Consider the following 230686-nt stretch of genomic DNA (forward strand, 5'->3'; position numbering starts at 1 on the left):
GCTATTTGGTCAGGCTTACATATTTCTCCGATATTGTCCGCCAACGGCATACAAGGCATTAGAAATTTGCCCCAAAGAACAGATCTTACAGATTTCCATCAGTTGTTCAAAAATGTTGTCGCCTGCAACGGCAGATTTTTGCAGTTGCTGTAATGCGGCGCCTGCTTTATCCGCATTTCGTTCCTGGAATAGTTTCAATGCTGTAATCTGGAACTGTTTTTCTTCTTCCGTTGCACGGATCACCTCGCTGGGAACAATGGTAGGTGAGCCATTTTTATTTAAAAAGGTGTTCACACCTACAATTGGGTATTCACCAGTATGTTTTAAGGTTTCGTAATACAAGCTTTCTTCCTGGATTTTACCGCGCTGATACATGGTCTCCATCGCGCCCAGCACTCCTCCTCGGTCGTTGATCCGCTTAAATTCAAGCAACACAGCTTCTTCAACCAGGTCCGTCAGATCTTCGATAATGAATGCGCCTTGTAAAGGGTTCTCATTTTTAGCTAAGCCCAATTCCCTGTTGATGATGAGTTGTATGGCCATCGCTCTGCGTACCGATTCTTCGGTAGGTGTTGTGATGGCTTCATCGTAAGCATTGGTGTGTAGGGAATTGCAATTGTCATAAATCGCATACAAGGCCTGTAAGGTAGTACGGATATCATTGAAATCTATTTCCTGTGCATGTAATGACCTACCTGAAGTTTGGATATGATATTTGAGTTTTTGCGACCTGTCGTTCCCTTTGTATTTGTTTTTAATCGCCTTGGCCCAAATGCGGCGCGCTACGCGACCAATTACCGCGTACTCAGGATCTATACCATTGGAGAAAAAGAAGGATAGATTAGGCGCAAAATCGTCTATGTGCATACCCCTGCTTAAATAATACTCTACAAAGGTAAAACCATTACTTAACGTGAAGGCCAGTTGAGATATTGGATTGGCACCTGCTTCAGCGATGTGATAACCGGATATGGAAACAGAATAGAAATTACGGACTTTTTCATTGATGAAATAGCTCTGGATATCACCCATCATACGTAAAGCAAATTCGGTAGAAAAGATACAGGTATTTTGTGCCTGGTCTTCTTTCAGGATATCGGCTTGCACCGTACCCCTAACCGTACTGATGGCATAGTCTTTTATTTTTTTATAGATATCTGCGGGTAAGACCTGATCACCGGTTACCCCAAGAAGCATCAGGCCTAAACCATTGTTTCCTGTTGGAAGTTCACCTGCATAAACAGGTCTTTCCTGCTTTTTAGCTTTGTAAATCGCATCTATTTTCTGGCTGATTTCATCCTGCAGGTCATGTTCGATGATGTATTTTTCACATTGCTGATCTATGGCTGCATTCATGAAGAAACCCAGCAGCATAGGGGCGGGGCCGTTAATGGTCATGGATACGGAAGTGGAAGCTGCACACAAATCAAATCCTGAATAGAGTTTCTTAGCGTCATCCAGTGTTGCAATACTTACTCCGGAGTTTCCAATTTTTCCATAAATATCTGGTCTGATGTGCGGATCTTCTCCGTAAAGGGTAACAGAGTCAAATGCTGTGGAAAGCCGGTGGGCAGGTTGGCCAAGGGATACATAATGAAAGCGTTTATTGGTCCGTTCAGGCCCGCCTTCTCCCGCGAACATCCGTGTTGGATCTTCTCCATCGCGTTTTAGGGGAAATACTCCGGCTGCATAAGGGAATTCCCCAGGTAAATTTTCTGTTAACAACCAGCGGAGCACATCTCCCCAGTCCTGATACCTTGGTAAGGATACTTTTGGAATTTGAAGCTTGGATAGGGATTCATAGAACAAAGGTTGCTTAATCTCTTTATCGCGTACTTTATAAATGAAATATTCCTGTTTGTATTTTAGTTTGGTTTCAGGCCATTGGCGAAGCAGTCTCCTGCATTCTCCGTCCAGCTGTTCTTCCAGGTGTTGGTAAACCTCGCTGAGGGTGTCAATAAGTTCCTGACTGACCGATATGTCCTTGGTGGTTTTTTCCTGTTTAGACAATTCAATAACCCCTTGTAGTTGATATAATTTACGAGCGATACCACATTGTTTATCTACCCATTCGTTATAGGTTTGGCTCGATTCTGCAATTTCGGCAAGATATCTGATCCGGTCCGGGGGAATGATGTAAATCTTTTCAGATTGTGCTGCACTGAGCTCCATTTGGGCATGGAAATTTACGCCTGTTTTTTCTGTGATTTTGTCCATCAAAGCAGTAAACAGGTTATTCATTCCCGGGTCATTGAACTGCGAAGCCATGGTGCCAAATACAGGAATGATATCGTCTTTGGCATCAAAAAGATTATGGTTGCGTTTGTACTGTTTACGAACATCTCTAAGCGCATCTAAGGCTCCTCTTTTGTCAAATTTATTGATGGCAACCAGATCTGCAAAATCGAGCATGTCGATTTTTTCCAATTGTGTGGCTGCCCCGAACTCCGGAGTCATCACATACAGGGAAACATCACAATGTTCAGTAATTTCTGTATCGGACTGACCGATCCCTGAGGTTTCTACAATGATCAGGTCGTAACCTGCAGCTTTACAGATGTCTATACTTTCCTGTACGTTTTTAGAAAGTGCCAGGTTGGCTTGCCTGGTGGCCAGGGAGCGCATGTATATTCTCGGATTGTTGATGGCATTCATCCGGATTCTATCGCCGAGTAACGCGCCACCAGTTTTGCGTTTGGATGGATCGACAGAAATGATGGCCATGGTTTTGTCCTTCACTTCAATTAAAAATCTTCTAACCAGCTCATCCACCAGAGATGATTTTCCAGAACCACCAGTACCTGTGATCCCTAGCACTGGTATATTTTTGTCTTTACTGAGTTTTTTAAGTTCATCCACAAACTTTTGAGCAGCCTCCGGATCATTTTCTGCTACTGTAATCGCAGCAGCAATACTTTTTACTTCCTTTTTAGGGATACCTTTAAGTTCAGTAGTTAATGTCTTGGTGGTGATGTAATCGGTTTGCTGCAACATGTCATTGATCATCCCCTGAAGGCCCATCTTACGGCCGTCATCCGGAGAGTAAATTCTGGTTATGCCATAAGCCTGTAGTTCGGCAATTTCGGTTGGAAGAATCACACCACCGCCACCGCCGAATATTTTGATATTGGAAGCTCCCCGTTCCTGTAAAAGGTCGTACATGTATTTGAAATATTCGATATGCCCGCCTTGATAAGAGGTCATGGCAATGCCTTGTACATCTTCCTGGATAGCGCAGTTGACCACTTCTTCTACAGAGCGGTTATGGCCAAGGTGTATGACTTCTGCACCAGTAGACTGCAAGATGCGGCGCATGATATTTATGGTTGCATCGTGGCCGTCAAAAAGGGCTGCTGCTGTAACAAAACGAATTTTATGTTTGGGTTTATAGCTGACAATTTGTTCCATCGTAGATTTATAATCGGTACGCAAAGGTAACAAAAACTGGGGGCAGGGAGGTAAAAATAGCCCCGTCAAATGGGGCAGGCTATAATAACAAAAGGCTGTTTTGGTTTTTGTTCCAGAACAGCCTTTGTAAGATAGTTAAACCGCTTGTATTAAGGATTGGTAATTTCTGTAATGGGTTCGCCAATACATCCGCTTGGCATTTGTATGTGTAACATCGCGGCTAAAGTAGCCGAAATGTCCGTCATGTGATAAGTTTTATTGGTTTTACCTGGTTTTACATTCCAGCCCATAAATACACAAGGGATGTGCGCATCGTAAGGGGCCCATGCACCGTGTGTAGTACCTGTTTTGCTGCCACTGAAATAATTTGATTTCAGGATGTAGTAAATGTCTCCGCTTCTGCTGGTATGGTATCCGGCAGTCAGTGATTTTTTAATCGCTTCGGGCAAGGTCGTAGTGGCAAGTTTAGTCAAATCCACCGCGTCAAAAACCTCATCCTGTTTACGCAAGTTTTCGATGATGTATGCTTTTAGCGCATCTAAATCTGCATTTGCTTTACGTATGCCATCTTTATTCAGGTAAAGCTGTCCATTCGCCGTACTGGTAATGGCTTGTTTTACTTTAAATTGTTGTTCCAGTTCAGTGTTTAAATTTTTAATTACCGGCCCTTCATCAAAGGTGCCTCCTGGTAAACGGTTTTCTTTCATGAAACCCGGAACATGCGCTGCACCGTGATCGGCAGATAAGAAGAACAGGTAATTTCCTTTACCCAGCTTACTGTCTAAATAAGTAAAGAAAGCTTCCAGATCTTTATCCAGTCTCAAATAGGTGTCTTCTGCTTCAATGGAGTTTGGCCCGTATTGGTGACCTACGTAATCGGTAGAAGAGCAACTCACTGCTAAGAAATCTGTATTGCCGGTCTGGCCAAGGTTTTCTGAAATGATGGCTTGTTTGGCAAGGTCTAATGTAATGGTATTGCCATACGGTGTACTTTTGATGATTTCGTAGTTTTTACCGATATACAGTTTTAGGGGGTGTGGGAAGGTTGGTGTTTGTTCGCCCCTGGTTTTACGCTCATATATTTTATCGTCTGCAGTGCTTTGAGTGTAGGACTCGATAGGGTATAAGGTATTCCAGTTTTGTGCAAAAAACTGATCGGCTGTTTTCAATTTGTTATAATCCTGAACCCATGCAGGCAGGCTTTTCATGTAATAGGTGCTGGTAATCCAGTCGCCTGTTTGTCCGTCATACCAATAAGCTGCATTCGCTGCATGTCCCGCTGGTAAAATTGCACCACGGTCTTTTAACGAAATCCCGATTACTTTACTTTTGAAATTGGTTGCCAGTCGAAGTTCATCTGTAATGGTCGTAGTCAGCATATTTTTTGGAGACATTACCCCGGCCATGGTTGTGCTGCCAACGGTAGCTACGGTTGTATCTTCTGCACAATACATGTCTCTCCTGAGCTTGGTATCGTACCAGTCGTTGCCTACTATGCCATTGACCGCGGGAGTAGCACCTGTATAAATACTGGAGTGGCCGCAGGCTGTAATGGTTGGAGTATAAGGAATCAGGGTATTTTCAGCAGAGAATCCTTCTCTAAGCAGGCGTTTAAAACCTCCATTGGTATATCTGCTATAATAGCGGTACAGGTAATCCCATCTCATTTGATCAACTACAAGACCTACCACCAATTTCGGTCTGGCTATTCCTGCTGATTCTTTGGCACCTGTAGTTTTAATATTTTTTTTCTGTGCAGTTGCAGCATAGCTAAATAGTGCAAAGGCAGTAAAAAACAAGTAAATTTTCTTCATTATCGCATTTGAATTTGAGGATAAATATATGGACTTGGAAATAAGTATTGTTTAAGCTTATGTAAAGATTTTATAGCACTTCGGCCACTACAAATGTACTGCCGCCAATGAAAATCAAATCGGTTGGTTTTGCTTTTAGTTTTGCGGCTTGATAGGCCATTGTTACTGTTTGAAATGCTTCGCCCTTGAGCTCGTATTTAGAGGCCTGTTCTGCCAGTTCTGTAGCTGAAAGTGCACGCTCCAGGTCTGGCTGGCAAAAATAATATACAGCATCCGTTGGCAATAGCTTCAATACGCCACTGATGTCTTTGTCTTTAACCATACCGATTACGATGTGAAGCTGACTGAAAGCAGTTGACTTTATATTTTGCATGACTTCGGTAATTCCGGCGATGTTGTGTCCCGTATCGCAAATGGTTAAGGGGTGCTCGTGGAGGGTTTGCCATCTGCCCCGCAGGCCAGTTAATTTTTTAACGTTGGCCACCGCAGTAAATAGTGCTTTGTCTGCAATCACATATCCCTTTTGTTTCAATACCAATACAGATTGTACTACAGTCAGGATGTTTTTGAGCTGATAGAAACCGCTGAGGTCTAAGCTAAGGTCGGTATATAATGGTTGTTGGTCTTTAAATACTGATGTCGTCAAAAACTGGTTTTCCCTATTGGTATTTCGCAATTGCAACAGCTGGTCTGCAAATATGATTTCGCTGTTTGTTTCAGCTGCTTTCTGAAGAAATACCGGGGCGCTTTCTGTTTGTGTTTCGCCGATCACGACAGGAATTCCCGGTTTGATGATACCGGCTTTTTCACCTGCTATTTCCGGAAGTGTATTCCCAAGCATGTTGGTGTGGTCCAGGCTGATGTTGGTGATCACCGATAGCTCGGGTGTAATGATATTGGTGGAGTCGAGACGACCACCTAATCCGACTTCAATAATGGCGATGTCTACCTTTTCGTTGGCAAAATAGGAAAAAGCCATAGCTACAGTCACTTCAAAGAAGGAAGGATTGATTTCCTCGATGATGTCCTGTTGTTCGTTGACAAAGCTGGTTACAAAATCTTCTGAAACCATCTGGCCATTGATGCGGATCCGTTCCCTGAAATCTTTAAGGTGAGGTGAGGTATATAAGCCGGTTTTGTAACCAGCTTGCTGCAAAATTGCAGCAAGCATATGTGAGGTTGAACCCTTGCCATTTGTGCCAGCAATGTGAATGCTTTTAAATTGTTGCTGGGGATTTCCCAGCTTTTCGCACATGGCAATGGTATTGTGAAGATCTTTTTTAAAAGCTACTGCGCCCACACGGGTAAACATCGGTAGCTTATTATACAAATAGTCTATTGTTTGCTTATAATTCATTTTTAAAGCCTGGTGACGCAAAACTATTAAAGATGCGTGACTATTTCACTTTAAAGTTGAAAACAACTACGCCAATCTGTACATCTGGTGCAGAATCGGATTGTGTTAAGCGTGCACCCATTACGGCAGTTTTGCATTTTTCCCAAAGCTCCCGGTCGTTTAAAGTTGTTCCTTTTACACCTGGAGTGGCATCAGTAACAATACCGTTTTTATTGATTTTGATCCTTACTGCAATTTTTCCGGTTTTCTGACCATCATCCTGAGGTGTAACCAGGTTGGTGAATTTTCTCAGTTCGATTGGTTTTTCGCCGAAACCCGAGCCACCTTCGCCATAATTGGTCGCCAAAGGATCACCATTTACGCTACCCTGGTTTCCCGGAGTGCTACCTGTACCATCGCCAGCACCTGTTCCCTTGTTTGTCTTTCCTTTATACAAGGCATTTTGATTGATGGTCGGTTTTGCAGGTTTGGTTTCTACGGCAGTTGCTACCGGTGTAGATGTGGTCTTTGTTGTCTTGGTTTTAACGCTTACGGCATCTTCCGAAGTCTGGGTTACAATTTCTTTACTGCTCACTTCAGCAACCGACTTTTGTGGGGTTGGTTTGGCTTCGACAACTTTATCTGGTGCCTGGTGATTGGCGTCAGGATCGGCAGAGGGTTCTTCGATACTGCTGATGTCGGTACCCATGCCTTCTACGGAAGTTCCATAATTAACCACCATACCGCCCATACCGGCCTCTTCAACAGGTTGGAAGTTGCCTATTGCAATGAAAAAACTTAAAGCGATTAAAGCACCCATAATGCCTGTCGATATCGCCAGTGCTTTAGGGTAATTGTTTTCTTCTTTAGGATATGTCATTATTTCTTTGGTTCTACGGCTAACACTACTTTCAGTTTCAGCTTGTTTGCAACGTCAAATACCGTCATGGTGTTTTCGATAGAAACGCCCCTGGCCACATACAATACGATGGTTAAATCCGGTGAAGCTTTTTGATAAGTTTCAACCGCCGCTTGAAGTCCTTCCAGTGTAACCTTATTTTTATCTACAAAATAATTTAACTTTTCGTCTATAGATACAGTAACGGTTTTTTGAGCTGAAGATTGTTGTCCGGATTCTGAACGCGGCAGTAAGAGTTTCACTACCTTTGGATTAACTACAGCAGATGCCAATAGGAAAAACAGCATCAGAAAGAACATAATGTCATTCAATGCAGAAGTATGTACTTCTACTGTTGCTTTATTTCTTTTACGTAGATTCATTATTTCCCTGGTTCTTCTAATAAATCAATAAATTCAATAGCATCGGTTTCCATTCTTAAAATGATGCGTTCTACCATCATATTCAAAATGTGGTACAGTACGTATGCGATGATACCGATAATTAATCCGGTAGCAGAGGTAATCATTTTAGTATACAAACCACCAGAGATGGTTCCGATTTCGATGGCGCCTTTGATAGATACATCATGGAATATGGTGATTACCCCAACGATGGTACCCACGAAACCCAACATGGGTGCAATACCGGCAATGATACCTAAGATACCAATGTTTTTTTCCAGTTTGGAAACTTCCAGCTTACCGTTATTCTCAATGGCTGCTTCAATATCTTTGATTGGTCGACCAATACGTTTTAAGCCTTTTTCCAACATCCTGGCCAATGGAGAATTGTTGTTTTTACATAAAGCAATGGCATTATCCAATCTACCTTCGTGAATGTATTGCTTGATCTGAAGCATCAGGTTAGATTCGGTTTTAGAAGCTTTTCTAATGGTGATGTAACGCTCTACGAAAATAACCAGTCCTAAAAATGCGAGTAAGGCAAGAGGTACCATTACCCAGCCACCTTTAAATAATAAGTCTATAAAATGTAACTCTGGTGCTGCAGGCGTAACGGCCTGATTTAGTGCGCTTGCGGAATCTGTAAGTTGGTTAATGGTATCAGTGGCACCTTGTATTAATGCGATCATATGATTAGTGTTGTTTTGTGTGTCTGTTTGGGAAAATATAAATGCCCGGAAGTTTAGTCGTCTCTTTTAAGATTTGGAGTTGCTTCCTGGCCTCTTGTTCGTCGGCAAATGTACCGAGGGTGATTTTAATTCTGCGGCCCTTTAAGTCTGCTATTTTTGCAGGGATGCCACGTTTTTTCATATCGGCTAAAAAATTATCCGCTTCCTTTTGGTTCGCCAGGGAGGCAGCTAATATTTCATAGCTGATCGGGGCATTTGTAGAATGGTTTGCCGGAACAGGAACAGCAACCGTTTTTTTCGATGAATCTATATTTGCATTTGGCTTTTTATCGCTGATCCGGATGCTATCCGCAATTGCAGCGGTGTCGATAGCCGGAATTGAATCTGCTGTTGCAGGAACCGTCGTTTTTTGAACTGGTGGTTTTGTCATATCGATCGTTACCTCGTCCTGGTGTGACATCAAACCTTTAAACAAATCTGGTTTGAGTAGCCCAACGAGCGCCGCCAGGATAAAAATGATCAGGACCCAGATCAATGGATTCCTGTAAACAGGTGTCTTTTGCTCGGGTATTACTACTGAATTAACATAAAACGAACTTGCTGATGATTTATTTTCAGGCGATTCAGAAATGAGTACAAATGGAGTATTGTCGTCAGCAACAGCCTCTGTTTCTTCCACCGGTTGTTCTTCTTCTGCCACAGGTTCATGTTCTGCTACTGGTTGTTCCTCTTCTACTGCCGGTTCATCTTCAAATACTGGTGTTTCTACAATTGTCTGTATTTGTTCATCTGGTTGTTCTTCCTGAACAATATAACTTTCTTCAACTGGTTCTTCTTCCGGCTCTATATTTTCAGGAGTTTCGACAAAAGGAGGGGCTTGTATTTCTTCCTCCTCTGTATAAGAAGTACCATCTCCAAGATCTGCATTGTTGTTTTCAAGCTCCAGTTGCTCTGGTGTCACTTCTGTGTGAACAGGTTCTTCATGTAGGGGCTGGATCTCCTGATCAGGGGCCAGGTCAGCACTTAAAGCAGGTAATCCATAGAATTCGAATCCGAAATGCTGATCTTTTTTCGAAGTGAAAGTTAGGCTGCCGGTTTCGATAGAGAAATCGCCGAGTTGCCCGAAACTCAGGTTTTGATGTTCAGCAAGTTCATCTAGTATGTGTTGAGAAAATTGCTCAATATGGTCTGTTGCCGAATCAGCAGAGATGTTTTCTGCTTCGCTGATCAGGGAAGTAAGTAAAGTATCTTCTTTAAGGTCTGAAGTGAAATGTATTAAATAGCTGGGTGGTAAAAATGAATGGCTTGAAGCATCATACCTTCCAGGAGATTTCTTTTTATAAATGGTCCCGAGGCCGGGAATACCGACCTCTTTATGGGCTTTTATAAGTGTTGTAAGGTGAAATAATACATCCATTCTGGTAAAAATAAATTTTTAAATCCGTATCAGCCAATTAATAATCAAAAACCTGCTAGAACGAATAGGCTACTCCTCCAAAAATATTGGTTCCAATAGTTTGATAATATAAGAATCTACTGTATTTGGTGCCTAACAAATTGTTTACACGGGCAAAGGCAGAGAACTTGTTATTGATTTTATAGTTGGCGCCGATACCCAGGTCTACAAATCCTTTTACCGTAGCTACACGCTCGTTTGCCATATCAGGTAATCGGTATGGGTTTGCTGGTGCTGCCACATAGATTTTGGCCTTACTCTCGTCTTGGATCGCCACCGATGCATTGAAGGTCAGCTCTTTGTTAAAGGCATACATCAAATCGGAACTTAGGCGCAATTGTGGTTTAAACCAGCTTTGGCTTTCAGCGGCAGGTTTGTAATCTTCAAAATCCAGTTTACCTGTCCATTTCAAAGCGTCACTTACCTGTATAGATATTTCACCTTCCAATCCGGTCAATTTCATATTTCCAAAATCGTAAATCACATCAAACTTGTTGAAGTTTGTGAAATTATTTACAAATAAAGGCATGTCGGTAATCGTTTTATAATAGAATCTGGCTTTGTACCCAAAACCCGGACCGCCTGTTCCCTTGATCCCACCACTGATGCTTAATTTTTCAATGGAGTTTTGAATGTTGATATTGCTGTTTAAGAAAGGATTTTCGTCAGTCAGTTGTTTTAATGAATTTCGGTTTACATCACCTTTTAGCTCACCGAAGATCTGCAGATAGTCGGGGATCAAAGTGAAATCAGCGGTTACTGCGGGAAAAATCCTGCTGGCTGATGTTGTTCCAAATTCCTGTACAAAGTTAATTCCAGCGGTAATTTTAACGCCGCTTGCCTGCAAACGGATATAAGGGTTTAATTTCAATAAGTTGTTGCCTACACTGGTCAGCTGATCTTTTGTATTTCCAAATTCAGCAGAAGCAGCAAGCCCCAGGTTAAAGCTACTGATTCGTTTGTTCAGATAACCATTGATTACGATTGAATTTTCTCTTGCTTTGAATTTGTCGGTCCATACGTAGCCATTCAATTTGGCTGCATAGCTTAAAGCGTCCGGATCGTCATTGAACTTGTTCACAATTTCGCCTTCGGCCTCAATGAAGTTAAACGCCTGTTGATCCGGGTTTGGATTTAAGGTTGGATTTTGAGGATCAATACCGTAAAAATAAAGGCCATTTCTCTGGTAATTCAACCGGCCACTTAAGGTAACCTGATCGCCAATACTGCGGCCAAATACACTCAGTTGCTGCTGACTTGATTTTTGTTTGTTTAAACTTCCTTTTTGTGCAAAATGTTTGAAAAATGCGCCAGCCTGCAAAGCCTCATCCCGACCAATATTAATGTAAGCTTCACCCAGGGTAGTACCCGCGCTACCAAATGCACCTTTAACATAATTGTTAATGAGTTCGGTCTCCTTTTGTTCAGCCAGTTTTTGTGCCTGTAATTTATTGATATCAGAGTTTAATTCCAGTTTACGGTCTGTTAAATTGTAATTGAACTTTGCTTTATAAGTTTTAACATCGTTCAGATCGGGACTTCTTCTCAGTTTTACAGCCTCGGCCAATACCGGTTTATAAGGTCTCACCACCTCAATTTCTTCGGCAACGGCTTTGTTCTCGTCTTGTTTTTTCTCTGTTGTTTTTTTGTCCTGTGCAGTAACAGTTAAAGAACCGGCAGTAAGGAACAGTAATGTGGTATATATTAGTTTCGTGAATCTCATGTTGCTTGTTCTTATTTAATTTTCTGTAATTTCTCTTTAGCTGTTGCTACAATTTCGTCTTTACCGTCGTAATTGTCGATGATACTTAAGAGCGTACTCTTAGCCTGTAAGTTGTCTTTAAGGGCTACATAGTTGTCAGATAGCAGGATGAATGCTTTAGCTACCCAGTAATCGTAAGAAGGCATGTTGTTGATCAGATCAAAACAAGTTTTAGTAGATGTTTTATAATCTTTTTTATCGTACTGTATGGCTGCGAGATTGTATTTAGCTTCGGCAGCAGCCAGTGTTTTGGTTTTACTCACGACACTGTTAAAGGCTTTCACAGCTTGATCGGTATCACCTTTTGAAAGGTATGCTTTACCTGCATACAGATCCACACTGTTTTTTTCTTCTTCAGAAGCTTTGTCCGATTCTTTGACCAGTTGCACGTATTTCAATACATCATCAGACATTTTTAATTCACTGTAAGCTTTCAACAGGTTGTTTAGTGCATAGGTGTAATGCACTTTATAATCTGCAGTAGTTTCTAAACGTTTCAGGTATACGATGGCTTCATTGTATTTTTTCTGATCCAGGAACAGTTTAGAAATGCTAACCAGTGAACGTTCTGTATAATCACTGGTCCAGTCATTAAGGATATACTCATAATCAGGAATGGCCTCGTTAGGTCGTCCTAATTTGACAAGAGATTCTGCACGTATAAATTTCGCTTCTTTATCGTGTATAGCCTTAGGGAATTTATCGAAGTAAGCATTTACGGCTTCAAAAGCACCTTTGGCATCACCTTTTAGGTATAAGTTGTTGGCACCCTGGAAGATGATGTTGTCTTGTTCGGCAACAGAGTAATTTCCCAGTGGGGTAGTACCTGCATATGCAATAAATCCCTGGGAGTCACCCTTATCTACGTAAATATTTTTGATAGACTCCAGAGCCTGTTTGGCTTCTTCTGAACTTGCATAATCATTGATTACCTTTTTAAAGGATACCAGTGCCGCATCATCCTGATCCTGGTTGTACTGTACCAATCCAATGGTTACCAACGCCCGCGGAACATAGCTGCTGTTGGGATATTTGCTGATCAAACTGGTTAAATCGGTTTTAGCTTTGTCCAGCTCACCTTTGTTGAAATAGGTATAAGCCCTTTCAAAGCCCGCATCATCAGCATAGTTAGAAGCCGGGAATTGTTGCAACAGGCTTTCCATGGTTGCAATCTTAGCATCATTTTGGTTGTCCAGCCCCTGGATCATTCCACGCTGGAACAAAGCATAATCTTCGCCAGTAGATTTATTGGCAATGATCTTATTGTAATTTACCAATGCATTTCCGTAACTCTTATTGACAAAGTAGGAATCTGCCAGGCGTATAGTTGCATCGTTTACTGTTTTCTGATCCTTATCTGCACCTCGTAAAAAGCGCTCAAAATAAGTGGCAGCTTTGCCATAGCGTTCATCTTCAAAAGCGGCATAAGCCAATGCGTAGTTGGCGAAATTGTATACACCTGTTTTGCTTGCGCCAGGCATATCGAGGAAAGTTTCAAAGTGTTTAACCGCTTCACCGAATTTTCTCAATTCGTAGGATGCTTCTGCTTTCCAATAAGTACTCAGCGCCAGGATCTCTTCGTCTTCAGGAAACTTTTCTGAGCGTAAGAACATTGATAAAGCATTTGGGAAAGCACGTTCGTTATAAAACTCCAGTCCGCGGAAATAAGTTACTTTCTGGTAAGCCTCTTTTGCTTCAGGTGTTTTATTTGGAATGGGTTCAAGAATGTCAATCGCCGCCTGGTAGTTTTTGCTGGTCAGCAAGATCTCGCCCAATAAGGTTTTGGCTTCATTGATTTTTTTGGAAGTAGGAAACTGTTTTAAAAAGCTTTGCGTAGATTCCAGCGCTTGCTGATTAAATTCCAGCTCATAACTTAACCGGGCATAATTGATCCAGGATTCTTCCTGGACGGTTTTATCAAAATTAAGACGGGAAGCCCTGAAGAAAGCACTACGTGCTTTTTCTTTATTTTTCAGCTGAATGAAAGAGCGGCCTAAGGTATACATCCCGCTTTGCAGGTATACGTCATCTGTATTCAGTTTTTCCAGGATCGCAACTGATTCACTGTATTTTTTCAATTCGAATAAAGAATATCCGTATTGATAAATGAACAGGTTGTTTTTGTTGTCTGATTTATCTTTGGCATAAAAATCTCTAAAATACTTTTCTGCGTTTGTATAATCAGATTTTGCAAAATACGAGGCTGCGATTAAGCTGAGCATTTCAGCTTCGTATTGTTGTTTAGAGGTTTTAAGAATTGGAATTGCGTAGCTGATCACATCATCATATCTTTCATCCAGGTAATACATAGAGGTGATGTAATATGGGTAGCTGGCTTCGTAAGTAGGCGAGCCTTTCAGCTTCTCAAAATTACTTAATGCAGTTTTATATTCTTTATTCAGGTAATTGATATAGGCAAAGTAATAGGTTGCACTTTCCTGATAGGGAGATTTTTCTTTTTTTACTGCTTCGAAAAGGGGTTCTGCTTTTTCCGTGTTGTTCAATTCAAAATAAGCATAACCTTGTTTAAATTGGTATTCTAAGCGTTGTTTACCAGATAGGGTAGAAGGATCGGTTTTTTCAAACCATTCTAATGCTTTCTCGTAGTTTTTCTGTGCAAAATAGGACTTACCCACATGAAAGTAGGCCAGTTTTGTATTTGGATTTAAAGGGTAGTCTCTGATAAAGGCTTGAAATAAACTTTCTGCGTCGTTATTTCCCAGTTCAAGCGCGCAAACCGCGGCATAGAATTTTGCATTTTCTTTCAATAAGGAAAGTTCTGCATTGCTTTCCTGTTGTGTACCTGGTTGCTGTCTAAGCTGCTCCACCAGTCTGAACTGTTGTGCGGCTGCAATGTATTTCTCATTATCCAGCAGTTCCAGACCAGTTTGGTAGTTTTTGTTGAGATTAACTAATACGCTGGACTGTCCATAGCTAGCCGTAAAGCCCCCTGCTAATAACAGCGGAATAAAAAAGTATTTTTTCTGCATCTGATTTCAAATATGGTTGGTACTAATATAAATATAGTATTGGGTCTTATTAACATAAGAAATTAACATGTGTTGATAACACAGGTTTAACGGTTATAAAGAGAAATTCGTATGAAGAAGGATAATGAAATTAATCGTTCTGGGCTGCTAACAGGTAAAGTACAGCCATACGTACGGCTACGCCATTTTCTACCTGATCCAGGATGATGGACTGCTTGCTGTCGGCCACATCGCTGGTGATCTCCACACCTCTGTTGATCGGGCCGGGATGCATGACAATGATTTCTTTATCCAGGCTGTCCAGAATTTGTTTGTTCAGGCCATACATCATGGCATATTCTCTCAAAGATGGGAAGTATTTAATGTCCTGACGTTCCAGCTGTATGCGCAGCATGTTGGCTACATCGCACCAGTTTAGCGCCTTGATCAGGTTGTGTTCTACTTTTACACCCAGTTGGGCGATATGTTTTGGAATCAGGGTGGTTGGTCCGCAGACCATCACTTCTGCGCCTAACTTTTGCAGGCAAAGGATATTGGATACGGCTACGCGTGAATGCAAAATATCACCAACGATCACTACTTTTTTACCGGCTACTTCACCCAGCTTTTCACGGATAGAGAAAGCGTCAAGTAAAGCTTGTGTAGGGTGTTCGTGAGCACCATCTCCGGCGTTGACAATCTGTGCCTTGATGTGTTTGCTTAAAAATTGTCCTGCTCCAGCATATGGGTGGCGCATGACCACCATATCCACTTTCATGGCCAGGATGTTGTTTACGGTATCAATCAAGGTTTCACCTTTGCTTACCGATGAGGAAGAGGCGGCAAAATTCACTACATCAGCAGAGAGCCGTTTTTCTGCCAGCTCAAATGAAAGTTTGGTCCGTGTAGAGTTTTCAAAGAAAATATTGGCGATGGTGATGTCTCTTAAAGATGGAACTCTTTTAATCGGTCTGTTGATTACGTCTTTAAAATTATCTGCAGTTTCGAAAATCAATTCGATATCATTCCGGTTAATATCTTTAATGCCTAAAAGATGTCGGGTTGATAGTTTTTCTGCTGCCATATTATTTATTACTTTCTGATATTAAAATAACTTTATCCTCACCTTCAGTTTCCTTCCAGCTTACTCTAACTTGTTGCGAATCTAATGAATCTACCTGCTGACCGATATAATCTGGTTCGATAGGTACATGTCTGGAGAAACGTCTGTCAATAAGAACCATCAATTCCACTTTGGCCGGTCTGCCATAAGCCAGGAGCGCATCGAGTGCTGCACGAATGGTGCGGCCGGTCCACAAAACATCGTCGATTAAGATGACGTTTTTACCTTCTATGATGAAATCTATGGTATTGCTGCTTGCCGAAACCAGTCCGTGTTTACGTCTGAAGTCATCTCTAAAAAACGTAATGTCTAGATTACCTTTTTGAATGGTACTTTTTTTCAGTACTTCTGAAAGCTCGTGTTTTACGCGGTCGGCAAAATAACTGCCTCTGGGCTGTATGCCAATTAAAACAGTATTAGAAAAATCGTTGTGATTCTCAATTAATTGATGACAAAGTCTCTTAATTGTGATCTGGAATTTTTGACCGTCTAGCAGGGTTCTTTTTTGCATTGACTTAATGATTATGCAAATATAGCTAAAAAGTTGTAACCTCAAACCTCCAGAACTGCTTTTTAAAAGAATATGGCGAGGTAAAATTAAGAGAGGAAATGGTCTATGCTGAAAAACTCTACGAGACAGGTAGTTAAATTGAAAATAAAATGTATTGCGACGCCATACCAAATCGTTTTTTCTTTAATTCTTATACGTCCAAGAATAATGGCGAAGGGAAGGAGCCAGAAAAAGGACAATACATTGAGGTGAATGATGAAAAAAAGGAAGGAAGAAATGTATATGGCTTCTTTTTCACCAACAACGATTAATAGTTTTTGCATGAGGTAACCTCTGAAGGATAATTCTTCAAAAACTGCGGGAAAAATGGCCATGGATAAAATCATGATATACCGGCCATATTCATGGGATTTATATACATCAAAATAAGTGAATTTTTCATGTAATAACCTTGTGTTGATATAATTTGCTATAAAATGAAGCGTAAGTGAAGCCATTGCGGCCAGCGCGACAAATGCAAGCAGTTTTTTCAAAGAAAAGTTTGGCCATCGTAAGAGCTGTTTGTTTTCTGACCAATTGTATGTGAAAAATGCCATGGCCGTTCCTGCCATGGCAAAATCTAATGCTAATGTAATGGTAATGCTTGTTTCCTGAATCAGAAAGGCGCAAATGCACAATACAAGCTGGATCAGGATAAATAGTCCAGCTTGTAATAAACTGAGCCATTTTTTTGAATAAATCTGAACTTCCAGGTCGTTTTGTGCCTGACCGCATTTGCTGCAAAAATTACCCTCAGCGATTTCATTTTGACAATTGCTGCAAAGCTTACGTGGCGTTTCTTCCTGTTCCAATTAATCTATGTTCAGCTCCTTTTTGAGCTTATCAACTTCCAATACGGCTTTAATTCCTTTTATTAGCGCGCCAATAACAATGATTTTGACAATTAGACCGGAGACAATTGTCATAGGAGAAATCACTGCATTTAATAAGATGATGATCAAGTAAAGGGATAGTCCTGTGATCATGGCTGCAGTAGGCTTGTTTTTACTCCAGATGCCGAGTCCTAAAAAGGACAAAATCAGGAAGATATTGGTCATTAATGTAGCGAGCTGGTCTTCACCTGCTGAGGAAAAATAAATTACGATAGCGGAAAAAGCGGTAAGACCTGAAAGCCAATATAAGGACTTACATGCAGTCGCAACCTTTTCATTCAGGGATTCCAGATCTATTTCTTTTACGTTCCGCTCAGAAAGGAAATTTTTCTGATCCTGTTCGGTACCTTGAAAGGGGAAGCCGCAGGTTTTGCAGAAAAGATCGTTGATTTCATACTTTGTATAACAACAGCTACAGTCATTATTAGCTATATTTTCCATTAAAGACGTTAATTTCACATAAAGATATCATTGTAGCAATAGAATACAAAGTATTTTGTGATTTCTTAGTTGCTTAAATATCGCTTACTGTAATTGATGTTCATCATGTCATATCGTTTAAACTGCGTTTTCAACCTGTTCTGGAAATCTGTAAAATCCCTTTTTTCTTTAGGACTCCAGAGTACCTCACTTAAAGCGTCCAGTCGGGGGAAGAGCATGTAGTTTACTTTGGCCGGGTTGGCAATGTATTCAGACCAGAGGTTTGCTTGTGCGCCCCAGATGTACTGGGCCTCTGCAGGCGTTAAAATTGCCGGAACTGGTTCGTAATTGTAAACATCTTTTAAAGGCAGGTATTTTGCCGCTGTAAGGGAATCGTCTTTTAAAAACTGGCTGTGGTTAAAATACATCATGGCTTCAGGTGTCATGATGACTTTATGTTGTTGTTTTGCTGCAGCAATGCCTCCTTTTTCCCCACGCCAGCTCATTACGATGGCATTTGGGGCGAGACCACCGTCCAGGATTTCATCCCATCCAATTATGGTTTTTCCTTTACTGTTCACGAATTGCTCTACACGATGGATGAAATAGCTTTGCAAGCCACTTTCATCTTTTATACCTTTCGCTTTCATGATTTGTTGTGATACTGCCGATTGCTTCCACCACATTTTTGACGCTTCGTCTCCGCCAATGTGAATGTATTTGGATGGAAAGAGTTCTATCACTTCAGTCAGTACTTCGTCCAGAAATTTAAAGGTTTTTTCTGTGGGTTGCAGGACATTATTTTGTCTGTTGAAAATTCCCCAGGTTTGGGCTACTTCATATTTTTTCGCAGGCTCGGTACCAAACTCCGGATAAGCGGCCAATACAGCCATACTATGAGCGGGTACATCAATTTCAGGAATCACGTTAATGTAACGGTCAGCCGCATATCTGATCACTTCTTTTACTTCTTCCTGGGTGTAGTAGCCGCCATACCTTAAGCCATCATTGCCAGTGCCGGGAAAGAGACCTATAATGGTACCATTGCGCCAGGCACTGATTGCTGTTAGTTTAGGATGTTTTTTGATTTCTATTCGCCAGCCCTGATCGTCGGTCAGGTGCCAGTGGAAATTATTGAGTTTATGAAATGCGAGATAATCTATATATGTTTTTATAAATTCAATATCGAAAAAATGTCTGCTTACATCCAGGTGCATTCCTCTGTAGGAAAACCTGGGATGATCTACAATTGAAACCGCCGGAATTTGCATTGAAGCAGTTTTGTTTGTAGGTAGGAGTTGGAGTAAGGTTTGTATGCCGTAAAATACACCTGGACCGGAGGTTCCGATGATTGCGATATTTTCTTTAGATGCATTCAATACGTAGGCGTCATCGAACTCACTGGCTCTTGTATCTAGTGTCAGGTTAATCCTGTTTGCTATACTGTCTTTAGCTGTTATTGCAAGTTTAAGTTGAAAATACTTGCTTAAATACGCATTTAAATTGTCTGCCGATTTGATTAAGGTACTGTCTTTGACTACAATTTTTGTGTTTTTGTCAATGACAAAAGGGCTTGATTTTTTTTTAATATCCAGATAGGCGGGTTGAGGAATGATTTGAACTTGCTGGGCGGTTAGCCGATTGGCCAGTAACAGTAAAAGGCAAAATATCGTAATTCTTCTCATGGTGTGGATTGTGATTTGTGTGTGTTTGCAAAATAGTAAAAAATGCAGGGCATATCAAGAACAAGTGAGGGCTGCTGAGCTAACTCTGCATGAAAAGTATAATATAAAAAAAAAAGCATCCCGGTTAGGGGATGCTTTTCAATATATTAAGTTTTAAAGATTACTCGCCTTTTTTAGCTTTGTTTTCTTCACCTTCCATTTGTTGTTTCAATTGTGCAAGCACGCCTAAATCACCTAATGTAGATTTTTCAACTGAATCTTTAACTTTTTTCACTGCACTGCTAGAAGCTTTAGCTTCTTTTTTCTTAGCATTACGCTCTTCTGCAACAGCTTCAGCTTTAGCCTCTTCCCAGATACGGGCGTGAGACACAACGATACGTTTAGCATCTTTGTTGAATTCAATGATTTTGAAGTCATTGGTTTCTTCAGCTTTGATGGTTCCACCGTCTTCTTTAGCCATGTGTTTAGTTGGTACGAAACCTTCTACACCATATGGTAAAGCAATAACAGCACCTTTATCAGTTACTTTAACAACAGTACCCTGGTGGATTGAATCTAACGTGAAGATAGTTTCAAAAGTATCCCAAGGGTTTTCTTCTAATTGTTTGTGACCTAAGCTCAATTTGCGGCTTTCAACATCTAATTCAAGAACAACTACGTCTAATGTATCACCAACTTTAGTGAATTCGTTAGGGTGGTTAACTTTTTTAGACCAAGAAAGGTCAGAGATGTGGATTAATCCGTCGATACCTTCTTCGATTTCAACAAATACACCGAAGTTAGTCATGTTTTTAACTACAGCAGTATGTTTGCTTCCGATAGGATATCTTTCAGCAACATTTTGCCAAGGATCTTGAGTTAATTGCTTAATACCTAAGCTCATTTTGCGTTCGTCTCTGTCTAAAGTTAAAACTTCAGCTTCGATTTCATCGCCAACTTTCAAGAATTCTTGTGGGCTGCGCAGGTTTTGTGACCAAGACATTTCTGATACGTGGATTAAACCTTCAACACCAGGAATGATTTCTAAGAAAGCACCGTAATCAGCTACAGTAACAATTTTACCTTTAACTTTAGAACCAACAGCTAAGTTAGTATCTAAAGATTCCCAAGGGTGAGGAGTCAATTGTTTTAAGCCTAATGCGATACGTTTTTTCTCGTCATCGAAGTCAAGAACTACCACATTGATTTTCTCGTCTAAGCTCAATACTTCTTTTGGATGCTCTATGCGGCCCCAAGAAATGTCAGTAATGTGAAGTAAACCGTCAACACCACCTAAATCGATGAACACACCGAAGTCAGTAATGTTTTTAACAGTACCTTCTAATACCTGACCTTTTTCAAGTTTAGAAACGATTTCAACTTTTTGGCTTTCTAAGTCGTCTTCAATTAAGATTTTATGAGATACAACTACGTTTTTAAATTCGTGGTTAATCTTAACAACTTTGAATTCCATTGTTTTACCCACGTATACATCGTAATCGCGGATAGGTTTGATGTCAATTTGAGAACCAGGTAAGAAAGCTTCAACACCCATGATGTCAACGATAAGACCACCTTTAGTACGGCTTTTAACAAATCCGTTGATGATTCTGTCATTGTCAAGAGCCTCATTAATAGACTCCCATGATCTTTGGGTTTTAGCTCTTTTACGAGATAAAATTAACTGGCCGTTAGCATCTTCAGGGGCTTCCACGAAAACGTCAACTTTGTCGCCAACTTTCAAATCAGGTGTATCACGGAATTCAGAAGTTGATACTAAACCGTCAGATTTAAATCCTACGTTTAATACGACATCTTTGTTGTTGATTGAAACAACAGTACCGCTGATGATTTCACCTTGGGTGATTTGATTGAAAGTATCGGTATACATATCTTCAAACTTTTTACGGTCTGCATCACTGTAATTTCCGAATGCTTTGTCGTCTGCATCCCAGTCAAAATCCTGATCTGGAGTTGCTAATGATGATTTGATCTGTTCGATCGACACTGAATCAGCTTCTGATTCAATGGTTTCTTTCTCAGCCAGACGAGCGTCTGCGCCTTGTAATTCGGCTGTTTTAGCCTCTAGTTCTTTTTCTGCTACTTGTTTTTTAGCCATTAAAATTAAATCTCCTTTTCCCGTGAGGGACGGCAAAGATAGAAATTAATATTTTTGAACCAAAGATTTTTTTGATAAATGTTGTTGATTTAGAACAGATTGTAAGAATTAATGGGCTAAGCAACCCTTGTTTTAAATTTATCGCGGTAATCTTTTGGCGTCATACCAGCGCTTTTTTTAAACAATTGTCTAAAAGCCTTAAGGTCATTATAGCCGGAATTGAGCATGATCTCCAGGATGCTTTGATTGGTTTGTTCCAATAGCTTTTTGGCTTTTTCAATTCTTGTTTTCTGCAGGTACTCGATCATGGTGTTACCGGTGGCCTGTTTAAACCTGCGTTCGATGTTTCTTCTGCTGGCAGGAATTTGTTGTAGGATATCCTCTATGGTTGCAGATTTATCATACATATGTTCAATACAGGTCTGTGTTTTGGTAACCAGTTCGTCGCCATGGTCGTGAGCAGGGATAAATGTACCAAAATAACTTTGCTGACCTCGGTTCATATCAATGGCGAAGACTTTAGCCATGTTTACAGCAATTTCCCGGTTGCCATAGTTGTGAATCAGTTTGAGCAGCAAATGAAAGGTACTGGTTGCTCCTCCACTTGTATATATACCCTGGTCATAGGTGACCACCTCATTGGCTCTCAAGTATACATCGGGGAAGGTATTGGCAAAAGCCGTACTGGCATGAATATGTGTGGTTGCATTTTTTCCGTCAAGCAGCCCGCTAGCACCTAACAAAAATGCACCTGTACAAAAGCTGGCCAGCTCTACACCAGATTCATGCTGCCTGCGTAACCAGGGTATAAATTCCAGATTTTCATTGATGGCAGCAGCGATATCCGATGTATTAAAAGCAGGGATCAGAATCAAATCGGGCTTGACCGCTGATTGCAGTGGTCCGGGTTTGTGATTGTTAAATACTGGTATTTGATTGTTGCTGTTTTTAGCATATAGCACATTTAGGTCAAACAATTTGTCCTCCCCTTTAGCTAGATAATGACTGTTCACTGTATCAAAGACATCGAGTATTGCTGCTACGCTAAGCAGGCGATATTTATTGGGTAATAGTAACGCTACTTGTGTCATTTTTTTCTATTTAGGATGCAAATTAGAAAAAATATCTCAAAAAGAACTAAGGTGTATCAAGCAGGATTTATTATCCCTATTATGAAACAAATCTAGGTTTGCTCAACGAATTTTTTCAGGTTTGTACCGATAATCTGCGTCCAGCCGGCTGCAAAACTTGCTTTTGCAAAGTCTGGATCATCTTTAGGGAAAGTTTCTAAACCGGTATGCGTTAAGGTTAAGCGGGTATCTGTGCCAACGCTAAACAATTCAAATTTAATGCATGATTTTCCCGGGTAATTGTCGTATGCCCAGGTATAAGCTAAGGTTTTTTGCACTTCGGCTTCCTTAACTTCACAAATGTGCAGGTATTGTTTTTTTTCGCTGCCAGCTAAAAACTGGAACTTGAAACCGGGTTCTGCTTTGAAACTTTCAATATTAAAATACCATTGCTGTAGCTTTGCAGCTTCGGTCAGGGCTTCCCATACGGTATTTATTGAGGCGTTAAAGGTTCTTTCTATCAAAAATGAATCGGTTTTCATGGACATGTCATTTTAGGTTTGCAATGGTTGCATTTAGTAAGCACTAAGATTAAAACGTCACAAACATCAAATGGTTTTTGTTTTTAGTTTCTAAAGGATAGGCTAGCTGCCCCATGGAAACTTTCTAGAGCTTCACACTTTAGCCTTTACTTCGGTTATTTGTTTATAGCTGGAACAATACTATGATATGATTAACGTTCTCATCTCAAATGTTTTAGTCCATGTCTAATTGGGGTGGGAAAGGAACGGGTTATGTGCCAATTTGTAGGGATTTTAGGACGTTTTGTAAAATATGAATCTAAATCAGCTTTCAAATGAACAGAAAAAAAAGAAAGAAGCCGCCTGTTGAGACGGTAATTACTCCTATGAATTACAAACGGCTATTTGCCTTTTTACATGCTTTAACCGAAGTAAGGCATCGAAATTTCGAATCCGAATTGGGCCTGTTACTTAGAGGTTTATATTACGAAGATGGCGGAGAATGGTTTGATGAGGGAAAACGTTGTGAAAAAGCAGCCTTTTTAACCAGTGGTTTTGCTTATGGGCACTATCATGAACGTACGATGGGAAAGGTGGTTTTTAAAATCTTTAAACCCGGAGAACTGATTGTCAATGCGGATGTTTTTTTTAACGGCGTACGTTCAAATTTTAGTGCCTCACTTTGTCCGGAAGCGAATCTGATGTACATCACTCAAGATGATCTTCGAAGCTTAGTGTGCAATTTCTCCGGCGTACAGGAACTGGTGATTAAAACCGTGTCGGCATTACACCGGGACGTATTGGAGCGAGAAGAAATGCTCCGTATGCAGGGAAAAAAAAGAATCATTCAGTTTTTTAAAATTTATCCGGATTTATTGAAATCCGCCAGACAAGGGCCGATGACGTATCAGGATATTGCCAGCTATCTGCAGATGACACCGTTTAATTTTAGTCTATTGATGAAGGCCTTGTTCCCTCATTTGAGCGCCGAAATTGAGGCGCCTTCAACTTAACGGTCTAACTGCCGGTTTTACCGGCCTAAAATGCCTGTCTGCCTATTTATTGTTCCGAATTTATCTCCCTCACGGTAACTTTATGGTATAATCATAGGTAGAGATTAATTTTCATAGTTGGCGGAAGAAATTCCGTAGTTTTAGGGGATCCGTTAAGTAGTGGCGCTACTTGCGGATTTTTATTTTTTTATATTTGGGATAAGACATCTCTTCATGCATACGATTTTACCTTTTTTATTGGCCATGATAGCCGCTATCGTGCTATTGAATATGTGGGCTGCAAAACTTAAAATTGCCTATCCGATTTTGTTGGTGGTTGCAGGTTTACTGATCAGTTTTATTCCGGGGTTACCGGTTGTGAAAATTAATCCGGATTTGATCTTTTTTCTGTTCCTGCCGCCGCTTTTATTTGAGGCCGCCTGGACCATTTCGTTTAAGGAGATGAAAAAGTGGTGGCGCATTATTGGTAGCTTTGCTTTTTTGGTGGTGTTTTTTACGGCATTATCCGTGGCTTTAGTTACCAATCACCTCATTCCTGGGTTCACAATTGCTTTGGGATTTTTACTTGGGGGAATTGTTTCACCGCCTGATGCGGTCAGTACCGGAGCCATTACCAAATTTGTAAAAATTCCCAAATCTACATCTGCCATTCTGGAAGGCGAAAGTTTGTTGAATGACGCCTCCTCATTGATCATTTTTCGCTTTGCACTGGTCGCCGTTGGTACGGGTCAGTTCATCTGGCAGGAAGCCGCGGTCAGTTTTCTTTGGATGGTTATTGGTGGGGTAGGCATTGGTTTGCTATTGGCCTGGATATTTGTTCAGGCGCATAAATATCTACCTACTGATGCGCCCTCTGACATTGCGCTTACGTTGATAGAACCTTACTTTATGTATTGGATAGCAGAACAGGTCCATAGTTCAGGTGTATTGGCAGTTGTAGCGGGTGGTTTATTCATGTCGTCTAAAAGGTTGATTTTTTTAAATAGTGCCAGTCGCATCAGGGGCTATAGTGTCTGGGAGAGTTTCGTATTTATACTTAATGGTATCGTGTTTCTGATTATAGGACTGGAGCTTCCAGAAATTGTGGGTGGATTGCGCTCGAAAGGAATTCCTTTGGGTACAGCCATTGGTTATGGATTGTTGGTTACCGGAGTTTTAATTGCTGCCAGGATTATTAGTTCTTACGCGGCGATGGCCGCTACCTATATTTTCAGGCCAAGCGTGGCCCCCCGTGCTTCCTCGAATAGTAGAACCTGGTTGATGCCACTTTTGCTGGGCTGGACGGGTATGCGTGGCGTAGTTTCTCTGGCTGCAGCCCTGGCCATACCAGTGAAATACGACGGTAATGTCATTCCGCACCGGGATCTGATCCTGTTCATCACTTTTGTTGTGATATTGCTTACATTGCTGGTTCAGGGACTTACCTTGCCTTACTTTATAAAGCGGACGCAGTTGTTTACTGGACTTTACGCAGAACCGGAGGAAGAGCTTAGCCATGCCGTAAAACGACAGTTAAAGCAGCATATTTACCATTTTTTGAAAGGCAAATATGAGCATGAATTGCAGGGGCACAAAGGTGTAGAAAAAATGTTGGAGCACTGGGAAGAGAAAACCAAGGCGGCTGACGACGATTGGATGAGTGAGAAAAATAAAGTGATATTTGTAGAGATGCTCGAAAGCCAGCGGCAGTTTCTTGTGGAACTTAATAAAGATCCGGCAATCAACGAAGAGATTATCCGCAGGCAGTTGTATCAGATTGATCTGGAAGAGGAACGGTTGAAGGTTATTTAATACATCTTTTAACAGATGAATCGCGTACGATCAGGTTTGTAGAAAGCACAACCTTTTCTACCAGTTTTTCCTCTGAATTCATCTTTTGCAGGATGATGTCTATAAGTTTAAGAGAAATGTCCCTCACAGGTTGTGCAACGGCTGTAATAGAGGGATTATAAATCCTGAAGAAATCCTGATCGTCAAAAGCCACCACGGCAAAATCATCAGGGATGGTTAGTTTCAATTGATTGATGGCTTCCAGCCCCTTAAAAGCTAGGTAATTGGTGGAGAAAAAGATGGCATCCACTTCTTTATTCTCCTTTAAGTAAGTCACAATTTCTTTGACGCTTTGCTCAGGGGAACAAGTGAAAGGTATTTTTAATATTTTGGGTTCTTTTCCATTTTCCAGGATTGTTTTTTCGTAACCGTTAAGTCGCTCCAGCATCTGGTTCTGATCGGAAGAAGTGGTCACCAAAGCAATGTGTTCAAAGCCTGAATCAAACAGGTGCTGTACTGCTTTTTTTGAAGTATTAAAGTTATCTACCACCACATAGTCTGTTTCCAGACCAGGAAAATACCGGTCGAAAAGTACTACCGGTATTTTTCTATCGATCAGCGATTGAATTTCATCTTCAACACCTTTTGGTGGGGTTATGATATAGCCGTCTAAGTTTCTTTCTACAAAAAGCTTAATCAGTTCTTTAGTTTTTTCGGTATTGTCGTCTGTGCTGCAATAAATGATTTTATATCCTCGTTTGTATGCATCTTCTTCGATAATCCTTGCCACAGCAGAAAAAAATGCATTTGAAATGTCTTCTATGATCAGTCCGATGATGTTTGTTTTCCCGGTCCGCATTCCCCGCGCAAACTGATTTTGTTTATAGCCGGTATCCTCAATTGTTTTTAGTATTTTCTCTTTGAGCTCCACGCTGATCCTTTTTTCGTCGGCCTTGCCATTAAGTACAAAAGAAACTGTTGTAATTGATGTATTACATCGCTGTGCGATGTCCTTAATAGAGAGTTTAGCCATGTGCTTGCATTAGTGTTTTACTTTATAAAATTTGTAAGCGAATAAGAAGATCACAATATAGCAGATAATCGGGGTATAATAAGCATTTGCGATGCCGTATTTATCGGCAACCGCACCCATGATAAATGGAAAAAATGCGCCACCTACCACACCCATGGATAAAAATGAGGCTGCCTGTTGGGTGCGTGTGCCCAGATTTTTAAGACCTAAACTGAATATTGTAGGGAACATAATGCTAAAGAAGAAATTGATCATGAGTAAGGCGATAAAGGATGTCAGGCCAAAGCTTTGCGCTACGATGATACATAAGATGATATTACCCAGAGCAAAGATCGCCAGTAGTTTGTTAGGTGCGATAATCCGCATCAAAAATGTTCCTATAAAACGTCCGGCAAGCATCATTCCCATGAATAATACCATGTAATTTCCTGCTTCTGCGTCACTGAAGCCCATTTTTTCGTGTGCATAATTGATGAAAAAGGCCCATGTACCTGCCTGGGCTGCAACATTAAAAAACTGTGCAACAACCGCCCAGACAAAATGTTTATGGTCAAAAAGCCTTTTTTCAGGAGCTACGTCTACGTTTACAGCGTCCGCATCTGATTCGGTGACCGCATGGGGATCTGTGGTAGGAGGTACCTTTACAAATGAAAAGGAAACTGCTACGAGTAAAATGACCGTTCCGATTACCCCATACAGGATTTTAACAGAAGTTAAGTCTGTACTGCCTGCCACGTTATTTCGCAACAAAAAGTAACTGCCGATTGCGGGACCCAACATAGCACCAACTGCGTTGAAGGACTGCGCGAAATTGATGCGCTGGTCGCTGGTACGCTGATCACCCAGTGATGCTACAAACGGGTGGGCAACTGTTTCCAGTGTAGAAAGGCCGCAGCCGACCACGAACAGTGCAATGCCAAAAAAAGCGAAAGAAGAAATGTTGGCTGCGGGTACAAACAGAAATGCACCGGTAGCAAATAGCGCTAAGCCTAAAAGTACGCCTTTTTTATAGCCAAAACGTTTCATGAATAATCCCGCAGGTATACCCATTACGGCATAAGCGCCAAAAACAGCGAATTGCACAAAGGCCGACTGTGACTTGGAGAGACTCATGGTATGCTGAAAATGTTTGTTCAATACATCGGCCATGGTAATGGCGATGCCCCAAAACATAAATAATGAAGTGACAAATACAAGGGTAACCAGGAATTTCCTATCCGTAAAGGTTGCTTTTTGTTGCATGGTTTAATGTTTAAATTTGGTTGGTTTTATTTTAAAAATACGATTGACGTTTTTTTCTACTATGTTCAAACATAGGGATACTAAAATGATTTAGCAATATTAATTATTTCTTTTATATTTGGTAGTAGCAGAATATACTCTGATGCATTTAATTGAAAATGAAAAACCTGTCAGCCCGAAGCGCAATTTTTACCCTATTTGGCTTTTTAGCCTGGAATCAAAGCCCCTTAAAAGCGCAAAATGAAACATATAAAGCCGATATCGTAATTTATGGCGGTACCTCTGCAGCTGTTACTGCTGCCGTCCAGGCTACAAAAATGAAGAAATCTGTGATTATGATATCGCCGGATATTCATTTAGGGGGCCTTACTTCCGGCGGACTTGGTTTTACAGATACCGGAGATAAGTCAGTCATTGGTGGTCTGTCCCGTGAATTTTATCACCGTGTGTATTTACATTATCAAAGGGACAGTGCCTGGAAATGGCAAAAAAAAGAAGCTTACGGAAATAAAGGTCAGGGCACTCCGGCTATGGATGGCGCTGAGCGCACCATGTGGATCTTTGAACCGCATGTTGCCGAGCAAATCATGAACGATTTCATTAAGGAACATAAAATAAAAGTTTTAAAAAACGAGTGGTTAAACCGAAATAACGGGGTAGAAATGCGTGCAGGCAAAATCGTTTCCATAAAAACCCTGAGTGGGAAAAAAATAACTGGAAAAATGTTTATCGACGCCACTTATGAAGGGGACTTAATGGCTACTGCTAAAGTTAGCTATCATGTGGGCAGGGAAGCAAACAGTACCTATGGCGAAAAATGGAACGGCGTACAGGTAGGGGTGTTTCAACATGGACATCATTTTAAAACCAATATTTCAGCTTATCAGGTGCCGGGTGATAAAAATAGCGGTTTGCTGGCCGGAATTTCAACTGATGCACCAGGCAAGCAAGGATCTGGAGATCATAAGTTACAAGCCTACTGCTTTAGAATGTGTCTCACTAACATAGAAAACAATAGGCTTACATTTCCTAAACCCGATCATTATAATCCCAAAAATTATGAATTGTTGGCCAGAGTGTTTGAAAGCGGTTGGAGTGAGGTTTTCAATAAATACGATCCATTACCCAATCATAAAACAGACACCAATAACCACGGTCCCTTTAGTACCGATTACATCGGGATGAATTACGATTATCCTGAAGCCAGTTATGAAAAAAGAAAGGCCATTATTAAGCAACACGAAGATTATCAGAAAGGATTGATGTACTTTATGGCTACGGATCCAAGGGTGCCAAAAGACCTGCAAAAAAAGATAAATACCTGGGGCCTTGCCAAAGACGAATTTAAAGACAATGGAAATTGGCCACATCAGATTTATGTCAGAGAAGCCAGGAGGATGATTGGCGATTACGTCATGTCCGAAAATGAAGTTTTAGGAATTAAAGCTGTTTCCAATTCCATTGGCATGGGATCTTATGCCCTGGATTCGCACCATACACAACGTTATGTGGATGCCAACGGTTTTGTTCAAAATGAAGGTGATATTGGTGTAAAAGCTCCTAAGCCTTATGCTATACCTTACCAAGCTATTGTTCCCAAAAAATCAGAATGTAAAAATCTGTTTGTGCCGGTTTGCTTATCGGTATCCCATATTGCTTATGGTTCTATCAGAATGGAGCCTGTATTTATGATCCTGGGAGAGTCTGCAGCAACAGCAGCAGCATTGGCAATTGACCAGAATACCGCCATTCAGGATTTACCATACGGAGATTTGAAAAGTGCCTTGTTAAAGCAAAATCAGAAGTTAAATTTAAATTAGATTTCATGTATTTACTTAAGAAAATAAAAAAATATTATCGATGTTCTAAGCATAAAATTTCATAATATTAAAACATGATTAAAGAACTTTTAACTGCTTCATTATTAGTCGTATCCTCTGCTTTGTCTGCACAGACTATAGGGAAAGTTACAGATCCTGTAGATTGGGTTAACCCTTTAATGGGGACTGCCAGTAAACCGGCGCTGTCTAACGGTAATACATATCCTACAATTGCATTGCCATGGGGTATGAATTTTTGGACACCGCAAACTGGTAAAATGGGAGATGGATGGGCATATACCTATGATGCTGATAAAATCAGGGGTTTTAAGCAAACACATCAGCCATCTCCGTGGATGAACGATTACGGGCAGTTTTCAATTATGCCTGTAACTGGCAAAATGAAGTTTAATCAGGACGATAGGGCGAGCTGGTTTTCCCATAAATCTGAAGTAGTAAAGCCATATTATTATAGCGTTTATCTTGCAGATGCCGATGTAACGACAGAGATCAGTCCTACAGAGCGCGCCGCACAGTTCCGCGTTACCTTCCCTAAGTCTGATGAATCCTATATTGTAGTGGATGCATTCGACAAAGGATCTTATGTGAAGATCATTCCGGCTGAACATAAAATCATCGGTTACAGTACACGTTATAGCCGTGGCAAGCTGGAAAACTTCAAAAATTATTTTGTCATTTATTTTGATAAACCTTTTGCTTCTGCAGATGGATGGAAAGGCAACGACCTGTTAAAGGGACAGCTTGAAGTCAATGCAGACCATTCTGGAGCCATCGTTGGTTTTAAAACGGCCAAAGGTGAGCAGGTAAATATAAAAGTTGCTTCTTCATTTATCAGCTTTGAACAGGCTGAACTAAACCTGAGCAGAGAACTGTCTAACGATAGTTTTGAGACCACCAAACAAAAAGGTAAAACTACATGGAACAAAACGCTCGGCAAAATTTCCGTAGAGGGCGGTACAGTAGATCAAACACGTACCTTTTATTCCAGTTTCTACCGTACGTTGTTTTTTCCACATAAAATGTACGAACTGGATAAAACCAATAAAGTAGTACACTGGAGCCCTTATACGGGCAAAGTATTGCCTGGTTACAGATTTGGTGGTACTGGTTTTTGGGATACTTTCAGGGCATTATATCCCTTCTTGAATCTCATGTATCCGGCAGTGAACAAAGAAATGCAGGAAGGCTTAATTAACGATTATAAAGAAGGTGGCTGGCTGCCGGAATGGTCCAGCCCGGCCTACGCAGATTGTATGATCGGTAATAACTCAGCTTCGGTAGTAGCAGATGCCTATATTAAAGGGATGCGTGGATATGACATCAATACCCTATGGGAAGCCGTAAAGCATGGTGCAAATAACGAAGGTCCGCAGGCAACAGGCCGGCGGGGGGTTAAATACTATAATGAGCTGGGATATGTGCCTTACGATGTAAAGATCAATGAAAATGCAGCAAGAACTTTAGAATATGCTTATGATGATTTTACCATTTATCAATTGGGTAAAGCGTTGAAAAAGCCAGCTTCGGAAATTGATATTTATAAACAACGCAGTATGAACTACAAAAATCTCTTTGACCCTTCAAGTGGATTAATGCGTGGTAAAAATGCAGATGGTAAATTCCAGTCTCCATTTAATCCTTTTAAATGGGGAGATGCTTTTACAGAAGGAAATAGCTGGCACTACTCCTGGTCTGTGTTTCAGGATATAGATGGATTGGCCACATTAATGGGAGGTAAAGAGAAATTTGTGAACAAGCTTGATTCTGTATTTACACTTCCTCCTGTTTTTGACGACAGTTATTATGGTGGTGTAATCCACGAGATCCGTGAGATGCAGATTGCCAATATGGGTCAGTATGCACATGGAAATCAGCCAATACAACACATGATTTACCTGTATAATTATGCCGGTGCACCATGGAAAACGCAGTATTGGGTTCGTGAGACTATGGACAGAATGTACAAGGCTACACCAGACGGATATTGTGGTGATGAAGATAACGGACAGACCTCTGCATGGTATGTTTTCTCTGCAATGGGCTTTTATCCGGTAACTCCGGCTGTAGACCAGTATGTGATTGGTGCTCCTTTATTCAAAAAGGTAACACTTAACCTTGAAAATGGAAAAACACTAACCATCAATGCTGCAAAAAATAACAAAGATAACAAGTACATCAAGAGTTTAACACATAACGGTAAACCCTATACCAGGAACTGGCTAAGTCATTTAGCCTTGTTGCAAGGGGGCGTGTTGAATTTTGAAATGTCTGCAAATCCCAACAAAAACAGGGGGACAGACCGTGCTGATTATCCATATTCATTGTCTACGGTAAAAGAGTAATTCATTGTCAACTATGATGGACAAAGTGGTCTTTAGCGATGAAAAATGCTCAGATGATCTTTAGCTTTTTAAACCGAAGGTCATCCAATTTAGAATCGTCGCTGGGAAGTTCCGTGACCAGGACATTTACGTGCTGGAGATTGCAGACTACAAACGGTTCAACTGTGCCTATCTTGTTGCTATTGACAACTACAGCTACCGTTTTAGAACCTTTCAACATGGCCTTCTTAACTGCACCATCTTCTCTTATTGCCGATGTGATGCCAAAGTCAGTTGAGATTGCGCAAGTACCCATCAGATAAAGGTCGACAACAAAATCAGCTGCTTCATCACATGTTCTGGCACCTGTGTTTGTTTGTGTATTCCTGTCATAGTTTCCGCCAAGCACGATGATCTCTACATTTCGGAACCTGTCTAATAACGGAACTAAAGCTATATTATTGGTGATGATCCTCAATGAAGCGTTAATTGGCAAATACTCAGCAACGGTACATATGGTGGTTCCACCATCCATGAAAATACTCATTCCAGGTTTGAGTAAAGACTGGACCTTCATCCCGATGACCTCTTTTTCTGTGGCGTGAAAATTTGTCCGGTCCTGAAAGGAAAGTGGATTCTTATCGCGTGGTATGGCCCCACCTCTGACTTTTGATAGCAGACCATTTTCATGCAGGTAATCAATGTCCCGACGAATGGTATCCTCAGAAACAGATAGTGCTGCAGACAGTTCAGTATAACTGGCCATGCCTTTATTCTTCAGACTGGAGATGATGTGTTCGAACCGTTTTTCTCTGATCATGTACTTACAAATATAATTCTTTAGGACCGTTGCTTAAAATCGTAGAACTCCGGCTTTCCGTTTTGCGTTTATTTGCAAATTTGCAAATATTTGCATTAATTTGCATCATGAAAAATAATAACACCACGGTAAAAGCCAAAAAAGCAACACAGTATGTTTTTTTAGTTTGCGGGTTTGCACTTTCAAGCTGGGCACCAATGGTACCTTTCGCAAAAGAAAGACTTCAGCTTAATGATGGAAGCCTGGGATTACTTCTACTGCTTTTTGGTGCCGGAGCGATTTCGATGATGCCGCTGAGCGGTTATCTTTCTAAGTTATACGGTACCCGGGTCGTGATTTTGATTTCGGGAATGATAGCAGCTGTTTTTCTTCCGGTCCTGCTATTGATGCCCAATCCCTGGACAATGGGGGCCGCGCTTTTTATTTTTGGCAGTGGAATCGGGGTCATTGATGTGGCGATGAATTCTCAAGGTATCCATGTTCAGAACCGATATGGACGTCCAATCATGTCATCCCTCCATGGCCTTTTTAGCGTGGGTGGCCTATGTGGTTCTCTGGGCTTAGGATTATTGATGCGGGCAGGGCTCAACCCCTTAACAGCAGCTGTATCAATTTCGATACTGCTGATCGTTATCCTGCTATGGAAATACCAGTCGCTGTTTTCTAAAAACCAAGAGAATGACCTCCGGGAAAATCCAGGCCATGATGACAATAAGATAAAAAACAGATCAGGATGGTTCAGCCCGGCAATACTTTTTCTGGGCGCAGCGTGTTTTGCTGTATTTCTCTCCGAAGGCGCAATGCTGGATTGGAGTGCTCTTTTTTTAAAGGAAAATAGGGGTGTTGATGCAGAACTTGCAGGAGTCGGGTATGCCACTTTTTCGATTGCGATGGCAGCCATGCGACTTTTGGGAGATCGCATTGTGGAACGTTTTAGTGAAAAAATCGTTGTCGTTGGTGGTGGTCTGATCGCGGCTTTGGGGATTTTTATTGCCGTAGTAACACCGTGGGTTCCGACCACGCTGTTGGGCTTCGTACTTTTAGGTGTAGGTGCAGCAAATATAGTCCCTGTTTTTTTTAGCGAGGGAGGCAGACTTAAAAGCGTACCAGCTTCGGTGGCGATTCCTGCAATTAGCACTATGGGCTACGCAGGTCAGCTAGCTGGTCCAGCGCTGCTTGGATTCATCGCTTACCACTTTTCATTAGCAGTTGCGTTGATGTTTACCGGGATATTGTTGCTGAGTGTTGCCCTCGCTTACGCCTTCAGAAAAGCCAATGTTTAACATGTTTAATAGACTAGGCACATTTCTAAATTTATTTCACATTATTGTGAGATAAATGGTTTGATTGAGCTGATTATTTCATCTTTTTCACAAAATCAAGATACGGATGGCAGGATTATTGAAACCCGCTACGAAACTAAATTGAAAAATGAAATATAAATTTACGCTTAGTCTGTTTATTATAGGCTTATTTCTGAATTCCTGTGGTGGCCAAGGTCCCGAAAAAACCAAAAAGGCCAAAGAATACATTTCATCCTTACAGGCTATGAAGTTGGATGATCTGAAGCGACAATTGAAGAAAGATACCACACTTCTAAATAAGTTGATAAAAACTGCCAGTTTTAGTATACAATTAACCTCACACTTTTCTTCGGGTGAAAAAAGTACCGCTCAAAAATCTGATGCAGAGTTTTCACTGAATGCCGATCCATCAAAAGTTGCCGAAATCTTCGATGCATATTGCAAGCAGTTGTATTTTAATCAAGATTTTAACGGAACTTATAAAGAAGATAAATTTAGTTTATATGCTCGAGGTAGATTTGAATTTGAAAGCAGATATAGTCTTACCGATAACAATCATATCATCAAAACAAGAGACAGCGTATTTAAACCTTTTGAACCAGCAGTAGAAACGATTGAAAAAAGCTATTTTTTTAAAGGCAAGAAACTGGCAAAAAATGAGATCGGCCTTAAGCGTATTGACAGTATAGAGACCGAAATTAAATTGAAATTTCCTGTTGATTTTGAGAAATTCACTATCGAAAAGTCAAAAAAAAACACATCATACAAAAATCAGAACGTTGAAATAGAAAACATTAAGGCTAACGTAGCCCAATTGAAAATACCTATTGCAGTCTATACAGACATCATTGGTTACCAAGCTTATAATAGCCAGAATGTCCGAATGAACAGCAGCGCCTTAAGTTCCACTCCAATGCTCGAGATCAGGAAAGATGTTCAGCGCAATTTAAAAGAATTATTGGGTATCTTTTCAGATGTACTGAAGGAGGATGATGTCAATGATGCCCGGCAATTGCTAAACAAAATTAACCAGGATCAATTAACGGCTAAAGATGATATGGTTGAATTTAACGGCTACATTTCCGGTTTAAGTAAGGAGCACATTAAAGAACTTGGCGATATCGCTTTTTACGAAGAGGTGGCGAATACCGGTAAAAAAGTAATTTCGGCTGAAAACCAGTTTGTTATTGTAGAGTTTCCGGACGATATTAAAACAATTGATGTTTTCGTAGCCACAAAGTTTAAATCACTTCAAAACACCCGCATCGTCAAGTTTATTAACCATTATTTAGATGTGAAATATTTTGACGTCAATCAACCCAACATCATTTACAACAATTACGAAAAGGACAAGGGTATAAGATATGGCATTTCCAATAAAGATGGGGATATCATCATAGCTGCACAATTTGAAAAAATAAAACAAGTTGGCAATGCGTATTTTCTTGTTGATGATAAACTACATTGGCTTGATGTAAGTGGTAAAAAAATGAAAGCACTGCCACAGTTTCAAAACTATGTGCAAACGATAAAGCCAGGTTATGATGTTTTTGAAAAAACTATTGGTGATGAATCTGCTGTTGGCGTAGTCCTCAATCGTGATAAAGTCGTTTTACCTTTTGCATACCATCGTTTTGATAAATACGGTAATTTTATCATCGGGCATAAAAATTCCGATGTGGATGAAATTTATGATCTTAACTTTAAGAGGATACCAGGTAACGAGATCAAAACAATACAGACCATTAATGAATTTATTGCCTCTGATGTTAAATATCCATTACTTTTTGTCGCAGAAAACGATCAGAAAAAGAAAGCCTTAACAGATAAAAATCTAAAAATTTTAACACCATTTAAATATGAATTTATAAGCCCATTTTTTGAGATAAAAGACTACTATATTGCTGGAATTCGCACACCTGACGGTAGTAATTACCTGTATGGACTCCTTTCTAAAAATGGTAAAGAAGTTGTTCCTTTTATATTTGAACATATTAATGAGGAATTGGATCCATCAGGGAAATTAAAATATCGCTTAAAAAATAAAGCTCAGGCCCTAAAAATTGAAACCTTTATTAAAACTTTTGGGAAATAGAAACGGGTTAAAATTTTATGCTTACCAACTAGTCCTGTGCACGCTTTCCATTGTATATATATGTGTATAACACATAAAAATATATATACCAATGAAAAGAATACTTGTAATATTGGCTTTTTTAGCCTTATGTAATGCTTCGGCTAATGCGCAAATTGATATCGGAACCAAGATTGGGGGCGTTACCACAGATGTAAGGAACAATGCTAATTTTTCAGATCAGAACCGGCTCAGTTATCAATTCGGTTTATATCTTAATTTTGACGCCTTGCCCTTGATTGGTTTACAAACCGAGGTTTTGTATAACCGGACACGTGTGAAAACCCTGGAAAGCATTGATGGTTTAAAGGATGGCATGAAAGGGATGGGATATTGGTCTTTACCATTACTTTTCCAGATCAAGCCATTACCCTTTCTGCGATTGGCTGCTGGTCCGCAGTGGAACTATCATACCAACAAATATAAATACAAGCTAGAGGATGGTGGGCAAGCATTTAATAATTTTATGTCAATGGCATTTGATGCGCAACTTAAAGTAGGTAGTTCTAACCGGTTGTATCTCCGGATGAACAGGGGACTACAGCGTTTCGAAAATCTTTCTGATGGAAATACAGGTAAAATCAATCGCTGGGAATTTGGTATTCAGCGATCTTTTATGAAGTAATGTTAGTAGGTAGCCTCTGCTGTTTTTATTGAATTAGGAGAGGCTACCTGAATAAGAAAGCTATACGATTAATGATACAGCTTCCTTAATTTGATTGTTAAGAATGTTGTCCTTCATGTATCCCTTCTGCAAATTCTTCAACGATTTTATCGTTGAAAGCAGGTAAGTCATCAGGACTTCTGCTGGTCACCATGCCCTGGTCAACAATAACTTCCTCATCATACCAGTCTGCACCTGCATTGATCAGATCGATTTTTATGGTTTTTGTGGAGGTAAGTTTTCTGCCCGATACAACTTCTGCTGTGATCAGCACTTGTGGACCATGACAAATCGCAGCTACAGGTTTTCCTGCCTCAAAAAAGCTTTTTACAAATGCGATAGCATCATCATTCTTCCTTAGGGCGTCGGGGTTCAATACACCACCTGGAATGAGTAGCCCGTTGTAATCATCCGGATTGGCCTCCGAAATCGTTTTGTCTACCGCAACTTCAATTGTCCACTGATGATCGCCTTTCATCGCTTGTATTTTTCCGGATTTAGAAGATATGATATGCACAGTCGCACCCTCTTCCTTTAATCTTTGAACCGGGCTCGTTAATTCTGTTTCTTCAAAGCCACTTTCTGATAAAACGGCAATAGTTCGATTGCTTAATTGTCCCATAATATTTTTTTAGTGTTTAACATTAGATGCTGTAGAATAAATACAATGGCCAATACATAATGTTTTACATTTTTCCACTTGACCAGGCAATTCACACCATCATTCAATTTTGGTAAGCAATGTTGTCTGCAAACTAAGTTTTTCCGTTGTGTAATAGTTAGTTATTAAAAAAAAATAATTTTATTTTGGATCTCTGCTTATTAATTATCACCTTAGCCCTTGAGAGCGTTAATTTAAAAGCCGGACTTGTCTTATGATGAGTCTGGCTTTTTCTTTTCTTTGGTATGCCTTCCTCCAGTCTTGCTGGTGTATTTAGCCCCATCAAGGCCCCAGCAACACCTGCTCAAGACCCCGGCAACGCCTGGCCAATTACGAGGATGATACGACTTTAATACCTGTTAAACTTCAATCTGTGTTTTAAAGGAGATTTCATCAATTCCTCTTCTTCCTGAAATTGATCTTTTATAAACTGCACTTCGAAGCCCTTCAGAGCGTCTATTGCCTCAATCTTCCGCCAGATTCTCCATAATAGGTTAAAACGGTATTGTTTATAGTCGCATTTCCTTTGATGCTTTCCCAGGAAACCATTTTGTAAGGACCCCTTTGTGGCTCTTCTCCTTTTCCCAATAGAATAATAGCGGCTGATTTCAGATACTCCTGATATTGGGCTTTAACTATGAAGATATGTATTCGTAATTTCTACTTCAAATCTTCTTCATCTACACGAACATGGTAGTCACCAGCAGAAATTTTATTTGCCACATTTGAAATGACTTCAATCTGTCGTTCGGTGGTCTTTTTCTTTTCAGAAAGTTGCTGCTCCAGCATGCTGGACGCTTCTGTGTTTTGCTGTATTCTCCTATAAAAAAACAGTGTAATCAGCATGCCAATTAATGACGCGAATCCTATAAAAATAGGGGTAAAGGCCGTAAATTTATTCAATTTTGCCTTCCTGGTAAGCATCAGATTAGCCTCACGGGTATTCATCACTTTAATTAAAACCCGGGTTGAATCCATAATGACCTTTCCGCGCACCAAGATATTGATTGTGGGTGGTAAGCCACGCTTCTTTTCCGAGATTGTCCTTTCGATGATGCTAAACTTTTCTTCTATTAATTTCTCCATGAGCGGTAGATCATGCTGCTGGCTTTGATTGTCTCGGGTCAATTGCTGCACCTCGGAATAAAATTCTAATACCTGTGCCTTTGCTCCATTGTAAGGCTCCAGAAAGGTATCATCACCGGTTAGCAAATATCCGCGCTGCCCTGTCTCGGCATCTTTCATCAATGAAATGAGGTTGTTTAGAGCGGATCTGACCTGTGTGGTATGTTCCACCCAGCGTTGGCTTTCCATAAGCTGACTGATGCTGAAATAAGAAATACCCGAACTCAATAATAACAAGAATAAACTAATACCAAAACCCAAAACAAGGTTGCGTTTAGAACTTCTGTGAATTTTCTGCATTTTAAATGTTGAAGAAACGTGAGTAATGTGTGAACAAAAAAGGTAAAAATAAGGGATTAATAAGAAAAAACAATGCTGATTTTAAAGATTTATTGATAACTGCCTGGGTAAATCAGATGAAAGTGCTAAAATAATAGAACATAAGCAGATGCACTGATGTTTTACTTAGGTCATCTACATTTTTTATCCTTTTATTTAATTTGATAACTTTAAACAGATATATATTAAATCTAAACAATCCCTATGAAAATCAAAGCATTCACTGTAATCATCATTTTTCAACTGGTCACCCTGGTTGCATCAGCGCAAAAAGATGCGGGTTTAAACATCTTGTTAAACAAAAATTCTGAATTTATTTTTCCGCAGACGCCTGATAAAATTTCGGCTATTTTAAATACTAAGACTGTATTTTATGAAGATGCTAATGAGGAACAATATGCCAAATGGCTTACGAAATCGGGTTTAGAGCTTTATTGCAGTCTCGGAAAAGATAAACGTATCAACGAGATGTTTTTTAACATTCCGGATGATAAATTCCTGGTGATCTCCGGTCTTCCTTTTAACCTGATCATGAACAAAACTACAGTTCAACAGGGTATAATTAAATTCAATAATTATAAGGTTAAAAAAGAAAAACTTGGCGAGGATAGCTTATTTTCTGGCGGTGCGAAACTTACTTTCAAAAAGGAAAAGCACTATGTTACCCTGCTATTTGATCAAAAGAATCTTTTAAAATCGTTGTCGATTACGACCGATCTTATTGATCCTGCGGCCAATTAGTTTTCAGGCAAACGATAAGGCTATAGTTTTGTATTGCTATTTTCAAATCGTAAGTTTATCTCTCGTTGCTGCTTTACAGTGTCGAGCGTAAACCAGAATTCAGATCCACTTCCAGTCTGACCGTTTACGCCTATTTGACCACCGTGCTTTTTTATGATTTCTTTGGAAATGTAAAGGCCGATACCAAGGCCATTGTGCGCTTCTTTTGGTAGGGTTGAAATGCGATAAAAACGTTCAAAAATTTTCTCCTGCTGATCTTTTGGTATGCCAAGCCCCTGATCTTTGATGGTTGCTTTTGTACGCCCGTTCTCTGTATGGACACAAATTTCCAGACTGGTTTTTCCAGGTGAGTATTTAATGGCGTTGTTCAGTAGATTTGATACCACCTGTGCAATGCGGTCCTTATCTCCGTAAACGTATGCAGGCCCTTGGGACGTAAACGTAAAAGTATAGTTAGGGTAGATCGTCTGATAAATAGCGATCGTTTCTGTAAAATATGCACTAAGGTCGAACAGGCTGAAATGATAGGGAAGTTCTCCGTTTTTAATTCTTGTCACATCAAGAAGGTCTTCAATTAGCTTCACAAGCTTCTCCGATTGGTTTTCAATGCGGCTAAGCATCATCATGTCCTGTTCACGCTGTTCTTTTTGATGTCTCTTTTTCAAAACCTGCACAAATCCCTTAATTGAAGTAACGGGCGTTTTAAGTTCGTGAGAGGTTATCTGGACAAAATCCTCCTTTTGCATTTCAAGCTCAATACGGCTTGTTACATCCCTGAACTGAAAAACAAAGGTTCTGATTGATTTTTCTGCTCTTAAATCCATTGCTAAACCTTCAATCCATATCCAGCGATCTCCTTTTGTTTTTACCTGTCTGAGGAACTCAAATTCCGAAACTTCTTTTCTGGAAAGCTTGTGAAGCTGATCTTCAAATTCAAGTACTTCATCGGGGTGAATCAGTTCTTGTATCCGTTTTCCAACGAGCTTTCCCGACTCCTGATTCAACAGTGTGATCACTGCTGGCGAGAGGTATTCGATTTTGCCGCTGTTGTCAGTCATGAGCATACCTTCTGCACTTTTCTCTATGATTCCGCGAAAACGTTGCTCGCTTTCGCTAAGCTTCTGCTGTATTTTCTCCACCCGCCTGAACAATCCTGAGAGCAAAAGTCCCTCCGCTAAAAAAATACAGGTACCAATGCCAAAAAACTCCGAATTGGGACTGTAGCCTGGTAATAAGAATATAAAAGATAAGATTACACAACTTAAGGTGGCCACAATTGAGGAGCGGCTCCCGCCAATGGCAGCGCTAATGAATATTACTCCAAAATATAGAAGAAAGGGTGTCCGGTAACTGACCTCAATGTAAGGATGTAAGGTTAGCCAGGTAACCGCGGCTGCAAGCAGAATAGGGATTGAAAATTGTACCCATATGTTATTTTGCAATTTTTCTATATACGCCACCTTGTATATTTTACCTTTTGAATGATTGATTAATGTATTTTGGTTTCAGATCATGCTATAAATAGCTGATCTAAAAATCATTCTGGCGTAAGTCGTAAAGATCTTTCGAATCTATATTTCCTGCCTGAAGAATCAGTGCAAGGTTAAGTATTTTAAGATTAAATTGATTAAAAATTGTAAACAAAATAATCGTTTCCCTGATTTTTTGTTTAGTTCCTGGGTGCAGCTCCGGTAATTCCAATAACAAAACAATTAAGACTATGCTTTAGCATTCCAGGCATTATTGTTTAGGCCGCGGGAAGATGGCAGCGAATTTTATTTAGCAGAAATTCAAGATCAAATGGTTTTGGAATAAATTCCTCTGCCGGGCAACTCAAATTATTGGCGATGCTGGCATGTGCAGACATCATAAGTACGGGAAGGTCAGCCGTTCTGGGATCGTGTTTGATTTGTTCGCAGAGCTTTAGGCCATTTCCGTCAGGCAACATCACGTCCAGTAAGATGATGTCTGGAGTTTCTATAGCAAAGGTATTGCTAAAGGCTGCAATGGTTGGGAAAAGATTAACCCTGAAACCTTCTTCACTAAGGTAATAATCCAGAATGAAACCAATATCAGGATTGTCTTCAACTACGAATATATGAGGTTTATGATTCGGGGCTTCAATGATGGGTTTCATTTTCATAGGATTAAAGGTGATGTGCTTATTTAACAACGGTTGGGTGGAATAGTTTCGATGGGATGTCTTTTGACCAATGGATACCCTCATAAGCATTGATTTGAGCCCCTTTATTTTTATAACCTTTAGCGAACTTGGTTTAAACCTTAAAACCAAAATGTATGAAGATTAATTTTAACAATTTGCTTTGGGCAATATGTTTTGCCTTACTTGTTTGTTCTGGCTGTAAAACAGATTCAATTGCAAAAGACCTTGAAAAATTAGAAGTGCAGGACGATAAGTCAACAGTCCTTAATGCGGTAGCAGATCATGTGATTGAAACGGGTATGAATCTGGCACAGATCAATGCCGTAATTGCCGGCGCAAGTTCGGGGCAGACAGTGTATGTCCAGCCAGGAACGTATGCCATTACAGGTAAAATTGTAATGAAGACAGGCGTTTCGCTGGTAAAGCAAACCACTACGAATCCCATTTTTGATGCCAGTGGATCAAGTGCATTGCTCGTGATGAACTATACGACAGACATGAGCAATTGTGTCATTTCGGGCATTACTTTCTGGAACGTCAGATTCTCCGTAGTCAGTTCGGCGAGTACGACATTTAAGTACTGTATCTTTGATTATGGCAAACGGGCAGTAAATACCAATAAAACCAACAACCTGAAAGATGCCTACCTGGAATTTAAGGATACCAACCTGAGCCAGGTAAGCAATTGCGTGTTTTCACATAGGGCTGCTGACGCTGGCAGGGGAGTATGGGTGAAAAATACCACCAATGCGAAAATTATCAATAATACCTTTGGTAATGGAGGAACTACCGGATATTTTGTTACGGCTATAAATGACAATAGCCAGAGTAATTCTTTAATTGATGGGAATGTGATGCAAAGAAATGTGGCACTCAATGCGATTGATAGTTTAACCGATCACGGTATTTACGCGCACAGTTTTAATGGACTTACCATATCCAACAATACGGTTTCGGGCTGGCCCGCTACTGCTTCTGGTGGAAGTATTAAAGCACGGAACGGGCAGAATCTAAACATTTCAAATAATACATTGAACGATTCGGGCATTTTACTTTATGAGTATATCAGCGGCACTGCTTTTCCTTATTTAAAAAATGTGATCGTTTCCAATAACACCATTAATATGGCTTCGGCGGCAAATGATATGTATCACGGTATTGGTTACTATCGCGACAATACCTCCCACTCAGAGTATTCCATTCGTATCGCTGATAATACGCTTCCTAATGGTGCAATTTATGTAATGTCAGCCAACATTAATGCAACAGATTTTAACGCTGCCGGCGGAGGTGTATACAATAATGACATTGCGACAGGCTACTTGCTGTTGAAAACTGGTATCAGCAATTCTGGGAATTATTGATTGATATCAGGTAATGTGGCTTTTTGAATCGTGCTGTTAACAGCTTAATGCTCAGTTTAATTAAATGTAAAAAAAGCACGGAATTATGTAAATTTAGTTTTACATCTATAAAGTAGATTTGCATAGTCATGAAAAGTAAAGCGATTTTTCTGTTATCGATATTTTTGTTCAATACCCTTGTGGGTTTTGGCTGTGCTTTAGGAATGGAGGGCAATCATCATGATGAAAACCATATATATTTAAAATCTACCTACCATAGGCATCAGAATCATGAACATACTCATTTAGGTGAGTATGTTCATAAAACTATACCTGCATTGGGACTGAATTTTTCGAAAGAAGACATTTGCTGTAAAACCTTAGTGAATGATTTGGTGACGCAAAGCAAATTGGTTCCGCAAAATGGTAAAATACAAATTATTTTACCTGTCATGTGGCTTCCTAAGTATGTATATAATTTATCCATTCCAGTAACAAGCGTTGAACTTGATCAAAGCTTCTGTGTAGATCACAGATACATGCCGCCTGACAAGGACATCCGCATAGTCATCCAGAGTTTTCAGATATAAGATTTAATGTGAGTTGAGGCTGTGTCATTCATACGGTTATCACCTTGAATTAATGATACCGCTTCAATAAATGCATTCGCGTCATAGCTATTGCTACGACCAGGATTAAGTGTAAACATTAAATTATTAAATCATGAAAAAAATATTTTTATTGGTTGCTTTAATTGCAACCATATGGATCAGACCTGGTTTTGCACAAAGCAGCCAGACAAAAGCATTATTAACTTCTTATTACGACATCAAAAATGCATTAGTAGACGCTGATGCAGCCACCGCTGCGTCTAAAGCCACCGAATTTCTGAAGATCTTGAATAGCATAGATGTGAAATCAATGTCAGAAGTGGAGATGAAAGCTTTTACTGGCCTTAAAGATAAACTTGCTTTTGATGCGGAGCATATCTCAGAAACCAAAGATATTTCTCATCAAAGGGACCATTTCGCTGATTTTTCAACCAACCTGTTTAAGCTGGCGAAGGTTGTCAAGCTGACCAAAGACCCAGTCTACTATGACTATTGTCCGATGAAAAAAAGCTACTGGCTTTCTGATCATGCAGCAATTAGTAACCCGTACTTCGGTAAAGAAATGTTAAACTGCGGTGCAGTAAAGGAAACTTTAAAGTAATTCTAATTTGTAATCCAATTGATATAACCTTCCTGCAATAAAGTGGGTAGGTTATATCAAATATTCCTGATCACTTATTATTAAAGAAATGTCTAAACAGATGAAAATTATATTAACGGCCTTTTTGTTGATTCTTTCGGCTGCAGCTTCTGCTCAGGATGGGAAAGGAAAGGCGATGCCAAGAATTTCAAGTAGCGTGCCGCCCCGCACTGTTCGCTATGACCTTTACGTCGCTGATACGACAGTAACCTATGGTAAGAAAATAAAAAGGGCAATTGCTGTAAACGGACAGATCCCAATGCCAACCTTAACATTTACAGAAGGGGATACGGCATTGATATATGTGCATAATAAACTGAACGAAGAGACGTCCATGCACTGGCATGGTCTGTTTTTACCAAACCAAATGGATGGTGTCCCTTTCCTTACGCAAATGCCCATTCAGCCGCATTCAACATATATCTATAAATTCCCCATCATTCAGCATGGTACACATTGGTACCATAGTCATAGTGAACTGCAGGAGCAGATTGGCATGTATGGTGCTTTTATCATAAACAAAAGGACAGAATGGGATATTCCAACCATTCCCGTTGTGATCAGCGAGTGGACGGATATGAAACCTGAAGAGGTACACCGGAGCTTGAAGAATGCAAATGATTGGTTTGCCATTAAGAAAGGCACAACACAAAGTTATGTAGAAGCAATCAAGACCGGACATTTCAAAACCAAAGTGAATAATGAGTGGAAGCGCATGAATGCAATGGATGTAAGTGATGTGTATTATGACACATTTCTAATCAATGGTAAGAACCAAAATGTTCAGCCCCAGTTTAAGGCAGGCGATAAAGTCAGGTTACGGATCGCGAATGGCGGGGCTTCTGATTATTTCTGGTTGACTTATTCTGGCGGAAAAATAACCGTAGTGGCAACTGATGGAAATGATGTCGAACCAGTAGAAGTAGACAGGTTGATGATAGCGGTGTCCGAAACCTATGATGTAGTGCTTACAATTCCGAAAAATAAGCGTTATGAATTTTTGGTGACACCTGAAGACCGTACCAAATCAGCCTCTTTATGGCTGGGCAGTGGAGAAAAAGTTTTTGCTCAGAAATTGCCCAAACTGAAATATTTTGCCGGGATGAAAATGATGAATGACATGATGGATATGAGTGGCAACATGATGGAAATGGAAGGTATGAAAATGCAAAACCAGACCATGGATATGAATGCAGTGATGTATCCTGAATCGCTAGACCTTGTCACTTTAAATTACGGGATGCTCCGTAGTTCCAATAAAACGACTTTGCCCGATGCACCCTGGAAGGAACTGAAGTTCGATCTGACAGGGAACATGAACCGATATGTATGGACTCTGGATAACAAGACGGTTTCTGAAAGTGATAGAATTTTGATCAAAAAAGGTGAAAATATTCGGGTCATCTTATTTAACAACAGTATGATGCGCCATCCCATGCATTTGCATGGCCATGATTTTAGAGTTTTAAACGGACAGGGTGAATATGCACCCATGAAAAATGTCATTGATATTATGCCGATGGAAAGGGATACTATCGAATTTGCGGCTACAGAACCGGGAGGCGATTGGTTTTTCCATTGCCATATACTTTACCACATGATGAGTGGAATGGGCAGGGTATTCAGTTATGAAAATTCTACACCTAACCCCGAAATCCCTGATCCTGAATTAGCGCAACGCAAGTTATTTAATGATGACCGTGAATTTCATCCGATGGCGAGAATCGGAATTGAAACCAATGGCAGCGATGGTGAGCTGATGTTCGCAAACACACGCTACCGCTTTTCAACTGAATGGAGAATCGGTTTTGATAAAACGATGGGGTATGAAATTGAAAGTCATTTTGGAAGATTTATTGGTCGAAATCAGTGGCTATTCCCCTATGTGGGTTGGGACTTTCGTAAAAGAACAATCGACCCATTGGACAAAAATATTTTTGGACAATCCTTAGCGCCTGGAAATAATGTTTTTGGACAGAAAAATTCTAAAAATTTCAGGCAGGTGTTTCATTTGGGTTTTCAATATACCTTACCCATGCTCGTTTTTGCGGATGCTTCTGTTGATCATAAAGGAAATGTCAGGTTTCAGTTGATGAGAGAAGATATTCCGATTTCTAAAAGGCTACGCTTTCAATTCATGCTCAATACAGACAAAGAGTACATGGCGGGATTTAGATATATAGCCACTAAATATCTTGGTCTGTCCACCCATTATGATAGTGATATGGGGTACGGCGCAGGATTAACATTCAGTTATTAACAAGGGATTTCATAACATGAAAAAATTTTATTTACTGTTAACTTACCAGTAATGTAGATCCCGATTGCGTTATGACCTATTGATATAATCCATTTAGTTTGGCTTGAAGTTCCTCCCGCTTTAAGTTTTTTGCAATTACAGTGCCATCTGGTGCAATAAGGATATTTGCAGGAATAGTAGTAATCCCATAAATATTTTTAGATATGTTTTCGTTTCCCTGATGATCTGATAATTGGGGCCACACCAGACCATCTTCTTCAATCGCAGTCAGCCATTTATCCCTGTCTTTATGATCGTCGATGCTTATACCAAGTACCATGAAGCCTTTATCTTTGAATTTATTGTAGGCAGCTAACACATTTGGATTTTCCAAGCGGCAAGGCCCACACCAGGATGCCCAGAAATCTATAAGCACATAGTGGCCTCTATAATTAGAGAGTCTGATCGGAACTCCATTTATATCTGGAAGCTCAAAATCCTTGATCTTCATTCCGATGGTTATTTGTTTGTCCAGTAGGATTCTTGCTTTAACTGATTTCCCTAAATCAGATCCTTTTAATTCATTTGAAAGTAGGTTGAAGTATGGGACAGCATCATGTAGCCATTTGCTGTCTCTAATCAGTTCACTTAAAGTTTGCAGACTGACAAATGATCTGGGATGTTCTTTTATAAATTTAAATTTCAATGAGACGACAGTTTTATTGATTTGATCTTGGTGCGCTAAATCCACAGGAAGTTTCGTCAAAATAAGTTGATCAAGACAGGGCTTTATCGATTTTAAGAGCAACGCATAGTCGTTATTTAAGGGCTGTCCGGAATTTATGGAGTTGTAAAGTGTGTCTGCAGAATTTAACCAGATTTTACCAGTTTCAAGATATACTGTGGCCGCATCGTAAATGATATCGGCGTACTTTGGATTTTGATTGCGGTATAAATTGGCTTTAACCGGAGCATGAATTTTGCCCTTGAACTGAAAGCTGCCTTTTCTTACCAAGGTAGAATCTTCAATGAAACCACTTTTCCCCCGATAGGAGAGGAAGATTTGATCACCTGTCCGCAAGCCCTTACCATAACCTTTGATGACGAAAGAATTTTGCGCGGAATTTGCAAATGGCAGAATTATAAAAATTAACATCATAAATGGTTTCATATTTAAAACTATTAAATCTTTAGAATAAAAATGCCATTGACTTGATAGGCAAGGGGGATGTGCCTGTGATTCCCCCAAATAAAACTGCTGAACAGCTATATAAACTTGTGAACGGAAATGTTTGGTAAACTGTTTTTGATGTTCTTTGTATTGCTGGTTTTAATACTGCATTATCAAAATTGAAAAATGACTGATCAGGAGCTCGTTCGCATTATTCGCTGTATATTAGACGACACCGCTACAAAAGCGGACTACGATCTTTTTAAACGTTGGTGTGCGTCTTCTGAAGATGATCTCAGTCCCTTTTTGGATATAGAAGAAACAAAAAATGCTTTGTTTTTTAGAATCAAAGAAGATATCAAACGCAACAAAAACACCCGGCTCAATTAATTCCTGTTGCCACTTTTTGCCTGACGGATTAGTTTCTCGCTACTTAAATTAACGCGGTAAACAAAACTTAACCTGTACCGCGCGGCATTAAAGTTGCTCACCTGATCAAGTCTGTAGCCCTCACCTGAAGTTAGCGTCCTGGTTTGTCTGGAATTAAAAATGTTCATGCCGTCTAATGTCAGTGTGACCTTGTTTTTTAATAAGGCTTTGCTAAGACCAAAATCTGCATAACCGATCGCTTTAATTACCTGTTGTGCATTACGCTGCGCCCCAGTTATATTGTACCTGCCCTGAATCATAAACTGTTCGGGTAGCTTAACCTGTACACTGATTCTTGAAGTGAAAGAACGACCTGAGAAATTGAAATTATGACCATCATAACTACCTTTTTGCTTAAATTGATACCAGTTCGATTCTGCTCCCAGTTGTAACCATGGTCTGGGAGTACTGCGAAAAGATAAGGCAAATCCGGCCCTATTTTCTGATTGGAGGTTGAAAGGCGTACTTATGATCACCTCATTTTCATCACTATAATTGAAATTCTGTATGTAATTGCTGGTGTGTTGAACATATGCAGATGGGTTAAAAGTAAAAGTCCTGGTCGTATGCAGAAATCCAAGTTCAAATACATCGGCATAAGCAGGATTTAGGTTCGGGTTTCCCATAACCTGATAATTGAGATCTGTCAATTCAGTGAAAGGATATAATAGATAAAGTGAAGGGCGGTTGATACGTTTACTATAGCTCCATTGCAATGTCTGGCCTTCTTTGAACTGATAGCCGAGATTAAGCGTAGGAAACAAACGGCTGCCACGCTTTTGGTGTAGGTAACTTTTTGCTTTGTCCTGCACGGTTATGTCGGTAAACTCTGTTCTAAATCCAAGCATATATGAGAATTTTTTGAATTGATGGGCAAACTGAAGATAGGCCGCGGCAATTTTTTCGTTGTATTTGAGTTGATTGTTGATCCCCCGGTAAACCAGCCAATTCATTTCATTTTGCTGTTCAGCTAAGAAATCGCTGTTCACAGCTCTGTTTTCAATTTTCAGTCCCGTTTCAATCGTTTTGCCGGACTTTAAGGGCTGTATGAAATCGGTTTGAAGGACCAGATCTTTACTCGAACCTTCGGAATTGCTGCGAATGTCGGGAAGTACATTATTCTGTGGGAATGTTTTTTGAGTTTCCAGGTTCCAGGTTTTATTGCTTTTCCAGAAGTCGTAAAGCAGGTCTATGGTCCATTTCTTTTCAGGGGCCTTAAAAGTTCTTGTATAGTTAAACTCAAACTGGTTGTAGTCGCGGTGTTCAGTTGACCCGGCCTGGCGGTTTAAAGTACTGTCGCGGCCGCCATTTGCGGCACTATAGCTGTAATCTAATCCGGATTGATCCCGGTCATGTGTTGGATTTTTAAAAAATGCAAGGGTAAATGTATTTTGTGTATTGAGGTAAAAATCGGCACCGAGGTATATATTTTTTGCGTCATCGTGTCTTTTTTCTTTTTTTACGGAGTTGATTTCTGCACTAAAGCCAGGTAAATTTGCAGATTGATCGGAGGTGTATAACCCTTTATAGTCTGAATTCCGGTAACCAAAAGTAGAAAAGAGATTGACGCGGGTTGATTTATAGTTGATACTGGGACTGATCCTTGAATCGTTTGGTAAACCGCCAACCAGTTTAATCTGACCGCTAAAACCTAATTCTTTGTTTTTTTTCATCACGATGTTGATGATCCCGGCAGATCCTGCTGCGTCATATCTCGCAGAAGGATTGGTGATCACTTCGATTTTTTCAATCTGATCGGCTGCGATCTGATCCAGGGCATTACCCTGTATCATACCTGTTTTTCGGCCATTGATAAGCACATTTACGTTATTGTTGCCCCGCAGACTGATCACTCCGGCCGGATCAATACTTACCGCCGGAATGCCATTGAGCATATCGCTTACAGCACCATTTTGCGCGAATACGTCTTTGCCGGAAAAATATGTTTTTTTATCTAATCTGAGACTCACCAAGGGGGGCTCAGCATGTATGGTAACTTCTTTAAGTAAGGCAATGTCCGACAGTAAAAACAATATGCCCAGATCAGTTAAAGATGCTTTTGAGATGCTGATCGGTTTATACAGCAGCTTATAACCTGACAACTGGAAAGACAGGTGATAACGACCGGCGGGCAGATCACCTATACGGAAGTTGCCGGTACTGTCTGTTTGTGTTTTGGCAATTATTTGTCCGCTTTCAGTTTTAACCAACAGTAGCGCAAGCACTGCAGGTCGATTCAAATCCTGAAGTAATAATTTTCCGCTTACCAGCGCAGAAATACTTTCCTTTTCTTCGTGTGTCTGGGCGGGGGCAAGGCTGTATAATCCGGATAACAGCAACATAAAAACCAGATGTTTCATGAGTTTTAATTAAAATCTGATGCGAGAATAGGCGCTTGTCACCAATTATACCCGATAAAACATGCCAACAACTCCATATACTTTTATATTGCGTCTGACTATGTGAAATTCATACTACCTTTACTTTATGCAGCGTCTGGTGTTACTTTTTGTCGTCATGTTGTCGCTCTGTTCTTGCAAAAGTGAGGTCAGATTTCAAGCTTCGTCACCGGTATTTAAAACTGGTGATGACCTGAAATGGGCGAATAAGCATCATGACGATAACAGTTGGAAAACCGACCGGGATAACAAAAGAGATGAGGTCTTCTGGACACGTTATCACATCAGCTTGAACAGTAAAACGGAAGTCAATAAGCACCTTGGACTTGAAGTATATGCATTTGGCGCTTTTGAAGTTTACTGGGACGGTGTTAAAATAGGCGAAAACGGGAAATTTCTTCTGGAAGCATCGAGAGAGGTACCCGGTACCTACCGTAGTTGTTATCTCCTGCCTGATTCGCTTAATAGCCCGGGCTTACATCTGCTGGCTTTAAGGGGGACACAATATTACAAAAGTGATTTACACCGAAGTCCGGGTGTCAGGATTGAATATTATGCGGAGTCGCTAACCCGCCCTTTGATCATTGCTTCTATTATGAATCTCATGGCCGGTGTATTTTTAATGGTTGCACTGTACTATCTTTTTTTATTGATCAATAGCAATAAAAAAAACCATGCAACACTGGTTTTTAGCATCACTTGCTTCTTATTTCTGTTGTTGCTGATTGCAGAGTATTGTAAGTTTTATGTGGACATTCCATACCCTTACTTTTACACCAGACTGGAGATTATCGGGCTGTTAACCTTTGCTATTGCCTTATTGGTACCGCTTTACTTTTCCATGCAATTTAACTTCAATAAGAAGGGTTGGTTGATAGGCATATTGTGCTGCGTATTGATACTGGTTTACCTGATTAACTACCGCAGGTATGATTTAACAGCCAGGATTTTGAGTGGAATAATGCTTTTAGCATCGATGGTGGTTGCTGTTCAGGCCATTTCAAATAAAGAAAAAGGAGGAGTCATGATTTTATGCGGACTAATGATCAGCTTCCTGATCAACAATATCCTGTTTTATGATTTTGGCATTTTTATTTGTTTTACCATTATTGTACTGTGTATGCTTTATTTGCATACCATCCGGGCAAAAGAGGATGATCGGGCGTATCAGGCTTCCTTACTGCTGTCTTCCAGGTTAAAGCTTCAGTTGCTGAAAAAAAATATACAACCGCATTTTATAAAAAATACATTAACTTCTTTGATTGATTGGGTCGAAGAATCTCCAAAACAGGGGGTGGTATTTATCAATGCCCTTGCCGCCGAATTTGATTTGATGAATGAAATATCTGAAGCAACCTTAATTCCGATTTCCAGTGAAATTGCCTTATGTAAGGCCCATTTGCTCGTCATGGAATTTCGTAAAGAAATTAAATACATCTGGAGCGACTTTGGAATTGAAGCGTCAGAAATGATCCCCCCTGCAATTTTACATACACTACTCGAAAATGGAATTACACACAGTATGCCCTTTGAAGAGGATAAGATCTATTTTGAGCTGACATTTAAAAGAACTGAAAACCACCGGGCGTATACTTTTATTACCAAGGCTAAAAATAGGTCGGGCCGTTCCGGCAAAAGAGGTACCGGGTTTCAATATGTCGCTGCCCGTTTAACGGAAAGCTATGGTGATAAATGGGAATTTGAATCCGGAGAGATCGCGGTTGGCTGGTTTGTCCGAATTAACATTAATGACTGATATGAAAATATTGATTATCGAAGATGAACAAAGAATTGCCAGGAGAATTCAACGCATGGTGACCTCTTTTCTTGGGGAACAGTTGGAATCTGTTTGCATTTGTGATGCGCTGCCCGAAGGCATCTCATACCTTGAAAATAACGAAATCGATCTGCTTCTACTCGACTTAAATCTGAACGGAGAAAGTGGCTTCGATATTTTGGAATTGATGGTTTCCAGATCTTTTCATACCATCATCATTTCTGCCTACACGGATCAGGCTATCATGGCTTTTGCTTATGGTGTACTCGATTTTGTGCCAAAGCCTTTTGATGAGGCCAGACTGATTCAGGCATTTTTAAGAATTGGTGGGCAAAGGAATCCTGTTATGCAGGGTATGAATTTCCTCGCAGTAAAAAAAACGGGAGCCATTGCACTCATTGCAGTAAAAGACTTGCTTTACATTAAGGGGGCCGGTATTTATACAGAATTGCACTTGCTCAATGGTAAACGGGAACTGCATGATAAATCCCTGGAAAAATTACAGCAGCTCTTGCCAGATTATTTTGAACGGATCCATAAATCCTATATTGTACCTGTTGCCAATATGGAGCAAATCTTTATTGATTCGGGTACCAGGTATTCCCTGAGGCTTAAAGACGGGACTGTGCTGCCAATAGGTAGATCCAGATACAAGGATTTAAAAAGCAAATTGATATAATGGCAGGTTGTAACATGTGGATTCTTCCACGGTCTTAAATCCAAATTATCGCTGATAAACCTGAATTCCTATGTTTAAAGTATTTACTCCTGTCATTGTTCTCGCTTTCCTGGTTTTTTATCTGCAAACGAACGTTCAGGCTCAGGTGAAACCTAAAGCCTTTACAATTCAGGGGAAATTTATCACCGGACAGAAATTGCGTGCGGCAGATGTGGTGGTTTACCTGCTTCAGGCAGCAGACCAAAAAATGTTTAAAGTGGAATATATCGATGACGAGGGCATTTTTATTTTTGAAGGAATCCCGGAGGGTATTTATTTAATTACAACAGAAGGGCTTGGATTTAAAAAATATAGTTCAGGAAGAGTAAACCTGGATAAAAATATAAATATGGGAGAGATCAGTCTTTCTCCACAGGAAAACAAATTGAAAGAAGTTTCTATTTCTGCCATTAAGCCATTTATTACGCAGCAGTATGACAGGACGGTGCTGGATGTAGCCGGTTCAATTTCAGCAGTCGGAAGTTCTGCTTTGGAAGTTTTGCAGAAAGCTCCGGGCATTACGCTGGATCAGCAGGACAACATCGCTATGCGGGGAAGGCAAGGGGTACTGCTAATGATAGATGGTAAATTGGTTCCGATGTCCGGTCAGGAGCTCGCAGATATGCTTCGCGCAATGTCAGCCAGTCAAATCGAAAAAATTAACCTGATCAGTAATCCTTCTGCTAAATATGATGCTGCCGGAAATTCAGGGATTATAGACATCCGGTTGAAAAGAGAAAAAAATGAAGGTATAAATGGAAATGTAGTTTTAAGTTATGGTCAGGGTGTGTATGGTAAATTTATACCTGCTGTTAATTTGAACAGTAAAAGTCGTAAACTTAGTTTGTTTGCATCTTATGCTTATTCACCAAGAAATGAGTTTAACGACCTGACTATTTTCAGAACTTTTTACGATGCCAATGATCAGATAACCGGGGGCAATAACTTCCATAATTTTTTTAGGTATCGATTCCATAATCACAATGCCAGAATTGGGGCGGATTACAGCCTGAGTAAAAAAATAACCTTGGGGTTTGTGGTAAACGGACTATTTGTAGATGGGAAAGTAGGATCTGATGGTAAAGCCAGTTCCCTTGATGCGCTTCAACAACCCTCAGGTACTTTTAACACTTTGGGAAGTACCAATCCGGTAAGAAACAACGGTGGCTTGAACCTGAATTACAGACAGCAGATGGATACCACCGGAACAGAATTGAGTGCTGATTTTGACTATGCCCGTTACCGCAACAGCGACCTCCAGAACTACCATACTGATTATTATGATAGCAACGGGAATCCTGCAAAAAGTGCTTACGATCTGTTTGGGGATTTAAATGGGAACCTGAGCATCAGGTCTTTTAAAGTAGATTATACGCTACCTTTAAAGCAACTTGGTGCTAAATTGGAAGCCGGTGTTAAAGCCAGTTGGGTAAAGACAGATAATGATGTGCAATTTTTTAACCGCAGTGCCGGAGGAGACATACTTGACGCTGGAAAAAGCAATCGTTTTATTTACGAAGAAAACATTTATGCTGCCTATTTAAATGCATCAAAAAAATGGAAGAAGTGGAGCTTGCAGCTAGGCTTAAGAATAGAACATACCGCAGCTGATGGTTTACAGGTGGTCAATGAAACGCGTTTTAATAAAGACTATGTACAACTGTTTCCGAGTGGTTATATCGGCTATGAATGGAATGAAACCCATGATCTTGGTATCTCAGTAAGCCGGAGAATCAACAGGCCCTCTTATCGGGAACTAAATCCTTTTAAAGTGTTTTTAGATCCGCTGACTTCAGCTTCTGGAAACCCGGAGCTTGATCCTGAAAAAACCTTTGCTTTCGAACTGACGCATTCCTTTAAACATAAATATATTACCAAACTGGGATATAGCCGGACGAACGATAATATCATTTCTGTGCTTTCTCCAGACATGGAACCGGGTACTGTGATACAAACAGGAAGAAACCTGGCGAGCTATAATTATTACAATATAAGTCTGGGCATTCCTGTAACGCTTGGTAAATGGCTTAGCAGCACAAATACAGCCCTGGTTTTTTATGGAAAGTATCAGGGATACCTGGCGAATACCAATCTGAATGCTGGCCGCATGGCCTTTAGTCTCAATTCCAGCAATACTGTGTTGCTGAATGCCAATACCACATTCGAAATTACAGGTTCCTATAACAGTCCGGCTTATTATGGCTTTCTTGACATCAATGCCAACTGGTCCTTAAATCTTGGTGCACAAAGGCAACTCTGTAACAAAAGAGCTTCCGTCAAACTCAATGTGAATGATGTGTTTCTTAGTCTGCGCACTAAAGCTATAACAAAACTAACCGGATATGGGGAGCGTTTTATTCAGTTAAGAGATACACGTGTGGGTACGGTCAGCTTCAATTATAAGTTTGGGGGCAGCCAGGTCAATGCCAAACGTAAAGCCGGCGCCGCGGAAGAAGAGAAAAGAAGGGCAGGCAATTAGATCAGGCCCGCTGATTTTATTTCTGCCTTGTTGCGTTTTAAATTTCTATCCCGTTTTAACAGAAAAGAGTTAATGGCCATTTAACTGGAATACATTTAAAACATTAGAAATTAAAACATCAAATTATTTGTCATCAATACAAAAAGGAACCAGGTTAAAGCCGGTGATCGTAAAGCCCGCCAGACTGACTGTGGCCCTGCAACATCTGAAACGCAAAAAAGGGATATCACCTGATGGAAAGTGATACCCCTTTTTAAAAACTAAAAGGTTTTTAATTATTGCTTATTTTTTTTTGTCTGCTTTTGGAGCTTCTACTTTAGCTTCAGTTTTAACAACAGCTTTTTTAGCTTCTACTTTTTTAGCATGTTTTGCTTTTGGAGCTGGAGCAGTAGTTGCAGCAGCAGGAGCAGTTGTAGCTTTAGCAGGAGTTTGTGCGAATGCGCCGAAAGTTGTTGCAACTAATGCAAGCGCTAAAATTGTTCTTTTCATATCTTAAATTGTTTTTGTGTTTTTTGTTGATTCAAAGTTGCGAACCTAAAATGAAGATTTGATGAAGAATTATGAAGCGCTTAATGGAAATCGAATAACTACTGTTGTGCCCTTATTTTTTTCAGATTGAATATCGACCTGTAATTGATGGAAAGCTGCGATGCTGCGTACAATAGCCAACCCCAGACCGTGGCTGTCGGCTTTTTCTGAATTTAATTTTTCGAAACGCACAAATGCATTTTCTATCACGGCGGCATCCATGCCGATACCTGTATCGGCTATGCTGAGTAAATAATGTTGTGTTGTGCGTGTACTGGTGATGTTGATGGAGCCCTTGTTTACATTATATTTAATGGCATTGTTAACCAGATTGCTGATCAGTGTATGGAATAGGGAGCGGTTACCCATAAAATGATGGTCAAAGGGCAGATTGATGTTTAAACTAAGCTTCATCATCAGCAGCCGGTGCTCCAACTCTTCATATACGTCATTTACAGTATCGGTTATAGAGATTTGATCTCCTTTGCCATACTGGTTGTTTTCAACTTTAGAAATGAGTAGCAGGCTATTGATAATCGCTTTTAAACGATTCAGGGTTTTGAGTGAAGCAAATATTTTGTTTTCGCCTTCCTGAGACAATTGCTCGTCAGTCAATAGGTTTTCTAAACGTGTATTGAGCACGGAAATGGGGGTCAGCAGTTCATGTGAAACATTGGCAATAAACTCTTTTTCGGTGATAAAAAGATTCGCAATTTTTTGCATCAATACACTAATGCTTTGATCCAGAATCCTAAAATCTTCTGTTGAAGTTTTGACGGGCTCATAATTGAAATTGATCGGATCATTGACCTTATTGAGCTTTTTATCAATGATCTGATAAAAAGGGGCTAATAAAAACTGTGTAAAGGCAAGGTCGGTGATCAAGGTCAGAATCACAGCGGCAATTAATATCCCAAAAGTAAACATGGATATGGTGTGTTTAAGCTGGGATAATGTAGACATGGTGGCACCGAGTTCTAATCTATATTTTTTCCCTTTGTAGCTGAAATCAGTGATTAAGATTTTAAATGACTCTTCATTGCCTTCTATGCTACGTTGTTCAATGCTAAACTTTTGTTTGATCGGGGCTTCTCCTTTTTTTAGTTCTTTTAAAATGATGTATTCTTCCCTGAGGAGATTGTAATCGGTAAAAGTACGCTGGTTTAACAATTCATTGATTTCTATGGTCGATAGATTGGAAACCAACCGATCTTTTTTTTGCAATAAGCGCTTTTGAATGTGGTTGACTGTGATGTTGTCTATCGAAGCAAGGATCAGGATACCCAGCATGGTGATGATGGCGATCTTGGTGAGGGTATTGTATAGCGCGAGCTTGAATTGTAATTTCATCACTTATTGCGATCAAAAGTTAATTCGGTAGCCAATGCTCCTGACCGTTTCAAACCAGTCAATAGGGGTACAAGCCGTTAATTTTTTTCGTAGGTTTTTCACATGTACATCTACAAAGTTAGAATCTGAATTGACTTCCAGGATATCTCCCCATACGTGTTCTGTTAAATTGACTCTGGAAATTACACGATTTTTATTCAGTACAAGATAATTGAAAATTTCAAACTCTTTATTAGTCAGGTTAATTTTCTGTCCCTCAAAGCTGAGTTTGTGATTTTTGATATCCAGCACAAAATCGTGGATTTTTACCTCGTTCATCTCCAGCTTGTGTTTTCTGCGGATGATGGCATGCATACGGGCCAGTAGCTCTGTTAAAGAAAAAGGTTTGGGTAAATAGTCATCTGCCCCGGCTTCGAGCCCTTTAATGCGGTCGTCTACATCACCACGGGCAGTTAAAATGATGACCGCATCTTCGCGGCCTGGAATTTGTTTGAGTTGGTGTAAGAGTTCAAAGCCATCACCTCCTGGTAAACCTAAATCGAGCAGGATAAAGTCATAGGAATTGACAAAGATTTTTTCGGCTGCAGAAGATTTTTTCCAGGCATGTTCTATCGTATAACCTTCTTTCCCCAGGAATTCTGCCATTTCCAGCGCCAATGTCTTTTCATCTTCAACAATCAGGATATTCATCGGTAATAATTAGGTATAAGTGATTTGCGGATGAATCTAGTAAAAAAGAGCTGATAAAAAAATAGAGGCGGATTAACCGCCTCTATTTTTTATTCTTTTAAGCCTCCGCCAAGTGCTTTGTATAGATTGACAACAGACTGCAGTTTCTGCAGCCGATCATTAATGCCACTCAATTGAGCAGCAAGTAAACTCTGCTCAGAGGTTAAAACGTCGGTGTAATTGGTGGCAGAACTATACCGCAGTAATTCTTTGGTAAAATCAACCGCTTTGGTTAACGCAGCAATTTGCATTGCCCTGGTCGTTTCTTTTTCCGCAGCTGTCTGGTAAGCATAAAGTGCATTCGAAACTTCTTGTCCACTTGTCAACAGGCTTTGCTGGAAAGCATAGAACGCCATCTGTTGCTGGGCTTCAGCAGTCCTTAAACGTGCTTTATTCTGGCCTTTGTTGAAGATGGGTTGTGTAAGTCCGCCAACCAGACTATAAAATATCGATTGGTCGAAGAAATTTTTCAATGTTAAACTGGACAATCCACCGTTGGCGGTTAAAGTTAAAGCTGGATAAAAATAAGCTTTTGCTACATTTTTGTTCTCGAAAGCTGCCCTGAATGCAAATTCAGCGGCTTGCACATCAGGCCGGTTTTGTAAAAGTTGTGCGGATACACCAGTTTGTAAATTGCTGTAAGGTACCTGCTGATCCAGCGTAGAACGGTCTATTTTTCCCGGGCCTCTGCCCAACAGGATGCTTAGCGCATTTTCAGTTTCCCTGATGCTTCTTTTTAAATCGGGTAGGCTTACCTGTGCCGCATATAAGTTTGCCTCGCTTTGAACTACAGCTGCACCGTTTACTATCGCAGCATCTTTTAGCGACTTCATCGCATCTACATCAGATGTTCTGATTTTGATGGTCTGTTCTGTAATGGCCAATTGCTTGTCCAGGGCCAGTAAATTGTAATAAGCATTGGCAATATTGGCAACAAGTTGAGTTTGTACGGCTCTTTTTGCTGCATCTGTTTGCAAGAGCGTAGCATAGGCAGAGCGTTTGGCACTGCTTAACTTACCCCAGATGTCCGCTTCCCAGCTGGTGCTCAGCTGTGCTCTGTACAATTGGGTCTCGGTATTGATGTTGATGCCCGGAGGAAAGTTCAATGCAGCTGTAGACTGCTTGGTATCTGTTGCAGAAACGTCGGCTGTTAAGCTGGGCAACAAGGCGGCCTTACTTTGCAATAGAGTAGCTTCTGCAACCTTGATGCGCTCAATGGCTTGTTTCAGATCCAGATTTTCCTGTATTCCTTGTTGAATTAAAGTTTGCAGACCGGCGTCTGCAAACAATGTTTTCCATGGCAAATCCGCTATGGTTGTAGTATCTGTGGTATTGTTGTCGCGATATAAACCATTGCTATTCAGAACCGGACGCTCGTATTTTTTGGTTACGCAGGCGGATAAGGTTAGCACGGAGAAACCGATGACGATATAAGATTTATGATATTTGAAATTCATTTTATATAGATTAATGTTCACGGTTATCAATTTCAGGGAACTCAATTGCTTTTTGTGCCGGGCCATAACCTTCGTCAAATGGCGATTTGTTACTTACCCTTTCCTGTAAACTCTGGAACACAATAAATAGAGTAGGGATCACAAATATTCCAAATATGGTACCGATAAGCATTCCTCCCACAGCACCTGTACCGATAGATTTATTACCTGCTGCACCAACACCTGTGGACAACATTAATGGCAGCAATCCCAGAATAAAAGCAAATGAAGTCATCAGGATCGGACGAAGACGGGCTGTTGCACCACCAATCGCCGCACTCACAATGCTCATTCCTTTTCTCCTTCGGTCTACCGCAAACTCAACAATCAAAATGGCATTTTTTGCCAATAACCCTACAAGCATGATCAGCGTAATCTGAGTATATATATTGTTATCCACGCCAAATAGCTTATCGAAGATAAATACCCCGGCCAAACCAATTGGAAGTGAAATTAATACCGCTAAAGGCAAAATATAACTTTCGTATTGTGCTGAAAGCAGGAAGTACACAAAAATTACGCACAATAGGAAGATGAAAATGGTCTGGTTACCGCCGGCCATCTCCTCGCGGGAAAGACCAGAGAACTCATAGCCGTAGCCTGCCGGTAAGTGGATCGCTGCTTCTTCCTGTACTGCTTTCAAGGCATCACCGGAACTGAAACCTGCATTTGGATTACCAGTAACGGATATAGAGGTAAACAAGTTGAAACGCGATATGGCTTGCGGTCCGTATACCTTGGTTAAAGTGATAAAATTACTGATCGGTGCCATTTTACCACTGGAATTGCGGACATAAATGCTATTCAGACTTTGTTGGTTGGCGCGGTATTGTGCATCAGCCTGGTACATTACCCGATATTGCTTACCAAATTTATTAAAGTTTGAGGCGTATACACCACCATAATAACCTTGTAATACACCCAATACATCACTTACTGTTAACCCGGCTTGTTTTACTGTAGCCACATTTACGTCGATCTGGTATTGTGGGAAATTCGGGTTGAACGAGGTAGATGCATACTGGATTTCCGGTCTTTTACTTAATGCGGCCAGGAATTCATTACCAATTTTGTTGAATTTAATGATGTCACCACCTGTTTTATCCTGCAACTGGAATTCAAAACCACCGCTGGTACCAAATCCCTGAATCGTAGGCGGAGCAAAGAAAATTACCCTTGCACCTTTAATTCCTGCTGTTTTAGCAAACAATTCTCCAATAATTGCCTTCACATCACGTTTCCGCTCATCCCATGGAATTAACCTGGAGATTACCATACCATAAGAACTTCCTGAACCACTGATCATACTCCGACCAACTACCCTTAGCGAGGTTTTTATTTCTGGGATGGTGTGGACAACACTATCAATCTGTACAATAATCCGGTCTGTCGCTTCCAGAGATGTTCCTACTGGTAAGGAAATGTCAGACATGATGGTACCCAAATCCTCATTTGGAACGAAACCTTTAGGCGTAGTTTTCATGGTCCAGATCAGCACAGCAGTAAAGAGCACAATGCCCAGTCCGGCTACCCATTTTCTGCGGGCAAGGAAGCTAACAGAACGTTTATACCTATTGGTCATTAAATCAAAGGAAGTATTGAAGGCCACATAGAACTTTTGGAGGAAGTTCTTTTTCTTCTGGTGATCTTCATCATGTGGTTTTAAGAACAGCGCACAGAGGGCCGGACTTAAAGTCAACGCGTTAATTGCCGAAAGGATGATGGCAATGGCCAGTGTCAAACCAAATTGCTTATAAAATACGCCAGATGATCCCTGGATAAAACTTACAGGGATAAATACTGCCGCCATAACCAATGTAATGGAGATGATGGCCCCGGTAATGTCTTCCATGGCATCAATTGTCGCTTTTTTCGCCGACTTATAGCCATGGTCAAGCTTGGCATGTACAGCCTCTACCACAACGATCGCATCATCTACCACAATACCAATAGCGAGTACCAGGGCAAAGAGTGTAAGTAAGTTGATGGTAAAACCAAAGAGGCTGAGGAAAAAGAAGGTACCTATGATGGCCACAGGAACACTGATCGCCGGGATTAAGGTAGAGCGGAAATCCTGAAGGAAGATAAATACCACCAGGAAAACCAGGATAAATGCTTCGATAAGGGTATGTATTACTTTTTCTATAGACGCATCAAGGAAGTCGTTCACGTTAACCAGGGCCATATAATGAATGCCCTTAGGAAAAGTTGCAGAAGCATCGTCCAGCACTTTCATTGCGCCTTCGATTACATCTTTTGCGTTAGACCCTGCCGTTTGGTTAATGGCGATACCCAATGCTGGCTTGCCATTAAAACGAACTGTACTGGCATAACTCTGGGCACCCAATTCAATCCTGGCTACATCTTTAAGCCTTAAAATCTGGCCATTATTATCTGATCGGATGATGATGTTTCCAAACTCAGTTTCATTTTTTAAACGTCCGGAATATTTTAAGGTATACTGGAATGCTTGCTGACCTTGTTCTCCAAACTGGCCTGGGGCTGCTTCTACGTTTTGCTCAGCAAGGGCAACGCTCACGTCATTTGGTACCAAACCATAAGCGGCCATCACATCTGGTTTAAGCCAGATTCGCATCGTATAATCCATCAAACCGAAAGCATTGGCATCACCAACCCCGTTGATCCTTTTTACCTGAGGGATCAGATTGATGTTGGCATAGTTTTGTAGAAAAGATTGATCATATGAAGCACTATCACTATAAATCGCAAAAATCAATACGTTACTTGCTTGTTTCTTTGCGGTGATTACCCCTGATTTCGTCACTTCGGCAGGTAATAAACTGGAAGCCCTGGATACCCTGTTCTGTACGTTTACGGCTGCAAGATCCGGGTTTGTGCCCAGTTTAAAGTTGACGGTGATCGTGGCAGTACCATCATTACCTGCTGTCGAAGTCATGTAAGTCATGTCTTCAACACCATTGATCTGTTCTTCAAGCGGAACGACCACGCTATTCATCACCACGTCCGCATTTGCACCCTGATAGGATGCAGATACCTGTACGGTTGGAGGGGCAATTTCTGGATATTGCGATACGGGCAGGGTAATTAATCCCAATATACCCAGTATCACGATGATGATGGAGATTACCGTGGATAAAACGGGTCTCTCTATAAATTTCTTAAACATATCGGTTAATTTTCGATTATGGATTTACAGTTTACGATTTGTTTATTTGTTTCGGACATCGGCAAACACAGAATCAGCAGCCTGCTCTTGTGGTTTAATCTGTGTACCATCTTTTAAAGATTGGAACCCTTCCAAAACAATTTTGTCACCAGCTTTTAACCCTTTGGTTACTACATAGAAATTACCTTTGGCCAGTTCCATGATTTCGATTTCTGTATTTTTTACATTGCCTTTTTCATCCAATACATACACGAATTTTTTACCCTGTAAATCCGTTGTTGATTTTTGAGGAATTAAAATTACATTTTCCAGGTGTTGTGGAATGCGTACTGCAGCACTGGCACCACTTCTCAACAGTCTCAATGGATTTGGAAAAGTTGCCCTAAGGCTTGCAGAACCCGTTCCGGTATTGATCAAACCATTAATTGATTCCACTTTTCCTTTTTCTGTATATGGTGTCCCGTCTGAAAGTACTAAGGAGATAGGCGGCATGTTTTTAATCTGTGCTTCCAGATTTGCACCTTTATAGTTTCTCGAGAAATCTAACAATTGTTTCTCATTCAAAGCGAAGTACGCGTATACCCTGGCAATGTCTGAAACTGTAGTTAAAGGTTCGGCGTTACTGCTGCTTACTAAACTACCAGCCTTAAAAGGAAGGCTGCCTATCACACCATCAACCGGGCTGGTAATATGTGTATAACCTAAGTTTACCTGTGCATTAACTAGTGTAGCTTTGGCCTGTGCAAGCGCAGCCTTTTTACTTTGTAAGGTCAATTGAGCAGCGTCCAGTTCATATTTGCTGATGATGTCTTTGTCAACCAGGGGCTTGGTTTTGTTAACTTGTAACTGGGCAGCGTTCACATCTGCTTCGGCACTGCTAATGGCTGCGGCAGCAGTTCTAACCAATTGCTCGTATTGTGGAGCATTAATGGCAAATAGCAACTGACCTTTTTTTACAGTAGCGCCCTCATCAACATAAACTTTTTGAACAAAGCCATCCACTTTGGGTCTGATATCAACATTCTGAATGCCTTGTAAGGTAGCAGGGTAATCGGTTTCAAGTGTAGTGGATTGAGTAGCTAAGGTAACTACAGGGTATGCTTGCGGTTGATCTGCCGCAGCTGCTCCCGCCTTTTTCTGATCACTGTTGCCACAGGAAGCAAGGATCAATAATGCAGGAAGTAATAAATAGAGAGACTGGATTCTAGTTTTCATCGGGTTGCTATTTTTGTTTGTGATGAGCGATCATAAGCTCATGCATTAAGGTATATTGGGTATTTAAGGGAATATGGTTTCAAAAATTAATTGCTTTCGTTGTTCCATGAGCTGCGCATATCCATCGTCATCCATGTTAAATAAGATTTTCTGTAATGGAGATGTCACCAAAGGATAAGCCATTAAAGAAAACAGATTCATTAAAAAATGTCTGGGATCCATGGTTTTGATGGTGCCTTTATCCATTTCAATGCTGATTTCTGTAAGTAATGCTTCTACTCTTTTTACACGGGCTTTTTTAGCATTGATCACATTGTTATTATTCATTTGTGTAATGATAAAAACCTCCCTGTATGGAAATTGTCCAAACTCTTTAAGGAACACCGTAATCAGGTGTTCTATCTTTTGTTTGAAGGGGACAGGAGCGTCCATGACCTCGTCAAGTGTAGTCACCAGAGACTCCTGGGCTTCGTTAAATACCTGGTCAAACAGGATATCCCTGGATTTGAAGTAATAATTAACAAGCGTGCGATTTACACCGGCAGCATCTGCAATCTCCTGAGTAGTAGCGTGTATCTTACCCTCAGCAAAAAATAAATGCTTGGCTGTATCTTTAATTAACTGTTCTGTACCGGTATCTCTGGTCGTCATTTACTCTTGTTTGACAAAATTGTTAAACAAAAGTATTAATCCTTAAACCGAGTTAAAACATCCAATTGTAATGTTTAGGTTGAGGCACTTTATGTAACTAAATATTTGCAAAAATGCCGGTAAAGGCACCTTGATTATTTGACGAAGTATGCTTACAAAGGGAGATATTGTTGCACCTGTTCCATGGCAAAATCCAATTGCTCTGTTTCTGTGATATTGGTGTTGTCCAGGATAATGGCATCTTCTGCACGTGTTAAAGGGCTTTCGACACGGGTAGTATCCGCGTAATCACGATGGGCAAGGTTTTCAAAAACTTCTTCCAGTGTGGTGGTGGTATCTCCCTTACTCTGCATTTCCCTAAACCTGCGCTCAGCCCGGATCTTGGGGTCAGCAGTCATGAAAAACTTAACCTGTGCATCTGCAAAAACAGTGGTGCCAATATCCCGGCCATCCATGACAATGTTTTTAGATTTGCCCATGCGTTGTTGTTGCTTAACCATCTCTTTCCTGACGATTTTATTGGCAGAAACCGCACTTACATTTTCAGAAACCGGCATTTGACGAATCTCTTCAGAAACTTCTTCACCGTTTAGCGTGATGTGCGACTGGTAATCCCTGGCATGAAAATTCAGTTCAATATGTTGCAGAGCGTCGGTTACTGCTTCAGGATTACTCATGTCTACCTGGTTCCGGATAAAATACAAAGTTACTGCCCGGTACATCGCTCCGCTATCGATGTAAATGAAACCTAACTTTTTTGCTAAGGCTTTTGCCAATGTGCTTTTACCGCATGATGAATAGCCGTCAATGGCTATAACCAGGTTTTTTCTCATATAACGCAAAGTTAGCAATTTACTGAAAGGTCCAAAATCATTTTATGTCGTAAGGAAGATGGCTTAAAGATCAATGAATAAATATTACTTTTGTAACATGTTACCTGCAAAAGAAGATATAGTTAAGGCAGTCACGTTTAAAACGTCCAGAAGTGGGGGGAAAGGTGGCCAGAATGTGAATAAGGTTTCCAGCAAGGTAGAACTGATTTTAAATGTGGAAACGGCGGCATTTTTCACCGAGGATGAACGAGTCTTGCTGAGAGAACGCCTGGCTACCCGTATGGATCAGGAAGGGAATCTCCATGTGGTTTCACAGGAAGACCGGAGCCAGTTGCTCAATAAAGAGCGTACCATATTGAAACTGATCGCCTTATTAAAGTCAGCCCTGCATGTTCAAAAAAAGAGAAAGCCAAGTAAAACACCGAAATCTGTAATCCGCAAGCGATTAGCAGATAAACAAAGCAATGCTTTAAAAAAAGAATTCAGAAAACGTCCGCAACTCGATTAGACTTAGTTAAAGCGGTAAAACATCGTGATTGAACCATATTGATGCGCCTTGGCCGTACTTTTTATTTCTTTGGTCTTGAAAATCATCCCAAAGTCGAAAGTGAAACGCTGTGAACTGTAGTTAAAGCCAACTTGTTGTGCAAATACAATTGGTTTTACACCGAAAGTAACCGGACTGTTGTTGTTAAACATGCTGCCTTGTACCGTAGCGTCATAAGCCACAAAGTTTAACTGCGGTTTAGCATAGAAAAATACCTCATGTTTTACCAGGGCTTTTGTTTTTGCATTGTTGCCAATTACTGCATTGGTATAGGCTGAATTGAAAAGCTGGTTTAAACCACCTGCTCTAAAGAGTAAGCCCAGGCCAGCACCGCTAAATGTAGTTCCCGCATTGGCATAGCCTTCAAAAGAGAAATCTATAGCCTTGCTTTCTGCACGGTGTAAAAGCCTGGTATAGGAGGCCGAAAGGTTAAGGGCCAATTCATTTTTGATTTGATATTGCCAGCCGTCAAGCGCATAAAAGCCAACCGTTTTGTGCAGCAATTCCTGTCCGTCTTCGGCAAGTGAGTTTGGTCCCGTTGTTCCAATTTCTGCACTTGTTTTTAAAATACTTTCATTACTGTGAAACCAGCTCATGGCAGCCCCAGCATACAGGTAGCCAGCAAAAGGACGGTCTTGTTTATCCGGATCGGGGGCATAGCCGGATATTGGATTGTACATTTTTTGCCCTACAGAGATTTCATAGATTTTTTTCTCCAGTCCGTCTTTCAATTTGCTTTGATCTAAGGCGTGCCGGAAATTGATAAACAAACCATTGGTATAATACCGGTCGGAGCCTTGTGCCAGGTAAGAGTCGTTGTCACTTTTGAAACCGAATTCGTTTTTGAAATTCTGTGCAGACACGATGCTGCTTATTAACAAAAAGGAGGTGGCAACCAGCCATTTTTTACTGTTCATGATGTATCTTAAAAGAAAAACTCCGGTAAAAGTACCGAAGTTTTTGTATTTTGTTGTAAGTATAGACTAAAGTCTAAAAAGTATAACCTAAACTCACTCCATAAAAAGGAAGGAAGTTGTTTGAATTAAATATAGGGGTTAAACCTGCCCTTAAAGAAAAGCCACTGTCAACGGGCTGCAAACGATAACCAAAATTCATCGTGCCCAGCAAGCCGTCGGCCGTTTCATCATCAAATAAAAAGCTGTCGTCACTTCCTTTCGCTGAAAGGTATGTCATACCCAACCCGATTTCGAAAAAGCTTTTCCCTTTACCCAAAAGGTAATTTAAGCCTACAGGGATACTGGTTATCTTATCCCCATCGATAGCCAGATAGCCGATCCCAATCCGGCCTCCGATACCATTTCTTTTGTTGCTGAAACGGGTGTCGTAATTGGCCGTCAGGATAATGCCCTGTCCGGCAAGTTCCACATAAACATTTTGGGCACGGGTAGTTGGCTGGGCAACTGTTTCCTGTGCATTTGCTTTAAAGGCGAAGGTAATGGCCAAAAGAGCCAAAACGAGCGTCGTTTTTTTCATTTTGAGTTTGTTAGTTTAGAAATATCCCGCACCAATATTAACCAAAAAAAAATTATCCACCAATTTTAACCTGTTTTACCACAATGTTTTGTGGATTTTTAACCTTTTCCTTAGTGAGGGCCAGTTCAATCACTTCCTGCATTTCGGTTACATAGTGAAAGTTAAGGTCCTTGATGTAGCTTTCCTTAATCTCCAGAATGTCCTTCCGGTTGGATTTACATAAAATAATGTCTTTGATGTTTGCACGTTTCGCCGCAAGTATTTTTTCTTTGATTCCACCTACAGGAAGGACTTTTCCTCTTAAAGTAATCTCACCGGTCATGGCCAGGTTGGATTTTACCTTACGTTGTGTAAAGGCCGAAGTCAATGCCGTAAGCATGGTAATACCAGCTGAAGGTCCATCTTTAGGGGTAGCACCCGCCGGAACGTGAACATGTACATCCCATTGATCGAACAACTCATAATCGATATTAAACAATGCAGCATGTGCACGTAAATAGGCTAAAGCAATAATAGCCGATTCTTTCATCACTTCGCCCAGGTTACCTGTTAACGTTAACTTTCCTTTTCCCGGACTTAAGCTGGCTTCAATAAAAAGGATATCGCCACCCACCTGTGTCCAGGCCAGACCAGTAACCACACCAGCTACTTCATTGCCTTCATAAGCATCTTTATCGTATATCGGGGCGCCCAAAATGCGTTCTACATCTGCAATGTCCAGATTTGGTTCATAGCTTTCTTCCATGGCGATTTTAGTAGCAACCCCACGTACCAGTGAACCAATCTTTTTTTCCAGTCCGCGAACACCAGATTCCCGCGTATAATCTTCAATTACCTTTTCAATTAAAGCACTTTTCAGTACAATATCCTTGGTTTTAATACCATGCTGCTCTTTTTGCTTCGGCAAAAGGTATTTTTTAGTAATTTCTATTTTCTCTTCAATGGTATAACCATTGACTTCGATAATCTCCATACGATCCAGCAGGGCAGGATGTATCGAGCTTAAGGAGTTGGCGGTAGCAATAAATAACACATTAGAGAGGTCATAGTCAGTTTCTACATAGTGATCGTTAAAAGCACTGTTTTGTTCCGGATCCAATACCTCCAGCAATGCAGATGAGGGGTCGCCCCTGTGATCTGCACCTACTTTATCAATCTCGTCTAAAACGAAGACCGGATTGGCTGCCCCAGCTTTTTTAATGGATTGAATGATTCGGCCTGGCATGGCACCGATATAAGTTTTCCGGTGTCCGCGTATTTCTGCCTCATCCCTGATTCCGCCCAATGCCATACGTACATATTTACGGTTCAAAGCCTTTGCAATTGATTTTCCAAGAGATGTTTTACCAACTCCCGGAGGGCCAACCAAACAAATGATTGGTGCCTTCATGTCGCGTTTTAACTTCAATACAGCTAAATACTCTATGATGCGTTGTTTTACTTTTTCCAGTCCAAAATGATCTTTATCCAATACGCGTTGTGCACGTTTTAAATCGAAATTATCCTTGGTAAACTCATTCCATGGCAGGTCTAGCAACAGTTCCAGGTAATTGATCTGAACAGAGTAATCCGGAGCAGCCGGATTCATGCGGCCCAGTTTTTCCAATTCCTTATTGAAATGGATTTTCACACTATCCGCCCATTTCTTCTTTCTTGCGCGGGATTCAAGGGCTTCATACTCCATGTCGGATGAATTTCCACCCAGTTCTTCCTGTATAGTTTTTAATTGCTGATTTAAGAAATAATCACGTTGTTGTTTGTCCAGATCGGTACGAACCTTAGATTGGATCTGATTTTTCAACTCCAGCATCTGCAATTCCAGTGTAAGCAATTCCATCACCATCGTAGCGCGCTCGCGCAGATTGGTCATTTCCAGCATTTTCTGTTTGTCTTCCACATCTGCATTCATATTCGATGAGATGAAATTGATGAGGAAGGAAGTACTCTCAATATTCTTTAATGCAATACCTGCCTCACTCGGAATGTTTGGCGAAAGCTGGATGATCTGGCTAGACATTTCTTTAATCGAAGCAACCAAGGCCTTAAATTCCTTATCAGATTTATGCTTGGCTTCTTCAAATTTACTGATGATTACCTTGATGTAAGGCTCTGACTGTACTTCTTCTATTAAGCGGAAACGTTGTTTTCCCTGGATAATCACCGTAGTATTCCCGTCAGGCATCTGCAACATTTTGATGATGTGCGCAACAGTTCCTACATTGTTCAGTTCCTCGAAGGTAGGATCCTCTATTGTCACATCTCTTTGAGATACTACACCAATAATTTTATTGCCTTTATAAGCTTCTTTGATCAGCTTGATCGATTTATCCCGTCCAACGGTTATTGGAATAACGACCCCCGGAAAAAGAACTGTATTTCGCAAGGGTAGGATCGGTAAAATCTCTGGTGTTTCTTCGTTGTTCATTTCATCTTCGTCTTGTTGTGACATTAAAGGAAAAAACTCAGTATCTTCATTTATGATGGGTAGTGCATTGCTAAAGTCAAACGAATCTTGTTTACTCATTTAAATAAGTCTTTCTAAAAAAATAAAAACGACAATCTGACAGCATGTCGTTTACGAAAATTATTAATTGTATTGATTAGTTATAATTTCAACTCCTGTGCCAAAAAAAATATTAATGCTTTTAACTGTTAAAAAGTCAGCATCTTTAATAATAATAATTAATAGCATCATATTTTGAATAAATTAGCGTTTAGTTTACATATTTGTAACATGGTATGATAGTTGATTATGTCATACCTTTTGAATATTTATTTTTTAAATAGAAGTTGATGAATTATTTGAGGCAAGCGATTTTAGTACTGTTTGTATGTTCTGCAGGTACTAGCTTTGCGCAAAAAGGCGGTTATGATAAATTGGGCATGCAGGCAATGATTAATGGTGACTATAAAGGCGCTGTTGGTCAATTGGAAAAAGCAGATGCAAAAAGCCCTAACGTGCTCAAAATGCTTGGTTATTCTTATTTTCAGTGTGGCGATTTTGAAAACTCTATAGCTACCTACAGTCGTTTAATTGCCCTTAAACCTACTGATTATTCAGCTTATTATTACCGCGGTAAAGCCAGGCAAAATGTGGCCAATGATCCTAAAGAATCATTGAGTAATATGCGCGATAATTTTTACCAGTCTGCCATCAAAGATTTCACTAAGGCGATTGAGATCAATGGGGAAGAAGATACTCAATTGTTGCAAAACAGGGCGCTGGCATATAAAGACTATGGGATTTATAAATCTTATGGCATCAAAACCAAAGCAGAAAAAGCCGCTTGTATTGCACTTTTTAACAATTCAATAAGTGATTTTCAGAAAGTATTGGTTGTTCAGCCTCAACGCAAAGACATTACTTCCCTGATCGATTACGTCAAAGCGCAAATTACCAGTTTAAAGTAAAACCTATTTTAAGATTTTTCCGATTACCTGGTAATGTTTACCCGGTAGCAACCTGATGTTTTGTGTTTTGTTGATCAGGTACAGACTATCTGGAAAATAACTCAGTGTATCGGTTGACGAATACAAAGAATTTACATTTGTTACAATAATCTGGATACTTGAAACCTGGTTCAGGTGTTTGTTAACAGTCACTTTCTTTACGGGTACCTTGTCATTGCTGGAGATGTAAACCTCTTCATCCTCATTCTTTTGAATAGAAAATAAACCTTTCCATGAGGCTCTGTTGATGTCTGCGTTAGCGAACATGGCAAGTTCAGTTGCCCAATCGGGAATCTGTACTTTTTTCGTTTCAGCATCCGCATTAATCAGCACTGTTTTTTCAACAAATGGATTGTTTTTTTTTAACCTGCCGGCTTCTTTATGAAAATAAGATTTGAGGTCAAAATAACCCAGCTCATTTTTCTGATCTTCTTTGGCTGCATTGCTGCAACCAAAGAAGATTGAAATTGTCATGATGGCGAGTAAATGATATTTCATTATACCAAACAGTTGCCAGTCATAATCGCCGGGGCCTCAATACCCATAATTTTTAAAATGGTAGGGGCAATATCACCCAGTTTTCCGTCAGCTACCTTTTTATAATCCTGATCAATCAGGATACAAGGAACCAGATTGGTGGTATGCGCAGTGTTCACTGAGCCGTCGTTGTTGACCATAAACTCTGAATTACCATGATCAGCCAGTATGATAAAGGAATATCCATTAGCTATTCCTTTATTCACTACAATTTCAGCGCAGCTATCAGCCGTTTCTACAGCTTTTACTACAGCATCAAATACGCCGGTATGGCCAACCATGTCCGGATTTGCAAAGTTCAGACATACAAAATCCGGCCATCCGCTTTCCAGCTCCTTACCAATCGCTTCCGTAATTCCTGCAGCACTCATTTCTGGTTGCAGATCATAGGTGGCCACTTTAGGAGAAGGAATTAAAATTCTTTTCTCATTTTCAAAAGCCTGTTCTCTGCCGCCTGAGAAGAAAAAGGTTACGTGTGGGTATTTTTCCGTCTCAGCAATGCGAATCTGATTTTTATGGTTCTTTTCTAAAACTTCTCCCAATGTTTCGGATAAATCATCCTTTGTAAAAACGACTTTCACATTTTTGAAGTTCTCATCATAGGTGGTCATCGTCACATAATACAATGGTAATTTATGCATCTCAAAATCCGGATAATCATTCTGACTCAATGCTGCCGTAATTTCTCGGCCACGGTCTGTACGGTAATTGAAGCAAATAACCACGTCATCAGGTTGTATCGTTGCAACAGCTGATCCGTCTGCTTTGGTCACCACCAATGGTCTGATAAATTCATCGGTGATGCCATCTTTATAAGATTGTGCAATTGCCGTTTCCAGATCATGAGTTGCTTGCCCGATTCCTTTGGTCATTAAATCGTAAGCAAGTTTTACCCTTTCCCAGCGGCTGTCTCTATCCATCGCGTAATAGCGACCAATTAAACTTGCAATTTTTCCAGTCGAGGTGGTTAAATGGTGTTCCAGATCTTTAACAAAAGTTAATCCTGAATTGGGGTCTGTATCTCTTCCATCCAGAAAGCCATGAATAAAAACATCTGTTAAGCCTTGTTCCTTGGCCACATCACACAGTGCTTTCAAGTGGTTGATGTGGGCATGTACACCACCGTCAGATACTAAACCGATAAAATGTACTGCTTTGTTATTTGTTTTTGCATAATTAAAGGCATCCAGCAATACCGGATTGTGATTTAAGGTTTTGTCTGCAATGGCTTTGTTGATCCGGCCAAGTTCCTGGTAAACTACTCTTCCAGCACCTAAATTCATGTGTCCAACTTCAGAGTTACCCATTTGTCCGGCCGGAAGTCCTACAGCTTCACCCGAAGCTTCCAGTTTAGAGTTCGGGTAGTTTTGTAGCAAAGAATCAAAAAATGGAGTGTTGGCGGCATAAGCTGCATCAGATTTATCTTTTTTTCCGTAACCCCATCCATCAAGGATTAACAATACTAGTTTTTTATTATGCATCAGTTGTTTACTTTTTTAGTTCATTGTTGTAGAGCAAATATAAGTCTATTGAGCCTTTGTTTTGAATCAAATTGTCATTCCCTGGTATATAAATGATTTTGATGCCTCTACATGGCCTGCCGGCAAGCCCATTAGTGGCATAGTTTATGTGCGAGTCTGAAGAATAGCTGTACAAAGATGATGAAGCCCTTGTTTTTTTTATTTGTTTTTTTTAGTCAATTAACTGGTTATCATGTGTTTCAGAACGATGTTATCGAAGGTTTGTCCGCGCATTTCAAAGCCGGGAACTCTAAAGAGATTGCCGCAAATTTTGCATCTTCTGTAGAGTTGATCATTATTGACGAAGAAGATGTCTACTCAAAAGCACAGGCTGAGCAAATTTTAAGAAATTTCTTTACGAAATATCCACCTGTAAAATCATCTGTAGTTCACCTAATCAACACCAATCCAAATTTCAGATTTGGTATCCTTTCTCTGCAGACTAAAAACGCGAAATTCAGGGTTTCGATCACCATGAAAAAGTCTGGGAGCGCATTTTTTATCACAGAATTAAGAGTGGAATCAGATAAATAATAGTAAAAATGTTATTTTTGGGTTTAATTGTAAATTTTGGACAAAAAAGTAATCGATCAATTTATAAAAAATGCCATTGCTGAAGATCTGGGTGACGGTGACCATACCTCTCTTTCTACCATACCAGCAGAGGCCCAAGGGAAAGCAAAGCTATTGATTAAAGAGCCTGGAGTAATAGCAGGAGTAGAGCTTGCACTTGAAATTTTTAAACAAGTAGACTCAAATCTGGTAACCGAAGTTTTAATTTCTGATGGAACCGAAGTGGAGTACGGCGATATCGCCATGACAGTCACTGGTAGTTCCCAATCTATTTTACTTGCTGAACGTCTGGTTTTAAATTGCATGCAACGCATGAGCGGCATAGCAACCAAGACCAATCATATCGTTAAATTATTAAGTGGTTATCATACGCAATTACTGGATACACGTAAAACGACTCCAGGCCTGAGGTATATCGAAAAATGGGCAGTTCGTATTGGTGGTGGGGTAAATCATCGCATTGGCTTATACGATATGATCCTGATCAAAGACAATCATGTAGATTATGCCGGGGGTATTGCCAACGCCATCCAGCGTGCAAATCAGTACCTGGCAGATCATGCGAAGAAATTACAAATTGAAATTGAGGTCAGAAACTTAGCCGAACTGGATCAGGTTTTGACTGCGGGGCATGTAGACCGCATCATGCTGGACAATTTCAGCTTCGAGGATTTAAAAGAAGCCGTTAAAAGAATTGATGGAAAATACACTTCAGAAGCTTCTGGAGGTATAGTTGAAGAAAATGTAACAGCGTATGCTGCCTGCGGGGTAGACTTTATCTCGATGGGTGCATTAACCCACTCTGTTAAAAGTTTAGACATGAGTTTAAAAGCCTTTTAAGGTATGATTTCTATCTATTCTATTTCAGCAGTTATTTTAGCTTACCTGTTTGGTTCAATCCCTACAGCAGTTTGGCTGGGCCAGGCTTTTTACGGTATCGATGTCAGAGAATATGGAAGCGGAAATGCCGGCGCTACAAATACCTTTAGGGTATTGGGTAAAAAGCCAGGTATTGCAGTAATGGTGATCGATATTGCTAAAGGTTACACCGCAACCAAACTTGCCTATTTTATTGGGCTATCTGTTACTGGTCCGCAACACTCCGCACAGTTTGTGAATTATGAACTCGCTTTGGGTGTGACTGCAGTTATGGGGCATTTGTTTCCAATATTTGCCGGTTTTAGGGGCGGAAAAGGTGTAGCTACGCTTTTTGGAATGATTTTAGCAGTTAACTTCCCGGCAGCAATGCTTTGTGTTCTTGTTTTTATCGTCGTTTTATTGATTACGAAATATGTTTCGCTGAGTTCAATTTGTGCAGGCTTCACTTTTCCGTTAAGTATTGTATTTATATTGCACTCGTCTATCAAATCGGAAGTGTTATACGGTATGTGCGTATGTGTGTTGATCCTGGTAACGCATCAGAAAAATCTGGAACGACTTTTAAAAGGCAAGGAATCCAAAGTTTATCTGTTTAAAAAGAAACAAACTAATTTGATAAAGCCTTCTTAGGTTCCTTTGATGGAGCTTATGAAGCTTCATAACATTCAAAATTTATCCTCATGAAAAAAGTAATCATACTTGGTGCTGCTGTCATCAGTCTAGCCATCTCATCTTGTTCTACAGTACCGTTGACCGGCAGAAGCAGACTTAACCTGGTTAGTGACGATCAGGTATTGCCAATGGCTTTTCAGGCGTATAGCACTTTCTTAACTGAAAACAAGAATGCAGTTTTGCCCGCATCCAATGCTCAGGCTTCAAGAGTTAAAATGATTGGCAATAAACTGATTGCTGCCGTAAAAACTTATATGAACAACAACAACTATGGAGATCTGATTAAGGATTATAAATGGGAAGTTAATGTAGTGGAAAGCAAAGAATTGAATGCCTGGTGTATGCCCGGTGGCAAAATTGTCGTGTATACGGGTATTTTACCGGTTACAAAAGACGATGCTGGGCTGGCCACAGTAATGGGACATGAGATTGGTCATGCGATTGCTGGACACAGTGCTGAGCGCATGTCGCAGGAGATGGCAACCCAGGGTGTGGGATCTCTGGCTGGAGCGGCTTTATCGAAAGATCCTCAAAAACAGTCAATTTTCAATACGTTATATGGCGTTGGTAGTCCATTAATGATGCTGAAGTTTTCCCGTAATCAGGAGTTAGAAGCAGATAAGCTGGGCTTGATCTTTATGGCGATGGCGGGTTATAACCCTCAAAATGCAACGGCATTCTGGCAAAGAATGTCTGCCGCCGCTGCAGGTAGTCAAAAACCAGCAGAGTTTTTAAGTACACACCCAAGTGATGCTACAAGGATTGCACAAATACAAAGAGCAATTCCAGAGGCGATGAAATATTACAAACCTTAAAAAAAAATCTATAGCATATCAAGGCCGCAATATTGCGGCCTTTTTTATTGCGTAAGGGTCTGTACAATGGCTGACGCTTTGAGCAAACATTCCTCATATTCGGCAATCGGTTCTGCGGCATAAGTGATGGCGCCACCTACCTGGAATGATAGATAGCGAGATTCTGCTGTGTACAGTATACTTCGGATGATGACATTGAAATCGAAATCTTCATCTGGTGTGATGTAACCGAAAGCGCCTGAGTAAGCTCCACGTTTGCTTTTTTCGTAAGTTTCGATGAGCTCCATCGCTTTCAATTTTGGTGCCCCGGTCATTGATCCCATCGGAAAAGTATTTCTGATGGCATCTATGAAGTGGATGTCCGGATCCAGTTCGCAACTGATGGTAGAGATCATCTGAAATACTTGTGGAAAACTGTAAATTCCAAAAAGCTCATCAACTGTAACACTGCCTCTTAAGGCGCTCTTAGTCAGGTCGTTTCGAACCAGGTCTACAATCATTACATTCTCGGCCTGTTCTTTTTGATCTTGCCGCAATTCTTCCTTGATCAATTCATCGTTCAATGGATTTGTACTGCGCTTGGCAGTGCCTTTGATCGGTTGTGAAATTAAACGGCTTCCTCTTTTACATAGAAATCTTTCCGGACTGGCAGATAAGATGTATTGGCTCCTGATTTTAAAAAAACCAGAAAATGGGGTGGGGGATACTTCACTGAGTTTCTGATACACCTGAACCGGATCGATGGCCGCATGTTCGGCAAAAAACTCCTGGCAAAAATTCACCTCATAAATATCGCCACGACTGATGTGCTGCTGTAGCTTGACTACCGTTTCAAGATATTGTTCTTTTGAAAATCTGCTTTGGATATTGAGGTCCTTTTTTAAGTCTGCAATCAATGGCACTGTTTGATGGATCTCATCAATGACTGTATCAGCTCCCCTTAACACCTCAATATTACCAGCTGTAATGGCAATGAGGTATTCCGGGACAAAGAAAAAGAGCTCCGGCATTTGAATATGGTCGGGATGTTCAGAACTTAACGCTTCGGTCTCATTTTTAAGGTCATAACTTAATAAGCCAAACATCCAATCGCTTTGCTGATCGTGGAATGCTTTCAACTCCGTAAATTTATCCTTTGATGAGGCGTTCAGTTCTGCCTTTACACCCGCTGCAATGATAAAATCAAATTTACCATACAGGTCGGCGTAGTTGTTAGAGTCCAGACAACAGCAAACTTCAAATGAAGTTGCCCAGGTCAATGCTTTTTGTTTGAAATAATTTAATTGCTGACCATTCATATTTGTGGCGCAAATGTAGGAAATCCGTAACAAACTAGCGCCTACAAAAAAGGTATGTATCATTTTAATGATACATACCTTTTGGATATTGTAATGAATATTTATTGTAAAATCAAAGTCTGAACGCGGTCTGGTCCAACAGAAAGATATTTTACAGGTACTTCCAGTTCTTTTTCAAGGAAAGCAATATAACTTGCCAGTTGAGCAGGAATTTCTTCTAGCTTATTTACTTTAGTCACATCAGTTTTCCAACCTTCAATTGCTTTCAATACAGGTGTAGGTTTTACCGAAATGATATCATATGGCATATAATCTATGGTCTCACCATTGTGCTCATAATGAGTACACGCATAAATGGTGTCAAAACCATCCAGTACATCTGCTTTCATCATGATCAGTTCGGTTACACCATTCAACATGATGGCATATTTTAAAGCCGGCAGATCAATCCATCCGCAACGGCGTGCACGTCCGGTTGTAGCACCAAACTCATGTCCTACCTGACGTAAAGTTTCTCCCACTTCATTGTCCAGTTCAGTAGGGAAGGGACCACCACCAACACGGGTACAATAAGCCTTAAAAATTCCGTAAACACTGCCAATTCGGTTTGGCGCGATACCTAGTCCTGTGCAAGCACCTGCAGTAGTGGTATTTGATGACGTTACAAAAGGATAAGATCCAAAGTCAACATCAAGCAAAGTTCCTTGTGCACCTTCTGCCAATACCGTTTTTCCTGCTTTCAGATAACCGTTCACAAAGTGTTCGCTATCTACATGAGGGATATTTTTGATAAACTCAATAGCTTCGAAAAATGCGGCTTCTTTTTCCGTTAAGTCGTACTCAAATTCGTAGTGAGATAGAATCTCCTTGTGTTTCTCTACAAGCCTGTTGTAGCGCTCTTTAAAATCCGGTAACGTGGTGTCACCAACTCTCAAGCCATTACGGCCGGTTTTGTCCATATAAGTTGGGCCAATACCTTTAAGTGTAGAACCAATTTTGTCTTTACCCATTTTTTGCTCATTTGCTGCATCCAGCAATTGATGTGTAGGTAAAATCAAATGTGCTTTACGGGCAATAACCAGTTTGCCTTTAGCTACAGGATCGTGACCTGCTTTTTGAAGGTTATCCAACTCTCTTTTTAAAATGATAGGGTCTATAACCACACCATTTCCAATTAAGTTCATTGTCTTCTCATTGAAAATACCAGATGGAATGGTATTTAAAACAAATTTTTTGCCATCAAACTCCAAAGTATGGCCGGCATTCGGACCGCCTTGAAAACGAGCTATCAAATCATATTGTGGACTTAAAACGTCAACAATTTTACCCTTGCCTTCGTCGCCCCATTGCAGGCCAAGAAGCACGTCTACTTGCGTCATTATTTAAATTTAAAGAATAGAAATTTTATAATTGAATGTTTAACTTGCATTTTTTACTTTGGCACTCTCGTTCATAGATGCTTTTGCAGCACAATCAAAACAAACGCCATATAAGTTTAAGGAGTGGTGCTTAATTTCGAATTTTAACAATTCACCAACCATACTCTGTATCTGGTGCACACGTGGATCGCAAAATTCAACGACCTTACCACAATCAATACAAATGATGTGATCGTGCTGGTGGTAACCATAAGACTTCTCAAACTGAGCCATATTTTTACCAAACTGATGTTTCGTAACCAGGTCACATGAAACCAATAACTCCAATGTATTGTACACCGTAGCCCTGCTTACGCGGTATTTCTGGTTTTTCATGTGGATATAGAGGGTCTCTACATCGAAATGGTCGTCTCTTGAGTATATTTCTTCTAAGATGGCGAAACGTTCCGGTGTTTTTCTCAGACTTTTATTTTCGAGGTAGGCTTCGAATATTTTCCTTACCAACTCGCTGTTATGATTTGTCGACATAGTTTTTAAACTCCTTTCAAAGGTATCATTTTTTTATATAATCGCTACGATTTATTCGTAATTTTAAGCATCAAACCGCGTAACTCCGGTGACGCCTTTCACTTCCATCAGGTTTTTTATCAGGTTGTCTAAATGCTCTTTATCATTCACAAAGACCATAATTGAACCATCAAAGATCCCATTATCTGTGTCTACAGTAATAGAACGCATGTTTACCTTAAAATCATTGGAAATTACTTTAGTGATGTTGTTGATCAGGCCTACATCATCTATTCCGATGATGTGCAAACCAGTTAAGAAGGTCAGTTCTTTCTGGCTGTTCCATTTCGCTTTTACAATACGGTAACCATAATTGGCCATCAACTGCGCTGCATTCGGACAATTTGTGCGGTGTATTTTGATTCCTTCGTTAACAGTCACAAATCCAAATACATCATCGCCCGGAATCGGGTTACAACACGCAGCCAGTGTATAGTCAATCTTCTGTAAATCTTCGCCAATCAGCAGAATATCTGATTCCGGACCCTTAACCCGGTTTAATAAAGCATCTATCTGTTGATTGTCGGTTTTTTCGGAACCTCTGGTTTCAATTTCTTTTTCACTGGCCAGATAGTCTTTTAAATCTTTAATCTCAATTTTTCCATTGGCAACTGCTATAAACAATTCCTGGGTCGAGGGCAGTTTGAAGAAATAAGACAACTTGTTTAAATTGTCTGTATTGTAAGTGATCTTTAAAGATTTTAGCTTGCGCTCCAGTGCTTCCTTACCTAAATCGGCAATCTTGCGCTTCTCTTCTTTCAAAGAAGACTTGATTTTTGATTTTGCTTTGGCGGTAACTACCGTGTTTAGCCAATCCTCTTTTGGAGATTGCTTGCTGGAAGTGATAATCTCTACCTGGTCTCCGTTCTGGAGCTTGTACGACAAAGGTACCAGTTTGTGGTTCACTTTCGCACCAATACATTTGGCACCAATGTCTGTATGTATTTCAAAAGCGAAATCCAGTGCTGTGGCCCCAAGGGGTAGCTGCAGCAAGGCGCCCTTAGGTGTAAAGATAAAGATCTCATCAGAAAATAAGTTCATTTTGAAATCATCCAGAAAGTCGAGCGCATTGGCTTCCGGGTTACTCAGCATTTCGCGCACCTTCATGATCCACTGATCCAGACCATTGTCATTGCTCGATTCTTTATATTTCCAGTGCGCAGCGAAGCCCTTTTCTGCAATTTCGTTCATGCGCTGTGTGCGGATCTGAACTTCTACCCATTGCCCTTTAGGGCCCATTACTGTGGTATGAAGTGATTCATAGCCATTTCCTTTTGGAGACGATACCCAGTCGCGTAGGCGGTCCGGATTGGGCCGGTAAAGGTCTGTTACAATGGAATAAGCTTTCCAGCAATCTGCTTTTTCATTTTCAGGCGGGCTATCCAAAATGATACGGATCGCAAAAAGATCATACACCTCTTCAAAAGGGATGTTTTTGCTCTTCATTTTATTCCATATGGAATGGATCGATTTTGGGCGTCCGTAAACATTGGCTACAAGTCCCTGCTCCGTCAGAATTTCTTTAATTGGGTCTACAAACCGCTTCACAAATAAAGTCCGTTCTGCTTTTTTCTCGTTCAGCTGGGTCGCAATATATTTGTAAGTATCTGGTTCCAGGTATTTCATGGACAAGTCCTCCAGCTCAGATTTTATCGCATACAAGCCTAAGCGGTGGGCCAGGGGAGCATAAAGGTAAATCGTTTCAGAAGCTATTTTTAACTGTTTTTGTCTGGGCATGAAATCCATAGTCCGCATATTATGGAGCCGGTCAGCCAGTTTAATCAAAATTACCCGTACATCATCTGCAAGGGTAAGCAGCATTTTTCTGAAATTCTCTGCCTGTAATGAACTGTTGTAGTCAAAAACACCAGATATTTTGGTCAGACCATCAATGATCTTGGCGGTTTTCTTTCCAAACTCCCGTTCAATATCTTCTAAGGTGATGTCTGTATCTTCTACTACATCATGTAACAAGGCACAAACAATAGAGGTGGTACCCAAACCAATTTCTTCCGCAGCAATTTGTGCTACAGCTATGGGGTGGTATATGTAGGGCTCACCAGATTTCCTGCGCATGTTTTTGTGACTCTCCAAAGCCATGTCAAATGCTTTCCGGATCTCTTTTTTATCTCCCCTTTGCATGGTCGGTTTACAGGCGCGCAGCAGTGCCCTGTATCTTTTCAATATTTCTTGTTTCTCTGCTTCTAAATCGATCACTAATGCGTTCTTCATGATGCTGTATTGTTTGGTAGTTTGTTCTTCATAAAAATGCATGCCTTAAAGGCATACAGGCTTTCTCTGTATTTAATTAATTGCCCGGAATATTCTGCTCATGTCCCTGTAAACAACGATTCACTTAATATAAGCTTTTTATGAAGATTGAACTTCATATTGAACAATAATTCTACCAAAATTATGTTAATGATAAATATGGCAGTTTTCTGTCGCAAATATACCGGGTCTTTTGTTTTGTATTATTTACGTAAAAAATATATCCATTTATTGTTAAAAAGGTATATTAGATGCTCAAATCAGTAACCGGTAAATAAAAATTGCCCTAACTTTGTTGGAGGTATAAAATTATGAAATTTTACAGGCTTTTTTTTCTGGCAATTGTCATGATTACAGCTGTTTCCGCATCAGCTCAGGTGACATCTGTGCCTGTTAAAATGCCGGTTTTAGGAAAAAATGACACCATCAGGGTAGCCTCCACCAACGATAGCGGTGAAATGATCCCCTGGATTTCCTTGAAAGAAGTGGAAATTATTGCAGAAAGACTGTTTAAAAGTCCGCAGGATCGTGCCGCCTTCAACAGGCTTCGGTATAACGTATTGAAAGTAATGCCTTATGCATTATTTGCCAAAAGAAGGTATGAAAAGCTGGAACAGGACCTGGCTTTAACAACTGAAAAGAAAGAACAAAAAAAGCTTGTTAAACAGTGTGATCAGGAGATCAAAGAAATGTTTAACCGCGAAATCAAAGAACTGACCATTACACAAGGGCAGATCCTCACCAAACTTATCGACCGCGAAGTGGGCCGTACTACCTATGAAATTATAAAGGAAACAAAAGGTGGTGTTACCGCGTTCTTGTATCAATCTGTTGCAAGAGTAGTTGGACACAATCTCAAGAGTACATATAATGCCCAGGATGACAGAGATATTGAATCTATCATTGTCTCTTCAGGCTTTTATCAATAACAAATTATGTCAGATCAATCTAAAAGCATACACCAGTTCAAGGTGAAACTTCTCAATGGCATCGACAAGAAGCTGTCAGATTATAAAAATAAAGTTCTTTTACTGGTAAATATTGCTTCAGGCTGTGGCTTTGCACCACAATTGAAAGAATTGCAGGCGCTTAGAGATGAACTGGGAACCGATCAGTTCGAAGTATTGGCTTTTCCTTCTAATGATTTCGGTAGGCAAGAGCCATTAGAAGGTACAGCGATCAGTACTTTCTGTGAAGTTAACCACGGTGTAAAATTTCCCGTCTTTGAAAAGATTATGGTGCGTGGCGAACACGCCAATCCCCTCTATAGATTTTTAAACCAAAGCTCTACCCCACGTTGGAATTTTCACAAATACCTGGTCAACAAAGATGGCGAGGTGGTCGATTATTTCCTTCCATTTACCAAGCCTTTATCTTCCAAAGTGAAAAAGAAGATCAACCGCTTAATGAACACATAAAAACGAATTTTTACATGAAATTAGATATTTTAGTACTTGCAGTTCATCCGGACGATGCCGAGCTGGGCTGTTCAGGTACCTTATTGAAACATATTGCCCTGGGCAAGAAAGTCGGTATTGTAGATTTTACCAGGGGAGAATTAGGAACCCGTGGAACGGCAGAAACACGTGATGAAGAAGCTGCTGTCTCTGCAAAGATTATGGGACTTCATGCCCGGGAAAACCTGCGCTTCAAGGATGGCTTCTTTCAAAATGATGAGCAACACCAATTGGAAGTTGTGAAAATCATCAGAAAGTATCAGCCTGAAATTGTGCTGACCAATGCTTTGCATGATCGGCACCCAGATCATGGAAGGGCGGGTGATTTGGCAAATGATGCCTGTTTCCTCTCTGGCCTGTCTAAGATTATAACCCGCATAAATGATGTTGAACAAATGGCCTGGCGACCACGCCTGGTATTGCAATACATTCAGGACCGGTACATCAAACCGGATATCATCATTGACATTACAGCGCATTTTGAAGTTAAAATTGAGGCGATCAAAGCATTTAAAACCCAGTTTTTTAACCCTGATTTAGATGGTCCGGAAACCTATATTTCTTCGCCGGAGTTTTTTGAAAGTGTTATTGGCCGCGCAAGGGAATTTGGCAAATCGATCGGAACAACTTACGGGGAAGGCTTTACTTCGCGTAAATTGCTTGGTGTAGATAACCTGTTTAATTTAAGCTAATCGCGATATTGGCCTCGCAATACAACAATTGAGCCTCTTTTTTGTTGTATTGCTAAACAGTTTACTATGGCCAGTATTTTCTCTTCCTTAAAAAATGCGTATACACTATTTAAAAGCGTAGATTTCCAAAAACTCGAGGCACTTTCTAAAAAAGTAGATCTTAAAAAAATGGTCGAATCTGTTTCAGATCTCGACGAAACCCAATTGCAGGGACTCATGAAAATGATGGGGCCACGCAAGGATAAGGAATTGCCACCCATTGAAGGTGATTTTTACCATCTGGGCGATGAGGCATTGAAAAATGAAGATCGTGCTTTGCAACTTAAGGTCCGGGCTTTTTTAGAAAAGGAAGTCAAACCAATTGTAAATCAGTACTGGCTAAAGGCCGAATTTCCATTCGAGCTCATTCCTAAAATTGCAGAACTCAACATCTGTGGCCTGACCTACGAAGGCTATGGCTGCCCAAATAAATCTAATTTAATGGAAGGTATCCTGGCTATGGAAATGGCTAGAATTGATACGTCAATGTCTACATTTTTTGGTGTGCAAAGCGGACTGGCGATGGGTTCAATTTATTTGTTGGGTTCCGAAGCACAGAAGCAACAGTGGTTACCAGATATGCAAAAAATGAAAACTATCGGCGCTTTTGGATTAACGGAGCCAGAAGTGGGCTCGGGTGCTGCAGGAGGGCTAACCACAACCGCCAAAAGACAGGGAAGCAAATGGATCCTGAACGGACAGAAAAAGTGGATTGGGAATGCCACCTTTTCCGATGTGACCATCATTTGGGCAAGGGATCTGGAAGACAATCAGGTCAAAGGATTTCTGGTTAGAAAGGGAAGTCCTGGATTTTCAGTAGAAAAAATGCAGGATAAGATGGCGCTCCGAATCGTACAGAACGGACTCATCACATTAAATAATTGTGAAGTGGATGAGGAAGACCGCCTGCAAAATGCAAATTCATTTAAAGATACAGCCAAAGTTTTGAAAATGACCCGTGCCGGTGTGGCCTGGCAAGCTGTTGGTTGCGCCAGGGGAGCGTATGAAAGTGCCTTGAACTATACAAGAACAAGGAAGCAATTTGGTAAACCCATTGCCTCATATCAACTGATCCAAAATCATTTGGTAGAGATGTTGTCTAACCTTACTGCAATGCAGACACTCTGTTTCCGCTTGTCACAGCTTCAGGACCAGAATTTGCTAACCGATGAACACGCATCATTAGCTAAAGTATTTTGCTCTATGCGCACGCGGGATGTAGTGAGCAGGGCAAGGGAAGTGATGGGTGGCAATGGGATTTTGCTAGAATATGATGTGGCGCGTTTTGTAGCGGATGCCGAGGCAATCTATTCTTACGAAGGCACTAAAGAGATCAATACGTTAATCGTAGGCCGGGCAATCACTGGTTTCTCCGCTTTTGTTTGATGATGGTACAAGGGTATCTAATGGTCTATAAGCCTGGCAATATTTTGTCCATTACTGCAATTCCCTCATCGATGTGTTTCCGTTCCATACAAAGTGCGGGCCTGAAACGAACGGTTTGGCTGCCGCAACCCAGAAACATGACATTTTGGGCAAGTCCATGTCTGATAAAGGCGTCGCGCATGTTTTGATTTGGAAAATCGAAAGCACAAAGTAAGCCTTTCCCCCGTATATTACTCATCTTATCATACTTGTGCGCGAGATTTGCGAGTTGATCCTGTAGGTATTTACCTACATTGGCCGCATGATCACAGAGTTCGTCTTCTGCTATGATCTGCAGGATCTGGGTGGCACGAACCATGTCTACCAGGTTACCTCCCCAGGTCGAGTTGATCCTGGAAGGTGCCCGAAATACATTGTTATCAACCTGATCTACTTTATGGCCTACAAGAATACCGCAGACCTGCATCTTTTTACCAAAGACGAGGATATCCGGACGCGCCAGCTCGCTATAATGCTGGTGGCACCAGAATTTACCGGTCAAAGCAACTCCGGTCTGAACTTCATCGTAAATCAGGAACGCTTCATGTTCATCGGCCAGCTTTTTAAGTTCGATCAAAAATATTTCCCTCAAGTGGTTGTCGCCGCCTTCAGATTGGATGGGTTCCACAATAATGGCACAGATGTCGTCCTTATGTGCTTTGAAAGCTTGCTTGATCTGTGAAATTGCTGTGTTTTCTGTATCAATCGCTACCTGTAAGTTTTCTCCTTCCAGAGGGAATTTTACGATAGGCACAGCTACCCTCGGCCAATCAAATTTGGCAAACCATTTGGTTTTATCCGGCAGGGTATTGGTTAAACTTAACGTGTACCCGGTTCGGCCATGAAAGGCTTTTTCAAAATGTAATACTTTAAGCCCCTTTTCTTCTTTATAGCCTTTTGCAAAGTTTTTCTGGACTTTCCAGTCCATTGCAACCTTTATTGCATTTTCAACAGCGAGTCCGCCACCCGCGATAAAAAATGCATGGGGCAAATAATCTGGCATACCATGTCTGGCAAATGTATCTACAAACGTTGCATACTGTTGGGTATATACGTCCGAATTGGAAGGGTTGGCCATGGCCGCCAGTAAAAGGTTGTGTTTAAAACCCTCATCATGGATCATTTTTGGATGGTTATATCCCAAAGGTACCGAGGCAAAACAGGTAAAGAAATCTAATAAATTACGGTTGTATTTAGAATCGTAAATATAAGTTCCCTGACTTTTCTCCAGGTCATAAGTCAGGTCAAGGCCGTCAGCCAGGATGTGTTTGCTTAATGTTGCTTTTACCTGATCAGGAGCTACAGTTAATTGGTACATAAATCAATTCTTTAGCTTTTCTGTTAAATACAGATATGCGGGGTGAAGGTGGTGTACAAATACATTTGTTTCATTGTCAGGGTAGCGCTTGTAATAGTCTTCATCGGTAAACAATACGATGGTATTGCCGGTTCTGACATAGTTGGAACTGTTGTAGTAAGCCGGTGCAATAAAACCAGGAATCTGTTGTCTGACCATTTTTGAAGTAAAGGTGCCCAGGTATTTCTGGTAATTCTTTTGTGCCCTCCGTGTTGGTTTGTCCATTCGGTTAAACATATAATTTAAAGCTAGTCTCCTGGTGAAGGGTTGCTTTTTGATCATGCTTTTTGCATTTACAAATGGGTTCGTAACATTAAAGTCATCTAAGGTTTGCACAGACATAGGCGTTTCAGGTACCCAATCTGCTGCATTTACTACATTATAAGCCCAGCCATTTTGCGTTTGTGCTTCATATTCATAAGCATAATATAAATTGCCTGGTTTTGGTGCAGCACTACAATAGGTTTTGAAACGGATATCACCAGCAATCTGTTGGTTTTTCTGCAGGTTTAGCAAATAGGAAGTGAGGAGGTAAGCGATCGCACCGCCCTGGCTGTGCCCCATAATGATAAACTCTTTAATTCCATTTTTATAACAAGAATCAATTTTGCCAAGGATGCTTTTAGACAAAAAAGCTGTACTGATGATCCAGCCTGCATGTATTGCTGCTTTAGGATTTGCAGCCAATTCGTATTTGAAGGTCGTTGAATCAGAAAGATGCAATTCACCTTTGGCCGGTACCATAGCCGCGTAAAAGTTTGCCAGCCAGCTTACGCTATTTTGTGTGGTACCCCTTAAGCTGATTACAGCTACTCCAGTTTTGGAAATGGCTGCACCTTTACTTATCCACAGATCCCAGCAATTGTCCAATCCCACCACTGGCGATCGGTAAGCAAAATCATAATCTGCAGGAGCCGGTATTTTTTTCGAATAACTGGTGTCTCCAAATCTTGCAGAAATTTTCATCAGCTCTATGTATTCCTGTTTGTCAAATCCGGGTTTCAGGTATTGGGCGAAGGTCGGGCTTGAAAAGGCAAGTAAAAGCAGGATCAGTAAGTAAGATTTATTTTTCATACGAAAGAGTTAGTCCTAGCAATTTACTAAAAATTAGCTGAATTTTTGTTGCATTCCAAGTAAGCCGAGTAAGCCTCCGGTATGTAAAGCAACAATTTTTTGGTCGGCATTAAAGTACTTCTTTTGTTGCAGATCCATAATGGCATAAAACATTTTTGCAGTATAAACAGGATCTGTAAGTAAGCCGGTAACTGCCGTAAAAGATTTGATGAATTCAATCAATTCAGGTTGCGTTTTTGCATATCCACCAAAATGGTAATCCGTATGCAATACCAATTGTGCTGTCGTACCGGCAAATTTCAAAATTTCATCTGCAATAAAATCACCGCCTTTAAGTACCGGGACCACATGCAAAATGGTTTTGAGTTTTTGTTGGTGGATTCCTTTAAGTAAGCCTGCTGCAGTGGTTCCTGTACCCGCTGCGCAAAATAAATGTTCGGTGTCTTTAGGTAGTTCTGCAATAATCTCTGCACATCCTTTAGCGCCGGCTGCCCCAGCTCCGCCTTCGTCCACAAAATGAGCCTCGTCGTTCCCATTAAAATGTGCCTCGAAAAGTTGGATTTTGTTTTTATAGTGCTGCCGGTCTGTGAAAATCAAGGTCATGCCAAATAATTTACAAAGCATGAGCATTTCATTTTCTACAGCTTCTCCACGTACAAAAGCTGTGCTTTTTAAACCATTGCGGGCAGCACAAGCTGCTGTAGCCACCAGATGGTTGGAATATGCCCCACCAAAGGTAACCAGATGATTTTTGTTTTTATGTTTGACCTCTGCTAAAATGTATTTTAGTTTTCGCCATTTATTGCCTGAGATATAAGGATCAATTAAATCATCTCTCTTAACCCAGAGATTGGCGATGGAAGGATGATTTAATTGTTGTAGGGGGCTAAATATAGCTGTGTGCATATTGTACAAAGATACCCCCTTAGCTAAAGATTCTTTGTTAGTTCTTGAAATAGATTTTTTTCAACAAGAATGGAAAGAAATTCAGGATAATTTTAACGTTTTGAGTAAAGTTTTTCATAAGGCATTAAGTTTAACATCGGTATGTCGGACATCCCCATCAAAAAGCAGACCAATTTCTTTTTTTCTGAATATGTAATTGTTAAAGATTAGTTTTGTAGCATGGAGAATACTTATAGTGGGCCGGAATTAGAGGAACAGGATTTATACGAGCATTTTAATATTGTTGTGGATAAAGGACAGTCCTTGCTCCGTGTTGACAAGTTTTTGATGCAGCGTATGGAAAATGCATCACGTAACCGCATACAAAATGCAATTGATGCAGGAAACGTATTGGTGAACAAGAAAACCGTAAAACCGAGCTATAAGGTGAAACCAGCCGATGAAATTTCCATCGTATTTCCGCATCCGCCAAGAGATACGGAAGTTTATCCGGAGGATATTCCTTTAGATATCGTTTATGAAGATGCAGATTTATTGGTGGTCAATAAACCTGCTGGTATGGTTGTACATCCTGGGTTTAACAATTACACGGGTACTTTGGTCAATGCCCTGGCCTTTCATTTTGAACAATTGCCGCAATTGCCAGGCAACGAAGGCCGGCCGGGATTGGTGCATCGGATTGACAAAGATACTTCGGGCTTGTTGCTGATCAGCAAGAACGAAATCACGATGACTAAACTGGCCAAGCAGTTTTTTGACCATAGCATTACCCGTAAATACGTAGCACTGGCCTGGGGTGATATCGAGAAAGATGGTACAGTTACCGGCTATATTGGCCGGAGCGCAAAAAATAGAATTGTGATGGATGTTTATGACGATGAAGAAAAAGGCAAGTGGTCTGTCACACATTATTCGGTTTTAGAGCGTTTAGGTTATGTAACCTTAATCAGCTGCCAGCTTGAAACTGGCCGTACACACCAAATCAGAGCGCATATGCAACATATTGGTCACCCCTTATTCAATGATGCCAACTATGGCGGAGATAAAATATTAAAAGGGACAACCTTCAATAAATACAAACAATTTGTACAAAATTGCTTCGGATTACTGCCGCGACAAGCACTTCACGCACAAACTTTAGGATTTATTCATCCAACTACTAAAAAATACATGGAATTTGAAGCACCTTTGCCTTCCGATTTCGATTCGGCATTAAATAAATGGAGAAACTACATCGTACAGCCCGAATAAATGCAGCAAGAATATATTTTACATAATGATGAGTTTGTAGGCATCAATCATCCAATCCTGACGGCAGGTAACCGTGGGTTTAAATATGGCGACGGACTCTTTGAGACGATGCGCATGAGCAATGGTAAACTTAAGTTTGCGGAGCTTCATGCGGACCGCCTGAGGGCAGGAATGAAAGCTTTGAAAATGGACGGCAGCGCGCTGCTGGACGAATATTTTTTAAAACAAAAAACTGCCGAACTTTGCAAGAAAAATAAATTGAAAGAAAATGTCCGTTTCAGGTTGTCTGTTTATCGGGCGGGAGACGGATTGTATACGCCAATGAGTAACAAATCCGGTTACGTACTCGAGTCTTCCGCACTGGAAGATGGTGGATATGAATTGAATAAAAAAGGACTCATCGTTGACGTGTTTGATGAAATTACCAAACCGGTAAATAGTCTCTCCAATTACAAAACAAGCAATTCTCTATTGTATGTGATGGCCGGATTGCATAAAAAGCAACTCCGCTTAGATGATGCATTCATTCTAAACCAGCATGGTTTTTTATGTGAAAGCATCAGCTCCAATGTATTTGTAGTCTATAACAAAAAGATATATACCCCGGCATTGTCTGAAGGTTGTGTAGCCGGAGTCATGCGCAATGTAGTGATGAGCATGGCTAAAGCACACGATATTGAGCTGATCGAAGCACAGATCAGTCCTGAGATTTTAAAAGAAGCCGAAGAAGTGTTCATTACCAATGCCATTACAGGTATCCGTTGGGTAATGGGCTATGGTCGAAAGCGTTATTTTAATGAAATCACCAAACTGTTGAGCGCTAAACTCAACGATTTATAGTTACAAGCGCATTCCCCTTAAAAATTCATCTACCTGCATGCGTTTCTTACCTTCGTACTGCAGGTCGGTGAATTTGATGTAGCCATCCTGTGCAGCAAATTTCAAATAGGTTTTTCCGTCAGACTTCAATGTCCCTGCCGCTGCACCAGTTTCCCCTTCTTCCAGTTCGGCTTTAAAAACCTTTAAAGTTTTATCGTTCAATTTGGTAAAAGCAGTAGGATAGGGGCTCAGGCCACGGATCAGATTGTAAATGGACCGTGCCGGTTGGTCCCAGTCAATCAGGCAATGCTCTTTAAATATTTTAGGGGCATGTTTCAGTGTGGCACTTTGTGGCTGCGGTTGCTCAGTATAATTACCTTCTGCAATTGCGGTCACTGTTTTAACCAGTAAGTCAGCTCCGGTACTCATCAGTTTATCGTGTAAATCGCCGGCAGTATCGTCATCTGCAATCGTCACTTTTTCAGAGAAAATCACATCACCGGTATCAATTTCATGTTTTAGGAAAAAGGTCGTTACGCCGCTTTCTTTTTCTCCATTGATGATGGCATGATTGATCGGGGCTGCACCGCGGTATTGAGGTAATAATGAGGCATGAAGGTTAATCGTACCTTTGGCTGGCATGTTCCAGACCATTTCCGGTAACATCCTGAAAGCCACTACAACTTGCAAATCAGCCTGTAAAGCTTTCAATTCGTCAATAAACTCAGAATCTTTTAGTTTCAGGGGTTGTAATACCTTTAAACCATGCGCTATTGCATACTGCTTAACGGCACTTTCATGAATTTTTTGACCACGACCGGCAGGCTTATCGGCTGCGGTAACTACGCCAACAACATCAAAACCGGCTTGCACCAGGGCGTTTAAAGAAGCAACTGCAAAATCGGGCGTACCCATAAAAACTATTTTCATCCTTTTATGTTTGTGTTTAACGATGAAGAAGGGAACGCTGAAAATTCCTGCTCATCTGTAATTGTATCGCAAAATAACTAAAAATTTAACGCATATTTTATTCAATCTATATGGTTCAGACCCTGGAGGAAATTAAAGAAAGTGGATTGGTGTACGTAACGGATAGTCAGCCAGGCATATACCGGAAGGGCAAGCCTGGGCACTTTTATTACACCGATGCGCAAGGTAAACGAATTACCGATGAAAAGCATCTGGATCGGATTGCCGCCCTGGTGCTTCCGCCGGCATGGACCTCGGTATGGATTGCCCCCAAAAAAAATGCGTATTTGCAGGCTACCGGCCTGGATGTAGCAGGCAGGAAACAGTACCGTTACCATACAGAATGGACGTCGAGAAGATCTGAAAGCAAGTATTTCAGGTTATTGGATTTCGGTAAAGCGCTACCCAAAGCCAGGAAACGTATCGCAAAGGACCTGAACAGAAAAGAATTTGATGAGCAGAAAGTATTGGCCATTTGCTTACAAGTGATGCAGAAAACATTGATCAGGGTAGGTAATGATGCGTATGAACAATTGTATGGCAGTTACGGCTTAAGTACTTTAAAGAATAAACATGTGAAGATTGATGGGAATACTTTGAGGTTGAGCTTTGTGGGCAAGAAGGGCGTAAAGCAGGACGTAAAATTAAGCGACCGCAGTCTGGCCCGACTGGTGAAACAGTGCATGGAAATCCCGGGACAAGATCTGTTTCAATATTATACATCCGGAAAGGAACATCGCGCCATAGATTCCGGTAGAATTAACAACTACATTAAGGAAATTACCGGCAGCGATTTCACGGCTAAAGATTTTCGTACCTGGGGCGGTACCTTAGAAGCTTTGAGACAATTGGCCGCTTGCTACGTCAGTCAGGAACCACTGCCCAAAAAGAAAGCCATTGTCCAGGTATTGGATTGTGTAGCGGCTAAACTGGGTAATACCCGGGCGGTGTGTAAGAGTTCTTATGTGTATCCACTTTTACTACAGGCTTTTGAACAGGACACGCTGGGCAAATATTTAAAAAAGGTCCAGCTGGCTAGTACAGATGCAGCTTCCGGCTTAGCCCAGGATGAAAAAGTACTGATCCGGTTTTTAAAGGAGGCAAGTAGTTAAGAGATGCGTTTTCTGTAATGAATAAAGGCTGAGTGATCAAATCACTCAGCCTTTATTCATTACTATGTTTTAGGTGCTTTTTTAACCGGATGAACCGGTTGTTCACTTTCTTCTCTTTTCTTTGCCGGATTCTCAAAGTGAGCTTCTTCTTCCCGATAGTCTTTATCTTCCGGCTGTTTCACCGCTTTGTCTCCCGCTGGTACTTTTCCTTTAGGTGTTTCCTCCCGGTAATTGCTGCTTGGCTTTTCATTTTTCTTTTTAGGCACGCTGTTCATCATCTAAAGTTTAACAATAGCCTAAAATGACTATTTAAGGATACAACAAATATTTTTTACGCATTGTTTTGTATTTGCTCAATCCAGGCTCCCAGCTGGCGCGGATTTCCTTTTCCGATTTCCCCGCAATGATCTGTTTCCTGAAATCAGCAACTCCGATCAATCTTTCAATAGTTCCCATTTCCTTGCTCAGTTTAGAATTGAAAAAATCAGCTTTATTTGGCGAGTTTTTGTACAATTCAATGATCCAGGCCAGGTTAATCTGTTTGGTCTTTCTAAAATTATTGGTGTCATAATTTCTAAGGTCCAGGCCATAGCAAACCTGGTTCATAAACAAGGGGCTTTCCGACATGCCTTTCAGGCTTACCGGAGTAAAAGAGAAGTTGTATTTTCCCTTCAAAGCCGGCGCACCAACTATCGTAAATGGAAATTGTGTTCCTCTGCCGTAGTTTAAGTAAGTCCCTTCAAATAAACAGGTTGTAGGATACAGCAAAATGGATTGTGGCGTATTCAGATTTGGTGATGGATGAACGGGAAGTTCATAAGGGGTATCGTGCGTATAATTGGCAACCTTAATGATTTTGATTTTGCAGGTTAACTTATTGTCCAGCCATTTTTCCCCATTCAGCATTTGCGCATATTCTCCTACCGTCAAACCATGTACGGCAGGGATCGGTTTTAAACCAATACCCGATTTAAACTGAGGATCCAAGATCGGACCATCAATATAAAAGCCATTAGGATTTGGTCTGTCCAAAATAAGCACCTCTTTACCATTAGCCGCACAAGCTTCCATCACATGTTGTAAAGTATTGATATAGGTATAAAAACGAACACCCACATCTTGTATATCAAATACCATCACGTCTACATCCGAAAGTTCAGCATCCGTAGGTTTGGAGTGTTTTCCATATAATGAAATTGCTTTGATGCCTGTTTTGGAATCAATTTCATCATCTACGTGTGTTCCATTACTGGCATTTCCCCTAAAACCATGCTCCGGGCCAAATATTTTTACAATGTTTACACCCAATTTCAATAAACTATCTACGGTAGTCTGTTTGCCAATGATTGATGTTGGGTTGACAACCATACCCACGCGTTTACCTTTTAAATAAGGAACATACTTGTCTGTTTGTTCTGCACCGGTCAGCAATTTGCCTGCTTTTACCTGCTCTTTTTCTTCAAATTTTACCGAATCAGAGGGATGGATAATTGTGTTGGAAGCATTGCTGGATGCCGGGCTACAGGCTTGTATTGCCAATGTAATTGCAGCTACGTAAATGGTTTTGTTGATGGATCGTCTCATTTTTTTACCTTTAATAAAATGAAGGTAGTAAAAATTGATTATTCCTGCGATTCTAAATGATCAATGAGCTTTGTGACAGCATGAATACTTTCATTTTTGCATTGGAGATAATTTTTCATCAAAAAAAGAGATTTGAAACCATCAATGAGGACCGATTCTGTAGCAGTTCTTAAATTCTTAGCTTTAAGTTCAGAGTCGAACTTTAGCTCTTCGAGTTCGTTTTTAGCGTTCATTTTGAGTGCGTAAGGATTGATTTAACACAAAAATACCAATTACTTATTTTTAAACAACTTTTTAATTGGTTTTTAATGTCAATATGGTATAGCAGATTTAATTATTTGGATTAATTCTTTGATTTTTGTAAATCTTAAACCAATAAGTTAGAATTATAATGCGCATTTTTGTCAAATCATCAATTCAGGTAATAGATTGAATACAGAATATTTTATAGCAGGGCGTATAGCCATTAAATCTGAAAGAACATTTTCCAAGTTGATCGTGCGGATCGCTATTGCAGGTGTGATGCTTAGCCTGGCGGTGATGATGCTTTCTGTAGCTATTATCAAGGGCTTTAAAACGGAAGTCCGTGAAAAAGTAAGGGGCTTTATTGGCGACGTCCGGGTTTTTAAATATGACTTAAACAATTCATTTGAACTTTCTCCATTTGTACCCGGGCCAAGAACGCTTAAAAGTCTGAAAGACAATCCAGCGATAGAATATTTTCAGTACTATGCCACCAAGCCTGCCATCATATCTGCAAATGATGAAGTAGAAGGTATTAATTTTAAAGGAATCGACAAAACATACAATTGGAATTATGTACGTAAGCATTTGGTGAGCGGTACGGTAATTAATTTTGCCGACAGCACCAAAGCGAGCAAGGAAATCATGATTTCCCAGTTTACCGCCAATCGGTTAAAGTTGAAGGTAGGAGATGATTTTATCATGTATTTTGTACAGAATCCACCACGTAAAAGGCCATTTAAAATTGTAGGGATTTACAATATTGGAGTAGAGGAGATTGATAAAGGCTTCGTGATCGGCGATATCAGTATCATCAGGCGGTTAAACAATTGGAGTGCCGATGAAATCGGAGGAATTGAGGTCCGGTTAAAAGACTTTGCCAAGCTTCAGGAAAGCTCACAACACATTTATGAAAATCTGGAGATCAATCTGAAATCTGAATCTGTAGCTGAATATTATCCGGCCATTTTTACCTGGCTTTCCCTGCTTGATGTGAATACTAAGGTTTTACTGATTTTGATGATGGTGGTGGGCGTGATCAATATGATTACTGCTTTATTGATCATGATATTAGAACGAACCAATATGATCGGTTTACTCAAAGCCTTTGGAATGACAGATTTCAGCATCATGAAAATCTTTTTGTACAATGCCCTGTATCTTGTCGGACTTGGATTGCTTTTAGGAAATGTCCTGGGGCTCGGCCTGGCTTTCCTGCAACAATATACCCATATATTTAAGCTGGACCAGGAATCTTATTACCTGTCTTATGTGCCTGTAGAGGTGCATACATTCGATGTGCTGGTGCTTAACATGCTGACATTATTGATTTGTTTGATGGTGCTCATCCTGCCTTCTATGCTGGTGAGCAGGATCTCCCCATTAAAAGCAATCCGGTTCAAGTAAATTTCCTAAACCGGATTGTGCACACTTACAAAGGAGCTCTTAGCTTAATCTGATCGGACTGCCCGACCATTGCGTGCCGCTGGCAAGTTTCTCGCCCTTCATCACCAGTGATAAAGGCTCCAAATTTACGTCATCGCCAATTTCAGTATCATATAAAATGATCGATCTTGCACCAATGCTACATCTTGCACCTATTTTCACTTCACCAACCTTCATCACGCGATCTTCAAACAGGTGGGTTTGTGGCCCGCAATCCTCATTTAATGCAGTGTCATCGCCAATAGTTACCATGTCCTGCTCAGTGATGTCAGTTGTGTTTAACCAAACACGTTTGCCACATTTTACACCAAAAAGCCTCAGCATGATCGGCAAGAAAGGTGTGCCTTTCATAAATTCCAGTAAAAAGGGAACGGCCAGGGCTTCATAAGTCGTCGTATTGGCCTCACTTCGCCAAACTTTGTAGGTCCACATCGGGTTTTGTTCTTTCCTGAACTTACCTACAGATACCCACTTCAGGATCAGGGTAACCAGCATAGCGGGCATGCCCATATAAAACAAATAATAGAACGGCAGTTTAGGTAATTGTTGCAAAATTTGCCCCATGCTGCGTTCCTTAACCAGGTCATGGCAATACGCGATAAACAGCACGCTGCAGCAAATGATTACCGTTTCCGGTAAAATGATGCGCAGGCCTTCAATGATAAACCGGGCTGCCTTTCTTCCTGCAGATGGATTGGTGGTCAGCTCAGCAGGATAATCCCCGCTACTCTGGCGCTTCGGTAAGGAAATCGCAGGCGACCCAAACCAGTCCTTTGCTGGATTCTCTTGTAATTGCTCCTCGGTTGGGGGGGTAGACAATACGCCGATCAGCATATCATCAGCCAGTTTGTAACCTTGCGGGATCAATGCACTGTTGCCCACAAAGCTGCGGCTGCCAATATATGTTTTCTCCAGAATCAGCCGTTGCGCACGGATGTCTTCCTCACCCAGGGTTACCGCATCGGCAATAAAAGACTCGTCGCCAATTTCCAACATGGTATGGCTCACATTACTTGCGGTAGATATTTCTGTGTTTTTTCCAATTTTAGCACCCAACATTCTGAAAAATGCAGATACGTATACCGAGGCAAAAAGTGGGTGCAACACAATTAATGAGGTCGAAATCAACTGATCAGAAAGCCACTTCCGAACATACACTCCACCATAGATTGGATAATTACCAGGTTTGATGTTATACAGCAGCAATCTGGAAAGCACAATGGTTTCAATGGTATATAAAGAAATGTACAGGATGGTCAGTAGCGGAACGTGTATGAAATAGCTGAAATCATAATCCGGCGTTTGGTTATCCATGTAGTTTAACACCTGTATCACCGGGATCAGCGGCGCCAGGATCACAATTGGAAAAATAATGAGCAGCAAGGTGTATAACAAGCCGTAGGACTTTCTTTTGAAAGCAGAGGCATGTTTTGGCTGAGGTAAATCTGCTGGGTTTTTAAGTGCTACTTTTTCGGCCGGACTACCTTTCCATACTTCAGCCATCTCTATGGTCTGTCCTTGTTGTAAATGGCTTAAATCTTGTAGTTCAGCCCAGGCTTTAATGGTCGTGCTACCAGAAATTACTGCGCCACTGCCAATATAAGCATGATCTTCAATCTTAATTTTTCTCAGCTTAAGCCAGCCGTTTTCTACCCAGGCATTGTTCAGCACCACACCAGAACTGATGCTTACATCACTTCCAATTTCAATCAGGTCTTCTACACCTACGGTGATGGAACTTACCTGTGCATCTGGTGCCATTTTCATGCCCATCAGCCTCAGGTAAAATGGATACAGCGGGGTTCCATTCATAAATTGGAGTGGCACCAGCGACTGTATGGTTTTCACCAGCCAGTAGCGGAAATAATAACTACCCCATAAAGGGTAATCACCTTCTTTAATTTTGCCCAATAAAAGCCATTTGCTCAAAATACTGAACAGTGAGAAGGCAGGCGCAATGAAGCAAAACAGTGTTAAAGCCGTAATGATGGCGTAAAACGTATCACCTTTATCGGTTTCGCTTTTGGCCAGTTCATAATAATAGCCCAGGTAAGGCACAAAAATCTGCGCTGCAAACAAACCATAAATTACCAGTAAAGAAAAACCTTGTGCAATGCCACAAAGCCAATACCTTAGCGAAGAAACCGGATGGAAAGGTTGTTTCTCCTTGTTTTGCCGCTGTTCTGATTTTTCCCAGGCGGCAATCAGGTTTTTAATGGGCCTATTGGTATAAATATCTTTAAGCGAGGCTTGTTTCACGCCCGCTTCTTTTCTCAACCAGGATGAAAAAGAGGCAGCCAAAAGCGAATGACCACCCAGATCCATGAAAAAATCTGCTTCTTCATTGATTTCCCGCCCGGGAAATAAATGGGCAAGACCAGCCATCACGCGTACCGACAAAGGGTCGTCCGGATTAATGACAATCTGCTCTTCAGGTTTCATTTCCAGCAATACCTGCGGTATCGGAAGTTCTTTCCTGTTGATCTTGCCACTGGGAAGCCGTGGCATTTTATCCATCACCACAATCACCAGGGGTACCATATAGGGTGGCAAAAGTTTGGCCAGTTCCAATCTTGCGGTATGATCTTCAAAGCCAGTTCCCGTTTTTAAAGTGACATAACCTACCAATTGATCTTGTTGGTTCGCATCTTTTTTTAAGGCTACTGCCGCCGCAGAGACCTGGGGCAATTCATTTAACTTGACTTCAATCTCACCCAATTCGATGCGATATCCCCGTAGTTTAACCTGATCGTCTAATCTACCACGGAAATCTACACTGCCGTCTTCATGCATGATCACCGCATCGCCGGTTAAATAAATGCGATCGCCCGGTATTTCTGCTAAACTTTCCGGTTTATCCAGAAATTTCTCAGCCGTAAGGTCCGGACGGTTCACATAACCATTGCATACCCCGGGGCCAGAAATGATCAGCTGCCCCTGTATGCCCATGGGCACAATATTAAACAGTTCGTCTACCACGGCCAGGTTGTAATTGGGCAGGGGATTGCCAATGGTAATCAGGTCACCCGGTCTAAGGGCAATCATGGTCGAGGTTACAGTCGTTTCTGTAGGTCCGTAGCTGTTGTAAAAAGCGTTATAACCCGGTTTGCTCCAACGGTTCAAAACCTGTGTGGTACAGGCCTCGCCACCGGCATTAACCAGGCGCACTGTAGGTATATCATCATCTATAACGGCCAGCAAGCTGGGTACTGCGTGTAAAATGGTTATTTTTTCCCTTCTTAAGATGTCACTCAGTTCATCTATGGATTTGGCCGTTGTTGCATCTGCAATCCATAAGGATGCGCCCACAGACAAGCTGATCCAGGTTTCCTCGCACCACATGTCAAAGGATACAGAAAAGCCCTGGTATACCTTGTCTTCAGCAGCAATATTGATCACGTGCTGTTCAGCTCGGATGAGGTGGCAGATTTGCCTGTGACTGATTGGAATGCCTTTGGGTTTTCCAGTACTTCCCGAGGTATATAAAACATAAGCCCGGTCATCTGGCAAGGCCGCGATGGTAAACGCGCCGGTCAGTTGATTTTCGCCGAAAGCCGGAATTTTAAAAACCGGGCAATGAATCTCTTCCAGGGCATCACTGAAGCAGGCATCGGCACCAACTTCCTGCATCACAATATGTACTCGTTCTGCAGGCATCTCCCTGTCCAGCGGCACATAAGCTGCGCCCGATTTTACGATGCCCAATATGGCTACTGGTAGCTCAAGACTACGTGGCCACCATAAGCCAACAGAATGACCGCGGCCTATTCCTTTGGCTTGTAAATAAGCTGCAATTTCATCACTCCACTGATCCAACTGGGCATAAGTCAGGCGCTTCTCGTTAAAGATCATTGCCGTTTGATCAGCATAAGCTTTAACGGAATTGCGAAAAATGTCCCCTATGGTCTCATCGCGTACAAATTCAGGATGTACGCTGCCCAACACAACACTCTTTAAGCTCATTTATAGGTCAATATTTAGATGATTCAAGTAACCAAAAAAAACTGATAAAACCGCGAACAGAAATTATTTAGCGTTTTTAACATATTTATCCAGCCAGGCATTCATTTCCCACAACATGTGCAGCAAATTCTCCTTGCCACTATAGCTGTGCGATTCATATGGTAAAAACACAAAACGGGTAGTCCCACCAAAACCTTTAATGGCATTAAACAAGCGCTCACTATTGATCGGGAAGGTACCTGGGTTATTGTCCGAATCGCCATGAATCAACAGTAATGGTGTTTTGATTTTGTCGGCATAACTAAAGGGGCTCATTTCATAATACAGTTGTGGTGCTTCCCAATACGTGCGCTCTTCATTTTGAAAACCAAAAGGAGTGAGGGTTCTGTTATAGGCTCCGCTGCGGGCAATACCTGCTTTAAACAGATTGGTATGTGCCAATAGGTTTGCCGTCATAAAAGCACCATAGCTATGGCCGCCAACGGCTACGCGGTTTCGATCGCCCACTTTCATCTCGGCAAGCTTATTAATCGCAGCCTCTGCATTGAGTTTCAGCTGGGCTACAAAAGTATCATTTGGTTTTTTACCATCTACGGCAACAATCGGCATTTCGGCATTGTCCAAAACAGCATAACCCTGCGTTACCCAATAAATCGGGGACGCCCAGCTGATGGTGATGAACCGGTCTTTAGAGCCCCTGATCTGTGCGGCATCTGCAGCCGAGTTAAATTCACGGGGGTAAGCCCAGATCAGTACCGGCAAGGGGCCATCTTTCGCTTTATCGTAACCTTTAGGTAAATAGAGGTTGCCGGTCAGGTCAATGCCATCTGCACGTTTGTAAGTGATTTTTTCTTTGCTGATGCCGTCCAGTTGTGGATAGGGATTGCTGAAATTGGTGATTTGCTGATCTGCAATTCGGAGCACCAGGTTCTTGATGAAGTAATTTGGGACTTCTTTTTGAGATTCTTTTCTGGTCAGCAATACCAGTTTGTTCGCGTCCAGGACGTCAACTACAGTTTCATACGTTCCTTCAGCACAACGCCAAATGATCTCATTCTTTTTAGTTTGTAGATTAAATCTGGCCAAAAAAGGCAAATCGCCTTTGTCCGAAGCCCCGGTTGTATTGTTCATCAACAACTGGCTTCCCTGGTTTAACACCTGGATTATTTGTCTGCCATATTTATTCTTCGTGGTTACAGGCTCACCCGGATCATTGTAGGCATCCGTTTGGTTACGTTCGTATAAAGTCTCTAAAGTGCCCGTAGCCGGATTGTAGCGGCTCACTTTCATGGTTTGTTTACTCCGTAATCCCTCTTCAACGAGGGCCAGTGTCGAGTCACCCCAGGATACCCCACGGAAACGCGTTTGTGTTTTGAAAAGTTCTTTGGCCTGGCCATTAAAAGGGGCTTTCAAGGCATAAACTGCATCATGAAAATCAACTTGTTTTTTGATCAGTCCGCTATCTAATGGTTTTGCCCAGGTCAGGGTTGCCGCTTCATCATCACGCCAGTCAAAACCGCGTGCTACATTTCTGATGTTGTCGTAGCCCGATGGAGTACCTTCGCTTGATGGCAGGTTTTCAATCAGTTTGATCAGTTTACCATTCAAATCTGTAATGCTGATGGTTGAGGGAAAGCCAGTTGCTGCGACCAGGTAAGAAAAAGGCTTCCGGATAGTCCTCATCAGGAGGTAATTTTTATCTGGCGAAGTTCTTACACTGGAATAAATTGCCGGTTTTGCAATTGGTGTTTCCACACCATTTTTATTTTTTACCAATTGAGCGGTGGCATAAAACTCAAACAACTGCTCGTCGTATGGCGATTTAATCAAATCCTGGTAGGTTACACTTGGCGCAGCCTTTCCTAAATTCTGTTGTACGGTTGGGCCTTTAGGCATTAGTGGTTTTGCTGGTGCCTGACTAGCTGGTTTAACGGCCACACGATACAGCAGTGTTTCTGAATCTATCCAGGAAATTCCCGGGCCCAAGACCACGTTCAATGCTTGTCTGTTGATCTTGACTGCTTTTTTTGCTATAATATCTATCACATACAGATCTACACCTTTTTGAGTAGTTTGGGTAAAAGCGATTTTCTTTTGCCCCGGGTTCCAGCTTACATTTCCGGCATAAAGCGGACTAGGTAAACCTGTTATGTTGAAGCTTGCGCCTGTTTTAATGTCTTTCAGACTAAAGCTGTTGATATATGTTTGTCTGCTTGGCGAATAATTATTGGGGTTAATACGCAGCCCTGCAATTCTGTATTCAGGCATGGCCAGTTCCTCTACAGAAGGATAAGAATTTCTGCCACTGAGTAGCATCCATTCCCCTTTGCCATCTACGCTAACCGAAGGTGTCGGTTTGGCAAGCAAGAGCTCCGCCATTTCTTTAGGTGGAATTTGGTAGTCTACTGCATCTTGTGCCTGTGTAGTCACAGCAGCTGTTAAAAGTAATAAGTGGAATAAAAGTTTCTTCATGAATAAAGGGTATTTATAACTTATAAACTTACAGATTGTTTTGTTCTAAACAAAAAGACCAGTCGGGCTATCTATTCGCCCGACTGGTCTTTTGATGAACCAGAATAAATCTGTTTTAGAAACTATATCTCAAGCCCAGTTGCATTTGGTAACGTGAAGCAAAAAAGTCTTTAGAATACGTGCTGGTGTTAGCTGCATCAAAAGTATAATTTGGATTGCTTGTTGCTGAACCTGTTCCTGCAACGGCTTTCAGTCCTACACTTGCCATTGAATTGTAAGTGTTTGGAGAGAAGTATTGAACGCCCCAGTTCTTATTCAACAAGTTTGTCAGGTTAACAATGTCATAAGTGAATGTAAGCGTCTGTTTTTTAGCACCGCTTCCGGCAACAATAATGTCCTGAGAGAAACGGAAGTCAGCCTGAACATTCCATGGCGTACGCGCACCATTACGTTCTGTAAACTGGCCTCTTCTGGTTTTTAAATATTTATCTCCGTCAACAAAGGCATCAAATGCTGCTGCCTGACCCTGATCAAGAATGAAACTAGAGGTTTCGCCTCTTTTAGGAATGTACACTAAACTCACGTTTTGTCCTGTTCCGTTGATGGTTGCATTCAGGAAACCATAAGAATATGGAGAACCAGATTGTGCACTAAAGAACAACGAGAAGTTAGACACATATTTTTGCTGCGCATCCCATGCATGTCTGAAATTAACGGTAGACACGATACGGTTACGGATGTCGAAGTTAGAATAAGCCAATCCAGGGTTGTTTGGATTTAAAGCCTGGTTCAATTGCCAGTTAGATTCCATGGAGTTACGGATTCCGTTGGTGATGTCTTTAGATTGTCCGTAGGTATAAGCCGCCATCACATCTAATCCCATAGGGAAAGATTTGCTGATCTGACCGGTGATGCTGTATCTGTAACCCTGACTGGTGTTAGAAAGCAAATAAGCACTGCTGTATTTAGAGTTGATCGCTTGTGTTCCATTTTGCTTCTGATAAATTGGTTGCTGGTGGTTTACATCATACGGATAGTAAATGGCATTGTCTACCAGGTTAACCATTTGGAATTTCAGATCATTGATTACTTTGGTATAGATACCTTCCACAGTGAATTTCCACTGATCGTCAGTTTTATAATCAAATGCCAAACTTGTTCTCCAGGTTTTAGGCATTTTGAAATTGTTATCAATCAGGTCGACCTGTGTTTTACCGGTAGGGTCGCTTACATTGGTATTCGGTTGTTTGGCCACAAAACCAGCTTCTCCTGTTCCGGTCAAAGCATCTTTAATCGGATCAGATCCTGCAGCAGGTCCGTTTCCAGGATAGGTGTAACTGTTGAAATCTTGTGAACCATAGGTTGCACCATTGTTGTAATAGGCATAACCTAACCATGCAAAAGGAACACGCCCGGTAAACAGTCCGCTACCACCACGCAGGATCATTTTCTGATCACCGTTTACATCGTAATTGAAACCGATACGAGGTGAAATCTGAACCTGGCCTAAGAAGTCATTTTTAATGTCTTTTGGCTTGGTATAAGTAAAAGTTGTGCCGTAGTTCGGATCTTCAGGCGCATTGGTTGTTTTATCACTCAATGGCTGTTTGTTTGGCATATCTGCCATATCTAAACGTACACCATAAGTCAATTTAAAACGGTCTGTAACCTGGAACTGATCTTCTCCGTACAAACTAAACATATTTACCTTAAATTCTGCCGGAGGATTATTCATGATGTAATCCCTTGTATTGTTGGTATAGTTGTAATTGGTACGAACACGTTTTGGCTGGTTCTTTAAAAAGTCATCTACACTTCCATAAGCAACACGGCCGTTCCATGCATTCACAAACCCGTAGGTGATGTTATACAACTCATTGTGTGTACCAATTGTAAAGCTGTGTTTTCCTTTGGTGAAGGTATAGTTATCTGTAAACTCGAAAGTTTTCTGCTTCATGTTAAAGATACTGGCTTCGCGGTCTGTACCTAAAAAGATCGTACCACCATTAGATGCGATTTCAATCTGAGGTATCGCTGGGTTAGATGTAGGTGTTCTGTAGTCATGAATGTTAGAGTAACCAATAACTAAACTGTTAGATGCATTGTTGGATAACCTGCTTTTCAACTCTGCAACAGTCGAACTTTGGTTGTTGTTTTGTTTATAATCAATTCCACCAAACCTGAAGTTGGCCTGATCACGCTCTAAGTTTGTCGCTTCAGATCTGATCGTGTTGTTGCGGATGGTCAATTGATTTTTGTCGTTGATGTTCCAGTCTAAACGGTTGAAGAATTTGTTAGACCTTGCATAGATGTTGTAAGCATCTGTATTTTTGAAAGCACCTGCATCGATACCATATTCGTTTTTCATGCGGTCAGAGATCGCCTGTGCTTGCGCAAGGGTTAGTACCTTCATGTCCGGAGAACCAGCACCTAAGATCACCGGATCCTGGCGACGGGTTAATTCCTCATTGGTAAAGAAGAACAATTTGTCTTTGATGATTGGTAAGCCTAATCTGAAACCGGTTTGATAATCGTGAAAAGCAGATGGTTCTTTTGAATTGTCGCCAATTTTGTTTCTACCGATTAAAGAAGCGTTACGGCCATATCCGTAAACAGATCCTGTCACATCATTTGTACCAGAACGGGTTACTGCATTCACACTACCGCCTGTAAAGTTGCCGATTTTCACATCGTACGGTGCAAGTAATACCTGTACATCCTGAATGGCATCCAAAGAAACCGGATTGGTTCTTGTACTACTTCCTGGCATACCTGAGCTACCACTCTGACCGCCTAATGAAGGACTAAAACCAATGGCATCATTGTTAATAGCACCATCAATGGTTACGTTATTGTATCTGAAATTGGTACCTACAAATGAGTTGTCTTTACTACCCTGAGGGGTTAAACGTGTCACATCGGTTAAGCTGCGGCTTACTGTAGGTAAGGTTTTAATCTGCTCTTCGCCAATTCTAGTTCCTGTACCGGTCTTGGTGCCACCACGTGTGCCGGCAACCACAACCTCGGCCAATTGCTGGCCTTCATCTGTTAATATAAAGTCTAGTCTCTGGTCTGCACCCAGGCTCAAGTTTACATTTTCTTTTTCTTGCTTGGCATAACCAATATAACTTACTGTGATTTTGTAAGGACCACCCGGATTTAAGTTATTGATCCGGAAAGCACCTTCATTGCTGGTCATCGCACCATATTTTGTTCCGGTAGGTACATGTACAATCAATACGCTGGCTCCTGGGATGGCAATCCCTTTGGCGTCGCGTACTTTTCCATTTACACTGGAGGTGGTAACCTGGGCATTTACATTGAATCCTGCAAACACCAGTAATAGTACAAATAGGTGTTTTAAATTGGTCGTAAATTGTTTGTTCATTGCGTTGATCTTATTTTTCTACAAAAAAAGGAACGCAACATGATGTTAATATTAATTTTACATTAATGTGTGTAGAACTTAATGTTAGATTAAAATTGGATTAAAAAGAGATTAAAATGTGGGTTTTTTGCGTGTATTCGGGGTAGTTTCGCTTAAAGTAGGTTTCCGTAAGGTCAATTATTTCCTAATTTTATGTTAGATGTGTGTTAAATTTGTGTTAACAAGGTCGGTTTGGCGTTCATATTTTGAAAAAGGTTAAATCATAAACAAAAAAACCGGGCCAATTGCTTGGTCCGGTTCTTAATTATTCTTGTTTTGATCAAGGCGTGCAAACCAGTAAATTGGATTGGCCTAAACGCTGGCAACCCCGGCTTGCCGGTACCGCAACATCGCCAACAGGCAGGTAATGTATGGTACCTGCTTTTTTAGGTACATAAATTACTACTTCTGTTTTAGAATAGGAGTGCGGCAGGTATTTGATGTAGTAGCCATCTGGATGTAATCCCCAGATACCGTTTGGAAATTCCGTATTTACCGGCGCTATGCCAGATAACATAGCCAGTCTTTCAACCTGGTCATAAGAAGTGTTGGCCTGGTACATTAGTCCGCGGATCTTGTTTTCAATTTCGATCACAGCTTTAGCTGGCTCTGGCAGGTTACTGGTAATTTTGGCCATGGCTTCGCTGGATACATAATCTACAATGGTATTGCCCAGGGCAGAGAGGTCATCTTTATTGAGCAGTTTGGCAGCTGCCAACTGTAAATCTGCTGATAATTTGCTGAAATTTGTTTTGGCCACAATCGCCCATAACAGCAATTGGACTGTGTGTTGCTCAATTTCGGGGTGTTGTTCCCAATTGGCAATTAGTGTATGGGCCATTTTCTCTTTTGGGCCTGCCAGTGGAGCAAACAAATAACCATTTCCCTTGTCTGGCCCATAAGTTCCGGCCTGTAAACAGAAGCTTTTGAATGTACCTGTATAAAAACCAGGTTTTAATAAAAATCCTTCACTGGCATTGTAACTTGTTTTTAAGGCACACAGACTTTTCTTGACAGAATCTGCACCAAAGTTTACCGGCAGGATATCCTTTTTATTACAGTCGTCAAAATTGGTGGTAATCGGCTGGTTTTGCAACAGTTTAAGTTGCTTGTTGTTTAATAAAGAGGCGGCGCCGTTATTCAGCACGTCTTTAAGTTTGCCAAACTGTGCATAGGTATTTATACCACAGGCCAAACAAAATAGGATAATCAGGGATTTTTTCATGGTAAACAATACTAAATTTGAAGGTTTAAGCTAGCTCCAAATTTAGTGTTGTTTTTCTATTATCACTTTAAGCGTGCATTAAATTTATGCGACTTACTTATTGTTGTAATCGTAGTTGACCATCCAGTTTATTCCAAACTTATCGATAAACATGCCGAAGTAAGCACCCCAGAAAGCCTTTTCCAAAGGCATAACAATTTTTCCACCGGCTGACAGTGCCTGGAACAGCTGATCTGTTTCTGCTTCGCTCTCAGTTGAAATCGAAATAGAAACGTTATTGCCCACCACGCAGGTTTCTTCCATCTCACCAACCACATCAGTGCCCATCAATACATTCGCGCCTATAGGTAGGGAAACGTGCATGATTTTTTCACGCAGCTCTTCAGGCATGTTGCTGCCATGTGGGGTGTCGCTGAAACGTTGCAATACGCTGAACGCTCCGCCAAAAGCAGCTTTATAAAAATTAAACGCTTCTTCGGTATTTCCCTTGAAGTTTAAATAAGGATTAATTGTAGCCATTTTTTCTGTTTTTAAATTAGAATGTTTCTTGTGAATTTTAAGTTTTGCTGATACCTAAGTTAAGGAATTGTATGGTACAAATTTAACCTGCCTGCCCAAGATCCGGGCTTGTACAAACGACAATTACAGGGGTCAATCGCGACAGTTTTCAATCTGCCCCGATATCTTTTACAGATAGAAAGACGGAGTACATACTTATTTCCGTAAATTTGCCGACTTCATTACTATAATAAAGAAACTGTGTCGTTAGATAAATTAAAACTAAGTAAGTCGTTGGTCGCAGCGATGAATGATGCCGGATACATCTCCGCAAAAGAAATTCAGGCAAAAACCATGTCGAGGATTCTTGGTGGGCAAGACATTATTGCCGTTGGTCCGGAGGGCTGTGGTAAAACGACAACGTACGTACTGGGTGTTTTAAACCGTTTAAAGTACAGTACTGATGAAGCACCTAAAGTATTGATCCTGGTTGCTGATGGGGAACGTGTTGAGGCAGTAATAGCCGAGTTTTTATTGCTTAGTAAAAACAGGAACCTGCGAATTATAGGTTTGTATGGTAACGGAGGCATGGATGATGATATTCAGGTACTTTTAGATGGGATTGATATCGTTGTGGCTACACCAACACGTGCCCGTGCTGTATATTTAAAACTAGGTTTAAACTTAAACAGGCTGCAAACCTTTATTGTAGATGATGCTGAAGTGATTGTAAAACAGGGTATGCAATTGCCTGTTTGTGAATTGGCCAGAAGTGCCGGTAAATGTCAGCACCTGATTTTTACTACGGTAGTGCATGACAAACTGAACCACATGATTGATCAGTTTTTAAATTTACCAACCACACTTGAAGTAGAAGAACTGGGCGAAGAAAAAGCTGAAACCCACGAATTGCTATTGTATCAGGTCCCAAATTTTAGAACTAAAATCAACCTCCTGAACCTATTGTTGCGTGATGACGAGGTTTTTGATAAAGTAGTTGTGTTTGTAAATACGCGTTTAACAGCACAGAAATTAGGTAAAAGTTTATATTCTGCTAAACCTGCTGCAGTTTCAGTATTGAATCCTTTGTTTTTTGATGAGGAAGGTTTTGACCATATTGAAGATTTTAAGGAAACTGAAACGGCAAGGGTTTTGATCGTTGCCAACGAAGGATCTGCAGGTTTAGACCTTTCTGGTATCCCATTCATCTTCCATTTCGAGGTGCCTGAGAAAAAGGAGACATTTTTAAGCCGTGTGGTGAAAGCCGGTTCGGAAGAAGTGGTTGCCATCACTTTTGCTACGGATATGGAGCTGATTGAACTGCGTAAGATTGAACAATCTTTAGGCTTCAAGATTCCGGTAATGGACTTACCTGATGATCTGGTGATTGATAAAGTGGCAAAAAAGATTTCTCCGGAAAAAAGTAGAATTGTCAAAGAGAAAAACGATGGACCAACCGGTGGTGGTGCTTTTCATGAAAAAAAGGAAAGCAATACAAAAAGCCATAATTACGGGATCGGGCAGAAGGCCAAAATGAATATGAAGAAAAAGCATAGTTAATGATTACTATGCTATTTAAATAAATTCACAGGATTAAGTGAAAGGAAATCTGCTACACTTAATCCTGTTTTTCCAATTAATAGGATTTTATCCGGTTTAAACTGTTTTTGAAATTGGTTTAAGCCAGTATTGCTTTGGTCAGCACCGCTTTTCACTTCTATAGCGATTACCTTATTTCGTCGTTCCAATACAAAGTCTACCTCTTCATTTCGTTCGCGCCAATAATAAATTTTGAAACCTTCAGTCAAAGCACTATTGACTAAATGAGCACCTATTGCTGATTCTACCATGCGTCCCCATTCTTTTGGATTTTGGCTAATTTCTTCGAAGAATTCATTTCGCTGAGCACTGATTAGTGCAGTGTTATGAACCTGAAACTTTGGACTGGAGGAACGTTTTCGAATAATATCTGCAGCGTATTTTTCAATTCCTCCTAATAAACCTGCAGTGTCAAGTAATTCCAGGTAATGAGATAACGTTACGGTATTGCCTGCATCTTGTAGCTGGCCCAATATTTTTGTAAAGGAGAGAATTTGCCCTGAGTATAAACACCCCAGCTCAAATAATCTTCTCATCAGCGCTGGTTTGTCTACACGCGTTAACATGAGTATGTCTTTAGAAATGCTGGTTTCTATTAAAGATTGATTGATGTAGTTTTTCCATCGCTCTTCATCCTGAATCATATTTCCTGATCCGGGATAGCCTCCAAACCATATGTACTGATCAAGAGTCCAGCCAAAAGCCTGGTTCATTTCTGTATAAGACCAGTGTGCCATGTAGGTGGTTTCAAATCTTCCAGCCAAAGACTCTGTAAGACCTTGTTGTAAAAGTAGTCTGGATGAACCTAATAAAATTACTTTCAGGGGTCTGTTTTCCCGGCTGTCTGTATCCCATAGTAATTTTACCGTTTCGCTCCAGTTATTGATTTTCTGAATTTCATCTACGATAAATAGAAACGCTTCGTTACCGTCAATATCCATTCTTTGCCTAGCCACTTCCCATTGTTGAACCAACCATGCCTTGTCAGAATAGGCTATGGCATCTGCCGAAACAAAATATGATTGAATTTTTATTTCTTTGGTCAATTGATTAACCATTGTTGTTTTCCCAACCTGACGCGGACCCATAATAACCTGTATATGTTTTCTCGGTTCTTTTATGCGACTTATAAGTTCTTTGATATGAGGTCTTTGGAACATATTTTACGAATTACTCAGTATACTGAGTAAATTTACTCAATACATTGAGTAAATCGTAATTTTCGATTAAATAATTCGTTTAATCGCGTTTATTGTTAGCTTAACAATATCGATGTCATTTGCTCAGGATTATCCAGAAATCCTTTATACAAGCGGTAGGTATCGGTTTCTTTATATTTCACTTGATGTATCCCTTCTGTTGTCATCTGGTAAATGGTTGCGTCTGGATAGGCAAGCACAATTGGCGAATGTGTGGCAATGATAAATTGAGATTTTTTATTGACCAGTTTATCCATTTGCGCAAGCATGGCCATTTGACGCGTTACTGAAAGTGCCGATTCAGGCTCATCCAGAATGTAGAGTCCGGAGCCTCCGAAACGGTGCATAAACAGCGACCAAAACGATTCGCCATGCGATTGATGATGTAATGATTTTCCTCCATAGGAATCGATGATCCTGCCTCCACCGCCTCCTTCTTTATCGCGTTCATCTATTTCAGAAGCTACATTATAAAAGCTTTCTCCCCTTAAAAAGAAGCCGTCTTTCATTCTGTGCACGCCTTTGCTGATTCTCAAATAATTGTATAGAATGGAATGTGAGGGTTGGGTATTAAAATTGAAATTTTTACTGCCACCTTCTGCATTGAAGCCCAGGGCAACGGCAATTGCTTCCAGTAAGGTAGATTTCCCCATTCCATTTTCACCAATCAGATAAGTTACTTTCGGATGAAAGCTTAATTTATCAAAATTTCGCAGGCAGGCAATGTCAAAAGGATAGCCAGATGGAATACCGTCGGGAGCATGTAATTGAACTGTGTTCACGTAACCTTGAAAATCTATCATGCTTATCATTGGTAATTTGTTAATCTCTTTAAGGTTTGTTGCAAGGTGTTCTTCTTTTTTTACAAGCCACTCAGTTTACCGCGTAAAATTACTGAATGTATGGAGTAATTTTATGTACTTACGGCCAGCATTTATTTTTATGAAGGTTCTTAGTGCCTACATGGTAAGTGCAGGCAAAATACGGCTTAAGTACAGGGCATCCTTACCTCTGCTTTAGCCCTTCCTTACCCCTGCTTTACCATAAGGGTAAAGCAGGGGGTATAGCAGCCCTATAGCGGGGGTAAAGCAGGGGTAAAGCGGGTCTGTATTTTACCTGAAGTTATCCGGTACTTTTACTGAATTTACATAAGACTTATATAGCACCTGGCAGGATGTCTGATACTTGTTTATACCAAATGATTGCTATATTTATTCATGATGTTTATACGCCATACCAAAAAAATGTATTCCTTCTTAGTGCTGATTGGTTTTATCGCTGCTGCACAAGCGCAAGTTCCTGCAATTAAATCCCGTATACCAGATTCAGCTGCCATCAAAGCGATCAATGGGAAAAGTTTCGCCCGACACATCAGCATATTGGCTTCGGATGAATTTAAGGGACGGAAACCTTTCACCATCGGAGAAACAAAAACAATCAACTACCTACAGGCTGAATTTGAAAAAATCGGTTTAAAGCCTGGTAATGGGAATAGTTTTTTTCAATCGGTGCCTATGGTAGATATTAAATCTGTACCAGGAGAAAAACTAGTGATTAAAGGAGAAAACGGAAGTGTTACGGCCACATATCTTACCGGATTTGTTGCCGGAACTAAACATATAGAACCCAGCGTAAGCATCTTAAACTCTCCATTGGTTTTTGCCGGTTATGGCATTGTTGCTCCTGAATACAATTGGAACGATTATGCCGGACTGGATGTAAAAGGTAAAACCGTAGTGGTGATGATCAATGATCCAGGACTGAAAAATCCAAATTTGTTTAAAGGTAAAAATATGACCTATTATGGTCGCTGGACTTATAAGTTTGAAGAAGCCGCAAGGCAGGGGGCTACAGGGATCTTGATTATTCATGACGATATTCCTGCAGGTTATCCATGGTCTGTGGTGAGAAGCGGATGGTCTAAATCTAAACTACAGCTGGAAACCTCAGATAATAACAAATCAAGGGCAGTAGTTGAAGGTTGGATTAGCCTTGATATTGCCAGACAACTGCTTAAACTGGCAGGTAAAACGGAAAGCTTATTTGCTGAGGCACAGAAGCCAGGATTTAAAGCAGTCGACTTAAAACTCAGTACCTCACTGAAAATTAACAATACCATTAAAAAATCAGTATCCAAAAATGTCCTGGCAGTCCTACCGGGAACAAAAAGAGCAGACGAATGCATCATTTATTCTGCACACTGGGATCATTTTGGCGTTGGGGAAATTGTAAAAGGAGATTCCGTTTATCATGGCGCTGTTGACAATGCTACTGGGGTAGCTGCTTTACTGGAATTGGCTGCTGCATTTAAAAAATCTAGGATTCAACCGGAAAGGTCAGTGCTTTTTATTTCGTTTACAGGCGAGGAGCAAGGTTTGCTCGGGTCGGAGTATTATGCCAAACATCCAGTGTTTGCGATACAAAAAACAGTAGCAAATGTGAATATGGACATGATGGGGCTGGCAGGAAAAACGAAGGATATTGTAATCTATGGTTATGGACAATCAGAATTGGAAGATTATGCTGAAGCATCTGCAAAAAAGCAGGGCCGTATAATCGTCAAAGATCCCGTTCCTTCCTCGGGGCTATATTATCGTTCCGACCATTTTAACTTTGCCAAAGTAGGGGTGCCTGCTTTATTTACGGGGTCTGGGGTAGATCATGTGAAGTTTGGTAAAGCCTGGGGAATGAAACAAGCCGAGGACTATATTAAAGCCCGTTATCATTCCCCACAGGACAGCTTTGATGAAAAGACATGGGATATGGAGGGGATGGTCGAGGATGTCCGTCTCTTATTTGATATGGGCTACCGTTTAAGTACAGAGCAACGGTATCCCATATGGAAAAAAGGATCGGAGTTCAAAGCTATCAGGGAAAAGGTTTCCCCGGAATAGCATTGTCCTCATCATCCATTACCTCATAAAGGGGATCGCTGGCTGGTAAAATACCTTTTTGCCTTTATAACTCCGAAAAGCGTTTACCATGATGTATACGATGTTAATTCCATATAAAAGTGGAATGGAAAATACAAGCAGCATTTCAGCACCCCCTAAGTTCAAAAAGGAGAAGCGTGGGAATGGGAGATGCAGGATCTTTGTCAAGATAAAAGATCCGTAAAATAAAAAAGGCAGTAAGGACCAACTGAACTGAAAATTCAGTAATTTCTTTCCGGCTTCGTTTAAATTTTTGATTTTGTCCTTTTTCAGAACCCATAAAGCAAGCGGAAGGATACTTCCCAATAGGGGGAAAACCAAAAAACTCAATGCGGAAAGATTGAGCAATACCAGGTAACCCTGATCTTCCTGTTCAGCCCAGTCGATCAACTCGTCGGGTGTTAAGCCCAATGCTGATGCCAGCCTTTGCAGGGTGTCACCCCGGGGTTCAGTCTCACCGTTTTCAATGCGCTGAACAGTTCGTAAATTAATCTGGGCTTTTTCGGCCAGTTCATCCTGACTAAATCCTTTGCGTAACCTGTGCTCTTTAATACGCTTTGCGAGTTCAATGTTTTTCATAACCTATTCGTTTGATCTGCAGCAAATATATTTTGCAGATCTAAAATTTCCTTGCGGCATGTTTACGGCATTCTTACGACATTCGTGCCTGAAGCCCGTTGAAGGGCATTTAAAGGTTATTTATAGTTTCTTAGCTTCGTTCCAATACACATCCATTTCCGCAAGAGTCATATCCTGCAAGGCTTTGCCATTCTCTTTCGCTTTCTCTTCCAGGTACTGGAAACGTTTGATGAATTTCTTATTGGTTTTTTCCAGTGCATTTTCTGGATTGATATTCACAAAACGGGCGTAGTTAATCAATGAAAATAGCAGGTCACCAAATTCGCCTTCCGCTTTTTCTAAATCAATCTCTTCATTTTCGGCCACGTTGTACTCAGCTTTAAATTCCTGAAGCTCTTCTTCAACTTTTTCCCAAACTTGTGTTTTGTCCTCCCAGTCAAAGCCCACACCGCGTGCTTTTTCCTGAATGCGGCTTGCTTTAACAAGCGATGGCAAACCTTTAGGTACACCGGCCAGAACAGATTTATTACCTTCTTTCAGCTTGATTTGCTCCCAATTGCGTTTCACATCGTTTTCATCCTGAACCTCTACATCACCGTAAATATGCGGATGGCGGTTGATCAGTTTATCACAAACACCGTTTAATACATCTACAATGTCAAAATCATTGGTTTCTGAAGCGATGCGCGAATAAAAGACCAGGTGCATCATGACATCACCCAGTTCCTTTTTAATTTCTTCCAGATCGCCTTCTAAAATGGCATCCGACAGTTCATAGGTTTCCTCAATGGTGAGGTGCCTCAAGGTTTCCATCGTTTGTTTTTTATCCCATGGGCATTGCGTACGCAGGGTGTCAAGTACGGTTAGTAACCTAAGAAAGGCAGAAGATGGATCGTTTGCGGTAACTGGAGGTATGTTATTTGGCATCAATTGTTCTGATTATTTTATGACCTTAAAGGTAACCATCATTGTGGTGATAAAAACAATTAATTTATTTTGTTGCATCAACACCCTGCCTTATTCTTTTTCTTCGAGTTTGATCTTTTTGGTGATGCGATATACTTTTCGTTTCCGGTTAGGTTTTTCTTCACCTCCCAGCAATAAACCCCATGGTTTTAGCGATTCTACGCGGTCAAATATGATTTTCATAATGGCCAGGTAAGGGATGCACAGGAACATGCCTGAAATACCCCAAAGCATTTCACCTACCACGATGCCTATAAAGGCAAATAAAGCATTGATTTTTACTTTTGAGCCAACAACGAGTGGCATCAATATGTTTCCGTCTAAGGCATGCACAGCTACAAAAGCAATGACAACCAATAGCACTTTTCCAGCGCCTGCTGTAGCAAAAGTAATGAGTACACTGATTAGCAAGGCGCTAAAAATGCCGATATATGGAATGATGTTGAAAATGCCACCGATCAATCCGAGCAATACAGCATACTTGACATGTAAAACCCACAATACGAGGATTAAGAGCACAGTGACAATAAACATCTGAAGAAATAAACCTGTGATGTACTTTTTGATGATGTATTGGATCTGGCTCACAATTTCATTCACCTTTTTCGTGTGCTTTTCTTCGAATACCGAGGTTAAAAAGGTAAACAGGACACGGCGATAGTTTAAAATGAAAAAGGTGAAAAGCAAGAGGAAGGCGAGGAAAAGCATGGTGGAAGATAGCGTCAATAAGGTAGCCCCAACTACTGTGGCACTGGTAGAAACCGCACTGGTGGCACTTTGCTTTAAATAATCGATCTGCTTTTGGGCATTGACATTAAAGTTCATGGAAATCCAATGCTGAAGTTCATGAAATGACGTTTCTGCCTGCTGCTTCAATAGCGGCCAGTCCTGCCATAAATCGGTGAGCTGGTTGGCCAGGAAGTATAAGATGGCAGAGATGACAGCAATCATCAGGATTACAGAAATAATTGAAGCGATACTGCGCTTAAACCTCCATTTGCTTTCCAGAAAATTGGCCAGTGGCAATAACAACAAGGCCAGCAAAAAGGAAGTCAGTAACGGTGCTAAAATGTTATGGCCCAGTATGGCCAGATAACCCATGCAAATGATTGCGAACAATACCAATGCAAGTTTTGCGTAGAAAGGAAGATAAACGTTTTTCATTTAGATGAAATTGTGGATGTAATTTACCTAAAAACAAATGCCCTGCCAAATATTTTGACAGGGCATTTGTCTGGCTTTAAGTTCATTTACTACGCCCAGGCACTGGCTTCATCTAAAATGGCCAAATCCTCAGTGTTTAATTTTAAAGACGCCGCCTTAACAAGGTCTCCAAGCTGATTTAGATTGGTCACGCTGGCAATCGGGGCAGTAACCGATGGTCTGGCAATTAACCAGGCCAGTGCAATGCTTGCCGGGTTGGCATTGTATTGTTCTGAAACCTGATCTAAGGCTTTCAAAATTCTGAACCCGCGTTCGTTTAAATATGCTTTAATTCCACCACCACGCTGACTTTTATTTAGGTCTGCCTCACTGCGGTATTTTCCAGTCAAAAAACCACTGGCCAATGCATAATAGTTGAGCACGCCAAGCTGATGGTCAACCACTACCTGTTCCAGTTCTTTTTCGTAGCCTTCCCTTTTGTACAGGTTATATTCTGGCTGGAAAGTCTGGTACTTGGGTAAACTGAGCTTTTGGGCAATCTCAAGAGATTCCTTTAAACGTGCAGCTGTAAAATTTGATGCCCCAATCCAGCGTACTTTGCCAGCCTTGATCAGGCTGTCATATGCTTCCAGACTTTCATGTATCGGAGTACCAGCATCGTCATAGTGACTTTGATACAAGTCAATATAATCTGTTTTCAATCTTTTTAAAGAACCTTCTACTGATTTCAGGATATAGTCTTTAGACAAGCTTTTTTTGTCTGTACCCGGTATACTGCCAACCTTGGTCGCCAGAATAATACCTGTTCTATTTTTTCTTTCCAGCATCCAGTTGCCCAGGATGCTTTCTGATTCTCCACCTTTATTTCCGGGCACCCAATGCGAGTAGGAGTCGGCAGTGTCTATAAAATTAAATCCGGCTTCGGTAAATCCGTCTAATACGTTAAATGATTGCTGTTCGTCTATGGTCCAGCCAAATACATTGCCCCCAAATGTGATGGGATAAACAAATAAGTCTGAATTGCCTAGCTTTCTTTTCTCCATGATCTGATAATTTATTCAAGAGGTAACAAAAATCAACTCAACTAAGTTTGACCGCCCTCAGCATTTCTCTTTTTCCTGGTGCGCCGGGAAGTTTTTCAATCGCAAATCCATTGCTTTTTAATGCACGTTTCAGTTTGCCGGTAATGGCATAGGTAACGAAAATCCCACCTGGTTTTAAAAACTGACAGGTATGCGCAATGATTTCATCTGTCCACATTTCGGGTTGATGCTGTACCGAAAAGGCGTCGTAATAGATCAGGTCAAATTGCTGTGAGGCTTCGTAGCGGTGCAAATGCGTATGCACAATTCTGAATTGTTGTTTTTCAGCAATGCTGACCGATTGCAGGAATACTTTCCCGTAATTGTTAACCATAGCTTCCCAGATTACTTTGGGTACATAGTGCTCATAACCGGTAGATTCCAGTTCTTCATTTTTTAAAGGGTAGGCTTCCAGCGATGTATAGTTGTAAGCGATATCGTGTTCTGCACAATAAGCAGCCGTCAGCAAAAAGTTGAGACCGGTGCCAAAGCCAACTTCCAGCACCTTAATCTCCTGATCTGGGAAAAGATGGACGGCATGTTTCAGTCCGGCATCAATGAAAACGTGTTTGCTTTCCTGTAACGCGCCATGCTTGGAATGGTAGTGTTCGCCGATATCTTCATTAAATAAAGTATTGGAACCATCTGCAGTCTGGGTAATGATGTTCATAGGGATAAATTATATGCAATGTTACTATTTTTTTGCATTCATTTTAGATAAGATCCTGAGGTGGAACAACAATTGCTAAATGAATTTAAATTAATCGTGACCAAGAACCAAATTCAACTATGGCAAAAGACATCAAGGTGATCAAATGTCCACAATGTGGGAGTATAGATAAAACTGAGCTTAGAACAGACTTTTTTAAATGTGACAGTTGTGGGGCTACGTATTATCTGGACAATGATGACATTAATGTCAATGTGAACTATAGCCATAAGCCAGCAGAGGCAGCTCGGCCAGTTTTTCCAGCTCAAAAACCTAAAAGTCTACTGGTTGTATTGGTCATTGGTGTGATTGGTTTGCTTTTCCTGTTCTTTTTAATCGGAAAACCTACACGGCATAAGGCCGAGTCAGCCAAAGTGTCAGAACCCTATCAATTTTACGAAAACTATGTGTATTTAAATACAAAAACACAAAAACCGGTGCTGATCAGACTTGGCAATGAACAATTGAAAAGCCAGAATGGGAATTATGATTATGTGAACATCCATGCGGTATTTATCGATCCGGCAACGGATCAGCAATTGGCTGATCGGGTATTGCTCACCAATATCAGGAGATTAGACGATGATAATTATGAGTTTGGTATTTTTGGTAATGGAACCATACTGATGATTTATAACAAATCTAAAATATACAACCTGGATCGGGTCAACAATAAATTGACCGAGGTGACTACTACGATTTTTAAAAATCATCCTGAAATGAATTCTGGACTGGCTACTGCAGAATTGAGGTCGGACGATATGTTTAACATCCGTAACAATGATGGCGAATGGTTTTATTACGTGCTGGCGGCAGACCGGATGTTTCGTAAAGATGATTACGATAAATTTAATGAGGCCTTGCATGCAGATGGTTCCAGGACCCAGTATTTCAGCAGGGTGAATGATCAGGTGATGAAGGTGAATGGCTGGGTAAAGGATCGGATGAGCTATGTGAATTTAACACCGGATAGAAAATACTTTGACCTGAGGGTTGTTTACCAGGATCAAGCCAATTTACTGATCAGTAACAATGTCAACGCAGCTGAAAATTCGCCTGTACTTCTTCAAAATTTAGATACCAATACAGGAAAGACCATCTGGACCTTTCCGGCTGAGCACTATTACCTGGGCAGCGCGGTCAGATACAAAGATGGCTATGCTGTTGAATACTGGTCAGGAGATAACATGGACTATGTGAGTGGGGTATTGATGATCAACAATGAAGGTAAATTAAAGCACAATTATTTAATAAAAAGGGGTGAATAAAGGAGAGCGGTTAAATTATGGTGACCAGCGGTCACCATAATTTAATCCTGTCTTCAGGTTTTTTGTACAATTTATCACCCGGTTTCACATCAAAAGCTTTGTACCAGGCATCCATATTTACCGGAGCACCTATGGTTCTGAACTCACCAGGAGAGTGGGTATCCGTTTTAATCATTTGTGCAGCAGTTTCCGGCAATATATTTCCGCGCCATACTTGTGCCCAGGAAAGGAAGAAGCGCTGATCAGGGGTAAAACCATCAATTTTTTCGTCAGACTGGCCCTGTTTTGTCATTTTAAAGGCTTCGTAAGCCGCATTTAAGCCACCAAGATCGCCTATGTTTTCACCCATGGTAAATTTGCCGTTTACCGGAATGGTGTCAAGAACTTTATAGCTGTCAAATTGCTCGCCCAGTAATTTGGTTTTGGCGTTGAATTTATCGCGGTCTTCGGTTGTCCACCAGTTTTTTAGGTTTCCGTCTTTATCGTACTGACTCCCGGTATCGTCAAATCCGTGCGACATTTCATGACCGATTACCGCGCCTATGCCACCATAGTTTACGGCGTCGTCAGCATTGGGGTCAAAGAATGGGAATTGCAGAATGCCTGCGGGAAACACAATTTCATTCATTGTCGGACTATAATACGCATTAACTGTAGGTGGAGTCATGCCAAATCGGGTACGGTCTACCGGTTTGCCCAATTGGTCAATCATTTCCTGGTAAGCCCATGCGCCTGCATTTCTAAGGTTTGCAAGGTAAGTGTTGGGCGCAATGACCAAGCCCTGGTAAGTTCTCCATTTTTCTGGATAACCGATTTTTGGCGTAAAAGCATGTAGCTTTTCCAGTGCTTTTTGTTTCGTTATGTCGCTCATCCAGTCCAGGTTTTTAATCCGGATTTCAAATGCTTTGCGCAGGTTACTGATCAACTCAGTCATGCGGACTTTTGCATCAGGCTTAAAATATTGCGCCACATACAATTGTCCGAGTAGTTCGCCTAAAGTACCATCTGTTAACTGCGACATGCGTTGCCAGCGTGGGGTTTGTACTTTTTGACCGGTCTGTACCTGGTTAAACGCAAATGTTGCATTAACAAAAGGACTGCTCAAATTTGGGGCTGCGCTTTTCAGGATGTTCCATTCCAGATAGGTTTTCCAATCTGCTATAGAAACTGTTTTAAGCATGCCATTTAAGCTTTCAAAAAATAGAGGTGAAGATACGAGTAACGTATCCTGACCCTTGATTTTAGATTTTTCTAAAAGGGCAGACCAGTTTAAATTAGGTGTGCGCTTGTTGAAATCCGTCAGGGTAAACTTATTATAAGTTTTATAGGGATCACGCATTTCTAACCTGCTCATTTGAGCTTCGGCTAATTTCTTTTCTATAGCCATGATGGTTGCTGCTTTTTTAGCAGCTTCTGCTGGCCTGGTTCCTGTTAAGCCAAATAAGGTGGTCAGGTACGTGAGGTACGCTTCGCGGATTTTCACGCTCCTGCTGTCGTCTTTCAGGTAATAATCCCGATCAGGTAAGGTAGTTCCGCCCTGTCCCAATTGAACCATGTATTTGTTTACATTTTTTCTATCCTGGCCAACATACAAGCTAAACATGGGGGCTGCAACTCCCGAAACCCTTAAGGCGATAACCTGGTCCAGTATCTCTTGTAAATTGCTGAGTTGTTTGATTTTTTCCAATTCAGCTTTGATCGGGCTGTAGCCCAGTTTTTCAATGGTCAGGCTATCCATGGCCGCAGTATAGAAATCGCCAACACGTCTGCTTACTGATCCCGCAGGTGCGTTTTTGTCGGCCGCGGCAGCTTCAACCAATCCTTTAACGGCATTGATGTTGAAATCGCGAAGCACGTTAAAACTTCCCCAACGGGTTTCTTTGGCGGGTACAGGATTATTTTTGATCCAGGTTCCACTGGCATATTCATAGAAGTTATCTCCAGGTTTCACGGAGAGATCCATATTGGCAGGATCAATAAATTTTGTGGTAGATTGCGCCTGTGCTGAAAGACCGGTGATCACCACGCCCAAAACCACAACATAGGTTTTTATTGATGTATTCTTCATAAATAACAAGTTTATGTTATAAAGATACTCAATGCAATAAAAATGCGCGCTCTATAATGAAATTATTACTTGTTGAACCAGTAATAGATTTTGGCAAGACCTAATTTTCTCAGGATGGTGCCTGTCAGGGAAAATACATTTATCGTCTTCATCTTTTCGTTCTTTGTATGTATTTAACATAATTTAACAAATATTATTGTGTTGAAGCGCAAAAAAAAACTTACAACCAGGAAGATTTAAATACCCAATTTCTTACGCTGGCCTAGGTATAATCCTGTGATTACAAGTAAAGTGCCAGTGATGGTATACCGGGTGATGGGCTCGCCCATCAGCCACCAGGCATACAAGAATCCAAATAAAGGGCATAAAAACAGCCATAAAGAGGCTTTGACCGTATCGAGTTTCAAGAGGTAAAACCAACAGATCAGGCCAACTACGGAAACAGCAAGACTTAACCATAAAACCGAATAGAGTAGCCTGCTGTCGAGTTGTACGGTAGAAAAATCGCTGAAAGCCAAGGTGAAGGGTAAAAGGAAGATGCCACCCAGGGTGACCTGCCAGCCATTGATGAGCAGATTCGGTAAAGTCCATTTTACCCGCGCATAATATACGCTGGCAAAGGATACCGCCACCATGCTTAAAACCAATACGGCAAGTCCGCCCAGTGTAGAGGTTTTAGTGCCCAGTAAGTCGTAGGTTGCAATGACAATGCCCGACATCCCCAAAATGATACTCAGGATTTCATTCATGGATGGCCGTCTGCCGATTAACCAGGAGGAAAGCAGCACAATAAGCAGGGGATTGATTGAGGTAGCCAGGCTGCCGATACCGGCTGCCGTATATTTCATGGCACAGACGTATAAACCCAGGTAAACACTCGTGTTCAGAAAACCGAATATGGCCAGTTGCTTCCACTCTATTGCAGTAGGTAGCCGGTATTGTTTATCCCGGCTCAACGCATAACAAAAGCCCAGCAGCACAAATCCGGCAATAAAGAAACGCATGTTGCCCAGGACGAGTGGCGGTGCTGAATGGATGCCAAACTTGGTCGCTACAGATGCAGAAGCCCACAGCATGGCAAATAGTAAGCCGATACAGATATTTTTCACGGCTTAAAGTTAAACAGAACTATGGAATAGAAATTTTTTTTTGAAATGTTCATGAAATGCTGTCGTAGTTATCTAAGTTTGGTGCAACTAATTTATTGATTGAACTTATTTTGGGTTCACAACTATTAAAAACCTAGATATTATAATGAAGAAACTGATTTTATTGATTCAATTGTTGGCCATTTCCCTTTTCGGCTTTGCCCAGAAAAAACAATTGACCATGCAGGACGCGATTGCGAATGCGCGGGGTCCGCTTGCTCCTGAAAACCTGATTCAACTTCAATTCATTTCCGGAACGGAGGATTACGTTTATGCAAAACGGATTGGTAACGGACCAGTTTGGTACACCGGAAATGCGAAATCAAAAGAAGACCAGGCTTTTTTGTCTTTAACCCAGTTGAATCAAAAGCTGAAAGCTGCCGGACAAGATACCGTAAAGCAAATGCCTTCGATTCAATTTAATCAGGGTGCAGACTGGATTTTGAACCTGAATGGAAGTAAAGTGGCCTTAAATCCGGTTAAAAACACCATACAGGTCCTGGTTGATCAGAAAATTGCTGGTATGACCAATGTGGAAGAAAGCAAAGCAGGTTATGTGGCTTATCTGAATAACTTCAATTTATTTGTAGGAAAAGGTGCGGAACAGCACCAGGTGACCACCGATGGCACGAAAGACATTGTTTATGCTTCTTCAGTACACAGGGATGAGTTTGGCATCAGTAAAGGTACATTTTGGAGCAATACAGGTAAACAACTGGCTTTTTACAGAATGGATCAAAGTATGGTTGCCGATTACCCGATCATTGACTGGACAACCAGACCTGCACAGAATGTCAATATTAAATATCCTATGGCCGGCGACAAAAGTCACCAGGTGACCGTAGGGGTTTACAATGCGGAAACCAAAACTGTAGTTTACCTGAAAACCGGAGCGCCTGTGGAGCAGTATTTAACCAATATTGCCTGGAGCCCGGATGATAAATATGTATATATCGCAGTGTTGAACCGTGGTCAGAACCACATGAAGTTCAATCAGTATGATGCCGCAACGGGTGATTTTATAAAGACTTTGTTTGAAGAGAAAGATGAAAAATATGTAGAGCCACTGGTGCCTATGCTGTTTTTGAAAAATGATGCGGCTAAATTTATCTGGCAAAGTAACCGCGATGGCTGGAACCACTTATACCTATATGATTTAAAAGGCAAAGTGTTAAAACAGTTGACCAAAGGCCAATGGGAAGTGTTGGAAGTGAAAGGTTTTGATGCAAAAGGAGAGCAATTGTTTTATGTGTCTACTGAAGAATCTCCAACCACCAGAAATTTATATGTATTGAATGTTAAAACCGGTAAATCCAGAAGGATTACGCAAGGTTACGGGGTACACAATACACAGATCAGTACCTCTGGAAATTCTATTCTGGATAATTACAGTACGCCGGATGTGCCAAGATTGGTTCAGTTGGTGGAAACTTCAACTTCGAAGGCCAAAGTATTGCTGAAAGCTGCTAATCCTTTGGCTGCTTATGCTACTGAGAATTCTACGATGTTCACCATTAAAAGTAAATCGGGAGATGACCTGTATGCGAGTTTATATAAGCCGGTAGGGTACGATGCAAATAAAAAATATCCGGTAGTGGTTTACTGGTACGGCGGTCCGCATGCACAATTGGTTACCAATGGCTGGAATGCCGGTACCGGTGACTATTGGTTCAGATATATGGCTGAACGTGGTTATGTGGTGCTTTCTCTGGATGTAAGGGGAAGTGATAACCGTGGTAAGGCCTTTGAACAATCGATGTTCCGCCACGCAGGTGATGTGCAGATGGAAGACATGATGAGTGCTGTTGATTATTTAAAAAGTCAGCCGTACGTAGATGCTGACCATATGGGCTTGTTTGGCTGGAGCTTTGGCGGTTTCGCTACAACTGATTTTATGCTGACACACCCGGGTGTGTTTAAAGCTGCGGTTGCCGGCGGACCGGTAATCAACTGGCAGTTCTATGAAATTATGTATACGGAACGGTATATGGATACGCCTCAGGAAAATCCTGAAGGTTATGCCGCAACCTACCTGAGCAATAAAGTAGATCAGTTGAAAGGTAAATTGTTGTTGATCCATGGTCAGCAGGATCCGGTAGTTGTGCAACAACATTCTGTTGATTTTGTGAAACATGCGGTAGATAAAGGGGTACAGGTGGATTATATGATTTATCCTGGTCATGAGCACAATGTATTGGGAAAAGACCGGGTTCATCTTTATCAGAAAGTAACGGATTACTTTGAGCTTTATCTTAAGGAGAAAAAATAACCGTTCTCTTCAGAGACTGGAATCTTTTGCCGGAGAAGGCAAGATTCCTGAGGTCTCTTCTGAGCAGGTGATTTTTTAGTAAAAGTAGAAGGGGGCAGTGCTATTTGTACTGTCCCCTTTTTTTGCTAAAATGCAAGGAGTACTTAGTTTTCTGTATTATTGGTGCTTTTTCTATTAACATGCAGGGTGCTCATTTTGTAGTTTCTTGTTTTATTGGTGCAGCATCTCTTGTTCGTATACAGGCGTACTTTGTGTAGTTTCATGTGTTGTCGTTTTCGTGTATTATCGTTGCAGGTTGTATGATCAGAATGTTGGGGACTTTTTGTATGTTCATTTTTTATTTTTCAGGACTAAGGGATTTGGTGTTGTCGGGAGACCTACTGTTAAACAACGAATAAAAAATGAACCATTCTGAAGAACCAAATCAACACGAAGCGCTTGCCGCCAAATGGATTGACAAAACGATCAGTCCGGAGCAGGCTGAAGCATTTAATTCCTGGTACGACAAGGGGCAGGACCAACCGCTGGTCATTCCCGCTGATTTTGTAGCCGATGCCGAAACGCATAAGGAACGGATTTATCAAAAGGTTTTGCAGGACCTTGAGGTAGAGATTGAGCCTGCAAGGAAGTTGTGGTGGCGGATGCCTTTGATTGCGGCTGTTTTACTGATTTTAACGGTTGTGGTTTATTTTTATGTGCAGACACCTGTGCGTTATGATTTGGCTAAGCTGGCGAGATCGTATAGCCGGGGTAGCAAAATCGCGGTATGGTATAAAGCGGATGGAACAGAGGTGCTTTTGAAGGATTCTGTTTTTATGGCGAACCTTCAGTCGGGACATGCCGCTCCCGGATCGGTCAATAAGCTGGTTACACCCAATGGAAGTAGTTTTAAAGTGATTTTGCAGGATGGAACAAAAGTTTGGCTGGAAGCAGGCAGTTCGTTAATCTATCCTCCTGTTTTTGATATGCATAAGCGTGTGGTACAGTTATCAGGAGAAGCGCATTTTGAGGTTACACACCAGGCTGCTCAGCCTTTTCATGTCGAAGTTCGAAACAGGAAAGATCATTTGGATGTAGAAGTGACCGGGACTAAATTCGATGTAATGGGGTATCCGGATGACGAAGAGATCAGGACACATGTATTTGAAGGGAGTGTTAAAGTGCGTGGTGGTGGAGCGATTGAGACGTTAATTAAGGGGGAGCAGATTAGTTTCGACAAGGGTTTCTTTTCTCCCAAGGTGCTTCGCCCGGAGAAAGAATGGTTGATGTGGAAGACGCAGCTGGAATTTGACAATGAAGATCTTCGTCAGGTAGTTCGTAAGATTGCCAGGTCTTACAACATGGATGTGGCTTATGCTGGAAGACCAGGCGATATGCGTTTGTCAGGTATGTTAAGATACAGAGATGATTTAAAGAAAACATTGTATATTATCGAGGCGGTATCGGGATGCCGGTTCGAAATTAAAGGGGATACAATTGTCGTTTTGGAATACCCTAAACCTGCTTACTGAGATGGAGAATTATAAGATTTTCAGCGATGTCGAACTGGTTGCTGCGCTGAAAAGGGGAGACCAGGCAGCGTTTACCGAGATTTACAACCGGTATTGGGATAAGCTTTTCAGTATGGCCGGGCATAAGCTTGACCGTTTGGAAGATGCCGAAGAAGTCGTGCAGGGGATTTTTGTGTCCTTGTGGAACCGTCGTTTGGATTTGGCAATTACGACCACCTTAAGTGCTTACCTGGCCGTGTCTACCAAATATCGGGTGATCAAAGTGTTGAATAAACAATTTCACCAGAAAAAGTATGCGGAAAGTCTGGGGAGTTATGGCTTACTGGATGATTCTACACAGGAATGGCTGGAATTTATGGAGTTAAAAGGGCGCCTGGAGGTATTGGTGAGCGGGCTTCCTGAGAAATGCCAATTGGTTTACCGGATGAGCAGGGAGCAGGGCTTTAGTCAGAAACAAATCGCCAGTGAACTGGACATCTCTGAAAAAACAGTAGAAGCACATTTGGGCAAGGCCACGAAAAAGATCCGTTCCAGTTTGAATGGTTTTTTAATGCTGCTTTTGTAGTGCAATCCTGGCCCTTGTCTGGTTTCTTTTTGTTCGCAATAAATCTTAGATTTGCAGGATTATAAGAATAGATAATCTATTCATTGTATCGCACTGAATCTTAACATATCAATGAGCATTTCTACAAAATACGATCCTGCAGCAACAGAAGACAAATGGTACAGTTACTGGCTTTCTAAGAAGTTCTTTCATTCGGAGCCGGATGAGCGTGAACCTTATACTATTGTAATTCCGCCACCGAATGTCACTGGGGTCCTACACATGGGCCACATGCTAAACAATACGATTCAGGATGTATTGATCCGTAAAGCACGGATGCAAGGTAAAAATGCCTGTTGGGTACCTGGAACAGATCATGCCTCTATTGCCACGGAAGCGAAGGTGGTAGCGATGCTTAAAGAGCGTGGGATCAATAAAACCGACATCACCCGCGAGGAGTTTTTAAAGTACGCCTGGGAATGGAAAGAAAAATACGGTGGTATCATCCTGGATCAGCTGAAAAAGCTGGGTGCAAGTTGTGACTGGGACCGTACGCGTTTTACCATGGAAGAGGATTTGTCAGATGCCGTAATCGACAGTTTTATTCATCTGTACAAAAAAGGCTGGATTTACAGAGGTATCAGGATGGTAAACTGGGATCCTGCTGGTAAAACTGCCGTTTCTGATGAAGAGGTAATCCGTAAAGAAGTTAATCAAAAGCTATATTACATCAATTATACGATCTCTGGATCCGAGGATTTCATTACGATTGCAACCACCAGACCGGAAACGATTATGGCGGATTCTGCAATCTGTATCAATCCGAATGATGAACGCTATACACACTTAAAGGGTAAAAAAGTATTTGTGCCTTTGATTAACCGGGAGATTCCGGTAATTGAAGATGAATATGTAACGATGGATTTTGGTACCGGATGTCTGAAAGTAACACCAGCACATGATTTGAATGATTATGAGCTTGGTGTGAAACACAAGTTGCCGGTAATCGACATCTTGAATGATGATGGTACGCTAAACGAACTGGCGGTAATTTTAGTAGGTGAGGATCGTTTTGCAGCCCGTAAAAAAATTGCGGTATTGCTGGAAGAGGCGGGTCACCTGGCTAAGGTTGAAGATTATAAATCGCAGGTCGGATTTTCTGAAAGAACCAATGCTGCCATTGAACCGAAATTGTCTTTGCAATGGTTCTGTAAAATGGACCAGATGGCGAAGCCTGCATTGGACGATGTATTAAACGGTGATGTAAAATTGATTCCGGAAAAATTCCAGAATACTTACCGCCACTGGATGGAAAATGTACGCGACTGGAACATCAGTCGGCAGCTGTGGTGGGGACAACAAATTCCTGCCTGGTACGACAATCAGGGTAATTGGGTCGTTGCCAAGACTAAACCTGAAGCCCTGGACGAGTTTTTAAAGCTTAAGGATACAGATGGTACTTTCAGTGCGGAAGAAGCCGCTGGTTTTAAACACCAGTTGGAGCCATTTGTTAGCCAGGATCCGGATGTAATGGACACCTGGTTCTCTTCCTGGTTATGGCCAATTTCGGTATTTGATGGGTTTAAGAATCCGGATAATCCAGATATCAATTATTATTATCCAACCAATGACCTGGTGACTGCCCCTGAGATTTTGTTCTTCTGGGTAGCGCGTATGATCATGGCTGGTCATGAATTCAGGGGACAAAAACCTTTCACCAATGTGTACCTGACTGGTATTGTTCGGGATAAACTGGGTCGTAAAATGTCCAAATCTTTAGGTAACTCTCCTGATCCGATCGGACTGATTGAGAAATATGGTGCCGATGGGGTTCGTGTAGGCATGTTGCTTTGCTCTCCGGCAGGAAATGACCTGATGTTTGATGAAAGCTATTGTGAGCAGGGCAGAAACTTTGCCAACAAGATCTGGAACGCTTTCCGTTTGGTAAAAGGCTGGGAAGTAGATGAAACCTTGCAGAATCCCAATGAACAGGCCATTGCCTGGTTTGACAACCGTTTCAATGAAGCTTTGGCTGAAATTGAAGATAACTTTAAACAGTACAGGTTATCGGAAGCTTTAATGGCTACCTATAAATTGGTTTGGGACGATTTCTGTGCCTGGTACCTGGAGATGGTGAAGCCTGCTTATCAGCATCCAATTGATCCGGCAACAGTGAAAGCAACGCTTGGTTATTTTGAACGCATTTTGAAATTGCTGCATCCATTCATGCCGTTCTTAACGGAAGAGTTGTATCATGATGAACTGTTTGGTGAAAAAGGAGAAATGGACTGCATCATCGTAGCCAATTATCCAACCATTGGTGGTATTGATACTGCATTGCTTAAAGATGTGGAAGTCCTGAAACAGCTTGTGGCAGAAATTCGTAATGTGCGCAATACCAAACAGATTTCTCCTAAAGATGCTTTGCCCTTGAGTTTGAAAGTGAACTCCGGTCTGGATTATAGCAAATGGTTGAACATTATTGGCAAGCTGACCAATGTGGATGCTTTTGATTTTGTAACTGAGAAAGTAAGTGGTGCGGCAAACTTCATGGTAGGGAATGATGAGTTCTTTATCCAGCTGAACGAGACCATTGATGTAGAAGCGGAAAAAGAACGCTTAAATGCAGATCTGGTGTATTTACAAGGCTTCCTGAAATCGGTGGATGCCAAATTGAGTAATGAACGGTTTGTACAAAATGCGAAACCGGAGATTATTCAAAATGAACGCAATAAGAAAGCTGATGCGGAAGGGAAGATTAAAATCATCCAAGAAAGTTTGGGGGAATTAAGTTTAATAAAATAAACCGTACTGTTCTGAGTCTGGCATCTGAGGCGCTGAAAAAGCGCACAGCGCCTAGGCCTCTTCACAGTAGGTATATTTTATTTTGAACTTAAGTAAAGGAGAAGATCCATATCGCATGATGCCTAATTAGCATCATGCTTTTTTTTGCAGGATAGTTTTTTTTGCAGGATAGTTTTTTTTGCAGGATGTTTTTTTTGCAGGATGTTTTTTTTTGCAGGATAGTTTTTTTGCAGGATAGTTTTTTTGCAGGATAGTTTTTTTTGCAGGATGTTTATGTAGTAATGGCTAGGCGGCAGTGTTTAATGTTTAGGTAGTCGTGGTTAGGTGGTAAATGCTTAGGCGATGTTCATGTAATTACTTTATTGCTGCAAAATATACCTTCTCAGACAAGGCCTAGGCGCTTTTGCTCCCCTTCAGGAGCCTAAAGATGCCAGACTTGGAAGAGAATGGTTTATTTTGTCTCCTAATTAAAGCGAATTTCTTAAAATGACCGTTGCGGGGTCTCTCATGGTGACAGTGGTTTTGGTGAGGATGGCTTTTGCCGCTTCTTCACCCATTTTATTGAAATCGGTACTGATTACAGTAATTCCGTTTTCCAGGATTTCTTTAACAGCGGTATCATTATAGGAAATCAGTCCGATGTCCTTTCCGAGCTTCCATTGGTTTTTACGGGCCAGTTTAATAATGGAAACATCATCCTGGTCATATCTGCTGAAGGTGATGTAGGCATCGCCATTTTTACAGCGCTTTTCATCTACAGTATTGTAAATGATGTGTTTTTTATGGTTCTTTTTGCAGAACACCTCAAATCCCGCGATAACTTCTTTTGCATGAAATGCCTCGAGTGGGGCTATGAGTACCAGTCTGGAGTATTTGTCCAGCTGTGGCAGTAACTCCGTCAGGGATTCCTGGATATCTGTCTTGTAGTCCTGATAAATGCAGGTGTAATCACCGCTTAGTATTTTTTCTTCGTAATCCAATATGATCCGCTTTTGCGGAGGGATGCGGTTGAGTACTTCGGTGGTGTTACCCTGTAAGAATGTGGTGATGACAAAATGCGTGTAATTGGATAAATTTTCATCGACCAGTTTTTCAAATACCTTAAAGTTGTGGTGATGAAAATAAACATCAACCTCTGCCTGGCCTTTGATCGTTTCTAAAAAAGATTGATAGACCCGGTCTCTTAAAACATTCATTTTATCCAGAATCAGACAAACCCGGTAAGGCTGATACTGGGTCTTTTTCTTTACATAATAACCTTTTCGGTATTCAGCTTCAATGATCCCCTTTTCTGATAAATAACTGAGCCCCTTTAAGGCAGTTTCTTTACTGATTTTTAATTTTTCAATTAACTGGTTTAAAGAAGGGAGCCTGTCGTTAATTTTCAGCTCATCTGTTTCAATGAGGTGGTTAATATATTCTGCCAACTGCAAATACTTCATCCTATGTGTAGAGGCCGGGGATGAATCCGTCTCTATGGTTTTCTTTTCGGTTTTAGATTTTGAATGCTGAGGCATATGTTCTTTTGTTGCCTTACAAAACTAAAGATATTTTTGAGAAAATGCAATCCATACCAAACCAAACCAAAAAAGGATGTTAAATAATTAGCTTATTCTTTTTGTTTATTTAATTATTTGATTTTTAGAGTTTTGTGTTCTTTTTTTTTAAGTTGAATGAAATCGGGTTGATAATAAAATGTAAATAATGTTTGAAAACTAAGATTAATTTATATTTTTGTGATGGCGGTTAAAACCAAACCAGACCAAACCAAATATGAATACTGTATCCTCATCCAAAAAACCGGGCATGATCTATTTTGATATCCCTTTTCCCGCACCACCTGTTTAGCTTGATGTCATTTATTGATTTCAACAAGACACGCTCCCATAGACCAAATTATAAACTAATTCATGTATGTAATGAAATTTTACTTTGTATTCATCTGTTCAGTGCTGGGCTATTCATCAGTACACGCGACTATCCATCCTGGACAAAATTCTGCATTCCATAAAAACACACTCCGCAAAGCACCTATCGCCGTGTATGTATCCGGAGTGGTAAAGGATAATAACGGGGAGGTATTGCCCGGTGTGAGTGTCAGGTTAAAAGGCACCAACAGCGTTACCCAGACAAATGAGAAGGGCGCTTTTAAATTTTCAATTCCCGAGTTGAAGGGTGTTTTGGTATTTTCTTATACCGGATTTGTGACTAAGGAAATACCACTGACCACTGCTGTTGTCTACAACGTAAAACTGGAATCAAGTACGAACATTTTAGATGATGTGGTGGTGGTGGGTTATGGTACGACGACCAGGAGGGATCTGACTGGTTCGGTAGGTTCGGCCAGTATCAAGGACATGAGTAAAGCACCAGTTGGTACTTTTACCGAAGCTTTGGCGGGCAGGATTGCCGGAGTACAGGTTTCCTCTACGGATGGACAGCCGGGAAATGAACTGAATATTGTCGTGCGGGGGAATAACTCTGTGACCCAGGAAAATGCACCTTTATATGTAATAGATGGTTTTCCTACAGAACTTGCCTCTGCTAACATCATCAATAGTGAAGATATTGAATCGATAGAAGTTCTTAAAGATGCTTCAGCAACAGCCATTTATGGGGCCCGCGGTGCCAACGGGGTGATCTTGATCACCACTAAAAAAGGGAAAATAGGTGCACCGCAACTCAATTATGATGCCTGGGCCGGAGTAAATTCCATCATCAAACAACAAGCGGTATTGAGTCCGTATGAGTTCGTTAAATATCAGTTGGAGCAGGATCCGAATTTATATGGTCCCATTTACCTGAAAAATGGGCAAACACTGGAAGACTATCGTGGCCGGAAAGGTATAAACTGGCAAGATGAGATTTTTAGGGATGCTTATACCCAGAACCATAGCCTTTCTTTGCGCGGTGGTACAGAATTAACCCGATATGCCATTTCTGGATCATTCTTGAACCAGCCAGGAATCATCATCAACAGTGGCTTCCGTCGGTATCAGGGGCGTGTGGTGATTGATCAGACCATCAACTCGAAACTGAAAGCGGGTGTAAACCTGAACTATGCGGCTACCAAGAAATTTGGAACTGTTGTAGCAGAATCGCAAACCAGTCCCACTGCCAGTTTACTGTACAGTGCATGGGGTTTTCGTCCCATCACCGGAGACATCAATTTCGATGATGGTATGACTGAGGAACTTTTTGATCCGGATTTGAGTCCGACAGCTGATTATCGGATCAATCCTTTAATCGCAGCACAAAATGAGTACAAGCCTCTTTTTAACAATTCGCTGGTGATCAATTCCTATGTGGACTATAAGATTCTGAAAAATCTGTCGCTGCGGGTTAGCGGTGGATTGAACAAGGCCAATATCCGCCAGGAGATTTTCAACAACTCCATGTCGCGGCTTGGAAATCCAAACAACAACAACAAGGTGAACGGCTCGATTAACAATACCGAGATCACCAATCTTTTGAATGAAAACACACTGACTTACAATACCAAATTTAAAGGTGGACATAGTTTAAAGGTCCTTGCAGGTTTGACGATGCAGGATGTCCGGAATTACTCAAACGGATTTTCTGCAATAAAAATTCCCAATGAATCGCTGGGCATGATCGGTTTATCTGAAGGAGAGCTGACAGTGGCCCCCATGTCGGATTTGAAAAATGGCTTGCTTTCCTATCTTGGCAGGATTGATTACAATTATAAATCCAAATATTTACTGACGGTTTCATTCCGGGCCGATGGATCGTCCAGATTTCCGAAAGACAACAGATGGGCATACTTCCCATCGGGCGCATTTGCATGGCGTTTCAGCGACGAGGCGTTTGTAAAGGAATTGGATTTTTTAAGTGATGGTAAACTCCGGGTAGGCTACGGCCATACCGGTAACAACCGGGTAAATGATTATGCTGCACTTACCGCGCTGAAAATGTTGCCAACGTCAGGATACAGTACGGGTAATATCCCTGGTAAAGGAATCGTTCCCGTGAACCTGGGCAATACCAGGTTGAAATGGGAAACCACTGTACAGTCTAACGTGGGTGTCGACCTGGGTTTTCTTAAAAACCGGATCACCTTAACGGCAGATTATTATTATAAAAAAACACATGATTTGTTGTTGAATGCAACACTGGCCCCAAGTATGGGTTTCTTAAATGCATTTAAAAACGTTGGAAAGGTATCAAACAGCGGTATCGAGCTGACGATCAATACAACAAATATCAAAGGAGATAAATTCTCCTGGAATTCCAACTTTAACATTGCCTTTAACCGGAACAAAGTGCTGGCCTTAAATGACGATGAGCCAAACTTGCTTTCCAGGGTAACCTGGGGCAATTTCAACAATGCATTTCCTTACATTGCTGTGCCAGGAAAACCCATTGCACAGTTTTATGGGATGCAGTTTGATGGTGTTTACCAGTATAGCGATTTTGACCTGCAGACCAACGGTACTTATGTCCTGAAAAGCAATGTGCCGAATAATGGCAATCCACGTGCAAACATCCTTCCAGGCGATATCAAGTTCAAAGATCTCAATGGCGACGGACAGGTTGACGATCGTGATCTTGGTGTGATCGGAGATCCAAACCCCGTTCATATCGGCGGTTTTAACAACAACTTCAGTTATGGTAATTTTGATCTGAATGTCTTCTTTCAATGGAGTTATGGAAATGATGTGTTAAACGCCAACCGTATAGAATTTGAAGGCGGAGATCCAACCACCAGAAACTTTTTAAATATGTTTGCTTCTTTTGCTGATCGCTGGACACCGGAAAATCAAACCAATAAATTGTACCGAGTTGGTGGGCAAGGGCCAGCGTATTATTCGTCCCGTACCATTGAAGACGGCTCGTTCATCAGATTGAAAACAGTGTCCTTGGGTTATAATTTACCGTCGTCGGTGATGAAGTCTTTAAAGATGAAGAGTCTGCGCTTTTCTTTGTCGGCCCAGAATCTGATTACCTGGACTAAGTATTCCGGCCTTGATCCTGAAGTATCGACCAGACATACCGCCTTAACCCCGGGATTTGATTGGTCGCCATATCCAAGACCGAGGACAATCACCTTTGGATTGAATGCTAACTTTTAAACTATAAACAGATGAAAACGAAAATATTAATACTGCTGATTGGAATCATGATGGCTTCATGCTCCAAACTGTTGGATAAAGATCCTGATTTTGTAACACCTGAAACTTATTACAAAACAGAGGAGGATCTGAAAAGTGGTTTGAATGGTGTGTATAACCGATTGATTGATCAAAACGGACGGATGTACGGACGCGGGTTGTTTAGCTATTTTGTAGTGAGTGATGAGGCCTTTTTTAAAAGCATTTCCATTAACAACATCCGGGTGATGGTGATGGATGCCAGCCATTTGGATATTGGCCGGCTTTGGGAAACCTTATACGAGGGCGTAAATCGTGCAAACCTATTGTTGGAACAGGTTGACCAGGTAAACATAGATCAGTCGAAAAAGGATGTGATCAAGGGGGAAGCCTTGTTTTTACGCGGTTACTATTATTATCTGCTGGCGGATATTTTTGGACCAGTGCCTTTAAAACTGAACGCGACAACATCGCCCAATGACCCTTACCTTCCGCGTGCACCATTGGCTGAGGTTTACGCTGCAGTTGTAAAAGATATGCAGCAGGCGGAATTGCTGGTTAGCGACATTGATCAGTTCTCTTTTAACGAGCGGATTTCTAAAACAGGTGTACAGGCCATACTGGCCAGGGTTTTTCTTAAAATGGCCGGAGCACCTTTAAAGGATGTGAGCAAATATAAAGATGCACTGGACTATGCAAACAAAGTAATTACCTCCAATAAGCACGCGCTCAACCTGAACTATAAACAGATTTTCATCAACCATACCCAGGATATCAATGAAAAGAAAGAGTGCATCTGGGAAATTGGAATGTACGGGAATAAAGTAGGAACTGTAGATCTGGCCGGATCTATGGGGGTAGAAAATGGTATTGAATGTCCGAGCGAAGCCATTGGCTATTCGGGCGGTGCAATGAAGACCACAGCTAAGTTATACCAGCTGTTTGGTACTGCGGATACCGCGCGGAGAAACTGGAGTATAGCACCTTACCGCTTTGTGACGACTAGTGGAAATACGGTGAAATCCAACTGGACGGCTACGCAGATTTACGACCGGAACCCTGGCAAATGGAGAAGGGAGTATGAGACGGGTTCCAAAGCAAGGAGTTATACCTCTACCAATTTCCCTGTGATCCGTTATTCCGATGTATTGCTGATGAAAGCAGAGGCCGAGAACGAAGTGAACAGTGGACCTACTGCAGCTGCCTATGATGCCATCAATAAGGTGCGGAGAAGGGCCTTTAACAAACCGCTGGATAAAGCGGATGCCTTGTGCGATGTACCGGCAGGACTAAATAAAATCGGGTTTTTAACTTTCATCCAGGATGAACGTGCACGGGAGTTGTGTTTTGAAGGCATACGAAAACATGACCTCATCCGTTGGGACATTTACGTGAAAACCATGAATGATTTGGGTGAGTCCATTACGGCTACCTCGCCTTCGGCCTATAAATATGCTGCAAATGCAGGTAAAAATACTACGGATAGGGATGTGTTGTTCCCAATACCAACAACAGAAATCACAGTGAATAAGCTTATCAAACAAAATTATGGCTGGTAATTATTTTTGGGCAGGCCGGACGATCAAAAAACTGGCATGGCTGATTTTTCTTTTCCCTTCAACCATTTACGCGCAGTCGAAAGGCCCCTCGCTTGCCAACGGCGTATTGAATTTAGAGTGGGTAAATTCTGCCAAAGGATATCAACTGAATAAAATATCGGTTTTCGACAAAGGTGCCTGGGTAGATTTATCTGCAAAACCTTCGGGCGTATTTTCCGTGTTGTATGCTGCAGATTCGGCATCGCTTGGTCCCAGCACTGCAGTGGAAAAGGCGGGTAATTTTCCCGAATCCATTTACCGTTATGTGGTACCGATATGGAAGCAGGCGACTGCTTCCATTCCAATGAATACGGCTGGACAAGCGATTCACTTTTATCCGGATCAGGAGAAGGCAAATCAAAAAGAGCTGACCTTTCAAAAGGAAATGGAGCAGTTTACACTGACATCGTCCTGGGCTTTTGATGCACAGTATCCCAATGATATCAAAGTAACGCTGAAACTAAAGGCCAAGCAGGCAGGATATTATGCTATTGCTTCGCCCGAGCTTGCGCTTTTTGATAAAAATAATTTTAAGTGGGCTACTGTGCCAGGCGTCTTTCAGGGAAATCAATTGAATGCCAATTTTGTAAATGCCTATGCTTATGGGCAGGGGATACCTGATGTGCCTGTGGTGGTCAGGGAACGGATCGCCTCTACGTTATCGCCGCTGGTCCAAAATAACCAGAACATCACGCTGGCTGTTATTCCGGAGCCTGGAACTGACCGGGATCCCTGGTCGTTCGATAAGAAAACACATGGGAAATGGAATGTTGGCTTATCTGTATTGAACAGAAAGGGAAACCTGATGCCGACACTTTATCACCCGGTATTGGGGCAGGAAAAATCTTATCTGGCGAAAAACGATTCGATTAGCTTTTCTTTTAGGTATACCATCAAAGCCGCTGACTGGTTTGAGGTGATGAAACATGCGGCCAATGACGTTTATCAATTTAAAGATGTACTGATGTTGAAAAAAACCAATGCCTCTCTTACCGATCGGATATTCAGAATGGCGAATTATGTGGTTGATGACAGCCTCTCAATGTGGCAGCTGGCCCAATACAAAAATCTGCAAATTGGCGCCCAAAAATACCTTGGAGGTGTATATGGCTCAGAAAAGGATGCAATGAAAAATTCTGATTATGGGGCCATGTGGATGCTGGCCAGGCTGACAGACAACCAGAAATTGATCTCTGCGCGTCTTCCTGATGCCAGGAATTTTAAAATTGCCCAGCAGCACCCGACCAAAGACTTTTTTTACGGTGCTTCGGAAGGGCAGTACTTTTTGCAGAACAGCAAGAAATTTACAGAAGAATGGGGGCCTTATACCGAACCTATCGGGACTACTTATTACCTGATGATGGATATCGGAAACATGTTGTTGTTTGATCCCCAGGATCAAAAATTGCGCGCCGGTTTAAAGCTGGCTGCCGATAAATTATTGTCCTGGATGAAAGCTGATGGCAGCTGGGAAGTGGCTTACGACAATAAAACTGCTGAACCCATGTTCAGGGACATTTCAGATCTGAGGCCAACATTTTATGGTCTACTTATTGGCTATAAGATATTGGGCGACAAGAAATATCTGGAAGCGGCTAAAAAGGGCGCCGATTGGTACATCACCGATGCCATCAATAAAGGGGCCTTTATCGGGGTTTGTGGTGATACCAGGTTCGCACCGGATTTTGCTACAGCACAAGGGGTGCAGGCCTTGCTTGATCTTTACGATGTTGATCAAGACCTAAAATATAAAAATGCGGCCATTGCTGCAGCAAAAATATATACGGCATCGATCTATACGCACCCAATTTCTACGTCTCAGGAAAAATGGGTGGAAGGTGTTAAAAGGCAGGACTGGGAGATCAGCCAGGCCGGTTTAAGCTTTGAACATGGTGGTATCGTTGGTTCTGCCAACCATCATGGTCCAATTTTACTGGCAAGCCATGCCGGAATGTTTATCCGTATGTTTTCCCTGACCAAAGATTCGCTGTTTTTAACCATGTCAAGAGCTGCCGCATGGGGCCGAGATGCTTTTGTGGACCAGAAAACCGGCGTAGCTTCTTATTATTGGGATGTGATGAACAAAGGCGCAGGGCCATATCCGCACCATGCCTGGTGGCAGATTGGCTGGATTACCGATTACCTGATGTCGGAATTGGAGCTGCGCAGTCGTGGACAAATCATTTTTCCAAGAGGGTTTATTACCCCTAAAGTCGGTCCGCATCAAAGCTATGGCTCCGCTCCGGGAAAAGTATACGGCAATCCGGCTTCATTAAAGCTGATCGATGGCCTGCTGAAATCAGATAATCCCTATCTGGAGCACATCACTGCAATTGACAAGAAGCAGCGAACCTGTTTTCTCATGCTGATGAACAATAGTATAAATCAGCTGAGTACCACAATTCATATTGATGTGACCAGGATTCCGGGTATTTCAGGGAACAGCATCAAAAGTGCTTCATTTATTGGTCAGGATGGTAAAAAAAATCCGATAAAAAAAGGTATTAAATCCCTGGATATTGACATGGTTCCCACTGGCTTACAAGTCATCGCAATTCATTATTGAAAAACATATGAATAGAATATTTAGATTCGGTTTTCGGTTTTCGTGCTGTGCACTCATGACATTGTGCATTTTTGGCGCCAGGCAGGTTTATGGCCAGAAGCAGACCCATTACCTGGTAGAAGCAGAAGATTTTCAATTTCCTGCGGGCTGGACAGTGGTTAAAGAAACTGGCACCAATGTTTCAGGTAAGGGAGCTTTATTGGGATCCGGAGCCAAAGAGCTTACTGCTGATGCATTAACCGTCATTGAGATTCCCGTTAAAGGGCAATACGCCGTATGGACCAGGTCCAGAGACTATGCCCATAACAATCCAGGAACCCGGAGCTATCTTTTATATGTCAATGAACAAGCCATGAGCAGGGAGTCGGGCTTGCACCGGAATGAAGGCTACCAATGGGAAAAAGTAGGATCGGCGGTACTTGATGCAGGTGAAAATGTATTGCGGTTAAAAAACACGAAACTGAATTTTGCCAGGTGCGACGCCATTTTCCTAAGTACGGATGCGGGATTTGATCCCAATAAAATGAATGGTTCGCTTCAAGGCTATGCGTTAAAACCCCTGCGGGTAAAAGATAACGCCAACGTTTTAAAAGTTGAGCCTCCTTTCTCTTTTCTAAAAAAAGGTAAATCCCTGGGCAGCTTGCAGAATGACAACATCAGCATGGGTTTTGAGGAGTATACCGACCCTAAAAGCGGAAAATCAAGGATCATTGCAGTTACACAAATTTCACAGGATAAGCGATGGCAAAGTGTAAATGATCAAATGGAGGCAAACCGGATTTTCTTACTTGCTGCGAAAGCGGCAAAGATTGAGTTTGGATCTTATTTCGCTTCCTGGAAAAATTCATTCAGCTTAACTGACTTTACTGTGAAAGGCAAAGTGTATCAAACGATGGATCAGGAGGGGGTGAAAAATCCTTTTCTATCCGGAGAACTGATGTTGTGCGAAGCCAAAGCTGTTAAACAGGTAACGCCCGAAGAATTATGGGTTACGTACCAGAGCGCGAGTGGGGTAGAAGTTAAAGGAATCTGGAAACTGAAACCGGGTGCCTCGCATTTTGAACTCAGTTTAACCCATACGGCGAAGAGCCCCGGTTATTACAGTTTTGTGGTGGCTGCTTTTCAGGATGTGCCGGAAACAAGGGTCAGCAATGTGCTGCTACCGCCCATGTTTAATTACAAACGTTTACCCGAAGGGCCCATGCTGATTCCCAGTGCCATGACACCGCAACCGCTGGCGATTGTGGAAGTTCAGCCAGACAAAAAGCCCATCAGCTATTTTGTGACGGGTTCATTGACCGATTTTCCGGTCGACTGGGCGAAAGACATTACCTCCAGAATAGGCTTTTCACTCAAAAACGAATTTAATAAAGTACAACCGATGGCATTTGCCCCGGTTTTGGGCCTTGAAGATTCTAAGCTGGCTGCCGGACAGTCGCTGACAAGATCATTTAATCTTGGTGCTGTCAACGGTAAATGGAACGCTGCACTCGAATATGTGTCCAATTCCATTTATCAGGTGAGCGACTACAGGTCCCAGGATGCGACCTCTTTAACCAATGCGATATTCAACATTGTAGATCTGATCAAAAATGATGAAGCTTCGGGATGGAGTGCAGCGCTGAAAGGCTTTTTTGATATTGAGGCCGATCCTAAAATTGCACCTACTGTTGCGCAATCCTCCCCATTGGCTGTGATTTCTGCGGCAGTGATGGGCAGAGATGAAGCCCTTTACGTTAGTCGCGCTTTACCAACTATCGAATATACCTTATCCCGCAGCGCATTCAGGTGGGCTAAAGCTGCAGGAACACCATACCATCCTACGGCGGCTACGCTTGAGCTGAACCCCTATAAAAATGTACAGTTCAATACGGCTTATTTCGAATCTTTAGCCCAATTACTGGACTATAAAAATCCCTGGATCGTCCAGGTAGCTATGCCTGATCAGCAACCCAGAAAGCTGTCGGGCTACAGTGTAAACCTGCCGGCATGGACACAGGAACTGGCGGCTTACCGCTTAACTAAGAATAAAAAGTGGTTAAACGCAGCGGTTATAAATGCGAAGGAATTTGTATCCAAGGAAGTTTACGGACAAAAGACCAATTTGCTGACTGCCCAGCCATTTTACAATACTTCGTTTTATCCCTATTGGTGGGACCTGACGGACCTTTATGAAGTGAGCAAAGACAAGTCCTTTTTGAATGCGGCCGAATATTCCTCTTATTTTACCCTGGCAGGAATCCGTTCCTATCCGCTTGTTGAAAATAAAATGCAACTCATCCATGAAGGTGATGCTTATGAAGGCAATACCAATTTATGGTGGAAAGATGGAGCGAAGTTCCGTCTGGGCTTTCCCCGTCAGCAGGGTGATGTAAAGGCTAAACAGGTACCTCAGGCCTTGCTGTCGCCTGTAGGACTTGGCCTGGAGCAACCAGTTACCTTCTTTCTTCCGAAAAAGAACGTCCGCCATATCTTTATGTCCACCTGGGCGCCGCATTTGCTGCGCTTGTCTGCCGATACAGAACGCAAAATCTTTGAAATTTATGCACGGAATTCCATCATCGGGCGCTTTACCAATTACCCTGGTTATTATGCCACTGGATATACGGACCTCACTTACCGGGAAAATTACCCATACCAGGGACCGGATATCAACTCCATTTATTACCACCACATTTCGCCACATCTGGCTTTTAGTTTAGACTTTCTGATTACCGAAGCGGTACAAAGATCTAAAGGGGCAATCAGTTTTCCCTGGGGAAAGCAGGAGGGGTTTGTTTGGTTTAACAACCGCATTTATGGTGGCGGTAAAGGGGCCATCTTTGACGATAAAAATGTGAAGATCTGGCTTAAAAAAGGATTGATTAAGTTGGATAATCCATCGGTAAATTACCTCACCGGAATATCTGAGGACCGGTTTTGGGTGGTTTTACTGAACGAATCTGTACAGGAACAACATGCGGATTTCAGTCTGGATTTACAGCAGACCGGCATCAAAAGCAGTGGTATTAAACATTATCAGGGGGGAGTTGCAGCAGCGGCTGAATTGTCCATTTCAGGAAATCAAATGAATGCAAAAGTACCGGGAAAGGGCATAACCGCCTATTCATTTCCATTAGCGGCATCAAAAGTAACGAAAGCACTTGCGCCCGTAAAAGATGGCTTGCAGGAAGTTGATCTTGGTGCTCCCTGGGGTAAACTTTACGCTTTTAGAATCCGTTCTCCTTTTGGCTGGGATTCTGTTTATGCATATTTAAGTACGCCGCCTCTGGCAGGTGCGACGGCTGAGCTGGAGTTGAATGATGATGCCGCTACCTTGGAAAAGCGCAACGCCTATCCTTTTGAATGGTCGTTTAACCGTTTGGATCCGGAAAAACCGATTTCTATTCATGTGAAATTGACCAGTAAGGGAAGCAAGGAAGTCAGGCAGGTCAATGTAGATTTTGAGGGAGTAAAATAATCAACCACAGTAAACAATATAAAATTTAACAAATGAAACCCATGAAAATATTTCATCAGAAAATCAACCATGTGAAAAGAACTTTAGTCCTTCTTTTCTGTTTTACGACAGGTTTATCCTTTGGGCAAACCAGTCCCGATAGTTTGAGGCTATTTATTATAGGCAATAGTTTTTCTCAGAATGCATCAGCGTATTTGCCGAATTTTGCCCAGGAACGGGCTAAGCACCTGGTTATAGGAAGAGCCGAACTTGGTGGACATTCTTTAGCCCAGCATTGGGGATATGTGGAAGCTGCAGAGGCCAATCCTGATGATCCCAAAGGAAAACCTTACAAAGGGAAATCCCTGAGGATGCTTTTATCTGCCGGTACCTGGGATGTGGTTACCCTTCAGCAAGCTTCATACTATTCGGCAGATGAGGAAAGTTATAACCCTTATGCAAGAAAACTGTACGATTATATCAAACAGCTCCAGCCGAATGCCAGGGTTGTTATTCATCAAACCTGGGCTTACAGAAGCGATGCTTTAAAATTTGGACGGGTGGCACCAGAGGTGCTGGCTAAAGACCAGCAGGAAATGTGGGCAAAGTCGAGGGCCGCTTATCACGCCATGGCAAAACAGCTAAACCTGAAAATCATGCCTGTCGGTGATGCTTTTAATGCAGTAGCCACAGATCCTGTGTTCGGCTTTAGAAAAGATCCTGATTTTGATTACGCGAACCCGGTATATCCCAATCTTCCCAAACAGACCCATTCGCTGAATATGGGCTATTCCTGGAAGGACAATCAAATGGTATTTGACCCGAACCATGCCAACGAAGCGGGTAGATACCTGGGCTCATTGATCTGGTATTCAACCCTGTTTGGAGAGTCACCCTTAAGCCTGAGCTATGTGCCCGACAAAGTTCCGGCCGATTTTGCTGCTTATTTGAAGCAAGTGGCAGCAAAGACCATTCAAAATTTAAAGACCAATAAATAAAGCAATCGCATGAATTCAATTATAGATACCTCGGTCATCGTTATTTTTTCAGTATTTATTATGGTGATCGGTTTGCTGTTTTCCAGAACGGGAAGAAACCTGAAATCATTCTTTGCGGGTGGCGAGGCTGTACCCTGGTTTATCGGCGGTCTGTCTCTTTTTATGAGCTTTTTTTCCGCGGGTACTTTTGTAGCCTGGGGTTCAATTGCTTATAAATATGGCTGGGTTGCGGTTACGATTCAGTGGACGATGTGTATCGGCGGACTGATTACGGGCTTATACATTGCCCCAAAATGGAAGGCGACCGGCAGCCTTACTGCAGCTGAATTTATCAAAGACAGATTGGGTGCGCATGTACAAAAGAGTTTTATTTACATCTTCATGCTGGTATCGCTGTTCATCAAAGGTTCAGTACTGTATTCGGTATCTAAACTGGTGGGTTCCTCTTTAGATTTTCCATTGGTACCGGTTACGCTTATTCTTGGGATATTGATGATTGCTTATACAGCGGTTGGTGGTTTATGGGCAGTGATGGTGACTGACATTCTACAGTTTGTCATCCTTACAGCAGCTGTACTGCTGATCATCCCGCTGGCGTTTACAGAGGCAGGTGGCGTACATATGTTCCTGACCAAGGTGCCGGATCATTTCTTTAATGTGGTTAATGGAGAATATACCTGGGGCTTTATTGCTGCATTTGCGCTGTATCATATCTTTTATATTGGTGGCAACTGGACTTTTGTACAGCGGTATACCAGTGTAGATACACCAAAATCTGCTTCTAAAGTGGCTTTTCTATTTGCCGGATTATATATTCTGAGTCCGGTATTGTGGATGTTGCCACCCATGATTTACCAGACCATTAACCCGGGGCTGACCGGGTTAGAGACTGAAAATGCTTATTTGATGGTCTGCAAGCAAGTTTTGCCAGCGGGATTGATGGGCTTGATCTTGACCGGAATGTATTTTTCAACTTCAGCATCTGCAAATACCGCCTTAAATGTGGTATCTGCGGTATTTACGAATGACATTTATAAAGGCACAATCAACCCTAAAGCATCAGATGAACAGCTGATGAAAATTGCACGCAGATCGTCCTGGTGCTTTGGCTTCGGTATGATTGTGATTGCCTTGATTGTACCTTATATCGGTGGAATCGTTGAATTTACGCTAAGTGTGGGGGCAATCACCGGTGGGCCTTTGCTGGCGCCGCCAATATGGGCATTGTTCTCTAAGCGCATTACTGGTAAGGCAACCATATTTATCACTATGGTCAGCCTGGCGGTTAATTTATGCTTTAAAATCATACTACCGCTTGTACTGCACGATAAGCTTAGTCGCGCCAATGAAATGTTGCTGGGTGTATTATTGCCCTTCATCCTATTGGCGATTTATGAAATATACGCAGCATACAAAGGAAAAATAAGTGCCGAATATTTACAGTTGCAGGCGCTCAAAACATTCCGTGCAGCAAATGTGCCGCAAGTGGACGAAGCGGAAGTAGCAGAGATTAAAAGGCAGAATAAGTTTGGTTTGCAGGTCATTTCATTTTCGCTGGCTTTCATCGCCCTGCTTCTATATATCCTTTGTGCTTTTACTACGAAGGGAACAAGTATGGTGGTTGTGATTGCGACCATCATATTGGCCAGTGCAACCATTCCCTTAAAAGCGTCATTAAAAAAGTCAGTTTAAGTTAAAACAATAATATTGGGTTTACCCAAACATTTACTATGATAAAATCAGAAGGAACAGATGTCCGCAGTTTGATGTCTGAAAAAATAAATACCACATTTGTCGTTGTTGGAGGTGGGTTGTCTGGCGTTTGTACTGCAATTACAGCGGCACGTAAGGGTGTCAAGGTAGTTCTTGTACAAGATCGGCCGGTTTTGGGCGGTAATTCTTCAAGCGAAGTGCGCCTGTGGATTCTTGGTGCTACCTCGCATATGGGAAATAATAACCGTTGGAGCAGGGAAGGTGGAGTTGTAGATGAGCTACTGGTAGAAAACACCTATCGGAATAAAGAAGGAAATCCCCTGCTTTTCGACGCCATACTGCTGGATAAAGTAGTTGCCGAACCCAACATCACCCTGTTGTTAAATACAGCGGTTTACGAAGTTCATAAATCTGATCCGGATACCATTTCATCTGTCAAGGCATTTTGCAGTCAGAATTCAACGGAATATGTCCTGACTGCACCTTTGTTTTGCGATGCATCCGGAGATGGTATTGTTGGCTTTTTAGCTGGTGCCGCTTTTAGGATGGGGGCTGAAAGTAAGGATGAGTTTGGGGAGAAGTTTGCGCCAAGCCAGGAGTACGGAGAATTACTCGGGCATAGCTTATATTTCTACAGCAAGGACACCGGTAAGCCGGTGAAATTCGTAGCCCCGGAATTTGCATTGAAAGACATTACAAAGGAAATTCCACGTTTCAAAAGTTTCAACGCAAAAGAATATGGCTGTAAATTATGGTGGCTGGAATATGGTGGCCGCTTAGATACCGTGCATGATACGGAAAAGATCAAATGGGAGCTTTGGAAAGTGGTTTATGGGGTATGGGATTACATTAAAAACTCAGGTGAATTTCCTGAAGCAGAAACCATGACCCTGGAATGGGTAGGGACAATACCGGGCAAAAGAGAGAGCCGCAGGTTTGAAGGAGATTACATGCTCCGTCAGCAAGACGTGGTTTCGCAACATACCCATACAGATGCCGTTGCTTTTGGTGGCTGGTCAATCGATCTCCATCCCGCAGACGGGGTATTTAGTGAGAAACCGGGGTGTAACCAATGGCACAGCAAGGGGATTTATCAAATTCCTTACCGTTGTCTATACAGTAGAAACATCAGTAACCTGTTTTTGGCAGGAAGAATCATCAGTGCCTCCCATGTGGCATTTGCATCTACCCGGGTAATGGCCACTGCTGCCCATGTTGGGCAGGCGGTAGGTATGGCTGCTTTTATTGCCAGTAGGCAAGGGCTTCATCCGGCAGAGATCATGAAGCAAAATCTGATTGGGGATTTGCAGCAGGAACTGCTGAAAACCGGTCAACATATTCCGGGATTTGAACTGTCAGATGAGCTGGATCTGGTGCAATCTGCTGAAATCACGGCATCGAGTGAATATGTATTGGATGAATTGCCTTTGGGTATCTTGAAAAACCTGGATGTTTCTGTGGCGCAAATGTTGCCCCTGGATCAGGGTAAAATACCCCAGGTTACTTTCTATGTAGAATCGGACACCACGACCAGCCTTGAGGTGGAATGGCGTGTGAGCGAAAGAAACGGAAACTACACCCCGGATGTGGTCCTGGAACAACGGACATTGACTGTTGTGCCGGGCAGAAATGCATTGCATCTGGATTGCGATACCACATTGAATGAAAATACCTATGTCTTTATGGTGATCCATAAAAATCCATTGGTAAAAATCCATCATTCTGAACACCGCATCACGGGCGTACTTTCTGTATTCAACCTGGTGAATAAAGCGGTATCCAATTACGGGAAACAAACCCCGACAGAAGATATAGGTGTTGATGAATTCGAATTCTGGTGTCCGCAACGCCGGCCTGAAGGACATAACCTGGCCATTCAGGTGTCTCCAGGGCTTTCGAAATTCACTGCAGGAAATATCCGGACAGGTGTGTTCAGGCCAACAACCGAACCCAATGCATGGGTGGCTTCAGGAGCCGACCCGAATCCGGAACTCCAAATCAAGTGGGATCAGGAACAAAAAATAAGCAGTATTGAATTGTTTTTTGATACGGATTATGACCATCCGATGGAAACCGTATTGATGGGTCATCCTGAAGATGTCATGCCCTTTTGTGTAAGGGATTACCAGATCAAAGATGGCCAGGGAAATGTGCTTTATTACGCTGAAAAAAACTACCAGACCAAAAACGTGATCGTATTGGAGCAGTCCATATATACCGACTGTATCCGGATCAGCCTGGTACACCCATCTGCAAATACACCCGCTGCCTTGTTTGCGGTAAGGTGTTATGCTTAGCCTGTACTAGGAAGCTATGGGTTCTATTTTGTAAGCACATCTTCTGTCGCCGGCAATGATGTGATTTACCCGGGTGATGCCAACATCCTGACCCAGGACAAATTTAAAGGTATTGAGTTCGGCCGCACAGAAGCCCTGGCAAGCTTGTGCGGCTGCACAAATCGGGCAATGGTTTTCGATCAGCAGAAAACCGTTGGCTTCTTTTCGGTATTCGGCCATATAGCCTTCTCTGGATCTGATTTGGGCCAGTTGGCTTACGCGGTCTTCGAGGGTATTGGAAAACTGTAATTCATTTGCATAACGTGCTTTGCCACTTTCTTCAGCTGCGGTAATGACTTTTTGGAGCGCATCGTCTCCAAGGGTATGCTTGATCAGGTCGATCAGCTTTACCGTCAATTCGGCATGGGTATCTGGAAATCCTGCATTGCCTTCGGCACTTAAGCTAAAGTACTGCGTAGGCCGACCTACACCCTTTGATTCATGTGCAGCATCAATTAATCCCTCTTCACTTAATTTTAAGAGTTGAAGTCTTGCACCCTCACTTGTAATTCCAAGTTCTTTTGCAATTTCAGCTGCTGTAAGCGTACCACGCATCTTCAACAGCATTAAAAATCGGTTTGTCTTCATAATCTAATAAAACAAGTATTTAATTGTTTTATTCACAAAAGTACTAACTTTGCTGAACTTTAAGGCATTTAAAGGGTACAATTTGATCGTATGAAGGTCATTTTCATCCTTTTTACGGCAATGTCCATTAAAATTGTATCAAAATGAAGCATCAAAAACATCAGATCATCCACATCACCGGTCCGCCGGTAGTTTTCATCTTTTAATAATTTAATTAAATCACCGCACAGGCAGTGTATGTCCAGGTTTTAGAAAAGCATGGGACTGGCCTCGCTTTGCCCAATAATTAACCATAAAACAATTGATAGATATGAAATTACAAACACTACCCATATTATTCACCGCCCTGGTATTTTTACAGGCTTGCGGCACCTCGCAGCAGTCTGCTCCTGCTGAACAAGCCATTCCGGAATATCCGGTGATGACCATTCAGCCCCAGTCGACCAGCTTAAATACAGATTATAAAGCAAGTATTGAAGGTCAGCAAAACATCGAGATCAGGCCTAAAGTTGATGGTTTTGTTGCTCAGATCTTTGTGGATGAGGGTGCCCTGGTTAAAAAGGGGCAGCTGCTTTTTAAGATTGATGCGCCTCAATACAAACAGGAGGTCAAAACTGCTGCAGCTGCGATAAAAAATGCGGAAGCAGAAGTGAATACAGCTAAAATGCAGGTAGAGAAAACAGAGCCGCTGGTTAAGGAAGAGATTGTCAGTATGTATGAGCTGAAGCAGGCCAGATATAATTTGCACGCCAGGGAGGCTGCTTTGGCGCAGGCAAGGGCAAGTCTGGCCAATGCGCGTACCAATGTGGGCTACACCAATATTGTGAGTCCCGCCGATGGGCTTATCGGCAACATTCCTTATAAAACCGGCAGCCTGGTCAGCAGCAGTTCTGCTCAGCCTTTAACTACGGTATCCAACGTTTCTGCGGTGTATGCTTATTTCTCTTTCAATGAAAAGCAGCTCCTGGATTTTGCAGATCAATATCCTGGTACAAGTATGAAGGAGAAGCTGGCGCATTTTCCGGAAGTATCGCTGATCCTTGCCAATGGTAAGGCGTATCCTCAAAAAGGAAAAATTGAAAGTGTTGGCGGATTGATCAATACAGCAACAGGTTCGGTTAACCTTCGGGCAAAATTCCTGAATCCGGAAGGGCTCATCAGAAGCGGTGCCAGTGCCACTATCCGGATTCCTGTGGTGTTGAAACAGGCCTTGTTGATTCCCTCAAAGGCCAGTTATGAGATGCAGGAGAAGACGATGGTCTTTCTTGTTGGAACAGACAACCTGGTCAAAAGCACTGAAATCACAGTCATGGATAACAGTAGTGCTGCGTATTATGTGGTGCAGCAAGGTTTAAAAGCCGGCGACAGGCTGGTGACCGAGGGTATGGGCAGCTTAAAAGACGGTACCCGGATTAAGCCCATAGCCAGTAAAAAATAGCAAACAGATCCATTAAAAAATACAATTATCATGTTAAAAAAGTTTATAGATAACCCCGTGTTGTCGACAGTAATCTCTGTGATTATTGTCATGCTCGGTATATTGGGACTCGTTTCCCTCCCCATTTCGCAATACCCGGATATTGCACCTCCTGCAGTAGAAGTAACTACGGCTTACCAGGGCGCCAGTGCAGATGTGGTGATGAAGAGTGTCATTGTACCTTTAGAAGAAGAGATCAATGGTGTAGAAAATATGACGTACATGACCTCTAAGGCCAGTAATGACGGTAGTGCGAGCATCACCATTAATTTTAAGCAGGGCACAGACCCCGATCTGGCTGCCATTAATGTACAGAACCGGATAACCAAGGCTACGAGTTTACTGCCTGCAGAGGTGATCAAAGTCGGCATCACGACAAGCAAAAGATTAAACAGTGAAGTGTTCAGTTTTTTATTGTATAGTGAAGACGGGAAGTATGATCAGCAGTTTCTGGATAATTATTTAAAAATTAACGTGATGCCGCAGATTAAGCGGGTTCAGGGGGTAGGTTATGCTGCGGTATACGGCAGTAAAGATTACAGCATGCGCATCTGGCTTAAACCAGATGCCATGGCCGCTTATGGTTTAATTCCTTCGGATATCACGGCAGCACTTGCCGAGCAGAACATTGAAGCGGCTCCGGGTAAAGTGGGCGAAAATAGTAATCAGAGTTTTCAATATACCTTGAAATATACCGGCAGGCTGGAAAAGGCCAGCCAGTTTGAAGAAATCCTGTTGAAATCGGGAAAAAATGGTCATGTATTGAAGCTGAAGGATGTGGCTACAATTGACCTGGGATCTTTTACCTATTCCAGTTCGCTGACTGCCCAGGGGCAGCAGGCACCCTATGTGGCCATCAGTCAGACTTCAGGTTCCAATGCCCATGAAATCATCATTCAATGTGAGCAAATCCTGAAAGATGCAGCGAAAACTTTTCCAAAAGGGGTTAAATACAGCGTATTTGCCAATGCAAATGAGTTTCTGGATGCTTCGATTTCCAAATTGATTTTCACCATTATTGAGGCTTTTATCCTGGTGTTTATTGTGGTATTTATCTTTTTACAGGATTTCAGATCAACCCTCATTCCTGCCATTGCCGTGCCTGTGGCGATCATTGGTACTTTTTTCTTCCTCAAACTTTTTGGATTTACCATCAACCTGCTCACGCTTTTTGCATTGGTGCTGGCCATAGGTATTGTGGTGGATGATGCGATTGTGGTGGTTGAGGCGGTTCATGCCAAACTGGATCAAGGTGCTAAATCTGCCAAAAAAGCAACAATACATGCCATGAGCGAAATCAGCAGTGCGATCATTTCCATTACCCTGATCATGTCGGCGGTATTTATACCGGTAACCTTTGTCACCGGATCTGTGGGGGTATTTTACAAGCAATTTGGTTTAACGCTTGCGGTGGCGATTGTGATATCAGCAGTGAATGCCCTGACCTTAAGTCCGGCTTTATGCGCACTGTTGTTGAAACCACATGGAGCTGATCACGCAGTTAAAACAGGTTTCCTGCAGCGCTTTTATACCAATTTTAACGCCTCATTTGTGGTGATGACCAATCGCTATAAACAAGCTGTAGTGTTCCTGATTCAGAAAAAATGGATCGCTTTTGCGGTAATCGGGTTGTTTAGTTTGTTGTTCTGGTTTTTGGTGAAAACGACGCCGACAGGTTTTGTGCCCAATGAGGATAGCGGTTCGATCTATGGCAATGTGATTTTACCACCTGCCAGTTCGTTGGAACGGACAGAGGCTATTGCCAATCAGATTGACAGCATCGCGCGTTCCATTCCGGAAATTGAGTTGTCATCCAGACTGGCGGGGATGGACCTGATCAGTGGTACCGGAAGTTCGTATGCAGCCATTTTTATCCGTTTAAAACCCTGGAAAGAAAGAACCAAAAAAGGTCAGGACATTCAAAGCATTGTAGGCAAGCTTTTTGCGAAAACTGCGGAGATCAAAGGTGCCAGCATTATTTTCTTTGCGGCCCCGACCTTACAAGGCTTTGGCAACAATGATGGTTTTGAATTCCAGTTGCAGGATAAAACCGGTGGCAATTACAAAGCTTTTGATGGGGTGATTGGAAAGTTCATGACCACCCTTAATCAAAGACCGGAGATTCTGTATGCCGCTACTTCTTACAACACCAGTTTTCCACAATATGAGGTGAGCGTAGATGTAGCCAAATGCAAAGAAGCAGGCGTATTGGTCAATACGGTTCTGGAAACGCTGCAGGGGTATCTGGGCGGTATTTATGCTTCTGATTTTAACCGCTTTGGAAAGCAGTATAAGGTGATGATCCAGGCGGAAGCCGCGCAGCGGACAAGCAAAGCCGCTATAGATCAGATTTATGTTCGGAATGATCAGGGCAATATGGCGCCGATCTCTGAATTCATCACCCTTAAAAAGATGTACGGCCCGGAGTTTATCAACCGGTTTAACTTATTTACGGCAGGTGCGGTAAATGGTGCACCAAAGCCTGGTTACAGTTCGGGTGATGCGATTAAAGCCATACAGGAAGTAGCGGCGCAGACTTTGCCACAGGGCTATACTTATGAATTTTCGGGATTGACCCTGGAAGAATTGGGCAGTGGAAGTCAGACCGTCCTGATTTTTGTGTTGAGTTTGTTGTTCATTTACTTCCTGCTCAGTGCCCAGTATAAAAGCTATATTTTGCCTTTGTCGGTGCTCTTGTCCTTACCCATCGGCCTGGCCGGAGCTTTCTTATTTGCCCGTTTGTTTGGCCTGGATAACAACATTTTCTTACAAATCAGTTTGATCATGTTGATTGGTCTGCTGGCCAAGAACGCAATTCTGATTGTGGAGTTTGCCCTGATGCATCGTTTAAGTGGAAGAAGCTTAATTCAATCGGCTATTTCCGGTGCTACTGCCAGGTTAAGGCCAATTTTGATGACTTCTTTTGCCTTCATATTTGGTTTGCTGCCCCTGATGATTGCTACTGGTGCAGGTGCAATTAGTAACCGCTCTATTGGTACTGCAGCTGTAGGGGGGATGTTGATCGGTACGGTATTCGGCGTGTTCGTCATCCCGGCATTATTTGTCGTGTTCCAGGCATTGCAAGAGCGTATTTCGGGCGTAAAGACCAAAGCTGAAACTGACCTGTAGCTTAACCAATTTGAAAATCATGAATAAAGATAAAATGAAAAAATACCATATGGGACTTTTGCTTCTGCTGGCAATATTGAGTGCCTGTAGCGTACAGCAAGCATATAAACGTCCGATCGTGAATACCAGCAACCTATACCGCGACCAGGTGGATGTTGACAGTTTGAACTGGGGAACCAAGTCCTGGAGCACGCTATTTAAGGATACTGTTTTAACGCATTTAATTGAAGAGGGGATAAGTCATAATCTCGACCTGAAAATAGCCATTCAACGCATCGAGGCTTCGAGGGCTGTGTTTACACAAAGTAAAGCCGCTTTTTTACCTGAGCTGAATGCCAAAGCCAGTGTTACCCAATCTAAGTTGGCGTACCCCCAAGGATTTGGAATCATCAGTTCATCTACGCAGTATGATGTGGGCTTAACCGCCGGTTGGGAAGCCGATATCTGGGGTAAGATCAAAAGTGCCAAACGCAGTGCATTGGCAAGTTTATTACAAACTGAAGCTGCTCAGAAAGCGGTGAAAACTCAGCTCATCGCAGATATCGCCAATTCCTATTTTACTTTGCTGGCACTGGATGAACAATTGCTGATTCTGAAGCAAACGGTCACGATTCGTCAAGCTGATGTAAGGGCCATGCGCGCCTTAAAAGCAGCGAATATTGTCAATGGAGCGGCAGAAGTACAAAGCCTGGCCAATCAATATGCTGCGGAAGTGGCCATCCCGCGGTTGGAACAGCAAATCCGGGAAATGGAAAATGCACTTAGCGTTTTACTGGCCCGTCCTGCTGCTGTGGTAGAAAGAACTTCTTTGGGGGTACAACAGGCAACTGTTGATCTAAAATCTGGTGTACCAGCAAATTTATTGCAAAACAGACCGGATGTGAAGCAAGCAGAGTATGCCTTTGCAGCCGCTTTTGAGGCCACCAACGTTGCCCGGAAATCTTTCTATCCCAGCTTCACGCTCACTGCATCCGGAGGTTTCACCAGCTTTAGTTTTAAAGATTGGATTACCCCATCCGGATTGTTCGGCAATCTTGCTGCCGGAATTGCGCAACCCATTTTTAATCGCGGGATCAATAAATCCCGTCTGGCTATTGCCCGTGCAACACAACAGGAGGCTGCGCTTAATTTTCAAAAAGCGTTGTTAAGGGCTGGTACAGAGGTTTCAAATGCCTTGTTTGCTTACCAGGTTGCAACACGGCAGCAAGAAATCAGAACAAAACAAGTAGCCGCACTACAGAAGTCAGTTGATTTTACCAAAAAGCTTTTGCGGTACAGCGCTGCAACCAATTATACGGATGTACTGACTTCGGAACAGAACCTGCTTGCTGCACAACTGGAAGGGGTAAATGACCGCTTACTGGAATGGCAGGCGGTGATTGCTTTGTATCGTGCAATACTGTAATAATTTCATTTGAAAAATATGCCTTCTGTGAAGAGGCCTAGGCGCTTTTTGCTCCCCTTCAGGAGCCTAAAAGATGCCAGACTCTGAATAGAATGGCTTATTTTTCAAAAAGAGATTATAGTAGCTGATAATCAGGTAGTTCTTCTACAAAAGCAAACTGTTCAGTTTGGTGGTTAATTACCGCATAACAATGTCTCAATCCATTTGTTACGACCAGCCATTTGGCCTTGTGTACAGAATTGTACCTTGCAGCCTGATCAAAAGTAGCCTGGCTGATTTTTACTGAGGGTGCTTTGCATTCTATAATCATGAGCCGCTCACCCTGATTGTTGAAAATCACAATATCTGTTCTTTTCTGAAGCTTATTTAAGCTCAATCCTCCTTCTACCTGAATCAGCGATTTTGGAAATTTTCTATGTAAAATCAGATGCTGTATAAAATGCTGTCTTACCCATTCTTCGGGTGTCAATACCAGGTGTTTCCTGCGGATTTCATCAAATATGAAATATTGCTTGTCCTTTAAAGTAATTTTAAAAGGATATTCTGGTAGATTAAGCGGGACAGGGATAAATGACATTTGTGCAAAAGTAGACAAAATTTTTATCTAAGTTTACAGCATCATATGAGTGCCGCAGATATCATCAAAGACATTAAAGCCAGGAAGTTTAAACCCGTTTACCTGTTACACGGTGAAGAGCCTTATTACATCGATCAGATTATTCATTATATGGAAGCGAATATTCTGAATGATATGGAAAAGGGATTCAACCAGACGGTACTTTATGGTAAGGATACCGATATGGCTACCATTATGAACGCTGCAAAGCGTTATCCGATGATGTCTGATTACCAGTTGATTGTAGTCAAAGAAGCACAGGATTTAAAATGGGCTAAAGAAACAGAAGGAAGCAGCAAGACTGCGGAGTTTGTATTGAGCTATTTTGAGAAACCCTTACCCAGTACAATTTTAGTTCTGGGTTATAAATATGCCAACTTCGACAAGCGCAAAAAGATTTATAAAGCCATTGATAAGAACGGGGTTATTTTTCAATCCGAACTGGTGCGCGACTATAAGCTGGCACAGTGGATTGATGAGCTGGTTAAAGAAAAAGGATACAAGATAGCGCCGCAGGCTTCTGCATTAATGGCTGAATACCTGGGGGCAGACCTGTCCAAGATTGCGAATGAAGTAGAGAAATTGTTGCTCAATATCGGTAAGGAAACAACTATTGATACCGATATCGTACAAAAGAACATTGGCATCAGTAAAGAATACAACGTTTTTGAACTGCAAAAAGCCCTTGCGGTAAGAAACGTACTTAAATGCAATCAGATCATCAATTATTTTGCTGATAATCCCAAGGCCAATCCCATGGTCATGGTGATGGCCAATCTAAATGCTTATTTCTCGAAAATATTAAAGTATCATTACCTGCAGAATAAAGGGGATGCAGCTAAGGAACTGGGCGTAAATCCTTATTTTGTGAAGGACTTTGAAACGGCATCACGCAGTTATAACCTGAATAAAATATTCGATATCATTAGCCTGCTTCGCGAGTACGACCTGAAAAGTAAGGGCGTAGACAGCACGGGCAATACTACAGACGGAGAATTGCTTAAAGAGTTGCTGTTTAAAATGCTGCACTAATTGCTGTACCGCATTCTGATCAACCAGACTAAAATTAGTAATTAAACAGGCGGTATCCCACCATGAAGATCAACCTCAATGCGATAAATATTGCCAATGCTGTTTTTACATTCTTGTTTTGGATGACAGCTAGGAAGAATGCCATCGCACCAATCATGATAATGTCTGTGGTCCAGCCGAAATATTGATAAATCATATTGACGGTATCCGAATCGCCATTTTTATACATTGGGGGAAGCACAACTTTATGGATGATAAACATGATCGTAGAGATCAGATAGTCTATCCCCATAATGATCAGCAAGGATTTGATGGTGTGAGCATCAGAGCCGTTTTGCACAGGGCTGTTTTTTAACGCAGCTCCGCAGTTTTTGCAAAATTGAGCTTCAGGTAGATTGGGCGTATTACATTGAGGACAGTTCATAAGCTAGATCGGATAGTTGTTTTTATCAATAACCATGGTATTTGCAGCACGGTCACCAAGCTTTCTGCCGTCTTCTGTTGCCAGAACCATAATGGGCTCTATAAATTGACCGATTATAGGAAAAAATCCCAATAGGGCAGAAACGATATTCCTGGCCAGGGACTTAGATTTTGAGCAGGGGGTATTGGTGTCTAAATCGATAACGATGAGTTGCATGGCACGCTTACCATAACTCTGTCCAATACCCATTCCATCTTTAAATAACTGATAGGCAATAGGTAATAAAAATAGAATGGCTCCACTAACCCCTAAAATAATCGTTAAGCTTTGATCGTTACCATAAGCTGCAATAAATGCAAAAATAAGTAGGGCTGCCGAAGGAATTAACAAGGCAACGAAAATGAGGCCATCAATTAGAAATGCCAGAAAACGATTTCCTAAAGATGCTTTCGGATAAGGTTGATTTAAGGGAAGTCTGCTTTCAAAGGGATTGTTAACTGTATTTTGCTGTTCAAAAGGATTGTGTCTGTTTGGTTGTGGTTCAAATGGATTATGCGCCTTTGGCTGTTGTTCGAAAGGATTGTTTGCTTTTGGTTGTTGTTCAAAAGGGTTCTGGACAGGAACGCCCAGTTGAGTTCCATCGTTGATACAAAATTTTACTTCAGGTGGATAACTGGCTTTGCAAACAGGGCATATTTGATTCATAAAGGTCGTTAATTACGGTTTGATTACAGATTTACAATAAAGATGCCAGAAAACTCTATTTTTGGACGCTACCATTTGAAAAGAACATGCGTGTATTGAAAAAGAATTTAAAAAGATTGGGTTACGTAATAGCCGGCCTGATCGTATTTGTGCTCAGTTACCTGGCCATTACCTGGTTACTTTTTTATGTGCCGGTCAATAAAAATGCTGCCCGGGAAGGCCTCAAAGAAATGAGTATTTACATCATGAGCAATGGGGTACATACCGATATTGTGGTGCCAGTAAAGACCGAAATTATAGACTGGAGCACGATTGCCCGGTTTGAAGATACGGAGTCTAAGGATACTACATTTCAGTATATCGCTTTTGGCTGGGGAGATAAAGGGTTTTATCTGGAAACGCCCCAATGGTCTGATCTAAAGTTTAGCACTGCATTTAATGCCGCTTTTCACCTGGGCAGTACGGCCATGCATACTGATTTCTGCAGAAGCGTAATACCGGGGCAGCATTGTAAAGAAATCCGGATCAGTAAGGAGCAATATTTAAAACTGGTTCAGTACATCAAATCCAGTTTTAAATATGATGCCCACCGTCGTGTAATTCAAATTGAAACGCACAATGATGGTTATGGTCCTGACGATGCTTTTTACGAAGCGGAAGGGGCATACGATTTGTTTAATACCTGCAATACCTGGGCAAACAGTGCTTTAAAAGCCTGTGAACAGAAAGCTTGTTGGTGGACACCGACGGATAAGGGGATCTTTCATCAATATCCTTAAATTCGTTTAGCTAAAGGCGGTTGTCAAATTTGGAAGTTTCTTTTTATTGCTTTAATTGGCCGATTTTGTTTAACGTTTCGGTTAATTCTGCAGGCTTTTTAGTTCCTATGAGGAGTTTTGTATGATCATTAAACTCAAGTTGTAACCCCTCATTACCTGAAACGTTAAATGCGTTGCCTTGCCCAAATAACCCAAATCTAATTCCCCATCCGCCGTATTCGGTTAAAGGTGAGTATTTTCTTACAAATGACTTTGTCAAACTGTCTCGTTCTTGTCCTATAGCTTAATATGCTGTTTGAAATTGCCGTTATGACCAAAGGCTGACCCTTGTGCCGTTCTCATTTCGTTAACTTTGAACTAAGCATTTTTTGCAGATGAAGAAAATAGGATTTTTATCTTTTGGGCACTGGGCTGACCATCCCTCATACCTGACCCGTACCGCGGGCGATACCTTGTTACAGTCCATCGACCTTGCCGTCGCGGCTGAAGAGCTGGGGCTTGAAGGGGCGTATTTCAGGGTGCACCATTTTGCCAGGCAACTGGCTTCGCCATTTCCGCTGCTTTCGGCTATCGGGGCAAAGACTACCAGGATCGAAATTGGCACGGGTGTTATTGACATGCGCTATGAAAATCCATTATACATGGTCGAGGATGCCGGGGCGGCCGACCTGATTTCTGGTGGCCGGTTGCAACTGGGCATCAGTAGAGGCTCGCCCGAACAGGTGGTTGACGGGTGGAGATATTTTGGCTATTCACCTTTGGAGGGCGAAAGCGATGCGGACATGGGGAGGAAGAAAGCGATGGAGTTTTTGGAAAGGTTGGATGGCAATGGATTTGCGCAGCCCAATCCAAATCCCATGTTTCCCAACCCAGCGGGATTATTGAGGCTTGAGCCGTATTCGCAAGGATTACGTGAACGCATCTGGTGGGGGGCAGCTTCCAATGCGACAGCCATATGGGCTGCGGAGAACGGGATGAACCTGCAAAGTTCTACCCTGAAATTTGATGAAAATGGTAAACCCTTCCATATCCAACAGGCCGAGCAGATCAGGTTGTATAAAGCGGCGTGGAAGAAAGCAGGGCATGAGCGCGATCCCCGGGTTTCGGTGAGCCGGTCGATCTTTGCCATTATGAACGATCAGGATAGGCTTTATTTTGGCGGACAAGGTAAAGGTGCGGATAGTTTTGGTTATATCGAGCCTACCCAAAGGGCGGTGTTTGGCAGGGGATATGCAGCAGAGCCAGATCAGCTGATCAGGGAACTCTTGGAAGATGAGGCATTACAGGAGGCGGATACGGTACTATTGACCATTCCCAACACATTGGGCGTTGATTATAACATCCATGTGCTGTCGGCAATTCTGGAACATGTTGCACCTGGACTTGGCTGGAGATAACATTTAGCGCTCATGGTGATTGCATATATAGACAATACCGTTAAACCATAAAGGTTCTGTGCGCTTGCAAGGTATTGTAGATGAGTTTGTTAATAGATAAAAATTGTGGCGCTGATTTTTGGCATAAAAAATGTGTTGAGAATCGTACATCTATACTATGAAATAAAAAGATTGGGGTTTACGTTTACGTTTTCCCCTTTTTTTATGCCTGCTATTTAGGCTTTTAATTTCCACCAGATATTGATTTTAGGTTTCATGATCCCAATCATTTTTTTTGAGTTTGAAAATGACTTTATTTGAAAAAAATAGTCATGGATATTCAGGGAATAGTTGCCGGTCTAAACAGGATTGAACATGGGTTCAAGCACAGTATGCTTGCCGGAACTGGTAGATCAAGAGGTGGGGATAGCGTGCTAAAAATATTGTTATTGCTCAATATCTCTAAATTCTAATGGCAAACTTAATGTAGATGAATAAGTGGCTTCATCTTTAGTCCACACGGGCATTTTTTCAATTCTTTCTTTTATGGCTTTTATCAATTTTTCGTTCTTTGTACCTTTAATTTCTTTAACTGTCGTTTTACCTTGTTCATCAATATTCAATATCAGTGTAATTCTACCCGAACCCTCGTGAATATATTGTTTATAAAAAGCTGAACCAAAATTGTTTGCCACCCAACGTCTTAAACTGGTATAATCTGGACTTTTTGTAGCGCTATTTGTGCTTTCTGATGTCATATTAGCACTTTGTATCGCTGGGATTTTAAAGGTAACTGCACCTATTTTTTTCTTATAATAATTGCTTAGCTTATCTAATTCTATCTTTCCAGCGCTTTTGTTGGTCGTTTTAGGATTTATACTTTGAACTTGAATGAGATAGTTTTTAACTTTCAAAAATCCGAAAGCACCCATTTTAAACGTCTGCAAATAACCTTGCATTAATTGCAACCGTTCTATAAACCCTTTATCAGTAAACATCTCTTCTGATTTAAGCTGATAAACATAAACCTCAACAGTATTCCTTTTGTCTGCACTTTCAAAACGTTGTATGTAAAGGCTATCGGTTTGTTTAACATTTTCAGTACTTTGTCCTTTTGTAGCATCAGCATCTTTAATTACCCTGTAACCAGGTATTACGGATAAGCTTAGTTTGAAGCTTTCAGGGAATTTTATCTGTTGGGCTTTTGCGTTAAAAATACCAGTAAGTATCAGTAAAACAAGAATTTTTGTAGTTGTTTTCATTATGGAGATAAAGGTTAAATCAGGAAAATAAACTCAATGCTGCGGTGTCATCCAGCATGCAATTACTTACTTTTTGTGAACTGGGAATATATCCGTGCTTCGAATAAAGGTCTACCAAGTCCGAATACGAAGGAAAGTCCTTTTCAAAAGAAATAGGTGGGCAATTGTTGTAGTATTTGATCTTAAGTTGGGAATATTGGTTTTTTAACATCTTTCAATCTCTGGTGTTTTTTAGGTTTACGCTTTTAAATCCCGTATCACATCCCGAACACTATACCCATCATCTGCATGCCCACAGTCATCTTTTCTTTTCCAAAGTCGTGGATTTTTGCTGTCTTCTGAATTTGCATTTCTTTAGCGCTTACTGCTCTTTTTTCAACTTTTGTAAATTCGTATAGGAATTTAAGCGGGCTTTCTTTTTCATACTGCATCGTAATTTTCATAATACCTGCGTCTTCTTTGATATATAGCGGGTGAAGAAAGTTTACCGACTTTGGCATTTCTGTTGAAGTCCAAACTTCAAGCTGATAAATGGATGCGGCAGGAATGGCTCCCGGGGTGTTATTTGCCGGAGCAGCCTTTTTTAAGGTGTACACACTTTTGCTGCATGTATACCCGGCAACGGTGCTGGTTTCACCTGTATTTTTTATGTTGTAGTCTGCTGCCTTAAGTTCGTTCTGCGACATTTCGTTGAAGCTGTCCCCTGTATAGCTGATTGTCATGGCTTTACTGCTGTTTTGGGATTTGACGTATATCATGCCTTCTTTTTTTGCATCGTTTACTGTATTCTCGCCATGGAATGTTAAGGCATCAAACTTGGCCGTGGCCTGGTTCCCATTGATGTAGATTACCGATTTCAGCGGCAACATCAGGAAGGCCAGGTTCATCATTCCGGCTTTTTTGGATTGCGCTTCCAGCATTGCCCGCTCTTGTGCGGAAAGTTGCTCTGCCAGTTTTTTCATCTGCGCGGAGATGTTGCCCTTTGCAGGGTCTACCTTTTGGAGTAGTTCTCCTAAAGCTGAACCGGGTGTAGTGATTTTTAAGTCGATTTTACCTTCTGTAAATGGTGCTTCTGGGGTCTTGGCTTCAGCTGCCATTGACTTGCGCGCGACATTTTCTTTTTCTGCCAGCGGCTCATTTCTGCCAGCGGGATTTTGGTTGCAGGCTGTCAGGCAGAGTAGCAAAATGGATGCTGTTAGGCGTATTTCTTTAAATTTCATAGGAAATTATTTTTTTTTAACTGTTCAACTCTATGGTTTTGGCCATGTTTCCTTCACTGTCGTTTGCAACTAAAGAATGCACTGCGCCAAATCTAGCAGCAGTAAGTGTGCTGTAAAGCGCTTTTGTTGTAGCAATATTCATATGCAGCATTCAATCTATCATTAAGGTTATTTCTGATTGCACAACTGACACATTCGTAAAGCAATGCAGAATTTAAAGGTTTTGGCTCGGCAGATCCGTGCAAGGTGACCGAAAACAAAAACAGCTAATAATGACAATTGTTTTGGGAATAAAAGCTTGGCCCGGTCAGGCTTTTATTGTGGAGAAGCTCATTGTAGTCGAATGTTTTGTATTTTTTTACATAATGACTTGATGCTTTAGGGTTTCATTTCCATTAAGTATTTGTCAATACCTTTCCCAAAACCGTCAGTAAAAACATGCTCCGTGATGAATCCCATCTTTTCATAGAATCCCGCAGTATGCTGCGAGGTTTCTATAGAATACGTTTTCTCAGGGTATATCTTTTTTAACAGTTGTAATCTATATTCAGTAAAATACTTGCCTATTCCTCTTCCATGGTATTTCGAATGAACCATCCCCCAGGACAGGCCAGCTTGATCTGTTTTATGATCAAGAAATATTCCTCCGCATGCCAGCAGCTCTTGATCCTCAAATACCACATAATAATATTCGTCAATACCATCAATCAAAAAATGTTCGAAAATCTGCAATTCTTGAGGATCAAAAAACTTTGGCATGTTACTTTTAAAGATTTCAATGCAATGTTCTTTTAAATCCTGAGTATATTTGATGATGTGCATAGCCGTATAATTAATGTTATAAAGGTAAATGTTATATAGGGTAAGCGGATTATCTTGCCCCCGGGATCAATAAGTTTAATATTAAAATGCTGTTTAGTTTAACATTCTATTTGACAGGCAAATTAATTGGAAGTTCTGTTCAGGTTTTTGATTCTTATTTTTGCGATATTTAAAACAGTTGGGTTTACAACATTACACTGCGCATCAGAAGAATTTTCGTCAATATAAAATTCGAAGGAATATTTCTTGCCCGGAACTTTAGCAGAATCAGGCAGCGAGAGCGTTTTTACTACATTCTTATAAGCAGTGCCATTAAAAGTAATATCGTCTCCATATGTTTTGTTGAACGGATTAGGTCCCGGAATATGAATTAGCCAGGCATTTTGGGATGGATCAGTTTTACATTTTTCCATACCTATAATGATTCCTTCACCAATTTCGTAATCTGGAACAAAGGGTTGTTTATTGTTGCAGCTGAAAAATATTGAAATGAAAAAAGCTAAAGCCATGAACTTTTGATTGATCATAAACAAATAGGATTAGAATTGTTAAATTATAAATAAAATTATTCCAAAGGATTAAAATCAAAGCATATTTTATTAAACTTTATCTGGTGAAAAGGATGTATCTCTATCAAGAATCATCTTTTTGGGTAACTTCTGTATGTATTTACTTACTTAATCTTTCATATAAACTTGTCACTAGTATCGGAATTGCAAAAAGTAATTACATTTGTGATTTCAGCACAGCGCCGTATGATTTTCATCCTATCCATTAGCCTTTTTCTTGCTATTTACAATGCAGTTAAATTGTTAGAACTAAAATTATCGGTATTGGATCATTGTATTGTTGCTGTAATAAATTGTTACATCGGTATACACATAGCTTATGTTCTTGCCTACAGAATCTGGTTTCCAGAGCTTAAGCATTTGAACCGCCTGGCGCCTTTTATCCTGGTTTATGGTCCGCTGATTTATCTTTTTATTGTTGGTCAAAGAAAGAACCAGATTGCTAGAAAATACATCTTTGCTCATATGGTTGTACCTGTGCTTGTATGGATTTTATTTGTGATTTTAGTTGCGGGCAGCTTTTGGGGTAGAGACTTAGATCGTGTATACAGGCCCATGTTGAGAACCGTAGCGGCGGGATCATTCCTCTTATACACCATCTTAATTGCCAATAAATTTTTCCGCAATGAAATAAAAAAATCTACTAAGATATTTTTGCTTTGTGCCTTGATGTTACTCATGTGCATGGGCGTCATCGTAATGTTCTTTAATTTGCACAAAAAACAGTTGTATGCAACCATAACGGGACCAGATGCCTTGAGTACGATGGTTTACAGCATTATGTTATTGGCCTGTTTGCTGATATTTACCTACCATTACAGGTACAGGAGGCGCTCTGATGAGCGCGCGCACGTGGCGATAGATTCAGAACCTTATTCAAAATCTGCAATCACTCATGCGGAGCTGGAGCAATACGAGCAGAAGATTGTTTCGCTTATGAGCGGTCAACAGGCATATTTAGATCCTGATCTTTCATTAAAGCTTCTGGCTGAGGTCTTACATATTCCTAAACATTATGTGACTCAGGTACTCAATGTGCAAATGAAGCAAAATTATCATCAGTATATCAACACGCTTAGGGTAGCGCATGCCTGCAGGTTGATAGATGCAGATCCTGGCGCGCTCTTAAAAAATATTGCCGAACATTCGGGTTTTAGTTCCATGGTTACTTTTAACCGTTCATTTAAAACTGTAATGAATGTTTTGCCTAGTGAATACAGGATCAGGAAGCAAGCAGAGTCGGTTTAGTAAGTATTTCGTTTTGGAGTTTTTATTTTTAATGTTTCTTGGTATTTGCATCCACGATTGGTTTTTTGAGCAGGTGGGACATCTCTTCATTCACTGTTCATAGCATTTTGATATGGATGACATTGCATTGAGATCAACGATGACGCCCATGTTTACAAAAATTGATTGTAAATGGATCCCAACCTTTGCTTAGCATTTGAATAATTGCTTCGATTGCAAGTGGTGCGTTCTTCTTGATTTTGGCTGGAGTTGTTTTCATCCCACCGATACCTCCTTTTCCTGCCCGCTCCATTTTCCGACTTTACTATTGTTTGGCCAATAAAAATAAATGAATGGTTTGTTGGAGTTTGTTATTTTTGCAGGGATAGACACATTAAATTCAGTACCATTTCACGCTTTTATGAAAACATTTTCTGACTTCTTCTCAGTCTTTTTTTCATAAGCAGTTATTTTACTGAATTAAAAATTAGAAATAAAAATTACATTGTTGTCAACGGTTTTGTCAGCAAATACACGAAAAACACCTTTTAAATATGATACAGACACAGTATTGGTTAGTTAAGTCGGAGCCTTTTAAATACAGTTGGGACAAGTTTAACGAAGATGGAAGAACTTTTTGGGATGGCGTTCGGAATTATCAGGCCCGTAATAACCTCAAGGCAATGAAGGAAGGGGATCTGGTGCTTTTTTACCATAGCAATGAAGGCAAAAATGTAGTTGGTATTGCTAAAGTTGTAAAAGAATTTTATCAGGATCCAACCACGGATGATGCAAACTGGGTTGTGGTAGATTTATCACCTGTCGAATCGTTAAAAAATCCGGTAAGTTTGGAGCAGATCAAAGCTGAGGAAAGTTTGAAAGATATTTCCCTGATCAGACAAGGCCGTTTGTCGGTCATGCCTTTAAAAGCAACTGAATTTGATAAGATTTTAGAAATGGGCAGTTAGCCATCATCAACCCGATAGGTGATCTGATCAGCCATCTTTTCTTCCTGAATAGGGTTCTGCGCCTACGTATTTTTTAGTAAGCAGCAGACCTACACTCATGATCAGACTCGATCCAAGTACCACAACAAATAAAAACGAAGTACCTACTTCCGGAATTTTCAATGCCGGTGGTAGGTTAAAATAAAGCAGGATACTGATCAATCCTCTGGGCGCAATGAAACTTTCTGCGCCACTGTTCTCCTTACGGAATAACTTCAGGTATACAAATCTGATGAAGAAAATGGAAGCCAATATGATTAAGCCATTGCCTACAACCACCTGGTCGTTGAGTTCATAAATGTTCATGGTAAATCCGAAGATTACAAAGAAGAAGGTCCTGATGATAAAGGCACTTTCAGCCGAAAGTTGGTACAGTTGGGTTAAATCGTTGGACAGGTTTTTGTAAATGAAAACGCTCCTGAACCAGGCGTGTTTAATGGTATCCGCATTGTTCAAAAATAAGCCAAAAGAAAGAATTAAAATCAAAGAAGATAAGTGGTAAGACTGCCCAATGGCATAAACCATAATCAGGATCGACAGGATCAGGAAGAACTTAATGTGGTGAGAAATCTTACCCATCAAGTACAATAAAAGTATACAGGACACTGCAGATACAATGATGATTAACACGGTATTTAAACCCAATACGGTAAAAGACGAGATGGAAATGTGCGGGTTGGTGATGGCAAAATTGAAAAGGATGATCCCTAAAATGTCGGAAAAGGATGACTCGTAAATGATGAACTCTTTTCCCTTTTTGTGAAGCGCAGCTGCTGAAGGAATGGCTATTGCCGAGCTGATGACACTGAAAGGGATGGCATTGGAAAAACAGATGTACAATTCCCGGCCGCTGATCTGATAAATGATAAAGGTGATGACCGATACGGTTACTGCGAGAATAAATAGGGCTGATAGGAAAGCCCCCTTTATTAATTTATTCTTCTCCCGCTCGTATTTGAGTTCCAGAGAGCCTTCAAATACGATTAAAATCAATCCAACAGTACCTAAGGTAGGCAAAATCGTTAGGAAGTTAAAAGTATGGAGCTGCAGCTTGTCTACCAGTAAATGCAAGCCGATACCCAGCAGCAACAAGAGTAGCACAGAAGGTAGTTTGGTCTTGCTGGCCACCAGGTCAAACAGATAGGAAAATATCACCAGTCCGCTTAAAATAATGAGTGTCGTGTATGTGGTCATATGCTCTCGTTATTAGCGTTGCACATATATTTCATCCACATATGTGCGTTAATAAATGCTCAAAGTAGCAATTATTCTGGAAAAAATAAGGCTTTTAGTTCTTTAGCATCATTCGGCTGCATTTTTCCGCTAAGGATCAGGCGTAGTTGTCTTCTTCTTAAGGCACCTGCAAACAGTTCTTTTTCTTCCTCTGTTTCCGGCACCAGTTCAGGTACAGGAATGGTTCTTCCGCTTTGATCTACCGCTACAAAAGTATAATATGCTTCATTTGATTTGGCCCGGGCACCGGAAGGAATATTTTCTGCCCATACATCCAGCCGAACTTCAACAGAAGTGTTAAAGGCACGGGTTACCTTGGCTTCAATGGTAATCACATCACCCAGTTTAATGGGTTGCTTAAAGGAAACATTGTCTACTGAAGCAGTAACCACAATACGGTTACAGTGTTTTTGAGCAGAAATGGCTGCTGCAATGTCCATCCAGTGCAATAACCGGCCACCCATTAAATTGTTAAGGGTGTTGGTATCATTTGGTAATACCAGTTCATTCATGATGGTGAAGGAATCTTTCGGGCTTTTTATCTTAATGCTCATACTTCGCAAAAGTAAGTAAAATTGCACATACCTGCTTCATGTGCGGATAAATCAGTGCTTACCAGATAAATGCGGTAAGCCCCAGCCCAAAAGTCAGGTGATTGAATTTTAACCTGGAAAGTCCTTCGGGAATATGCTCATAGATTAATTTGCCATCATCACCAATTTCCTGTAAGCCATCAACGTCAAACTCATGACTCGAATTGAAGTAATTTGTATAAGCTTTAATGGCTGTATTACGCCCTATCCTTTTTTGTATACCAACACCTACAGTCCAACTATTTGATGCTTGGGGTTTGTATTTCAGAATTGGTAACTCCGGACGTCCCAATTCTTGTTGCGCTTTCGGTGTCAGGTCAAGTACAACATTCCCTGAGCTGCCATAAGATACTCCGGCATTTAGCTTGGCCGTAATAAACCAGTTGTTGGGTAAGGGAAGGCTAAAATACGGGCCAACATTCAGATATCTGATTCCTATGGGCTGCGTATACAGGTCCTCGCTGATTTCTTTCAGGTCAGGGTCGAGCACCACCCGGTCAGATCCCACTGGAAAACTAGTGAAGGCAAACTCACCACCAAGCCCAACGTTTTTGGTGATGAACCAGGCACCTTCCGCGCCAAAGTTGAAGCCCCTTTTCACATACAGGTCGTCTGAGTTGAGGAAAGAGAGGTCTTTACTGGTCGCCAGGGCATATCCCAGGTGTAATTCCACAAAACTTGGTTTGTTGTTGATGGGGATCGGGTTGTTTCTCAATGGTGCATTCATACCCCTGTTTTTGAAAATCTGATCGGCCAGGAGGTAACCCAATTCGGTAGAAACGATACCGATACCAGCACCTGTTAGTACGTCGGTAATCCAGTGCCTGTTGTTTAGTCCCCGGCCAAGGGCTGTCACCGTTGCTGCGGTATAGCCGGCTACACTGTAAAGCGGATGGCGGTATTCTCCGTATTCCTTGTGTAATACTGTGGCGTTTGTAAATGCCATGGCAGTATGTCCCGATGGGAAAGAATTTTTAGAACTGGCATCAGGGCGTTCTACAGCGCTGGTGGTTTTGATGCCATTGACCAGTGCACCCATAATGGCCATAGAAAAAGCATAGGAGACCAGCATACGTTTTGGTTTGTGTTTTCCTTTTACTCCGGCCGCGTTCAATGCAAGTACTGTAACGCCTGGTGCATACTGTAAATAGTCGTCAAAGTGATACCTGAAAGTGGGAATATACTGGTTGCGTAATTCCCTGATTTCTTTTTTATGTGGCCAGGTAAGTGCAGTGGCAGCAAATAAAACGGCCGGTACTGCAGCTTTCTCCGTAAACTTACTTTTCCAGAACTTGTTTACAGGCTGTGACTTGTATGTAGTATCCGCATATTGTGCCTTCAAAGAGATATGACCTAAACAAATGATCATCAACGTCCAATAGAATTTTCTCATAAATTGCAGGTTTCATTTAAACAAATAAAGTTTCTTTGTGTTTTGTTAGACATGGATAATCAGACGCTGTTACAATATTTTCACTGGTATTTTAATGAAGACGAGAAATTGTGGGTTAAAGCTGCAAATGATGCCCAATTTTTAAAAGAAACTGGCATCACGGGAGTTTGGCTTCCCCCGGCTTATAAATCTAACTCAGGCGGCACATCGGTAGGTTATGATCCCTATGATTTGTTTGACCTGGGAGAATTTGATCAGAAAGGCACTGTCGAAACCAAGTATGGAAGCAAAACAGCCTACCAGGAAGCCATTAAGGTTTTACAAGGGAAGGGCATTGCGGTTATTGCAGATGTGGTTTTTAACCACAAGGCAGGCGGTGATGAATTGGAAAAGGTTCAGGTAAGGGCTGTAAATCCCGACAATCGTCTGGAGTTTACTTCTGATGTTTTTGAAATTGAAGCCTGGACCCGCTTTACTTTTAAGGGGCGGGGTGGGAAGTATTCTCAGTTTGTTTGGGACCACAATTGTTTCAGTGGCATAGACTGGGCGCATGATTTGGAAGAAACAAGCATTTATTCTATCCAAAATGATTATGGAGATGGCTGGGAGGATGTTCCTTCTGGTGAACTTGGTAATTATGATTACCTCATGTTCAATGATATCGAGTTTAGAAATCCCGAGGTTCGCCAGGAGATGAAAAATTGGGGAGAATGGTATTATGAAACGTGTGGTATGCAGGGATTTCGCCTGGACGCAGTAAAACACATTTCGACCAGTTTTTTAAATGAGTGGCTGGATCACATGCAAGAGCGGTTTGACAACCGGTTTTTTATTGTAGCCGAGAACTGGAACATTGAAGATGTGACCGAATTGCAACGCTATCTGGAAATTACCGAAGGAAGGATGCAATTGTTTGATTCCATGCTGCACCAGAATTTATACCTGGCGTCAACACAGGGAAATGAGTATGACCTGAGCCAAATTTTTAACGATACCCTGGTTCAGTCCCATCCTTTATTGTCGGTTACCTTTGTTGATAATCATGATTCCCAACCTTTACAATCGCTGGAGTCTTATGTTGAATTCTGGTTCAGGCCGTTGGCCTATGCTTTGATTTTGCTTCGCGAACAAGGGATTCCCTGCGTTTTTTACCCCGATTTATATGGTGCTAAATATAAGGATAAGAATGAAGCTGATGAGGAAGTTGAAGTAGAATTGATTGGTTTACCGATGCTGGCGGAAATGATTGGAATCCGGAAAAACCTGGCTTATGGCGAGCAACGCGATTATTTTGATCATGCCAATTGCGTGGGCTGGACTAGAGCGGGAATTGAAGAAAAAGCTGCATCCGGTATTGCCGTATTGATGAGTAATGGAGAAGCGGGAGTGAAGGTGATGGAAATGGGCGAAGCTAATGCTGGCCGGCAAATGAAAGATGTGATTGGCGGCAGAACAGAAGAGATTACCCTTGATGAAAAAGGTAGTGCAGAATTCTATTGCAATGCAGGAAGTGTGTCGGTCTGGACCTTACTTTCTTAAGGTATTGACATTGCTGTATCCGATCAGTTCTTCCCATCTCGACCCGGGTCTTTTGTAATAGGCAAAAACCTGGTAAGTATTGGCGGTTTCAAAAAAGGAACCTTCAAAAATGGCCTGATCTACTGTTTGCGTTTCTTTGTCTAACCACACGTATTTATAGTCGTACAGTCCCTGCTTTAAAAACTGGGTTCCGTAAAACCTTTTCCTGCTGGCTTCAAAAGTTAATTTACTGGATTCGTCCAGGATATAATTGTTGAATCGGCCAACCACATATACATCGCCTTTGGCTGTAGGAGGTACAGCATTTAGAGTAAAGGAAATGTGTGCGTAATCTCCATCTGTGCGGTCATCCCGACCTTCCTGATTGCGGATAAAGAAATTTCCATTCTCGTCTACCAGGTTGGTGTACTTCGGTTTGTTGCCATTGATGTCTTGAAACAGAATCACTTCAATGGTACTGTCCTTCAGTATTTCCTGGACGTTTTCGCCTTTAAAGCGCAAGCTGCGGATGTCAAATTTTCTGAATTCATTACCTGCCTTAAAATCATTTGCAGTGAGTTCATTATAAACCAATGATCCTGGCCGGATAAAGGTAGGTTTGGTATTGACAATTGCCGTTTGAGGAATGCCATTTTGCATCACTACAGCCTTGAAATCGGTGTAGGGATTTTGGATAGGCATTTTATTGAAAATTGTGAAATTGACTTTTTGATTGGTAAAACGAAGTGGTACCTGGGTACTTGCAGTAACCTCAATACCTACATCAACCTGGTTGTCTACTACGTAAAAACGTTGGGAGATTACCGCTTTGTCTTTATTGCCGTCCTCATAGACCCTTAACAAATAGTTACCCGATATTTTAGGCCTTATCTGTGTGTTGGGTAAGGTCAGTTCATAATGGGTATACTTTTGCAGTGTTCCAAAAGAGTATTTGTAATCGTTGATACGGTCTTCAGACAAGCTTTCCAGGTAATCTATGGTTGAAATCCTGGAAGGTTTCCAGTCAAAGGTACAATGCTCAATGGTATACCAGTAAATTTTACTGCCACCGTTCAAATCGTCAAATGAGAAACGTAACTGCTCATTTGACTTTAAGGCGATTACCGGAAGGGATTGTTCTTTATTGGCATTGTAACACTGAACCGTTTTGATTTGGGGCAGATACACCTGGTTATCATATACAAATGGCTGATTTTGCGCATTTGTAATTTTCATGCTTGTTAAAAGCAATAAGAACAATCCTATCCGTTTTATCATTTATCTTCTAGCTCCATGATCTGAGATGCAACATCCTCCCAGCTTTTTTGTGCAGTATCCAATAAGAATTTAGCTGATGCGTATTCTTTATTGGCTTCAGCCAATTTATGTGCATTTGAATACACAGTTTCATCCGCTATTTTACTTTCTATGCTTTTCACACTTTGTTCAAAAGCGGCAATTTCCTCTTCAGTTTTCCGCAACTGCTCGTTCAGCTTTTTAAGTTGCTGCTGGCTGTTTGGTGTGGTTTTTTCAACGACTTTGGGTTTAACCTCTTTTTCCTGTTTCACAGGGATGCTGGTTGCAACTGGTTGCGGCCTTTTGGCGTTCCACTCTTCGTATTCAGCATAAGTTCCAGGATATTCTTTAATATCCATATCTTCAATAAACCAGATTTTATTGGCCACATTATCCAGGAAATACCTATCGTGAGATACCGCGATAAATGTACCTTCGTACTGCGTTAAGGCCTGAATCAGAATGTTTACCGATTGGATGTCCAGGTGATTGGTAGGCTCATCCAGAATCAGGAAGTTGGAGTCTGTGGTCAAAGATTTGGCTAAAGCTACCCTTGATTTTTCTCCTCCTGAAAGTACACGGATCTTTTTGAAAACATCATCTCCTGTAAACAGGAAGCAACCTAAAATGCCCCTGAGTTCGGTATCCGTATGTTTAGGTGCAAAAGCCTGTAGTTCTTCCAATATTGTATTGTCCAGGTGTAAAGATTCCAACTGGTGCTGTGCAAAGAACGTGGTGGTTACATTGTGACCGGTTTCGCATTTACCATCAAATCCTTCTGCACCGGCAATAATCCTTAGTAGAGTCGATTTACCTTTACCATTGGCACCGATCAGAGCAATTTTATCGCCTTTTTCAATCAGACCTTCGGCATTTCTCAGGATCTCTACATTTGGATAGCTTTTATTGGCTTCTTCAACACGGATTACGTGACGGCCCGATGGTTTAGAGAATTTAAACTGGAAGTTTACTGTAGGGTTATCGTCATCAACATCTTCTACACGTTCCATTTTATCCAGGGCTTTCATCCTCGACTGTGCCATTTTTGCTTTGGAAGCTTTGGCTTTAAAACGTTCAATTAAACGTTCTTCCTGTTTAATTTTAGCCTGTTGATTTTTAAACTCACCCTTTTGAATTTCGCCACGCAGGGCTTTTTCTTCCTGGTAGAAGGTATAATTACCTGCATAAGGCGTCAGTTTTCCTTTGCGGGATTCTACAATTTTGTTCACCACTTTATCCAGGAAGTACCTATCGTGTGAAACAATTACGATAGCACCTTCAAAGCTTAATAAATAAGTTTCCAGCCATTTGATGGAAGGTAAATCCATGTGGTTGGTGGGCTCATCCAGCAGCAGGATATCTGGTGTCTGCAATAAGATTTTAGCCAGCATTACCCGCATACGCCAACCTCCAGAGAAAGTGTTTAAGGGGCGCAATTGATCTGCTGAACTGAAACCCAGACCTGCCAGAATCTCATTGGCCCGATATTCTATGCTGTAACCGTCTAAAGCTTCAAATTCCTGCTGTTTATCGCTCAGTTTATTTAAAACCTCTTCAGAATAATCTGTTTCTATTTTTTTTAATAATGCTTCAATCTCATCGTGCAATTGGTTTTGGCGTTCAAAAGCCTCCATTGCAACGTGTAAAATACTATGATGTGAATCGTAAGAAAGTAAATCCTGGTTCAGGTAACCGATTTTCAAGTCTTTGGACATTGAAATTGATCCTGAAGAAGGTGCGTATTCGCCAACAATTATTTTTAGTAAAGTAGATTTTCCTGTTCCATTGGCACCAATAAGGCCCACTCTGTCACCAGGTTTAATGTGCCAGTTTGCCTCGTCGTATAATGCTCTAGAGCCCAGCAGGAATGTTAAGTCGTTTATCGAAATCATGTGGCTGCAAAAATACGATTTTTGCTGGTAATTTATGGTCGAAATAAAGGAAGCCAGGTGTATATTTACATGGTTTTTTTGTCAGACCTGATAAAAGTATGTTAAAATTGAACTGCCAGACTTTGTGTTCCATAAAAACGTTCCTATCTTCGTTGCATGTATCAGCTTATTAAACCTTTGTTTTTCCAGTTTGATCCGGAAAAAGTACACTATTTCGTAGTAAAACGGCTAAAATGGTTTCATGACCACTTTCCACTTGGGCAAACCATTTTACGGAGTAGCTTTGATGTCAATATCAAGGGACTTGAACGGGATGTTTTTGGAATTAAATTCAAAAACCCTGTAGGTCTGGCTGCCGGATTTGATAAAAATGGCGAATATATTGAGGCGTTGAGCAATCTGGGCTTTGGTTTTATAGAAGTAGGTACCGTTACGCCACTGCCTCAGCCTGGAAATGACAAGCCACGGATGTTTCGTTTGGAAGAGGATGCTGCCATCATCAACAGGATGGGCTTTAACAACAAGGGGGTGGATACACTGGCTGAGCGTTTGAGACTTTTAAGGGCGAAAAACACAGAGATTGTCATCGGTGGAAATATCGGTAAAAATAAAAACACACCAAATGAGGATGCGGTAAGCGATTATATCAAATGCTTCGACCGTTTATTTGATGTGGTGGATTATTTTGTAGTGAACGTGAGTTCTCCAAATACACCCGGATTGAGGGAGTTGCAGGAAAAAGAGCCATTGATGAACTTGTTGAATACCCTACAGCAACGCAATCGTAAAAATGACATATCGCGACCTATTTTACTTAAAATAGCACCAGATTTAACCAATGAACAGTTGGATGACATCGTGGAGATCGTGTTAGAAACGGGTATTGCGGGTGTTATTGCAACCAATACTACAATTGACCGCAGTGGTCTGCATACACCAGAACAGGTAGCTAATGAAACAGGTGGTCTGAGTGGCAAACCTTTAACCATACGTTCAACAGAGGTAGTACGGTACTTATCACAAAAGTCGAACAAAGCTTTCCCGATTATTGGGGTAGGTGGTATTCATTCCCCTCAGGATGCTAAGGATAAGCTGGAGGCGGGTGCTTCGCTGGTTCAGTTGTACACTGGTTTTATTTATGAAGGCCCGGGTATCATTAAAAGAATTTGTAAAGCACTGGTTTAATTTAGCTTTCATAAATCCACAACAACATATTTTTTTGCCCGGTTTTTAACAGTTTATCTATTTTACGCATGGTTGCATTGGCGATAACCGGGCAACCTGAGCTGACGCCAAATAAGGGCAAAGGATAGGTCTGGAAAGCAGGTACGGGTGTGTAGGAATGTAATACCACGATTCTTTTAAAGGCATTGTTATTGGTTTTCTCCAGACCATGCATTTTATAATGAACGTGTATGCCCCATTTGCTGTATGCCCTGCTGCCCAGTTTGTATTTTCCCAGGGAAGTGCAATTGCTCCCGATTTCATTGCTGTAAACGGGGCTTAAGGGGCCGCTGCCTCCGCCGGAACCATGGGCGCAGAGTCCTTTAATGATAACTTTTTTCTTTTTAAAATTATAAACGAACAGCCGGTTTTTGCCTGAGTGTATACTCATGTCTACTAAAATGCAGTAGGAGGTATTCATTTTGTGGGTTTTGCTGTATTGCAAAGCTTTGGCAGCCATCAGATCCGGATTCGTGTCTGTTGCTTTGGCCTGTAGCCCAAAGCTCAGGAACATGCAAAATAGAATTGAGCGCGTTATGCCTTTCATTTTCGGTTTAATTTTATGCTGATCAAAGTTACAACAATTGCAATTGAAACAAATATCGCGCCTACCCAGGGCGTTGCTTGTAAGCCAAGTGGTGATGCGACAATCAGTCCACCTGCATACGCACCAATAGCAATGCCAATGTTAAAAGATGCAATGTTAAATGCAGAGGCTACATCTTCTGTTCCGGGCAAATGTTTTTCTGCAGTTTGTACAACAAACAATTGTAAGCCGGGAACATTGGCAAAGGACAAGGCACCCATTACAAATAGCGTAATCATACCTGGAATGACATGGTGTACAGTGAAGGTAAAGATGAGCAATACCACAGTCTGTAATACGAATATCCAAAGCAGTGCTTTTAGCGGATTTTTATTGGAAACTTTTCCGCCGACAATATTGCCAATTGCAATTGCAACTCCATATAAAAGTAAGATGATGCTTACCGTTGATTCTGACAGGCCTGTAATTTGTTGTAGAATTGGTGACAAATAGGTGAAGGCAACAAATGTTCCACCATAACCTAAGGCTGTCATTAAGAAAGCAAGTAGGAGCCGCGGGTTGGTAATCACTTTCAACTGCATTTTCAGCGAGGCGGGTTGTTCATTTTTTAAGTGATTCGGAACCAGGATTAACGCTGCAATCATTCCAATTGCGCCCAGTAAAGCAACACCAATAAAGGTGGCTCTCCATCCAAATTGCTGACCGATATAAGTCCCCAGTGGAACACCTGTTACAATGGCTACCGTGAGCCCTGCAAACATGATGGCAATGGCAGAGCCTCTTTTTTCTGCGGGAACCAGGGAGGCCGCTATCGTAGCGCCAATGGAAAAGAAAACGCCATGGGCAAAGCCGGTAACAATTCTGGACATCACCAATGTAATAAAGCCAGGGGCTATCGATGCCAATCCATTTCCAATGATAAATAGTGCCATTAATGAAATTAATAATTTTTTTCTCGGTACTTTACTGGTTAGTGCTGTCAGTATCGGGGCGCCAATGGCAACTCCAATGGCGTAAAGGCTGACCAATAAGCCTGCTGAAGGAATAGAAATCTGAAGGTCTTTGGCTACGGTTTGCAATAAACCCACGATGACAAATTCTGTTGTTCCTATGGCAAAGGCGCTGATTGTTAGCGCCCATAATGCAGCGGGAAGACCTTTCCTGGTTGAAATGCTTGCAGTCTCTGAGGCTGAAGTTTTTATAGGTGTTGTGATTGTGTTCATCTTAATTTTATTTAGACACACAAATCTCCGAAGAAACAACTTATTATTAAAATAAGTTAAATTTCAGTTATGTATCAGAAATATGATATGAAGGTTGCTGAATAAATGGCTAATTTGCTCCTTATGAAACTTCCTGTAATACACGGATATATAGAACGACGTATTCTGATCAATTTTACAGCGGATCCGGATGATGTACGCAAAGTTTTACCAGCGCAGTTTACGCCCAAGTTGTACAAAGGCAAAGCTATAGTTGGAATTTGTCTGATCAGGCTTAAGGATGTAAAGCCAAAAGGTATGCCGGATTGTATGGGTATTTCATCTGAGAATGGTGCCCATCGGATCGCCGTTGAATGGTTGGAAAATGGGGAACGAAAAGAAGGAGTTTATGTACCTAGAAGAGATACTTCTTTGAAGTTTAACCATCTGGTAGGTGGAAGACTATTTCCGGGAAAGCATGATCTGGCTAAGTTTGACGTTCAGGAAAATGAAGATCATTATCATATTGGTTTTGTCAGTTCTGATCAAACCTTTATTTCCATTGATGCCAGGGAAAGTGAATCTTTTGCCTCCGATTCTATTTTTGAAAGTCTGGAAAATGCTTCAGCATTTATGAAAAATGGATCAATTGGTTATTCTCCGAATGGGGATAAGTATGAGGGACTGGAGCTTGATGTTTACAACTGGCAAGTAAGTCCTTTAACCGTGAGCATGGTCAGTTCTTCTTTTTTTGAAGATGAAGCAGTATTTCCCAAAGGTTCCGTACAATTTGACAATGCGTTATTGATGACCAATATGGAACATGAATGGAATAGCCTGGCAGATATAAAAAAAGCACCCCTGAATCAGGAGTGCTTTTAATTTCTTTTAAAAGAAGATTATCCTTTTGCAGTCAATTGAGCAAGAACAGCGTTGTTTTTTGCCAATTGATCTTTAGTAGATTGCTTAGAACGGCTTCCTAACTCGATGTTAGTAGCAAGTTTTAAGTTTTTCACATCTAATTTTGCGAAAGTTTTATTTCTTCTGTCTTTTCTCTTTAATCTGGTAACTGCCATGATTTGGTACTTTATGTTTTTAATTTAAAAAAATCTGGAGGTCGAGAGCGGATTCGAACCGCTGTAGGAGGTTTTGCAGACCTCTGCCTAGCCACTCGGCCACTCGACCTTGAAATTCAGGTTGCAAAAATAGCAATAATAACTTAGTATGCAATTTATTTTTGCAAATTTCTGCTAATGTCTGCGCATAATATTGCCGCGGATACCGCAACGTTCAATGACTCAGCGCCTCCAATGCGTGGAATGGTTACCGGCTGCGTAATTAATTTTAAAACTTCAGTGCTGATTCCCTGTCCTTCGTTGCCTAAAATGACCAGACCCTCGTTGCCCCAATTGGTTTTATAGACACTATGTCCATTGAGTACTGCGCCAAATAAGGGAACCGGACTTGTTTTTAAGGCCAATGGCAAATCTTCGTACCAAATCTGGATTCTGCTGAGCGAACCCATAGTCGCCTGTACGGTTTTGGGGTTATAGGCTTCAACGGTATTTAAAGAACAAAGGATTTGTTTAAAGCCAAACCAATCGGCAGTGCGGATAATGGTTCCCAGGTTGCCTGGATCTTGTACACCATCCAGTACCAAGGTAAAAGTATCTTTTAATTTTTCAGGACTAAATACTGAGGCCTCTGGGATTCTAACCAGGGCCAATATGCCTTGTGGAGCCTGTAATGTACTAATCTTGTCCAGTTCAGCGTTGTTTACTTCAAATAAATTTATATTTGCGGGTAAAGTTGGCAGTAAAGACCGATATTGTGGCAAGTAATATATGCTGTGAATCTGGTAGTTTGACTGGATAAATTCTACAATAGATTTTATCCCTTCAATGATGAAAATCCCACTTTCTTTGCGGTACTTTTTTTGATGTAACGATTTTATAAAACCTATCTGAGATTTTGAAAGCATATTCTAATTATAAAAAGCATGTCCAGTTCTATGCAATATTACTATTTATTATTGTTTTTGTTACAGCATGTTCATCAACACAGTATATAGCAGACTATCAATCAATCGTTAAGAAAGTTAAAATTGATAGCATTAAGAAGGAATTTGAGGAGGAAGCTTACAATTATGTGCAAAAAGACATCAGGCCCACAGCAAAAATTGGTATCAACGTAATTATCTACAACATGTTTAATACCAAGGATGGGAAATACAAAACCGATAACATCCGGCCTTTAGGCACTCCACCACCTATTCTGGATAGTACCCTGGTAGAAATTTCTAGAAGCCAGATCGAAAAATACCTGGCAAGCAAGGGGTATTTTAAGGCTAAAGTGAAAGCTGAGATCGAGGTTAAAGACAAACGTGCTGCTGTGGTCTTTACTGCAAATACAGGCCCTGCTTTCGCCATCAACGACGTAAAATATGATATTCCGGATAGCGCCCTGAAAGCGATTTATTTAAAAAACAAATCAGAATTTACGCATTTAAAAGCCGGGATGCGGTATGACGACGATTCGCTGGCTTATGAACGCGACCAGATTTACCAGGTGATCCGACAAAATGGATATTATGATTTTGCCCGTCCATACATCAAGTTTGCGGTAGACTCTAACTTGAATAAAAGTAAGGCCAACGTAACCCTGTTTATTGATAACCCGATGGACAAGCCCGAGCATAAGAAGTACCATATCGGAGAAACCAATATCATCATTGCACCAAATGCAGATGGCTTTCCGGGTACTGAGTTTCCAATGAACCCCAGGATATTTCGTGGTGTAAGGTTTACCGATTTGTCTAAAAAATTCAGGAGAAACCCGATTACCAGATATAACTTTTTACGTGAGGGCGAACAGTATGATGTCAGAAATGAAAATATAACCTATGATCGTTTGTATGAACTCAATGTGTTCAAAAACGTGAAAATCGAATATAATAAGGGAAAGGATAGCTCAAATACAGTGAACCCCGTGATCCAGCTTACTCCGCAAAAAATAATGAGTAACCGGATTGAGGGTGAGGTGCCATTCAATGCCGGAACGGTGGGTTTTAACTTAAGCAATACCTATAGCAATAATAATTTCTTCAGAGGTGCAGAACGATTTGATTTTCAGGTTAAAGGCGGACTTCAGTCACGTATTGGTCAGGGTACATCTATTTTTAAAGAAATTTATCAACGGGATTTTTCACTTAGTGCCAGTTTATCTGTTCCGCGTTTGATGGCGCCGGTTTTCTCAAAATATGTGACGGGAAAAGGGGGGATGCCGCATACAGTTTTTTCTACAAGTTACGTATATGCACTGCAAAAAGGTGTTTTCCAACGTCAGGTCATCTTGTCTTCTTTCACGTATGAATTTGTAGAAACCAAGTCTAAACTTCATTCCCTGACCCCCTTAAATCTTGAATACCGTTTCGGCAGATTGTTGTTTGACCGGAATGATACCACCAGTCAGTACTATTCGCTACTGGCTTTAAATGTATACAATTTACTGCTGCTGGATCGGAGAACCATTACCATAGGTAGTAAATATACCTATTCACTGAATGCTGATAAACTATTGACCAATAGCAGTTTCGTTTATTTTCGGGGTAATCTGGATGTCGCAGGTAATACCATCAATTTAGCTTCCAGGATTTTTGGTGTGAAGCACGATGCTAAAAATAAGGACTACGGTACCTTACTTGGGGTCCAGTATCTGCAATATATCCGACCGGAATTCGATGTGCGATGGTATAAAAATCTGGGTGGCGATAAACAATTCGTAGCGCGACTAAATACGGGTATCGGTTATGCATATGGAAATTCAACCGATATTCCTTTTGAAAAACTGTTCTACGCAGGTGGGTCTAGTGGTGTCCGGGCCTGGCAGGCCAGAACACTGGGGCCAGGAAATTACAATCGGGCAGATACATTGAAAACTACGGCCCAACGTAAAGCGGCTTTTGGTTTGGATCAATTGGGTGAAATGCATGCCGAAGCTAATTTTGAATACCGCTATAAACTTGTTAACAAATTTATTGGTGGTAAGTTAAAAGGCGCTGTTTTTTTAGACATGGGTAATGTCTGGAACATTTCCCAGACCGGTATTCCGAAGTCCAAATTCGACTTTAAAAAGCTGGGCAGCCAGATTGCAATAGGTACTGGAATGGGGTTCAGGTATGATGTGCAGTACTTTGTCTTCCGGTTTGATATTGGCTTAAAGATCAAGGACCCCCAGTTTGAAGGCGATGATCAATGGGTTATTGGCAAATTCCTGTCGGGAGGTAAAGCATTTAAAGATGCCTACAGCGTCAGGAATTCACCGGATAACTATCGTTTTGTTCAATACAATTTTGGTATTGGTATGCCTTTCTAAGGAATTAGAACATGCGTTTTAAACCATCAAAAATCGTTTCGAAAAATGTTGGAATGCTCAAGCCATTGCTGTGGTTGAAATAAATAAATATGACCAGAATAATCACAGCATAGAGGATAAACTTTCTAAACGCAAAAGCGAAGAAAACAATTAAGGCCGGAAAAAGAATCAGCCACATGCTGTTTATGGCATAAGGGTTCAGGGTGCCGTCTTTTTTGTATACGTAAAGCAATTTGCTGTGTGTACCCGAATCATTCTGGTGTTTAATGTATACAAAGGCTGACCGTTCCAATTGCATTGGTAATATCGCTACTCCGTCATGGAAACTAACCGGTTGCGTAAATCCACTGACTGTAAATGTATAGGTCCCGTTAATTTTTTCCAGGGGATTGTTCAATGAATCGGCAGCGATAATTGCCAGTTTGCTATTTTTTAGCAGACTTTCTTTTACAATAAAATTATTGATGTCGGCTTTTTGAGCAAAGCCAGCAAGGCTGATCAGCAATAACAGGAACAGGGTATATGTCGTTTTCATTGTAAAAATGGTGTTTTTAAGTGTGGCGTGCCCATCATTTGTTTTTTTGTATGTGAACTTATGCTGGATCATTCTAAAGATCGTTTGTTGTAAATAAGATAGCCCAAATGTAGCAAAACACCGTTTCTTTTTACGGGATCATCGTATAAATTATAACTCAGGCTTATTGGCCCTACCGGTGTATGGTATACGAGGCCTGCAGTAGCTGCATAGTGGATTTTAGTAAATGAAGTTTTATGTTTTACCCCCTGGAAGCCACTCAGCTCAAATTCCCGGTAAGGCAAAAAGGTATAAGCTTCTACCCTCAGGTCCATATTCCGTTTCAGGTTGTAGATGTGTTTGATGCCTCCGGCAAGGTAACTGGTTGCTTTAAAGTTTTCCAGAAATAAAGAGCGGCTATCCTGCAAAGGATAAAATGCCGGCGCAGCAAGTACGGTGGAGTAATAATTGGAGAATAACGGCTGGTTGGAATAGACCGCTTCCAGTAAATACCCCAGGGTATATTTACGAATGTGTATGGGATAATTTTCTTCGCTCATTTTGAGGTTAATCCATTGCCTGAACTGTTTATTCACTTCTGTCTTGCTTTCTGCTGCATTATTGGCGGAACTGATGTTGCCTGGCATATAACTTTCCCTGCCAGCAAAATAACTGCCACTCAGCAGAAAATGCCTGCCATTAGTTGCATACTGTTTTCGGTTTAAGGTATTTTGTTCAAAGGCCAGGCTGGATATTGAGCCGTTCAACACCGTGCGATCCAGGATATCACCTACAGAAAAGGTATTGTTGGGGCTGTATCGGTCTGTATTGTTCACAAAAGCGCTGCTCAAAGTTATTTTTGCATTTCTGTTTAACGGCAGCCCTATTTTTAGCTCTATTTTGCGATCGCCCTGTTCAATATACATGGGATGAGGGTTCTCGATAAAAATAGAACTGGTATTGTAATAATCAAAGTGGTTGTAAGTCATTTCTGCTGCCAGAAAGAGGGGCAATCTTGAGGGGTAATCTATACGTCCGCTAAGCTGTACCGACTCGTAGAAACGGCCTGAATAGAGGCTTGCCCCAAAAGTATAAGCCTTTCTGTTCAAATAATTGTATTGCAGTCCTAAAAACACATTGCTGATCGGTCGGGTGGAGATGTTACCGCCAAAATCGATTTTAAGACTTTTACGCGGTTGGATCTGGATGTCAAAATTATAGATGTCGGCAACCGGGTCATAGGATATTTTAGGATAAATGGTTTCAAAGGTTTCATCTGCAACCAATTTGTAATAGCCTTGCCTAATGTCGGCCAGGTTAAAAGTTGCCTGATCACTTTTAAATAGACGCTCAATGTACCGCTTTTGCTGTGTATTTACCCCGGTTACCGTAATGTTGCTGAATACCAGGTCTGGTTTTTTGTTGTTAAATTCATTTCTGCGGATGGCCAGCGCCATCGGATTTTCTTTCCTTCCAATCTTGAGCTTGATCTGTTCCATATCTGCCATAGCCGCATCATACCCCTGTTGGATGAGTTCTTTTACCGGATTAAAATTGGTTACGCTGTATGCTCTTACTTTAGGCTGGATGTAAACACCTTTCGGGCCAATTAGTGTAGAGTCTGATTTAGATAAGAACATGAACACCATAATTCTGTTCATTAAGCGCTCATCCTGGCTTTTGGGGTATTCATTGTATGTTTTTGAAGATACGTTAACACCAATCATAACGTCTGGTTGAAACTCTTCTTTCATGACGTCGGCAGGAAAGTTATTGTATAGACCGCCGTCAAATACATACTTACCATCAAGTTTTATTGGTCTGTAAATCAAAGGTACGGTCATGGTTGCCCTGACTGCTTCGGCTAAACTTCCTTTTTTTACAGTGATGCTTTTTTGCGATAGCACATCCGACACCATACAGCGATAAGGGACAAAAAGATTGTCAAAGTTATCTTTGGAAATGGCCGAAGCTTGCGAAAATAATTCCAGTAAGGCAAAGTTCAGGGGGATGTCATTGACCAGGTTGGAACGGAAGCTTACGCGCAAGCTGGTGTCAAGTGATAATTTTGCGGTTAAGATGGAAGGGTTGACACTCTTTTTCTGAAAAAAGAAGCTGTAATCGCTTTTAAAACGACCGCTCACCCAATCCTGAAAATCAGTACTCAAAGCAATTTTTTCCATTTGAGTAGGCGAGTAGCCTGCAGCATACATGGCCCCAACAATTCCACCCATGGAAGTACCGGTGATGTAGTTGATCGGGATGTTGTTTTCTTCCAGGGCCTTTAAAACACCAATATGTGCCAATCCTTTTGCTCCACCACCACTCAATACGAGACCAACTTTTTGAGCATGCAGTTGAAATGCTAAAAAAATGAGGAAGCACAGCGGTATGAATTTTGAAATAGTCACATCCTAAAAATAGGTAAATTAGTTCAAAGTGAAGATATTATAAGTGAGTACTGTTGCAAAACTAACCCATAAAATATAGGGGATAAAAAGCAGTCCGGCCAATTTGTTGATCTTGTAAAACACAATGGCGTTGATGATGATAGCGACCAATAAGAACATAATTTCGATCAGGGCTACGCCAATTTGGTGGGTATAGAAAAATATGAAAGACCACATCAGGTTCAGGATGAGCTGAATGAAGTAAATGGCGATGGTACGTGGGAAATGCGCAATTGTATCCCGTCTTTGCCAAACCAGGTACGCTGAAATGCCCATCAGAATGAAAATGCTGGTCCAGACCGGTGGGAAGATACTGTTTGGCGGATTAAAAGCGGGTTTTGCTAAGGTTAAGTACCAGGTTTTAACGCTGGAGGCTGTGAAAAACGCACCAATTGCCCCTACAGCAAGTGGCAATGCAACATTTACAACAAAGGCAATTGGATTGAATTTCATCTGTTTGTTTTTTGGAACTTTATCTGGCCGCTAAGGTACCAGAGTTTAATTTAAGCTCGAAACTATAATCTAATATTTCACCTTTTTTTAGCTGGTGTGTGCCACTATAGCCATCCATGAGTATGGCACTTCCTTTTTGTGCCACCGTATAGCCACCCTGGCCATGGTTGGCCCAGCTTTCAGGACTGGCGTCATTCTTTTGATTGGTCAGTTTAAAGCTCAGTCCGCCCTGGTCATTGCCCAACCATGCTGCAGTCATATTTTTGTTGTTGCTCCATTTCCAGTCGATCATTTCTGGTCTTAAAGTTCTTTCAAAACCTGCATCGCGTACAAATTTGACAGCTGCAGGTGTAAATGGGAGGTGTAGGCGTACATTGTCCAGGTTGATGTCTCCCAGGGCTGCTATGCTTACCTGGTACAGGATATTTCCGTCAGGTTTTACTGTGCCTTTAACCGTCATGGTTAAACTATCGGAAGTGTTTTTCGCCGTCCACTGTACCAATTTTGGCTGTGTTTTACTAAATACAACTTCGGTAGTCGTCCATTTTACATCTTTATGTGTAGACGATTTTACCGTGTGAAAATGAACTGATTCTGTGAAAAGTTTTCCAGTGTCTATGCGTACCATGGCTGGTAATCCATCAGCGCCCAGATCGAGGCGCATATCGGCCCATGAAATTGTCTTATCGGCAACTGTTAAAGCGACTTGTTGTTTTTTCTCTTGTGCATTTAAACTTTTACATAGTAGCAGTGCAACTATTACAGGAAGTGTCTTATTCATAATGGAGTGGTTTTGCCCTGCTAAAAATAGAATTTTTATACGGTTTTTTCTTACAATGCGGCATTGATTTTAGTGAATATCAGCATTAGTGACAAGGCTAAGAAAAATATTTTCTGCATATTAGGGAAAAAAATAAAATCATCATGAAACAAATTCTTGTACTAGCGTGCTTTTTAGCACTGTTTACCACAAACACCGTTTCTGCCCAGCAGGATAAAAGCAAAAGAGCGAGCCCACCGGCGGTAGTTACAGAAACACTAAGTTCTGGAGCTACATTGACTATTGATTACAGTCAGCCTTCTGTTAAGGGACGTACCATTGGAAAAGAAATTGCGCCGTATGGTCAGGTTTGGCGTACAGGTGCCAATGAAGCCACAGTTTTTGAAGTGAGTAAAGATGTTAAAGTAGAAGGAAAGGCACTTGCTGCAGGTAAATACAGTTTATATTCTATTCCTGGAGAAAAGGAATGGACCATTATCATCAATAAAACCTGGAAACAATCTGGAACGCAATACAGCGAGGCTGAAGATGCCATTCGCTTTAAAGTAAAGCCGGGTAAAGCCAATGCGTTCACTGAAAAAATGACGTTTACGGTAGCAAAAACAGGTAAAGTAGCACTTGCATGGGGCGATGTTTTAATTGTTTTCAATGTAAAGTAAACAGAATATTGATTTTTAATAAATGAATCCTATATTTGCGCTCCTGTCTCCGTAGTTCAATGGATAGAATTTTGGTTTCCGGTACCAACGATATGAGTTCGAATCTCGTCGGGGACACCTCACCGGAGTGAAAATCTGATAAAGATTTTGCTCCGGTTTTTTTATGCCTTAAATTCTTGTTAATTTGGTAGATAAGTTGGGCGGCTTCATTGATTTCAGGGGTTTGATGTTTTTCGCCGTCAAAAATCTATTTTTCAGGATAAATCGGACTCACGATCGCCCTTCTTATATCAGAATCTGCCGTTGCATAGAATTCAGAAAGGTTTTTAAGGTTATCCACTGCTAAATCTGCTAAACCTTCTATATCAAGATCCTCATTAATCTGCTGAGTTAACTCTTTTAGTTCTGCTTCACATCTTGCAATGGTATTTTCGCACTCTTTTCTGATCCGCTGATATTCATCACCGGAGATCGATTTATTGATCAACAGCTCTAAAACCCTTGCTTTTCTGTCATTTTGTTCGGCAATCTGATCAGTTTTTCGATTCTGGTCCGTTAAGGATTTTCCACCATTTTCTATGTAGGATTCGCAAATTATAGTCCTGAAGAGTTCAGCCATGCCTGGTTTTGGAACAAATTGGTTTAGATTACGTTCAAAAAGGGCATTCACCATTTCTGCCTGAAACCTTATTCCACAAGTGGATTTACAATGGTAATATGGATAATAGACCCTTTGTTTTCCTCTAGAGGCGCTTCTAGTCATAAATCTGGCAGCGTTTATAGCCGTTATACTTCGCCTGCCTGTTGGAATGAAGTTTTTCATAAACCCGAAGTTCCGACCATCGAAAATTAAAACTACTCTAGTAGAGATAAATAATATTTACTAGCAGTGATCTGAAAAAACAGTTTATCTCTACTAATGATGAATAGAAATTCGCGTAAATCTATTAAAGTGTTTGTATTTGTGTACGAAGTGCGTGAATTTTGCTTTTTATTTTGAAATTCCAATTATAATGTGAATTTACCTGTGAGTAGAAGTGGATTTACGTTGATTTGATTGATTTTACTATTATAATGTGAATTTTGTTGTGTTTTCTGTTTTATGTATGTATTTTTATATAAAAATCACATTATAATGTTAATTTCTTTGGGAGAATCTATCAGGTTGCGCAGAAAGGAACTTAAGTTGTCACAGTCTTATGTTGCCGATCTTGCTGAGGTTAGTCTGAATACGATTTCTAAGATTGAGCGTGGGGAGGCTAATCCTACGGTGGATGTTTTGCAAAAGATTGGGAATGTTTTGGGGATGGAGCTGAAATTGGAGATTAAGGGTTTAAATAAATTAGGTTATGCGCTCGGGTCAAGTATTTCTGAATAATAAGTTGGCTGGTACGCTGACCGAGGAAAGCCGCAAGATGTATGTTTTTCGATATGAACAAGGGTATTTTGATGATCCTGCTGCTGTGGCGGTAAGTCTGACTTTACCGAAATCAAAGCGGGAGTACAGGTCGGCTTATTTGTTTCCTTTCTTTTTTAATATGCTGGCTGAGGGGGTAAATAAGGAACTTCAAAGCAGGCAACTTAGGATTGACAGGGAGGATGCTTTTGGCTTACTATTAGCGACAACCGGGAGTGATACAATAGGTGCGGTTACAGTTAAACCATTGAAAGATGATGAGCTTACCAGAAATAAATAATTGTCCGGGGACATTGGCAGAGGGGTTTGATACTTATAGTCCCTTGGCTTTACGTCGGGTGTTTTCGGGGAAGAAGGTGAGCCATATATTGCCTTATGCTTCCCCGGATAAGCAGGGGAAGGATATGGAGCAGTTTATTGAAAACCGGAAAAGGATTTCGATATCCGGGGTTCAGGAGAAGATGTCTTTGTTGCTGGAAAAAAATAAGCTTCGGCTTACTTTGGAGGGGGAGCAGGGGACTTATATTTTAAAACCTATTCCACGGGATATCAAGCATGTGGATCAGGTTCCGGCTAATGAGCACCTGACTATGCAGATTGCCAGGCAGGTATATGGTATTGCTACTGCTGAAAATGCGCTGATTTTTTTTGATGATGGGGTGCCTGCTTATATTACCTTAAGGTTTGATATCAGGCCGAAGGGTGGTAAATACCGGAAGGAGGATTTTGCCAGTCTGGCGGGTAAGTCCAAGGATACAGATGGGGTTGATTTCAAGTACCATTATAATTATGAGCAGCTTGCAGGGCTAATCAGGGAATTTGTGCCTTCCTGGAGGGTAGAGATGGAGAAGTTTTTTAAGCTGGTGGTTTTTAATTATCTCTTTTCTAACGGGGATGCGCACCTGAAGAATTTTGCGCTGTTGGAAACCGCTTCGGGCGATTTTGTGTTGAGTCCTGCTTATGATCTGCTGAATACGCGCTTGCATGTGGATGATCCGCACTTTGCACTAGATGGGGGACTTTTTGCAGATGGTTTCCAGTCATGGAAGTGGAAAAGGAAGGGGGGAGCACCTTCGGAATTGGACTTTATCGAATTTGCTAAACGTATCGGTATACAGGAAAACCGGATTGAATTATTGCTTGCTCCTTTTTTGGAGCGTCAGCAGTTGGTCGAGGAACTTGTTTCCAGATCGTATTTGAATCCTGAACAAAAAAGAGGCTATGTGCTTTACTATAACCGTAAGAGAAATCTTTTGAAATAGTTGGGTGCAGTTAAATGGGCAATTTCAAATTTTAAATGTTTTTTTTGTAAAATGGACATCTACCGGAAACAGGGTATGGATGGCATTGGATGGCTTTCTCTACGATTTTTTTGATAAAAATTGAAATAATTTAAGACTTTCGATAAGTTTCATAATTTTGTGAATTAAATATAAAATATGAAAAAATAACGCTACTATCATTTCTTTGCATCACTATAATTTGTGCTTGTAAAAAGAAAGATCTCAGTTTACCGCTCTCTTCTGAAAATCAAATTACCAACCAGCTCAATCAATTTAAAGATTTGGATCTTCCTGGAACAGCAGGATTAAATCAGCTAAAAAAAATTAGCTCGGTATCTAATGGATCTTCAACTAATTCCAATACGCCAACTGGGTGTATCTCAACACTTCATCAACAATCAGCAGAATATGACAAACTTTCTGTTTTGGATCCTTCTACAGACATTATGTACATAGGCTCGCTAATGGACGGAGAAAGTATTCAAAGCGGTACGTATCAACCAATCTTTTTACCTTCTGACTATGAGCGGAAACCAATTACCTATTCTGTATCAATACAAGGATCCAATGGGTCAATTAGTAAGACTATAACTCCTACACTATCTGCATTTAGAAATTCAATGCAGGAAATAGTGAATACAAATATTGTTGGCCAACAACCTGCTAATTTTACTTTTGAATTGGTTCGTGCGCGTTCAAAAAAGGAAGTTGAAATGAATATTAAAGCAAATCTTAAATTTAGTACATTCTTCAGTTCTTTGGGTAATTATAGCGAAAGTAATTTGAATTCTAAAACCTATTACTTATTAAAGATCTACCAAAAATTCTTTTCTGCTGATATTGACATCCCCATTGATGGTAATTTATTTAACAAGCCTACGGATTTTAATGGGAATATTGCGCCAGTCTATATTTCAACTATTGATTATGGACGAAGTGCCTATATGCTGATAGAAAGTTCATATGATTCTGCAAGAGTTTATAAGTCCCTTGAGGCGTCATTTTCGGTGTGGAAAATTGGTGGTGGAGGTTCGGTTAATAACGAACATAAAGAGGTTATGGACGATATGAGTATAAAGGGGACTATCATTGGAGGCTCTTCGTCGTCTGCGGCTTCTACTATACAAGGAATGCAAGCTTTCCATGACTATGTTGTAAGTAGCTCAAATTTAACTCCCGAATCAAGGGGAGAAATAATTGCTTATAAACTTCGTAATGCAAAAAATCACGGGGTTTATAAGACATTGATAAATGGCGATTATTATACTTACGATTGTTCAACATTGCCACCGCTTTATTTATCTAACGGGAATCTTGTAAGGAATGATCAGACAACTGCGATTTATTGGTATATGGACGGTAAACTTAAACATCTTCAGTTTATTGAACAGTTGGGGCTCTTTAATTATTCTCCTGCTATGTTGAAGCATTCAAATACTGCACAATTAAGCCAATTTACATTTGGTACACCAATACCTTGGGAGAATGGTATCCTAAAAGATATTATAGATGACAAATGTTATTATATGGAGGGAAATGTACTTAGACACATTACAACATGGCCATTGTTTGAAAAGTATAACTTTAATGAAGATGCTATTACACCTGTGTCTAATCTTAATGGTTATATCATCGAAGCTCCAATAGTAAATTAATTTTCATAAAAAGCCGTCTCAACACTTTGAAGCGTAATATGTGGCCACTTTGGATAAAAAGAAGTGGCCACTTTTAGGATAACCCCTACAATCATGTCCAGTCCTGAATTTACTTGTCGTTTCCGAACTGGAAGTGCAATCTACATTGACTTTGCTTCTGGTTAGTTATGGTTTATCTCAGATGTTTATCGGTAGTTTTCTGGATAGTTTTGGAAGATTTAAGATAGGACTAATTGCAATGTTTTTATTCAGTATTTCAAGTTGTTTGATTGCTATAAGTGTAAAAATTGTATTTATCCCAAATTGAAAAATCACCTATAACTTGGCTTATAAGCTTAAATATTGTGGCTTTATACGACTATATATATACAAGGCCACCAGATATTGTAAAAACATTGCTTTTGGGACCAGTTGCGAATCCCAGCGGAATCGAAGAAGATAGCAACCATTTGATTTGTAAGCTTCTTTGCTGGGTAGAAAATTCCAAAACTCGCTTTACCCTCATTGCAGCATGCGGTTGATCGGGAATTGATGGTAAGGTAATTATTTTAACACTTTTCATTAAAAAACCATCATCTTTGTAAGAAATGAATAGTAATCTAGATGGAGTCGACCGGTAAAAATGACATCAGTTCCTTGTTAGCGCGTATTGCCATGGGAGATGAGGCTGCTTTTAGTCATTTTTTTGATCTGTACAGGCCAAATATCTATACCACTGTATTGCGCATCACAAAAGATGAATGGTTGAGTGAGGAAATCCTGCAGGATACTTTTGTCAAGACATGGATTAGCAGGGAAGCGCTAACGGGGATCGAAAATATAGAAAACTGGCTTTACAAAATTGCCCGGAACGTAACTTATACCGCAATGAAACGGTCTTTCAGGGAGAAGCAAAATTTCAACCAGATGACGAAAGCGTCCATTTCACTATTTTATCCCGAGACAGATTATCTGGAAAGAGATGAACAGTTCCATAGCCTGCTAGAGACTGCCATATCGCGGCTTCCTCGAAAACAGCAGGAAACTTTTCGCTTAATTAAGCAAAGCGGTTTAAAAAGAGAACAAGTTGCTGCAAAGCTGGAAGTTTCGGCAGAAACGGTCAAATGGAATCTTGACCAGGCCATGCGAAGTGTCCGTGCTTACTGTACTGCACATGTCAAAGACCTTCCTTTAATCTTTGTGCTCCATTTTTTTTCAAAATATTTTTAAATCATACCCCCCAAATTACTTTTTCCGGAGTCTATATAAAAAACGCCATATTGCGTGATAAGGATAAGACCTTAACAAACAGTGCGGAAGACTGATAAAAAAGATGGAAAAAGATAGATTGGCTCATTTGGTACAAAAGTCTGTTGAAGGAAAGATTTCTGATGAGGAACATGTAGAGATGATGGCTCTGATGGATGATCCAGAATATGAGGCGGTTGTTAAACAGCTGCTCATGGATGCATTTGAACAGCCGAAGCCACTCGATGACATTGCGGCCGGCGTGCGCAGCCAGATCCTTGAAGCTGTTTTTCAATCTGATAAGACACCTGAAATCCGGAAACCCTTTATTCAGGCGCAGCAGATCAGGTGGGCGATGGGCCTTGTGGCGGTAATCGCCTTGATGGCATTTGGCCTGTTCTTTTTCAAATATCAGTCGAAATATGCGGTCCCACATGTTCAGGAGCTGGTGGGAGATGTTGCTCCCGGAAATTATGGTGCGACCTTGACCTTGACAAACGGTAGAAAGATCAGGCTTACGAAAGCCTCAAATGGCGAGCTGGCAAAGGAAGCGGGAATTTTAGTTTCCAAAAGCGCCGACGGTAAGCTGGTTTATGCGATTGAGGGGAATGTGACAGACGACAATGCCCAACATACCTTTTCTACTGCTAAGGGAGAAACCTATGAGGTTCGTTTACCTGATGGTTCATCCGTTCATTTGAACGCAGTATCGAGCCTCACCTATAAACCTGCTTTGATTGAAGATGGAAAACGTGTAGTCAAGCTAAGTGGTGAAGCTTATTTTGAAGTCGCCAAAGACAGGAAACATCCTTTTATCGTGAAAACCGAGCGACAGCAAGTAGAAGTATTGGGAACACATTTTAACCTCAGCAGTTATCCCGACGATGCAACAGAAAAGACAACCCTGTTGGAAGGAAGTATCAAAGTAACGGCATCCGGTAGCTCCATACTTCTGAAGCCTGGGCAGCAAAGCCGGCTATCTAAGGGGGAACTGAGTATTTCGGAGCCTGATACCGACCTGGCCATAGCCTGGAAAAATAATGAATTTGTCTTTGAAAGTGAAACCATCGACAATGTGATGAAGATGGTGGAACGCTGGTATAATGTAGAGGTGATCTATGTAGGAGAGAAGACAAATGAAAGGTTCAGTGGGGCCGTGTCCAGGTTTGAAAATGTTTCCAGGGTATTGCAGATCATTGAGTCTACGCGTGCCAGCCATTTTAAAATACAAGGTAGAAAAATATACGTATCGAAATAATACCTCAACAACCTAAGCAACAGAATATGAACCATTAACCATTTACATGAAAAGAAAATTACGATAACGAAACCGAAGAAAACAAAACCAGAAGTGCATGCTGCACCCCTGGTTTTAGTTTGGAACATTAAATTATCAACGTTAAATCGCAGGCCCTCATCCGTCGAAAGTAAAGGGACTGCTCAACCAAACCTAAACACTAATGTATCAAAATTCCCGGAAATTTGGTGTGCCTAAGCGGCTATACCATAAAATCTTGCTAACTATGCGTTTAACCGCCGTTATAATTGTAGCATGCTTCATGCAGGTGAGTGCGTCGAGCTTCGCCCAAAAAATTACGCTTTCTGAATCCAGTGCCTCTTTGAAGTCATTGTTTAAGCAGATCAAGGCACAGAGTGGTTATAACTTTTTTTATACGGACAATCTGTTAAAAAATGCGAAACCTGTCGCCATTGAGGTGCGAGATACTGAACTGGATGAGGTGCTCAGGTCGATTTTTTCCGGACAGCAACTGAATTATCTCATCAAGGACAAAACAGTCATCATTACGGAAGGTAAAGCGTTGCACCAGGATGTGATCTCCGGATTTGTTGGAGACAAAAAAGACCGTAGACCCATTCCAATGGTCACAGTGACCATTAAGGGCACAAAATCTTCTGTTCAGACAGATCGAAACGGGAAATTTACCATCAGCGTGCCAAGTGGTGCAAAATCATTGGAATTCCGTTATATAGGTTACAAAACAGTAGAAATACCGATTACTGTTAATGCGGACTATACACTGTACATGGAAGAAGATGAGAAAACATTGGACGAAACGGTGATCACCGGTATATTTGACCGGAAATCCGGTAGTTTCTCAGGTGCTTCAAAAACCATCACGGGTGCAGAGCTGAAAAAAATAAGCTCCAATAATGTTTTTGCCGCAGTAGCAGCACTCGATCCGGCCTTTCGGATTGTACCAAACAATATTTTAGGGGGCAACATCAACCAGCTGCCCGAAATTCAGATGCGCGGTCAGAATTCATTCCCCAACCTGAGCGGACAGCTTTCAGGAAACCCCAACGCCCCCCTTTTTATCCTGGATGGTTTTGAAGTGAGCCTGCAGCGAATCGTGGATATGGACATGAACCTGATCAGCAGCATTACCTTGTTAAAAGATGCGTCGGCAACGGCGATCTATGGTTCCAGAGGGGCCAATGGCATCATGGTGGTCACTACACTAGTGCCACAAGCTGGTAAAATACAAGTATCGTTTAACAATGACTTCAGGTTTACCACACCCGATTTGTCAGTTTATAACCTATTGGATGCCAGGGATAAACTTAATTTTGAGCAACGTGCCGGTGTGTATGACGGGGGCAGTAACCAGCAGCAAAACAAATTGGATGTCCTGTACAACGAACGGTACAAAGCAATGGTTAGTGGTGTCAACACCAACTGGCTGGCCCTGCCGGTACAGAATGGCTACAGTAACAGAAGTTCTTTATACCTGCAGGGCGGAGATGAAACCATTCGTTACGGCCTCCAGTTTTCTGGTGACATGGCCTCAGGCGTCATGAAAGGGCAGACCAGAAATAATTATTCGGGACAGTTTGATCTCAATTATGTGGTAAAAAAATTCCAATTCAGCAATTCCATCCGTATTTTCCAAAATAAAGCAAATGAATCTCCATATGGCGACTTTAGCGAATACGTGACGATGAACCCTTACTGGGCCCCTTATGATGAAAGCGGAAAAGCAAAAAAAATGTTGGAAGATTATCGCATAGACAATACGGTATACCGCCAGACCAATCCGGTATACGATGCGACTTTAAATTCTGTGAACAGCAGTAAATATTTTGGTTTGTCTAACAACCTGACGGTTCGATATACAGCTTCGACTGCATTTTACCTCGAAAGCAGACTGAGCCTAAATAAGCAAAATGCAGCCGCAGATCAGTTCTATTCTGCTGAGGACAGCCGCTTTTCAGAAATTACTGACCTCAACAGGAAGGGGACCTACACGGTCAGGAATGAAAATACAGGAAGCTACCAAAGTCTGACCACCGCAAACCTGAATCTGAGTTACGGCCCCCATCAGATCTTTTCAAATATAGGCTTTGACCTCAGGAACAGTAATTCTGAGTTTTACAGCGTCACTGCCGAAGGCTTTCCATACGATCGCCTGGATAACCTGCTCTTTGCCACGCAATATCAGGCCAATGGCCGACCAACAGGTGATGAGAGTACCGTACGGAGTCTGGGGCTGATTTATAGTGGGAGCTATACTTACGACAATCGTTTTCTTGCTGATGTATCCTTTCGCCGTGACGGCTCTTCCCAGTACGGATCTAAGAAAAGGTTTGGTACCTTCTGGTCAACAGGGATTGGCTGGAACATCCACAACGAAAAATTCTTTAGAAAGGGAGACTTGGTCAACCGCCTGAAAATACGTGCCAGTTACGGTCCGACGGGTTCGCAAAATCTGCCGGCCTATGCCTCACAATTCCGCTACAATTTTGGTACCAGCACCAGTTATTACGGCGAACTGGGCTCAACACTGATTGGACTGGGGAACGAAAAACTGAGCTGGCAAAATGTCTACAAAGGCAACATTGGCGCAGATGTGGTCCTGTTCAAAGAGAAACTGGATATGCGTATAGACCTGTACCGGGAAAACACCAGGAATGCCCTTACCACAATCTCCCTGGCCCCTTCAACCGGCTTCACCAGCTATTCTGAAAACCTTGGGCAACTCCAGAATACAGGCTTTGAGTTCTCGCTCCGCTACAAGATCCTCGAAAATGCGGCCAACGGCCTGCTGTGGTCTGTGAATCTGAATGGCTTCACCAATAAAAATGTCCTTAAAGAAATCTCTAACAAACTGAAAGCCTCCAATGATATTGCAAACAACGCAAACACCGATCAGGTGGTGCCCAATGTGCTGTTTCAGGAAGGGGAGTCGCTCAATACCATTTATGTGGTGCGCTCATTAGGTGTCGATCCGGCGACGGGCTCGGAAATCTACCTCACTAAAAACGGGGAAAAAACCTTCATCTGGAACGCTGCAGATAAAGTTGCTTTTGGAATCGCCCAGCCAAAATGGAATGGAAACTTTGGCACTAACTTTATGTACAAAGGCTTTGACCTGAACCTTATCTTTAACTATCAGTTTGGCGGACAGCTGTATAACCAGACGCTGATCAACCGCGTTGAAGCTGTAAATCCGGCTTTCAATGTAGACCGCCGTGCTTTCGATCTGGGTTGGTCGGGCCCTGGCGATGTAAGCCGTTATACCCGAATCGGTACCTCAACAGCTCCCACCCGATTGACATCAAGGTTTGTACAGGATGACAACAACCTGACTTTAAGTTCTGCTTCCATCGGCTATAATTTTTTCAGAAGGGCTTTTCTTAAAAAAATAGGCATGCGGAGTATGCAGCTCACTGCAATTACAAATGACCTTTTCAGGGTCAGCAGTATCCAGATTGAACGGGGAACGAGCAATCCTTTCGCGCGCACGTATTCATTGTCTTTAAGAGTTGGTTTTTAAAAAATAGAATTATGAACACTAAAATATTGATCGCATTATTTTTGATCTCATCAGTGATGCTGACTTCCTGCAAGAAATACCTGGATGTGAACCCCAAGTCGACGCTTTCCGAAGAGCAGCTGTTTGAATCTGAATTGGGGTTTCAGCAAGCGCTGACAGGCGTTTATTCGCAGATGGCAGGCCGAAGTTTATACGGTGACAACCTTTCCATGGGTTTTGTAAGTGCGCTGGCCCAAAATTATGCGGTTTCTGGTTCCGCCGCCCCTTTTGTACAGACCAGGGCTTTAAATTATACCTCGGCGGAAGTGATGGGCTATACCAGCGCAATCTGGAATACCAGCTATTCTGCCATCGCAGGTTTAAACAAGGTATTGGAAAATACCCGGGAGAAAAGAAATGTGCTTTCTGACCAGAACTATGCGATGATCCGCGGAGAAGCGCTGGGATTGCGCGCTTATCTTCATTTTGAGCTCCTGCGCATGTTTGGACCTGAATTCACTGCAGGCGCAGCCGAAAAAGCAATCCCATATAAAACTACGGTAGACGAGTTTGCCGTTATTCCTTCAACTGCTGCAGAAGTAATCCGGTTAACCCTTGCCGACCTCACGGAAGCAGCAACATTGTTAAAAGAAAGGGATCCCATTATTTCCAATACGGTGAGCAGACGGTCAAAAATGAATTATTATGCGGTTAAGGCACTCGAAGCGAGAGTCTGCTTGTACTCAGGCGATAAAGCTGGTGCCATGCTTGCCGCTCAGGTGGTAACCAGTTCAGGTAAATTTCCTTTTGTGACCAGTGCCGCTGCCTCTGCCGCCGCAGGCTCGCGCGACCGCCTATACCTTAATGAAGAGGTCTTCATGATCCGTGTGCGGGACATCAGTACCTGGGCTGATCCAGGGTATTTTAAGTTTAATGGTAGCGCAAATTTTAAGCTTACGCGTTCCACGGCCAACTTCAATATCTTATATGAAACCGCTGCAGGTGGAGGAACGGATTTCAGGTACCTGTACCGCATTGAGCAGGACCAGACTTCACCATTTCCTTCTAAATTCTGGCAAACGTACCAGTTCAATACCCTGGATACCAACCGCCTTGATCAGCACGTGCCATTGATCAGATTGTCTGAAATGTACTACATCATGGCAGAAGCTGCAGCAACTCCTGCAGAAGGAGTCGGTTACCTCAATACGGTCAGACAGAATAGGGCGCTTGCGGCACTTGCGACCACCATTACACAGACGGTATTAAATACAGAGATCACCAAGGAGTATCAGAAAGAATTCTATGCAGAGGGGCAGTTGTTTTATTATTACAAGCGCAAAAAAATCGTCCGCATGCAATTTATGACGGCCGACATTCCGCTTAGTAAGTATCAGCTTCCTGTACCTGATAGTGAAAAAGAATACAACCCGAATTATTAACGATAAACCTGATCAAACATGAAATATCTGTTATTTTTTAGCTTTTTGTGCCTAACACTGGCCTGTAAAAAACAGGATGTAGCTACTTATAGTGGCGATAATGGCATTTCTTTTTACAGAGGTCGATATGAAACCGATAGCCTAAGCTATTCCTTTGCTTTTTCCATCACGCCGAAACAAAAAGATACCGTTTTTCTTAAAATGCGTGTGCAGGGGCCGGCCGTGGATTATGCCAGGACTGTTTCTGTTAAAGCCGCCACCGGTACCACCGCCCGCGAAAACGTAGATTACCAGTTGTCGGGTGCGAAAGTCCCAGCGGGTGCTTTAACCCTGATGTATCCCGTGGTGTTGCTCAATTCGCCCGAAATGCTGACCAAGACCTATCGCCTGGTTGTGGAGGTAGCCCCAAATAAAGATTTCACGACCGGTGGTTTTGGCGCCGAGATCACCGGGGAGACCATCGCCTTAAAGTCCGTAAAAATCGATGTGAGCAACACGATCGTAAAACCTACGTACTGGACTTCCATACAAGGCACCTTTGGCCCGTTCAGTGTCGCCAAATTTAAATTCATGATCCAGGCAACTGGTCTTACCGATTTCTCAGAGGAGGCCATTGGTATTGACGGCTATTACAACCTCCCTGTTAAACTGAGTAATGCGCTTGTAGTCTACGAAGCCGCGAACGGAGCACTCATTGATGAGAACGGAAACCGTGTAACCTTCTAATTTTTATTAAACATTTAAGCTCATGCACAAACATATTTTCATAAAAAGCCTGCTCATCAGTATGGTGATGCTGGTGCTGGCTTGTCAGAAAGACGAGCAGTCTTTTGTATACGAAAAACAAAATCAGGTGACGATCTCAACCAGTGCCACTGCCTTTACGGTTACACAACTGGATACTTTAAAGGTTTCGCCCACGCTGACTGAATCCTCACCTTCCGGTGAAGGATTTGCCTACGAATGGAATATGTACCTGGTAGGCGGTACCGACACGGCGAAAATCTTATCTACAGAAAAAAACCTGAAGGCTAAAATTAACGTACCTCCGGGTAATTATTCACTTCGTTACAAGGTAACCAGTGAAAAAACAGGTATTGCTGCGTTCAACCTCTACCGCGTTACGGTAAATGGCGCATTTTACCAGGGATGGATGGTCTCTAATAACAAAGATGGCAAAGCAAGGATGTCCTTCATCCGCACGGATGATGTAGTTTTTGCCGCACCCGCAGAATCGGCGAACAATACCAGCTATCCGGGACGGGCTATCGCTGCATACAGCGGAATCGACCGGGATATTGCCCTGGTTCTGTTTTTTACCGATCAGGGGGTGTATAGGTTCAATGCGAATGATTTTACACAAAATGGCAATACCGCATCTCTTTTTCCTGAAGGAAAGCAGTTCAGCACTTTGCCGGTTTATGGATTGAACAAGCTGGTGGCAGACCAATACATTGTGAGTGAGGGTGGCCTTTATGCCAGTTTAGGCCCATTTGGTTATCCTGGAGAGGTTTTAAAACCCTATTCTGAACGTTTCACGGGAGATTATTTCTTATTTCCGGCAATCATTTCAAGTACGCAGACCTCCAGTTATTTTTACGACAATAAGGGGCAGCGTTTTATGCTGGGTGCTTACCTGGACCGCGCCATTGTACCTGCAACGGGAAGCAGTACCGCAAGCTTTGATTTAGGCAATGTGGGCAAGACGATGATCGCATGCGATTATGGGGTACGGGGTTCGTCTAATGATGAGTTTTATTTTGTGATGCAAAACAATGCCGGAGTACGTTACTTGTTGTCCATAAACGGAACTGTGCCGGGCTTAAATCAGCTCATCGGCAATAGTCCCGACATTGCCACCGCTACAAAATTTGCCACTTCGAGCGTGGTCAAACACCTGTACTATGCATCCGGTCAGAAAATTTATCTATACGATATCTTAGCCAACTCATCGCGTCTGGTGTATACTTTCCCTGCCGACACAAAGATTGCGGACCTCAAAATGCTCCGTGCCACCAGCAAACGTCTGGTGGTGGCTGTAAACAAAGGCACAGCGGGTGAAGTCTATTATTTTGACCTCGACAATCTGGGGAATGCTGTGGGCAATACCTATGTTAAAAAATTCGAAGGATTTGGGGAAATTGTACATCTGGGGTACAGAAATTAATGCACATTAAATTAAAAAATCATGAAAAAAATACTATTATCTGCCTTATATCTGTTCATTGGAGTTGCTGCTTATAGTCAGCAACCCACCCAAAATTCAGGTCAGCAGATGCCGAAAATCAGTGCCGAACTACTGAAGAAAATCGAAGCCGAACCTGATCCGGTAAAAATGGAAAAAATGTACAAGGAGTTAGCCAAAGATTATGATGACCAGCAGTTCGGCTTTTTGTTTTTTAGAATGACGGAACGGTTTGCCAGAGCAGGTAATACCAGTAAAATGATGGAATACTATAATAAGGTAGACTCATTTAACCGCAAGGCAACTTACTCGATTGCTGTTCAGTCGCTGGCTGTCGCTAATCCTAAAGATGCCGAACCTTTGCTTAAAGAAATGACGGTTTCACAGAAACCTAAACCAAAGGTCAATGGTCCTGTTAAGCCTGTCTTTTCCCGCAATTATCAAACTACATGTGCTTTATATACCCAAACCCTGCTGAAAAATGGAAAAGACAAACAAGCTTATGATTACATTTCTGGTTTGATAGCTGAGCAGGGAACGGACAGCCCGATTTTAAATGAAGCATATATTCAGGTCTTGCTTCAGACTCGTCGCTACGCCGAGGCTTTGCCTGTAATGGAGAAGGAAGTCGTTGCAATGACGGTTTCACCGGAAACAAAGGCCAAATTTAAGGAGGTCTTTTTAAAAGTAAATGGTGCCAACGCTGATTTTAGCGCCTATGAAAACAAACTGATCCAGGGGATGGAGACAAGTCTGGCTGCGAAAGTAGCCGAAAAGGCGGTGAAAGTAGCAGCAGCAGATTTTGTCCTGACGGATCTATCGGGGCATAAAGTAGCCTTAAAAGATCTGCGGGGTAAAGTTGTGGTGCTGGATTTCTGGGCCACCTGGTGCGGTCCCTGCAAGGCCTCTTTCCCCGGCATGCAAAAGGCCGTTAACAAGTATAAAAATGATCCTAACGTGAAGTTCTATTTCGTACATACCATGGATAAAACTGCTGATCCGACAGCGGATGCCCGGAAATACATCACAGAAAATAATTACAGTTTCGATGTGCTGATGGATTTCAGGAACAAAGAAACCCAGAGTTCAGCTGTGGCTAAAAGTTTTGGCATCAAAGCCATCCCCACCAAAATTATCATTGATGCCGACGGTTTTGTCAGATTTAATACGGTAGGTGCGCATCCAGATGCGAATACCGCGGTCATGGAAATTTCTGCTATGATCGAATTTTTAAAGAAAGGTTCATAAAATACAAAGCGGCGGTGTCGTTCATACGGTTGTCATCAACCTGATTAATGATACCGCCGCTTTTGTTCAAGATTAAAGATCCAGAAACCGGTTTTGTCCTGTATCACCTAATTCACTGTAGGATGTCAATACGATTAATACTTTCTTAACTATTATTTTTTAAAACTAATAACTCATTTTTACTATTTTCTCTGCATCTGCCGGTGTAAGTGTTTTATGTTCACCTAAGCCCAGCCAGCCTCTCTCGGTAAACCGTTGAGCTACTTTTTCAGCAGTACCCTCGTAAGCAGGAGTGTAATCAGATAATTTGGTATCTATTCCCATGGAATGAAAAAATTCGACAGTCTTTTCAATTGCAGCTTTTGCTATTTCTTCCAGGGAGCCTGTTTCTATGTTCCACACCCGTTTACCATATTGGGCTAGTTTTTCTTTCTTAGCTTCAAAATTGTAGTGGTAATGACTGGGTGCAATTACGGCTAAAGTTCTGGCATGATCAATTCCAAACAGGGCTGTAAGTTCATGTCCCATTGCGTGCACCGCCCAGTCTGTTGGAACACCTTTCTGGATCAGTCCGTTTAAAGCCATGGTACAGCTCCACATGAAGTTGGCTGCAGCTTCATAATCAGCAGGGTTTTTCATGATCCTTGGCGCTATTTCAATTAATGTTTGCAATATACTTTCGGCAATACGGTCCTGTAAAATCGCCCCAACGGAATAGGTCATGTATTGTTCCAGCACATGGGTGTAAGCATCCGTAATACCATTTGCCAGTTGCCGCTGTGGAATGGATTTAACCACCTCCGGGTCCAGAATTGAAAATTGCGGGAACAGGCCCGGGCCTCCCATACCCAGCTTTTCCTGAGTTTCTTTTCTGGTAATTACAGCACCTGAGTTCATTTCAGAAGCTGTAGCAGGTAAAGTGAGTACGGTACCGAAAGGTAATCCTTTTTCTGTTTTAATCGCGTTTTTAAGGATATCCCAGGGGGTATCTCCGGAATATAAAGCTGCTGCGGACAGAAACTTTACACCATCTATTACTGAACCGCCACCAACGGCTAGCATGTAAGTAATGTTTTCTTCTTTGATGATTTTTAGTGCATCCATCAGAACTTCATATTCCGGATTTGCCGGGATGCCTGAAAATTCTACAACTTCAAAGCCGCTCAATGCTTTTTTTACCTGCTCATATATGCCGTTGGTCTTAATGGATCCACCACCATATAGCATCATCACCTTCGCTTGTTTTGGGATTTCTCTGTTCAGTTTTTCTATTTGACCTTTACCAAATATAATCTTTGTCGGGTTTTTAAATTCGAAATTTAACATTTTGTTGCTGTATTGAATTAAATTTTAACAATCATTTTTCCTTCATTTTTACCTTCAAATAAATCAAGAAAGGCTTGAGGGATATGATCAAAACCATTAACGATGGTTTCTGAATAGGTTAATTTACCTTCCTGGAACCAGGTGGTTAATTGTCTGATGGCTTCAGGGAATTTTGCTGAATAGTTGGACACCACAAATCCCTGCATCAGGACGCTATTTTTTACCAGTGTGGTTTGTATCCTTGGGCCCATAGGTACCTCAGTTTCATTGTAGCCAGAGATTGCACCGCATACCGGTACGCGTGCCAACTGGTTTACGTTTGCCAGCACGGCATCAGAAATCTCACCACCCACATTATCAAAGTAGATGTCAACGCCATCCGGTGCAGCTTTTGCTATCGCTGATGTCATGTCAGTAGTGGTTTTGTAGTTGATGGCAACATCGAAACCAAATTTAGACGTCAATAATGTAGTTTTTTCATCCGATCCAGCCATTCCAATAACCCTGCAGCCCAGGATCCTGCCGATTTGCCCTACCACACTGCCTACAGCACCCGCTGCACCTGAAACCACCAATGTTTCGCCAGCTTTTGGTTTTCCGATCTCAGTTAAACCCAGGTATGCCGTTAATCCGGTCATCCCTAAAACACCTAGATAGGCAGATAGGGGAGCTGAATTTTGGTCAACCTTGTTGAGCCCTTTTCCATCTGAAAGTTGTAACTCTTTCCAGGAAAGCATTCCTGAAACGAAATCACCGGGCTTAAAATCAGCGTGTTTGGAGTCTACAACTTCAGCGATGATACCGGACTGGATTGGTTTATTCAATTCAAAAGGAGGGGTGTAAGACTTTGCACTGCTCATTCTTCCCCTCAGGTAGGGGTCAACTGAAACGTAAAGGGTTTTCAATAATACTTGCCCTTGCTGTGTTACGGGGTTTTCTTCTGTTATAAATTTGAAATCATCCGCAGTAGGTTTGCCTACCGGACGATTGTTTAAAATGATTACTTTATTCATGGGTATTTGTTTATGATTTTAACTTCTTACCTTTTCGAGTAATTCGTTTAAAATGTCTGCTTCCTTGTCCTCTAAATTGACAAGGACACTGTTAATGATGGATCGCGCCTGTTGTTTTAAGATTGCACCTTCTGGGGTTAGCTTTATATAAACAACACGTTGATCGTTAGTGTTTTTCTCTTTTTCAATTAATCCCTTATCCATTAGTTTATTCAGCAGTCTTGAGGTGTTTGGCATGCGGTCGATTAACCGCTCTGTGATCAGATTTACAGTGGCTGTTTGTTCGGGTTGACCATGTAAAATACTCAGCACATTAAATTGCTGAAGAGAGAGGTTTGTGGGCTTTAATGCTGCAGCAATACGATTCAACACCCAGTTGGAAGTGAAAATGATATTGGTTAGTGCACGCTGCTGGGGACTATCAAAAGTATGCTTTATCTCTTGCTCTATTTTCATATGGCAAAGATATCATCCATGGATGGTATCTTTGGTCATTAAACTTTCATCTTTGTTTTGAAGCACTTAGAACTGTTTTTTGACTGTGTTTAATATCTTTACAGCTTTGAGAGAAAGGAATAAGATGGTTTTCAGTATGTTGTGTGCTAATGATGAATCCACGAAAGGTGTTCTAAACATACCCCATCGTATGGTTTCTTGTGGAGTGGTCAGTTTGGAACGTATCCACTTTTACCGAAATATTGAGGGATTCAGTTTAGAAAAAGAATGCTGTCATTCAGCGATGAATTTACCCACATAATGCATTTCTAACGTGGCGCTTACCTGAGGGACGCTGATTTCTGCATCTTCACTTAGGATCAGTTCTAACATAGCATGAACTGTGTCGGGTATAGCCATTTCAGCGGCAGCTAAAATCATACTTTCAGCAATTTCGAAATCTTCTACTTGCAGAATGATGATTTCATCAAGCTTCCCGGCAACTTTACTGTAGTAAAAGTTGATGTTGATCATCTGATCGGGTGTTAAACCCGTTGTTTTGAGGATGGCTTTGGTGTTTAGGTTCTTTTCTCCAATCCACAGGTGATGAATTTTAGCTTTACGTTTTTTTGTTTTAACCGTTGTCTGATTCAGCTGACCTAAGTACTGCAGAAGCCTTGTTTTGGTTGCATTTGCAGGACTCAGGTCTTTATCCTGATAGGCTACCACCGTGTTGAATTCTTCGTTTGAAGTTTTGCTCCATGAGTCTTTTAGCTCGCTGGAGCTGACGAGGATATCCTTAGCGATTTTACCGATCGCTACGTTTTCTGGATAATATTTGATAATGATGGTATCTTCGTTATAGATATCCAGACTGATTTCTTTACAAAACTCACATCTTAATGAAGGATCTGGTTCTGCATCTTGTTCTTGATTACCTGTAGGCGGCTCGTGGTCATATTTCTCCCAGGCCTTTAAATACGGCTGTTGGTCCAGGTAGTTGTTGAGAGCTTGCTGGGAGGCAAATTTTCCTGTCCAAATGTGTATTTTGTTCATAATTTAAGAAGTTTGGTAGATCGTATGGTCTTTCTTAAAGATTTTTATCTGTGATTTTGTCAAAGAACAAATATTCCATTTCAAATGTTTTATTGACTGGCCTGTGGCATTGCCCATCAACTGGGTTAAAGACAAATTGCCACCAATAACACAATGCTATAAAATCCTGTTCCTCCAATTAACAAGTATTTATTGGCGCGTAAGATCCCGGTTGTTATGGCTATAATGCAAATAACCGTTGCCCATAGGTGGTAATTATAATCCCCTTTTGCCAGCAGGTAAATGAAGTGCGAAAGCGCGATATTGCCCGCAATAAGCGCAACGGGTATCCATGTCTGCTGAATGATTTTAGCCTCTTTCATATGCCGGTAGATTTAGTAGTGGAATTTCTTTTTTTGAGTATAGCTAGCACAATGACGTAGATGATGTAGCCAAATAAACTGCCATTGACCAGCCAGGCTGCTACAGCAGATGCCTGGCGATAACCAATAAGCATGCTGATCAGCGCAATCACCACGAGCACAATCAAAATCAACAGGCAATACACAAATGTCGTTTTCCAAGGGCTCATCCTGCGTTGTTGCTTTTTATCAGTACGGTAAAGGTAGACCACAAAACCACTGATTGACAAAAATGCACTCGTTAAGCCCAAAACCGTATACACAATCTTTAATCCCAGGCCACCATAGTCTCCAAAATGGAGGGCTTCCTGCACCGAATAAAAGCGTTGGCCGAAAGACATTGTCCGCACATCACACTTAAACAGCGGTTTATAGCTGGTCTTGGCCAAAACTAAAGCATTGATGTTTTTCTCATATACCTGACCATCAATGCTCCCATGTACCTCAATCGTGGACGTACCATCTTCAGAAGCCCTTAGGTAACCAGGTTTCAGGTCAGGAAATTCTTTGCGCAGTACCCGAAAAACCTCATCCCAATGCACTAAGGTTGCGGCATCTGCTTTAGGTTTCATTAGTTTAGGAAAATCATGGTCATTGGGTGCTTTGATGTCAAACCACTGCATTAGTTTGGGTTGAAGTCCCAACCAGGCTCCTGTACAGGCGATCACAAAATTGAAGGCCAGTGCGCTGATGCCGAGTATCTTGTGCCAGTCGCCCATCAGTATCCGCATGCCTTTGCGCCGCACTTTCGGGTAGGTTTGCTTTTTCATGAACTGCCCATAGATCAGGAAACCCGTTACGGTAACCACGATGAAGGCCACACCAGCAAGGCCGACCAATTGTCTGCCCCAGAAGCCCTCATACAGGCGCACATGCATCTGCCGGAGGTAATTGGCCAAAGAATTTTGGCGATCCCGACTACCCAATATTTGATCCTTTACCGGATCTACAAACAAAAAATAGGACTTACTGGAAGCTTTGTCTTTGCCTTTTACAGCAAAACTAAACGTAGCCACGCCACCTGGTTTATCTGGCATATCGATCAGCAAACCGCTCATCCTGGGGTATTGTTTTTTGGCTTCTGCCAATGCCTGGTCTATTTTGGGAAGCTGACCAGGCGCGGGAGTAGCAACATGAACCGAATAATAACGGCTTTGGATCCACCCATCTATCTCCGGGATAAAAACCGCCACAGCACCAGTGAAGCAGAGTATGCCGATCACAATTCCTGCATACAGGCCCGACCAGTGGTGGATCTTCCAGAGGAGTTTATGGTCTTTTTTGTCCTTATTATTCGGTTTCATGCTACGAAATTAGAATGTATAACCGATACCGATCAGGAAATTCCTTGGCGCACCAGGATAGAGCCGGTTGAAATCATAGCCACCTACCCAGTGCGTTTTGTTAAACACATTGTTCAGGTTACCAGATATCTTGAATTTATCGATGTTGTAATAAAGCGCTGCACTAAATAAAGTATATTCCGGAAGCTCCAGGATCGTATTCAAAGTATTTCTTTTTCCGGTATAGTTTACACCAGCACCAACACCAAGGCCTTTTAAATCAGGATTCAGGAACGTATATTTTGCCCACAGTCCACCCTGCGCTTTTGGTGCATTGGCGGCCAGCACGCCGATAAGTTCGGGTTTGTCGCTTTTCGTTGTTTCGTTTCTGCTGATCGCGAAGTTTGCCGTGATGCTGAAATTGGGCATGATGGCACCGTTTACATCCAGTTCAATACCTTTAGAGCGTTGCTGACCAATCTGGGTAAGCTCTTCTGTATTTCCGGGATTGCCAGCATTTACCAATACGTTGTTTTGTTCTATTCTGTAAAATGCCAGATTCGCCGATAATCTTTTCTCAAACAATTCCGTTTTGGCACCTACTTCATACATGTTGCTGATCAGGGGATCAAATGGTCCACCGAAACGAGCCGGATCGCCAATTTGGGCAGCACTTTGAGGCTGGTAACCTTCGGTGTAAGTTCCGTAAATACTCACTTGTTCCAGCGGTGTATAAACCAGTCCAACCCTGGGAAGGAGTGCCTTTTGCTCTACTTTTTTCTCAGTGGCCTTCTTGTAATTCACCATATCGGTATAATACTCCTGTCTCAATCCCAATAGCAACTGAAATTTATCCACGCTGATCTGGTCCTGGATATAAATGCCATGCTGATAATACTTTGCCGGATCAGTCTGTGAAGAGGTGTTGATGTAACCGGAGATTTCAGAAATAGAATAATCAGGGTTTACCAAATCAAAATGAGGAACGTTTGGAACAGGATTGCCGCTCTTATCAAGAACAAAAGCCACATAGTTAGCTGGAAGTGGCTTAGTTGGATCAGGGATGGTAAAGTTTGCGGCGGTACCATCTATTCTACGATAGCCTGTGGCATTGTAGTTTGAATTTCCTATTGGCGATTCATTTTGGATATAGTCGTACCCCGTTACAATTTTATGGGTAACTGGGCCAGTCTTCAGATCAGTCACAAAATACGCAGTGATGTTATCGCTGTAATTTTTACCCTGTCTGCGGATGGTTTGCATTTCCATCTTAGTCGGGATTGGCTTATTTAAACCATCCACCGCATAGCGGTTCGAAGTACGGTGTTCCAGTAAATCCTCATCATACAGAAACTTCATGTAAGAAACGTTAAACGTTACCTTTTCACTGATCTTTCTGCGCAATGAAGTAGTTACATATAAATTGAGCTCATTCTCAAAATCATTTCTTTTTCCTAGGGCAAAAGAAATAGGGGTAGAGTTGAGGTTTGTACCTGCAGTAGCCCCAAATATCGGCTGACCGCGATCCAACCTGCTCTTGGTCTTGGAATACACAAAATCAAAGTTCACGGAAGTTTTTTCGTCGGGAATGAATGAAATGGAAGGCGCAATCACGATGTCCTCACCACCTTGTAATACCCTAAAGGATTCTGCATTCTGGTAAGCCAGGTTCAAGCGGTAGAGCAAAGTTTTACTTTCATTCATGGGGCCTGTAAAATCGGCCATCAGGCGGTTAGTATTCCAGCTTCCCGTTGCAAAATTGATCGATTTGCGCGCCTCGTCCAAGGGTTTTTTCGTTACAGTATTTACAATACCTCCTGGGTCTGCATTGGCAAAAAGTGCAGAAGCAGGGCCTTTGATCACTTCAATGCGTTCTACATTGGGTAACAAAGGCTGGCTCCAACTGCTTGTTGGCGTTCTCAATCCATTGATCAGCGCGTTGCTGGAGCGGAATCCCCTCAGTGCAATATCATTATTATAGTAAGAAAAATGGGTCGCTCCGCTGATGTTTTTGATAACATCACTAGCTTTAAAAGCCTGCTGATCATCTATCACTTCCTTGGTCACATAACTGATCGACTGTGGTACATACCGCAAAGGCGTTTCCGTTTTGGTCCCTGAAAAAGACTTGGTATTCTTGTAAGCCTGTTCCTTCCTTCCTGTTATCTCTACTCCCTGTAATTGATTGTCTTTATTTTCCAGTTGAATGTTTACCTGCGTTTTTCCATTTTTAAGGCTAAATCGGGTAATGGAGCTTACGTAACTAATGTAGGAAACGGACAAGCTGTAAGCGCCTGGAGTAAGGTCTTTAAACTCGAAAATTCCCTCCTGATCAGTAATCTGAACCAAGTTCTTTTCTACTAATTTAACCGTCGCCCCTGGAATGGGCTTATTGGACTTGTCCGTGACTTTGCCATTTATATTTAACTGGGCTGATGCAGCCTGACTAAATAACAACAAACAAATAAAAGAGAACGCAGTGTAAAGAATCTTCATGCAATACTATTTAGATTAATTAAAAATAACGCACAAATATATAAAGAGTTTTGACAGGAACAATAGCTATCAGTTGCATTTAAACCTACCATTTGGTGTCTTTGTCCTTTGATCTTTGTTTTTAATTTCTATTTCGAACCTTGAGATCTATTCCACTTGGAATAGCTTACGATATATGGGCTGGGGTGGATATGAAGGTTGTCAGGAATAGTAATTGCTGTTAAATTATTATAATCATTAAGCCTGCAATAAAAACAAAGTTATGATTGATTATTCACAGGTAGAGTGGAGAGACAATGAAGTGTTAGGTAAGTGAATGGCTTGAACTTCCTTGGTGGCACAGCTCACACCGGCAGCAGAATAAATCAGATTTGGAAAGGTTATTGATGAACTAGCGGAATAACATTTGATCGGTCAAATCCGGTCACAAGTTTTAAAATCAGCTGCTTTTTTGATTTTCCCATGTACTTTTGGTTCATGTTTGATTCTGGTCTGGGTCTGGGTGGGGTCTGGCTCGTAACAAAAGGATACCAAACAGGAGTTACATAGGAGTTTGCTAGGACTCGGCTAGGACTATAGTCCTATAACGCTCGAAGGAAGTCAAAGTTTTACCCAACTGTGAGACCTATGGTTACCAAACCAGACCAAAAGGAGGGGTAAGAGTCCTACAACTAACAAGCTTCTGACAGCAATTAAACAAATAAAAACTACAAAAATGGCAAAATTAAAACCAGGTGTTTCGGATCAGTGTCCTGAAAACCAGGCTCAGTAATAGGTGGGAGCTGGAAAGGTATGCTATTGCAGTTGATAAAATCTATGGGTGCCACTTTGTCCTTTTTTGATGATCACCTTCCTTAAATTACTGCAAGAGATGTCGTAAATTTGCTGGCCAATAAAAGTAAGTCCGATATGCTAGATTTCTATCTATTGCCCGATGATCAAAATGCATCCGATTATCCTGAGGAAGCAGAAGGTAAAAGGATTGGTTGTCTGGATCAGTTGACTTTTGAACGTTTAAAATTCAAGAAGATTGTTCCAGAAAGATTTGATTACCATGCGGACTTTCGGTGGGATCGTGTTTTAATCCAGCACATCCGGGAGAACATTCAAAAGCAACTAGAGGATGATAGTGATGTAAAACCTCTACTTCGAATACTGGATGCTGCCAAATCGCAGGATAGCGGATTATTTGCTTATGCAGATTGATCGGCAGGAGGACTTAGGCTGAGGCAAGCGTTCAAGAGTGCGATATTTCTTAATGGCATCTCATGTAAATGCGACTCCTGTGATCATCCTGAGCTGCTTAAAGCTATTGGTAGAAATATCAAACTTCGGTTTAGGTTGTGAGATCATGTAATAGGTTTTATTTATATATGTTTCAATATTGTTCAGTAAACTGAGGATGCCGAAAAAAAGGTAGTTTTTATTGACCCTCATAGAAGTTTATTTTAGGTTATTAGATATTGTTCTGAAAGTCCTGTATAATTTGCTTATAGTTCCGGAATATTTATTTAATATTGGCTTTTGATTCCGTAAATTAAAGGTTAGGATATTACGAATGACTACTACATCCCTTCATGATGAAAAAGAGCTGCTGGCTAAAATTGCGGCAGGGGATGAGCGTGCCTTTGAGATCGTTTTTAACCGGTATTACGATAAGATATTCCGTTATTCCCTTAGGTTGCTTCAGGAGCGGGAACCGGCAGAGGAGATTGTTCAGGAGGTGATGCTATATATCTGGCAGGAGGGGCAAAAGCTAACGGAAATTAAAAACCTGGAAGCTTACTTGAAAACGCTGACCAAGCGTAAAGCTGTTAATGCTTTTAAGCGTAGGCTGCTGGAAGATAAAGTTGGAAAAGAGTTAAAAGCGGGCTACCAGGAAGGGCATCAGGAAACTGAGCAAGGTATTGTGATGAACGAAGCAAGACGAATACTGGAAAACGGCGTACAGCTTTTACCATCTCAACAACGCCAGGTTTATCAGCTTTGCCAGAGGAATGGGCTAAAATACGAAGAAGCAGCTGCTAAACTGAATATTTCTCATGGTACGGTTCAGACGCATATGAAGCTGGCCTTGAAATTTCTAAGGGAATATATCCGCAAAAACACGGATCTGGCCATCCTAGTCATCATTTTGAAATTACTTTAAAATAATTTCAATTTCCGTTACCTCGAATTTCCTGTTCAATTGACTAGTTAATAAAGAGGTGTTAATTTATTGAGAGATCAACTAAATTCATTCTTTGCTAATAGTTATGGATAAGGAAAGAGTAGGCTATTTATATCAGAGACATTTGGACCAGGTTTTAACTGGTGCGGAACTGGCGGAATTAAAGGTTTTAGCTATGGATCCGGAATTTTTAGAAATATTGCAGAACCTAACCGAAAACCTTTGGTATGATGATGAACAGGCGGTTGAGGGTATAGACTCGGTTAAAGCAAGGTCTTTTTATGAATATATCGTGCTGCAACCTCAACAAAAAAGAAAGCTTAAACTTTGGCCTCGGTTTGCGGTAGCAGCCGCAGTTACAGTGATTGCTTTTGGCACATGGTTTTACACAAATCAGATTGATTCGATCCGAAACATTTCTGCTAGTGGTCAGATAATCGCAAATGATATTGCTCCGGGAGGGATAGGTGCTACGCTCACGTTGGCTAATGGTGAAAAGGTCAGGCTCACTGATGCGGACAATGGTGAGCTGGCCAGACAGGCAGGCGTTACAGTTACCAAATCAGCTAGCGGGGAAATAATTTATGAAATCACATCAGCTGCCAAAGTTGAAAACCAAGAGGGAGCAATCAATACCTTGTCAACTGCCAGGGGTGAAACTTATAAGCTGCGTTTGCCAGATGGCTCTCGGGTTTGGTTAAATGCAGCTTCCAGTATAACTTATTCCGCTAACCTCTTGCAGCTTGGCAAGCGCAAGGTTACGCTTCAGGGAGAGGGCTATTTCGAAATTTCTAAAAATAAAGCGCATCCTTTTGTGGTTGAAAGCAAAGGGCAGCAGGTGGAAGTTTTAGGAACACATTTTAATATTAAAGCTTATGGAGATGAGCCAGCGATGGCCACCACTTTGCTTGAAGGTAGTGTAATGGTGTCACAGGCTAGCAAAAAGGTGATCTTGAAACCGGGTCAGCAAGCGCTGAATAAGGATAATGTTTTTGCAGTGGCGGCAGTGGATATTGATGAAGCTGTTGCCTGGAAAAATGGATTATTCATGTTTAAGGGCGAAAAAATAAGCGATATTATGAAAAAAGTACAGCGATGGTACGATGTAGATATTGTATACAACGATGGAAATGTTGGCGCACTAAAGTTTTCCGGAACGATATCCCGCTATGACCATGTGTCTAAATTATTGGATATTTTAGAAACTACCGGATTGGTACATTTCAAAATTGAAGGTAGGAGAATTATAGTGATGAAATAAAATATTTTTAACCAAATAATAAACATATAAAGAACGAAAATGAGAATAAAATTACCACAGCAGGAATAGCCTTTAGTAATCGGGTACCTAAAAAAAAAGCGTAAAGGTGTACCACCACCTTCACGCCGCATGTTTGAGTTAACCCTTCCCGGCAAATACCGGGATAAATAATTGTGTAACCATTTTCTGACTAACCCAAACTGAACAAAAGTATGAAAATCTATGCTTTTAACCAAGGCTTGCTGCGTTTGTGGCTGCCGCCAAAATTACTATTGATTATGAGATTAATCATAGTGCTGCTCACTGTCTGCTTTCTGCAGGTTAGTGCCTCCACTTTTGGACAAAGAATTACTTTGTCTGAGAAAAATGCTACCCTTGAAAAGGTTCTGCATAAAATTGCTTTGCAAGCAGATATCAAAGTTGTGTATGCAGATGATTTTTTACAACAGGCTAAGGCTGTTACCGTAAAGCTGCATGATCAGTTGCTGACAGATGCTTTGGATGAAGTGTTTAAAAACCAAATATTGAGTTATGTACTAAAGGACAATACCATCATTGTAAAACAGAAAGAAGTTTCACTTCTGGATAAGGTGCTTGCTGTTTTAATAAATATTGATATTAAAGGGACTGTGACAGACAGTGGGGGATTACCCTTGCCTGGAGCATCTGTAAAAGTAAAAGGAACAGATCGGGGGACCGTTACCAATAGTAAGGGAGAATTTTATTTTCAAAACGTAGACGAGCATGCTGAGTTAGAGATTTCTTATATAGGTTTTAAGACTCAGACTTTAACGGTTGACAATAAAACGGAATTAAACGTGGTATTGCTACCTGCTGAAGGTCAGGGACTGGATGAGGTGGTTGTTGTTGCTTTCGGAACACAGAAAAAAGAAACAGTAACCGGAGCAATTTCCTCCATCTCTACAAGGGAGATCAAGCAGAGTCCGGCGGCAAACTTGGCTGTAACCCTTGCGGGAAGACTTCCAGGTTTAACCACCATTCAGACAAGTGGAGAACCTGGGCGTGACTTGACACAGCTTTTCTTGCGCGGAATGCGGAGTTTGAACGGACAGTCGCCATTAATCCTGGTAGATGGGATACCGCGTGAAATCACCTATGTTGACCCTAACGAAGTTTCTGACGTAACCATCTTAAAAGATGCATCAGCTACCGCCATGTTTGGGGTTAGGGGAGCCAACGGTGTAATTTTAGTGACCACCAGACGCGGAACGTCTGAAATCCCGGAAATATCATTTTCCAGTGAATATGGTATCCAGCAGTTCAACAGGACCCCGGATCCCGTAAATGCGGCTGAACTTGCCGAATTAACCAATCAGGCCTATAAGAACAGTGGCCTAGCTCCTTTATATTCAGACGAGACCATACTTCATTACCGTAATCAGGATCAACCTAATATTTATCCAGACAATAATTGGGTAGACATGCTTACGAACAGCAACACCAAACAACAGCGATATAACTTAAATGTAAACGGAAGCGGAAAAGCTGTCAGCTATTTTGTGAATGCGGGATACTTGTACCAGGATGGCCTTTGGAAAACAGATCAAAAAGACTATGACGTAAATAGTTCATTAAAACGGTATAACTTCCGTTCAAATATAGATTTGAAACTAAATAAAAATTTAAAAGCTTTCCTCAATTTGGGGGGATATCTTGAAACTTTAAACGCGCCTAATCCGGATATTAGCACAACTCAATTGCTATATTACCTCTATGTAAATCCAGCGAATGCACAAGGTCCACTTACGCCGGATGGACAAATTGTAGTACCTACCATTGGTAAACACCCTCCTTACGGTTTTATAAACCGTTCCGGTTATAAGCAAGAGAAAAGAACAAATATCACCGCCTCTTATGGCATGGAACATAAGCTTGATTTTGTAACCCCTGGGTTATCAGCAAAATTAATCGCATCATTTGATGCGAGAACAATTTATCAGTTAAATGCGAGGCAAACTTTTCAACGTTGGCTGGCCGAAGTAGATACGGAAAATGATAAGGTAAGTTATAGGAAATTAGCTGGTTATGAGAATACACCTTTGTCGCTTGCAACTAACGCCACCTACCTGTCTTATTTTAACATGCAGGCTTTCATGAATTATAACCGGACGTTTAATGATCATACGGTAACCGGCTTATTGCTCTATCAGCAGGATGAACGTATTGAGCCTAACGACCGCTTACCGTATAGGACTATGGGCTTATCCAGTAGATTCACTTATGGATTTAAAAACCGTTATTTCCTCGAATTTAATGCTGGGTACAACGGTTCTGAACAATTTAGGAGTGGTAACCGCTTTGGTTTCTTTCCATCCATTTCTGCTGGTTGGGTAATTTCGAATGAAAAATTCTTTCAGCAGTTTACAGACATCAATTCTTTAAAAATTCGCGGATCTTATGGAAAAGTAGGGAATGATCGTTTAGGCAGCAGGAGATTCTTATATCTTGATGACATTAAGCAGATTGGAAATGTGTATAGTGGTAGTATTGGTCAGGGTACATCAATTACAGAGGTCGCTACTGGGAATCCGAACATTCAGTGGGAAGTAACCCATAAGGCAAATTTGGGCTTAGAAATCGGTTTATTTAAATCGCTCAACTTAAACGTCGATGTGTTTTCAGAGAAAGTGGATAATATGTTGATCAATAGGAGGATGGTATCGGCTGTTCTGGGTATGAGTGGGTTGCCTCCAATGAATATCGGCAAAATGGAGAACAAAGGTTTTGAGATGGAGTTAAAATATCAGAAACAACTTTCTAAAGATTGGTCCTTGTTATCCAGTGTAAATTTTAATTACGCCAAAAACAATGTTGTATTTACTGACGAACCTATAAAACCTGCTGATTATGCTTACAGATATTATGAGCAAGGGTTCTCCTACGGGCAGAACTTTGGTTTGAGATCAAATGGTTTTTGGAGCAGCGCCGATGAAATAACAGCTTCGAAACTACAGTACAGAATTGGTTTAGGAAATCCCAGACCAGGGGATCTTAAATACATTGATCAGAACAATGATCAGATTATAGATGAAAAAGATATTGTTCCGATCGGTGCCAGCATAATTCCACAATATACTTTTGGTGCTGCTTTTAGTGTGCGTTTTAAGAGTTTCGATTTCTCATTCCTGTTGCAGGGAATGGCTAAAGTAGATAAGTTTTATGGTGGTGGAATTGGTATATCTGAATATGCGGATGCTTTAAATGTATTTTTTGACATACACAGGAATGCATGGACGCCTGAACGGCAAGCCAATGGTTCAAAAATCACTTATCCTGCACTAGCCAATGGGCTCAATACCAATTCTTATAGAAATGACTATTTCACCTGGGATGCTTCTTTCATTCGTTTAAAGAATTTTGAGATCGGCTATTTCATTCCAAGCTCAAAAAAATGGGGTGTTCAGAACTTCCGTGTGTATGTCAACGCGCAAAATCCGATTACCTGGGACCGTCTGAAGACTAAATCAGTTGATCCTGAAGTCAATGATACGGGAAGTTATCCCATGCAGCGTATTTTTAATTTGGGTGTAAACATTGTTTTCTAAAATTTATCAGAATGATCATGCAAAATAAAATAAATAAACTCCTTTGTATTATTCTCCTATTGTCTGCCAGCAGCTGTCAGAAATATTTGGACATTACACCTGATGGAAGAATGAGTATGGATGAAGTTTGGTCATCCAATACAACAGCTGCGGCCTACCTTAACTATGCGTATGAACCTATGCTGTTGTCGCAAGGTGGAACGCAATACTATTGGCATGCTTTTCTGGAAAGCTGTACGGATCTGTTTCACGATTCGCATGCATCAGACCCGTTGGCGCTAATCTCAAACGGCTGGTACCAGGGAACCTTGTCGCCAACTTACGATCCGACAACTATTGGAGATAACAAACCAACTTTAGATGTATTTTGGAGTGGCATTCGCCGTTGTAACGTGTTTTTGATGAATGTTGATAAAGCTGTTTTTAATGACCCGAGAGAAAAGATTCGCTTAAAAGCAGAAGCCATTGTCCTTAGGGCCTATTATTACATGGAACTTTCCAGAAAATATGGGCCTATGCCTATATTAAAAGAACCCCTGCCAATTGATGTGGATTTCTCTACCTTAAAAAGACCTGCAATGCAGGATGTGGCCGGTTTTGTAAATGAAAGCTGGCTGGCGGTTAAAGATGTTCCTGAATTTCCCTGGCGTTTGCTAAATGCTACTGAAAAGGGCCGGATGACAAAGGCGGTCATGTTGCTGGTACGTGCCCGGGTACAAGCCTTATCTGCAAGTCCACTGTGGAACCCAAATCATGAAGCAGAGAAATGGGCTTTGGCAAAGAATTATGCAAGTGAAGGTTTACAATTGCTATCCAGCAATGGATATGAACTTTATCACGATGCGACCCTGGGAGAGAAATCTTTTGAAGAGTATTTTTTAACCCCATCAGACCTTGGGGCGGCACCGAGGGACAAGGAAACGATTTTGGAGAACAGTAACCTAAATGCATTTTACGGATCAGGATTCCCGTCGTACATCAATGGATTTCCACAACGTCCAGATGCAATTAAAGCTGGATCTTGTCCAACTCAGGAATTGGTGGACGCATTTGATATGAAAGCTACAGGACTTCCAGCTATTGATCCGCTGAACCGATACCAGGATGCGGGACATCTGAATCCCAACTATGTCAATCAATCAGGATACGATCCTTTAAATCCCTATGTAGGTCGCGACCCTCGTTTCTATGCAACCGTATTGTATAATGGTGCCTATAGTCCGGGTACAGGTATAACTCTACAGACCTATGTTGGGGGTGCATCGGAAATCAGGAAAAGAGATGTTTCGTATTCTCCAACCGGGTATTATTTAAGGAAATACATCAATCAGAATAGCCCACCTCACCAAAGTCCGGGAACACCCTGGAAGAGAATGCGGTTTGCTGAATTCTATCTGTTGTTGGCAGAGGCAGAAAATGAATTAAATGGTCCTAATCAGAATGTCTATTTGGCTTTGAAGCCTGTTAGAGACCGCGCCCATATGCCTAATATCAAATCTGCCATTACGTCGAAAGAAGAAGCAAGAGCTTATATTCAAAAAGAATGGACCACAGAGTTTGCGCTGGAGGAACAACGGTTCTGGAATGTCAGGAGATGGAAAATACTCGATCAGACAGATAAACTGGTCACAGGTATGCAGATTACTAAAACCGGTACGAATTCCTTCACTTATCAGCGGGTTCCGGTATTCGAACGTAAGTCCTGGGAAGCGAGATTCCTGATTTTTCCAATTCCAAATATAGAAATTGCTATTTATGGGGCCGCATGGCAAAATCCTGGTTGGTAGGTTGGTGTAATCTGCTGGTTTAAAATTTTTATTCTAAAATAAGTAACATGATTTTTAATGTGTTGAAAATCGTCATGGGCTTTGCCATGTCTGTTTTTTGTGCCAGCCTGCAAGCACAGGAAGTGAAACATAGCGTTCATCTGGTATGGAAAAAGCAGCCGGTAAAGGGAACAGTTGATGTGGAAAACGGTCGCCTGAAAAACATAATGAGTTACCCTGGGCATGTAAAGTTAAAGGCAAATCATTTCTCCTTTACCAAAACTGAGGCTGCAGGGATTACCATTGAACTCGATCAGGTAAATAATGAACCTGGGCCGGGTGCAACTTTAATACATGTGCAGACTTCGCAAAACCCATTCTCGTTTTTATGGAGAGATGTGAAATCTGCTTTCCCCATATTTTTACCCGAGCTGGGGGTAGCCGTTTTACATGAAGAAGACCGACGTACCTATGAGGCTGTAGCGGATGATATAGCTTCCAGGCACCTTAAGACTAAGGTACAGGCCATTGAACTGGCTGAAGAAGCTTCTTTTTTAGCAGTCGAGAAGAAAGTCAGAAGTTTGAAAGCACCTACATGGCTTGGCATTAGCCGTGATTTCAGAATTTTTGAAATCAACCAAAATTTAACAGATGCCCAGGGTGGGGGGAATACCATTTCACCTAAACATGCGGTGTCTCCGCTACGCTTAGCAGAGACAAAAAATGCTCCTGTCAGCTATTTTTACACCTTAGGCAGGGGTATAGGCCCTTTGGAGAATACCGCTAGATATTTGGAGAATGGCAGTTTGCCGATTCTGCACAGTATACTTAGAGATGATGATATAACTTATCATTCCACTTCTTTTGTCGCCCTTGAGCAGCAGATACTGGATGCTGCAAACGTAAAAGGAACTTATTTTCTGGTAGCAGATCAGTATAGTGCCGGGCATATGCTAAACAAATCGCAAGAGGAAGAAGCAAAACAACATGCAGATGCTGCGCTGAACAGTACTGAAGAGACCGTTTATTTTCAGCAAACTGAAATTGTCAATACCGGTAAAGTGCCTAGATATGCCTGGTTCATGAATCCAAGATCCAATTACCCCTATACCTATGATGCTAAAACAGGCTACTCGGCATATGCTGATAACAGGATTTTTTGTATCGCCAAACTCAATGGCCTGCCTTTTCCTAATCAAGAAATGGCCATTTTGCTGCAGCCCGGTGAAAAAGCCACATTTGAATTTTACATCCCGCACAGCCCCATTTCTGCGCAGCGGGCTGCGGATTTGTCGAAACAGTCTTTTGCAGCTGAGTACATCGCTACCAAACAATACTGGGTGAAAAAGCTGGACAATGCGGCTAAAATCCAGGTGCCGGAAAAGCGTGTTAATGACATGATCCAAGCTGGATTACTGCATCTGGATCTCATTACTTATGGTAATGAACCAAAAGGTACCCTGGCACCCAATATTGGGGTATACTCGCCAATTGGAACTGAAAGTGCTCCAATCATCCAGTTTTATGCATCAATGGGCTTATCAGATATCGCTAAACGTTCCTTAAACTATTTTCTGGATAAACAACATGACAATGGCTTTATCCAGAATTTTAATGGATACATGGTAGAAACGGGTGCGGCACTTTGGACAATTGGTGAATATTATAGGTATACAGGGGATGAGGAATGGATCAGGAACATACTACCTAAGCTGATCAAATCATGTAACTTTTTAATTGACTGGAGAAATCAAAATAAGATCGATAGCCTAAAAAATAAGGGATATGGAATGATTTCCGGTAAGGTTGCTGATCCTGAAGATCATTTTCATCAGTTCATGTTAAATGGCTACGCCTATATGGGTTTGAGCCGTATGGCTGAAATATTGGCTAGAATAGATCCTATGACTGCCAAAAAATTAGCGAAGGAAGCCAGGGAATGGCGGGCAGACATCAGGGCCTCTTTTTTTCAGTCCATGAGCCGGTCGCCGGTAGTCCCACTGGGAGATGGAACCTGGTGCCAGACTGCACCACCATGGGCGGAAGGAACCGGGCCAAGAGCGCTTTATTTAAAGAAAGAGAATTTTTGGTCTCACGGTACCTTTACGGTTCCTGACGGATTATTAGGGCCATTATACCTGGTGTTTTGTGAAGTGCTGGATGTGGGTGAGCCTGCTGCATCTGCTTTACTTCATGTGCATAGTGAATTGTTTTTGCAAGGTAACTCCATGTTCAGTCAACCCTATTACAGCAGACACAATTGGTTACAGGTAAAGCGTGGCATGGTAAAGCCCTTTCTTGATACCTATTATCATACGTTCGCTGGATTAGCTGACCGGGAAACGTATACTTTCTGGGAGCATTTTCATCAGGTAAGTCCACATAAAACCCATGAAGAGGCCTGGTTTTTAATGGAAACACGCTGGATGTTGTATCTGGAACAGGGGGATACGCTTCAGCTGTTGAAAACCATACCCAGAGCCTGGATGGAAGCAGGTAAAGAAGTGGTTTTATCTGATGTTCAAAGTTATTTTGGAAAAGTTTCATTGCGGATCAGCTCAAATGTGGGTAGGGGTTACATTGAAGCTGATGTAGTATGCCAGGGGGATAGGAAGCCTGGAACAGTGACCATTAGAGTGCCCCATCCAGCTCGTCAGGTTCCACTGAAAGTTACAGGAGGTAAATATGATCCGGAAACTGAAACCGTAACGTTACACTCTTTTTCAGGCAAGGCGCATGTCCGACTGGAATATCAATAAATATTAAATCATAAAATAGATCGTAACAACTGAAGTATGACCGGAAATACCATTGACATCCTTACCATTGCAGGCTATTTTTTACTCATTCTTTGTGTCGGACTTTGGTCTGCCCGTGGAAAAAAAGGCACTGCCGCAAATTACTTTGTGTCCAAAGGGACGCTTCCCTTCTGGGCTATTGGTGCTGCTTATGTTGCCTCAGGATTAAATCCAGAGCAACTGATCGGGATGAACGGAATGGGCTATATGGTGGGATTGCCATTGGTAAACTCCTATCTGATTGCCATTGTGGTATATAGCGCACTGATCTTCTTTTTCTTCCCGCTATATCTGCGGAACAACATCATGACCATGCCACAATACATGGGGGCCAGGTTTGATGTGAAAAGTCAGAACATTTTTAGTGTATTGCTGCTGCTGAGCTATATTCTGCTGAACTTATCGGTGATTCTGTATGGCGGGGCAAAGCTTTTTCAGGGAATTTATGGTGTGCCGATCTGGCTGGGGGTACTGATTTTAGGTATCGTTGCCGGCTTGTATACCATGTATGGAGGGATGAAATTTGTGATCAATGCAGCGCTGTTTGACTTTGTATTGGTTTTTGCAGCCGGAGCGGTGCTGTTTATCCTGGGGTATATGAAGTTAAACAATGGCTGGAGTGATGTAGTTAAACATGCCCCTGGTGGCTTTCACCTCATGCAGCCAACGGATACTGCTGTGATGCCATGGCATGCGGTTTTATTTTCTTTATTTAATCTGCAGCTGTTTTATTCCTGCATCAACCAGGCCTTGGTACAAAGGGGGCTGGGTGCCAAAACTGAATGGGATGTGCGTATGGCAATCATCCTGGCGGCAGCTTTTGTGTTATTCCGTCCTTTTATCGAGATCTTTCCGGGAATGATTGCCCGTGCGTTGGCCTTTACCGGCCATGAAGAATTTCGGGTAATGCCAGGCGAGGTTGACAACGTGTATCCGATGCTGATCAAGAACCTGATCCCCGAGGGACTGAAAGGCCTGGTATTGATCGGCACCCTGGCTACGGTGATGTCTACCACGGCTGCTTTTTTGAATTCCATTTCGACCCTGTTTACCTATGATGTGTATAAAAAGTGGATCAACAAAGGAGCCAATGACAAGAAACTGGTCAAAGTTGGGATTTATACAACGCTCTCTTTAATGGTATTCAGCATTCTTTATGCCCCGGTGATAGAGAACTTTGGGGGTATATTTTTATACTTCCAATCGCTGAGTACCTACCTTGCTGTCCCGGTAGCCACCTGCTTTTTGTTTGGGATGTTCTGGAAGCGGGCAACGCCTGCGGCTGCTTTAGCAGTGATGATTGTAGGGATACCTCTAGGTTTAATGATCCAATGGCTGTTGATACCAGCGCTGTTTTCAGCCGAAATTATTGCCAGATACAGTTTAACCAATTTCTATGTCACAGGGGGAATTACCCAGGTTTTCTGTGCCAGTATGATGGTAATGGTGAGTCTGTATACCAGACCAAGGCAGCTTGCTGAAATTCAATCCTTATTATGGTCGGGCAGACTGTTGCGTTTACCCGCTGATGAGCCGAAGCGTGTATGGTGGCAATCGGTATGGCTGTGGTGGGGCGTAATGGTGGTCATTTACACTATAGTGTATTGCCTGTTGTGGTAAGTGAAATTATCCTTTACTGGTAAATGGTAATATGAAAAATTTAAATATGAGGAAATATTTTTTGTTGATTTCTGTAGTGCTATTGAATATTCATTTTGCGAATGGGCAAGGTAAGGTGATGGAAAAATTGAAATGGTGGGATCCGCAGCAGAGCAACGCACCCGTTGTTGAAGGTCAGGGCTGGCCAAATGAACTGAAGAATTTCTATGATCGGTTACCTGCAAGGGCGGAGCAATCTGTAAGAAAATGGTTGTGGGACTTTTCAAGGAATTCTGCAGGTTTAAATTTAAAGTTTATGACGGATGCGGAAACCATTGAGATCAGATATGTTTTGGAAAATAAGGAGCGTTCGATGTTTCACTTTCCCGCCACTGGAGTTAGCGGGATTGATCTTTATTCTTTAAATAAAGATGGGAGTTGGGCCTGGGCCGATAACGTCCCTGCCTTAGGAGACACAATTGTATACAGGTATGAAAACTTAAACTTAAATAATGCTGATTATATAGATGGGAGAGTGTACCAGCTTTATTTACCACTTTATAATAACGTAAAGTGGTTGAAAATTGGCGTACCGGAAAAAAATCAGTTTATACCAGTCCCACCCCGTACTGAAAAGCCTATTGTTGTTTATGGAACGTCAATAGCACAAGGTGGCTGCGCTTCACGTGCTGGAATGGCCTGGACTGCCATATTGGAACGAGAATTAGGCATCCCACTGATCAATTTAGGTTTTTCAGCTAATGGAAGGGTAGAACCCGAAGTAATTGATTTAATAAATGAAATAGATGCTAAGGTATTCGTGATAGATTGTTTACCGAATTTGAATGCCAACAACCCATCAGCAGCTAAGGAAATAGAAGAGAAATATATAAACGCTGTAAAGAAAATAAGAACAAAGCATCCAAAAACACCCGTATTACTGACCGGATATTCAGGCTTTATTGGGAACAGATTGGATAGTGGAAAACGTAATACGGCCATAAATCTTAATCAAACTCTGGATCTGGCTTATAGAAGATTAAAAGCGGAAGGTGTCAAGGCTATTTATTTGCTCCCGGGACGCAAATTGTACCTGGGCACAGATGGTACAGTAGACGGATTGCATCCCAGTGATTTGGGCATGCACAGGCATGCGATGGCCTATAAAGAGATTCTCCAAAAGATTTTGAAACTGAACTAGCTCACTGAGAATGAATCGAAATAAATTAAATATGGACGTCAATAAAACTAAGGGATGGAAGATCCTGATTGCTTTTTTTATGCTATTTCCAATTTATGCATTAGGGCAATCCAGGAATTTGACGGGGAATGACATAACTTTCATTTCCAATCTGGATGGGACTAAACAACAGTATGTTGAGCTATTGCCTAAGGATTTTCGGTCTGATAAAGCTTATGATCTGATCATTGGTCTTCATGGGCATGGCGCAGACCGCTGGCAATTCGTGAAAGATACCCGGGGGGAATGTTTAGCTTTTAGAACTATTGCTGCCGATCATGATATGATCGCGGTATCTCCGGATTACCGGGCTAAGACCTCCTGGATGGGCCCCGCGGCAGAGGCGGATCTGGTACAGCTCATTGCTGCCCTGAAAAGTAAATATAAGGTCAGGCGTGTTTTTTTAATCGGGGCCTCCATGGGTGGAACCTCAGCCTTAACTTTTGCTGCCCTTCATCCAGAGCTGCTGGCTGGGGTTACCGCCATGAACGCGCATGCCAATCACCTCGAGTATACAAACTTTCAGGAGGCGATCGGCCGCTCCTTTGGAGGCAAGAAAACTGACATTCCTGGAGAATATAAAAAAAGGAGTGCAGAATATTGGCCGGAACGCTTAACAATGTCTTTAGGATTTACCATAGGCACAACAGATACCATCGTACCTCCTAAGAGTGTAATCAGGCTTTCAGGGATATTAAAAAAACTAGATCAACGGGTTTTACTCCTTGAAGATCAGGAAAGCGGACATACTACAAGCTTTGAAAATGCAATGACGGCAATGAAATATATGCTTAAAACTGTTGCTGAAAACAAACAGAAATGAAGCGTGCTCAAAATTTAATATAATAAATATGAACAAGACCGTACTCTGCCTGATGGCACACCCGGATGATGCAGAAATTTTATGTGCCGGTACTTTAGCTTTACTTTCAGCTAAGGGCTGGAAGATTGCAATAGCGACCATGACCCCGGGTCAGGCCGGTTCGATTGAACTGGAGCCAGAGGAGATCAGTGCGATCAGGAGAGTCGAAGCTGCAAGATCGGCAGCCGTATTGAATGCCAGTTACCATTGCATGGAAAGCGAGGATGTGTTTATCGGTTACGATAAAGAAACCCTGCTTGCTGTTATTGAATTGTTCAGGGAGCTGAAGCCTGATCTGGTGATTACGGCCAGCCCTTCAGATTATATGCTGGACCATGAGCTGACCAGCCATCTGGCGCAAACTGCCTGCATGGCCGCCACCATCCCAAATATTCAGATTCCAGGAACCCTGCCTATCGAGCAGGTACCCCATCTGTATTACGCTGACCCTATAAAAGGAAAAGACCGGTTTGGACATGCGGTCAAAGCAGATTTGCTGGTAGACATCAGCCCGGTGATCCAGATCAAGGAAGAGATGTTGTGTTGTCACAAAAGTCAGCGCGAATGGCTGCAGCATATTTCTGGAGTGGATGAATTTGTGCTGATGATGAAAGCTTATTCCAGGGAGAAGGGAGCGGAAGCCGGGGTATCCTATGCTGAAGGGTTCCGCCAGCACCTGGGTTTCAGTTACCCTCAGGATAACCTCTTGGTGGCTGAATTGGAATCACTTGTTCACTTTAATCCTGAAAAGCCATGAAGATCAGTTCCCGTGAATACAATGGCATGATTGTCCTGACCGGCGAAAATGATCAGATCCGGTTTGAAATAATTCCCGCAATGGGAGGAAAGCTGGCCAGCGTTTTCAATAAAACGTTAAATAAAGAATTTCTGTGGCATAACGAAGGTCTTGATCTTGGGCTGAATGCCCCCGGAACAGATTATGACTCCCATTTCTTGGGCGGAGTAGACGAACTACTGCCTAATGATATCCCGGAAACGATAGACAGTTTGGAATATCCTGATCATGGGGAATTGTGGACGACGTCGTTGCAATATGAAATAAAAGAAAACAAACTGATTGTTTATGGAAAATTAGCGCAGAGTGGTCTTTTTTACCGTAAAACACTGTCGCTACAGCCAGGATCAGCTGAGATACACCTGGACTACCAGATGATTAATGAATCTGGACATACCCGGCATTTTTTATGGAAACTGCATGCGGCTTTGAAGATCAGTGCAGGTGATCATTTGCTGAGCAGTGCCAGAAAGGCAAAAGTTGTTTATCCGGAAGCTTCCCGCTTCTCCACTACGGATGAATTTAACTGGCCACTTGTGGAGGGCCATGATGCCGCTCTTGTCCCTGAAAAGAATGGGAGTATGGATTTTTTCTATTTGTATGAAGCTCTGGAGGGCGAGATGGGTCTGATTTCTGGTGACGGAAAACACTTATTTGCTTACCGGTATGACCAGCAGGTATTTCCTTTCCAATGGTACTTCGCCTCTTATGGCCAATTCGATGGCCATTATACAGCGATCCTTGAACCCGCTTCGGCGATGCCTGTAAGTGTAAATGAGGCGATGAAAAAACAACAATGTACAGTACTGGCCGCAGGTCAGCAGATCGAAACAAGAGTGACCATTTATGCGGGTGAACTAAGTTCGTCAGAAATTAACGATAGATATTAATCACAAAGAATAACATCATAACAATGAAAATAGAATCAGTTGACTTTTTTTACCTGAGCATGCCCGAGGTATTGGATATTGGGGATGGTAGCCAGGATTCGGTATTGGTTAGGGTACGTGCAGGTGGAAAGGAAGGATGGGGAGAGTGTGAAGCCTCCCCACTGACCACCATCGCCGCGTACATCGCTCCGATGTCGCATAGCGCCTGCAAGCCGGTTAGTCACTCCGTGGTAGGTATGCCGCTGGATACGGTTATGGACATCAGGAATATCTCGGCAATGGTACATCAGCATAGTTTTGATCTTTTACAGGCCGATCATACCTTGTCGGGGATTGATATTGCACTCTGGGACTTGCTGGGGAAACACAAGGAAGAACCAATATACCAGTTGTTGGGCTATAAAAAGGCTTATCCAAAATTGCCCTACGCTTCCCAGCTTTTTGGAGATACACCCGAACTCACCTATGAAAAAGCCAAAGCATCCAGATTAGCTGGCTATCAGGCGACCAAGTTTGGCTGGGGACCGATAGGGAAAGCAGATGCAGAGACAGACGCGATGCATTTCAGGGCAGCCAGGGAAGGATTAGGAGTCGAACATTACCTGATGGTAGATATTGGCACGGTATGGAATGAAGATGCATCTCGTGCAAAAAAGTGCTTGCAGAGTTTAAAGGAGGTAAACGTTTACTGGCTGGAAGAGCCTTTTACCAATATGGCATTGGGCCCGTATAAAACACTTGCAGAGGCGAGCCCTAAAGTTCCCTTAGCCGCTGGTGAGGGATGCAACAACTATGTACAGGCAGCAGCTATGCTTGACTATGCAGGATTGAAATATATACAGATCGATACGGGCCGCATTGGTGGCATCACTGCGGCAAAGCGTGTTGCTGATGAGGCAACGAGAAAAGGGATCACCTATGTGAATCATACTTTTACCTCACACCTGGCGCTGAGCGCCTCCATACAACCCTTTGCCGGGCTGGAAAATGATCGGATCTGTGAGTACCCGGTTGAGCCTAAATCATTGGCACTAGAGATGACAATTGAAAAAATTCTTCCAGACCAATCGGGGCAGATTATCCTTCCGGAGCAACCGGGTTTAGGATTAACAATCGACACGGAAGCCATGAAAAAATATTTGGTTGAAGCAGAGATCCGAATCAATGGAAAGACTTATTACCAGACACCAGCATTCTAAAAATCCTTAAAATTTGATAAGATGAATGAATATACATCTATACTTGCAAGGTTCAAAGATCAGGTGGCTGTGGTTTCCGGAGCTGCGGATGGACTTGGGAAGGCTATTGCTTTACGGCTGGCCGGGGAGGGGGCTAAAATGGTCTTATTTGATTTCGATCGCCTGCAGCTGGAGAAAACCTTAATAGAATTTAAAGCGCGGGGTTATGCTGCTATTGGCGTTGAAGCTAACATTTCCCTGGAGGAGGAAGTGATCAATGGCTTTGCTGAGGCATACAAAGCCTATGGCCGGATCGATGTCATGATCAATTCGGCGGGTATTGTAGGCCCTACCAGCACTTCTATTCTGGATTATCCGGTAGCAGATTTTGATAAGGTTTACCAGGTTAATCTCCGCGGCGCTTTTTTAATGGCTAAATATGCATTGACCTACATGAGCAAAGGCGGATACGGGCGGATTTTACTCCTGGCCTCCATAGCCGGAAAAGAAGGAAACCCATTTATGGCAGGATATTCTTCGACCAAGGCTGGTGTGATCGGTTTGGTAAAAGGCTTGGGAAAGGAATTTGCCACAACTGGCATCACAGTAAATGGGTTGGCCCCGGCAGTGATTAAAACAGCAATGAATGAACATACTGCTCCGGAACAGCTGGCTTACATGACCAGCAAAATACCAATGAACAGATTGGGAACTGTGGAGGAGGTCGCTGCGATCAGCAGTTATATAGTTTCTGCAGAGAACAGCTTTTCTACGGGATTTATTTATGACATTTCTGGAGGGCGGGCAACGTACTAGGCATGGACAGGAAAAAAGTAATTGTTCTTGGGGGATCATCCGGAATAGGAAAGGCAATAGCAGAGCGGTTTGCAACAGCGGGAGCGTTGGTTATTATCGCTTCCTCAGATTTATCCAAAGCAGAACAAGTAAAGGACAGCTTGCCGGGATCCGGGCACGCAGCTTTTTTAGTTGATGTCCGGTCTGGCGCACAATTGAAGACATTCAGAAAAATAATAATTAATCAGTTTGCCGGTTTTGATATCCTGATCAACAGCATTGGGGTATCTGGTAGTTTCCCCGTGTTGAATTCAAGGTTTACCGACTGGGATAATTTGCTCCAGGTGATGCTTTACGGTACGGTTAACGCTTGCAGAATGCTGCTGCCATTAATGGCAGATGGCGGACGGATCATCCACATTACTTCCATCCATCACCAGAGAGTTGAAAAGGGAAGCTCAGCTTATGGAATGGCCAAGGCAGCAATTACCCAGTTTACCCGGTCTTTGGCCTTAGAACTTGCGCCAAGACATATTCTGGCCAATACCATCGCGCCTGGATTTGTAGATACACCCATGTCGGTTGATCATAACGGGATTAATGAACTGGAGACCGATTGGTTTAAAGATAATTATGTCAAATACGATCATCTGCCATTAAAAAGAGCGGCAAAACCGGAGGAAATAGCCGGGGTCGCTTATTTTCTTGCCGGACCTGACGCAACCTACATCACAGGATCGGTAATCACTGTAGATGGGGGATTAACCATTACTTTTTAAATAGAATTGAACAAAATGAAACTGATAAGATACGGGCATGCAGGCCATGAAAAAACAGGGATAGTAATCGATGGGAAAAGGTATGATACCTCAGCTTTTGCAGCAGATTATAATGAATCTTTTTTTGCAACAGATGGCATCAGGAGGTTGTCGTTATTCGTTGAAAAAAATAAAGGCAATCTTCCCCTGATTGGTGATGCCGAAAGGTTAGGGCCACCCATCGCACGACCATCCAAGATCATTTGTATTGGATTAAATTATGCTAAACATGCAAAAGAAACCAATGCCAGGATTCCTGAAGAACCTATTATTTTTTTTAAATCTACTACGGCTGTGGTCGGTCCGAATGATGATATTATGTTGCCAAAAGATGCTTTAAAAACAGATTGGGAAGTGGAACTGGCTTTTGTAATTGGCAAGAAGGCCAGTTATGTCTCTAAAGAAGAAGCACCCGACTACATTGCGGGGTATGTCTTACACAATGATGTGAGTGAAAGGGCTTTTCAGCTGGAACGTGGCGGTCAATGGGCCAAAGGTAAAGGCTGTGATACTTTTGCCCCGCTTGGGCCATGGCTGGTTACTAAAGACGAGATCTCCAATCCGAATAATTTACGGCTTTGGTTAAAGTTAAACGGTAAGGTGATGCAGGATGGCAATACTGATGACTTCATTTTTGACATTGCCTATGTTTTGTCTTACTTAAGCGAATTTATGACGCTTTTACCAGGAGACGTTATTTCTACCGGAACGCCCCATGGGGTAGGCCTGGGTTTTAATCCCCCAATTTTTTTGAAAGCCGGGGATGTCATCGAGCTGGGAATTGAAGGTTTGGGAGAGGCGAAACAAACAGTAGTAGCTTTCCACAACTATTTATTTTAGCTATGGTCTGTGGAGCGGGAAATATAATCAGTTCACATTTAATCACTAAATCATGTCAAAATTAAGATTATTTTACACAATTACACTGGCAGTTTTAATTACAGGATGCCGCAAGGAACTTTTAGTAGAAAAAGCCGTAGCTCTTAAACCCAGATCTATTGCTTCGACCAGTTTTTCGACCGTTACCACTTTGCAGACTGAACTGAGCATTCAGTGGAACCTGCTTTTAGGTACTGGCAATTATATGACTTCGAATGATTTTATTGAGGCAAGCAGCTTCTCCACAGTAGGACAATCTTATTATGTGCCAAAGTTTCTGCTATCCGGTACCAGCCCATTCTATCGTGCTGTTAATGGTTCAAAACATCTGGTTACAGGATCTTCTTCCGGAGAGGGTGCTTACGCCATAGAAGGCGTAGTTGGATATGGATACAGTGCTTCTTCGGCGCCAGCAGGTACTGTAAATGTGTTCCGCTCTTATAGTGCGCTGTATGCAGGGTACACACTTTCGAGTCCTAATTATAGCATAGCGTCTTATGATAGCATTCAATATTTAAATAAATATGGCTATCCCCGATACAATTCAAATACCTCACTTTTAACCTTAAACGGAACTGCAATTGGGATCAAGTCCAATCGAGTAGCAGGGGGTTCTATATGGGAATTGTCCTGGAATGGAAAACAGTTCGTTAACACGTCTGATTATGGGCGTTTAATTCAATCATCCATGAATCTTGGTAACGGGGCGCTCCCGACCGAAGGAGGAGACAAACATTTTAGCGCCAATTCGAGTTTTTGCCATGGTTCACCTTTAATAGAAGCCTATAATTCTGGAAGTACCCAGGTTACCACGGCAGTGCCTTTGGAGTGGCATAATGAAATGTTTAACTCCACTGGCAACATACACGATTTGATCATCTATAAAGACTTTAAATTAGGGAAAGTAATCACCCTTGACCCGACGCTTAGTCTGGGCGCTTTTAATTACCTCAAACCTCAGATCGCCAAATATGTCACCACTTTCTCTACCCCGGTTAACTTATCTGATGTGCATATTGAAATTCCCACAGGATATTTAAATATGGAGTTCAGTCGTTTTTTTGAAATTGACGCGACGAATAGTAACCTGAATGCTGGTCTCACAGAAGTGCTTTTAAACGAAAACGAGTCGCAACAAAGCCCTTTTCACGATGCGGGAGGTATCGTGCTGGCCACACAAAATCTGGATTATGCTATGGGAATTTACATCAATATCGTAAACTCAAAATCCACGGATGATGATCCTAATTCCATTTACTATTTCAGAAATTGGCGGTTTAATGATACGAGTAAATGGTCTGCAGGCCGGTATGGTGACATTTCAGCAGGTGCCCATCAATATACTTCCTATATCATTGTGGGTACTTTGGACGACGTTAGAACTGCGATGCGTGCATTGAGTATTAACGGATATTAGGGCTTATCTAAATTCCTGTTCATGGAGAAAATAAACAAACAGCGTGTACGCA

At 41.6% G+C, this 230686-nt stretch carries 180 protein-coding genes and 2 tRNA genes (1 of these 182 cut by a window edge); 86 read left to right on the forward strand and 96 right to left on the reverse strand.

Going from position 1 to position 230686, the window contains the following annotated elements:
• Positions 1-15: 15 nt before the first annotated feature.
• The 17 genes from IM797_RS17935 to IM797_RS18015 all read right to left on the reverse strand — a co-directional run bounded on the left by IM797_RS17935 (position 16) and on the right by IM797_RS18015 (position 23117).
• Complete coding sequence (locus tag IM797_RS17935; RefSeq protein ID WP_194128552.1) at positions 16-3408, reverse strand: methylmalonyl-CoA mutase family protein; 3393 nt, start codon at positions 3406-3408, stop codon at positions 16-18.
• Positions 3409-3557: 149 nt separating this feature from the next.
• The gene (gene pafA / locus IM797_RS17940) at positions 3558-5222 is read right to left on the reverse strand and encodes an alkaline phosphatase PafA (protein WP_194128553.1); all 1665 of its coding nucleotides are present in this window, start codon (positions 5220-5222) and stop codon (positions 3558-3560) included.
• 70 nt (positions 5223-5292) lie between these two features.
• Positions 5293-6579: a folylpolyglutamate synthase/dihydrofolate synthase family protein gene (locus IM797_RS17945; RefSeq protein ID WP_194128554.1), complete on the reverse strand. Its 1287-nt coding sequence runs from the start codon at positions 6577-6579 to the stop codon at positions 5293-5295.
• Between the two features lie 40 nt (positions 6580-6619).
• Positions 6620-7438 (reverse strand): energy transducer TonB, encoded by an 819-nt coding sequence (locus IM797_RS17950; protein WP_194128555.1) that lies wholly within the window; start codon positions 7436-7438, stop codon positions 6620-6622.
• Positions 7438-7839: a biopolymer transporter ExbD gene (locus IM797_RS17955; protein ID WP_194128556.1), complete on the reverse strand. Its 402-nt coding sequence runs from the start codon at positions 7837-7839 to the stop codon at positions 7438-7440. Before IM797_RS17955 ends, IM797_RS17950 begins: the two co-directional genes overlap by 1 nt.
• Entirely contained in the window at positions 7839-8549 is a 711-nt protein-coding gene (locus IM797_RS17960; protein ID WP_194128557.1) for a MotA/TolQ/ExbB proton channel family protein, read from the reverse strand. Before IM797_RS17960 ends, IM797_RS17955 begins: the two co-directional genes overlap by 1 nt.
• A gap of 4 nt (positions 8550-8553) precedes the next feature.
• Positions 8554-9966, reverse strand: a complete 1413-nt coding sequence (locus IM797_RS17965; protein ID WP_194128558.1) for an SPOR domain-containing protein — start codon at positions 9964-9966, stop codon at positions 8554-8556.
• A gap of 55 nt (positions 9967-10021) precedes the next feature.
• On the reverse strand, positions 10022-11728 hold the full coding sequence (locus tag IM797_RS17970) for a TonB-dependent receptor (protein ID WP_194128559.1): 1707 nt from the start codon (positions 11726-11728) through the stop codon (positions 10022-10024).
• Between the two features lie 11 nt (positions 11729-11739).
• On the reverse strand, positions 11740-14757 hold the full coding sequence (locus IM797_RS17975) for a tetratricopeptide repeat protein (RefSeq protein WP_194128560.1): 3018 nt from the start codon (positions 14755-14757) through the stop codon (positions 11740-11742).
• A gap of 130 nt (positions 14758-14887) precedes the next feature.
• Entirely contained in the window at positions 14888-15820 is a 933-nt protein-coding gene (locus IM797_RS17980) for an aspartate carbamoyltransferase catalytic subunit (RefSeq protein WP_194128561.1), read from the reverse strand.
• Between the two features lies 1 nt (position 15821).
• Positions 15822-16370, reverse strand: coding sequence for a bifunctional pyr operon transcriptional regulator/uracil phosphoribosyltransferase PyrR (gene pyrR / locus IM797_RS17985; protein WP_194128562.1), 549 nt, complete (start codon positions 16368-16370; stop codon positions 15822-15824).
• Between the two features lie 86 nt (positions 16371-16456).
• Positions 16457-17221, reverse strand: a complete 765-nt coding sequence (locus tag IM797_RS17990; protein ID WP_194128563.1) for a CPBP family intramembrane glutamic endopeptidase — start codon at positions 17219-17221, stop codon at positions 16457-16459.
• Positions 17222-17743, reverse strand: a complete 522-nt coding sequence (locus IM797_RS17995) for a hypothetical protein (RefSeq protein WP_194128564.1) — start codon at positions 17741-17743, stop codon at positions 17222-17224.
• A 65-nt stretch (positions 17744-17808) separates the two neighbouring features.
• Positions 17809-19407, reverse strand: a complete 1599-nt coding sequence (locus IM797_RS18000; protein WP_194128565.1) for a beta-N-acetylhexosaminidase — start codon at positions 19405-19407, stop codon at positions 17809-17811.
• Between the two features lie 160 nt (positions 19408-19567).
• Entirely contained in the window at positions 19568-21505 is a 1938-nt protein-coding gene (gene rpsA / locus IM797_RS18005) for a 30S ribosomal protein S1 (protein ID WP_194128566.1), read from the reverse strand.
• A 116-nt stretch (positions 21506-21621) separates the two neighbouring features.
• Positions 21622-22596, reverse strand: a complete 975-nt coding sequence (locus IM797_RS18010; protein WP_194128567.1) for a GlxA family transcriptional regulator — start codon at positions 22594-22596, stop codon at positions 21622-21624.
• A 92-nt stretch (positions 22597-22688) separates the two neighbouring features.
• Positions 22689-23117 (reverse strand): SRPBCC domain-containing protein, encoded by a 429-nt coding sequence (locus IM797_RS18015; RefSeq protein ID WP_194128568.1) that lies wholly within the window; start codon positions 23115-23117, stop codon positions 22689-22691.
• Between the two features lie 314 nt (positions 23118-23431).
• Between IM797_RS18015 and IM797_RS18020 the strand changes: the two genes are divergently transcribed.
• Both IM797_RS18020 and IM797_RS18025 read left to right on the forward strand, forming a co-directional pair.
• Positions 23432-24109 carry a Crp/Fnr family transcriptional regulator gene (locus IM797_RS18020; protein ID WP_194128569.1) on the forward strand — a complete coding sequence of 226 codons (678 nt, stop codon included), beginning with the start codon at positions 23432-23434 and terminating at the stop codon, positions 24107-24109.
• A 213-nt stretch (positions 24110-24322) separates the two neighbouring features.
• Positions 24323-25900, forward strand: coding sequence for a Na+/H+ antiporter (locus IM797_RS18025; protein WP_194128570.1), 1578 nt, complete (start codon positions 24323-24325; stop codon positions 25898-25900).
• Here IM797_RS18025 and IM797_RS18030 read toward each other — a convergent pair.
• Entirely contained in the window at positions 25893-26912 is a 1020-nt protein-coding gene (locus IM797_RS18030; RefSeq protein WP_194128571.1) for a LacI family DNA-binding transcriptional regulator, read from the reverse strand. The two genes, IM797_RS18025 and IM797_RS18030, sit on opposite strands and share 8 nt — an antisense overlap.
• 9 nt (positions 26913-26921) lie before the next feature.
• On the reverse strand, positions 26922-28154 hold the full coding sequence (gene fucP / locus IM797_RS18035) for an L-fucose:H+ symporter permease (RefSeq protein ID WP_194128572.1): 1233 nt from the start codon (positions 28152-28154) through the stop codon (positions 26922-26924).
• Positions 28155-28312: 158 nt separating this feature from the next.
• On the opposite strand from fucP, the gene IM797_RS18040 reads away from it, so the two are divergent.
• Both IM797_RS18040 and IM797_RS18045 read left to right on the forward strand, forming a co-directional pair.
• Complete coding sequence (locus tag IM797_RS18040) at positions 28313-29974, forward strand: FAD-dependent oxidoreductase (protein WP_194128573.1); 1662 nt, start codon at positions 28313-28315, stop codon at positions 29972-29974.
• A gap of 74 nt (positions 29975-30048) precedes the next feature.
• Complete coding sequence (locus IM797_RS18045; RefSeq protein ID WP_194128574.1) at positions 30049-32337, forward strand: GH92 family glycosyl hydrolase; 2289 nt, start codon at positions 30049-30051, stop codon at positions 32335-32337.
• 49 nt (positions 32338-32386) lie between these two features.
• Here IM797_RS18045 and IM797_RS18050 read toward each other — a convergent pair whose 3' ends face one another.
• The gene (locus IM797_RS18050; protein ID WP_194128575.1) at positions 32387-33136 is read right to left on the reverse strand and encodes a DeoR/GlpR family DNA-binding transcription regulator; all 750 of its coding nucleotides are present in this window, start codon (positions 33134-33136) and stop codon (positions 32387-32389) included.
• Positions 33137-33243: 107 nt separating this feature from the next.
• On the opposite strand from IM797_RS18050, the gene IM797_RS18055 reads away from it, so the two are divergent.
• The 3 genes from IM797_RS18055 to IM797_RS18065 all read left to right on the forward strand — a co-directional run bounded on the left by IM797_RS18055 (position 33244) and on the right by IM797_RS18065 (position 37199).
• On the forward strand, positions 33244-34419 hold the full coding sequence (locus tag IM797_RS18055) for an MFS transporter (protein ID WP_194128576.1): 1176 nt from the start codon (positions 33244-33246) through the stop codon (positions 34417-34419).
• Positions 34420-34567: 148 nt separating this feature from the next.
• On the forward strand, positions 34568-36535 hold the full coding sequence (locus tag IM797_RS18060; RefSeq protein WP_194128577.1) for a WG repeat-containing protein: 1968 nt from the start codon (positions 34568-34570) through the stop codon (positions 36533-36535).
• 91 nt (positions 36536-36626) lie between these two features.
• Complete coding sequence (locus IM797_RS18065) at positions 36627-37199, forward strand: hypothetical protein (protein WP_194128578.1); 573 nt, start codon at positions 36627-36629, stop codon at positions 37197-37199.
• A gap of 97 nt (positions 37200-37296) precedes the next feature.
• On the opposite strand, the gene IM797_RS18070 is transcribed toward IM797_RS18065, so the two are convergent.
• Positions 37297-37860, reverse strand: coding sequence for a type 1 glutamine amidotransferase domain-containing protein (locus tag IM797_RS18070; RefSeq protein WP_194128579.1), 564 nt, complete (start codon positions 37858-37860; stop codon positions 37297-37299).
• A gap of 699 nt (positions 37861-38559) precedes the next feature.
• Positions 38560-39324 (reverse strand): CHASE3 domain-containing protein, encoded by a 765-nt coding sequence (locus IM797_RS18075; RefSeq protein WP_194128580.1) that lies wholly within the window; start codon positions 39322-39324, stop codon positions 38560-38562.
• Positions 39325-39567: 243 nt separating this feature from the next.
• On the opposite strand from IM797_RS18075, the gene IM797_RS18080 reads away from it, so the two are divergent.
• Positions 39568-40104, forward strand: coding sequence for a hypothetical protein (locus IM797_RS18080; protein WP_194128581.1), 537 nt, complete (start codon positions 39568-39570; stop codon positions 40102-40104).
• A 20-nt stretch (positions 40105-40124) separates the two neighbouring features.
• On the opposite strand, the gene IM797_RS18085 is transcribed toward IM797_RS18080, so the two are convergent.
• Positions 40125-41564, reverse strand: a complete 1440-nt coding sequence (locus IM797_RS18085) for an ATP-binding protein (RefSeq protein WP_194128582.1) — start codon at positions 41562-41564, stop codon at positions 40125-40127.
• Positions 41565-41851: 287 nt separating this feature from the next.
• A complete protein-coding gene (locus IM797_RS18090; protein WP_194128583.1) occupies positions 41852-42241 on the reverse strand; it encodes a response regulator transcription factor in 390 nt (129 codons plus the stop codon).
• Between the two features lie 161 nt (positions 42242-42402).
• On the opposite strand from IM797_RS18090, the gene IM797_RS18095 reads away from it, so the two are divergent.
• From IM797_RS18095 to IM797_RS18110, 4 genes are all read left to right on the forward strand, one after another.
• Positions 42403-43632: a glycosyl hydrolase family 28-related protein gene (locus IM797_RS18095; protein WP_194128584.1), complete on the forward strand. Its 1230-nt coding sequence runs from the start codon at positions 42403-42405 to the stop codon at positions 43630-43632.
• 128 nt (positions 43633-43760) lie between these two features.
• Positions 43761-44201: a hypothetical protein gene (locus tag IM797_RS18100; protein WP_194128585.1), complete on the forward strand. Its 441-nt coding sequence runs from the start codon at positions 43761-43763 to the stop codon at positions 44199-44201.
• A 133-nt stretch (positions 44202-44334) separates the two neighbouring features.
• Positions 44335-44823 (forward strand): DUF3347 domain-containing protein, encoded by a 489-nt coding sequence (locus tag IM797_RS18105; RefSeq protein ID WP_228098941.1) that lies wholly within the window; start codon positions 44335-44337, stop codon positions 44821-44823.
• A 100-nt stretch (positions 44824-44923) separates the two neighbouring features.
• On the forward strand, positions 44924-47122 hold the full coding sequence (locus IM797_RS18110; protein ID WP_194128586.1) for a multicopper oxidase family protein: 2199 nt from the start codon (positions 44924-44926) through the stop codon (positions 47120-47122).
• Positions 47123-47198: 76 nt separating this feature from the next.
• Here the strand turns inward: IM797_RS18110 and IM797_RS18115 are convergent, their stop codons facing one another.
• Entirely contained in the window at positions 47199-48272 is a 1074-nt protein-coding gene (locus IM797_RS18115; protein ID WP_194128587.1) for a TlpA disulfide reductase family protein, read from the reverse strand.
• A gap of 186 nt (positions 48273-48458) precedes the next feature.
• On the opposite strand from IM797_RS18115, the gene IM797_RS18120 reads away from it, so the two are divergent.
• Positions 48459-48662: a hypothetical protein gene (locus IM797_RS18120; RefSeq protein ID WP_194128588.1), complete on the forward strand. Its 204-nt coding sequence runs from the start codon at positions 48459-48461 to the stop codon at positions 48660-48662.
• On the opposite strand, the gene IM797_RS18125 is transcribed toward IM797_RS18120, so the two are convergent.
• Positions 48659-51061 carry an outer membrane beta-barrel family protein gene (locus IM797_RS18125; protein WP_194128589.1) on the reverse strand — a complete coding sequence of 801 codons (2403 nt, stop codon included), beginning with the start codon at positions 51059-51061 and terminating at the stop codon, positions 48659-48661. The two genes, IM797_RS18120 and IM797_RS18125, sit on opposite strands and share 4 nt — an antisense overlap.
• Positions 51062-51188: 127 nt before the next feature.
• Between IM797_RS18125 and IM797_RS18130 the strand changes: the two genes are divergently transcribed.
• The 3 genes from IM797_RS18130 to IM797_RS18140 all read left to right on the forward strand — a co-directional run bounded on the left by IM797_RS18130 (position 51189) and on the right by IM797_RS18140 (position 56074).
• Entirely contained in the window at positions 51189-52856 is a 1668-nt protein-coding gene (locus IM797_RS18130; protein ID WP_194128590.1) for a histidine kinase, read from the forward strand.
• A gap of 1 nt (position 52857) precedes the next feature.
• Complete coding sequence (locus tag IM797_RS18135) at positions 52858-53556, forward strand: LytTR family DNA-binding domain-containing protein (RefSeq protein ID WP_194128591.1); 699 nt, start codon at positions 52858-52860, stop codon at positions 53554-53556.
• Between the two features lie 70 nt (positions 53557-53626).
• A complete protein-coding gene (locus IM797_RS18140) occupies positions 53627-56074 on the forward strand; it encodes an outer membrane beta-barrel family protein (RefSeq protein ID WP_194128592.1) in 2448 nt (815 codons plus the stop codon).
• Positions 56075-56356: 282 nt separating this feature from the next.
• Here IM797_RS18140 and IM797_RS18145 read toward each other — a convergent pair whose 3' ends face one another.
• From IM797_RS18145 to cmk, 8 genes are all read right to left on the reverse strand, one after another.
• On the reverse strand, positions 56357-56563 hold the full coding sequence (locus IM797_RS18145; RefSeq protein WP_194128750.1) for a hypothetical protein: 207 nt from the start codon (positions 56561-56563) through the stop codon (positions 56357-56359).
• A gap of 69 nt (positions 56564-56632) precedes the next feature.
• Positions 56633-57952, reverse strand: coding sequence for a sensor histidine kinase KdpD (locus IM797_RS18150; RefSeq protein ID WP_194128593.1), 1320 nt, complete (start codon positions 57950-57952; stop codon positions 56633-56635).
• A gap of 12 nt (positions 57953-57964) precedes the next feature.
• Positions 57965-58642 carry a response regulator transcription factor gene (locus tag IM797_RS18155; RefSeq protein ID WP_194128594.1) on the reverse strand — a complete coding sequence of 226 codons (678 nt, stop codon included), beginning with the start codon at positions 58640-58642 and terminating at the stop codon, positions 57965-57967.
• 89 nt (positions 58643-58731) lie between these two features.
• Entirely contained in the window at positions 58732-60138 is a 1407-nt protein-coding gene (locus IM797_RS18160) for an efflux transporter outer membrane subunit (protein WP_194128595.1), read from the reverse strand.
• 10 nt (positions 60139-60148) lie between these two features.
• Positions 60149-63325 (reverse strand): efflux RND transporter permease subunit, encoded by a 3177-nt coding sequence (locus IM797_RS18165; protein WP_194128596.1) that lies wholly within the window; start codon positions 63323-63325, stop codon positions 60149-60151.
• A gap of 42 nt (positions 63326-63367) precedes the next feature.
• Positions 63368-64540, reverse strand: a complete 1173-nt coding sequence (locus tag IM797_RS18170; RefSeq protein WP_194128597.1) for an efflux RND transporter periplasmic adaptor subunit — start codon at positions 64538-64540, stop codon at positions 63368-63370.
• A 63-nt stretch (positions 64541-64603) separates the two neighbouring features.
• Complete coding sequence (locus IM797_RS18175) at positions 64604-65191, reverse strand: TetR/AcrR family transcriptional regulator (RefSeq protein ID WP_194128598.1); 588 nt, start codon at positions 65189-65191, stop codon at positions 64604-64606.
• 152 nt (positions 65192-65343) lie between these two features.
• The gene (gene cmk, locus IM797_RS18180; RefSeq protein ID WP_194128599.1) at positions 65344-66024 is read right to left on the reverse strand and encodes a (d)CMP kinase; all 681 of its coding nucleotides are present in this window, start codon (positions 66022-66024) and stop codon (positions 65344-65346) included.
• A 97-nt stretch (positions 66025-66121) separates the two neighbouring features.
• Here cmk and IM797_RS18185 point away from each other — a divergent pair, with 97 nt between their 5' ends.
• Complete coding sequence (locus IM797_RS18185; protein WP_194128600.1) at positions 66122-66532, forward strand: peptide chain release factor-like protein; 411 nt, start codon at positions 66122-66124, stop codon at positions 66530-66532.
• Between the two features lie 2 nt (positions 66533-66534).
• On the opposite strand, the gene IM797_RS18190 is transcribed toward IM797_RS18185, so the two are convergent.
• From IM797_RS18190 to lon, 3 genes are all read right to left on the reverse strand, one after another.
• On the reverse strand, positions 66535-67488 hold the full coding sequence (locus IM797_RS18190; protein WP_194128601.1) for a lipid A deacylase LpxR family protein: 954 nt from the start codon (positions 67486-67488) through the stop codon (positions 66535-66537).
• Positions 67489-67561: 73 nt separating this feature from the next.
• A complete protein-coding gene (locus IM797_RS18195) occupies positions 67562-68065 on the reverse strand; it encodes a hypothetical protein (protein ID WP_194128602.1) in 504 nt (167 codons plus the stop codon).
• 52 nt (positions 68066-68117) lie between these two features.
• Entirely contained in the window at positions 68118-70589 is a 2472-nt protein-coding gene (lon, locus tag IM797_RS18200; RefSeq protein WP_194128603.1) for an endopeptidase La, read from the reverse strand.
• A gap of 269 nt (positions 70590-70858) precedes the next feature.
• Here lon and IM797_RS18205 point away from each other — a divergent pair, with 269 nt between their 5' ends.
• Positions 70859-71476 carry a tetratricopeptide repeat protein gene (locus tag IM797_RS18205; protein ID WP_194128604.1) on the forward strand — a complete coding sequence of 206 codons (618 nt, stop codon included), beginning with the start codon at positions 70859-70861 and terminating at the stop codon, positions 71474-71476.
• Positions 71477-71479: 3 nt separating this feature from the next.
• Here IM797_RS18205 and IM797_RS18210 read toward each other — a convergent pair whose 3' ends face one another.
• Positions 71480-71989, reverse strand: coding sequence for a hypothetical protein (locus IM797_RS18210; protein ID WP_228098942.1), 510 nt, complete (start codon positions 71987-71989; stop codon positions 71480-71482).
• 23 nt (positions 71990-72012) lie between these two features.
• Positions 72013-73533 carry a 2,3-bisphosphoglycerate-independent phosphoglycerate mutase gene (gpmI, locus tag IM797_RS18215; protein ID WP_194128606.1) on the reverse strand — a complete coding sequence of 507 codons (1521 nt, stop codon included), beginning with the start codon at positions 73531-73533 and terminating at the stop codon, positions 72013-72015.
• Positions 73534-73767: 234 nt separating this feature from the next.
• Here gpmI and IM797_RS18220 point away from each other — a divergent pair, with 234 nt between their 5' ends.
• From IM797_RS18220 to IM797_RS18235, 4 genes are read left to right on the forward strand one after another with little or no spacing between them, the layout of a single operon-like run.
• On the forward strand, positions 73768-74106 hold the full coding sequence (locus IM797_RS18220; RefSeq protein WP_370583094.1) for a DUF4783 domain-containing protein: 339 nt from the start codon (positions 73768-73770) through the stop codon (positions 74104-74106).
• Positions 74107-74142: 36 nt separating this feature from the next.
• Positions 74143-74985 carry a carboxylating nicotinate-nucleotide diphosphorylase gene (gene nadC, locus IM797_RS18225; protein ID WP_194128607.1) on the forward strand — a complete coding sequence of 281 codons (843 nt, stop codon included), beginning with the start codon at positions 74143-74145 and terminating at the stop codon, positions 74983-74985.
• 3 nt (positions 74986-74988) lie between these two features.
• The gene (plsY, locus tag IM797_RS18230) at positions 74989-75654 is read left to right on the forward strand and encodes a glycerol-3-phosphate 1-O-acyltransferase PlsY (RefSeq protein ID WP_194128608.1); all 666 of its coding nucleotides are present in this window, start codon (positions 74989-74991) and stop codon (positions 75652-75654) included.
• A 50-nt stretch (positions 75655-75704) separates the two neighbouring features.
• The gene (locus tag IM797_RS18235) at positions 75705-76511 is read left to right on the forward strand and encodes a M48 family metallopeptidase (RefSeq protein ID WP_194128609.1); all 807 of its coding nucleotides are present in this window, start codon (positions 75705-75707) and stop codon (positions 76509-76511) included.
• A gap of 44 nt (positions 76512-76555) precedes the next feature.
• Here IM797_RS18235 and IM797_RS18240 read toward each other — a convergent pair whose 3' ends face one another.
• The 4 genes from IM797_RS18240 to IM797_RS18255 all read right to left on the reverse strand — a co-directional run bounded on the left by IM797_RS18240 (position 76556) and on the right by IM797_RS18255 (position 81987).
• On the reverse strand, positions 76556-77872 hold the full coding sequence (locus IM797_RS18240) for an anthranilate synthase component I family protein (protein WP_370583095.1): 1317 nt from the start codon (positions 77870-77872) through the stop codon (positions 76556-76558).
• Positions 77873-77910: 38 nt separating this feature from the next.
• On the reverse strand, positions 77911-79188 hold the full coding sequence (locus IM797_RS18245) for an adenylosuccinate synthase (protein WP_194128610.1): 1278 nt from the start codon (positions 79186-79188) through the stop codon (positions 77911-77913).
• 39 nt (positions 79189-79227) lie between these two features.
• Entirely contained in the window at positions 79228-79716 is a 489-nt protein-coding gene (locus IM797_RS18250) for a Fur family transcriptional regulator (RefSeq protein ID WP_194128611.1), read from the reverse strand.
• Between the two features lie 63 nt (positions 79717-79779).
• Entirely contained in the window at positions 79780-81987 is a 2208-nt protein-coding gene (locus tag IM797_RS18255) for a bifunctional (p)ppGpp synthetase/guanosine-3',5'-bis(diphosphate) 3'-pyrophosphohydrolase (RefSeq protein WP_194128612.1), read from the reverse strand.
• Between the two features lie 350 nt (positions 81988-82337).
• Between IM797_RS18255 and IM797_RS18260 the strand changes: the two genes are divergently transcribed.
• From IM797_RS18260 to IM797_RS18275, 4 genes are all read left to right on the forward strand, one after another.
• Complete coding sequence (locus IM797_RS18260) at positions 82338-82955, forward strand: DUF4294 domain-containing protein (protein WP_194128613.1); 618 nt, start codon at positions 82338-82340, stop codon at positions 82953-82955.
• A 6-nt stretch (positions 82956-82961) separates the two neighbouring features.
• Positions 82962-83444 (forward strand): glutathione peroxidase, encoded by a 483-nt coding sequence (locus IM797_RS18265; RefSeq protein ID WP_194128614.1) that lies wholly within the window; start codon positions 82962-82964, stop codon positions 83442-83444.
• Positions 83445-83458: 14 nt separating this feature from the next.
• Complete coding sequence (gene bshB1 / locus IM797_RS18270) at positions 83459-84175, forward strand: bacillithiol biosynthesis deacetylase BshB1 (RefSeq protein ID WP_194128615.1); 717 nt, start codon at positions 83459-83461, stop codon at positions 84173-84175.
• Between the two features lie 66 nt (positions 84176-84241).
• Entirely contained in the window at positions 84242-85600 is a 1359-nt protein-coding gene (locus IM797_RS18275) for an acyl-CoA dehydrogenase family protein (RefSeq protein WP_194128616.1), read from the forward strand.
• 25 nt (positions 85601-85625) lie between these two features.
• On the opposite strand, the gene lat is transcribed toward IM797_RS18275, so the two are convergent.
• Genes lat through IM797_RS18290 form a run of 3 tightly spaced genes read right to left on the reverse strand, consistent with a single transcriptional unit; the run spans position 85626 to position 88976 of the window.
• Positions 85626-86957 (reverse strand): L-lysine 6-transaminase, encoded by a 1332-nt coding sequence (lat, locus tag IM797_RS18280; protein WP_194128617.1) that lies wholly within the window; start codon positions 86955-86957, stop codon positions 85626-85628.
• Positions 86958-86960: 3 nt separating this feature from the next.
• Positions 86961-88070, reverse strand: a complete 1110-nt coding sequence (locus IM797_RS18285; RefSeq protein WP_194128618.1) for a lipase family protein — start codon at positions 88068-88070, stop codon at positions 86961-86963.
• A gap of 33 nt (positions 88071-88103) precedes the next feature.
• Positions 88104-88976: a 1-aminocyclopropane-1-carboxylate deaminase/D-cysteine desulfhydrase gene (locus IM797_RS18290; RefSeq protein ID WP_194128619.1), complete on the reverse strand. Its 873-nt coding sequence runs from the start codon at positions 88974-88976 to the stop codon at positions 88104-88106.
• A 219-nt stretch (positions 88977-89195) separates the two neighbouring features.
• Here IM797_RS18290 and IM797_RS18295 point away from each other — a divergent pair, with 219 nt between their 5' ends.
• Positions 89196-90227 carry an RluA family pseudouridine synthase gene (locus tag IM797_RS18295; protein ID WP_194128620.1) on the forward strand — a complete coding sequence of 344 codons (1032 nt, stop codon included), beginning with the start codon at positions 89196-89198 and terminating at the stop codon, positions 90225-90227.
• Complete coding sequence (locus tag IM797_RS18300; RefSeq protein WP_194128621.1) at positions 90228-91067, forward strand: aminotransferase class IV; 840 nt, start codon at positions 90228-90230, stop codon at positions 91065-91067.
• Here IM797_RS18300 and fmt read toward each other — a convergent pair whose 3' ends face one another.
• Positions 91068-91976: a methionyl-tRNA formyltransferase gene (gene fmt / locus IM797_RS18305; protein ID WP_194128622.1), complete on the reverse strand. Its 909-nt coding sequence runs from the start codon at positions 91974-91976 to the stop codon at positions 91068-91070.
• Positions 91977-92086: 110 nt separating this feature from the next.
• Here fmt and IM797_RS18310 point away from each other — a divergent pair, with 110 nt between their 5' ends.
• Positions 92087-93127 carry a DNA topoisomerase IB gene (locus IM797_RS18310; protein ID WP_194128623.1) on the forward strand — a complete coding sequence of 347 codons (1041 nt, stop codon included), beginning with the start codon at positions 92087-92089 and terminating at the stop codon, positions 93125-93127.
• Between the two features lie 62 nt (positions 93128-93189).
• Here IM797_RS18310 and IM797_RS18315 read toward each other — a convergent pair whose 3' ends face one another.
• On the reverse strand, positions 93190-93405 hold the full coding sequence (locus tag IM797_RS18315; RefSeq protein ID WP_228098943.1) for a hypothetical protein: 216 nt from the start codon (positions 93403-93405) through the stop codon (positions 93190-93192).
• A 31-nt stretch (positions 93406-93436) separates the two neighbouring features.
• Entirely contained in the window at positions 93437-94711 is a 1275-nt protein-coding gene (locus IM797_RS18320; RefSeq protein ID WP_194128624.1) for an exo-beta-N-acetylmuramidase NamZ domain-containing protein, read from the reverse strand.
• 429 nt (positions 94712-95140) lie between these two features.
• On the opposite strand from IM797_RS18320, the gene IM797_RS18325 reads away from it, so the two are divergent.
• Positions 95141-96361: an FtsX-like permease family protein gene (locus IM797_RS18325; RefSeq protein WP_194128625.1), complete on the forward strand. Its 1221-nt coding sequence runs from the start codon at positions 95141-95143 to the stop codon at positions 96359-96361.
• A gap of 39 nt (positions 96362-96400) precedes the next feature.
• Here IM797_RS18325 and IM797_RS18330 read toward each other — a convergent pair whose 3' ends face one another.
• The 5 genes from IM797_RS18330 to IM797_RS18350 all read right to left on the reverse strand — a co-directional run bounded on the left by IM797_RS18330 (position 96401) and on the right by IM797_RS18350 (position 108006).
• Entirely contained in the window at positions 96401-100363 is a 3963-nt protein-coding gene (locus IM797_RS18330; protein WP_194128626.1) for a Pls/PosA family non-ribosomal peptide synthetase, read from the reverse strand.
• Between the two features lie 63 nt (positions 100364-100426).
• Positions 100427-102835 (reverse strand): S9 family peptidase, encoded by a 2409-nt coding sequence (locus IM797_RS18335; RefSeq protein WP_194128627.1) that lies wholly within the window; start codon positions 102833-102835, stop codon positions 100427-100429.
• Between the two features lie 115 nt (positions 102836-102950).
• Entirely contained in the window at positions 102951-106223 is a 3273-nt protein-coding gene (locus tag IM797_RS18340; protein ID WP_194128628.1) for a TonB-dependent receptor, read from the reverse strand.
• Between the two features lie 319 nt (positions 106224-106542).
• Positions 106543-107487: a hypothetical protein gene (locus IM797_RS18345; RefSeq protein WP_194128629.1), complete on the reverse strand. Its 945-nt coding sequence runs from the start codon at positions 107485-107487 to the stop codon at positions 106543-106545.
• A 93-nt stretch (positions 107488-107580) separates the two neighbouring features.
• Complete coding sequence (locus tag IM797_RS18350) at positions 107581-108006, reverse strand: VOC family protein (protein ID WP_194128630.1); 426 nt, start codon at positions 108004-108006, stop codon at positions 107581-107583.
• 240 nt (positions 108007-108246) lie between these two features.
• On the opposite strand from IM797_RS18350, the gene IM797_RS18355 reads away from it, so the two are divergent.
• The gene (locus IM797_RS18355) at positions 108247-109545 is read left to right on the forward strand and encodes a DEAD/DEAH box helicase (RefSeq protein ID WP_194128631.1); all 1299 of its coding nucleotides are present in this window, start codon (positions 108247-108249) and stop codon (positions 109543-109545) included.
• An 11-nt stretch (positions 109546-109556) separates the two neighbouring features.
• On the opposite strand, the gene IM797_RS18360 is transcribed toward IM797_RS18355, so the two are convergent.
• The gene (locus IM797_RS18360; RefSeq protein ID WP_194128632.1) at positions 109557-110744 is read right to left on the reverse strand and encodes an ATP-binding protein; all 1188 of its coding nucleotides are present in this window, start codon (positions 110742-110744) and stop codon (positions 109557-109559) included.
• 95 nt (positions 110745-110839) lie between these two features.
• Complete coding sequence (locus IM797_RS18365) at positions 110840-111586, reverse strand: AAA family ATPase (RefSeq protein WP_194128633.1); 747 nt, start codon at positions 111584-111586, stop codon at positions 110840-110842.
• 441 nt (positions 111587-112027) lie between these two features.
• Between IM797_RS18365 and IM797_RS18370 the strand changes: the two genes are divergently transcribed.
• Complete coding sequence (locus tag IM797_RS18370) at positions 112028-113677, forward strand: M28 family metallopeptidase (RefSeq protein ID WP_194128634.1); 1650 nt, start codon at positions 112028-112030, stop codon at positions 113675-113677.
• An 18-nt stretch (positions 113678-113695) separates the two neighbouring features.
• Here the strand turns inward: IM797_RS18370 and IM797_RS18375 are convergent, their stop codons facing one another.
• The 5 genes from IM797_RS18375 to mnmD form a co-directional block, all read right to left on the reverse strand.
• Positions 113696-114295 carry a helix-turn-helix domain-containing protein gene (locus IM797_RS18375; protein ID WP_194128635.1) on the reverse strand — a complete coding sequence of 200 codons (600 nt, stop codon included), beginning with the start codon at positions 114293-114295 and terminating at the stop codon, positions 113696-113698.
• Positions 114296-114415: 120 nt separating this feature from the next.
• Entirely contained in the window at positions 114416-115222 is an 807-nt protein-coding gene (gene mazG / locus IM797_RS18380) for a nucleoside triphosphate pyrophosphohydrolase (RefSeq protein ID WP_194128636.1), read from the reverse strand.
• A gap of 90 nt (positions 115223-115312) precedes the next feature.
• Positions 115313-116425, reverse strand: a complete 1113-nt coding sequence (locus tag IM797_RS18385; protein ID WP_194128637.1) for an AI-2E family transporter — start codon at positions 116423-116425, stop codon at positions 115313-115315.
• A gap of 89 nt (positions 116426-116514) precedes the next feature.
• Entirely contained in the window at positions 116515-117468 is a 954-nt protein-coding gene (locus tag IM797_RS18390; RefSeq protein WP_194128638.1) for an aldo/keto reductase, read from the reverse strand.
• Positions 117469-117505: 37 nt separating this feature from the next.
• The gene (gene mnmD / locus IM797_RS18395) at positions 117506-118177 is read right to left on the reverse strand and encodes a tRNA (5-methylaminomethyl-2-thiouridine)(34)-methyltransferase MnmD (protein WP_194128639.1); all 672 of its coding nucleotides are present in this window, start codon (positions 118175-118177) and stop codon (positions 117506-117508) included.
• A 119-nt stretch (positions 118178-118296) separates the two neighbouring features.
• Here mnmD and IM797_RS18400 point away from each other — a divergent pair, with 119 nt between their 5' ends.
• A complete protein-coding gene (locus IM797_RS18400) occupies positions 118297-119484 on the forward strand; it encodes a hypothetical protein (protein WP_194128640.1) in 1188 nt (395 codons plus the stop codon).
• 31 nt (positions 119485-119515) lie between these two features.
• On the opposite strand, the gene IM797_RS18405 is transcribed toward IM797_RS18400, so the two are convergent.
• Both IM797_RS18405 and IM797_RS28750 read right to left on the reverse strand, forming a co-directional pair.
• On the reverse strand, positions 119516-121552 hold the full coding sequence (locus IM797_RS18405; protein ID WP_194128641.1) for a M13 family metallopeptidase: 2037 nt from the start codon (positions 121550-121552) through the stop codon (positions 119516-119518).
• Between the two features lie 236 nt (positions 121553-121788).
• Complete coding sequence (locus tag IM797_RS28750) at positions 121789-122661, reverse strand: EamA family transporter (protein WP_194128642.1); 873 nt, start codon at positions 122659-122661, stop codon at positions 121789-121791.
• 145 nt (positions 122662-122806) lie between these two features.
• Here IM797_RS28750 and IM797_RS18415 point away from each other — a divergent pair, with 145 nt between their 5' ends.
• The 4 genes from IM797_RS18415 (at position 122807) to IM797_RS18430 (ending at position 129829) form a co-directional block, all read left to right on the forward strand.
• The gene (locus IM797_RS18415; RefSeq protein WP_194128643.1) at positions 122807-124969 is read left to right on the forward strand and encodes a DPP IV N-terminal domain-containing protein; all 2163 of its coding nucleotides are present in this window, start codon (positions 122807-122809) and stop codon (positions 124967-124969) included.
• A gap of 401 nt (positions 124970-125370) precedes the next feature.
• Positions 125371-126480, forward strand: coding sequence for a FecR family protein (locus tag IM797_RS18420; RefSeq protein ID WP_194128644.1), 1110 nt, complete (start codon positions 125371-125373; stop codon positions 126478-126480).
• A gap of 1 nt (position 126481) precedes the next feature.
• Positions 126482-127045, forward strand: a complete 564-nt coding sequence (locus IM797_RS18425) for an RNA polymerase sigma-70 factor (RefSeq protein WP_194128645.1) — start codon at positions 126482-126484, stop codon at positions 127043-127045.
• A 111-nt stretch (positions 127046-127156) separates the two neighbouring features.
• On the forward strand, positions 127157-129829 hold the full coding sequence (locus IM797_RS18430) for a valine--tRNA ligase (RefSeq protein ID WP_194128646.1): 2673 nt from the start codon (positions 127157-127159) through the stop codon (positions 129827-129829).
• Between the two features lie 467 nt (positions 129830-130296).
• On the opposite strand, the gene IM797_RS18435 is transcribed toward IM797_RS18430, so the two are convergent.
• Positions 130297-131346, reverse strand: coding sequence for a GntR family transcriptional regulator (locus IM797_RS18435; protein ID WP_228098944.1), 1050 nt, complete (start codon positions 131344-131346; stop codon positions 130297-130299).
• Positions 131347-131748: 402 nt separating this feature from the next.
• On the opposite strand from IM797_RS18435, the gene IM797_RS18440 reads away from it, so the two are divergent.
• From IM797_RS18440 to IM797_RS18470, 7 genes are read left to right on the forward strand one after another with little or no spacing between them, the layout of a single operon-like run.
• Positions 131749-134922, forward strand: a complete 3174-nt coding sequence (locus IM797_RS18440) for a TonB-dependent receptor (protein ID WP_194128647.1) — start codon at positions 131749-131751, stop codon at positions 134920-134922.
• A gap of 11 nt (positions 134923-134933) precedes the next feature.
• Positions 134934-136499, forward strand: coding sequence for a RagB/SusD family nutrient uptake outer membrane protein (locus tag IM797_RS18445; RefSeq protein WP_194128648.1), 1566 nt, complete (start codon positions 134934-134936; stop codon positions 136497-136499).
• Positions 136489-139104 carry a glycerophosphoryl diester phosphodiesterase gene (locus IM797_RS18450; RefSeq protein ID WP_228098945.1) on the forward strand — a complete coding sequence of 872 codons (2616 nt, stop codon included), beginning with the start codon at positions 136489-136491 and terminating at the stop codon, positions 139102-139104. The genes IM797_RS18445 and IM797_RS18450 overlap by 11 nt, the downstream gene beginning before the upstream one ends.
• A 7-nt stretch (positions 139105-139111) precedes the next feature.
• Complete coding sequence (locus tag IM797_RS18455) at positions 139112-142564, forward strand: hypothetical protein (RefSeq protein WP_228098946.1); 3453 nt, start codon at positions 139112-139114, stop codon at positions 142562-142564.
• Positions 142565-142605: 41 nt separating this feature from the next.
• On the forward strand, positions 142606-143541 hold the full coding sequence (locus IM797_RS18460; protein WP_194128649.1) for a DUF4886 domain-containing protein: 936 nt from the start codon (positions 142606-142608) through the stop codon (positions 143539-143541).
• 9 nt (positions 143542-143550) lie between these two features.
• On the forward strand, positions 143551-145233 hold the full coding sequence (locus IM797_RS18465; protein ID WP_194128650.1) for a sodium:solute symporter family protein: 1683 nt from the start codon (positions 143551-143553) through the stop codon (positions 145231-145233).
• Between the two features lie 38 nt (positions 145234-145271).
• Entirely contained in the window at positions 145272-147551 is a 2280-nt protein-coding gene (locus tag IM797_RS18470) for an FAD-dependent oxidoreductase (protein WP_194128651.1), read from the forward strand.
• 6 nt (positions 147552-147557) lie between these two features.
• On the opposite strand, the gene IM797_RS18475 is transcribed toward IM797_RS18470, so the two are convergent.
• A complete protein-coding gene (locus IM797_RS18475) occupies positions 147558-148178 on the reverse strand; it encodes a metalloregulator ArsR/SmtB family transcription factor (RefSeq protein ID WP_194128652.1) in 621 nt (206 codons plus the stop codon).
• Between the two features lie 310 nt (positions 148179-148488).
• Here IM797_RS18475 and IM797_RS18480 point away from each other — a divergent pair, with 310 nt between their 5' ends.
• Genes IM797_RS18480 through IM797_RS18490 form a run of 3 tightly spaced genes read left to right on the forward strand, consistent with a single transcriptional unit; the run spans position 148489 to position 154189 of the window.
• Positions 148489-149616, forward strand: a complete 1128-nt coding sequence (locus tag IM797_RS18480) for an efflux RND transporter periplasmic adaptor subunit (RefSeq protein WP_194128653.1) — start codon at positions 148489-148491, stop codon at positions 149614-149616.
• A gap of 30 nt (positions 149617-149646) precedes the next feature.
• On the forward strand, positions 149647-152784 hold the full coding sequence (locus IM797_RS18485) for an efflux RND transporter permease subunit (RefSeq protein ID WP_194128654.1): 3138 nt from the start codon (positions 149647-149649) through the stop codon (positions 152782-152784).
• A 19-nt stretch (positions 152785-152803) separates the two neighbouring features.
• On the forward strand, positions 152804-154189 hold the full coding sequence (locus IM797_RS18490) for an efflux transporter outer membrane subunit (RefSeq protein ID WP_228098947.1): 1386 nt from the start codon (positions 152804-152806) through the stop codon (positions 154187-154189).
• A gap of 115 nt (positions 154190-154304) precedes the next feature.
• Here IM797_RS18490 and IM797_RS18495 read toward each other — a convergent pair whose 3' ends face one another.
• On the reverse strand, positions 154305-154766 hold the full coding sequence (locus IM797_RS18495; RefSeq protein WP_194128655.1) for a type I restriction enzyme HsdR N-terminal domain-containing protein: 462 nt from the start codon (positions 154764-154766) through the stop codon (positions 154305-154307).
• A 45-nt stretch (positions 154767-154811) separates the two neighbouring features.
• On the opposite strand from IM797_RS18495, the gene holA reads away from it, so the two are divergent.
• A complete protein-coding gene (holA, locus tag IM797_RS18500) occupies positions 154812-155837 on the forward strand; it encodes a DNA polymerase III subunit delta (protein WP_194128656.1) in 1026 nt (341 codons plus the stop codon).
• A gap of 34 nt (positions 155838-155871) precedes the next feature.
• On the opposite strand, the gene IM797_RS18505 is transcribed toward holA, so the two are convergent.
• Both IM797_RS18505 and IM797_RS18510 read right to left on the reverse strand, forming a co-directional pair.
• Positions 155872-156261, reverse strand: coding sequence for a zinc ribbon domain-containing protein (locus IM797_RS18505; protein WP_194128657.1), 390 nt, complete (start codon positions 156259-156261; stop codon positions 155872-155874).
• A 3-nt stretch (positions 156262-156264) separates the two neighbouring features.
• A complete protein-coding gene (locus IM797_RS18510; RefSeq protein ID WP_194128658.1) occupies positions 156265-156966 on the reverse strand; it encodes an RDD family protein in 702 nt (233 codons plus the stop codon).
• 86 nt (positions 156967-157052) lie between these two features.
• Between IM797_RS18510 and IM797_RS18515 the strand changes: the two genes are divergently transcribed.
• The gene (locus tag IM797_RS18515; RefSeq protein ID WP_194128659.1) at positions 157053-157745 is read left to right on the forward strand and encodes a TIGR02117 family protein; all 693 of its coding nucleotides are present in this window, start codon (positions 157053-157055) and stop codon (positions 157743-157745) included.
• Between the two features lie 43 nt (positions 157746-157788).
• On the opposite strand, the gene IM797_RS18520 is transcribed toward IM797_RS18515, so the two are convergent.
• Positions 157789-158004, reverse strand: a complete 216-nt coding sequence (locus tag IM797_RS18520; protein WP_194128660.1) for a hypothetical protein — start codon at positions 158002-158004, stop codon at positions 157789-157791.
• A 115-nt stretch (positions 158005-158119) separates the two neighbouring features.
• On the opposite strand from IM797_RS18520, the gene IM797_RS18525 reads away from it, so the two are divergent.
• Positions 158120-159142: an LLM class flavin-dependent oxidoreductase gene (locus IM797_RS18525; RefSeq protein ID WP_194128661.1), complete on the forward strand. Its 1023-nt coding sequence runs from the start codon at positions 158120-158122 to the stop codon at positions 159140-159142.
• Positions 159143-159567: 425 nt separating this feature from the next.
• Here the strand turns inward: IM797_RS18525 and IM797_RS18530 are convergent, their stop codons facing one another.
• From IM797_RS18530 to IM797_RS18545, 5 genes are all read right to left on the reverse strand, one after another.
• Positions 159568-160383: a hypothetical protein gene (locus tag IM797_RS18530; protein WP_194128662.1), complete on the reverse strand. Its 816-nt coding sequence runs from the start codon at positions 160381-160383 to the stop codon at positions 159568-159570.
• 257 nt (positions 160384-160640) lie between these two features.
• Entirely contained in the window at positions 160641-161603 is a 963-nt protein-coding gene (locus IM797_RS18535) for a hypothetical protein (protein WP_194128663.1), read from the reverse strand.
• 16 nt (positions 161604-161619) lie between these two features.
• A complete protein-coding gene (locus IM797_RS28540; RefSeq protein ID WP_255526917.1) occupies positions 161620-161745 on the reverse strand; it encodes a hypothetical protein in 126 nt (41 codons plus the stop codon).
• 236 nt (positions 161746-161981) lie between these two features.
• A complete protein-coding gene (locus IM797_RS18540) occupies positions 161982-162425 on the reverse strand; it encodes a GNAT family N-acetyltransferase (protein WP_194128664.1) in 444 nt (147 codons plus the stop codon).
• 122 nt (positions 162426-162547) lie between these two features.
• Positions 162548-162934: a hypothetical protein gene (locus tag IM797_RS18545; protein ID WP_194128665.1), complete on the reverse strand. Its 387-nt coding sequence runs from the start codon at positions 162932-162934 to the stop codon at positions 162548-162550.
• A gap of 186 nt (positions 162935-163120) precedes the next feature.
• On the opposite strand from IM797_RS18545, the gene IM797_RS18550 reads away from it, so the two are divergent.
• Positions 163121-164242: a helix-turn-helix domain-containing protein gene (locus IM797_RS18550; RefSeq protein ID WP_194128666.1), complete on the forward strand. Its 1122-nt coding sequence runs from the start codon at positions 163121-163123 to the stop codon at positions 164240-164242.
• A gap of 533 nt (positions 164243-164775) precedes the next feature.
• A complete protein-coding gene (locus tag IM797_RS18555; protein ID WP_194128667.1) occupies positions 164776-165189 on the forward strand; it encodes an EVE domain-containing protein in 414 nt (137 codons plus the stop codon).
• Between the two features lie 27 nt (positions 165190-165216).
• Here IM797_RS18555 and IM797_RS18560 read toward each other — a convergent pair whose 3' ends face one another.
• From IM797_RS18560 to IM797_RS18570, 3 genes are all read right to left on the reverse strand, one after another.
• On the reverse strand, positions 165217-166422 hold the full coding sequence (locus IM797_RS18560) for a sodium:proton antiporter (RefSeq protein ID WP_194128668.1): 1206 nt from the start codon (positions 166420-166422) through the stop codon (positions 165217-165219).
• 71 nt (positions 166423-166493) lie between these two features.
• On the reverse strand, positions 166494-167015 hold the full coding sequence (locus IM797_RS18565) for an acyl-CoA thioesterase (RefSeq protein ID WP_194128669.1): 522 nt from the start codon (positions 167013-167015) through the stop codon (positions 166494-166496).
• Between the two features lie 58 nt (positions 167016-167073).
• Entirely contained in the window at positions 167074-168447 is a 1374-nt protein-coding gene (locus IM797_RS18570; RefSeq protein ID WP_194128670.1) for a phosphatase PAP2 family protein, read from the reverse strand.
• Between the two features lie 51 nt (positions 168448-168498).
• Between IM797_RS18570 and IM797_RS18575 the strand changes: the two genes are divergently transcribed.
• Positions 168499-169986: an alpha-amylase gene (locus IM797_RS18575; RefSeq protein WP_194128671.1), complete on the forward strand. Its 1488-nt coding sequence runs from the start codon at positions 168499-168501 to the stop codon at positions 169984-169986.
• On the opposite strand, the gene IM797_RS18580 is transcribed toward IM797_RS18575, so the two are convergent.
• Positions 169975-171201, reverse strand: a complete 1227-nt coding sequence (locus IM797_RS18580) for a type IX secretion system plug protein domain-containing protein (protein WP_228098948.1) — start codon at positions 171199-171201, stop codon at positions 169975-169977. The two genes, IM797_RS18575 and IM797_RS18580, sit on opposite strands and share 12 nt — an antisense overlap.
• 38 nt (positions 171202-171239) lie before the next feature.
• Positions 171240-173153, reverse strand: a complete 1914-nt coding sequence (locus IM797_RS18585; protein ID WP_194128673.1) for an ABC-F family ATP-binding cassette domain-containing protein — start codon at positions 173151-173153, stop codon at positions 171240-171242.
• A gap of 156 nt (positions 173154-173309) precedes the next feature.
• On the opposite strand from IM797_RS18585, the gene IM797_RS18590 reads away from it, so the two are divergent.
• Positions 173310-174338 (forward strand): quinone-dependent dihydroorotate dehydrogenase, encoded by a 1029-nt coding sequence (locus IM797_RS18590; RefSeq protein ID WP_194128674.1) that lies wholly within the window; start codon positions 173310-173312, stop codon positions 174336-174338.
• A gap of 1 nt (position 174339) precedes the next feature.
• Here IM797_RS18590 and IM797_RS18595 read toward each other — a convergent pair whose 3' ends face one another.
• Positions 174340-174924 (reverse strand): murein L,D-transpeptidase catalytic domain-containing protein, encoded by a 585-nt coding sequence (locus IM797_RS18595; RefSeq protein WP_194128675.1) that lies wholly within the window; start codon positions 174922-174924, stop codon positions 174340-174342.
• The gene (locus IM797_RS18600; protein WP_370583097.1) at positions 174921-176126 is read right to left on the reverse strand and encodes an MFS transporter; all 1206 of its coding nucleotides are present in this window, start codon (positions 176124-176126) and stop codon (positions 174921-174923) included. The genes IM797_RS18595 and IM797_RS18600 overlap by 4 nt, the downstream gene beginning before the upstream one ends.
• Before the next feature lie 144 nt (positions 176127-176270).
• Here IM797_RS18600 and IM797_RS18605 point away from each other — a divergent pair, with 144 nt between their 5' ends.
• Positions 176271-177008, forward strand: a complete 738-nt coding sequence (locus tag IM797_RS18605) for a DUF2071 domain-containing protein (RefSeq protein WP_194128677.1) — start codon at positions 176271-176273, stop codon at positions 177006-177008.
• A 17-nt stretch (positions 177009-177025) separates the two neighbouring features.
• On the opposite strand, the gene IM797_RS18610 is transcribed toward IM797_RS18605, so the two are convergent.
• The 3 genes from IM797_RS18610 to IM797_RS18620 all read right to left on the reverse strand — a co-directional run bounded on the left by IM797_RS18610 (position 177026) and on the right by IM797_RS18620 (position 178107).
• A complete protein-coding gene (locus IM797_RS18610; RefSeq protein WP_194128678.1) occupies positions 177026-177202 on the reverse strand; it encodes a spore protein in 177 nt (58 codons plus the stop codon).
• A 35-nt stretch (positions 177203-177237) separates the two neighbouring features.
• A tRNA-Cys gene (locus IM797_RS18615) sits at positions 177238-177311 on the reverse strand.
• 46 nt (positions 177312-177357) lie between these two features.
• Positions 177358-178107, reverse strand: coding sequence for an RNA methyltransferase (locus IM797_RS18620; RefSeq protein WP_194128679.1), 750 nt, complete (start codon positions 178105-178107; stop codon positions 177358-177360).
• On the opposite strand from IM797_RS18620, the gene IM797_RS18625 reads away from it, so the two are divergent.
• Positions 178098-180500: a BamA/TamA family outer membrane protein gene (locus IM797_RS18625; protein WP_194128680.1), complete on the forward strand. Its 2403-nt coding sequence runs from the start codon at positions 178098-178100 to the stop codon at positions 180498-180500. The genes IM797_RS18620 and IM797_RS18625 overlap by 10 nt on opposite strands.
• 4 nt (positions 180501-180504) lie before the next feature.
• Here the strand turns inward: IM797_RS18625 and IM797_RS18630 are convergent, their stop codons facing one another.
• The 4 genes from IM797_RS18630 to IM797_RS18645 form a co-directional block, all read right to left on the reverse strand.
• Positions 180505-181035 carry a hypothetical protein gene (locus IM797_RS18630; protein ID WP_194128681.1) on the reverse strand — a complete coding sequence of 177 codons (531 nt, stop codon included), beginning with the start codon at positions 181033-181035 and terminating at the stop codon, positions 180505-180507.
• A 68-nt stretch (positions 181036-181103) separates the two neighbouring features.
• Positions 181104-183425 carry a patatin-like phospholipase family protein gene (locus IM797_RS18635; protein WP_370583096.1) on the reverse strand — a complete coding sequence of 774 codons (2322 nt, stop codon included), beginning with the start codon at positions 183423-183425 and terminating at the stop codon, positions 181104-181106.
• Positions 183426-183443: 18 nt separating this feature from the next.
• On the reverse strand, positions 183444-183917 hold the full coding sequence (locus IM797_RS18640; protein WP_194128682.1) for a TspO/MBR family protein: 474 nt from the start codon (positions 183915-183917) through the stop codon (positions 183444-183446).
• Positions 183918-183936: 19 nt separating this feature from the next.
• A complete protein-coding gene (locus IM797_RS18645) occupies positions 183937-184698 on the reverse strand; it encodes a glycoside hydrolase domain-containing protein (RefSeq protein ID WP_194128683.1) in 762 nt (253 codons plus the stop codon).
• 143 nt (positions 184699-184841) lie between these two features.
• Here IM797_RS18645 and IM797_RS18650 point away from each other — a divergent pair, with 143 nt between their 5' ends.
• Complete coding sequence (locus IM797_RS18650; protein ID WP_194128684.1) at positions 184842-185357, forward strand: DUF2911 domain-containing protein; 516 nt, start codon at positions 184842-184844, stop codon at positions 185355-185357.
• Between the two features lie 45 nt (positions 185358-185402).
• A tRNA-Arg gene (locus IM797_RS18655) sits at positions 185403-185474 on the forward strand.
• Positions 185475-185604: 130 nt separating this feature from the next.
• On the opposite strand, the gene IM797_RS18660 is transcribed toward IM797_RS18655, so the two are convergent.
• Positions 185605-186180, reverse strand: coding sequence for a hypothetical protein (locus IM797_RS18660; RefSeq protein WP_194128685.1), 576 nt, complete (start codon positions 186178-186180; stop codon positions 185605-185607).
• A 312-nt stretch (positions 186181-186492) separates the two neighbouring features.
• Between IM797_RS18660 and IM797_RS18665 the strand changes: the two genes are divergently transcribed.
• The 11 genes from IM797_RS18665 (at position 186493) to IM797_RS18715 (ending at position 200589) form a co-directional block, all read left to right on the forward strand.
• Complete coding sequence (locus IM797_RS18665) at positions 186493-186735, forward strand: helix-turn-helix domain-containing protein (RefSeq protein WP_194128686.1); 243 nt, start codon at positions 186493-186495, stop codon at positions 186733-186735.
• Positions 186707-187054 carry a HipA N-terminal domain-containing protein gene (locus IM797_RS18670; protein ID WP_194128687.1) on the forward strand — a complete coding sequence of 116 codons (348 nt, stop codon included), beginning with the start codon at positions 186707-186709 and terminating at the stop codon, positions 187052-187054. Before IM797_RS18665 ends, IM797_RS18670 begins: the two co-directional genes overlap by 29 nt.
• Positions 187029-188036: a type II toxin-antitoxin system HipA family toxin gene (locus tag IM797_RS18675; RefSeq protein WP_228098949.1), complete on the forward strand. Its 1008-nt coding sequence runs from the start codon at positions 187029-187031 to the stop codon at positions 188034-188036. Before IM797_RS18670 ends, IM797_RS18675 begins: the two co-directional genes overlap by 26 nt.
• Positions 188037-188338: 302 nt before the next feature.
• Positions 188339-189712 carry a thiol-activated cytolysin family protein gene (locus IM797_RS18680; RefSeq protein ID WP_194128688.1) on the forward strand — a complete coding sequence of 458 codons (1374 nt, stop codon included), beginning with the start codon at positions 188339-188341 and terminating at the stop codon, positions 189710-189712.
• A gap of 603 nt (positions 189713-190315) precedes the next feature.
• A complete protein-coding gene (locus IM797_RS18685) occupies positions 190316-190921 on the forward strand; it encodes an RNA polymerase sigma factor (RefSeq protein ID WP_194128689.1) in 606 nt (201 codons plus the stop codon).
• A 103-nt stretch (positions 190922-191024) separates the two neighbouring features.
• On the forward strand, positions 191025-192197 hold the full coding sequence (locus IM797_RS18690) for a FecR family protein (protein WP_194128690.1): 1173 nt from the start codon (positions 191025-191027) through the stop codon (positions 192195-192197).
• A gap of 265 nt (positions 192198-192462) precedes the next feature.
• On the forward strand, positions 192463-195735 hold the full coding sequence (locus IM797_RS18695) for a SusC/RagA family TonB-linked outer membrane protein (RefSeq protein ID WP_194128691.1): 3273 nt from the start codon (positions 192463-192465) through the stop codon (positions 195733-195735).
• An 11-nt stretch (positions 195736-195746) separates the two neighbouring features.
• A complete protein-coding gene (locus IM797_RS18700) occupies positions 195747-197156 on the forward strand; it encodes a RagB/SusD family nutrient uptake outer membrane protein (RefSeq protein WP_194128692.1) in 1410 nt (469 codons plus the stop codon).
• A gap of 18 nt (positions 197157-197174) precedes the next feature.
• On the forward strand, positions 197175-197882 hold the full coding sequence (locus tag IM797_RS18705; RefSeq protein ID WP_194128693.1) for a DUF4843 domain-containing protein: 708 nt from the start codon (positions 197175-197177) through the stop codon (positions 197880-197882).
• A gap of 22 nt (positions 197883-197904) precedes the next feature.
• Positions 197905-199323, forward strand: coding sequence for a PKD-like family lipoprotein (locus IM797_RS18710; RefSeq protein ID WP_194128694.1), 1419 nt, complete (start codon positions 197905-197907; stop codon positions 199321-199323).
• Between the two features lie 21 nt (positions 199324-199344).
• Positions 199345-200589, forward strand: a complete 1245-nt coding sequence (locus IM797_RS18715) for a TlpA disulfide reductase family protein (protein WP_194128695.1) — start codon at positions 199345-199347, stop codon at positions 200587-200589.
• 165 nt (positions 200590-200754) lie between these two features.
• On the opposite strand, the gene IM797_RS18720 is transcribed toward IM797_RS18715, so the two are convergent.
• The 7 genes from IM797_RS18720 to IM797_RS18750 form a co-directional block, all read right to left on the reverse strand.
• The gene (locus tag IM797_RS18720) at positions 200755-201915 is read right to left on the reverse strand and encodes an iron-containing alcohol dehydrogenase (protein WP_194128696.1); all 1161 of its coding nucleotides are present in this window, start codon (positions 201913-201915) and stop codon (positions 200755-200757) included.
• A gap of 17 nt (positions 201916-201932) precedes the next feature.
• The gene (locus IM797_RS18725; RefSeq protein ID WP_194128697.1) at positions 201933-202928 is read right to left on the reverse strand and encodes an NADP-dependent oxidoreductase; all 996 of its coding nucleotides are present in this window, start codon (positions 202926-202928) and stop codon (positions 201933-201935) included.
• Between the two features lie 18 nt (positions 202929-202946).
• The gene (locus tag IM797_RS18730; RefSeq protein ID WP_194128698.1) at positions 202947-203384 is read right to left on the reverse strand and encodes a MarR family winged helix-turn-helix transcriptional regulator; all 438 of its coding nucleotides are present in this window, start codon (positions 203382-203384) and stop codon (positions 202947-202949) included.
• 273 nt (positions 203385-203657) lie between these two features.
• A complete protein-coding gene (locus IM797_RS18735; protein ID WP_194128699.1) occupies positions 203658-204419 on the reverse strand; it encodes an immunity 22 family protein in 762 nt (253 codons plus the stop codon).
• 125 nt (positions 204420-204544) lie between these two features.
• A complete protein-coding gene (locus IM797_RS18740; RefSeq protein WP_194128700.1) occupies positions 204545-204781 on the reverse strand; it encodes a hypothetical protein in 237 nt (78 codons plus the stop codon).
• Entirely contained in the window at positions 204778-206124 is a 1347-nt protein-coding gene (locus IM797_RS18745) for a PepSY domain-containing protein (protein ID WP_194128701.1), read from the reverse strand. Before IM797_RS18745 ends, IM797_RS18740 begins: the two co-directional genes overlap by 4 nt.
• Before the next feature lie 9 nt (positions 206125-206133).
• Complete coding sequence (locus IM797_RS18750; RefSeq protein WP_194128702.1) at positions 206134-208599, reverse strand: TonB-dependent receptor domain-containing protein; 2466 nt, start codon at positions 208597-208599, stop codon at positions 206134-206136.
• A gap of 909 nt (positions 208600-209508) precedes the next feature.
• On the opposite strand from IM797_RS18750, the gene IM797_RS18755 reads away from it, so the two are divergent.
• The 17 genes from IM797_RS18755 to IM797_RS18835 all read left to right on the forward strand — a co-directional run.
• Positions 209509-209805: a hypothetical protein gene (locus tag IM797_RS18755; RefSeq protein ID WP_194128703.1), complete on the forward strand. Its 297-nt coding sequence runs from the start codon at positions 209509-209511 to the stop codon at positions 209803-209805.
• A gap of 352 nt (positions 209806-210157) precedes the next feature.
• Positions 210158-210748, forward strand: coding sequence for an RNA polymerase sigma factor (locus IM797_RS18760; RefSeq protein WP_194128704.1), 591 nt, complete (start codon positions 210158-210160; stop codon positions 210746-210748).
• 106 nt (positions 210749-210854) lie between these two features.
• On the forward strand, positions 210855-212030 hold the full coding sequence (locus IM797_RS18765) for a FecR family protein (protein WP_194128705.1): 1176 nt from the start codon (positions 210855-210857) through the stop codon (positions 212028-212030).
• Between the two features lie 278 nt (positions 212031-212308).
• Positions 212309-215596 carry a TonB-dependent receptor gene (locus IM797_RS18770; protein ID WP_194128706.1) on the forward strand — a complete coding sequence of 1096 codons (3288 nt, stop codon included), beginning with the start codon at positions 212309-212311 and terminating at the stop codon, positions 215594-215596.
• A gap of 17 nt (positions 215597-215613) precedes the next feature.
• Positions 215614-217383, forward strand: coding sequence for a RagB/SusD family nutrient uptake outer membrane protein (locus IM797_RS18775; RefSeq protein WP_194128707.1), 1770 nt, complete (start codon positions 215614-215616; stop codon positions 217381-217383).
• A gap of 47 nt (positions 217384-217430) precedes the next feature.
• Entirely contained in the window at positions 217431-220121 is a 2691-nt protein-coding gene (locus tag IM797_RS18780; RefSeq protein WP_194128708.1) for a hypothetical protein, read from the forward strand.
• A 36-nt stretch (positions 220122-220157) separates the two neighbouring features.
• Complete coding sequence (locus tag IM797_RS18785) at positions 220158-221780, forward strand: SLC5 family protein (protein WP_194128709.1); 1623 nt, start codon at positions 220158-220160, stop codon at positions 221778-221780.
• 46 nt (positions 221781-221826) lie between these two features.
• Complete coding sequence (locus IM797_RS18790; RefSeq protein ID WP_194128710.1) at positions 221827-222960, forward strand: SGNH/GDSL hydrolase family protein; 1134 nt, start codon at positions 221827-221829, stop codon at positions 222958-222960.
• 10 nt (positions 222961-222970) lie between these two features.
• Positions 222971-223822, forward strand: coding sequence for an alpha/beta hydrolase (locus IM797_RS18795; RefSeq protein WP_194128711.1), 852 nt, complete (start codon positions 222971-222973; stop codon positions 223820-223822).
• Between the two features lie 28 nt (positions 223823-223850).
• The gene (locus IM797_RS18800; RefSeq protein WP_194128712.1) at positions 223851-224618 is read left to right on the forward strand and encodes a PIG-L deacetylase family protein; all 768 of its coding nucleotides are present in this window, start codon (positions 223851-223853) and stop codon (positions 224616-224618) included.
• Positions 224615-225547 carry a hypothetical protein gene (locus IM797_RS18805; RefSeq protein WP_194128713.1) on the forward strand — a complete coding sequence of 311 codons (933 nt, stop codon included), beginning with the start codon at positions 224615-224617 and terminating at the stop codon, positions 225545-225547. The genes IM797_RS18800 and IM797_RS18805 overlap by 4 nt, the downstream gene beginning before the upstream one ends.
• A gap of 23 nt (positions 225548-225570) precedes the next feature.
• Positions 225571-226746 carry a mandelate racemase/muconate lactonizing enzyme family protein gene (locus IM797_RS18810; protein WP_194128714.1) on the forward strand — a complete coding sequence of 392 codons (1176 nt, stop codon included), beginning with the start codon at positions 225571-225573 and terminating at the stop codon, positions 226744-226746.
• A gap of 21 nt (positions 226747-226767) precedes the next feature.
• Positions 226768-227541, forward strand: coding sequence for an SDR family NAD(P)-dependent oxidoreductase (locus tag IM797_RS18815; protein WP_228098950.1), 774 nt, complete (start codon positions 226768-226770; stop codon positions 227539-227541).
• Positions 227542-227543: 2 nt separating this feature from the next.
• Entirely contained in the window at positions 227544-228299 is a 756-nt protein-coding gene (locus IM797_RS18820; protein WP_194128715.1) for an SDR family NAD(P)-dependent oxidoreductase, read from the forward strand.
• Positions 228300-228314: 15 nt separating this feature from the next.
• Positions 228315-229178, forward strand: a complete 864-nt coding sequence (locus IM797_RS18825) for a fumarylacetoacetate hydrolase family protein (protein ID WP_194128716.1) — start codon at positions 228315-228317, stop codon at positions 229176-229178.
• A gap of 52 nt (positions 229179-229230) precedes the next feature.
• On the forward strand, positions 229231-230634 hold the full coding sequence (locus tag IM797_RS18830; protein ID WP_194128717.1) for a hypothetical protein: 1404 nt from the start codon (positions 229231-229233) through the stop codon (positions 230632-230634).
• Between the two features lie 21 nt (positions 230635-230655).
• Positions 230656-230686, forward strand: the start of a protein-coding gene (locus IM797_RS18835) for a hypothetical protein (RefSeq protein WP_194128718.1). It continues 1496 nt past the right edge of the window; only the first 31 of its 1527 coding nucleotides appear in the window; it begins with the start codon at positions 230656-230658; its stop codon lies off the right edge, out of view.

Source organism: Pedobacter sp. MC2016-24, assembly GCF_015223055.1.
GTDB lineage: Bacteria > Bacteroidota > Bacteroidia > Sphingobacteriales > Sphingobacteriaceae > Pedobacter.

What these genes read in the sequence shown, in the direction of transcription:
- IM797_RS17935 (WP_194128552.1), bottom strand. Translation starts at nt 3,408, where the DNA reads ATGGAACAAATTGTCAGCTATAAACCCAAACATAAAATTCGTTTTGTT.
- pafA (WP_194128553.1), bottom strand. Translation starts at nt 5,222, where the DNA reads ATGAAGAAAATTTACTTGTTTTTTACTGCCTTTGCACTATTTAGCTAT.
- IM797_RS17945 (WP_194128554.1), bottom strand. Translation starts at nt 6,579, where the DNA reads ATGAATTATAAGCAAACAATAGACTATTTGTATAATAAGCTACCGATG.
- IM797_RS17950 (WP_194128555.1), bottom strand. Translation starts at nt 7,438, where the DNA reads ATGACATATCCTAAAGAAGAAAACAATTACCCTAAAGCACTGGCGATA.
- IM797_RS17955 (WP_194128556.1), bottom strand. Translation starts at nt 7,839, where the DNA reads ATGAATCTACGTAAAAGAAATAAAGCAACAGTAGAAGTACATACTTCT.
- IM797_RS17960 (WP_194128557.1), bottom strand. Translation starts at nt 8,549, where the DNA reads ATGATCGCATTAATACAAGGTGCCACTGATACCATTAACCAACTTACA.
- IM797_RS17965 (WP_194128558.1), bottom strand. Translation starts at nt 9,966, where the DNA reads ATGGATGTATTATTTCACCTTACAACACTTATAAAAGCCCATAAAGAG.
- IM797_RS17970 (WP_194128559.1), bottom strand. Translation starts at nt 11,728, where the DNA reads ATGAGATTCACGAAACTAATATATACCACATTACTGTTCCTTACTGCC.
- IM797_RS17975 (WP_194128560.1), bottom strand. Translation starts at nt 14,757, where the DNA reads ATGCAGAAAAAATACTTTTTTATTCCGCTGTTATTAGCAGGGGGCTTT.
- IM797_RS17980 (WP_194128561.1), bottom strand. Translation starts at nt 15,820, where the DNA reads ATGGCAGCAGAAAAACTATCAACCCGACATCTTTTAGGCATTAAAGAT.
- pyrR (WP_194128562.1), bottom strand. Translation starts at nt 16,370, where the DNA reads ATGCAAAAAAGAACCCTGCTAGACGGTCAAAAATTCCAGATCACAATT.
- IM797_RS17995 (WP_194128564.1), bottom strand. Translation starts at nt 17,743, where the DNA reads ATGGAAAATATAGCTAATAATGACTGTAGCTGTTGTTATACAAAGTAT.
- IM797_RS18000 (WP_194128565.1), bottom strand. Translation starts at nt 19,407, where the DNA reads ATGAGAAGAATTACGATATTTTGCCTTTTACTGTTACTGGCCAATCGG.
- rpsA (WP_194128566.1), bottom strand. Translation starts at nt 21,505, where the DNA reads ATGGCTAAAAAACAAGTAGCAGAAAAAGAACTAGAGGCTAAAACAGCC.
- IM797_RS18010 (WP_194128567.1), bottom strand. Translation starts at nt 22,596, where the DNA reads ATGACACAAGTAGCGTTACTATTACCCAATAAATATCGCCTGCTTAGC.
- IM797_RS18015 (WP_194128568.1), bottom strand. Translation starts at nt 23,117, where the DNA reads ATGAAAACCGATTCATTTTTGATAGAAAGAACCTTTAACGCCTCAATA.
- IM797_RS18020 (WP_194128569.1), top strand. Translation starts at nt 23,432, where the DNA reads ATGAACAGAAAAAAAAGAAAGAAGCCGCCTGTTGAGACGGTAATTACT.
- IM797_RS18025 (WP_194128570.1), top strand. Translation starts at nt 24,323, where the DNA reads ATGCATACGATTTTACCTTTTTTATTGGCCATGATAGCCGCTATCGTG.
- IM797_RS18030 (WP_194128571.1), bottom strand. Translation starts at nt 26,912, where the DNA reads ATGGCTAAACTCTCTATTAAGGACATCGCACAGCGATGTAATACATCA.
- fucP (WP_194128572.1), bottom strand. Translation starts at nt 28,154, where the DNA reads ATGCAACAAAAAGCAACCTTTACGGATAGGAAATTCCTGGTTACCCTT.
- IM797_RS18040 (WP_194128573.1), top strand. Translation starts at nt 28,313, where the DNA reads ATGAAAAACCTGTCAGCCCGAAGCGCAATTTTTACCCTATTTGGCTTT.
- IM797_RS18045 (WP_194128574.1), top strand. Translation starts at nt 30,049, where the DNA reads ATGATTAAAGAACTTTTAACTGCTTCATTATTAGTCGTATCCTCTGCT.
- IM797_RS18050 (WP_194128575.1), bottom strand. Translation starts at nt 33,136, where the DNA reads ATGATCAGAGAAAAACGGTTCGAACACATCATCTCCAGTCTGAAGAAT.
- IM797_RS18055 (WP_194128576.1), top strand. Translation starts at nt 33,244, where the DNA reads ATGAAAAATAATAACACCACGGTAAAAGCCAAAAAAGCAACACAGTAT.
- IM797_RS18060 (WP_194128577.1), top strand. Translation starts at nt 34,568, where the DNA reads ATGAAATATAAATTTACGCTTAGTCTGTTTATTATAGGCTTATTTCTG.
- IM797_RS18065 (WP_194128578.1), top strand. Translation starts at nt 36,627, where the DNA reads ATGAAAAGAATACTTGTAATATTGGCTTTTTTAGCCTTATGTAATGCT.
- IM797_RS18070 (WP_194128579.1), bottom strand. Translation starts at nt 37,860, where the DNA reads ATGGGACAATTAAGCAATCGAACTATTGCCGTTTTATCAGAAAGTGGC.
- IM797_RS18075 (WP_194128580.1), bottom strand. Translation starts at nt 39,324, where the DNA reads ATGCAGAAAATTCACAGAAGTTCTAAACGCAACCTTGTTTTGGGTTTT.
- IM797_RS18080 (WP_194128581.1), top strand. Translation starts at nt 39,568, where the DNA reads ATGAAAATCAAAGCATTCACTGTAATCATCATTTTTCAACTGGTCACC.
- IM797_RS18090 (WP_194128583.1), bottom strand. Translation starts at nt 42,241, where the DNA reads ATGAAACCCATCATTGAAGCCCCGAATCATAAACCTCATATATTCGTA.
- IM797_RS18095 (WP_194128584.1), top strand. Translation starts at nt 42,403, where the DNA reads ATGAAGATTAATTTTAACAATTTGCTTTGGGCAATATGTTTTGCCTTA.
- IM797_RS18100 (WP_194128585.1), top strand. Translation starts at nt 43,761, where the DNA reads ATGAAAAGTAAAGCGATTTTTCTGTTATCGATATTTTTGTTCAATACC.
- IM797_RS18105 (WP_228098941.1), top strand. Translation starts at nt 44,335, where the DNA reads ATGAAAAAAATATTTTTATTGGTTGCTTTAATTGCAACCATATGGATC.
- IM797_RS18110 (WP_194128586.1), top strand. Translation starts at nt 44,924, where the DNA reads ATGAAAATTATATTAACGGCCTTTTTGTTGATTCTTTCGGCTGCAGCT.
- IM797_RS18115 (WP_194128587.1), bottom strand. Translation starts at nt 48,272, where the DNA reads ATGAAACCATTTATGATGTTAATTTTTATAATTCTGCCATTTGCAAAT.
- IM797_RS18120 (WP_194128588.1), top strand. Translation starts at nt 48,459, where the DNA reads ATGACTGATCAGGAGCTCGTTCGCATTATTCGCTGTATATTAGACGAC.
- IM797_RS18125 (WP_194128589.1), bottom strand. Translation starts at nt 51,061, where the DNA reads ATGAAACATCTGGTTTTTATGTTGCTGTTATCCGGATTATACAGCCTT.
- IM797_RS18130 (WP_194128590.1), top strand. Translation starts at nt 51,189, where the DNA reads ATGCAGCGTCTGGTGTTACTTTTTGTCGTCATGTTGTCGCTCTGTTCT.
- IM797_RS18135 (WP_194128591.1), top strand. Translation starts at nt 52,858, where the DNA reads ATGAAAATATTGATTATCGAAGATGAACAAAGAATTGCCAGGAGAATT.
- IM797_RS18140 (WP_194128592.1), top strand. Translation starts at nt 53,627, where the DNA reads ATGTTTAAAGTATTTACTCCTGTCATTGTTCTCGCTTTCCTGGTTTTT.
- IM797_RS18145 (WP_194128750.1), bottom strand. Translation starts at nt 56,563, where the DNA reads ATGAAAAGAACAATTTTAGCGCTTGCATTAGTTGCAACAACTTTCGGC.
- IM797_RS18150 (WP_194128593.1), bottom strand. Translation starts at nt 57,952, where the DNA reads ATGAAATTACAATTCAAGCTCGCGCTATACAATACCCTCACCAAGATC.
- IM797_RS18155 (WP_194128594.1), bottom strand. Translation starts at nt 58,642, where the DNA reads ATGAATATCCTGATTGTTGAAGATGAAAAGACATTGGCGCTGGAAATG.
- IM797_RS18160 (WP_194128595.1), bottom strand. Translation starts at nt 60,138, where the DNA reads ATGAATTTCAAATATCATAAATCTTATATCGTCATCGGTTTCTCCGTG.
- IM797_RS18165 (WP_194128596.1), bottom strand. Translation starts at nt 63,325, where the DNA reads ATGTTTAAGAAATTTATAGAGAGACCCGTTTTATCCACGGTAATCTCC.
- IM797_RS18170 (WP_194128597.1), bottom strand. Translation starts at nt 64,540, where the DNA reads ATGAAAACTAGAATCCAGTCTCTCTATTTATTACTTCCTGCATTATTG.
- IM797_RS18175 (WP_194128598.1), bottom strand. Translation starts at nt 65,191, where the DNA reads ATGACGACCAGAGATACCGGTACAGAACAGTTAATTAAAGATACAGCC.
- cmk (WP_194128599.1), bottom strand. Translation starts at nt 66,024, where the DNA reads ATGAGAAAAAACCTGGTTATAGCCATTGACGGCTATTCATCATGCGGT.
- IM797_RS18185 (WP_194128600.1), top strand. Translation starts at nt 66,122, where the DNA reads ATGTTACCTGCAAAAGAAGATATAGTTAAGGCAGTCACGTTTAAAACG.
- IM797_RS18190 (WP_194128601.1), bottom strand. Translation starts at nt 67,488, where the DNA reads ATGAACAGTAAAAAATGGCTGGTTGCCACCTCCTTTTTGTTAATAAGC.
- IM797_RS18195 (WP_194128602.1), bottom strand. Translation starts at nt 68,065, where the DNA reads ATGAAAAAAACGACGCTCGTTTTGGCTCTTTTGGCCATTACCTTCGCC.
- lon (WP_194128603.1), bottom strand. Translation starts at nt 70,589, where the DNA reads ATGAGTAAACAAGATTCGTTTGACTTTAGCAATGCACTACCCATCATA.
- IM797_RS18205 (WP_194128604.1), top strand. Translation starts at nt 70,859, where the DNA reads ATGAATTATTTGAGGCAAGCGATTTTAGTACTGTTTGTATGTTCTGCA.
- IM797_RS18210 (WP_228098942.1), bottom strand. Translation starts at nt 71,989, where the DNA reads ATGACAATTTCAATCTTCTTTGGTTGCAGCAATGCAGCCAAAGAAGAT.
- gpmI (WP_194128606.1), bottom strand. Translation starts at nt 73,533, where the DNA reads ATGCATAATAAAAAACTAGTATTGTTAATCCTTGATGGATGGGGTTAC.
- plsY (WP_194128608.1), top strand. Translation starts at nt 74,989, where the DNA reads ATGATTTCTATCTATTCTATTTCAGCAGTTATTTTAGCTTACCTGTTT.
- IM797_RS18235 (WP_194128609.1), top strand. Translation starts at nt 75,705, where the DNA reads ATGAAAAAAGTAATCATACTTGGTGCTGCTGTCATCAGTCTAGCCATC.
- IM797_RS18240 (WP_370583095.1), bottom strand. Translation starts at nt 77,872, where the DNA reads ATGATACATACCTTTTTTGTAGGCGCTAGTTTGTTACGGATTTCCTAC.
- IM797_RS18245 (WP_194128610.1), bottom strand. Translation starts at nt 79,188, where the DNA reads ATGACGCAAGTAGACGTGCTTCTTGGCCTGCAATGGGGCGACGAAGGC.
- IM797_RS18250 (WP_194128611.1), bottom strand. Translation starts at nt 79,716, where the DNA reads ATGTCGACAAATCATAACAGCGAGTTGGTAAGGAAAATATTCGAAGCC.
- IM797_RS18255 (WP_194128612.1), bottom strand. Translation starts at nt 81,987, where the DNA reads ATGAAGAACGCATTAGTGATCGATTTAGAAGCAGAGAAACAAGAAATA.
- IM797_RS18260 (WP_194128613.1), top strand. Translation starts at nt 82,338, where the DNA reads ATGAAATTTTACAGGCTTTTTTTTCTGGCAATTGTCATGATTACAGCT.
- IM797_RS18265 (WP_194128614.1), top strand. Translation starts at nt 82,962, where the DNA reads ATGTCAGATCAATCTAAAAGCATACACCAGTTCAAGGTGAAACTTCTC.
- bshB1 (WP_194128615.1), top strand. Translation starts at nt 83,459, where the DNA reads ATGAAATTAGATATTTTAGTACTTGCAGTTCATCCGGACGATGCCGAG.
- IM797_RS18275 (WP_194128616.1), top strand. Translation starts at nt 84,242, where the DNA reads ATGGCCAGTATTTTCTCTTCCTTAAAAAATGCGTATACACTATTTAAA.
- lat (WP_194128617.1), bottom strand. Translation starts at nt 86,957, where the DNA reads ATGTACCAATTAACTGTAGCTCCTGATCAGGTAAAAGCAACATTAAGC.
- IM797_RS18285 (WP_194128618.1), bottom strand. Translation starts at nt 88,070, where the DNA reads ATGAAAAATAAATCTTACTTACTGATCCTGCTTTTACTTGCCTTTTCA.
- IM797_RS18290 (WP_194128619.1), bottom strand. Translation starts at nt 88,976, where the DNA reads ATGCACACAGCTATATTTAGCCCCCTACAACAATTAAATCATCCTTCC.
- IM797_RS18295 (WP_194128620.1), top strand. Translation starts at nt 89,196, where the DNA reads ATGGAGAATACTTATAGTGGGCCGGAATTAGAGGAACAGGATTTATAC.
- IM797_RS18300 (WP_194128621.1), top strand. Translation starts at nt 90,228, where the DNA reads ATGCAGCAAGAATATATTTTACATAATGATGAGTTTGTAGGCATCAAT.
- fmt (WP_194128622.1), bottom strand. Translation starts at nt 91,976, where the DNA reads ATGAAAATAGTTTTTATGGGTACGCCCGATTTTGCAGTTGCTTCTTTA.
- IM797_RS18310 (WP_194128623.1), top strand. Translation starts at nt 92,087, where the DNA reads ATGGTTCAGACCCTGGAGGAAATTAAAGAAAGTGGATTGGTGTACGTA.
- IM797_RS18315 (WP_228098943.1), bottom strand. Translation starts at nt 93,405, where the DNA reads ATGATGAACAGCGTGCCTAAAAAGAAAAATGAAAAGCCAAGCAGCAAT.
- IM797_RS18320 (WP_194128624.1), bottom strand. Translation starts at nt 94,711, where the DNA reads ATGAGACGATCCATCAACAAAACCATTTACGTAGCTGCAATTACATTG.
- IM797_RS18330 (WP_194128626.1), bottom strand. Translation starts at nt 100,363, where the DNA reads ATGAGCTTAAAGAGTGTTGTGTTGGGCAGCGTACATCCTGAATTTGTA.
- IM797_RS18335 (WP_194128627.1), bottom strand. Translation starts at nt 102,835, where the DNA reads ATGAAGAAACTTTTATTCCACTTATTACTTTTAACAGCTGCTGTGACT.
- IM797_RS18340 (WP_194128628.1), bottom strand. Translation starts at nt 106,223, where the DNA reads ATGAACAAACAATTTACGACCAATTTAAAACACCTATTTGTACTATTA.
- IM797_RS18345 (WP_194128629.1), bottom strand. Translation starts at nt 107,487, where the DNA reads ATGAAAAAATCCCTGATTATCCTATTTTGTTTGGCCTGTGGTATAAAT.
- IM797_RS18350 (WP_194128630.1), bottom strand. Translation starts at nt 108,006, where the DNA reads ATGGCTACAATTAATCCTTATTTAAACTTCAAGGGAAATACCGAAGAA.
- IM797_RS18360 (WP_194128632.1), bottom strand. Translation starts at nt 110,744, where the DNA reads ATGTTCCAAAGACCTCATATCAAAGAACTTATAAGTCGCATAAAAGAA.
- IM797_RS18365 (WP_194128633.1), bottom strand. Translation starts at nt 111,586, where the DNA reads ATGATAGATTTTCAAGGTTACGTGAACACAGTTCAATTACATGCTCCC.
- IM797_RS18370 (WP_194128634.1), top strand. Translation starts at nt 112,028, where the DNA reads ATGTATTCCTTCTTAGTGCTGATTGGTTTTATCGCTGCTGCACAAGCG.
- IM797_RS18375 (WP_194128635.1), bottom strand. Translation starts at nt 114,295, where the DNA reads ATGAAAAACATTGAACTCGCAAAGCGTATTAAAGAGCACAGGTTACGC.
- mazG (WP_194128636.1), bottom strand. Translation starts at nt 115,222, where the DNA reads ATGCCAAATAACATACCTCCAGTTACCGCAAACGATCCATCTTCTGCC.
- IM797_RS18385 (WP_194128637.1), bottom strand. Translation starts at nt 116,425, where the DNA reads ATGAAAAACGTTTATCTTCCTTTCTACGCAAAACTTGCATTGGTATTG.
- IM797_RS18390 (WP_194128638.1), bottom strand. Translation starts at nt 117,468, where the DNA reads ATGGAGAAAAGAAAGCTAGGCAATTCAGACTTATTTGTTTATCCCATC.
- mnmD (WP_194128639.1), bottom strand. Translation starts at nt 118,177, where the DNA reads ATGAACATCATTACCCAGACTGCAGATGGTTCCAATACTTTATTTAAT.
- IM797_RS18400 (WP_194128640.1), top strand. Translation starts at nt 118,297, where the DNA reads ATGGCAAAAGACATCAAGGTGATCAAATGTCCACAATGTGGGAGTATA.
- IM797_RS18405 (WP_194128641.1), bottom strand. Translation starts at nt 121,552, where the DNA reads ATGAAGAATACATCAATAAAAACCTATGTTGTGGTTTTGGGCGTGGTG.
- IM797_RS18415 (WP_194128643.1), top strand. Translation starts at nt 122,807, where the DNA reads ATGAAGAAACTGATTTTATTGATTCAATTGTTGGCCATTTCCCTTTTC.
- IM797_RS18420 (WP_194128644.1), top strand. Translation starts at nt 125,371, where the DNA reads ATGAACCATTCTGAAGAACCAAATCAACACGAAGCGCTTGCCGCCAAA.
- IM797_RS18425 (WP_194128645.1), top strand. Translation starts at nt 126,482, where the DNA reads ATGGAGAATTATAAGATTTTCAGCGATGTCGAACTGGTTGCTGCGCTG.
- IM797_RS18430 (WP_194128646.1), top strand. Translation starts at nt 127,157, where the DNA reads ATGAGCATTTCTACAAAATACGATCCTGCAGCAACAGAAGACAAATGG.
- IM797_RS18435 (WP_228098944.1), bottom strand. Translation starts at nt 131,346, where the DNA reads ATGCCTCAGCATTCAAAATCTAAAACCGAAAAGAAAACCATAGAGACG.
- IM797_RS18440 (WP_194128647.1), top strand. Translation starts at nt 131,749, where the DNA reads ATGAAATTTTACTTTGTATTCATCTGTTCAGTGCTGGGCTATTCATCA.
- IM797_RS18445 (WP_194128648.1), top strand. Translation starts at nt 134,934, where the DNA reads ATGAAAACGAAAATATTAATACTGCTGATTGGAATCATGATGGCTTCA.
- IM797_RS18450 (WP_228098945.1), top strand. Translation starts at nt 136,489, where the DNA reads ATGGCTGGTAATTATTTTTGGGCAGGCCGGACGATCAAAAAACTGGCA.
- IM797_RS18455 (WP_228098946.1), top strand. Translation starts at nt 139,112, where the DNA reads ATGAATAGAATATTTAGATTCGGTTTTCGGTTTTCGTGCTGTGCACTC.
- IM797_RS18460 (WP_194128649.1), top strand. Translation starts at nt 142,606, where the DNA reads ATGAAAATATTTCATCAGAAAATCAACCATGTGAAAAGAACTTTAGTC.
- IM797_RS18465 (WP_194128650.1), top strand. Translation starts at nt 143,551, where the DNA reads ATGAATTCAATTATAGATACCTCGGTCATCGTTATTTTTTCAGTATTT.
- IM797_RS18470 (WP_194128651.1), top strand. Translation starts at nt 145,272, where the DNA reads ATGATAAAATCAGAAGGAACAGATGTCCGCAGTTTGATGTCTGAAAAA.
- IM797_RS18475 (WP_194128652.1), bottom strand. Translation starts at nt 148,178, where the DNA reads ATGAAGACAAACCGATTTTTAATGCTGTTGAAGATGCGTGGTACGCTT.
- IM797_RS18480 (WP_194128653.1), top strand. Translation starts at nt 148,489, where the DNA reads ATGAAATTACAAACACTACCCATATTATTCACCGCCCTGGTATTTTTA.
- IM797_RS18485 (WP_194128654.1), top strand. Translation starts at nt 149,647, where the DNA reads ATGTTAAAAAAGTTTATAGATAACCCCGTGTTGTCGACAGTAATCTCT.
- IM797_RS18490 (WP_228098947.1), top strand. Translation starts at nt 152,804, where the DNA reads ATGAATAAAGATAAAATGAAAAAATACCATATGGGACTTTTGCTTCTG.
- IM797_RS18495 (WP_194128655.1), bottom strand. Translation starts at nt 154,766, where the DNA reads ATGTCATTTATCCCTGTCCCGCTTAATCTACCAGAATATCCTTTTAAA.
- holA (WP_194128656.1), top strand. Translation starts at nt 154,812, where the DNA reads ATGAGTGCCGCAGATATCATCAAAGACATTAAAGCCAGGAAGTTTAAA.
- IM797_RS18505 (WP_194128657.1), bottom strand. Translation starts at nt 156,261, where the DNA reads ATGAACTGTCCTCAATGTAATACGCCCAATCTACCTGAAGCTCAATTT.
- IM797_RS18510 (WP_194128658.1), bottom strand. Translation starts at nt 156,966, where the DNA reads ATGAATCAAATATGCCCTGTTTGCAAAGCCAGTTATCCACCTGAAGTA.
- IM797_RS18515 (WP_194128659.1), top strand. Translation starts at nt 157,053, where the DNA reads ATGCGTGTATTGAAAAAGAATTTAAAAAGATTGGGTTACGTAATAGCC.
- IM797_RS18525 (WP_194128661.1), top strand. Translation starts at nt 158,120, where the DNA reads ATGAAGAAAATAGGATTTTTATCTTTTGGGCACTGGGCTGACCATCCC.
- IM797_RS18530 (WP_194128662.1), bottom strand. Translation starts at nt 160,383, where the DNA reads ATGAAAACAACTACAAAAATTCTTGTTTTACTGATACTTACTGGTATT.
- IM797_RS18535 (WP_194128663.1), bottom strand. Translation starts at nt 161,603, where the DNA reads ATGAAATTTAAAGAAATACGCCTAACAGCATCCATTTTGCTACTCTGC.
- IM797_RS28540 (WP_255526917.1), bottom strand. Translation starts at nt 161,745, where the DNA reads ATGAATATTGCTACAACAAAAGCGCTTTACAGCACACTTACTGCTGCT.
- IM797_RS18540 (WP_194128664.1), bottom strand. Translation starts at nt 162,425, where the DNA reads ATGCACATCATCAAATATACTCAGGATTTAAAAGAACATTGCATTGAA.
- IM797_RS18545 (WP_194128665.1), bottom strand. Translation starts at nt 162,934, where the DNA reads ATGGCTTTAGCTTTTTTCATTTCAATATTTTTCAGCTGCAACAATAAA.
- IM797_RS18555 (WP_194128667.1), top strand. Translation starts at nt 164,776, where the DNA reads ATGATACAGACACAGTATTGGTTAGTTAAGTCGGAGCCTTTTAAATAC.
- IM797_RS18560 (WP_194128668.1), bottom strand. Translation starts at nt 166,422, where the DNA reads ATGACCACATACACGACACTCATTATTTTAAGCGGACTGGTGATATTT.
- IM797_RS18565 (WP_194128669.1), bottom strand. Translation starts at nt 167,015, where the DNA reads ATGAGCATTAAGATAAAAAGCCCGAAAGATTCCTTCACCATCATGAAT.
- IM797_RS18570 (WP_194128670.1), bottom strand. Translation starts at nt 168,447, where the DNA reads ATGAGAAAATTCTATTGGACGTTGATGATCATTTGTTTAGGTCATATC.
- IM797_RS18575 (WP_194128671.1), top strand. Translation starts at nt 168,499, where the DNA reads ATGGATAATCAGACGCTGTTACAATATTTTCACTGGTATTTTAATGAA.
- IM797_RS18580 (WP_228098948.1), bottom strand. Translation starts at nt 171,201, where the DNA reads ATGAAAATTACAAATGCGCAAAATCAGCCATTTGTATATGATAACCAG.
- IM797_RS18585 (WP_194128673.1), bottom strand. Translation starts at nt 173,153, where the DNA reads ATGATTTCGATAAACGACTTAACATTCCTGCTGGGCTCTAGAGCATTA.
- IM797_RS18590 (WP_194128674.1), top strand. Translation starts at nt 173,310, where the DNA reads ATGTATCAGCTTATTAAACCTTTGTTTTTCCAGTTTGATCCGGAAAAA.
- IM797_RS18595 (WP_194128675.1), bottom strand. Translation starts at nt 174,924, where the DNA reads ATGAAAGGCATAACGCGCTCAATTCTATTTTGCATGTTCCTGAGCTTT.
- IM797_RS18605 (WP_194128677.1), top strand. Translation starts at nt 176,271, where the DNA reads ATGAAACTTCCTGTAATACACGGATATATAGAACGACGTATTCTGATC.
- IM797_RS18610 (WP_194128678.1), bottom strand. Translation starts at nt 177,202, where the DNA reads ATGGCAGTTACCAGATTAAAGAGAAAAGACAGAAGAAATAAAACTTTC.
- IM797_RS18620 (WP_194128679.1), bottom strand. Translation starts at nt 178,107, where the DNA reads ATGCTTTCAAAATCTCAGATAGGTTTTATAAAATCGTTACATCAAAAA.
- IM797_RS18630 (WP_194128681.1), bottom strand. Translation starts at nt 181,035, where the DNA reads ATGAAAACGACATATACCCTGTTCCTGTTATTGCTGATCAGCCTTGCT.
- IM797_RS18640 (WP_194128682.1), bottom strand. Translation starts at nt 183,917, where the DNA reads ATGAAATTCAATCCAATTGCCTTTGTTGTAAATGTTGCATTGCCACTT.
- IM797_RS18645 (WP_194128683.1), bottom strand. Translation starts at nt 184,698, where the DNA reads ATGAATAAGACACTTCCTGTAATAGTTGCACTGCTACTATGTAAAAGT.
- IM797_RS18650 (WP_194128684.1), top strand. Translation starts at nt 184,842, where the DNA reads ATGAAACAAATTCTTGTACTAGCGTGCTTTTTAGCACTGTTTACCACA.
- IM797_RS18660 (WP_194128685.1), bottom strand. Translation starts at nt 186,180, where the DNA reads ATGAAAAACTTCATTCCAACAGGCAGGCGAAGTATAACGGCTATAAAC.
- IM797_RS18665 (WP_194128686.1), top strand. Translation starts at nt 186,493, where the DNA reads ATGTTAATTTCTTTGGGAGAATCTATCAGGTTGCGCAGAAAGGAACTT.
- IM797_RS18670 (WP_194128687.1), top strand. Translation starts at nt 186,707, where the DNA reads ATGCGCTCGGGTCAAGTATTTCTGAATAATAAGTTGGCTGGTACGCTG.
- IM797_RS18675 (WP_228098949.1), top strand. Translation starts at nt 187,029, where the DNA reads ATGATGAGCTTACCAGAAATAAATAATTGTCCGGGGACATTGGCAGAG.
- IM797_RS18685 (WP_194128689.1), top strand. Translation starts at nt 190,316, where the DNA reads ATGGAGTCGACCGGTAAAAATGACATCAGTTCCTTGTTAGCGCGTATT.
- IM797_RS18690 (WP_194128690.1), top strand. Translation starts at nt 191,025, where the DNA reads ATGGAAAAAGATAGATTGGCTCATTTGGTACAAAAGTCTGTTGAAGGA.
- IM797_RS18695 (WP_194128691.1), top strand. Translation starts at nt 192,463, where the DNA reads ATGCGTTTAACCGCCGTTATAATTGTAGCATGCTTCATGCAGGTGAGT.
- IM797_RS18700 (WP_194128692.1), top strand. Translation starts at nt 195,747, where the DNA reads ATGAACACTAAAATATTGATCGCATTATTTTTGATCTCATCAGTGATG.
- IM797_RS18705 (WP_194128693.1), top strand. Translation starts at nt 197,175, where the DNA reads ATGAAATATCTGTTATTTTTTAGCTTTTTGTGCCTAACACTGGCCTGT.
- IM797_RS18710 (WP_194128694.1), top strand. Translation starts at nt 197,905, where the DNA reads ATGCACAAACATATTTTCATAAAAAGCCTGCTCATCAGTATGGTGATG.
- IM797_RS18715 (WP_194128695.1), top strand. Translation starts at nt 199,345, where the DNA reads ATGAAAAAAATACTATTATCTGCCTTATATCTGTTCATTGGAGTTGCT.
- IM797_RS18720 (WP_194128696.1), bottom strand. Translation starts at nt 201,915, where the DNA reads ATGTTAAATTTCGAATTTAAAAACCCGACAAAGATTATATTTGGTAAA.
- IM797_RS18725 (WP_194128697.1), bottom strand. Translation starts at nt 202,928, where the DNA reads ATGAATAAAGTAATCATTTTAAACAATCGTCCGGTAGGCAAACCTACT.
- IM797_RS18730 (WP_194128698.1), bottom strand. Translation starts at nt 203,384, where the DNA reads ATGAAAATAGAGCAAGAGATAAAGCATACTTTTGATAGTCCCCAGCAG.
- IM797_RS18735 (WP_194128699.1), bottom strand. Translation starts at nt 204,419, where the DNA reads ATGAACAAAATACACATTTGGACAGGAAAATTTGCCTCCCAGCAAGCT.
- IM797_RS18740 (WP_194128700.1), bottom strand. Translation starts at nt 204,781, where the DNA reads ATGAAAGAGGCTAAAATCATTCAGCAGACATGGATACCCGTTGCGCTT.
- IM797_RS18745 (WP_194128701.1), bottom strand. Translation starts at nt 206,124, where the DNA reads ATGAAACCGAATAATAAGGACAAAAAAGACCATAAACTCCTCTGGAAG.
- IM797_RS18750 (WP_194128702.1), bottom strand. Translation starts at nt 208,599, where the DNA reads ATGAAGATTCTTTACACTGCGTTCTCTTTTATTTGTTTGTTGTTATTT.
- IM797_RS18755 (WP_194128703.1), top strand. Translation starts at nt 209,509, where the DNA reads ATGCTAGATTTCTATCTATTGCCCGATGATCAAAATGCATCCGATTAT.
- IM797_RS18760 (WP_194128704.1), top strand. Translation starts at nt 210,158, where the DNA reads ATGACTACTACATCCCTTCATGATGAAAAAGAGCTGCTGGCTAAAATT.
- IM797_RS18765 (WP_194128705.1), top strand. Translation starts at nt 210,855, where the DNA reads ATGGATAAGGAAAGAGTAGGCTATTTATATCAGAGACATTTGGACCAG.
- IM797_RS18770 (WP_194128706.1), top strand. Translation starts at nt 212,309, where the DNA reads ATGAGATTAATCATAGTGCTGCTCACTGTCTGCTTTCTGCAGGTTAGT.
- IM797_RS18775 (WP_194128707.1), top strand. Translation starts at nt 215,614, where the DNA reads ATGCAAAATAAAATAAATAAACTCCTTTGTATTATTCTCCTATTGTCT.
- IM797_RS18780 (WP_194128708.1), top strand. Translation starts at nt 217,431, where the DNA reads ATGATTTTTAATGTGTTGAAAATCGTCATGGGCTTTGCCATGTCTGTT.
- IM797_RS18785 (WP_194128709.1), top strand. Translation starts at nt 220,158, where the DNA reads ATGACCGGAAATACCATTGACATCCTTACCATTGCAGGCTATTTTTTA.
- IM797_RS18790 (WP_194128710.1), top strand. Translation starts at nt 221,827, where the DNA reads ATGAGGAAATATTTTTTGTTGATTTCTGTAGTGCTATTGAATATTCAT.
- IM797_RS18795 (WP_194128711.1), top strand. Translation starts at nt 222,971, where the DNA reads ATGAATCGAAATAAATTAAATATGGACGTCAATAAAACTAAGGGATGG.
- IM797_RS18800 (WP_194128712.1), top strand. Translation starts at nt 223,851, where the DNA reads ATGAACAAGACCGTACTCTGCCTGATGGCACACCCGGATGATGCAGAA.
- IM797_RS18805 (WP_194128713.1), top strand. Translation starts at nt 224,615, where the DNA reads ATGAAGATCAGTTCCCGTGAATACAATGGCATGATTGTCCTGACCGGC.
- IM797_RS18810 (WP_194128714.1), top strand. Translation starts at nt 225,571, where the DNA reads ATGAAAATAGAATCAGTTGACTTTTTTTACCTGAGCATGCCCGAGGTA.
- IM797_RS18815 (WP_228098950.1), top strand. Translation starts at nt 226,768, where the DNA reads ATGAATGAATATACATCTATACTTGCAAGGTTCAAAGATCAGGTGGCT.
- IM797_RS18820 (WP_194128715.1), top strand. Translation starts at nt 227,544, where the DNA reads ATGGACAGGAAAAAAGTAATTGTTCTTGGGGGATCATCCGGAATAGGA.
- IM797_RS18825 (WP_194128716.1), top strand. Translation starts at nt 228,315, where the DNA reads ATGAAACTGATAAGATACGGGCATGCAGGCCATGAAAAAACAGGGATA.
- IM797_RS18830 (WP_194128717.1), top strand. Translation starts at nt 229,231, where the DNA reads ATGTCAAAATTAAGATTATTTTACACAATTACACTGGCAGTTTTAATT.